This window comes from Streptomyces sp. NPDC046349, from assembly GCF_055587885.1.
In genome coordinates this window covers 337,507-565,308 of record NZ_JBVJFK010000003.1, presented here as the reverse complement: position 1 = coordinate 565,308, position 227,802 = coordinate 337,507, and the positions used below count along the sequence as shown (strand labels likewise).

The 227,802-nt window shown below is 73.5% G+C and carries 190 protein-coding genes and 4 pseudogenes (2 of these 194 cut by a window edge); 102 read left to right on the top strand and 92 right to left on the bottom strand.

All coding sequences use genetic code 11. From position 1 onward, the window contains the following. Positions 1 to 624, top strand: partial view of an alpha/beta fold hydrolase gene (locus tag ACZ6JS_RS09675; RefSeq protein ID WP_469297087.1) — the 3' end only. Its footprint begins 987 nt before the window's first position; the window shows 624 of its 1,611 coding nt (coding positions 988-1,611); its start codon lies off the left edge, out of view; the stop codon is at positions 622 to 624. A 27-nt stretch (positions 625 to 651) separates the two neighbouring features. Here the strand turns inward: ACZ6JS_RS09675 and ACZ6JS_RS09670 are convergent, their stop codons facing one another. Further along, entirely contained in the window at positions 652 to 3,510 is a 2,859-nt protein-coding gene (locus ACZ6JS_RS09670) for a peroxidase family protein (protein ID WP_469297171.1), read from the bottom strand. A 337-nt stretch (positions 3,511 to 3,847) separates the two neighbouring features. Here ACZ6JS_RS09670 and ACZ6JS_RS09665 point away from each other — a divergent pair, with 337 nt between their 5' ends. Then, on the top strand, positions 3,848 to 5,929 hold the full coding sequence (locus ACZ6JS_RS09665; protein WP_469297086.1) for a trypsin-like serine peptidase: 2,082 nt from the start codon (positions 3,848 to 3,850) through the stop codon (positions 5,927 to 5,929). 221 nt (positions 5,930 to 6,150) lie between these two features. On the opposite strand, the gene ACZ6JS_RS09660 is transcribed toward ACZ6JS_RS09665, so the two are convergent. Continuing rightward, positions 6,151 to 6,495, bottom strand: a complete 345-nt coding sequence (locus ACZ6JS_RS09660) for a hypothetical protein (RefSeq protein ID WP_469297085.1) — start codon at positions 6,493 to 6,495, stop codon at positions 6,151 to 6,153. Positions 6,496 to 6,633: 138 nt separating this feature from the next. Here ACZ6JS_RS09660 and ACZ6JS_RS09655 point away from each other — a divergent pair, with 138 nt between their 5' ends. Next, positions 6,634 to 7,374 (top strand): class I SAM-dependent DNA methyltransferase, encoded by a 741-nt coding sequence (locus ACZ6JS_RS09655; RefSeq protein WP_469297084.1) that lies wholly within the window; start codon positions 6,634 to 6,636, stop codon positions 7,372 to 7,374. Positions 7,375 to 7,381: 7 nt separating this feature from the next. On the opposite strand, the gene ACZ6JS_RS09650 is transcribed toward ACZ6JS_RS09655, so the two are convergent. Continuing rightward, positions 7,382 to 8,017, bottom strand: coding sequence for a TetR family transcriptional regulator (locus tag ACZ6JS_RS09650; protein ID WP_469297083.1), 636 nt, complete (start codon positions 8,015 to 8,017; stop codon positions 7,382 to 7,384). 98 nt (positions 8,018 to 8,115) lie between these two features. On the opposite strand from ACZ6JS_RS09650, the gene ACZ6JS_RS09645 reads away from it, so the two are divergent. Beyond that, positions 8,116 to 8,307 (top strand): hypothetical protein, encoded by a 192-nt coding sequence (locus tag ACZ6JS_RS09645; protein WP_469297082.1) that lies wholly within the window; start codon positions 8,116 to 8,118, stop codon positions 8,305 to 8,307. Next, positions 8,304 to 8,585, top strand: coding sequence for a DUF4190 domain-containing protein (locus tag ACZ6JS_RS09640; protein WP_469297081.1), 282 nt, complete (start codon positions 8,304 to 8,306; stop codon positions 8,583 to 8,585). The genes ACZ6JS_RS09645 and ACZ6JS_RS09640 overlap by 4 nt, the downstream gene beginning before the upstream one ends. Before the next feature lie 289 nt (positions 8,586 to 8,874). Here ACZ6JS_RS09640 and ACZ6JS_RS09635 read toward each other — a convergent pair whose 3' ends face one another. Both ACZ6JS_RS09635 and ACZ6JS_RS09630 read right to left on the bottom strand, forming a co-directional pair. Next, a complete protein-coding gene (locus ACZ6JS_RS09635; RefSeq protein WP_469297080.1) occupies positions 8,875 to 9,249 on the bottom strand; it encodes a hypothetical protein in 375 nt (124 codons plus the stop codon). Between the two features lie 279 nt (positions 9,250 to 9,528). After that, positions 9,529 to 9,906 carry an FKBP-type peptidyl-prolyl cis-trans isomerase gene (locus tag ACZ6JS_RS09630; protein WP_469297079.1) on the bottom strand — a complete coding sequence of 126 codons (378 nt, stop codon included), beginning with the start codon at positions 9,904 to 9,906 and terminating at the stop codon, positions 9,529 to 9,531. Positions 9,907 to 10,518: 612 nt separating this feature from the next. Here ACZ6JS_RS09630 and ACZ6JS_RS09625 point away from each other — a divergent pair. The 4 genes from ACZ6JS_RS09625 (at position 10,519) to ACZ6JS_RS09610 (ending at position 17,175) form a co-directional block, all read left to right on the top strand. Next, positions 10,519 to 11,910 (top strand): DUF5685 family protein, encoded by a 1,392-nt coding sequence (locus tag ACZ6JS_RS09625; RefSeq protein WP_469297078.1) that lies wholly within the window; start codon positions 10,519 to 10,521, stop codon positions 11,908 to 11,910. 319 nt (positions 11,911 to 12,229) lie between these two features. Next, positions 12,230 to 13,744, top strand: coding sequence for a DHA2 family efflux MFS transporter permease subunit (locus tag ACZ6JS_RS09620; RefSeq protein ID WP_469297077.1), 1,515 nt, complete (start codon positions 12,230 to 12,232; stop codon positions 13,742 to 13,744). Positions 13,745 to 15,007: 1,263 nt separating this feature from the next. After that, entirely contained in the window at positions 15,008 to 15,628 is a 621-nt protein-coding gene (locus ACZ6JS_RS09615; RefSeq protein ID WP_469297076.1) for a carbonic anhydrase, read from the top strand. Between the two features lie 35 nt (positions 15,629 to 15,663). Continuing rightward, positions 15,664 to 17,175 (top strand): SulP family inorganic anion transporter, encoded by a 1,512-nt coding sequence (locus tag ACZ6JS_RS09610; RefSeq protein ID WP_469297075.1) that lies wholly within the window; start codon positions 15,664 to 15,666, stop codon positions 17,173 to 17,175. Positions 17,176 to 17,721: 546 nt separating this feature from the next. Here the strand turns inward: ACZ6JS_RS09610 and exaC are convergent. Both exaC and ACZ6JS_RS09600 read right to left on the bottom strand, forming a co-directional pair. Next, the gene (gene exaC / locus ACZ6JS_RS09605; protein ID WP_469297074.1) at positions 17,722 to 19,245 is read right to left on the bottom strand and encodes an acetaldehyde dehydrogenase ExaC; all 1,524 of its coding nucleotides are present in this window, start codon (positions 19,243 to 19,245) and stop codon (positions 17,722 to 17,724) included. A gap of 55 nt (positions 19,246 to 19,300) precedes the next feature. Then, on the bottom strand, positions 19,301 to 20,611 hold the full coding sequence (locus tag ACZ6JS_RS09600; protein ID WP_469297073.1) for a helix-turn-helix domain-containing protein: 1,311 nt from the start codon (positions 20,609 to 20,611) through the stop codon (positions 19,301 to 19,303). A gap of 556 nt (positions 20,612 to 21,167) precedes the next feature. On the opposite strand from ACZ6JS_RS09600, the gene ACZ6JS_RS09595 reads away from it, so the two are divergent. Then, the gene (locus tag ACZ6JS_RS09595) at positions 21,168 to 21,350 is read left to right on the top strand and encodes a hypothetical protein (RefSeq protein ID WP_469297072.1); all 183 of its coding nucleotides are present in this window, start codon (positions 21,168 to 21,170) and stop codon (positions 21,348 to 21,350) included. Positions 21,351 to 21,486: 136 nt separating this feature from the next. On the opposite strand, the gene ACZ6JS_RS09590 is transcribed toward ACZ6JS_RS09595, so the two are convergent. The 3 genes from ACZ6JS_RS09590 to ACZ6JS_RS09580 form a co-directional block, all read right to left on the bottom strand. Further along, positions 21,487 to 22,485, bottom strand: a complete 999-nt coding sequence (locus ACZ6JS_RS09590; protein ID WP_469297071.1) for a polyprenyl synthetase family protein — start codon at positions 22,483 to 22,485, stop codon at positions 21,487 to 21,489. Between the two features lie 192 nt (positions 22,486 to 22,677). Beyond that, positions 22,678 to 23,133 carry an SAM-dependent methyltransferase gene (locus ACZ6JS_RS09585; protein WP_469297170.1) on the bottom strand — a complete coding sequence of 152 codons (456 nt, stop codon included), beginning with the start codon at positions 23,131 to 23,133 and terminating at the stop codon, positions 22,678 to 22,680. Between the two features lie 151 nt (positions 23,134 to 23,284). Continuing rightward, positions 23,285 to 24,064 (bottom strand): hypothetical protein, encoded by a 780-nt coding sequence (locus ACZ6JS_RS09580; RefSeq protein WP_469297070.1) that lies wholly within the window; start codon positions 24,062 to 24,064, stop codon positions 23,285 to 23,287. Positions 24,065 to 24,198: 134 nt separating this feature from the next. On the opposite strand from ACZ6JS_RS09580, the gene ACZ6JS_RS09575 reads away from it, so the two are divergent. After that, positions 24,199 to 25,113 carry an oxygenase MpaB family protein gene (locus ACZ6JS_RS09575; protein ID WP_469297069.1) on the top strand — a complete coding sequence of 305 codons (915 nt, stop codon included), beginning with the start codon at positions 24,199 to 24,201 and terminating at the stop codon, positions 25,111 to 25,113. A 173-nt stretch (positions 25,114 to 25,286) separates the two neighbouring features. On the opposite strand, the gene ACZ6JS_RS09570 is transcribed toward ACZ6JS_RS09575, so the two are convergent. Continuing rightward, entirely contained in the window at positions 25,287 to 25,886 is a 600-nt protein-coding gene (locus tag ACZ6JS_RS09570; RefSeq protein WP_469297068.1) for a class I SAM-dependent methyltransferase, read from the bottom strand. A 176-nt stretch (positions 25,887 to 26,062) separates the two neighbouring features. On the opposite strand from ACZ6JS_RS09570, the gene ACZ6JS_RS09565 reads away from it, so the two are divergent. From ACZ6JS_RS09565 to ACZ6JS_RS09545, 5 genes are all read left to right on the top strand, one after another. Beyond that, positions 26,063 to 26,839: an MHYT domain-containing protein gene (locus tag ACZ6JS_RS09565; protein ID WP_469297169.1), complete on the top strand. Its 777-nt coding sequence runs from the start codon at positions 26,063 to 26,065 to the stop codon at positions 26,837 to 26,839. 180 nt (positions 26,840 to 27,019) lie between these two features. Next, positions 27,020 to 29,686, top strand: a complete 2,667-nt coding sequence (locus ACZ6JS_RS09560) for a sensor histidine kinase (protein ID WP_469297067.1) — start codon at positions 27,020 to 27,022, stop codon at positions 29,684 to 29,686. Then, a complete protein-coding gene (locus ACZ6JS_RS09555) occupies positions 29,686 to 30,129 on the top strand; it encodes a roadblock/LC7 domain-containing protein (protein ID WP_469297066.1) in 444 nt (147 codons plus the stop codon). Before ACZ6JS_RS09560 ends, ACZ6JS_RS09555 begins: the two co-directional genes overlap by 1 nt. 17 nt (positions 30,130 to 30,146) lie before the next feature. After that, positions 30,147 to 30,530: a DUF742 domain-containing protein gene (locus tag ACZ6JS_RS09550; RefSeq protein ID WP_469297065.1), complete on the top strand. Its 384-nt coding sequence runs from the start codon at positions 30,147 to 30,149 to the stop codon at positions 30,528 to 30,530. Next, the gene (locus tag ACZ6JS_RS09545; protein ID WP_469297064.1) at positions 30,530 to 31,237 is read left to right on the top strand and encodes a GTP-binding protein; all 708 of its coding nucleotides are present in this window, start codon (positions 30,530 to 30,532) and stop codon (positions 31,235 to 31,237) included. The genes ACZ6JS_RS09550 and ACZ6JS_RS09545 overlap by 1 nt, the downstream gene beginning before the upstream one ends. 21 nt (positions 31,238 to 31,258) lie before the next feature. Here the strand turns inward: ACZ6JS_RS09545 and ACZ6JS_RS09540 are convergent, their stop codons facing one another. Continuing rightward, positions 31,259 to 31,696 carry a PPOX class F420-dependent oxidoreductase gene (locus tag ACZ6JS_RS09540; protein WP_469297063.1) on the bottom strand — a complete coding sequence of 146 codons (438 nt, stop codon included), beginning with the start codon at positions 31,694 to 31,696 and terminating at the stop codon, positions 31,259 to 31,261. Between the two features lie 106 nt (positions 31,697 to 31,802). Between ACZ6JS_RS09540 and ACZ6JS_RS09535 the strand changes: the two genes are divergently transcribed. Both ACZ6JS_RS09535 and ACZ6JS_RS09530 read left to right on the top strand, forming a co-directional pair. Further along, positions 31,803 to 32,201, top strand: coding sequence for a roadblock/LC7 domain-containing protein (locus tag ACZ6JS_RS09535; protein WP_030657457.1), 399 nt, complete (start codon positions 31,803 to 31,805; stop codon positions 32,199 to 32,201). A gap of 115 nt (positions 32,202 to 32,316) precedes the next feature. Continuing rightward, positions 32,317 to 33,159, top strand: coding sequence for a DUF6397 family protein (locus ACZ6JS_RS09530; protein WP_469297062.1), 843 nt, complete (start codon positions 32,317 to 32,319; stop codon positions 33,157 to 33,159). Here ACZ6JS_RS09530 and ACZ6JS_RS09525 read toward each other — a convergent pair. The 3 genes from ACZ6JS_RS09525 to ACZ6JS_RS09515 are packed head-to-tail and all read right to left on the bottom strand — an operon-like array spanning position 33,123 to position 37,013. Further along, a complete protein-coding gene (locus ACZ6JS_RS09525) occupies positions 33,123 to 33,524 on the bottom strand; it encodes a YchJ family protein (RefSeq protein WP_469297061.1) in 402 nt (133 codons plus the stop codon). The genes ACZ6JS_RS09530 and ACZ6JS_RS09525 overlap by 37 nt on opposite strands. Positions 33,525 to 33,532: 8 nt before the next feature. Then, complete coding sequence (locus ACZ6JS_RS09520) at positions 33,533 to 34,438, bottom strand: acyl-CoA thioesterase (RefSeq protein WP_469297060.1); 906 nt, start codon at positions 34,436 to 34,438, stop codon at positions 33,533 to 33,535. A gap of 52 nt (positions 34,439 to 34,490) precedes the next feature. Next, a complete protein-coding gene (locus ACZ6JS_RS09515; RefSeq protein WP_469297059.1) occupies positions 34,491 to 37,013 on the bottom strand; it encodes a DEAD/DEAH box helicase in 2,523 nt (840 codons plus the stop codon). A 142-nt stretch (positions 37,014 to 37,155) separates the two neighbouring features. On the opposite strand from ACZ6JS_RS09515, the gene ACZ6JS_RS09510 reads away from it, so the two are divergent. Both ACZ6JS_RS09510 and ACZ6JS_RS09505 read left to right on the top strand, forming a co-directional pair. Next, entirely contained in the window at positions 37,156 to 37,947 is a 792-nt protein-coding gene (locus ACZ6JS_RS09510; protein WP_469297058.1) for a metal-dependent hydrolase, read from the top strand. Between the two features lie 72 nt (positions 37,948 to 38,019). Continuing rightward, positions 38,020 to 38,805 (top strand): hypothetical protein, encoded by a 786-nt coding sequence (locus ACZ6JS_RS09505; RefSeq protein ID WP_469297057.1) that lies wholly within the window; start codon positions 38,020 to 38,022, stop codon positions 38,803 to 38,805. Between the two features lie 20 nt (positions 38,806 to 38,825). Here ACZ6JS_RS09505 and ACZ6JS_RS09500 read toward each other — a convergent pair whose 3' ends face one another. The 4 genes from ACZ6JS_RS09500 to ACZ6JS_RS09485 form a co-directional block, all read right to left on the bottom strand. Continuing rightward, a complete protein-coding gene (locus ACZ6JS_RS09500; RefSeq protein WP_469297056.1) occupies positions 38,826 to 40,607 on the bottom strand; it encodes an ABC transporter ATP-binding protein in 1,782 nt (593 codons plus the stop codon). Next, positions 40,604 to 42,481 carry an ABC transporter transmembrane domain-containing protein gene (locus ACZ6JS_RS09495; protein ID WP_469297055.1) on the bottom strand — a complete coding sequence of 626 codons (1,878 nt, stop codon included), beginning with the start codon at positions 42,479 to 42,481 and terminating at the stop codon, positions 40,604 to 40,606. The genes ACZ6JS_RS09500 and ACZ6JS_RS09495 overlap by 4 nt, the downstream gene beginning before the upstream one ends. A 159-nt stretch (positions 42,482 to 42,640) precedes the next feature. After that, entirely contained in the window at positions 42,641 to 45,574 is a 2,934-nt protein-coding gene (locus ACZ6JS_RS09490; protein WP_469297054.1) for an FAD-binding and (Fe-S)-binding domain-containing protein, read from the bottom strand. Positions 45,575 to 45,614: 40 nt separating this feature from the next. Beyond that, positions 45,615 to 46,067, bottom strand: coding sequence for a MarR family winged helix-turn-helix transcriptional regulator (locus tag ACZ6JS_RS09485; protein ID WP_469297053.1), 453 nt, complete (start codon positions 46,065 to 46,067; stop codon positions 45,615 to 45,617). 133 nt (positions 46,068 to 46,200) lie between these two features. On the opposite strand from ACZ6JS_RS09485, the gene ACZ6JS_RS09480 reads away from it, so the two are divergent. Beyond that, complete coding sequence (locus ACZ6JS_RS09480; RefSeq protein WP_469297052.1) at positions 46,201 to 48,063, top strand: ABC transporter ATP-binding protein; 1,863 nt, start codon at positions 46,201 to 46,203, stop codon at positions 48,061 to 48,063. Positions 48,064 to 48,126: 63 nt separating this feature from the next. Next, entirely contained in the window at positions 48,127 to 48,972 is an 846-nt protein-coding gene (gene mltG, locus ACZ6JS_RS09475; RefSeq protein ID WP_469297051.1) for an endolytic transglycosylase MltG, read from the top strand. Between the two features lie 170 nt (positions 48,973 to 49,142). On the opposite strand, the gene ACZ6JS_RS09470 is transcribed toward mltG, so the two are convergent. From ACZ6JS_RS09470 to ACZ6JS_RS09450, 5 genes are all read right to left on the bottom strand, one after another. Next, the gene (locus ACZ6JS_RS09470; protein ID WP_469297050.1) at positions 49,143 to 50,249 is read right to left on the bottom strand and encodes an FAD-dependent oxidoreductase; all 1,107 of its coding nucleotides are present in this window, start codon (positions 50,247 to 50,249) and stop codon (positions 49,143 to 49,145) included. A gap of 40 nt (positions 50,250 to 50,289) precedes the next feature. Beyond that, positions 50,290 to 51,660, bottom strand: a complete 1,371-nt coding sequence (locus ACZ6JS_RS09465; RefSeq protein ID WP_469297049.1) for a cytochrome P450 — start codon at positions 51,658 to 51,660, stop codon at positions 50,290 to 50,292. 86 nt (positions 51,661 to 51,746) lie between these two features. After that, positions 51,747 to 52,433, bottom strand: coding sequence for an HAD family hydrolase (locus ACZ6JS_RS09460; RefSeq protein WP_469297048.1), 687 nt, complete (start codon positions 52,431 to 52,433; stop codon positions 51,747 to 51,749). A 55-nt stretch (positions 52,434 to 52,488) separates the two neighbouring features. Beyond that, entirely contained in the window at positions 52,489 to 52,968 is a 480-nt protein-coding gene (locus ACZ6JS_RS09455) for an Lrp/AsnC family transcriptional regulator (RefSeq protein ID WP_469297047.1), read from the bottom strand. 25 nt (positions 52,969 to 52,993) lie between these two features. After that, positions 52,994 to 53,752, bottom strand: a complete 759-nt coding sequence (locus ACZ6JS_RS09450; RefSeq protein WP_469297046.1) for a YoaK family protein — start codon at positions 53,750 to 53,752, stop codon at positions 52,994 to 52,996. Between the two features lie 69 nt (positions 53,753 to 53,821). Between ACZ6JS_RS09450 and ACZ6JS_RS09445 the strand changes: the two genes are divergently transcribed. The 4 genes from ACZ6JS_RS09445 to ACZ6JS_RS09430 all read left to right on the top strand — a co-directional run bounded on the left by ACZ6JS_RS09445 (position 53,822) and on the right by ACZ6JS_RS09430 (position 57,017). Next, entirely contained in the window at positions 53,822 to 54,415 is a 594-nt protein-coding gene (locus ACZ6JS_RS09445) for a histidine phosphatase family protein (RefSeq protein WP_469297045.1), read from the top strand. Between the two features lie 109 nt (positions 54,416 to 54,524). Further along, complete coding sequence (locus ACZ6JS_RS09440) at positions 54,525 to 56,033, top strand: APC family permease (RefSeq protein ID WP_469297044.1); 1,509 nt, start codon at positions 54,525 to 54,527, stop codon at positions 56,031 to 56,033. Positions 56,034 to 56,042: 9 nt separating this feature from the next. Then, the gene (locus ACZ6JS_RS09435) at positions 56,043 to 56,468 is read left to right on the top strand and encodes a universal stress protein (protein WP_469297043.1); all 426 of its coding nucleotides are present in this window, start codon (positions 56,043 to 56,045) and stop codon (positions 56,466 to 56,468) included. Between the two features lie 39 nt (positions 56,469 to 56,507). After that, positions 56,508 to 57,017 (top strand): GNAT family N-acetyltransferase, encoded by a 510-nt coding sequence (locus ACZ6JS_RS09430; protein WP_469297042.1) that lies wholly within the window; start codon positions 56,508 to 56,510, stop codon positions 57,015 to 57,017. A gap of 35 nt (positions 57,018 to 57,052) precedes the next feature. Here ACZ6JS_RS09430 and ACZ6JS_RS09425 read toward each other — a convergent pair whose 3' ends face one another. From ACZ6JS_RS09425 to ACZ6JS_RS09415, 3 genes are all read right to left on the bottom strand, one after another. Next, positions 57,053 to 58,330, bottom strand: a complete 1,278-nt coding sequence (locus tag ACZ6JS_RS09425; protein WP_469297041.1) for a cation:proton antiporter domain-containing protein — start codon at positions 58,328 to 58,330, stop codon at positions 57,053 to 57,055. Next, positions 58,317 to 58,937, bottom strand: a complete 621-nt coding sequence (locus ACZ6JS_RS09420; protein WP_469297040.1) for a flavin reductase family protein — start codon at positions 58,935 to 58,937, stop codon at positions 58,317 to 58,319. The genes ACZ6JS_RS09425 and ACZ6JS_RS09420 overlap by 14 nt, the downstream gene beginning before the upstream one ends. An 84-nt stretch (positions 58,938 to 59,021) precedes the next feature. Next, positions 59,022 to 60,623 (bottom strand): tryptophan halogenase family protein, encoded by a 1,602-nt coding sequence (locus tag ACZ6JS_RS09415; protein WP_469297039.1) that lies wholly within the window; start codon positions 60,621 to 60,623, stop codon positions 59,022 to 59,024. Positions 60,624 to 60,798: 175 nt separating this feature from the next. Here ACZ6JS_RS09415 and ACZ6JS_RS09410 point away from each other — a divergent pair, with 175 nt between their 5' ends. The 15 genes from ACZ6JS_RS09410 to ACZ6JS_RS09340 all read left to right on the top strand — a co-directional run bounded on the left by ACZ6JS_RS09410 (position 60,799) and on the right by ACZ6JS_RS09340 (position 85,934). Beyond that, on the top strand, positions 60,799 to 61,791 hold the full coding sequence (locus ACZ6JS_RS09410) for an AfsR/SARP family transcriptional regulator (protein ID WP_469297038.1): 993 nt from the start codon (positions 60,799 to 60,801) through the stop codon (positions 61,789 to 61,791). Positions 61,792 to 61,918: 127 nt separating this feature from the next. After that, positions 61,919 to 63,430 carry an aldehyde dehydrogenase family protein gene (locus ACZ6JS_RS09405; RefSeq protein ID WP_469297168.1) on the top strand — a complete coding sequence of 504 codons (1,512 nt, stop codon included), beginning with the start codon at positions 61,919 to 61,921 and terminating at the stop codon, positions 63,428 to 63,430. Continuing rightward, positions 63,427 to 65,259, top strand: a complete 1,833-nt coding sequence (locus ACZ6JS_RS09400) for a non-ribosomal peptide synthetase (RefSeq protein WP_469297037.1) — start codon at positions 63,427 to 63,429, stop codon at positions 65,257 to 65,259. The genes ACZ6JS_RS09405 and ACZ6JS_RS09400 overlap by 4 nt, the downstream gene beginning before the upstream one ends. Positions 65,260 to 65,262: 3 nt before the next feature. Then, complete coding sequence (locus ACZ6JS_RS09395; RefSeq protein ID WP_469297036.1) at positions 65,263 to 66,009, top strand: thioesterase II family protein; 747 nt, start codon at positions 65,263 to 65,265, stop codon at positions 66,007 to 66,009. A 16-nt stretch (positions 66,010 to 66,025) separates the two neighbouring features. Beyond that, positions 66,026 to 66,229 carry an MbtH family protein gene (locus tag ACZ6JS_RS09390; RefSeq protein ID WP_076043097.1) on the top strand — a complete coding sequence of 68 codons (204 nt, stop codon included), beginning with the start codon at positions 66,026 to 66,028 and terminating at the stop codon, positions 66,227 to 66,229. Between the two features lies 1 nt (position 66,230). Continuing rightward, positions 66,231 to 67,445, top strand: coding sequence for a cytochrome P450 (locus ACZ6JS_RS09385; RefSeq protein WP_469297035.1), 1,215 nt, complete (start codon positions 66,231 to 66,233; stop codon positions 67,443 to 67,445). A gap of 15 nt (positions 67,446 to 67,460) precedes the next feature. Continuing rightward, entirely contained in the window at positions 67,461 to 71,399 is a 3,939-nt protein-coding gene (locus ACZ6JS_RS09380; protein WP_469297034.1) for an amino acid adenylation domain-containing protein, read from the top strand. Then, positions 71,399 to 72,043 carry a 4'-phosphopantetheinyl transferase family protein gene (locus tag ACZ6JS_RS09375; protein ID WP_469297033.1) on the top strand — a complete coding sequence of 215 codons (645 nt, stop codon included), beginning with the start codon at positions 71,399 to 71,401 and terminating at the stop codon, positions 72,041 to 72,043. Before ACZ6JS_RS09380 ends, ACZ6JS_RS09375 begins: the two co-directional genes overlap by 1 nt. A 12-nt stretch (positions 72,044 to 72,055) precedes the next feature. Next, entirely contained in the window at positions 72,056 to 73,087 is a 1,032-nt protein-coding gene (locus ACZ6JS_RS09370) for a winged helix DNA-binding domain-containing protein (RefSeq protein WP_469297032.1), read from the top strand. A gap of 119 nt (positions 73,088 to 73,206) precedes the next feature. Then, positions 73,207 to 74,484 (top strand): MFS transporter, encoded by a 1,278-nt coding sequence (locus ACZ6JS_RS09365; RefSeq protein ID WP_469297031.1) that lies wholly within the window; start codon positions 73,207 to 73,209, stop codon positions 74,482 to 74,484. Positions 74,485 to 74,676: 192 nt separating this feature from the next. After that, a complete protein-coding gene (locus ACZ6JS_RS09360) occupies positions 74,677 to 78,768 on the top strand; it encodes a non-ribosomal peptide synthetase (RefSeq protein ID WP_469297030.1) in 4,092 nt (1,363 codons plus the stop codon). Continuing rightward, complete coding sequence (locus tag ACZ6JS_RS09355) at positions 78,761 to 82,117, top strand: non-ribosomal peptide synthetase (RefSeq protein WP_469297029.1); 3,357 nt, start codon at positions 78,761 to 78,763, stop codon at positions 82,115 to 82,117. The genes ACZ6JS_RS09360 and ACZ6JS_RS09355 overlap by 8 nt, the downstream gene beginning before the upstream one ends. After that, positions 82,117 to 83,523, top strand: a complete 1,407-nt coding sequence (locus tag ACZ6JS_RS09350; protein WP_469297028.1) for a condensation domain-containing protein — start codon at positions 82,117 to 82,119, stop codon at positions 83,521 to 83,523. Before ACZ6JS_RS09355 ends, ACZ6JS_RS09350 begins: the two co-directional genes overlap by 1 nt. Positions 83,524 to 83,601: 78 nt before the next feature. Then, positions 83,602 to 84,792, top strand: coding sequence for an acyl-CoA dehydrogenase family protein (locus ACZ6JS_RS09345; RefSeq protein ID WP_469297027.1), 1,191 nt, complete (start codon positions 83,602 to 83,604; stop codon positions 84,790 to 84,792). After that, positions 84,789 to 85,934, top strand: coding sequence for an acyl-CoA dehydrogenase family protein (locus ACZ6JS_RS09340; RefSeq protein ID WP_469297026.1), 1,146 nt, complete (start codon positions 84,789 to 84,791; stop codon positions 85,932 to 85,934). Before ACZ6JS_RS09345 ends, ACZ6JS_RS09340 begins: the two co-directional genes overlap by 4 nt. A gap of 71 nt (positions 85,935 to 86,005) precedes the next feature. On the opposite strand, the gene ACZ6JS_RS09335 is transcribed toward ACZ6JS_RS09340, so the two are convergent. From ACZ6JS_RS09335 to ACZ6JS_RS09310, 6 genes are all read right to left on the bottom strand, one after another. After that, positions 86,006 to 86,587, bottom strand: coding sequence for a GNAT family N-acetyltransferase (locus ACZ6JS_RS09335; protein WP_469297025.1), 582 nt, complete (start codon positions 86,585 to 86,587; stop codon positions 86,006 to 86,008). Positions 86,588 to 86,613: 26 nt separating this feature from the next. Then, entirely contained in the window at positions 86,614 to 87,684 is a 1,071-nt protein-coding gene (locus ACZ6JS_RS09330; RefSeq protein ID WP_469297024.1) for a threonine aldolase family protein, read from the bottom strand. Further along, positions 87,681 to 88,370, bottom strand: a complete 690-nt coding sequence (locus ACZ6JS_RS09325; protein WP_469297023.1) for a DUF2461 domain-containing protein — start codon at positions 88,368 to 88,370, stop codon at positions 87,681 to 87,683. The genes ACZ6JS_RS09330 and ACZ6JS_RS09325 overlap by 4 nt, the downstream gene beginning before the upstream one ends. Then, on the bottom strand, positions 88,367 to 89,767 hold the full coding sequence (locus tag ACZ6JS_RS09320) for a serine hydroxymethyltransferase (protein WP_469297022.1): 1,401 nt from the start codon (positions 89,765 to 89,767) through the stop codon (positions 88,367 to 88,369). Before ACZ6JS_RS09320 ends, ACZ6JS_RS09325 begins: the two co-directional genes overlap by 4 nt. A 54-nt stretch (positions 89,768 to 89,821) precedes the next feature. Then, positions 89,822 to 93,112, bottom strand: a complete 3,291-nt coding sequence (locus tag ACZ6JS_RS09315; RefSeq protein ID WP_469297021.1) for a non-ribosomal peptide synthetase — start codon at positions 93,110 to 93,112, stop codon at positions 89,822 to 89,824. 90 nt (positions 93,113 to 93,202) lie between these two features. Beyond that, complete coding sequence (locus tag ACZ6JS_RS09310; RefSeq protein WP_469297020.1) at positions 93,203 to 95,065, bottom strand: AfsR/SARP family transcriptional regulator; 1,863 nt, start codon at positions 95,063 to 95,065, stop codon at positions 93,203 to 93,205. Between the two features lie 213 nt (positions 95,066 to 95,278). Between ACZ6JS_RS09310 and ACZ6JS_RS09305 the strand changes: the two genes are divergently transcribed. Continuing rightward, positions 95,279 to 95,485, top strand: a complete 207-nt coding sequence (locus ACZ6JS_RS09305) for a hypothetical protein (RefSeq protein WP_136231323.1) — start codon at positions 95,279 to 95,281, stop codon at positions 95,483 to 95,485. A 129-nt stretch (positions 95,486 to 95,614) separates the two neighbouring features. Here the strand turns inward: ACZ6JS_RS09305 and ACZ6JS_RS09300 are convergent, their stop codons facing one another. Both ACZ6JS_RS09300 and ACZ6JS_RS09295 read right to left on the bottom strand, forming a co-directional pair. Beyond that, positions 95,615 to 98,656 carry an AfsR/SARP family transcriptional regulator gene (locus ACZ6JS_RS09300; RefSeq protein WP_469297019.1) on the bottom strand — a complete coding sequence of 1,014 codons (3,042 nt, stop codon included), beginning with the start codon at positions 98,654 to 98,656 and terminating at the stop codon, positions 95,615 to 95,617. A 139-nt stretch (positions 98,657 to 98,795) separates the two neighbouring features. Continuing rightward, on the bottom strand, positions 98,796 to 99,266 hold the full coding sequence (locus tag ACZ6JS_RS09295; RefSeq protein WP_469297018.1) for a MarR family winged helix-turn-helix transcriptional regulator: 471 nt from the start codon (positions 99,264 to 99,266) through the stop codon (positions 98,796 to 98,798). Between the two features lie 369 nt (positions 99,267 to 99,635). Here ACZ6JS_RS09295 and ACZ6JS_RS09290 point away from each other — a divergent pair, with 369 nt between their 5' ends. Further along, positions 99,636 to 101,141: an FUSC family protein gene (locus ACZ6JS_RS09290; protein ID WP_469297017.1), complete on the top strand. Its 1,506-nt coding sequence runs from the start codon at positions 99,636 to 99,638 to the stop codon at positions 101,139 to 101,141. Here the strand turns inward: ACZ6JS_RS09290 and ACZ6JS_RS09285 are convergent. Further along, positions 101,131 to 103,428, bottom strand: a complete 2,298-nt coding sequence (locus tag ACZ6JS_RS09285) for a HelD family protein (RefSeq protein ID WP_469297016.1) — start codon at positions 103,426 to 103,428, stop codon at positions 101,131 to 101,133. The genes ACZ6JS_RS09290 and ACZ6JS_RS09285 overlap by 11 nt on opposite strands. A gap of 140 nt (positions 103,429 to 103,568) precedes the next feature. Here ACZ6JS_RS09285 and ACZ6JS_RS09280 point away from each other — a divergent pair, with 140 nt between their 5' ends. The 3 genes from ACZ6JS_RS09280 to ACZ6JS_RS09270 all read left to right on the top strand — a co-directional run bounded on the left by ACZ6JS_RS09280 (position 103,569) and on the right by ACZ6JS_RS09270 (position 106,688). Then, positions 103,569 to 104,159, top strand: a complete 591-nt coding sequence (locus tag ACZ6JS_RS09280) for a GNAT family N-acetyltransferase (RefSeq protein ID WP_469297015.1) — start codon at positions 103,569 to 103,571, stop codon at positions 104,157 to 104,159. Positions 104,160 to 104,425: 266 nt separating this feature from the next. Then, on the top strand, positions 104,426 to 105,562 hold the full coding sequence (locus ACZ6JS_RS09275) for a nitric oxide synthase oxygenase (protein ID WP_469297014.1): 1,137 nt from the start codon (positions 104,426 to 104,428) through the stop codon (positions 105,560 to 105,562). Between the two features lie 55 nt (positions 105,563 to 105,617). Further along, positions 105,618 to 106,688 carry a lactonase family protein gene (locus tag ACZ6JS_RS09270; protein ID WP_469297013.1) on the top strand — a complete coding sequence of 357 codons (1,071 nt, stop codon included), beginning with the start codon at positions 105,618 to 105,620 and terminating at the stop codon, positions 106,686 to 106,688. Between the two features lie 63 nt (positions 106,689 to 106,751). Here ACZ6JS_RS09270 and ACZ6JS_RS09265 read toward each other — a convergent pair whose 3' ends face one another. The 3 genes from ACZ6JS_RS09265 to ACZ6JS_RS09255 form a co-directional block, all read right to left on the bottom strand. After that, positions 106,752 to 107,666: a sirohydrochlorin chelatase gene (locus tag ACZ6JS_RS09265; protein ID WP_469297012.1), complete on the bottom strand. Its 915-nt coding sequence runs from the start codon at positions 107,664 to 107,666 to the stop codon at positions 106,752 to 106,754. A gap of 96 nt (positions 107,667 to 107,762) precedes the next feature. Then, complete coding sequence (locus ACZ6JS_RS09260; protein ID WP_030657563.1) at positions 107,763 to 108,449, bottom strand: uracil-DNA glycosylase; 687 nt, start codon at positions 108,447 to 108,449, stop codon at positions 107,763 to 107,765. A gap of 11 nt (positions 108,450 to 108,460) precedes the next feature. Further along, positions 108,461 to 109,552, bottom strand: coding sequence for a WD40/YVTN/BNR-like repeat-containing protein (locus ACZ6JS_RS09255; RefSeq protein ID WP_469297011.1), 1,092 nt, complete (start codon positions 109,550 to 109,552; stop codon positions 108,461 to 108,463). A gap of 226 nt (positions 109,553 to 109,778) precedes the next feature. Here ACZ6JS_RS09255 and ACZ6JS_RS09250 point away from each other — a divergent pair, with 226 nt between their 5' ends. The 3 genes from ACZ6JS_RS09250 to ACZ6JS_RS09240 all read left to right on the top strand — a co-directional run bounded on the left by ACZ6JS_RS09250 (position 109,779) and on the right by ACZ6JS_RS09240 (position 112,849). Next, entirely contained in the window at positions 109,779 to 111,122 is a 1,344-nt protein-coding gene (locus ACZ6JS_RS09250; RefSeq protein WP_469297010.1) for a wax ester/triacylglycerol synthase family O-acyltransferase, read from the top strand. A gap of 79 nt (positions 111,123 to 111,201) precedes the next feature. Beyond that, the gene (locus ACZ6JS_RS09245) at positions 111,202 to 112,311 is read left to right on the top strand and encodes an NADH:flavin oxidoreductase/NADH oxidase (RefSeq protein ID WP_469297009.1); all 1,110 of its coding nucleotides are present in this window, start codon (positions 111,202 to 111,204) and stop codon (positions 112,309 to 112,311) included. A gap of 190 nt (positions 112,312 to 112,501) precedes the next feature. Continuing rightward, a complete protein-coding gene (locus tag ACZ6JS_RS09240; protein ID WP_469297008.1) occupies positions 112,502 to 112,849 on the top strand; it encodes an ArsR/SmtB family transcription factor in 348 nt (115 codons plus the stop codon). 315 nt (positions 112,850 to 113,164) lie between these two features. On the opposite strand, the gene ACZ6JS_RS09235 is transcribed toward ACZ6JS_RS09240, so the two are convergent. Both ACZ6JS_RS09235 and ACZ6JS_RS09230 read right to left on the bottom strand, forming a co-directional pair. Then, the gene (locus ACZ6JS_RS09235) at positions 113,165 to 114,538 is read right to left on the bottom strand and encodes an FAD-dependent oxidoreductase (protein ID WP_469297007.1); all 1,374 of its coding nucleotides are present in this window, start codon (positions 114,536 to 114,538) and stop codon (positions 113,165 to 113,167) included. A gap of 52 nt (positions 114,539 to 114,590) precedes the next feature. Continuing rightward, positions 114,591 to 115,298 carry a DUF305 domain-containing protein gene (locus ACZ6JS_RS09230; protein ID WP_469297006.1) on the bottom strand — a complete coding sequence of 236 codons (708 nt, stop codon included), beginning with the start codon at positions 115,296 to 115,298 and terminating at the stop codon, positions 114,591 to 114,593. 63 nt (positions 115,299 to 115,361) lie between these two features. Between ACZ6JS_RS09230 and ACZ6JS_RS09225 the strand changes: the two genes are divergently transcribed. Next, on the top strand, positions 115,362 to 116,858 hold the full coding sequence (locus ACZ6JS_RS09225; protein WP_469297005.1) for an LVIVD repeat-containing protein: 1,497 nt from the start codon (positions 115,362 to 115,364) through the stop codon (positions 116,856 to 116,858). An 11-nt stretch (positions 116,859 to 116,869) separates the two neighbouring features. Here ACZ6JS_RS09225 and ACZ6JS_RS09220 read toward each other — a convergent pair whose 3' ends face one another. The 4 genes from ACZ6JS_RS09220 to ACZ6JS_RS09205 form a co-directional block, all read right to left on the bottom strand. Beyond that, a complete protein-coding gene (locus tag ACZ6JS_RS09220; RefSeq protein ID WP_469297004.1) occupies positions 116,870 to 117,499 on the bottom strand; it encodes a TetR/AcrR family transcriptional regulator in 630 nt (209 codons plus the stop codon). Between the two features lie 454 nt (positions 117,500 to 117,953). Continuing rightward, positions 117,954 to 118,604 carry a phosphatase PAP2 family protein gene (locus ACZ6JS_RS09215; RefSeq protein ID WP_469297003.1) on the bottom strand — a complete coding sequence of 217 codons (651 nt, stop codon included), beginning with the start codon at positions 118,602 to 118,604 and terminating at the stop codon, positions 117,954 to 117,956. 46 nt (positions 118,605 to 118,650) lie between these two features. After that, complete coding sequence (locus ACZ6JS_RS09210; protein ID WP_469297002.1) at positions 118,651 to 119,589, bottom strand: M56 family metallopeptidase; 939 nt, start codon at positions 119,587 to 119,589, stop codon at positions 118,651 to 118,653. Between the two features lie 82 nt (positions 119,590 to 119,671). Next, positions 119,672 to 120,235 (bottom strand): DUF5134 domain-containing protein, encoded by a 564-nt coding sequence (locus ACZ6JS_RS09205; RefSeq protein WP_469297001.1) that lies wholly within the window; start codon positions 120,233 to 120,235, stop codon positions 119,672 to 119,674. Between the two features lie 131 nt (positions 120,236 to 120,366). Between ACZ6JS_RS09205 and ACZ6JS_RS09200 the strand changes: the two genes are divergently transcribed. Next, the gene (locus ACZ6JS_RS09200; protein WP_469297000.1) at positions 120,367 to 120,912 is read left to right on the top strand and encodes a GNAT family N-acetyltransferase; all 546 of its coding nucleotides are present in this window, start codon (positions 120,367 to 120,369) and stop codon (positions 120,910 to 120,912) included. A gap of 21 nt (positions 120,913 to 120,933) precedes the next feature. Here ACZ6JS_RS09200 and ACZ6JS_RS09195 read toward each other — a convergent pair whose 3' ends face one another. Beyond that, a complete protein-coding gene (locus ACZ6JS_RS09195) occupies positions 120,934 to 121,626 on the bottom strand; it encodes a glycerophosphodiester phosphodiesterase (RefSeq protein WP_469296999.1) in 693 nt (230 codons plus the stop codon). A gap of 191 nt (positions 121,627 to 121,817) precedes the next feature. Then, positions 121,818 to 122,126, bottom strand: coding sequence for a hypothetical protein (locus ACZ6JS_RS09190; protein ID WP_469296998.1), 309 nt, complete (start codon positions 122,124 to 122,126; stop codon positions 121,818 to 121,820). Between the two features lie 1,477 nt (positions 122,127 to 123,603). Here ACZ6JS_RS09190 and ACZ6JS_RS09185 point away from each other — a divergent pair. The 5 genes and pseudogenes from ACZ6JS_RS09185 (at position 123,604) to ACZ6JS_RS09165 (ending at position 128,329) form a co-directional block, all read left to right on the top strand. Beyond that, the gene (locus tag ACZ6JS_RS09185) at positions 123,604 to 125,010 is read left to right on the top strand and encodes a DUF6421 family protein (RefSeq protein ID WP_469296997.1); all 1,407 of its coding nucleotides are present in this window, start codon (positions 123,604 to 123,606) and stop codon (positions 125,008 to 125,010) included. Positions 125,011 to 125,036: 26 nt separating this feature from the next. Then, positions 125,037 to 125,798: an SDR family NAD(P)-dependent oxidoreductase gene (locus ACZ6JS_RS09180; protein WP_469296996.1), complete on the top strand. Its 762-nt coding sequence runs from the start codon at positions 125,037 to 125,039 to the stop codon at positions 125,796 to 125,798. Continuing rightward, a complete protein-coding gene (locus tag ACZ6JS_RS09175) occupies positions 125,795 to 126,856 on the top strand; it encodes a threonine aldolase family protein (RefSeq protein ID WP_469296995.1) in 1,062 nt (353 codons plus the stop codon). Before ACZ6JS_RS09180 ends, ACZ6JS_RS09175 begins: the two co-directional genes overlap by 4 nt. 90 nt (positions 126,857 to 126,946) lie before the next feature. After that, positions 126,947 to 127,543: pseudogene (locus ACZ6JS_RS09170) on the top strand (transglutaminase-like domain-containing protein); the annotation flags it as partial. 399 nt (positions 127,544 to 127,942) lie between these two features. After that, positions 127,943 to 128,329, top strand: a complete 387-nt coding sequence (locus ACZ6JS_RS09165) for a hypothetical protein (protein ID WP_469296994.1) — start codon at positions 127,943 to 127,945, stop codon at positions 128,327 to 128,329. 62 nt (positions 128,330 to 128,391) lie between these two features. Here ACZ6JS_RS09165 and ACZ6JS_RS09160 read toward each other — a convergent pair whose 3' ends face one another. After that, entirely contained in the window at positions 128,392 to 129,114 is a 723-nt protein-coding gene (locus ACZ6JS_RS09160; RefSeq protein ID WP_469296993.1) for a lysophospholipid acyltransferase family protein, read from the bottom strand. 202 nt (positions 129,115 to 129,316) lie between these two features. On the opposite strand from ACZ6JS_RS09160, the gene ACZ6JS_RS09155 reads away from it, so the two are divergent. From ACZ6JS_RS09155 to ACZ6JS_RS09135, 5 genes are all read left to right on the top strand, one after another. Further along, on the top strand, positions 129,317 to 129,751 hold the full coding sequence (locus ACZ6JS_RS09155; protein ID WP_469296992.1) for a TlpA family protein disulfide reductase: 435 nt from the start codon (positions 129,317 to 129,319) through the stop codon (positions 129,749 to 129,751). Between the two features lie 291 nt (positions 129,752 to 130,042). Continuing rightward, positions 130,043 to 130,582: a flavin reductase family protein gene (locus tag ACZ6JS_RS09150; RefSeq protein ID WP_469296991.1), complete on the top strand. Its 540-nt coding sequence runs from the start codon at positions 130,043 to 130,045 to the stop codon at positions 130,580 to 130,582. 200 nt (positions 130,583 to 130,782) lie between these two features. Then, positions 130,783 to 131,571 (top strand): electron transfer flavoprotein subunit beta/FixA family protein, encoded by a 789-nt coding sequence (locus ACZ6JS_RS09145; RefSeq protein WP_469296990.1) that lies wholly within the window; start codon positions 130,783 to 130,785, stop codon positions 131,569 to 131,571. A gap of 61 nt (positions 131,572 to 131,632) precedes the next feature. Next, positions 131,633 to 132,595 (top strand): electron transfer flavoprotein subunit alpha/FixB family protein, encoded by a 963-nt coding sequence (locus ACZ6JS_RS09140; RefSeq protein ID WP_469296989.1) that lies wholly within the window; start codon positions 131,633 to 131,635, stop codon positions 132,593 to 132,595. Between the two features lie 182 nt (positions 132,596 to 132,777). After that, positions 132,778 to 134,076, top strand: coding sequence for a DUF6986 family protein (locus ACZ6JS_RS09135; RefSeq protein WP_469296988.1), 1,299 nt, complete (start codon positions 132,778 to 132,780; stop codon positions 134,074 to 134,076). A 91-nt stretch (positions 134,077 to 134,167) separates the two neighbouring features. On the opposite strand, the gene ACZ6JS_RS09130 is transcribed toward ACZ6JS_RS09135, so the two are convergent. Further along, positions 134,168 to 135,154, bottom strand: a complete 987-nt coding sequence (locus ACZ6JS_RS09130; RefSeq protein ID WP_469297167.1) for a LacI family DNA-binding transcriptional regulator — start codon at positions 135,152 to 135,154, stop codon at positions 134,168 to 134,170. A gap of 198 nt (positions 135,155 to 135,352) precedes the next feature. Here ACZ6JS_RS09130 and ACZ6JS_RS09125 point away from each other — a divergent pair, with 198 nt between their 5' ends. Then, positions 135,353 to 136,390, top strand: coding sequence for an NUDIX hydrolase (locus ACZ6JS_RS09125; protein WP_469296987.1), 1,038 nt, complete (start codon positions 135,353 to 135,355; stop codon positions 136,388 to 136,390). Positions 136,391 to 136,930: 540 nt separating this feature from the next. On the opposite strand, the gene ACZ6JS_RS09120 is transcribed toward ACZ6JS_RS09125, so the two are convergent. Next, positions 136,931 to 137,173: an MBL fold metallo-hydrolase gene (locus ACZ6JS_RS09120; RefSeq protein WP_469296986.1), complete on the bottom strand. Its 243-nt coding sequence runs from the start codon at positions 137,171 to 137,173 to the stop codon at positions 136,931 to 136,933. A 153-nt stretch (positions 137,174 to 137,326) separates the two neighbouring features. Then, positions 137,327 to 138,691, bottom strand: coding sequence for a M20/M25/M40 family metallo-hydrolase (locus ACZ6JS_RS09115; RefSeq protein WP_469296985.1), 1,365 nt, complete (start codon positions 138,689 to 138,691; stop codon positions 137,327 to 137,329). A 341-nt stretch (positions 138,692 to 139,032) separates the two neighbouring features. Between ACZ6JS_RS09115 and ACZ6JS_RS09110 the strand changes: the two genes are divergently transcribed. Beyond that, complete coding sequence (locus tag ACZ6JS_RS09110) at positions 139,033 to 140,235, top strand: geranylgeranyl reductase family protein (RefSeq protein WP_469297166.1); 1,203 nt, start codon at positions 139,033 to 139,035, stop codon at positions 140,233 to 140,235. A gap of 233 nt (positions 140,236 to 140,468) precedes the next feature. On the opposite strand, the gene ACZ6JS_RS09105 is transcribed toward ACZ6JS_RS09110, so the two are convergent. Beyond that, positions 140,469 to 140,930: a nitroreductase/quinone reductase family protein gene (locus ACZ6JS_RS09105; RefSeq protein ID WP_469296984.1), complete on the bottom strand. Its 462-nt coding sequence runs from the start codon at positions 140,928 to 140,930 to the stop codon at positions 140,469 to 140,471. Positions 140,931 to 141,081: 151 nt separating this feature from the next. Here ACZ6JS_RS09105 and ACZ6JS_RS09100 point away from each other — a divergent pair, with 151 nt between their 5' ends. The 3 genes from ACZ6JS_RS09100 to ACZ6JS_RS09090 all read left to right on the top strand — a co-directional run bounded on the left by ACZ6JS_RS09100 (position 141,082) and on the right by ACZ6JS_RS09090 (position 143,443). After that, positions 141,082 to 141,780 (top strand): TetR/AcrR family transcriptional regulator, encoded by a 699-nt coding sequence (locus ACZ6JS_RS09100; protein WP_469296983.1) that lies wholly within the window; start codon positions 141,082 to 141,084, stop codon positions 141,778 to 141,780. A gap of 162 nt (positions 141,781 to 141,942) precedes the next feature. After that, positions 141,943 to 142,905 carry a spherulation-specific family 4 protein gene (locus ACZ6JS_RS09095; protein ID WP_469296982.1) on the top strand — a complete coding sequence of 321 codons (963 nt, stop codon included), beginning with the start codon at positions 141,943 to 141,945 and terminating at the stop codon, positions 142,903 to 142,905. 64 nt (positions 142,906 to 142,969) lie between these two features. Continuing rightward, complete coding sequence (locus ACZ6JS_RS09090) at positions 142,970 to 143,443, top strand: hypothetical protein (RefSeq protein ID WP_469296981.1); 474 nt, start codon at positions 142,970 to 142,972, stop codon at positions 143,441 to 143,443. Here the strand turns inward: ACZ6JS_RS09090 and ACZ6JS_RS09085 are convergent. From ACZ6JS_RS09085 to ACZ6JS_RS09075, 3 genes and pseudogenes are all read right to left on the bottom strand, one after another. Further along, a pseudogene (locus ACZ6JS_RS09085) lies at positions 143,434 to 143,645 on the bottom strand (integrase core domain-containing protein); the annotation flags it as partial. The gene ACZ6JS_RS09090 and the pseudogene ACZ6JS_RS09085 overlap by 10 nt on opposite strands. 261 nt (positions 143,646 to 143,906) lie before the next feature. After that, positions 143,907 to 144,452, bottom strand: coding sequence for a hypothetical protein (locus ACZ6JS_RS09080; protein ID WP_469296980.1), 546 nt, complete (start codon positions 144,450 to 144,452; stop codon positions 143,907 to 143,909). 161 nt (positions 144,453 to 144,613) lie between these two features. Then, positions 144,614 to 145,357: a maleylpyruvate isomerase family mycothiol-dependent enzyme gene (locus ACZ6JS_RS09075; protein WP_469296979.1), complete on the bottom strand. Its 744-nt coding sequence runs from the start codon at positions 145,355 to 145,357 to the stop codon at positions 144,614 to 144,616. Between the two features lie 38 nt (positions 145,358 to 145,395). Here ACZ6JS_RS09075 and ACZ6JS_RS09070 point away from each other — a divergent pair, with 38 nt between their 5' ends. Both ACZ6JS_RS09070 and ACZ6JS_RS09065 read left to right on the top strand, forming a co-directional pair. Then, positions 145,396 to 146,055 (top strand): alpha-ketoglutarate-dependent dioxygenase AlkB family protein, encoded by a 660-nt coding sequence (locus tag ACZ6JS_RS09070; RefSeq protein WP_469296978.1) that lies wholly within the window; start codon positions 145,396 to 145,398, stop codon positions 146,053 to 146,055. An 85-nt stretch (positions 146,056 to 146,140) separates the two neighbouring features. Continuing rightward, positions 146,141 to 147,418 (top strand): ROK family protein, encoded by a 1,278-nt coding sequence (locus ACZ6JS_RS09065; protein ID WP_469296977.1) that lies wholly within the window; start codon positions 146,141 to 146,143, stop codon positions 147,416 to 147,418. 185 nt (positions 147,419 to 147,603) lie between these two features. On the opposite strand, the gene ACZ6JS_RS09060 is transcribed toward ACZ6JS_RS09065, so the two are convergent. Then, complete coding sequence (locus ACZ6JS_RS09060) at positions 147,604 to 148,152, bottom strand: ATP-binding protein (RefSeq protein WP_469296976.1); 549 nt, start codon at positions 148,150 to 148,152, stop codon at positions 147,604 to 147,606. A gap of 198 nt (positions 148,153 to 148,350) precedes the next feature. On the opposite strand from ACZ6JS_RS09060, the gene cds1 reads away from it, so the two are divergent. Beyond that, positions 148,351 to 149,514 (top strand): L-cysteine desulfhydrase Cds1, encoded by a 1,164-nt coding sequence (gene cds1 / locus ACZ6JS_RS09055; RefSeq protein WP_469296975.1) that lies wholly within the window; start codon positions 148,351 to 148,353, stop codon positions 149,512 to 149,514. Between the two features lie 165 nt (positions 149,515 to 149,679). Here cds1 and ACZ6JS_RS09050 read toward each other — a convergent pair whose 3' ends face one another. Then, positions 149,680 to 150,168, bottom strand: a complete 489-nt coding sequence (locus ACZ6JS_RS09050) for an SRPBCC family protein (protein ID WP_469296974.1) — start codon at positions 150,166 to 150,168, stop codon at positions 149,680 to 149,682. 231 nt (positions 150,169 to 150,399) lie between these two features. Between ACZ6JS_RS09050 and ACZ6JS_RS09045 the strand changes: the two genes are divergently transcribed. After that, positions 150,400 to 152,802, top strand: coding sequence for a hypothetical protein (locus ACZ6JS_RS09045; RefSeq protein WP_469296973.1), 2,403 nt, complete (start codon positions 150,400 to 150,402; stop codon positions 152,800 to 152,802). Here ACZ6JS_RS09045 and ACZ6JS_RS09040 read toward each other — a convergent pair. The 5 genes from ACZ6JS_RS09040 to ACZ6JS_RS09020 form a co-directional block, all read right to left on the bottom strand. Beyond that, on the bottom strand, positions 152,753 to 155,212 hold the full coding sequence (locus ACZ6JS_RS09040; RefSeq protein WP_469296972.1) for a right-handed parallel beta-helix repeat-containing protein: 2,460 nt from the start codon (positions 155,210 to 155,212) through the stop codon (positions 152,753 to 152,755). The two genes, ACZ6JS_RS09045 and ACZ6JS_RS09040, sit on opposite strands and share 50 nt — an antisense overlap. A gap of 146 nt (positions 155,213 to 155,358) precedes the next feature. Further along, the gene (locus ACZ6JS_RS09035) at positions 155,359 to 155,970 is read right to left on the bottom strand and encodes an Rv1733c family protein (RefSeq protein WP_469296971.1); all 612 of its coding nucleotides are present in this window, start codon (positions 155,968 to 155,970) and stop codon (positions 155,359 to 155,361) included. A 259-nt stretch (positions 155,971 to 156,229) separates the two neighbouring features. Continuing rightward, on the bottom strand, positions 156,230 to 157,054 hold the full coding sequence (locus tag ACZ6JS_RS09030; RefSeq protein ID WP_469296970.1) for an MOSC domain-containing protein: 825 nt from the start codon (positions 157,052 to 157,054) through the stop codon (positions 156,230 to 156,232). A 52-nt stretch (positions 157,055 to 157,106) separates the two neighbouring features. Then, positions 157,107 to 157,613: a DUF6643 family protein gene (locus ACZ6JS_RS09025; RefSeq protein WP_469296969.1), complete on the bottom strand. Its 507-nt coding sequence runs from the start codon at positions 157,611 to 157,613 to the stop codon at positions 157,107 to 157,109. 247 nt (positions 157,614 to 157,860) lie between these two features. Beyond that, positions 157,861 to 159,033 carry a glycosyltransferase gene (locus ACZ6JS_RS09020; RefSeq protein WP_469296968.1) on the bottom strand — a complete coding sequence of 391 codons (1,173 nt, stop codon included), beginning with the start codon at positions 159,031 to 159,033 and terminating at the stop codon, positions 157,861 to 157,863. A 417-nt stretch (positions 159,034 to 159,450) separates the two neighbouring features. On the opposite strand from ACZ6JS_RS09020, the gene ACZ6JS_RS09015 reads away from it, so the two are divergent. Together ACZ6JS_RS09015 and ACZ6JS_RS09010 are read left to right on the top strand one after the other, a co-directional pair. After that, a complete protein-coding gene (locus ACZ6JS_RS09015) occupies positions 159,451 to 160,242 on the top strand; it encodes a glutamate racemase (protein WP_469296967.1) in 792 nt (263 codons plus the stop codon). 400 nt (positions 160,243 to 160,642) lie between these two features. Then, positions 160,643 to 162,256, top strand: coding sequence for an ATP-binding cassette domain-containing protein (locus ACZ6JS_RS09010; RefSeq protein WP_469296966.1), 1,614 nt, complete (start codon positions 160,643 to 160,645; stop codon positions 162,254 to 162,256). On the opposite strand, the gene ACZ6JS_RS09005 is transcribed toward ACZ6JS_RS09010, so the two are convergent. Further along, on the bottom strand, positions 162,226 to 163,158 hold the full coding sequence (locus ACZ6JS_RS09005; RefSeq protein WP_469296965.1) for an ADP-ribosylglycohydrolase family protein: 933 nt from the start codon (positions 163,156 to 163,158) through the stop codon (positions 162,226 to 162,228). The two genes, ACZ6JS_RS09010 and ACZ6JS_RS09005, sit on opposite strands and share 31 nt — an antisense overlap. Then, positions 163,155 to 163,745 carry a TetR/AcrR family transcriptional regulator gene (locus ACZ6JS_RS09000; protein WP_469296964.1) on the bottom strand — a complete coding sequence of 197 codons (591 nt, stop codon included), beginning with the start codon at positions 163,743 to 163,745 and terminating at the stop codon, positions 163,155 to 163,157. Before ACZ6JS_RS09000 ends, ACZ6JS_RS09005 begins: the two co-directional genes overlap by 4 nt. 100 nt (positions 163,746 to 163,845) lie before the next feature. Between ACZ6JS_RS09000 and ACZ6JS_RS08995 the strand changes: the two genes are divergently transcribed. The 6 genes from ACZ6JS_RS08995 (at position 163,846) to ACZ6JS_RS08970 (ending at position 169,754) form a co-directional block, all read left to right on the top strand. Beyond that, a complete protein-coding gene (locus ACZ6JS_RS08995) occupies positions 163,846 to 164,931 on the top strand; it encodes an FAD-dependent oxidoreductase (protein ID WP_469296963.1) in 1,086 nt (361 codons plus the stop codon). 103 nt (positions 164,932 to 165,034) lie between these two features. Continuing rightward, a complete protein-coding gene (locus ACZ6JS_RS08990; protein ID WP_469296962.1) occupies positions 165,035 to 165,598 on the top strand; it encodes a dihydrofolate reductase family protein in 564 nt (187 codons plus the stop codon). 86 nt (positions 165,599 to 165,684) lie between these two features. Next, positions 165,685 to 166,200: a hypothetical protein gene (locus ACZ6JS_RS08985; RefSeq protein WP_469296961.1), complete on the top strand. Its 516-nt coding sequence runs from the start codon at positions 165,685 to 165,687 to the stop codon at positions 166,198 to 166,200. Between the two features lie 61 nt (positions 166,201 to 166,261). Beyond that, on the top strand, positions 166,262 to 167,905 hold the full coding sequence (lnt, locus tag ACZ6JS_RS08980) for an apolipoprotein N-acyltransferase (protein ID WP_469296960.1): 1,644 nt from the start codon (positions 166,262 to 166,264) through the stop codon (positions 167,903 to 167,905). A gap of 36 nt (positions 167,906 to 167,941) precedes the next feature. Next, a complete protein-coding gene (locus tag ACZ6JS_RS08975; protein WP_469296959.1) occupies positions 167,942 to 168,439 on the top strand; it encodes an NUDIX hydrolase in 498 nt (165 codons plus the stop codon). Between the two features lie 106 nt (positions 168,440 to 168,545). Further along, on the top strand, positions 168,546 to 169,754 hold the full coding sequence (locus ACZ6JS_RS08970; RefSeq protein WP_469296958.1) for an acyltransferase family protein: 1,209 nt from the start codon (positions 168,546 to 168,548) through the stop codon (positions 169,752 to 169,754). Positions 169,755 to 169,797: 43 nt separating this feature from the next. Here the strand turns inward: ACZ6JS_RS08970 and ACZ6JS_RS08965 are convergent, their stop codons facing one another. Next, entirely contained in the window at positions 169,798 to 170,574 is a 777-nt protein-coding gene (locus ACZ6JS_RS08965; protein ID WP_469296957.1) for a trypsin-like serine peptidase, read from the bottom strand. 165 nt (positions 170,575 to 170,739) lie between these two features. Next, positions 170,740 to 172,194, bottom strand: coding sequence for a glycosyltransferase family 39 protein (locus tag ACZ6JS_RS08960; protein WP_469296956.1), 1,455 nt, complete (start codon positions 172,192 to 172,194; stop codon positions 170,740 to 170,742). 159 nt (positions 172,195 to 172,353) lie between these two features. Between ACZ6JS_RS08960 and ACZ6JS_RS08955 the strand changes: the two genes are divergently transcribed. Continuing rightward, positions 172,354 to 173,643 carry an ATP-binding protein gene (locus ACZ6JS_RS08955; protein ID WP_469296955.1) on the top strand — a complete coding sequence of 430 codons (1,290 nt, stop codon included), beginning with the start codon at positions 172,354 to 172,356 and terminating at the stop codon, positions 173,641 to 173,643. A 232-nt stretch (positions 173,644 to 173,875) separates the two neighbouring features. Here the strand turns inward: ACZ6JS_RS08955 and ACZ6JS_RS08950 are convergent, their stop codons facing one another. From ACZ6JS_RS08950 to ACZ6JS_RS08930, 5 genes are all read right to left on the bottom strand, one after another. Beyond that, positions 173,876 to 174,457, bottom strand: a complete 582-nt coding sequence (locus tag ACZ6JS_RS08950; RefSeq protein ID WP_469296954.1) for a hypothetical protein — start codon at positions 174,455 to 174,457, stop codon at positions 173,876 to 173,878. Further along, a complete protein-coding gene (locus ACZ6JS_RS08945; protein WP_469296953.1) occupies positions 174,454 to 176,070 on the bottom strand; it encodes a protein kinase domain-containing protein in 1,617 nt (538 codons plus the stop codon). The genes ACZ6JS_RS08950 and ACZ6JS_RS08945 overlap by 4 nt, the downstream gene beginning before the upstream one ends. Before the next feature lie 121 nt (positions 176,071 to 176,191). After that, positions 176,192 to 177,442 carry a Tm-1-like ATP-binding domain-containing protein gene (locus ACZ6JS_RS08940; RefSeq protein ID WP_469296952.1) on the bottom strand — a complete coding sequence of 417 codons (1,251 nt, stop codon included), beginning with the start codon at positions 177,440 to 177,442 and terminating at the stop codon, positions 176,192 to 176,194. A gap of 48 nt (positions 177,443 to 177,490) precedes the next feature. Then, complete coding sequence (locus ACZ6JS_RS08935; protein WP_469296951.1) at positions 177,491 to 177,973, bottom strand: NUDIX hydrolase; 483 nt, start codon at positions 177,971 to 177,973, stop codon at positions 177,491 to 177,493. Between the two features lie 30 nt (positions 177,974 to 178,003). Then, the gene (locus ACZ6JS_RS08930) at positions 178,004 to 179,011 is read right to left on the bottom strand and encodes a cation diffusion facilitator family transporter (RefSeq protein ID WP_469296950.1); all 1,008 of its coding nucleotides are present in this window, start codon (positions 179,009 to 179,011) and stop codon (positions 178,004 to 178,006) included. Positions 179,012 to 179,191: 180 nt separating this feature from the next. On the opposite strand from ACZ6JS_RS08930, the gene ACZ6JS_RS08925 reads away from it, so the two are divergent. Beyond that, complete coding sequence (locus tag ACZ6JS_RS08925) at positions 179,192 to 181,561, top strand: FHA domain-containing protein (RefSeq protein ID WP_469296949.1); 2,370 nt, start codon at positions 179,192 to 179,194, stop codon at positions 181,559 to 181,561. Positions 181,562 to 181,566: 5 nt separating this feature from the next. Further along, complete coding sequence (locus ACZ6JS_RS08920) at positions 181,567 to 182,232, top strand: SH3 domain-containing protein (protein WP_469296948.1); 666 nt, start codon at positions 181,567 to 181,569, stop codon at positions 182,230 to 182,232. Between the two features lie 13 nt (positions 182,233 to 182,245). Here ACZ6JS_RS08920 and ACZ6JS_RS08915 read toward each other — a convergent pair whose 3' ends face one another. Next, positions 182,246 to 183,532 (bottom strand): streptophobe family protein, encoded by a 1,287-nt coding sequence (locus ACZ6JS_RS08915; RefSeq protein WP_469296947.1) that lies wholly within the window; start codon positions 183,530 to 183,532, stop codon positions 182,246 to 182,248. A 92-nt stretch (positions 183,533 to 183,624) separates the two neighbouring features. Between ACZ6JS_RS08915 and ACZ6JS_RS08910 the strand changes: the two are divergent. Further along, positions 183,625 to 184,890, top strand: a pseudogene (locus ACZ6JS_RS08910) (DUF6777 domain-containing protein); the annotation flags it as partial. A 384-nt stretch (positions 184,891 to 185,274) separates the two neighbouring features. Here ACZ6JS_RS08910 and ACZ6JS_RS08905 read toward each other — a convergent pair. After that, complete coding sequence (locus tag ACZ6JS_RS08905; protein WP_469296946.1) at positions 185,275 to 185,514, bottom strand: hypothetical protein; 240 nt, start codon at positions 185,512 to 185,514, stop codon at positions 185,275 to 185,277. A gap of 126 nt (positions 185,515 to 185,640) precedes the next feature. Here ACZ6JS_RS08905 and ACZ6JS_RS08900 point away from each other — a divergent pair, with 126 nt between their 5' ends. Together ACZ6JS_RS08900 and ACZ6JS_RS08895 are read left to right on the top strand one after the other, a co-directional pair. Beyond that, positions 185,641 to 186,843, top strand: coding sequence for a sensor histidine kinase (locus ACZ6JS_RS08900; RefSeq protein ID WP_469296945.1), 1,203 nt, complete (start codon positions 185,641 to 185,643; stop codon positions 186,841 to 186,843). Between the two features lie 53 nt (positions 186,844 to 186,896). Continuing rightward, positions 186,897 to 187,496 (top strand): response regulator, encoded by a 600-nt coding sequence (locus ACZ6JS_RS08895; RefSeq protein WP_469297165.1) that lies wholly within the window; start codon positions 186,897 to 186,899, stop codon positions 187,494 to 187,496. Between the two features lie 530 nt (positions 187,497 to 188,026). Here ACZ6JS_RS08895 and ACZ6JS_RS08890 read toward each other — a convergent pair. Continuing rightward, positions 188,027 to 188,711: pseudogene (locus ACZ6JS_RS08890) on the bottom strand (DNA alkylation repair protein). A gap of 409 nt (positions 188,712 to 189,120) precedes the next feature. Between ACZ6JS_RS08890 and ACZ6JS_RS08885 the strand changes: the two are divergent. Next, a complete protein-coding gene (locus ACZ6JS_RS08885; RefSeq protein WP_469296944.1) occupies positions 189,121 to 189,333 on the top strand; it encodes a hypothetical protein in 213 nt (70 codons plus the stop codon). A gap of 117 nt (positions 189,334 to 189,450) precedes the next feature. Then, positions 189,451 to 191,532, top strand: a complete 2,082-nt coding sequence (locus ACZ6JS_RS08880; protein WP_469296943.1) for a SpoIIE family protein phosphatase — start codon at positions 189,451 to 189,453, stop codon at positions 191,530 to 191,532. 196 nt (positions 191,533 to 191,728) lie between these two features. Here ACZ6JS_RS08880 and ACZ6JS_RS08875 read toward each other — a convergent pair whose 3' ends face one another. The 3 genes from ACZ6JS_RS08875 to ACZ6JS_RS08865 all read right to left on the bottom strand — a co-directional run bounded on the left by ACZ6JS_RS08875 (position 191,729) and on the right by ACZ6JS_RS08865 (position 195,274). After that, the gene (locus ACZ6JS_RS08875) at positions 191,729 to 193,693 is read right to left on the bottom strand and encodes an ABC transporter permease (protein WP_469296942.1); all 1,965 of its coding nucleotides are present in this window, start codon (positions 193,691 to 193,693) and stop codon (positions 191,729 to 191,731) included. Between the two features lie 210 nt (positions 193,694 to 193,903). Next, positions 193,904 to 194,707 (bottom strand): molybdate ABC transporter substrate-binding protein, encoded by an 804-nt coding sequence (modA, locus tag ACZ6JS_RS08870; RefSeq protein ID WP_469296941.1) that lies wholly within the window; start codon positions 194,705 to 194,707, stop codon positions 193,904 to 193,906. A 174-nt stretch (positions 194,708 to 194,881) separates the two neighbouring features. After that, on the bottom strand, positions 194,882 to 195,274 hold the full coding sequence (locus ACZ6JS_RS08865; protein ID WP_469296940.1) for a TOBE domain-containing protein: 393 nt from the start codon (positions 195,272 to 195,274) through the stop codon (positions 194,882 to 194,884). Between the two features lie 145 nt (positions 195,275 to 195,419). Between ACZ6JS_RS08865 and ACZ6JS_RS08860 the strand changes: the two genes are divergently transcribed. Continuing rightward, positions 195,420 to 195,809, top strand: a complete 390-nt coding sequence (locus ACZ6JS_RS08860) for an RNA-binding S4 domain-containing protein (RefSeq protein WP_076046054.1) — start codon at positions 195,420 to 195,422, stop codon at positions 195,807 to 195,809. 136 nt (positions 195,810 to 195,945) lie between these two features. On the opposite strand, the gene ACZ6JS_RS08855 is transcribed toward ACZ6JS_RS08860, so the two are convergent. Next, complete coding sequence (locus ACZ6JS_RS08855; RefSeq protein ID WP_469296939.1) at positions 195,946 to 196,377, bottom strand: PTS-dependent dihydroxyacetone kinase phosphotransferase subunit DhaM; 432 nt, start codon at positions 196,375 to 196,377, stop codon at positions 195,946 to 195,948. After that, positions 196,374 to 196,988: a dihydroxyacetone kinase subunit DhaL gene (gene dhaL / locus ACZ6JS_RS08850; RefSeq protein ID WP_469296938.1), complete on the bottom strand. Its 615-nt coding sequence runs from the start codon at positions 196,986 to 196,988 to the stop codon at positions 196,374 to 196,376. Before dhaL ends, ACZ6JS_RS08855 begins: the two co-directional genes overlap by 4 nt. A 229-nt stretch (positions 196,989 to 197,217) precedes the next feature. On the opposite strand from dhaL, the gene ACZ6JS_RS08845 reads away from it, so the two are divergent. Then, positions 197,218 to 199,155: a PAS domain S-box protein gene (locus tag ACZ6JS_RS08845; RefSeq protein WP_469296937.1), complete on the top strand. Its 1,938-nt coding sequence runs from the start codon at positions 197,218 to 197,220 to the stop codon at positions 199,153 to 199,155. 71 nt (positions 199,156 to 199,226) lie between these two features. Continuing rightward, a complete protein-coding gene (locus ACZ6JS_RS08840) occupies positions 199,227 to 200,327 on the top strand; it encodes a lysostaphin resistance A-like protein (RefSeq protein ID WP_469297164.1) in 1,101 nt (366 codons plus the stop codon). 7 nt (positions 200,328 to 200,334) lie between these two features. Here ACZ6JS_RS08840 and ACZ6JS_RS08835 read toward each other — a convergent pair whose 3' ends face one another. From ACZ6JS_RS08835 to ACZ6JS_RS08805, 7 genes are all read right to left on the bottom strand, one after another. Further along, a complete protein-coding gene (locus tag ACZ6JS_RS08835) occupies positions 200,335 to 201,588 on the bottom strand; it encodes a vWA domain-containing protein (protein ID WP_469296936.1) in 1,254 nt (417 codons plus the stop codon). Further along, positions 201,585 to 202,826, bottom strand: a complete 1,242-nt coding sequence (locus tag ACZ6JS_RS08830) for an AAA family ATPase (RefSeq protein WP_469296935.1) — start codon at positions 202,824 to 202,826, stop codon at positions 201,585 to 201,587. Before ACZ6JS_RS08830 ends, ACZ6JS_RS08835 begins: the two co-directional genes overlap by 4 nt. An 87-nt stretch (positions 202,827 to 202,913) precedes the next feature. Next, positions 202,914 to 204,374, bottom strand: a complete 1,461-nt coding sequence (locus ACZ6JS_RS08825) for a hypothetical protein (protein WP_469296934.1) — start codon at positions 204,372 to 204,374, stop codon at positions 202,914 to 202,916. 52 nt (positions 204,375 to 204,426) lie between these two features. Continuing rightward, on the bottom strand, positions 204,427 to 205,830 hold the full coding sequence (locus ACZ6JS_RS08820; protein ID WP_469297163.1) for an MFS transporter: 1,404 nt from the start codon (positions 205,828 to 205,830) through the stop codon (positions 204,427 to 204,429). Positions 205,831 to 206,041: 211 nt separating this feature from the next. Beyond that, on the bottom strand, positions 206,042 to 206,392 hold the full coding sequence (locus ACZ6JS_RS08815) for an ArsR/SmtB family transcription factor (RefSeq protein ID WP_359123242.1): 351 nt from the start codon (positions 206,390 to 206,392) through the stop codon (positions 206,042 to 206,044). Between the two features lie 115 nt (positions 206,393 to 206,507). Beyond that, positions 206,508 to 207,335: a CbtA family protein gene (locus tag ACZ6JS_RS08810; RefSeq protein ID WP_469296933.1), complete on the bottom strand. Its 828-nt coding sequence runs from the start codon at positions 207,333 to 207,335 to the stop codon at positions 206,508 to 206,510. A gap of 12 nt (positions 207,336 to 207,347) precedes the next feature. Continuing rightward, the gene (locus tag ACZ6JS_RS08805) at positions 207,348 to 207,575 is read right to left on the bottom strand and encodes a CbtB domain-containing protein (RefSeq protein WP_469296932.1); all 228 of its coding nucleotides are present in this window, start codon (positions 207,573 to 207,575) and stop codon (positions 207,348 to 207,350) included. Positions 207,576 to 207,939: 364 nt separating this feature from the next. Between ACZ6JS_RS08805 and ACZ6JS_RS08800 the strand changes: the two genes are divergently transcribed. Both ACZ6JS_RS08800 and ACZ6JS_RS08795 read left to right on the top strand, forming a co-directional pair. Further along, positions 207,940 to 209,166: an MFS transporter gene (locus ACZ6JS_RS08800; protein WP_469296931.1), complete on the top strand. Its 1,227-nt coding sequence runs from the start codon at positions 207,940 to 207,942 to the stop codon at positions 209,164 to 209,166. 82 nt (positions 209,167 to 209,248) lie between these two features. Next, positions 209,249 to 209,884, top strand: coding sequence for an alpha-ketoglutarate-dependent dioxygenase AlkB (locus ACZ6JS_RS08795; RefSeq protein ID WP_469296930.1), 636 nt, complete (start codon positions 209,249 to 209,251; stop codon positions 209,882 to 209,884). 352 nt (positions 209,885 to 210,236) lie between these two features. Here the strand turns inward: ACZ6JS_RS08795 and ACZ6JS_RS08790 are convergent, their stop codons facing one another. Next, complete coding sequence (locus ACZ6JS_RS08790; RefSeq protein WP_469296928.1) at positions 210,237 to 210,545, bottom strand: YkvA family protein; 309 nt, start codon at positions 210,543 to 210,545, stop codon at positions 210,237 to 210,239. A gap of 57 nt (positions 210,546 to 210,602) precedes the next feature. Then, complete coding sequence (locus ACZ6JS_RS08785; protein WP_469296926.1) at positions 210,603 to 211,067, bottom strand: MarR family winged helix-turn-helix transcriptional regulator; 465 nt, start codon at positions 211,065 to 211,067, stop codon at positions 210,603 to 210,605. A 119-nt stretch (positions 211,068 to 211,186) separates the two neighbouring features. On the opposite strand from ACZ6JS_RS08785, the gene ACZ6JS_RS08780 reads away from it, so the two are divergent. From ACZ6JS_RS08780 to ACZ6JS_RS08770, 3 genes are all read left to right on the top strand, one after another. Continuing rightward, positions 211,187 to 211,750 carry a DoxX family protein gene (locus tag ACZ6JS_RS08780; protein WP_469296925.1) on the top strand — a complete coding sequence of 188 codons (564 nt, stop codon included), beginning with the start codon at positions 211,187 to 211,189 and terminating at the stop codon, positions 211,748 to 211,750. 229 nt (positions 211,751 to 211,979) lie between these two features. Then, positions 211,980 to 213,782, top strand: a complete 1,803-nt coding sequence (locus ACZ6JS_RS08775) for a glycoside hydrolase family 15 protein (protein WP_469296923.1) — start codon at positions 211,980 to 211,982, stop codon at positions 213,780 to 213,782. A 4-nt stretch (positions 213,783 to 213,786) separates the two neighbouring features. Continuing rightward, positions 213,787 to 214,632 (top strand): hypothetical protein, encoded by an 846-nt coding sequence (locus ACZ6JS_RS08770; RefSeq protein WP_469296921.1) that lies wholly within the window; start codon positions 213,787 to 213,789, stop codon positions 214,630 to 214,632. Here ACZ6JS_RS08770 and ACZ6JS_RS08765 read toward each other — a convergent pair. Next, the gene (locus tag ACZ6JS_RS08765) at positions 214,617 to 216,734 is read right to left on the bottom strand and encodes a SpoIIE family protein phosphatase (protein WP_469297162.1); all 2,118 of its coding nucleotides are present in this window, start codon (positions 216,732 to 216,734) and stop codon (positions 214,617 to 214,619) included. The two genes, ACZ6JS_RS08770 and ACZ6JS_RS08765, sit on opposite strands and share 16 nt — an antisense overlap. Before the next feature lie 633 nt (positions 216,735 to 217,367). On the opposite strand from ACZ6JS_RS08765, the gene ACZ6JS_RS08760 reads away from it, so the two are divergent. After that, on the top strand, positions 217,368 to 218,105 hold the full coding sequence (locus ACZ6JS_RS08760) for a class I SAM-dependent methyltransferase (RefSeq protein ID WP_469296920.1): 738 nt from the start codon (positions 217,368 to 217,370) through the stop codon (positions 218,103 to 218,105). 51 nt (positions 218,106 to 218,156) lie between these two features. On the opposite strand, the gene ACZ6JS_RS08755 is transcribed toward ACZ6JS_RS08760, so the two are convergent. Next, the gene (locus ACZ6JS_RS08755) at positions 218,157 to 219,065 is read right to left on the bottom strand and encodes an alpha/beta hydrolase fold domain-containing protein (protein WP_469296918.1); all 909 of its coding nucleotides are present in this window, start codon (positions 219,063 to 219,065) and stop codon (positions 218,157 to 218,159) included. Between the two features lie 202 nt (positions 219,066 to 219,267). On the opposite strand from ACZ6JS_RS08755, the gene tdh reads away from it, so the two are divergent. From tdh to ACZ6JS_RS08740, 3 genes are all read left to right on the top strand, one after another. Next, on the top strand, positions 219,268 to 220,296 hold the full coding sequence (gene tdh, locus ACZ6JS_RS08750; protein WP_469296916.1) for an L-threonine 3-dehydrogenase: 1,029 nt from the start codon (positions 219,268 to 219,270) through the stop codon (positions 220,294 to 220,296). Positions 220,297 to 220,416: 120 nt separating this feature from the next. Continuing rightward, positions 220,417 to 221,634, top strand: a complete 1,218-nt coding sequence (locus ACZ6JS_RS08745; RefSeq protein ID WP_469296915.1) for a glycine C-acetyltransferase — start codon at positions 220,417 to 220,419, stop codon at positions 221,632 to 221,634. A 30-nt stretch (positions 221,635 to 221,664) separates the two neighbouring features. Continuing rightward, a complete protein-coding gene (locus tag ACZ6JS_RS08740; RefSeq protein WP_469296912.1) occupies positions 221,665 to 222,579 on the top strand; it encodes a LysR family transcriptional regulator in 915 nt (304 codons plus the stop codon). A 358-nt stretch (positions 222,580 to 222,937) separates the two neighbouring features. On the opposite strand, the gene ACZ6JS_RS08735 is transcribed toward ACZ6JS_RS08740, so the two are convergent. Then, entirely contained in the window at positions 222,938 to 223,717 is a 780-nt protein-coding gene (locus ACZ6JS_RS08735) for a DeoR/GlpR family DNA-binding transcription regulator (protein ID WP_469296911.1), read from the bottom strand. Positions 223,718 to 223,874: 157 nt separating this feature from the next. On the opposite strand from ACZ6JS_RS08735, the gene ACZ6JS_RS08730 reads away from it, so the two are divergent. From ACZ6JS_RS08730 to ACZ6JS_RS08720, 3 genes are read left to right on the top strand one after another with little or no spacing between them, the layout of a single operon-like run. After that, complete coding sequence (locus ACZ6JS_RS08730; protein ID WP_469296909.1) at positions 223,875 to 224,777, top strand: SIS domain-containing protein; 903 nt, start codon at positions 223,875 to 223,877, stop codon at positions 224,775 to 224,777. Further along, entirely contained in the window at positions 224,774 to 225,610 is an 837-nt protein-coding gene (locus ACZ6JS_RS08725; RefSeq protein ID WP_469296908.1) for a class II fructose-bisphosphate aldolase, read from the top strand. Before ACZ6JS_RS08730 ends, ACZ6JS_RS08725 begins: the two co-directional genes overlap by 4 nt. 19 nt (positions 225,611 to 225,629) lie before the next feature. Next, positions 225,630 to 226,184 carry a hypothetical protein gene (locus tag ACZ6JS_RS08720; RefSeq protein WP_469296906.1) on the top strand — a complete coding sequence of 185 codons (555 nt, stop codon included), beginning with the start codon at positions 225,630 to 225,632 and terminating at the stop codon, positions 226,182 to 226,184. Positions 226,185 to 226,204: 20 nt separating this feature from the next. Here ACZ6JS_RS08720 and ACZ6JS_RS08715 read toward each other — a convergent pair whose 3' ends face one another. After that, positions 226,205 to 226,669, bottom strand: coding sequence for a DinB family protein (locus ACZ6JS_RS08715; RefSeq protein WP_469296905.1), 465 nt, complete (start codon positions 226,667 to 226,669; stop codon positions 226,205 to 226,207). Between the two features lie 257 nt (positions 226,670 to 226,926). On the opposite strand from ACZ6JS_RS08715, the gene ACZ6JS_RS08710 reads away from it, so the two are divergent. After that, positions 226,927 to 227,802 carry the 5' portion of an acyl-CoA dehydrogenase family protein gene (locus ACZ6JS_RS08710; protein ID WP_469296903.1) on the top strand. The gene runs 315 nt beyond the window's last position, so 876 of the gene's 1,191 nt are visible here — the first part of the coding sequence; its start codon is at positions 226,927 to 226,929; its stop codon lies off the right edge, out of view.

Here is a 227,802-nt window from a genome sequence, read left to right as displayed (position 1 = left end):
AAGCCGGTGAAGGTCGTACTCGACGGGGGAGCGCTGGTGAACTGGATGACCTCGGCCACACACGTGGCACCCCAGGTACCCGCCGCCCTCGACGAACTGGCGCACGGCAAGCCGCAGCGCATCGCCCAGCAGTGGGCGGGCGGCAAGCTCAGCCCCCAGGCCATCGGCCGTGTCGCGCACGGCCTCGTCTACGGCGTCTTCTGCAGCGAGTGGACCCCGTACGAGAGCGAGCAGGCGGCGCTCCGGGGCGGACAGGCGACGTTCCCGTCGTTCCCCCGCTCCGTGCAGGAGGAGGCCCCGCAGCTCACCTTCCTCCACCCGGACTGCGACGTCTGGAACGTCCCCCCGGCGCCGCCCTCCATCCGTGACGCCACGCGCGGCGACATCCCCACCCTCGCCCTGTCGGGCGGCTTCGACTCCCAGACCGGCGCGGACAACGGACCGTACGTCGCCCGCACGCTGCCCAATGCCAAGGTCGTCACGGTCCCCTACGAGCCGCACGTGGTGTTCGCGACGTCGAAGTGCGCCCAGGAGATCACCGTCTCCTTCTTCGACAACCCGTCCGCACCGGACACGGCATGCCTGAAGACCCTCGAGGCACCCGAATTCGAGATCGCCCCGTAGGCGTGGGGCACCGTGCCCGTGCCCGGCTCACCCTCCGCCGTTGCCGTTCCGGACCGGCGCCACCGGCCGCCAGGGGGCGAAGGCGCTCGCCCCGCGCGGCAGGACGCCGGCCAGCTCGGGGCAGTGCCGCAGGATGACGCTCGTCATGCCGCCCCGCTCGATCCAGTCCATGCCCAGCGGTGTGTAGACCTCCGGCCGGAAGTCGACCGTGAGGAAGCGGTCGCTCTGCAGACGCCTGCTGGCCATCAGGATGAACACGCGGAAGGCGGTGTCGCTGAAGCCGAAGCCCTCGGGCGGATTCTCGGCGAACAGCCCCACCATCGTGTCGACGTCGTCCACCGACCGGTAGACGTCCCGCAGGCGTGCGACCGTCTCGGGATCGGAGGAGAGGTCCTCGAACCGCCGGATCCGCGGCTTGTGCAGGCCGGTCCGGAAGTCGTTGTAGCGCGGGACGCCGCGGCGCCGGGTGCGCACCAGGTCGATCACGGAGAGGTCGATCACCTCCCCGTCCCGCTGGAACGCCTGCAGGGCGCGCGGGAAGTTGTGCAGGGTGATCGCCCCCGGGTGGGCGATACCCAGCGAGTAGAGGGTGTTCACCAGCCCCGTCTTGCGGATGAGCGGCTCCGTCGCGGCGCCCTGGAGGGCGGCGAAGTCCAGGGTGTCGAGCCGGCGTCCGAACCGGTGGTCGACGAGCTCGTAGTCGTCGGGCATCAGGGGGTGCATCCGGTAGACGGTGACGAACTCCTCCGTCAGGGAGTACGGGGCACCGTGGTGGTCGGGCAGGGTCTTCGGGATGCCCTGCCGCCCGTTCGCCTCCAGCAGCCAGACGCCCAGCTGGTCGAGCCACTTCTTCGGCGGGCCCTGCCAGTTCGTCCGCATGCCGACGTCGAGCGTCTCGGTGGCGAGGATCGCAGGCGTCCACTCGACCGTGTGGATCTTCGCGATCAGGGCGGAGACGACCAGCCGGGCCGTGTGGTAGACCCGCTCCTCGTCCATGCGCGGATACTCGTGCCGCAGGGCTTCGCACACCGCGTTGTGCTCACGGGCGAAGAGGGTGTGCATGGCGCTCAGGCCGAGCCACCAGTTGTCGGTGAACCCGGTGAGCGGGGAGCCGTTCGAGCCGCCCGGCAGGTGCCCGTCCTCCAGCCGCAGGCCGGCGCCGCCGTCGGGCTCCCGCAGCGCCGTCGCGGCCGAGCGGTCGCCGCCGTACACCTCCGAGCCGTCCCACCAGTGCGACACGTCACTGGCGAACACGATCGGCGGCCGCCCGCCCGGCGTGGGCACCGCCTCGTCCTCGCCGAACCGCATCACCGCCTCACGCGGCCCGCCCGGGGTGTTCTGCCAGGTCTCTCCGGGCGGCATCGGCACCTCCACGCTGCGGGTGGAGACCGGAAGCCTCCTGTGCTTGACCCAGTCGTGCACCTGGAACTGGATCCATGCCGCGGCGATGATGTTCAGAGAGGTCGCGGGAATGAACGCCTCACGCCGCAGCAGTTCCCTGCTGACGGTGACCGGGTTGGGCGAGTCGAACCGGTCCGGGCGGTAGACGGGCGGCATGGTGCGGCCGAACGTCGCCCCGGCGGCTCCCATCCGCGGCGCCGACAGGTCGTTGTACGAGCCGTCGTAACTCCGCCTGACCAGCAGCTCCTCGTCGGGCGCTGCCTCCACCGGACCGGCGACGGGCGGAGCCTCGTGGGTCTCGGTGTCGATGAGGTTGTGCCGCCGCAGCGTCTGCCGGAAGGCCATCAGGTTGAGCAGGCCGAGCGGCGTGGGGAGCCGGTGCCACGGGACGAAGCGGTTCACCGTGCGGAAGCCGGCCCGCAGCGGCACCCCGAGCAGGGTGTTGCGGCGCGGCTCGACCGTCACGAAGCGACGGCCGAGGCGGTGGGCGCTGCTCGCCTCATAGGCGGCCTTGCGGGCGCGGTTGAGGTTGCCCAGGGGGCGGAAGCCCTCCGAGGTGTGCCACGGGTTGAACGCCAGCAGGTCGACCCGTGCCGCAGCGGCACGTGCCTTCGCGGTGTCGACGTCCTGGCGCGGGACGGTCAGCGTGGCCACCGGTACGACGGGTGCGACACCCTCCTGCCACTCGGCCGCACCGTCCTCGATCGGCGTGCGCCGGGCATCCACGTAGCGCTGTACGCACAGCTCCAGGACCACGTCGCCCTGACGCAGCCGCTGGGCGAGCTCGCGCCGCAGGTAGTCGGGATCGGTGCCCGAGGCGGCCGGGGCCGGCGCGGCGGACGAGGCGGGCCGCAGCTGATAGCGCACCGGTCCACGATCGCCCCACAGGATCGCGCCGCGGCTCCAGTACGTCTCCAGGGCCAGGCTCCGTACCGTGCGCCTCGTTCCCGCGACGATGTTGCGCCGCATACGGGTGGCCGCGGGCCAGCCGACCGACAGGGGCAGCTTGACGAACAGGGCGATCCCCTTGCGCAGCCGCGAGTCGGCACCCGCCATGGCCTTGGCGAAGGCGACGAACTCGCGCGCGTCGCGGGCGTGGGAGACCGGGAAGTTCGTCATCAGCAGATCGTGGGTCTCACCCGGGCCCACCTCGACGCGCAGCGCCGCACCGCGCAGATCGGGCGCGAAGTCGGCCTGGCGGACCCCGCTCGCGTTGGAGAGCCGGACCGTGACCGGGTACTCGGCGCCGGGCACGGCGAAACCCGCCCGCAGCTCCTGCGGAAGGTCCTCGCGGAACCTCAGCCGGGCGTTCTCCACGCCCAGGACCGCCTTGGCGTGGAAGGTCCGGTCGACGGCGGCGGCGCCACTGCGCCTCTTCACCTTGTGCTGCACCCGCAGCAGCTCACGCGCCAGCCGTTCGAAAACCAGCCGCTCGGCCTCCGGACTGCCGCCGGCGTATCGCTCGTACTGTTCGACCTCGTCCATGCGGACCTCTTCCAGGGTATTCACGTGCACTCCTCACGACGCTGCCCCAGCCATCGGCCGCTGTCGTGCGGAGCGGGGCAGACAGGCGAAAACCCAGGTGAACGGCGGGATGCGGGGCATCACGGTGCAACCGCGCCCGCCGCAGGGGCCGGCACCTGTCCGGCGCAGCGCCCCGGATTCTTCTGCGTCGGGACATCACCCCAGGAAGCCGGTCCGGGGCGTGCCGTCCACGCCGCTTGACGCGGTCGAGGCCGCACCCGTTGTTGTTGCGGCATCGAGAGCGCGTCCGCCTTCTGGAAGGCGTCGGAAGACCCACAGCGACAGAACGGTGAGTGGCATGCTCCCATCCAACGAATCCCCGGAAGAGCGGGAACAGCAGAAGGCGGCGGCGCAGCGCTACCGCGAGGCGTCCGCGGAGCGCAAGGACATCGAGGCGCAGCTGGCGGCCGGGGTGCGGTACCCGGACACCCCCGAGCGGATCGCCTCCCGGGCCAGCCGGCTGCTCGAACGGGGCGGGATCCCCCCGACTGCGGCGGTGGAGAGCGTCCACGCCGAGGCGCTGGACCTGCCCGAAACCCTGGAACGGGTCATCGGACTCACCAAGGACCTACAGCCGTGGAGCTTCCTGCCCCGGGGTGCCCGCGCGGCCGCCACCGTCGCCCGGATCTCGATCCTGCGGGGCGGCCTCGAAAGGCCGCACGGCACCGGCTTCCTGGTCTCCCCGCGGCTGCTGCTCACCAACCACCACGTCCTGACGGACGCGCAGACGGCACGGCGCTGCTTCCTGGAGTTCAACGCCCAGGTCACCATCGACAACGCACCCGACGCGGCGATCCGGTTCACCTTCGACCCGGACGCGTTCTTCGCGGCGGACAGGCACCTCGACTACGCGCTGGTGGCCGTCGCTCCAGCCGCCGACGGCGCACTCGCCGGCGAGAGGTTCGGATGGAACCAGCTCAGCATCCAGCAGGGCAAACTCGTCCAGAACGAACCGGTGAACGTCATCGGCCACCCGATGGGCCGGCTCAAGGAGATCGCACTGCGCGACAACGCCCTCGTGCAGCGGCTGGACGACTTCCTCCACTACCGGACCGACACCGAGCCGGGCAATTCCGGGTCCCCGGTCTACAACGACCAGTGGGAGGTGGTGGCGCTCCACCACATGGGCGTGCCGAGAACGGACTCACAGGGCCGCATCCTGCGCAAGGACGGACAGCTCTGGCGGAGCGACATCGACAGCGACGACACCATCGACTACGTCTCGAACGAAGGCGCCCGCATCAGCTCGATCCTCAAGCACCTGGCCGCACTCCCGCTGGACCCCGGTCGGCGTGCGCTGCTGGCGGAGATGGGGCCCGAATCGGGGCTGAGGCAGGACGCCGTCGCCGAGCCGGTGGAGACGCCGGTCGCACCGCTCACGCCCGTAGCAGCCGCAGCACCCGTGGCGCCGGCCCGGACGCCGGCACCCACCCCGCGGGAAGCGGCCCCCGCAGGCTCCCGGGTCGGCCTGAAGGCCCCGATGAACGCGTTCGGCGGCGGGCGGCACCTGGTCTTCCTGCACGGCAGGAGCCAGCAGGGCAAGGACCCCGAGGTGCTCCGCCGGGGCTGGACCGGCGGACTCAACCACGGACTCACCCGCGCCGGGCTCCGCACCGTCGACCCGGGAGACGTCTGGTTCCCCTACTACGGCGACCGCATCGTCGACGTCCTCGGGCAGCACGAGGCGCTGCCCGCCTCCTACGCCGACGCGCCCGCCGTGGCGGCACTGGAGGCCTTCGCAGCCCGGTCCGAGCAGGGGACGTACGAGCAGCTCGTCATGGAGGCGGCGGTCCTCGCGGGCATGCCGCAGGACGGGCAGGGGGCCGCGGAGAACATCGGCAGCACGATCGTCGGATCCCTCCAGGGCGCCCTGGGCTGGCTGGCGGCCAAGACCGACGTGGACGCGCTGGCCATCGCGACGATCTTCCGCGACGTGGACGCCTACCTCGGCGACCGCGCGGTCCGCGAGGCCGTCCTGGACCGGGTCTCCGAGGAGATCCCCCCCGAGGGCGAGCTGGTCCTGGTGACCCACAGCCTGGGCACGGTGGTCGGCATGGACCTCGTCGCCAACCGGCTCCCCCCGGGCATGAAGGTCACCCTCCTCGTCACCGCCGGCAGCCCCCTGGGGATGAACGCGATCACCAGCCGCCTCATTCCGCCGGGCACCAGCCGCCCCGGAGCCGTACGCGAGTGGGTCAACGTGTGGTGTCCGACCGACGCGGTGGCCATCGGCTGCCCGCTGGAGCCCGTCTGGGGCAAGCTGACGGAGGAGCACGCCGTGGTGAACGGCAGCGACCGCGCCCACAGCATCGAGGAGTACCTCGCCCACCCCGAAGTCGCCACGGCGATCGGCACGTTCCTCGCAAGACCCACCCCGTGACCCCCGGCCGGCCGGGCGGACGCGAGGAATCCGCCACCCGCCCGCCCGGCCACCCGAGCAACCGCACCACGGCGGAGGGACTTGGAGGAAGCGGCCGCGCCCCCCTCGCGCGATCCGTGTGCCCGGATCTGGAAGGTCCGCAGGGCGGGAAGCCCTGCGCGCACCGCTTCGGGGCGGCTCATGTCCACATCTCCCTTGGTTCCGAGGCGGTACGCCAACCCTCAGGAGGACCCGCTCGGCCGCAACATCATCGGCTTCGACCCGGTCACGGCATCGAGATCGAACGCCTCGTCCCTGTGGCCGGAGGGCGCAAGGTGATCGAGGGCAGCTACCTCACGCCCGGCGACGCCGTCCATGACGCCCACGTCGGCAAGCCGATGCCCGTCGAGTCCACCCGCAATCCCCTCGCCTGCTTCGACTCGCCCCACGACGCCCGCAGCTGCTACTGCGGCTGCGAAGAGCCGGTGGCGGGCGGCTGGTTCACCGTCGGCCACGACCTGAAGGCCCTGCACCCGGATCTCGAAGATCGGCACCGTGCGCGAGTTCATCGACTGGTTCGACGGCACCTGTGTCGACCCGACCGGCGCGTAGCCGTGCGCAACCGCCGGCCGCCCCGGGGTTCGCCCGGCACGAGCCGGACGGTCGCGCCGAAGGAACAAAAAAACGTCGACAGGGCCTCGGGCCGGCAGGCAGAGTGGCCGTCCGTGACCAGCAGCGAACTGTGGACCCGTGAGACCGCCGAGCGCTACGACGCCGAGGAGGCGCAATCGTCCTCGGCTGCCGTTCTCGAACCGACTCTGTCCTTCCTCGCCGAGCTCGCCGGAGACGGCCGGGCATTGGAGTTCGCGATCGGAACCGGGCGAGTGGGCGTCCCGCTCCGGGAACGCGGCGTGCCGGTGGTGGGCATCGAACTGTCCGAGCACATGGCAGCGGTGCTGCGGCGCAAGGTCGACGAGGACACTCTCCCGGTGGTCATCGGGGACATGGCCACCACCGTCGTCCCGGGCGGGTTCACCCTCGTCTATCTCGTCTACAACACCATCACGAACCTGCTCACGCAGGACGAGCAGGTCGAGTGCTTCCGCAACGCCGCACGCCATCTGGAGCCCGGCGGCCGCTTCGTCATCGAGCTGGGTGTGCCGCCGCTGCGTTTCCTGCCGCCCGGCCAGGTGGCGGTCCCGTTCGACGTCTCCGAACGGCACCTCGGCTTCGACACCTTCGACCTGGCCGAGCAGATCCTCGTCTCGCACCACTTCACCCGTGAGGGAGACGACGGCCACTACCGCCGCGAGAACTCCCGGCACCGCTACGCCTGGCCGGCGGAACTCGACCTGATGGCGCGGATCGCCGGGCTCGAGCCGGAACGTCGCCTCGCGGACTGGGACGGGGCCCCGTTCGACCAGGACTCCGCGAAGCACGTCTCCGTGTGGCGCAAGCCGGCCTGAGGAGTCATCACCTCGACCGGTCATCCGCCCAGTGCGCGCGCCCGATGTGGATCAGGCGCAGTTGGGCGAGGGCCGTGCCGGTGGCGGCCGACCAGTCCTCGCCCCGGAGGGACGCGGTGAGGAACGCCGAGGCCGTCATGAACATGTGGTCCACGAGCAGGCGCGACAGCATCGTCACGTCGTCGCCCTCCCAGCCCGCGCTCAGGGGTTCGGAACGGAGTGCGACCCCTATCTCGTCGGCGAAGACGTCGAGTTGTGCGGCGATGGCCCGGCGCACCGCCGGTACCCCTCCGTGGCGTTCGCGGACCAGGAAACGGACGTGTGCGGGACGGTCGCGCACCAGTTCGCCGATGAGCCGCACCGCAGCATCGCCGCGCCGCTCGGCGTCGCCGGTCGCGGCGAGTATCTCCCGCACCGTCTCGTGCAGGCTTGCCAGCGCCTCCTCGACCAGGGCGGTTCCCAGCTCGTCCATGCCCCGGAAGTGCCGGTAGAAGGCGGTGGGGGCGACTCCGGCCGCCCGGGTCACCTCGCGGAGGCCGAGGCTGCCGAGGCTGCGCTCCGACAACTGCGCCAGAGCCGCATCGAGGAGGGCGCGTCGGGTGCGGCGGCGCTGGGTCTCGCGAAGACCGGTCTCTGTGCTCATGGCGCGAAGTCAACCCGGTCACCGTCGTCCGCCGCCAGCATGATGCAAACTGAACCGGGTAGTCAGTGAACAATTGTTACCTGAATGGAGGACGTCTCATGCTCTTCCTCGTAGGTGCGCTGCTGGTGCTCGGCGTCGTCCTCGGCGCCGTGGCCCATGTACCCGCACCCGTCAGCGCGGTCGCCGGCCTCGCCATCGCCCTCTGGCTGGCCCTCTTCGCCGCCCGCGAGCATCTTTCCGGCCACCGCCGGCCCGGACGGCCCGACCACGATCCCCGAGGTGTCCGATGAGTCCACAGGCGGTTTCCCGTACCGCAGCGCGGAACCCGGCCCGCAGCCGTGACGCCGACGCGATGGCCGTCACCGGCTTCGTCCTCGGCTTGGTGGGGCTGCTCGTGATGAACCTGATCCTCGGCCCCACCGCCGTCGTACTCGGCACCCTCGCACTGTTGCGGCGCACGACCAGGCCCGGCCGGGCCCGCCTGGCCATCACCCTGGGCCTGGCCGACGTGGTGCTGCTGGTCTGCCTCGTCACGGCCGACGGGACCTGGTCGTGGAGCCTGACCTGAGCTGCCCGGCCCCGGCTGACCGACGGGCCGGCCCGGGCGGGAGACGCCCTGGCCGCGTATGGGTCGTCGACGTCGAGCGCGAGGAGCGGGCCGTGGCGATCGCCGAGCGGGCGTCGCGTTCCCCTGACCGGGCGGGAAGCCGGGCAGTGGCCGGTCGAAGTGCTCCCGCTCGCTGCGGACCCGACGGCATCCTGAGCCGCCGGACTCGGTCAGGCGAGGCCGGGGCGTCAGCCTGCCCCTGCGCGCCCCGCCCGGCCCGGCCCGTTCCGCCCGGGCCGGGCGCCGTTCGCTAAGCGGACCTGCGGCGCAGGGCCCGGCGGACCCCGTACAGGAGGACGAGCACCACGACGCCCACGACCAGGACGATCAAGAGGTTCTTGAACAGGCCGCCCTTCTTCTTGCTCTTCTTGCCCTTCTTCTTGCCCTTGTTCCCGGTGGTGGCCCGTACCTGGGACGACGCCGGTGCCTGAAGACCGGTTGCCACGTCGGCGCCGGCCAGGAGACCGCCCTGCGGCAGCGCCGCGGCGGCAGGAGCCTGCCGGGCGGCCGGAACGGCCGCCGAGGCGGTTGCCGCAGGACCCAGGAGCAGACCGGCGAGGACGAAGAGCGGGATGACCGCCGCTGCGGCCATCGGGCGCTTCTTCGGATTGCTGTTCGTTGTCACTTGTCTCCCCCAGTTCTCCCCTGCCCCGCCCGGACCCGGTGGGATCCGGAGGGCCGGGGCTGGAAAGCATCGTCGACGAGTTCGAGCGCCGTTGCAAGGACGAGGGCCGGGCGCCACCGTCGCCCGGGTGCGCGACAGGCGAGAGGCGCGCACCGTCCGTCAGTTCCTCGCGGGGGCTTCGCATTGCGCCGGGCCGGGACCTTGCCCATGCCGCCCGCACCCAGCCCCGCCGGCGGGCGGTGGCCGCCCACGACCGCCGGCTCGTCCGCCTCGAGGTCCTCAGACCACGGAGAGCAGGTCCACCACGAAGACGAGCGTGGAACCCGCCGGGATCAACGGCGAGGGCGACTGCTTGCCGTAGCCGAGGCGCGGGGGGACGACGATCTCACGCCGGCCGCCGACCTTCATCCCCCTGATGCCCCGGTCCCAGCCCTTGATGACCCTGCCGCCACCCACGGCGAACTTGAAGGGCTCGCCCCGGTCCCAGGACGCGTCGAACTCCGCTCCGGACTCGAAGGTGACCCCGACGTAGTGCACCCGGACGACCCTGCCCGGCTTCGCCTCGGGCCCGTCCCCGACAACGATGTCCCGGATGGTCAGCTCCTGGGGGGCGGCACCCCGAGGGCGCTCGATCGCGGGTCTCGTCGGTTCGCTCATCGCACCCTCGTCACTTTCCGCCGGTGTCCCTCGTACAGGCCGACTGAAGTACATCAAACCCCACGGGACGGAGTCCTGCCCGCCTCTGACACCAGGCCAGGCCCGGACCCGCGGCGCGGGGGCGGGCCCGGCCGAGGGGCGCGGGCGTTACGCGATCTGGTGATGGTGGTGGTCCAGCCGCCTCCGCTCACGTCGAGCGCCGGTGTGAACCCTGAGCGGTGACCGGTGCTGCGGGCACCGGCATCTGGACCTCCGGCACCGCCGGGCAGGCCCCCGGCGGCCGACAACATCACCCAGAACACGAGCCGCGGGAGGGGCCGGCCCGGATCCCGGGCCGGCCCCTCCGGCCGTGCGGGCAATCCGGCCCGCCGGTCGACGGCCCCTGCGGCACGGTGCGCCCGCTACCGCTACCGCTACCGCTGCACGGCGCCGCCTGGGCAGACACCCCCCGGAAGGGACCGTTTAGGATGTCGGCCGCGCGTTGATGTCACACGCGGTCGACGTCACGCCGGGTCGTGCCCCATGTGCAGTCGTGCCTCATGTGCAGTCTTGCGTCCGTGAGCCGTCGGACCGGATGCGTCCGGGGAGCAGTTCCTATGGGGGAGAACTTCGGTGTTCGGAATCATCAGGCCGTGCCGCCATCGCCTGGGCGAAGGCCTGCGTACCGAGTGGATGGCGCATCTGTGCGGGTTGTGCCTGGCCCTGCGCAGCGAGTACGGGCAGTTCGCGAGGGTGGCCACCAACTACGACGGCCTGATCGTCTCGGTGCTGACCGAGGCGCAGTCGGAGCGCACCGGGGACTGGCGCCGGGGTGCCGGTCCGTGCCCGCTGCGCGGGATGCGGTCGGCGGACGTGGCGCAGGGGGAGGGTGCGCGGCTCGCGGCGACGGTGTCGCTGGTGCTGGCCGCGGCGAAGATGCGCGACCACGCGGCCGACGGAGACGGCTTGGTGGGACGGCGCCCGGTGGCGCTCGCGGCACGCCGGATCGCCCACACCTGGGATCGTGCGGGCGTCGCGGGCGGCGCGCGACTCGGATTCGACACCTCGCTGCTGCTCGGGGCGGTCGAGCGACAACAGGACGTCGAGCGGTCGGTCGGCCCCGGTGGCTCGCTGCTGACCGTCACGGAGCCCGCGGAGACGGCGACCGCAGCCGCCTTCGCGTACACGGCCGTGCTCACGGACCGCCCGGGCAATGCAGAACCGCTGGCGGAAGCCGGCCGTCTGTTCGGTCGGCTGGCGCATCTGCTGGACGCGGTGGAGGACATGGACGCGGACGAGGCGTCCGGCGCGTGGAACCCGATCGCCGTAACCGGCGCGGATCGCGCCGAGGTGCGCCGGCTCTGCGACGACGCCGTCCGGGGAATCCGACTCGCCCTGTCCGACGCCGTGTTCGTCGACGACCGGCTGGTGCGGGCGCTTCTGGGCGGCGAATTGGAGCGTGCCGTCGATCGGGTCTTCGACCCCCGGCATCGCCACCATCGGCACCGCCTCCAGGTGCGGGGCCTGCGCGTGCTGCCCTGGCCGGGACGCCGTGCTCAGACGGAAACACCTTCGGGAGCGGGCACGGGCACGGGCACGGCCTGCGGCGTGGGAGCCCTTGCAGGCGGGGCGTCGGAGGGCGGGGTGACAGCGTCGGGCCGTCCGTCGGAGGGGCAGTGCCGGCGGTGTCGCGAGTGGGGCCGGTTGTGCGGCGGTTGCGGGCTGTGCCCCAGATGCTGCCGCTGCAACGAGGACGGCGGCCCGGATGAAGGGGAACCCTGGCAGTTCGGAGACGGCAGCCGCAGCGGCGGCTCGACCCGGGATGGATCCGGCGGGGAGGGTTCCGGTGGGGATGGCTGGTTCGGCGGCCAGGGCGGCGGCCGTTCGGGCGGGTCCTCCGGTGGCTCGGGCGGCGGTAGCGGCTCCGGGGGCTCGGGTGGTTCCGGCGGGGGCTCGGGTGACGGCTGCGGTGGCGGCGGCGGATGCTGCAACCCCTGCAAGTGCTGCTGCGACTGCTGCGACTGAACGACGACGCACCCGTCGCCCGCCCCGGCCGGGTACCGGTGGCCGGGACGCGAGGCGCGGCGGGACGACGGCGGGACGACGGCGGGACGACGGCGGGGCGGAAGGCCCGGTCCATCCGCCGAAGGAGGGCGAGCCTGCTGTCGGCCGCCGTCCCGGAGCTCGGCGCCGGCCTGCCCCGGAAGCCATGTCCCGGACGTTCCGGATCGGCAAAATGGTTTGAGCTCGGACCGCGGCACCGACAGGATCGGGGAACACCGATGAGTTCTTCCCGGCGCCGCGGTCTGTCAGTGTGACCCGCCCACATGCGGAGGACACTCACATGACGGAAGGCACCATGCCCGCCCCACACGCAACGCCCACGCTCTCGCCCGCCCGTGTCACCGCCGTGCTGCGGATCCTCGTGCTGTCCACGTTCGTCGTCCTCCTCAACGAGACGATCATGGTCAACGCGATCCCGCGGCTCATGCGCGAATTCGAGGTCACCGCGGCTGCCGCGGGGTGGCTGTCCACGGCCTTCATGCTCACCATGGCTGTCGTCATCCCGGTGACGGGATGGTTCCTCCAGCGGGTGACGACCCGGACCGCCTTCACCCTGGCCATGGCACTGTTCCTCGCCGGCACGGCCCTGGCGGCGGCCGCGCCCGCCTTCCCCGTACTGCTGGCCGCCCGCGTCATCCAGGCCAGTGGCACCGCCGTCATGATGCCGCTGCTCATGACGACCCTGATGACCCTCGTGCCCCCGCACGACCGCGGGCGTGTCATGGGCAACATCACCCTGGTCATCTCCGTCGCACCCGCCCTCGGCCCCGCCGTATCCGGCGTTCTGTTGCAGTTGGGGTCATGGCGCCTGCTGTTCCTGGCCGTGCTTCCCATCGCCGGAGCCATGGCCGTGTTCGGCCGGCGCAAACTGATCAACATCGGCGAGCCGCAGGCCGGTCCGATCGACTGGCCGTCCGTCCCCCTGGCGGCAGCGGGCTTCGGCGCACTGGTCTACGGTCTCAGCGGGCTCGGCGCCGGGGACGAGGCCCAGGGCCCCGTGCCGCCGGCGGCCACGACCCTGGTCGGCGCCGTGCTGGTGGGCCTGTTCGTATGGCGACAGCTGGCGCTGCAGCGCTCGTCCGCGCCGCTGCTGGACCTGCGCGCCCTGACGTTCCGGTACTTCTCCGTGGCGCTCGCCCTGATGTGCCTGTCCTTCATGGCACTCATGGGTGCGTTCATCCTGCTGCCGATCTACCTGCAGGAGGTGTGCGGCCTGACCTCACTGCAGACCGGCCTGCTCCTCATCCCCGGCGGCCTGACCATGGGCCTGCTCGGACCGCAGGTCGGCAAGCTCTACGACCGACTCGGCGCACCGCGCCTGGTCGTACCCGGAGCCGTACTCACAGCACTCTGCCTCGCGCTGTTCGCCCTCACGGGCGAACAGACCTCGCCGTGGCTGGTACTCGCCCTTCACGTGGCTCTGAGTGCGGGCATGGCGTTCGTCTTCACCCCCGTCTTCACCTCCGGCCTGTCCGTACTGCCGCCCCACCTCTACCCCCACGGCTCCGCCATCCTGGGCTCGCTCCAGCAGGTCGCGGCCGCCGCCGGCACGGCCCTGGTCATCAGCGTCATGTCGGGACAGGCCGCCACGGCAGCCGCCGGGGGCGCCGACACCACCGGCGCCCTCGCCACGGGCATCCGATGGGGATTCGGTGTCGGTGCCGCGCTCGGAGCCCTGGCCGTGCTGGTCGCGTTGCTGATCCGCACCCCGCCCGCCCCTCAGCAGCCGCCTGTGCCGGACGTCCAGGACGAGGACGGCACCGCCACGAACAAAACCGCCCACACACCCACCTGACCCGCTGGACGATCATCCCGGTGCCCCCCCGCCGCACGAGGGGGCACCGGGATGACTGCTGTGTCGCCGCTCTGAGCCGGGCAGTCTCCAGCCCGCGGACTGCTGCCTGCCGCCCCTCCAGATCCTCGCTCGGCCCTGCCCCGCCGCGCGGTCCTCGCGCGGCGGGGCAGGGGCGTACGGCAGCGCCCGGCCCGTGGAAGGAAGCCACGGTGCGTGAGGATCAGCCGTGGTGTGCCGCGCAGGTGGCCATCCGGAAGCGCGTCCCGATCCGACGCGGGTGTTGATGGCGTCCACGTGCCGGGACAGGGTCGGCGGCTGATATCGAGGAGCTCGGCGACGGCTGCCTCGGTGACCCCGGGCCGGAGCGGCTCCCGGAGGCGCCTGTGGAGCGGTCGCAGGACGCAGGGCGCGCGCTCGTTCAGGTGCATCGGCGGTGCCGTGCGCCAAGAGGTCTCGAAGAGATCCGCGAGCGCGGTCAGCAGGCCGTCTCATGTTCGGCGATAACGACCTGGCCGACGGCCGTGCGGGCGGGCGCCGCTCTGCCCACCACCGCCTTCATCGCCGGGGAGAGGGCCCTTCACGTGGCCGTCCAGGACGCCCTCGCCCATCAGGAGGACCGCAGTCCGGAGGACGACCCGGACAGGACCACGACGTCCCTGATGCCTTCCGTGCCGAATTCGTCGGCAGCCGCGCTCTCGACCGCCTGGCGTACCGGTCCCAGGGGCGGGTGCGAGGGGCGGGTGCGGGCTCGGCCGGGCCGCTTGCTTCTTCCCCTTCGACGCCCGCAGCGTCGAGGCCCCTACGGGACTTCCGGCGCCGGGTCGCGATCGTGCGGCCGGGCGGCGTTGCGGATTTCACCGGGCCGGCCGACAGCCGCAGTGTGCGTCCGCTCCCGCGTTCCCGCCTTCCCCCGTTCCGGCGCGGCCCCTTCGCAGGGTGGCCGGATCCGCGCCGCCGCCTGATTCCTGGTGCAAAGCACCCTACCCGCCGAACTGGAGTACGGACTCGCTCAGGCGATGGTATTTCGCCAAGTGGCCCTTTCTGTACAGCTCCTGACGGTAACTATTCTGTCACTATTAGGTAATGTGATAGAAAAGTTTGAGTTGCGGCTGTGAAGAGATACTGCCGCAACAGGGTGTGACGCATGCCCCGAGGACGTGGCACCGACGTATCCCAGCCACACCCGCCCCCACCCCTGGACCGACCCGACCGACCACACCGCGCCCCGGCCCGAAGCCGCGCAGGCGCAGGAGGCAGGCCATCATGAAGTCATTGATCGACAACGCGCGCTCCTTTTCGGCCACTCATGTCGCCGACCCCCGGCACGCCGAACACTTCCGGGCCCTGGAGGCAGGGCAGTCCCCGGAAGTGCTGTTCATCACCTGCTCGGATTCGCGCGTCGTACCCGCTCTGATCACCGGGGCGCGCCCGGGAGAGCTCTTCGAACTGCGCACCGCCGGCAACATCGTCCCGGCCTACCCCGACGACGGCCGCCCGACCGGCGAGTCGGCCACGATCGAATACGCCGTCCGCGTGCTCGGCGTCCGTGACGTCGTCGTCTGCGGACACTCCCACTGCGGCGCGATCGGGGCCGTCGTGCGCGGCGAGGACCTCTCCTCCGTACCCGCCGTCCGCGACTGGCTGGACGAGGCCGTGCCCCCGGACGCGCCCGTCCGCTCACTGGCGGAGGACTCGTCCGACATCGCGGAGGCGGTGCAGGCCCACGTCCTCGCACAGTTGCAGGCGTTGCGGGGCTACCCCTGCGTGAGGGAAGGCGTCGAGGCGGGCCGGCTGGGACTGCACGCCTGGTACTACGAGGTGCACACCGGCTCCGTCAGGGTGCACCGCGCCGAAGACGGCAATCCGGCGTTCGGCGTCCTGTGAACCGGCGCGGCATGAAAACGGGAGGACAGTCACTCATGCGTGCCGTTGCCGGGACCCCTGCCGCGGTGCGCCAGGACGCGCTCGCCTCGCTCGTGGTGTTCCTGGTGGCCCTGCCGCTCTGTGTCGGGGTGGCCGTGGCCTCGAACGTGCCCGCCGAACTCGGGCTGATCACCGGCATCGTCGGCGGACTGGTGGTGGGCTTTCTGCCGGGGAGCGCGCTGCAGGTCAGCGGCCCGGCAGCCGGCCTGACCGTGCTCGTCTTCGAAGCCGTACGGGAATTCGGCCTCGGCATGCTCGGCGCCATCGTCCTGGCCAGCGGAATGCTGCAGATCGGGCTCGGCCTGCTGCGGTTCGGGCGCTGGTTCCGGGCGATCTCCGTATCCGTCGTGCAGGGCATGCTGGCCGGCATCGGACTCGTGCTCATCTTCGGGCAGCTGTACACGATGGCCGGCGTCAAACAGCCGGGCTCGGGCCCGGAGAAGGTCCTGGGAATCGCGGGCGCGGTGGGGGAGATCACCACGAGCGGCACCGCGCTCACCTCGTTCGCGGTCGGTCTGGGCACCATTGCCGTCCTCGTGGGATGGAAGATGCTGCCCGCCGGAGTGCAGTTGGTGCCCGCCCCGCTCGCTGCCGTTGCCCTCGCCACCGCCGCCACGGCGATCGGCGGCTGGGACACCGCCAGCGTGCAGGTACAAGGACTCGTCGAGGCGATCCGGCCGCCCGACACAGGCGATCTCGCGTCCCTGGGCAGTACGGCCGTGCTCGGCACCGTCCTGGGCTTCGCGCTGATCGCCTCGGCGGAATCGCTGTTCAGCGCAGCAGCGGTCGACCGGATGCACGACGGTCCGCGCACGCACTACGACAAGGAACTCGTCGCCCAGGGCATCGGCAACACGGTGTGCGGCGCGCTCGGAGCCCTCCCCATGACCGCGGTCATCGTCCGCAGCTCCGCCAACGTCCAAGCGGGCGCGAAGACCAAAGCCTCGCGAGTCCTGCACGGCCTGTGGCTGCTGCTGTTCACCGCGCTGCTTCCGGCCGCGATCGGAGTCATCCCGCTCGCAGCCCTCGCAGGCGTGCTGGTTCACGCGGGCTGCAAACTGATTCCGGTCAAGGAGCTCGTCGCGCTGTGGCGCGGACACCGCGGCGAGTTCGTCATCCTCGCGATCACGGCCGTCGCCATCTTGGCGACCAGCATGTTCGAAGGGGTGGTGCTGGGGCTGATGCTGGCGGTGGCGAAGTCGGCATGGGAGACCTCCCACGTCCACGTCGACACGCGGCCACTCACCGGCGGACGGATCGTGGTGGCCCTCGCCGGCAACGCCACCTTCCTCCGTCTGCCCCGCATCCTGCAGACCTTGGAGGCACTCCCGCAGGACCAGCCCATCGAGCTCGACCTGACGGACGTCCGGCACCTGGACCATGCCTGCAGGGCAGCCCTCGAGAACTGGGCCGCACGCCACAACGCGGCCGGGACCGAACCGGTGCGGATGACCGGATACGCGCAGACGGACACTCCCCCCACCGCCCCCGCGCGGGCGGCGGGCTGATCCCTGGACGACACCGCCGTCGGCCGCCCGGGGAAACCCGTGGACACGGGGCGGGGGTGGCCGCGGCCTGCCGGCCGCAGGCCACCCCCGCACCCCTCCTGCCGACCGCCCTCGGCGCCCGCGCGTAGCCCTGAACCCGTTCGCGCACGCAGAGCGGCCCGGGCGCCGGTGCCGGGAGCGGGAAACGCCCGCGACGAAGCAATCACAAATGCCGCCCCTGCTGCCCTTCGCGGAATCGGCCGGCAGCGATGTCGCGTTCTGGGTGCGGACGGGTGCACCCGACAGGTGGAGAGTGGCCACCTTTCGGGGGCAGACGCAGCACGGGGCGAACCGCTGGACTCTCTTCGACGGCGGCAGGGCACAGTTCTGCCTGGCTGTCCTGTCGGGCGCAACGGATCCTTTCACCGCACGGATCCAGGGATCAGCCCCGTACGTCGTCGTGAACCGGCGCGACATGTAGGAACCGGGCCGACTCGCGCGCCCCCTGACGTACTGCCGTCCTGGTAAGACCCCGGTAGACGAATCACCTCATGGTGTTCGCCGTTGTCAGAAGAAGCCCAGCTTCTTCGGTGAGTAGGACACCAGGAGATTTTTCGTCTGCTGGTAGTGCTCCAGCATCATCTTGTGGGTCTCCCGGCCTATGCCCGACTGCTTGTAGCCGCCGAAGGCGGCGTGGGCGGGGTAGGCGTGGTAGCAGTTCGTCCAGACGCGGCCCGCCTGGATCGCCCGGCCCGCGCGGTAGGCCGTGTTGATGTCCCGCGTCCAGACGCCCGCGCCCAGGCCGTACGCCGTGTCGTTGGCGATGCGCACGGCGTCCTCGAAGTCCTGGAAGGCGGTCACCGACACCACCGGTCCGAAGATCTCCTCCTGGAAGATCCGCATATGGTTGTCGCCCTCGAAGATGGTCGGCTGCACGTAGAACCCGCCCGCGAGGTCGCCGTCCAGTTCCTGGCGACGGCCGCCCGTGAGGAGCTTCGCGCCCTCCCTCCGGCCGATCTCCACGTACGACAGGACCTTCTTCAACTGCTCCTCCGAGGCCTGGGCCCCGATCATCGTGTCCGTGTCCAGCGGATGCCCCGGCACGATCAGTTCGGTGCGCGCCACGGCCGCGTCGAGGAAGTCTCCGTACCGGCCCCGCTCGATCAGGGCCCGCGAGGGGTTCGTGCACACCTCGCCCTGATTGAGCGCGAACATGGTGAAGCCCTCCAGGGCCTTGTCGCGCAGGTCGTCGTCCTGCGACCAGATGTCGTCGAAGAACAGGTTCGGGCTCTTGCCGCCGAGTTCCAGGGTGACCGGCTTCAGGTGCTCCGCCGCGTACTGCATGATCAGCCGACCCGTCGCAGTCTCCCCCGTGAAGGCGACCTTCGCCACGCGCGGGCTCGACGCGAGCGGTTTGCCCGCCTCCTCGCCGAAGCCGTTGACGATGTTCACCACCCCCGGCGGCAGCAGGTCCGCGACCAGGCCCAGCCAGTGGTGGACGGAGGCCGGCGTCTGCTCGGCAGGCTTGAGGACCACCGTGTTGCCGGCCGCCAGCGCCGGCGCCAGCTTCCACACGGCCATCAGGATCGGGAAGTTCCACGGGATGATCTGCGCGACCACGCCCAGCGGTTCGTGGAAGTGGTAGGCGACCGTGTCGTCGTCGATCTGGCTGAGCGCGCCCTCCTGCGCCCGCAGCGCGCCCGCGAAGTAGCGGAACTGGTCGATGGCCAGGGGCAGATCGGCCGCCAGGGTCTCGCGCACCGGCTTGCCGTTCTCCCAGGTCTCCGCGACCGCCAGGGCCTCCAGGTTCTGCTCCATCCGGTCCGCCATGCGCAGCAGGATCGACGACCGGTCGGCGACCGGGGTCCGGCCCCATGCGGGCGCCGCCGCGTGCGCCGCGTCAAGCGCCCGTTCCACGTCCTCGGCGGTGCCCCGGGCGACCTCCGTGAAGGTCTGGCCGTTGACGGGGGAGGGGTTCGCGAAGTACCGCCCGCGGGCGGGCGGGACGTACTCGCCGCCGATGAAGTGGTCGTAACGGGACGCGTACGACATGAGCGCCCCCTCGGTACCGGGCGCAGCGTAACGGGCCATGGCATCCTCCCCTTGCCGGGCGCCGGCCGCCGTCGGACAGCGCTCGGACGGCAGGCTAGGAGCGGGCAGGTTGCGGATACGTTGCCCCCCGCCCGCCCCGGCCCGGGCGGGCACTCAGCTCGCGGTCCAGGGCGCGTACCCGGGCCAGTGCGGCCGGCCTGCCCTGGGGCGGCAGCGCCGCCGCCAGTGCCCGCCACGCCTCCGGGTCGTCCGCGCCCCACGCACTGCACACCCAGTCGGCCAGCAGACCCGCGTCGGCCCGCGCGAGCAGGGCCGCCCGCGCCTGGTCCTCGATCCGCCGGCGCAGCCGGACCACCCCTGGCGCCGACGACGCCGGCAGCAGCGGGCCGGGATAGCGGCGGAGGGCCGCCGAGACCGCTCCCCCCGCCAACTGCCGCGTCACGGCGGTGAAGTCCGCGTCCAGTGGACCCGCCGGGCGATAGGGGCGTGACAGCGGTGCCGATGCCCCCAGCAACGCGCGCAGGCGGGACATTTCGGCGCGCAGGGTCACCGGGGACACCGACTCGTCCTCGTACAGGGCGATCGCCAGCTCCTCCCCCGACAGCCCCTCGGGGTGATGCGCGAGCAGGGCCATGATCTCGCTGTGCCGACGGCCCAGGCGCACCCGCCGGCCCCCGGTCACCAGCAGCGCCTCGTCCCTGCCGAGGGCGGTGAGGCGGTCCCGCACGGCCGGCGGCCCCTCGTCGAGCAGGGCCAGCTGGGCCTCGGCCGCCCGGGCCACCGCCCGTACGAACGCCAGCGAGTGCGGGTGCGCGAGGCCGTCGCCGCCGGTGATGTCCACCGCGCCCAGCAGCCCGCCCGTGCGCGGATCCCGCACCGGCGCAGCGGCACAGGTCCACGGATGCACCCGGCGGCTGAAGTGTTCCGCCCCGAAGACCTGCACGGGCTCGCCCACCGCCACCGCCGTACCGGGTGCGTTGGTCCCCATCGTGCTCTCCGACCAGCGCGTGCCCGGGACGAATCCCAGACCCTCGGCCCGCCGCAGGGTGGCCGACTCGCCTTCCACCCACAGCAGGCTGCCCCTGGCGTCGCACACCGCCAGCAAGTGCGCTCCGTGAGCGGCGAACGCGCCGACGAGGTCCCGGAAGAGCGGCATCACCCGGGCCAGTGGGTGCCCCTCCCGGTAGGGGCGCAGCTCCGCCTCCGCCAGCTCCGTCCGCGGCGCGCACTCCGGGCTCAGCCGGGCTCGCGCGCACCGCCGCCAGGACCGCGCGATGACCGCCCGCACCGGGGTCTCCACCCGCCCGTCCCGGGTGAACGCGGCGTGCGCCCGACGCAGTTCGCGCGAGCGGGCCGCCGGATCGGCGCCGTCCGGCAGTGCCACCGACGGATCCAGGTCGCCCATCTCACCCTCCCGTGGTGCCGTGGTGCCCGGCGCGCCCCCATCGTCGTCGCGGCGCCGCGCCCCGGCAAGCGGTACGTCGGCCACGGCGCGGGCCGGCCCCCGGCCGGTTCGGGCCGGTGCGGCCGGACCGTGCGCCACGCGAGGCGGCCCCGGGGCGCGCGGCTTCGACCGCCGGGTCGGCCTCCAGCGCCGACGCGGGTCCGGCGCCGACGCGGGGTCCGGCGCCGACGCGGGGTCCGGCGCCGACACGGGGTCCGGCGCCGACGGGCGCGGCGGGAACCACCGGCCCTCCTCGGGCGGTACGGCCGCCGGCCTCCCTCCCGGCCCGGCCTCCCTCCCGGCCCGGCCGGACCTGCCGGCCCGCCCGTCCGCGTCCCGCCGGGGCGGCAGACGGCGGCGGATGAGCTCGAAGATCCCAGGGAGCCGGCATTCCTCACTCATTCATCAAACGTGACTACCAGGTGGCCGCGGGGTCTCACCCCGTGCCCGGGGAACGCGTGGTCGTGGCGGCGCGTTGAGGGGGTAGTGGTCGACGTCACAAGGAAGGTGTCCGCAGATGTCCAACAGCGGAAAGGTCGCGGTTGCCGGAGTCGTGGCAGCCGTCGTGTTGTTCTGGGCCGTGGGTTTCTGGGCGGGCCTGCTGGTTCTGATCGGAGTGCCGGCCGCGGCCTACCTCCTGCTGGACTCGTCCCAGCGGCGTCGGGTGCGCGGTCTGTCCAGAAAGCAGATCGGCCGCTGACGCGCAGCGCGCGTCGCGCGGCCACCGCGCGAGGCCGGGCTCGCTTCGGGGACCGGCCGGGCTCCGGCTGGTGTGCGGAGCCCGGCGGGCGTGGCCGCGGGACGGGGGTGCGGCGCGGCTCCGCCCTGTCGCCGACTCAGGCCGCGCCGCTCACCACGACCGGCGGGAGGTCTGCTTCGAGCAGCATCTGGGATGCGTGGTCCACGAGGTTGCGGAGCACCGGCTGGTAAGCCCGGTCACCGCCCAGTTCGTCCAGGATCCGGTATGCCTCGGCGCGGAAGCCGTCGATCTCCGCGCGGTAGCGGTCGAGGGCGACGGGCGTCCGAAGGAGGCTCGCGAGTTCCCGCCTGGCCTGATGCGAGCGGCTTGCGGCGGCGCACAGTCCCAGGATGTGTTCCCTGGCAAGGGGCGACGCGTCCTCGAGCACGGAGGCGAGCAGGTAGGTCACCGTGCCGTTGAGCAGATCCTCGTCGCGGCCGGACAGGATGTCTTCCTGGTCGTTGAAGATCTGCCACAGGATTCCGAAGACGTAGCCGAATTCGCGCCACAATTCGATCTTTTCGTCCGAGGTGCCCGAGAAGATGGCGGCCATTGCCGTGATCATGCCGAAGGGTGCGCCGGATTTCCCGCGATACGTCTCCACCACCGATTTGCGGGAGGCGCTGCAGATGTCCCCGCGCATGTCGTCTATCTGGCCGTCGACGCCTATGATCCAGCCGTTCAGGATCTCGGTTATCAGAGCGGCGCGCGCCGCCTCCGGGAGATCTTGGGCCAGGATGATCTGAATGGGGAGGGCATTTCCGGTGATGACGGAGGCGAGGAGCGCTTCGTCCTCGGTGAGCTCGCCCGAGATGGACGCGCCGTCGGCGTCGGCCAGGTCGTCGAGGTAGCAGGCCGAGGTCCACCACAGCAGGTGCACCGCCGACAGGGGGACCGCCGGCCCGGGATTTCCCGTCTCTATGGCGTGGGTGAGCAACGGCAGCACCGACAGGGGATGTCTCAGTTTCCGCTGCTCCAAGAGCTTGGCCACGGAGTTCCTGGTGGTCGCCGCGACCGGGCCGAGCCGGTCCAGAGCGGTTTCGATCTCCGCATCGATGTCCTGCGCGACCTTCCGGTGCAGGTCCAGGTACGACATGGAATTCAAGAGTGGCCTCCATCGTGGAATGAGCGTGGGGGTGAGGTGCGCACCCTTTGAGCCGTGTGACTGGCCGATTCGATCATTCCGGAGGAAGGGGATCCAGAGCGATTTTCAGTCACTCTGGCCGAATCCCATTGGTTGAAGGGTTAAACTACCGACGGTAATGGACATTTTTGGCCATTGATCCGATCAGTAATAGCCATCCATCAAGGTGGTCGCCCACTCCGGCTGACGCACCTCACCGCGTGGCCCGAATTCGACGATGTACGGCTTCAGGTCGAGGACGGGGGATCCGTCCACGGCGTCGAGCCCCTCCACGTGGACGTCGAGTCCGTCCACCTTCACCACCCGGCACCGCGAGACGCCCAGCCGGTTGGGCCTGTTCTTGCCGCGTTGCGCGAAGATGCCGACCAGCGGCCAGTCCGGGTTGTTCCGCGGGTGCCGCGCACCCCACTCGACCTTCTCGGCCGGCACCCGGTCGAAGTGGTAGACCACCTCGACGTGCGAGAAGTCCTCCAGCCCGTAGAGGGCTTCCGGACCGAACCGTTCGCCGTCCAGCCGGATCACGGCCGTCTCCCGCCCCCAGTCGTCGTCCACGACGTCGGCGCGACCGCCGACCACGACACCCACCGGCTCCGACTCCACCACTGCGTCCCCCTCGTACCGTCGTCGCTCCTGCGCACGCGGTTCGTGCGCACGCCTTCGTTGCACCCCCTTCGTCCGCACGCCGGTTCGTGCACGGGCCTTTCGTCGGCATGCCGCTGCTCGTCGTGCCGTCGGCCGGGTCCGGCCGGGGTCACGCCGGCCGCACCGCGACGCGGTCGAGCGCCGCCAGTAGGTCCGGCAGGTCGGGGTCCCCCTCCCGGGGGACCGTGAGCACCTCGCCCGGTTCTTCGTCCAGGAGGACGAAGGCCGCCTCGCCGGTGCGGGCCACCAGCGACCAGCCCGGCCCGTCCACGCGCAGGGTCCGGGCCCCCTCGCCCGCGAAGGAGGACCGCACGCGGCCGGCCGGCGGCGGGGTGCGCGTGTATTCCAGCGCCTGCTCCAGCGCACGCGCGAGTCCGGGGTGCGCCGCGGCCGCGGCTCCGCCGTCCGCCGCCACGCGCTCGCGCCAGTCGGCCCATTCCCGTGCGATCTGGTCCGCGCCCAGTCGTCGCTGCACCGGGCCCCACGCCTCCGCCGAGGGGGGCGACAGGGGCACCCGCCCCGTGCCGTCCGCGCCCTGTTCCGGATCGTGCGGCTCCGGGATCCCCGGTGCGGCCACCGACAACTCCACCGGCCACCCCGCCAGGGAGACCACGATTGTCCGCTCGTCGGGCGACAGGTCGTATTCCATCCCGCAGTCCCACGAGGCGATGGCCGCGGCCACGAGCGAGACGTCGTCGACGACGACCGTCCAGCGCGCGCCCTCCTCGTCCTGGCCCAGCACCAGCCCGTACCCCTCCCCGTCGGGCGCCACGCCCAGCAGGGCGCAGGCCTCGGGGAAGTCGTCGCCCAGGAAGCCGGGGAACTGCGCGGGGGTCAGGAGTACGGCCGTCAGCACGTACAGCGAGCCGCCACCCTCGTCGTCGGACACCTGGCCTCCAGCTTGCTCTCTCGTCGGCGCACCTTAACCAGCGGGTAACCCGCGCGTCGAGAGCTTGCGGGCCACGATTTCCAAGGCTGCTGCCTGCACGTAGAGTTGGGGACCCGCCACAGAAAGGGACACCGGTGCAGCGTTACGACCGGCTGAAGGAGATCCTCCGGCTCGACCCCGACAAGGACTTCCTCGCCATCTACCGGCTCACCGCCACCTACGAGTTCCCCTGGGACTTCACCCGCGCCCTGGAGCTCGCGCTGTTCCGGACGTATGCCGTCCCGAGCATCGGCGGCCTGCTGGCCGAGACCGCCGAGTTCACCGACCGCGCCCAGAAGCGCTACGACGACACCGCGCTGCTCCTCGACGCGGTCGTCGAGCACGGCTTCGAGAGCGACACCGCGCGCACGGCGATCCGCCGCGTCAACCAGATGCACCGCAGCTACGACATCTCCAACGACGACATGCGCTACGTGCTGAGCACGTTCGTGGTGATTCCGGCACGCTGGATTGACGCCTACGGCTGGCGCCCGATGACCCACCACGAGCGCCGGGCCACTGCCCACTACTACGCCACGCTCGGCCGACACCTGGGCATCACGGACATCCCGGGCTCCTATGAGGAGTTCGAAGCCACTCTCGTCTCCTACGAAGCGGCGCACTTCGGCTGGGACGAGGGCGCCCGCAAGGTCGCCGACTCCACCCTCGACCTGATGGCGTCCTGGTACCCGGCGCCGCTCGCGCCCGCCGTGCGCCGCGCGGGGATCGCCCTCCTCGACGATTCGCTGATCGAAGCCTTCCGGTACGAGGCCCCCCGCGCCGGTGTCCGGAAGCTGGTGCAGGGCGCGCTGCGGCTGCGGGGCCGCGCGGTCCGGCTGCTGCCCCCGCGCGGGGCCCCGCACTACGCCCGCCAGAACCCGGAGATCAAGGGCTACCCGGATGGCTACGACGTGGGTGAGCTCGGCACGTTCCCCGTGCCCGGCTCCGGCGGCTGCCCCGTGCCGCATCCGCGCCGGCCCGCCGGAGCAGAGGCCCAGCCCCCGGCCTGATCCCGGGTACCTCCGCGGACGCCGGGCGCGGTGCCGTCGTACAGGGGTCGTCCCGGGGTGGGCGGCCGGCGGGGCGGCGGGGCCTCAGGAAGGACGGGCGTCGGGGCCGGTCGGCCGTCGGGGCGGGCGGGCCTCGAGCGGGTCGGCGTCACGTCGGCGTCACCGGCCGGGCGTCATGGCCGGCGCACGGCCAGCGCCAGGAAGCGGTGGTCCTCGTCGGCGTACGAGGCCATGTCCCAGCCCGCGGCGGACAGGAGCGGGGCGAGGTTGTGCTCGGCCCGCAGGTCCTGCGCGGTCAGTTCGCGGCCCTGGCGCGCGGCGAGCGCCGCCCGCCCGATGGGGTGGAAGAGCGCGAGCCGCCCGCCGGGGCGGACCACTCGCGACAGCTCGCGCAGGTTCGCCGCCGGATCAGGCAGGTGTGCGATGAGACCCGCGGCGAAAACCGCGTCCAGCACCGCGTCGCGCAGGGGCAGCCGGGCCACGTCGGCCAGCAGCAGCACGCCCTCGGCGGCGCGCCCGGCCCGCCGCGCGGCCGCAAGCATCTGCGGGGTGATGTCCATGCCCAGCACGGTCCCCTCGGGTCCGACGGCGGCCCGCAGGGCGCCCAGGGCCCGCCCGGTGCCGCAGCCCGCGTCGAGCACGCGGTCCCCGGGCCGCAGCCCGACCTCCGCCACGGCGGTGGCGAAGGCAGGTCCGTCCTCCGGGAACTTCCGGTCCCAGTCGGCGGCCCGGGCCCCGAAGAACTCCTGCACGTGCGTGTGGTCTTCGCTCATGGGCCCATGATCCCCCAGCCCCGTACACCCGGGTGCCGTGGACCGTGCGCAAGGTGGCATGCGGGGTGATCGAAGGTGAACGTAGCTCTGTCATATTCCAGCACTTCCAGCGGCTTTCGAAATGCGCCCCCTGTTCGCGCCCTCACCCGGACTAGCGTCCGTTGGCCATGGGACACCTGGGACATCTGGACCACGCCGCCTACGGCTGGCTGACACCCGTGCTGTCATATGTGATGGCATCGATCGGCGCCGCCCTCGGGCTGCGCTGCACCGTCCGCGCGCTCGCCTCGACCGGAGCCGTCCGCCGCAACTGGCTCCTCACCGCGGCCTCCGCCATCGGAACCGGCATCTGGACCATGCACTTCGTCGCGATGCTCGGCTTCGACGTCACCGGTACGCGGATCCACTACAACGTGCCGCTCACCATCCTGAGCCTGCTCGTCGCCATGCTGGTCGTGGGCGCCGGCGTCTTCGCCGTCGGCTACGGCAGGGCGCGCGGCCGTTCCCTCGTACTGGGCGGCCTCACCACAGGACTCGGCGTCGCCAGCATGCACTACCTGGGCATGGCGGCCCTGCGCCTGCACGGCGAGGTCTCCTACGACCCGCTCGTCGTCGGCCTCTCCGTCGTCATCGCCGTGGTCGCGGCCACCGCCGCCCTGTGGGCCGCGCTCAACATCAAGTCGCCCGTGGCCGTGGCCGGCGCCTCCCTGGTCATGGGCGCGGCCGTCAGCAGCATGCACTACACCGGGATGATGGCCGTCGCCGTCAGCGTCAGCCCCTCGGACGCGGCCCTCTCCGGAGCCACCGCGATGCAGTTCATCTTCCCGCTCGCCGTCGGTCTCGGCTCCTACCTGTTCATCACCGCCGCCTTCGTCGCGCTCTCCCCGACCGCCCACGAGCGCGCGGCCTCCGCCTCCGCCCGGCACCTGGGGGAGCACGCCGCCGCCCACTGACCCGTCCCGCCCCCGCCGAGGCCGTGTCAGCCGCTGCCCTCCCGTCCCGCCGCACGGCCAACGCGCCATCCGCACACGTCCCGATACCCCCGATACCCCCGATACCCCCGATGCCCGCCATCCGATGATCCGCCCCACCGATCGACCGCACCCGTAGGCACCGCCCGGAACGAGGAGCCCATGCGAACACCCCGCAGAAGACCGGAAGCAGCGGCGCCGCGGCTGCCCGCGCCCCCGGCGCGCGGCCGCCGGGCCCACGCCGGGCCGCCTGCCGAGGAACCGGCGGAAGACCGCGCGGGACACCAGCCGCACGGGGCGGACGGCACCCGACCGGCCCGCCCCGCCGTTCCGCGCGAGCGCGGCCCCCGGCTGCGGCTGCGCCCCGCCACCGTCCGCGCGAAGATCGTTTCCCTGCTGATGGTGCCGGTCGTCTCGCTCCTCGCGCTCTGGGCCTTCGCCACCGTCAACACGGCCCAGGACATAGCCCGACTGGGGCGGGTCCAGCAGGTCGACTCCGAGATACGCGCTCCCCTCGCCGCCGCCGTCACCGAGCTCCAGGCCGAACGGCGCGCAGCCGTCCGCCTGCTGGCCGACCCCGCCGCCGACGCGGGCGCGCTCGACCAGCAGGCCCGCCGCACCGACAGCGCCGTCCGCAACCTGCGGCTCGGCGACCGCCACACCGTCGCCGACTCCGGCGAATACCGCTCCGACACCGTGCTTCGGCTGGACGCCTTCGTCGTCGCCGCCGAGGCGCTGGGGTCGGCCCGCAAGGACATCACCGACCGCCGCGCCACCCCCGAGGCCGCCTTCGCGATCTACACCAGGGTGGTCGACGCCGCATTCACCGTCGGCGGCTCCCTCACGGGGGGCGAGAACCCCGACCTGGGCCCCGAGGCGCGGGTCCTGCTCGAATTCGCCCGCGCCGCGGAACTCCTGTCGCGCGAGGACGCCCTCCTCGCCCTGCCGGGTCAGCGCAGCGCCGAAACCATTCGGCAGCTGACCGGCACCATCGAGTCCCGCCGGGCGCTCACCGAGACCGCGGCCCGCGACCTGCCCGCCGCCCAGCAGGACGCCTGGCAGTCCGTCGCCAAGAGCGCCGCCTACGCGGATCTCACCGGCGCCGAGGACCGGGCGCTGGCCACCGGCACCTCCCGGGACGCCCGCGGGGCGCCCGCCGGATGGGAGAGCGCCCACAGCGGCATCAGCACCTCGATGCGCGAGATCGAGGAGGCCGCGCACACCGCCGCCGCGGACCGCGCCGACCCCGTCTCCGAGGGGGCGTTCAGCCCGGCCGGCGCCGCCGTGCTGCTGGGCCTGGCCGCCGTCGCCGCCTCCCTCGTCATCTCCGTCCGGATCGGCCGCGTCCTGGTCGTCGAACTGGTTTCGCTGCGCAACACCGCCCTGGAGATCGCCCATCGCAAACTCCCGGACGCGATGGCGCGGCTGCGCGCCGGCGAGGAGATCGACGTCGCCGCCGAGACCTCGGCCAGTCCGCCCGCCGACGACGAGATCACCCAGGTCGGCGAGGCGCTGGCCACGGTCCACCGGGCCGCGCTCAGCGCCGCCGTCGAGCGGGCGGAGCTCGCCAGCGGGGTCTCCGGCGTCTTCGTCAACCTCGCCCGCCGCAGCCAGGTCCTCGTGCACAAGCAGCTCACCCTGCTCGACTCGATGGAACGGCGCGCCGACGACCCGAACGAGCTCGGCGACCTCTTCCGCCTCGACCACCTGACCACCCGGATGCGCCGGCACGCGGAGAGCCTGATCATCCTCTCGGGCGCCGCCCCCGGCCGGGCATGGCGGATGCCTGTGCCCCTCACCAACGTCGTCCGTGCCGCCGTTTCGGAGATCGAGGACTACCCGCGCGTCGAGGTACGCCGGCTCGCCGAGGCCGCGGTGGTCGGCGGAGCCGTCGCCGACCTCACCCACCTCCTCGCCGAACTCATCGAGAACGCAGCCCAGTTCTCCCCTCCGCACACCAAGGTCCGGGTCAGCGGTGAACCGGTCGGCACCGGTTACGTCCTCGAGGTCGAGGACCGCGGACTGGGCATGGGCCGTGAATCCCTCGCCGACGCCAACCGGCGCATCGAGCAGTCCGAGGACCTCGACCTCTTCGACAGCGACCGGCTCGGCCTGTTCGTGGTCAGCCGCCTGTCGGCCCGCCACGGTGTGAAGGTGCACCTGCGTACGTCGCCCTACGGCGGCACCACCGCCGTGGTACTCCTGCCCAACTCCCTGCTGCAGGGCGGCATCACCGTCGAGGACCCGGCCGCCGGCTCCGCCGACGCCCGCCCCCTTCCCGGGCGCCGGGAGGAGCAGCCGACGGGCCCCGGCCCGGCCCGCGCCCCGTCCGGGTCCACGTCACCCGTACCGCCACGGGAACCCGCCCCGGCCGCGCAGCATCCCCCCACCGTGACGGTCCTACGGGACGACGCGCGCGGGCCGGGCCCTGTACGGGACGACGCCCGCGGCCCGGCCCCCGTGCGGGACGATGCGCGCGGCATCCCGGAGGGCCGGGACGCTGCCCCCGCGGCGGCCGAGGAGCCGCGTCCGGCACCGGTGGCGCCCCTGCGGCCGCGCGTCGCCGGTGGCGCGGGCACCCGTACGGACGCCTCCGAGTCCGGATCGGGCTCGGTGACGGAGCTGCCGCGCCGCGTGCGCCAGGCGAGCCTCGTCCCGCAGCTCCGGGAGGCCCCCGCACCACAGGAGCCCGTCGGTGTCCGGCAGCCCGAGGACCCGCCCGGGCGCAGTCCGGAGGAGGCCCGGGACCGAATGGCGGCCTACCGGGCGGGATGGGTCCGCGGCGCCGAGGAGAACACCCCCCACGCAGGCAGCGAAGGAGAAGTGTGATGATCGAACACCAGAGGGTCGGCCACGACGGCATCCGCAGGTCGGGGGAGCTCGACTGGCTCCTGGACGACCTGGTGCACCGGGTCGTCGAGGTCCGGCACGCCGTGGTCCTCTCCAACGACGGCCTGGCGGTCGGCGCCTCCAGTGCGCTCAGCCGGGAGGATGCCGAGCACCTGGCGGCGGTGGCCTCCGGCTTCCACAGCCTGGCCAAGGGCGCGGGCCGGCACTTCCACGCCGGGGGCGTGCGCCAGACGATGGTCGAGATGGACGCGGGCTTCCTGTTCGTCGCGGCGGCGGGCGACGGCTCCTGCCTGGCCGTGCTCAGCGCCGCCGGCGCCGACATCGGACTGATCGCCTACGAGATGGCCCGGCTGGTCAAGCGGGTCGGTGAGCACCTCTACACGCCGCCCCGGTGCGCGGCGCGCCCGCCGGCCGCCGGCTGAGGGCGGCGGTCCGGCACATGAACGGCCAGTGGTACGACGCCGAAGCGGGCCCGCTCGTCCGCCCGTACGCCATGACCGGGGGACGTACCGAGCCGGGACCGCACGGGGTCCGCTTCGACCTGATCGCCCTGGTCGCGGCGGATCCGCAGGGCGGCGCGGACGAGGAGGGCGAGTCGCTCCTCGGCCCCGAACACCGGGCGCTGCTGCGGCTCTGCCGGTCCGAGACCCAGTCGGTGGCGGAACTCGCCGCCGACGCCGACCTGCCCGTCGGAGTCGTGCGGGTGCTCCTCGGGGACCTGCTGGAGGGCGGGCACGTCAAGGTCAGCCGCCCGGTACCGCCCGCCCATTTGCCGGACGAGCGGATTCTGCGTGAAGTCATCGAGGGATTGAGAGCGCTTTGATGGGACACCACGACAACCGAACCTTCGGAACCTCCGGTTCCGCCGGACGGGCCGGCGACGCCGACGCCGACACCGGTGCTCCGGGAGCGGAGCCGGGGACGGCGGAGGAGGACGGCGAACTGGCCTCGCTCGCGCTGAAGATCCTCGTGGCGGGCGGTTTCGGTGTGGGCAAGACCACGCTGGTCGGCGCGGTGAGCGAGATCCGGCCGCTGCGCACCGAGGAGCAGTTGAGCGAGGCGGGTGAACTGGTCGACGACACGGGCGGCGTCGACCAGAAGACGACCACGACCGTGGCCATGGACTTCGGGAGGATCACCATCAGGTCCGGGCTGTCCCTCTACCTGTTCGGCACGCCGGGGCAGGACCGGTTCTGGTTCCTGTGGGACGAGCTGTCCACAGGGGCGCTCGGTGCGGTGGTGCTCGCCGACACGCGGCGGCTGGAGGACTGCTTCCCGGCGGTCGACTACTTCGAGCACCGGCGCATCCCGTTCGTGGTCGCCGTCAACTGCTTCACGGACGCGCGGCGGTACGGGGCGCACGACGTCTCGCGCGCGCTCGACCTGGAGCAGGGGACGCCGGTGGTGCTGTGCGACGCGCGGGACAAGGACTCCGGCAAGGAGGTGCTGATCAGGTTGGTCGAGTACGCCGGGCGGGTGCACACCGCCCGGCTGCTGGAGTCGGTGGGGCCGCAGGCCGGTTCCGCGTGAGCCGGCCGGGCGCGGGGCGGGTCAGTCGGACACCCCCGCGGCGGAGATCACCTTGTCGATCGGGACGCGGACCAGGAGCTCGCCGGGGACGGCGTTGCGGCGGCCGAACGCCTCGGCCTCCGCCTCGCCGATGTAGCGGGCGGCGATGCGGGTCGCCCAGGTGAGCATCTCGTCCGCGGCGTCGGCGTATTCGCCGATCTCCGCGCGGCCCTGGAGGACGACGTAGGAGAAGGGCGGCCGGTCGTCGTCCACGCAGAGCGCGACGCGGCCGTCCCTGGCCAGATTGCGTCCCTTGACGGTCTCCTTCCCGGTGTTGAAGACGAAGGAATCGCCGTCGAGTACGAACCAGACGGGGGCGACGTGCGGACTTCCGTCCTCGCGGACGGTGGAGAGCTTGCCGGTGCGGGTGGAATGGGAGACGAATGCCCGCCATTCCTCTTGAGTCATCTTCTTCGCCATGGGCACATCCTCCTTGCCGGAAAGGCGCTGGTGGGGAAGGCTTGCGGGACGACTACGCGGGGTGGGGCGCGGCCGAGCGGGCCGCGTCAACGGGGAGGGGCTCGGAATGGCACTGGACAAGCAACTGGACTGGCTGCTGGACGACCTGACACGCAGGGTCCCGCAGGTGCGGCACGCGGTGGTCCTCTCCAATGACGGCCTGGTGACGGGGGCGAGCGCGGGGCTGCCGCGGGAGGACGCGGAACACCTGGCCGCCGTCGCGGCCGGACTGCAGAGCCTGGCGAAGGGGTCGGGGCGGCACTTCCGGGCCGGTGAGGTCCGGCAGACGATGGTCGAGTACGACGACGGGGCGCTCTTCGTCATGGCGGCGGGCGCGGGCAGTTCCCTGTGCGTGCTGAGTGCGGCCGAGGCGGACATCGGTCAGGTCGCGTACGAGATGACGCTGCTGGTCAACCGGGTGGGAGAGCACCTGGGAGTGGCGGAGCGGCGCATCACCGGCGGTTGAGCAGGAGGCCCCGGGCCCGGGCGGCGCGGAGGTTGTCCACAGGCCTCGCGCGGTGTCGTTGCAGCGAGTTACGGTCTTCACACAGAGTAGTCATTGCTCGTGGGGGAGGATCGTGATGACGCAGATGGTGACGGCGCCGCCGCAGGACGGGGCCGCGTGCGAGGGGCGGAAGGCGGCCGTCCGTGCCGGCGGGGCCGAACAGGCGCTGGTGAACGGTGCACAGGCCGCCGGGCAACTGGGGCTGACCCGGGGAGAGTTGGCCAGGGCCGTCCAGCTGGGGATCGTACGGGCCGGGCCGCCGACGGCCGGCGGCGCCGCACGCTTCGCGCGGGCGGAGCTGGCGCGGGCCGCGGCCGCCGACGGGCCGGACGCGCTGCGCCGACAGGTCGAGACGGTGGCCGGTGCCCAGGCGGCGGCCGAGGTGCTGGGAGTCGGCCCGAGCCGGTTCACCCGGCTCGCACGCTGCGGACACCTCACACCGATCGCGTACCGGATCAACCGCTACCGCGCCGTCGTCTGGCTCTATCTGAGCGCGGAGCTGAGGGAGTTCGCCGGTCGGGAGCCGCTGATGCTGCGCGGGACGGCGCCCGCCGAGGACCGGGAGCTGCTGGCGGCCATGGGGGACATGCGCCCGCTCACCTGGCGCGGACGGCACGTGGCGCTCCTGCTGAGACGGACCGCCGATCCATGGGCGCGCGCGGCCGTACTGGCCTGCGTACTCCCCGAGGGCGAGCTGCGCGAGGCCGTGCCCGATCCGGCGGAGCGGATCGTCCTGGCCGCGCTCGCCCCGCCCCCGCCTTACGGGCACCCGCAGGTCCCCGCCGCGGCGGCGGTGGCGGAGGGGCTGCTGCGGGCAGGGCCGCCGGACGAGGTCCGCCGGTACCGCACCAGCCTGGAATTCGCCCTGACGGCTGCCCGGGGTCAGTCGAAGTCGACGGGGGAGAGGGGGCCGACGTAGACCCAGGCGCCGGCCTCGCGGGCGAAGCTGCTGTGCTCGTGCAGCGAGCCGGTGTGCCGGCCCTCGCGGTAGTGCGCGCGGAACTCCACCGAGCCCTCCGTCTCGAACATCCCGCCGCGTTCCGTGGCGAGGATCTCCAGCCGCTCCCAGCGCTGACCGGGATCCAGGTCGAGGCCGGCGGGGCGTGTCGAGTGGTGCCAGGAGCGCAGCAGGTAGGCCGTGTCGCCGACGGCGAAGGCACTGAAGCGGGAGCGCATCAACAGCTCGGCGGTGGGCGCCTGCCGTTCACCGGAGTGGAAGCGGCCGCAGCACTCCGGATAGGCGGCGGGCAGCCCGCAGGGGCATGGCAGGGCAGGGGTGGGCATGGGTCTGGTCAGTCCTTCGGTGCGGAGTCGGACGGCCGGCCCGGGTTCGCGGGGTACGGGCGGAAGAGGCCTTCCTGGACCACGGAGACCAGCAGCCTGCCCTCCAGGTCGTAGATGCGGCCCCGGGCCAGGCCGCGGCCGCCGTGCGCGATGGGTGACTCCTGGTCGTACAGGAACCACTCGTCCGCCCGGAACGGCCGGTGGAACCACATGGCGTGGTCGAGCGAGGCCATGTCGAAACCGCGCATGCCCCACAGGGGCTCCACGGGGATGCGCACGGCATCGAGGAGGGTCATGTCACTGGCGTAGGTGAGGGCGCAGGTGTGCACGAGCGGGTCGTCGCCCAGCGGGCCGACGGCGCGCATCCACACCGCGCTGCGCGGATCGGCGCCCTTGAGCTCCTCGGGAGTCCAGCGGAGCCGGTTCACGTACCTGATGTCGAAGGGCTGGCGGCGGGCCATCCGCTCCAGCGCCTCCGGCAGCGCCCCGAGGTGCTCGCGGATCTCGTCCGCGACCTTGGGGAGCGTGTCGGGATGGGGGCAGTGGTGGGCAGGCAGCTGATGCTCGATGCTGCCGTCCTCCGGATGGTGGAAGGAGGCGGTGAGATTGAAGATCGTCTTGCCCTGTTGGACCGCGGTGACCCGGCGCGTGGTGAAGGACCGCCCGTCGCGCACCCGCTCCACCTGGTACACGATCGGCACCCCGGGGATGCCGGGGCGCAGGAAGTACGCGTGCAGCGAGTGGACCGGGCGGTCGCTGTCCACCGTCCGTCCCGCGGCGACCAGCGCCTGGCCGGCGACCTGGCCGCCGAAGACGCGCTGGAGCGACTCCTGCGGGCTGGCGCCGCGGAAGATGTTGACCTCGATCTGCTCCAGATCGAGCAGATCGACCAGTCTCTCGGCGGGGTTCGTCATCAGAGGATCTCCACTGTCGGGTCCGGGCGGTCCGGCGGCGTGCCGGATCAGGTCACAGGGTGCCGAGCTCACCGACCGAGGTGACCCGGACGACCGCCCGGCCCTCCTCGTCGGACGCGGCCAGGTCGACCTCGGCGCTGATGCCCCAGCCATGGTCGCCGCCCGGGTCGGCGAACGTCTGGCGGACGCGCCACAGGCCGTGCGCGGGGTCCTCCTCGATCTGGAGGAGCTTCGGGCCGCGGGCGTCGGGGCCGGTGCCCAGGTCGTCGTACTCGTCCCAGTACGCGTCCATGGCCTCACCCCAGGCGTCGGCGTCCCAGCCCGACTCGGCGTCCAGCTCGCCCAGCGCGTCGACGTTGTCGAGGGCGGCCAGCTCCACCCGGCGGAACATGGCGTTGCGTACCAGGACGCGGAAGGCGCGCGCGTTCGCGGTGACCGGCTTGACCTGGTCGGCCTTCTCCTGGGCCTGCTCCGCCGTCTCCACCTCAGGGTTCGCCAGCTGCTCCCACTCGTCGAGCAGGCTCGAGTCGACCTGGCGGACCAGCTCGCCCAGCCAGGCGATCAGGTCCTCGAGGTCCTCGGACTTGAGGTCGTCGGGGATGGTGTGGTCCAGCGCCTTGAACGCGCCGGCCAGGTAGCGCAGCACGATGCCCTCGGTGCGGGCCAGTTCGTAGAAGGAGGTGAACTCGGTGAAGGTCATCGCGCGTTCGTACATGTCGCGGATGATCGACTTCGGGGAGACGGGGTGGTCGCGCACCCACGGGTGGCTCTTCGCGTACACGTCGTAGGCGTGGGAGAGGAGCTCTTCCAGCGGCTTGGGATAGCTGACGTCCTGGAGCCGCTCCATCCGCTCCTCGTACTCGATCCCGTCGGCCTTCATCTGGCCGACCGCGATGCCGCGCTCCTTGTTCTGCTGGGCGGCCAGGATCTGGCGCGGGTCGTCCAGCGTGGACTCCACGACCGAGACCATGTCCAGCGCGTAGGAGGGGGACTCCGGGTCCAGCAGGTCGAAGGAGGCCAGTGCGAAGGTGGACAGCGGCTGGTTCAGCGCGAAGTCCTGCTGGAGGTCGACGGTGAGCCGGATGGTGCGGCCCTCCGCGTCCGGGGTGTCGAGCTTTTCCACGACACCGCCGTCCAGCAGCGAGCGGTAGATCGCGATGGCCCGACGGATGTGCCGCAGCTGGGCCTTGCGCGGCTCGTGGTTGTCCTCGAGGAGGTGGCGCATCGCCTGGAAGGCGTCGCCGGGCCGGGCGATCACCGACAGCAGCATGATGTTGGTGACCTTGAAGCGCGAGGTCAGCGGCTCAGGGTCGGCGGCGATCAGCTTCTCGAAGGTCGTGTCCGACCATGCGACGAAGCCCTCGGGAGCCTTCTTGCGGACCACCTTGCGGCGCTTCTTCGGGTCGTCGCCCGCCTTCGCGAGCGCCTTCTCGTTCTCGATGACGTGCTCGGGTGCCTGGGCGACCACGAAACCCGCCGTGTCGAAGCCGGCCCGGCCGGCCCGTCCGGCGATCTGGTGGAACTCGCGGGCGCGCAGCGTGCGGACCCGGTTGCCGTCGTACTTGGTGAGCGCCGTGAACAGCACCGTGCGGATCGGGACGTTGACGCCCACCCCGAGCGTGTCCGTACCGCAGATCACCTTCAGCAGACCGGCCTGCGCGAGCTTCTCCACCAGACGCCGGTACTTGGGCAGCATGCCGGCGTGGTGCACGCCGATGCCGTGCCGCACGTAGCGCGAGAGGTTCTGGCCGAACTTCGTGGTGAAGCGGAAGTTGCCGATCAGCTCCTGGATCCTGTCCTTCTCCTCGCGTGTGCACATGTTGATGCTCATCAGCGACTGCGCCCGCTCGACCGCCTGGGCCTGCGTGAAGTGCACGATGTAGACGGGCGCCTGCCGGGTCTCCAGCAGCTCGGTGATCGTGTCGGTGATCGGCGTGGTGACGTACTCGTAGGACAGCGGGACGGGGCGGGTCGCGGAGCGGACCACCGAGGTGGGCCTGCCGGTGCGCCGGGTCAGGTCGTCCTCGAACCGCTTCACGTCGCCGAGGGTCGCCGACATCAGGACGAACTGCGCCTGCGGCAGCTCCAGCAGCGGGATCTGCCAGGCCCAGCCGCGGTCCGGCTCGGCATAGAAGTGGAACTCGTCCATCACGACCTGGCCGATGTCGGCGTGCCTGCCGTCACGCAGGGCGATGGAGGCCAGCACCTCGGCGGTGCAGCAGATCACCGGCGCGTCCGCGTTCACCGAGGCGTCGCCGGTCAGCATGCCGACGTTCTCGGTGCCGAAGAGCTTGCACAGGTCGAAGAACTTCTCCGACACCAGCGCCTTGATCGGGGCGGTGTAGAAGGTCACCTTGTCCTGGGCCAGCGCGGTGAAGTGCGCACCCGCCGCGACCAGGCTCTTGCCGGAGCCCGTCGGGGTGGACAGGATCACGTTCGCCCCCGAGACGACCTCGATCAGCGCCTCCTCCTGAGCCGGGTACAGGGTGATGCCCTGGTCCTCCGCCCACGAGGAGAAAGCTTCGAAGAGGGCGTCGGGGTCGGCGGTCGGCGGGAGCTGATCAATGAGGGTCACGCCCCCATCTTGCCTGGCTTCCCCCCGGATCAGGGAACCGGAGGACGGAAGGAAGATCACCGACTGTACGCTGTGCCGTCGATGCGGCCCGAACGAACCGGTCAACAGGGCCCGACACACACCAGCGGGGCGGGGAACGACCATGATGGGTCCGGCGCACTCACTGTCCGGGGCGGCGGCCTGGCTGGGGGTGGGGGCGGCCACTGCCGCCGCCGGCCACCCCATGCCGTGGCCGGTCCTCGTCGTCGGCGCGCTGATCTGCGCCGGCGCCGCCCTCGCCCCGGACCTCGACCACAAGTCGGCGACGATCTCCCGCGCCTTCGGCCCGCTGTCCAAGGGCCTGTGCGAGGTGGTCGACAAGATCTCCTACGCGGTCTACAAGGCCACCCGCTCCACGAAGGACGCCCGTCGCTCCGGCGGCCACCGCACCCTGACGCACACCTGGCTCTGGGCCGTGCTGATCGGCGGCGGAGCCTCCGCGCTCGCCGTGACCGCCGACCGCTGGGGAGTGCTCGCCCTGCTCTTTGTGCACCTGGTGCTCGCGGTCGAGGGCCTCCTGTGGCGAGCCGCCCGGATGTCCAGCGACGTCCTGGTCTGGCTGCTCGGCGCGACCAGCGCGTGGATCATGGCCGGGGTCCTCGACCAGCCCGGAAACGGTGCGAACTGGCTTTTCACCGAGCCCGGGCAGGAGTACCTCTGGCTCGGCCTGCCCATCGTGCTCGGGGCCCTGGTCCACGACATCGGCGACGCGCTGACGGTCTCCGGCTGCCCGGTCCTGTGGCCCCTCCCGATCGCCGGGAAGCGCTGGTACCCGATCGGCCCGCCGAAGGCCCTGCGCTTCCGCGCCGGCAGCTGGGTGGAGCTGAAGGTCCTCATGCCGGTCTTCATCCTGCTGGGCGGCTTCGGAGGCGCCTCCGCCCTCGGTTTCGTCTAGACAAGGCCGCCGGACGCCGCGCAGGACGCCCCCCCGTACCTCGGCCGGGCGAACCCCCCGTAGCCTGGGCCGATGTCTGAGACGCACCACCTCTGGCCGCTGGCTCCGTCCTCCGAGACCGACTGGCTGACGGAGCTCTGCGGTGACGGCACGACCGGCTTCGAGCCGCCCCGGCGTCCCGATGCGGTCTGGGTGCTGAACGCCATGTACGAGCACGAAAGCGGACCCGGCGGCCTCTCCCACCACGAACTGCGCCAGACGGCCCTCGCCGCGGGTGTCATCGAGCCCGCCCGCCTCGGGAACATCGACCTCGAAACCGGCACCGCCACCGGCGGCGGTCTCGGACGCGCCGAGCATCCCGGACCGTCCTACCGCCGACTGCGATGGGCCGAGCTCTCCGCCCGGTGCGGGGACCCGATGGTCCCCGACGGAAAGTACCCGTCCTTCCGGTGCTTCCCGTCCGCGCGGCTGGACGACAGCTGGCCCGTCGGCATCGAGCCGCCCACCGAGGGCAGCCTCGACCGCCCGACATGGGATCGGCTCGTCGACGTGCTCGTGGCACACAGCACGCAGGGCCCGGACACCCGGGTCCTCGCCTACTACAACCCGCTGACGCTGCCCGCGGTCGACTTCGACAACCTCCACGTCCGCACCGGTCGGCTGGGTGACGCCCACACCCTGTACGACAACCCGGACGCGGACTTCAGCCCCTCCAACCTGTGGTCCGAGGACCGCTCGTGGATCCTGTGCACCGACTACGACCTGTGGGCCACCAAGGTCGTCGGCCCCGAGCACCTGGTCGAAGCACTGCTCAGTGACCCGGTGATCGAGGCCGTACGGCTTCCCTGGACCAGCTGACGGACCCCTCCGCCGCGGGCTCAGCCGTGCCAGGACCGCCACAGCGCCGCGTACGCGCCGTCCGCCGCCACCAGCTCGTCGTGCGAGCCGAGTTCGCTGATCCGGCCGCCCTCGACCACGGCGATCACGTCCGCGTCGTGGGCCGTGTGGAGCCGGTGGGCGATGGCGATGACCGTGCGGCCGTCCAGCACCCGGGCCAGCGAGCGTTCCAGATGCCGCGCGGCCCGCGGGTCCAGCAGCGAGGTGGCCTCGTCCAGCACCAGCGTGTGCGGATCCGCTAGCACCAGCCGGGCCAGCGCCACCTGCTGCGCCTGCGCGGGGGTGAGCGCCGTACCGCCGGAGCCGACCTCGGTGTCCAGGCCGTCCGCCAGGGCCCGTGCCCAGCCGTCCGCGTCCACCGCGCCCAGCGCCGCCCACAGCTCGGCGTCCTCGGCACCCGTCCGCGCGAGCCGGAGGTTGTCGCGCAGCGATCCGACGAACACGTGGTGCTCCTGGTTGACCAGGGCCACGTGCTCGCGCACCCGCTCCGCCGGCATCCGCGACAGCCGGGCCCCGCCGAGGGTGACCTCGCCGGTGCGGGGCCCGTAAATGCCCGCGAGGAGCCGCCCCAGGGTGGACTTGCCCGCTCCCGAGGGGCCGACGAGCGCCATCCTGGTGCCCGGCGGCACCGACATCGACACCTCGTGCAGGACGTCCACGCCCTCCTTGTAGCCGAAGCGGACCTGCTCGGCCCGGACGTCCCGGCCGTCGGGCGCCACCTCCGCGTCCCCCGCGTCCGGTTCGATCTCCCGCACGCCCACCAGGCGGCCCAGCGACACCTGGGCGATCTGCAGCTCGTCGTACCAGCGCAGGATCAGGCCGATCGGATCCACCAGCATCTGCGCCAGCAGCGCGCCCGTGGTCAGCTGACCCACCGACATCCAGCCCTGCATCACGCAGTAGCCGCCGATCAGCAGCACCGAGCCGAGGATCGTCACGAAGGTGACGTTGATGACGGGGAAGAGGACGGTCCGCAGGAACAGCGTGTACCGCTCCCATGCCGTCCACTCCTTGATCCGCCGCTCCGACCGGGCGATCCGCTCCGGCCCCAGCCTGTGCGCCTCGACCGTGCGGCCCGCGTCCACCGTCTCGGTGAGCACGGCCGCGACCGCGGCGTAGCCCGCCGCCTCCGAGCGGTACGCCGAAGGCGCCCGCCGGAAGTACCAGCGGCAGCCGAACACCAGGACCGGCAGCGCGACGAGCGCGGCCAGCGCCAACGGCGGCGCGGTCACCGCGAGGGCGCCGAACAGCAGCCCCGCCCACACCACGCCGATGGCCAGCTGGGGCACGGCCTCGCGCATCGCGTTGGCCAGCCGGTCGATGTCGGTGGTGATCCGCGACAGCAGGTCACCGGTACCGGCCCGTTCCAGCACGCCCGGCGGCAACCCCACCGACCGCACCAGGAAGTCCTCGCGCAGATCGGCGAGCATCTCCTCGCCCAGCATCGCCCCGCGCAGCCGTACCAGCCGCACGAAGCAGGCCTGCACGGCGAGCGCCAGGGCGAACAGCAGCGCCATCGGCTCCAGTCGCAGCTCCCGCGCCCCCGCCGCCAGGTCGTCCACGACCCGGCCCAGCAGGTACGGGCCGACCATGGAGGCGATCACCGCGACCGCGTTGACGCCCACCAGTACCAGGAAGGCCCGCCGGTGGCGCCGGAACAGGTCGCGCACATAGCCCCGAACGGTCTCCGGCGTGCCCACGGGCAGGGTCGAGGCCGTCTCGGGGGCCGCCGGATCGTATTGCGGCGGCGCCACGCCGATCATGCGGATTCCTCGATCTCTGTGAGGGCTTCTTCCAGCTCTGTCATTTCGAGTCCGGCGAGCCGCTGCTCCTCGTCCGTCTCGCGGGTGACGACCGCCCGGTAGAGGGGTTCGCGGTGCAGCAGCTCGCGGTGGGTTCCGACGGCCGCGACCGTGCCGTCGTCGACCAGCACGACCCGGTCCGCGCGGTCCAGCAGCAGCGGCGAGGACGCCAGTACGACCGTGGTCCGTCCGGCGCGCAGGGCCGCGATCCCGTCCGCGATCCGTGCCTCGGTGTGCGAGTCCACCGCGGAGGTCGGCTCGTCGAGCACGAGCACCTCGGGGTCGGTGACCAGGGACCGGGCCAGCGCGAGACGCTGGCGCTGGCCGCCGGACAGCGACCGGCCGCGCTCGGTGATCCGGGCGTCCATCGGGTCGTCGACCCCGTCCGGCGCCGACTGCAGCAGCGCGTCCAGTACGTCCGCGCACTGGGCGGCGGCCAGAGCGGCGCTCGGGCCGACGGCTCCCGAAGCCGGTACGTCGAACAGCTCGCGCAGCGTCCCCGACAGCAGGACCGGGTCCTTGTCCTGTACGAGGACCAGCCTGCGGGCGGTGTCCAGTTCGAGGTCGTCCAGCGCGACCCCGCCGAGGAGCACCGAGGGACCGCCGTTCGCGTCCGGTCCGCCGTCCAGGTCCACGTCTGCGTCCCGGTCACCGTCCTGTTCCTCCACGGCGTGGCCGCCGAGGCGTTCCGCCAGCCGGCCCGCCAGGTCCGGGTCCCCGCAGACGACGGCCGTGAACCGGCCGGCGGGTGCCAGCAGCCCGGTCCGCGGGTCGTACAGGTCCCCGCCGGCGGCCGGTTCCCCGACCGGGCCGGTCTGCGCGGGGCGCTCCGCCGCGTCCGTCCGGGTCAGCGACAGCACCCGGGCCGCCCGCTGGGCGGAGGGACGGGAGAAGGAGTAGGCCTGGGCGATCTCCTCGAAGTGCCGCAGGGGGTAGAGGAGCGTCGCCACCGCGCTGAACGCCGCGACGAGTTCACCCACCGCGACACGACCGTCCAGGGCCAGCGAGGCGCCGTACCAGACGACCGTGATCAGCAGCAGGCCCGGGAGCACCACCTGGATCGCGGAGATCAGCGCCCACATCCGGGCACTGCGTACGGCGGCCTTGCGGACCTCCTGGGAAGCCTCGCGGTACCGGCCGAGGAACAGCTCCTCGCCGCCGATGCCGCGCAGTACACGCAGACCCGCGACGGTGTCCGAGGCCAGCTCGGTCGCCCTGCCGGCCTTCTCCCGCTGGATGTCGGCGCGCCGGGTGGCCCGCGGCAACAGCGGCAGCGCGGCGAGGGCGACCACCGGCACGCCGACGGCGACGACCATGCCCAGCTCGGGTGCGTAGAACATCAGGCCCACGCAGACCAGGACCACCGAGAAGACCGCGGCGAGGAAGCGGGAGACCGCCTCGACGAACCATCCGATCTTCTCCACGTCGCCGGTGGACACCGCGACCACCTCACCCGCGGCGACCCGGCGGGTCAGGGCGGAGCCCAGCTCGGCGGTCTTGCGGGCGAGGAGCTGCTGCACGCGGGCCGCGGCGGTGATCCAGTTGGTGACGGCGGTGCGGTGCAGCATGGCGTCGCCGACGGAGATGGCGACGCCGATCAGGAGGAGCAGTCCGCCGACGAGCAGCAGCCGGTCCGCGTCGCGGTCGACGACCGCGTCGACGCCCAGGCCCACGGCGTACGGCAGTCCGGCGACACCGCCGAAGTGAAGCATTCCCCAGCCCAGGCTCTTGAGCTGTCCGCCGAGCTGACCACGGCCCAGCCACAGGAGGAAACGGGGGCCGGAACGAGCGTCGGGTACTCCAGGATCCGGATACGGAAGATCGCTGATCTGCATGACGCCCCATGACTGGTCGAGTGGTGCAAGCCGTGCAAGGTTCGCCTTCCGGACCGGGGCCGGGCAATTGATTTTCCGTCCCGCCGGCGCCGGAGGAAAGAGGTTTACGCACGCGAGGGCCGGCCGGTGCCTGGTCACGGGGGTCGCACGCACCGGCGCTCACGGACGGGTGGCGCGCTCCAGTTCGACGAGGACCGAGTGGTAACTCCGCCCGGTGGCCCGGTCCATGCCCACCTCGCACATCCGGTTCGCCGACAGGTGCGCGTCGAAGCGACGCGCGGTCACCTCCGCGGCCTCCCGGGCCGTGGCCGCGGCCGTCAGCTCCGGGTGCAGCATGCCCCGGTCGCCCGCGAAGCCGCAGCAGCCCGCGTCGTCCGGGACCACGACCTCCTCGGCGCAGGCCTCGGCGACCGCCCGCAACCGGGGTTCGTCGCCCAGGTGCCGCATCGAGCAGGCGGGGTGAAGGACGGCCGATCCCACGGTGCGCCGGACCTCCAGGTGCGGCAGCAGTTCCTCCGCGGCCCACGCGACCGAGTCGACGATCCGCAACTCCTCGTGCAGCGAACGGTTGTCCAGCGTCAGGTACGGGACCACCTCCCGGGCGATGCCCAGGGTGCAGGAGGAGGCGTCGACGACCAGCGGCAGCCGCCCGCCGGCCGTCCAGCCCCAGGCCGCCTCGACGATCCGGTTGGCCATCACCCGGTTGCCCTCCGCGTAGCCCTTGGAGTGCCAGATCGTCGCGCAGCAGGTGCCGGTCACGTCGCGGGGGATCCACACCGGCCTGCCGGCGCGTGCCGACACGGCCACCACGGCCTGCGGCAGCGACGGGCCGGGCCGTCCCTCAGGGCCGCCGAAGATCCGGTTGACGCAGGCCGGGTAGTAGACGGCCGCGGCGCCCGAGCGCCGGGTGCGGGGCAGCGGACCGGCGGCGCCCGGCAGCTGGGGCAGCCACCGGGGCACCAGGTCCGGTCGCACAACCTTGCGCGCGGCCCCGGTGACCGCCTCCAGCAGCCGGTCGCCGACCCGGTCGGGGATCCGGCCTGCGATGGCGACGGCCGTGCGGGCGGCGGCCTCGACGGTGCGGAAGTGCCGGGCGGCCAGCGCGGCGGCGGCCTCCTCGCGCGCGCCGTGGCGCCGGTGGCGGAAGTCCTGCATCAGCGCCCCGGTGTCGATCCCGACCGGGCAGGCGAGACGGCAGGTGGAGTCGGCCGCGCAGGTGTCCACCGCGTCGTAGCCGTAGGCGCCGAGCAGTTCCTCCAGCAGGGGCGAGCCCGGCTGCTGGCGGACCATCTCGCGGCGCAGCACGATGCGCTGGCGCGGAGTGGTCGTCAGATCACCGCTCGGGCAGGTCGGTTCACAGAAGCCGCACTCGATGCACGGATCCGCCACCGCCTCCACCTGCGGAATCGTCTTCAGGCCGCGCAGGTGGGCCTGCGGGTCGCGGTCGAGGAGGATCCGCGGGGCGAGCACCCCGTCCGGGTCGACGAGCCGTTTGGTGCGCCACATCAGGTCGGTGGCCTCGGGGCCCCATTCCAGCTCCAGGAAGGGGGCCATGTTGCGGCCGGTCGAGTGCTCGGCCTTCAGGGAGCCGTCGAAGCGTTCCACGGTGAGCCGGCAGAAGGACTCCATGAAGGCCCCGTACCGGGCGACGTCTGCGGGGTCGGCGGCGTCGAAGGCGAGCAGGAAGTGCAGGTTGCCGTGCGCGGCATGGCCGGCGACCGCCGCGTCGAAGCCGTGTTCCGCCTGCAGATCGAGGAGGGCCGCGCACGCCTCTGCCAGCCGGGACGGCGGCACCGCGAAGTCCTCGGTGATCAGGGTGGTGCCGCGGGCGCGGGCGCCGCCGACGGCGGTGACGAAGGCCTTGCGGGCCTTCCAGTAGCCGCCGATGGTCCCCGGGTCGTCGGTGAAGCGGTTGGTGATCGAGGGCACCGGGGCGACCAGGTCGAGCCCCTCGAGGGCCGCCGCCGCGCGACGCGCGCAGGCCTCGCGGCCGGCCGCGTCCGGAGCCCGGAACTCCACGAGCAGGGCCGTGGTCGTCCCCGGCAGCCCGGCCCAGTCGGCGGGCACCCCCTCGACGCTGACCGAGGCCCGCAGGGTGTTCCCGTCCATCAGCTCGACGGCGAGTGCGCCCGCCTCGTTGAAGCGCGGAACGGCCGCGGCCGCGGCGGGCAGTGAGGGGAAGAAGAGCAGGGCGGTGCACAGTTCGCGGTCCAGCGGCAGGGTGTCGAGGACGACCTCGGAGATGAAGCCGAGTGTGCCCTCCGAACCGACCATCAGCCCCCGCAGGATCCCGACGGGGGTGTTGCCGTCCAGGTAGGCGTCGAGCCGGTAGCCGGTGGTGTTCTTGATCTCGTACTTGGCGCGGATCCGGGCGGTCAGCGCGGCATCGGCCTCGATCTCCCGCTTGATCGCCATCAGTCCCCGGCACAGGGCCGGTTCGGCGCGCGCCAGTTCCCCGTCGGCCGACGGATCGGCCGTGTCCACGACGGTGCCGCCGGGCAGTACGAAGGTGAGGGAGGACAGCGTGCGGTAGGAGTTCCTCGTGGTGCCCGCCGTCATCCCTGAGGCGTTGTTGGCGACGACCCCGCCGACGGTGCAGGCGATGGCGCTGGCCGGGTCGGGGCCGAGGATCCGGCCGAGCCGGGCCAGCGCGGCGTTGGCCCGCAGCACGGTGGTGCCGGGCCTGATGCGAGCCCGCCGGCCCCCCTCCAGCACCTCGATGCCGGTCCAGTGGCGGCGTACGTCGACCAGGATGTCCTCGCCCTGGGCCTGGCCGTTGAGGGAGGTCCCGGCGGCGCGGAAGACGACCTCGCGCTGCCGGCCGCGGGCGTACGACAGGACAGCGGAGACGTCGTCGACGTCCTCGGCGATCACCACGACCTGCGGCACGAAGCGGTAGGGGGAGGCGTCGGAGGCGTAGCGGACCAGGTCGGAGGCCTTCCACAGCACCTTCTCGGCGCCCAGCAGCTCGGTCAGCTCCGTGCGCAGGGGCTCCGGTGTGCCGCCGGCCCGGTGCGAGGGGACCCGGTCGGGGGAGGGGCCGGTGATGCGGCGCGGGCGCAGGGCCCCCGGCTCCGGTTCCAGCAGCGGCATGTGCGACCCCTCGCCTCGGCACGGCCCTCGCGTGGCCCGGTCAGCAGGTGCGCTCCGCCGGGGCGTCCGACAGGGCGTTCAGCAGACCGCCGAGCACCTCGCGCTGGTCGGCGGTCAACGGAGCCAGGATCTCCTCCGCCGCGTCGGTCCGCGCGTTGCGCAGACGGCGCAGCGTGGCGCGTCCGGTGTCGGTGAGCTCGATCCTGATGACGCGGCGGTTCGCCGGGTCGGGCGCGCGCCGCACGCACTCGACCGCCTCCAGGCCGTCCACCAGGGTCGTCACCGCGCGGGGGACGACCTCGAGCCGGGCGGCGAGGTCCGCCATCCGGGGTGCTTGCTCGCCCTCGTAATGCGAGACGAGGCGCAGCAGCCGACTCTGGGCGGGAGTGATCCCGAGCGGCACCATGTGGCGCTTCTGGATCCGGTGGAGCCTGCGCGTCAGGCGCAGGAGCTGTTCGGCGAGGAGGCGATCGGTGTCGGAGGCGGAGCTCATGCGGGAACGATATCAGGACCCCGTTCATTGTGAGTATAGGTAACAATGACCTATGCTCCCATCGTGCCGACTCTGCCGGAGCCGGCGCCGCGAAGGCCTTCGAACCCCGTCCCCCGACCCCGAGAGGGTGCCCATGCCACACGACGAACCGAAGTGGACCCCATCGAACGACCCCCTCGATCCGACCCGCCCCGCCCCGGCCGAACAGCCCCGGGAGCTGCGCCGGATCGTCGCGCTGTTCCGCCCCTACCGCGGCCGGCTCGCCGTCGTCGGCCTGCTCGTCTGCGCCTCCTCGCTGGTCGGTGTCGCCTCGCCGTTCCTGCTCAAGGAGATCCTCGACGTCGCGATCCCGCAGGGCCGCACCGGGCTGCTCAGCCTGCTCGCGCTCGGCATGATCGCCACGGCCGTCGTCACGAGTGTCTTCGGCGTGCTCCAGACGCTGATATCCACCACGGTGGGCCAGCGCGTCATGCACGACCTGCGCACCGCCGTCTACGAGCAGCTCCAGCGGATGCCGCTCGCCTTCTTCACCCGGACCCGCACCGGAGAGGTGCAGTCCCGCATCGCCAACGACATCGGCGGCATGCAGGCCACCGTCACCTCCACGGCGACTTCGCTCGTCTCCAACCTGACGGCCGTCATCGCCACCGTGGTCGCCATGCTCGCGCTCGACTGGCGGCTCACTCTGGTATCGCTGCTCCTGCTGCCCGTCTTCGTGTGGATCAGCCGGCGCGTCGGGAACGAGCGCAAGAGGATCACGACGAAGCGGCAGAAGCAGATGGCCGCCATGGCCGCGACGGTCACCGAGTCGCTCTCGGTGAGCGGCATCCTGCTCGGCCGCACGATGGGGCGCTCCGATTCGCTCACCGCGGCCTTCGCCGCGGAGTCGGAGAAGCTCGTCGACCTCGAGGTGCGCTCCAGCATGGCCGGGCGCTGGCGGATGTCCACCATCGGCATCGTCATGGCCGCCATGCCCGCGCTCATCTACTGGGCCGCCGGCATCGCCCTCCAGACGGGCGCCCCCTCACTCTCCGTCGGCACCCTCGTCGCCTTCGTCACCCTTCAGCAGGGTCTCTTCCGGCCGGCCGTGAGCCTGCTGTCGACCGGCGTGCAGATGCAGACCTCGCTGGCGCTGTTCGCCCGCATCTTCGAGTACCTCGACCTGCCGGTGGACATCACGGAGCGCCCGGACCCGGTCCGGCTGGACCGGGCCAAGGGCGAGGTCGCCCTGGAGGACGTGCACTTCGCCTACGACGCCGAGAACGGCCCGACCCTCTCCGGGATCGACATCACCGTCCCGGCCGGAGGTTCCCTCGCCGTGGTCGGTCCGACGGGATCGGGGAAGAGCACCCTCAGCTACCTCGTGCCGCGGCTCTACGACGTGACCGGCGGACGGGTCGCCATCGACGGGGTGGACGTGCGCGACCTCGACTTCGACTCGCTGGCCCGCTCCATCGGTGTCGTCTCCCAGGAGACGTACCTCTTCCACGCCTCGGTCGCGGACAACCTGCGCTTCGCCAAGCCGGACGCCACCGACGAGGAGATCGCCGAGGCCGCCCGGGCCGCCCAAATCCACGACCACATCGCGTCCCTGCCCGACGGCTACGACACCCTGGTCGGCGAGCGCGGCTACCGCTTCTCGGGCGGGGAGAAGCAGCGCCTCGCGATCGCCCGCACCATCCTGAGGGACCCTCCGGTGCTCATTCTCGACGAGGCCACCAGCGCCCTCGACACCCGTACCGAGCACGCCGTCCAGCAGGCCATCGACCGCCTGTCCGCGGGCCGCACCACCATCACCATCGCGCACCGCCTGTCCACCGTGCGCGACGCCGACCAGATCGTGGTCCTCGACGGCGGCCGCATAGCCGAGCGCGGCACCCACGAGGAACTCCTCAAGGCGGACGGCCGGTACGCGGCCCTGGTCCGCCGGGACCGGGACGCCGCGCTCGCCCCCGAGCCGACGGAAGAATCGCAGTTGGCTCCGATGAACGTGTGACGGTATGACCGGCACACGGGCCGGATGTCGAAAAAGTGCTGATCTGCGGGTTAGCGTTCCCGCATGAGTCATGAGTACCGGCCGCCCCAGCGCCGATCCCGGCTCACCCGCCGCGGCCGACTGGCCCTCTTCCTCGGCATGCTGATCGCGACCGGCGCGGTGGTCCTGATTCCGGTCCTGCGGGGTGGGCACGGGGCGGAGAGGCCGCGCCAGCTGACGATCCCCGAGGGTTGGCGCGCGGCGCAGGTGTACGCCGCGGTCGACCGCGAACTGAAGCTCCCGCCGGGATCCGCCAAGTCGGCGGTGCCCGCCGTCGCACCGGCACTGCCTGCAGAGGCCAAGGGCAACCCCGAGGGGTACCTCTTCCCGGCGACGTACCCGGTGACCTCGAAGACCACCCCGGCCGTGCTCCTCGCCCACATGGTGCGCACCGCCAACGAGAAGCTCGCCACCACCGCGGTGGCCGAGGGCGGCAAGGCCCACGGGATGACCCCGTACCAGACGGCGACGATGGCCAGCGTCATCGAGGCGGAGGCCGAGAGCCGCGCCGACATGGGCAAGGTCGCCCGGGTGGTCCACAACCGGCTCGCGAAGTCGATGCCGCTCCAGATGGACTCCACCCTCAACTACGCGCTGAACCGCAACACCGTCGACACGACGCTGAGCGACACCCGGATCGACAGCCCCTTCAACACCTACGAACGCCAGGGCCTGCCGCCCACGCCGATCGACAGCCCGGGCCTGGAGGCGATGGCGGCGGCGGTCGCGCCGACACCGGGCGACTGGCTGTACTTCGTCACCGTCAAGCCCGGCGACACCCGTTTCTCGGCGACGTACGCGGAGCACAGGAAGCACGTGGCCGAGTTCAACAAGCACCGTGCCGCCCACGCGGGCCCGCGCGCCGGGTGACACCTGCCGATCGTCCTCGATCCCCGCAGTCTCGATCCCCGCGGTCGCGCCCGCTGGAGATCCTCGGACCGGAGGCCTGCAGGACCTGGACGAGCTGGAGGACCTGGACGAGCTGGCAGTGCTCGGCGGGATCGGTCCGGTCGAACCGACCTTCGCACCGTTGTGATGGATCAGGGCGCGGGCGTGAACGCCGGTTCGCGGGTCAGCAGGCGGCGGATCTCGCGGACCGCCGCGCCGCCTGCGCGGTTGGCGCCGACGGTCGACGCCGACGGGCCGTAGCCGACCAGGTGGATCCGCTCGTCCCGGACGGCCCGGGTCCCCTCGACGCGGATGCCGCCGCCCGGCTCGCGCAGGCGAAGCGGCGCCAGGTGATCGACGGCCGCGCGGAACCCGGTGGCCCAGACGATGACATCCGCGTCGACGCGGCTGCCATCGGCCCAGGCGGCGCCCGTGGAGGTGATCCGGTCGAACACGGGCAGGCGGTTCAGGACGCCCGAGGCCAGGCCGTCCCGGACGGCCTCGTTCAGCGGGAGTCCCGTCACGCTGACCACGCTCTGCGGTGGCAGCCCCCGGCGTACCCGCTCGTCCACCAGGGCCACCGCGGCCCGTCCCCCGGCCTCGCCGAAATCCCCGTCGCGGAAGACCGGGGGCCGCCGGGTCACCCAGGTGGTCCGCTCCGCGACCTCCGCGATCTCCAGCAGGTGCTGGACCGCCGACGTGCCGCCGCCCACGACGATCACCCGCGCGCCGGCGAACTCCCGCGGCCCGGGGTAGTCCGCCGTGTGCAGCTGGCGGCCGCGGAACGTCTCCTGCCCCGGGTAGCGCGGCCAGAACGGCCGGTCCCAGGTTCCGGTCGCATTGATCAGGGCCCGCGCCGACCAGACACCGGCCGAGGTCTCCACACGCAGCCGTCCGCCGTCCCCCTCGCGCACGGCCGACACGTCCACGGGGCGCCGTACGCGCAGGTTGAAACGGTCCTCGTAGGCGGCGAAGTACTCCCCGACCACCTCCGACGAGGGCCGCAGCGGGTCGGCGCCGGTCAGTTCCATGCCGGGCAGGGCGTGCATGCCGTGGACCTTGCCGTAGGTGAGCGAGGGCCAGCGGTACTGCCAGGCCCCGCCCGGGCGGGGCGCGTGGTCGAGGACCACGTGGTCGAGCCCCGCACGCGCCAGGTGGTAGGCGCCGGACAGGCCCGCCTGCCCGGCCCCGACGACCACCACGTCCACCTCCGCGTGCACGTCCGTGCCCGCGCCCGCGTTCCGCCTCAGATGGTTCACGGTTCTACCAACTCGCGAGGGTGGCGGGATCTTCCCGCCGCTATGCCCCCGGCGTGCCCGCGGGCCGCAGCGTGGCCAGGACCGGCCGGTCCGGCTGGAGCGTGAGGCCGGGGAAGACCCCCGCCCGCCCGCTCCCGCAGTCCAGGTGGAACCGCTGTCCCAGTACGGCCAGCACGAGCGCGGCCTCCACCAGCGCGAACCGAGCGCCCAGGCAGGCTCGCGGGCCGCCGCCGAAGGGGAACCAGGCGTGCTCGGGCACCCGGTGCGGGGCGTCCGCGTCCCACCGCTCCGGACGGAAGGCCTCCGGGTCCGGGAACCACCGCCGGTCGCGGTGGACCGACCACGGGCTGGTCCACACCGACGTCCCGGCCGGCACCGCTCGCCCGCCGAGGGTCGCGCCCTCGGTGGCCACCGCCGAGATCAGCCAGATCGGCGGATAGATCCGCAGGGTCTCCTTGACCACCTGCCGGGTCCAGGGCAGCAGCGCGTAGTCGTCGTACGCCGGCAGGCGTCCGCCCAGCACGCGGTCCAGCTCCTCCGTCAGCCGGGCCCGTGCCCCGGGGGCCCCCGACAGCAGCTGCCAGGCCCAGGTCAGGGTGGTCGAGGTGGTCTCGTGGCCGCCGATGTAGAGGGTGATCGACTCGTCCCGCAGCTCCTTGCGGGACAGCGGCCCGCCGTGCTCGTCGCGCGCCGCCAGCAGCCGGCTCAGCAGGTCGTCGCGCTCCGCGCCGGCCGCCGACGCCTTCTCGTGTTCGCGGATGACGTGTTCGATCTCCCGATCGAGGACCGCCACGGCCTCGCGCATGCGGCGCCGTCCGGGAGTGCGCACCCAGGGCGGCAGGAACAGCGTCAGTCCGCGGAACTCCGCCCCCAGTTCGCGCTGCGCCGTGGCCATCGCCGCACTGATGGGGGCCTCCCGGCCCGCCGCGTCGCTGCCGAACAGCGTGCGCACGGCAATCCGCTGGGTGAGCCCGGCCATCTCCCGGTGTACATCGATCCTTTCGCCCTCCTGCCACCCGCCGGCCAGCGCGTCCGCGCACTCCACCATCGTGGCGGCGTACGAGCGCACCTGGCGGGGCCGGACGGCCGGCTGGACCAGTGCCCGCTTGCGCCGCCAGTCGTCCCCGGTGGCGACGACGACCCCGTCACCCAGCAACTGGTGGAAGGCCCAGCCCAGTTCCGTCGGCCTGAAGGTGGACTCGACGGCACCGAGCAGCTCACCGGCGTGCTCGGGCAGGGAAACCAGTACGTTGCGCTTCGGGCCGAGGGACCAGGGAACCCAGTCCCCGTAGTCGTCGCGCAAGGACTCGAAGAAGGCCAGCGGATCGCGGGCGAAGGCGGGCAGGTTCCCGAGCAGGGGCCACCGGCGCGGGCCGCCGCCGCGGGCGCCCGGGTGCAGGGTCGCGGTCACGCACGCATGGTGGCAGGCGTGCCCGCAGGGCACCAGAGGCCGGACCGGCCCGCCTCACCCCCGCCGCTGCCCGCCCTGCCGGTGTGTCAGACGGTTCCGAGCGCGACGCGGGCGCGCAGCCACGCGTACGCGGCGTCCGCGCTGAACTCCGGCCGCCCGCCCCGGAAGAGGAGCCCGGCGGACGCGAACGCCGGGTCGTCCGCGACCTCCACGGCGTAGGGGACCACGATGCACCCCATACCGGCGGCGTGGGCGGCAGCGGCCCCGGGCGCCGCGTCCTCCACGACCACGCAGTCGGCCGGCTCGGCACCCAGTCGGCGGGCCGCTTCCAGGAACACGTCCGGGGCCGGCTTGCCCTGCGCGACCTCCTCCGCGGACACCACCGTGGTCAGCAGTGCGTCCAGCCCGGTGCCCGCCAGCACGGCGTCGATCGCCTCGCGAGAGGAGCCCGAGGCCACGGCCATCGGCACCCCCTCGGCGCGCAGCCGTTCGACGAGTCCCCGCATCTGCGGGAAGACCTCGGTCCCGGTGCGCGCCAGCTCGAGGTAGGCGGCGTTCTGCTCGGCGAGCAGCTGCTCGACCGGGGTGCGCAACCCGTACCGGTCCTTGAGGATCTCCAGGGTCTCCAGCGTGCCGATGCCGATGAAGCGGGAGTGCTGCTCCCACGTGAAATCGGGGACGCCGTGCCGCTGCAGCGTGCGGCGCCCGGACTCGTAGTAGTTCGGCTCGCTGTCCACCAGGGTGCCGTCGAGATCGAATATGACGGAGATCATCCGCTGTGCCCGTCCTGCCTGTCGCGTCCTGCCCCATCCGGTACCGGCCATCCTGTCAGGTTTTGCGGGCATTCCTCCCCACTGCTTCCACCAGTGGCAGCAGCCGGTGGGGGACCCGCTCCCGCAGCGCCACCTCGGTCCGCGTGCGGACCACGCCGGGTAGCCGGATGAGCCGCTGGATCACGTCCTCCAGATGGGCGTTGTCCCGGGCCGCCACCCGGGTCAGCAGGTCGCCGCCGCCGGTGATGGAGAAGGCCTCGATGATCTCCGGCACGGCGGCCAGGGCGTCGCCGACGTCGTCCAGATGGCCCTGGGTGACCTCGATGTGCACGAAGGCCAGGACCGGGTGACCCAGCGCCGCCGGGGAGAGCACCGGTCCCGTCCCGGTGATGACCCCCGTCCGCTCCAGCCGGTCCAGCCGGGCCTGGAGGGTGCCGCGCGCCACACCGAGGATCCGGGCGTACTCACGGACACTGGTGCGCGGCTGCTCGATCAGCAGGCGCAGGATTCTGGTGTCGAGTTCGTCCACCGCCATGCTGGGACTTTACCAACGGCATAGTTCACCGCGATCGTTCCCGGCCAGGGGCCTGACCGGTGTGCAGCTGAGGCTGCTTCCGGTAGGCCAGGCCCACCACCAGCACCGCGGCGGCGGTCGGCAGCAGCAGCCGGTCGACCGTCCAGCCGGCCCGGATCAGCAGTGCCCCGAGCACCCCGCCGGCGAACAGGGCGAGGATGGACATCCCGCGCAGCTTCCACCCGGCCGTCCCGTACCCGTAGACGGAGTCGCGTCCCATGGCGGAGCCGCCGAGGAAGGCCGTCATGGACCGGGTGACCAGTGTCGTCGGCACTCCCGGCACGTTCGCCCGCATGATCGTGGTGTTGCGCAGGCCCATGGCCAGCGCCAAGACCGCCGTCACGGCCAGGCGCCGCGGGGTCGGTGACCCGTACTGCGGCACCAGCTCCCACGCCACGGCCGCGGCGGCCAGGATCAGCCCGGCCTCGACGAGGAGGCCCATCACGAACCAGCGGCGCCCGCGGGCTTCCGTCACCGATTCCAGGTGGGAGCCGCAGACCACCCCGAGGACGAACGCCGCCAACGAGATCCCGGCGGGCAGCGTCGGCAGGTCGGGCGCCTGCGCGACGCCGAACGCCAGGAACAGCACGTTGCCGGTCTGCATCGCCGTGAAGGCGGGTCCGAGCGCGAGCAGGCTCACCGCCTCGATCACCCCGGTCACCGCGGTCAGGGCGACCATCAGCGCCGGCATGTGCGGCGGCAGCTGCGAACCGGCCGTCCGCGCCGCCTTCCGGTTCTCCTCCATGACGCCCGACAGTGACACGCCCGCCGGGCCCTCCGGCGCCGACATGCCGTAACACGTAGGGTCCGCAGAGTGAGTGATCTTCTGCTGGTGAGGCACGGTGAGACCGCCTGGAGCGCCCATGGGCGGCACACCGGGCGCAGCGACATTCCGCTGACCGCGCGCGGTGTGGAGGAGGCCATCAGCCTCGCCCCCTACTTCCGGGACCGGCGGCCGGCCCTGGCGCTGACCAGCCCGCTGCGCCGGGCCGTCGCCACCGCCGAGCTCGCCGGCCTCCCCGGGGCCGGCATCGACTCGGACCTGTACGAGTGGGACTACGGCGGCTACGAGGGCATCACCACCGCGGAGATCCACCGGACCACGCCCGACTGGTCCCTGTGGACTCACGGCGTCCCGCCCGGCGACGCCGAGCACCCCGGTGAGAGCGCCGCCCAGGTGGGCGTCCGCGCGGACCGGGTCCTGGCCCGGATCGCCCCCGTGCTCCGGGCGGACGACGGCGACGTGGTGCTCATCGCCCACGGTCACTTCCTGCGCGTCCTGACCGCCCGCTACCTGCGCCTGGATCCCGAGTACGGGCGGCTCTTCCTGCTGCGCACCGGCACCGTCAGCACGCTCTCCACGGAGCACGGGCTCCCGGTGATCGCGGGTTGGAACGCCCGCGCCTGACCCCGCCCCGCCCCGTTCCCGACGCCCGTTCCCGACGCCCGTCCCCTACCGCGTCCGCTCGGCCCCTGCTCGCCTCGCGCGCCGGGGCCGCCTGCGTGACCATTCGTACATGAGCCATGACGGTGCGGGCGACGGCCCCCGGACGCCCACGCAGGAAGCGGGGCTCAAGGCCAACGCGATCGGCTTCCTCGACGCACTCGTGATCGGCCTGAACTCGACCTCGCCCGCCTACTCCCTCGCCGCCGTCCTCGGACCGATCGTGGCCCTCGTCGGGATCTACGCGCCGGGCGTCATGCTGGCCTCCTTCGTGCCGATGCTGCTCATCGCGGCCGCCTTCTACTACCTCAACAAGGTCGACCAGGACTGCGGGACGACCTTCTCCTGGGTGACCCGGGCCATGGGGCCGTGGGCGGGCTGGCTCGGCGGGTGGGCGATCGCCATGACGGGCGTTCTGGTCATCGGCTCGCTCGCGGACGTCGCCGTCAATTTCGGGCTGCTCGCCCTCGGACTGGACGACTGGGCCGCCAACGCCTGGATCCGGCAGGGCCTCACCGTCGCGGTGATCCTGGCCATGACCGCCATCTGCGTCATCGGCACCGAGCTGTCGGCCCACCTCCAGGACATCCTCATCCTCGCCCAGGTCTTCTTCCTCCTGACCTTCGCGGTGGTCGCCATCTACCGCATCTACGCCGGCACCAGCACCCTGGAGGAGATCGAGCCCAGCCTCAGCTGGCTCAACCCCTTCGGTGCCGGCGGCGCCGCCCTCACCGGCGGACTGCTGCTCGGCGTTTTCATGTACTGGGGCTGGGAGTCCGCCGTCAACCTCACCGAGGAGGTCGAGAACTCCGCGACGGCACCCGGCAAGGCCGGGATCTGGTCCACGGTGATCCTCCTGGTCACCTACCTGTCCGTGGGCTTCGCGGTCGTCGGCTACGCCGGCACCGTCTTCCTCGCAGAGAACGCCGCCGAGGAGGAGGCCATCTTCGCCGTCCTCGCCCACGAGGTCATGGGCGGCTGGGACTGGGTCGTGCTCCTCGCCGTCTGCACCTCCGCGCTCGCCTCCACCCAGACCACGATCATCCCCGCCTCCCGCACCGCCCTGTCCATGGCCCGCAGGCACGCGCTGCCCCCCCACCTCGCGCACATCCACCCGCGGTTCCGGACCCCTGACGTGAGCACCTGGTGGGTGGCCGGCATCGCCATCGGCTGGTACCTCGTCGTCAACCAGATCAGCGAGAACGCGCTCCTGGACTCGCTCACCGCGCTGTCCCTGCTCATCGCCTTCTACTACGCGCTCACCGGACTGGCCTGCGCCGTCTACTACCGCCGCCACCTGACGGAGAGCACGCACAACCTCCTGCTCATCGGCGTCGGCCCGGGGGTCGGCGCCGGCCTGCTGATCTGGCTGCTGGTCGAGTCGATCGGCGACATGTCGAACCCGCAGAACTCGGCGAGCGGCGTCTCCTGGCTCGGCCTCGGCCCGCCGCTCGTCATCGGGATCGCGATCGCCCTCGTCGGCGTGCTCGTCATGTGCTTCTGGCGGGTACGGGACGGCCGGTTCTGGCAGGAGCGGCGCACCGTGGTGGATCCGGCCCTCGTCCACACCCGCAAGCGCTGAGGAGTCCCGATGTCCGTGGTCCTCGGATACGACGAATCACCGGGCGCCGAGCGGGCCCTCCAGGTCGCGCTGGAGGTGGCCACCGCTTTCGGTGAACCTCTCGTCCTCGTCTACGGGGCGGCCGCCCCGGGCCCCACCGGCGAGGAGTCCCGCGCCCACCGGGAAGCCGTCCGCCAGGCGGGCCGCAGCGCCCTCGAGCACGCCGTCCTGGAGGCCGACGCCGCCGGCGTGCCCTCCACGGTCGAGGTGGCCGACGAGAAGCCCGCCCCGGCACTGCTCGACGCCGCCCGACGGCACAACGCCCGCGTCATCATCGTCGGCAGCTGGGGCGACAGCCCGATGCGCGGCGCCCTGCTCGGCTCCACCCCGCACAAGCTCCTGCACCTCTCACCGATCCCCGTGCTGTGCGTACCGACGGAGAGCGCGCCGCGATGATGCGGGCGGGCGGGCGGACCGCCCCTCTAGGATGCTTCGATGACGGAACTCCAGCGGCTCCGAGCCGAACACGCCCCGGCCCTGCTCGCCTTCGAGCGCGCCAACCGCGCCTACTTCGCGCAGTCGGTGCCCGACCGCGGAGACGCGTACTTCGCCGACTTCGACACCCGCCACGGCGAACTCCTCGCCGGGCAGGCCGCCGGCCGTGACCACCTCCACCTGATCATCGGCGGCGACGGGGAGGTGCTGGGGCGGATCAACCTGATCGACGTCGAGGACGGCTCCGCCGAACTGGGCTTCCGCGTCGCGAAGGAGGCCGCCGGCCGGGGACTGGCCACCAGCGCGGTCCGGCAGGTCCTGGTGCTCGCCGCGGGCACGTACGGGCTGCGCACCCTGCGTGCCGCGGCCGCCGTCGACAACGCCGGATCGCGCACGGTGCTGCTGCGCACCGGGTTCCTGCCGGTGGGGGAGACCGTACTGGACGGCCGTCCCGCGATCCGCTACGAACGGGACCTGGCGTCGGTACGGCAGCAGCCGGCGGGCGCCTGAACATCCGTCGGGCACCCGCCGGCCGGTTCCGGTCCTCAGGGGCGGGAGAGCGCGCTCTCGGGCGGCGCCGGCGCCCCGTCCGGCAAAGTCACCTCCTTGGCGCGCAGCCGGGTCAGCGCCGGGCTGGTGATCGCCGTCGTCACCAGTGCCATCAGCACGAGCATGGTGAACAACTGCGGCCCGATGACGCCCAGTTCCAGGCCGACGTTGAGCACCACCAGCTCGGTCAGGCCCCGGCAGTTCATCAGGGAGCCGATCGACAGGGCCTCCCGCCAGGGTCTTCCACAGGCGCGCGCCGCGCCCGCGGCGCCGCCCCACTTGCCGAGGAACGCGACCGCCAGGATGGCGGCCGTCCACAGCCACAGCTCGGGCGAGGCCGTCAGGCCCCCGATGTCGGTGCGCAGGCCCGTGTGCACGAAGAACAGCGGCAGCAGCACAGGCACCGTGAAGGCGCGCAGCCGGGCCGCCGAGACCTCGATGAGCCCCCCCGTGCGCGGGGTGATCACGCCGAACAGGAACGCCCCGAACAGCGCGTGCACGCCGATCAGGTCGGTGGCCAGCGCGGACACGCTCAGCCCGCTGAACAGCGCCACCAGCACCGCCGCGTCCCCGGCCCGGTCGGCGCGGGCCGCCCAGCGTGCCAGCAGCGGACGCACCGCGTACAGCATGAACAGCGTGAAGGCGACGGCGAGCCCGGCCGTGGTGGCCGCCTCCATCGGGGACCCCGTCGAGGAGAGGGCCACCACCAGGGCGAGCAGGCACCACGCGACGACGTCGTCCACGGCGGCGCAGGCCATGGCGAGCGCCCCGACCGGGGTCCCGTACAGGCCCCGGTCGATGAGGATCCGGGCCAGGACCGGGAAGGCCGTGATGCTCATGGCCACCGCCATGAACAGGATGAACGGCATCCGGCCCACGCCGTCCGGGGCGAAGCCGTCGTACATCGCCACGGCCAGGAGCGCGCCCAGGGCCAGCGGCAGCAGCATCCCGGCCTGGCTCACCGCCACCGCGACGCGGGTGTGGCCGCGCAGGTTCTTCAGGTCGAGCTCCAGCCCGACCAGGAACATGAAGGCGAGCAGGCCGAGCTGTCCGAGCACCGACGTGTACGGCAGTACCGACGTGGGGAACAGCGCGTGCTGGGCCTGAGGCCAGATCCAGCCCAGCAGGGACGGGCCCAGCAGGATGCCGGTGGCGATCTCGCCCACCACCGGGGGCTGGCCGAACCGGCGGCAGACGGAGGCTCCGACCTGGCAGGCGAGGATGACCGCGGGGACGGCGACCAGCAGGGCGGGCAGCGGATCAGCGGACGACACGGGTGCCTCCTTCGGCGGCGCCGGGGCGCAGAGCGGCGGACGGGTCGAGGCGGGCGGCCGGCGGCGGGACCGCGGCCGCCTGCGACCACTGGGCGTAACGGCGCAGGCCGTACAGCAGGGGCTGCGGATCCTCCCGTACCGTCACCCGGTGGACCTCGGCGAACACGGCCGTGTGGTCCCCGAAGCCTATGGTCCTGACCACGGTGCAGTCCGCGACGGCGTGGGCGTCCGCGGTCAGGTGCGGCCCGCCCGCACCCAGCGGCAGCCGCCACTCGACGCGCTCGAAGCGGTCGGGGGCGCCCGAGGCGAACAGGTCGGAGGCGCCGCGGGCCCGCTCGTGCAGCAGGTTGAGGGCGAAGGCCCCCTGGTCGAGGACCACCGCGAGCGTCGGGCTCGCCGCCCGTACGCACACCACCACGGTGGGCGGATCCAGTGCGACGCTCGCGACGGAACTGCAGGTGAGCCCATGGGGCACGGTGTCCGAATCCAACGTCGTGACGATGGAAACCCCGCTGGGGAAGGCGGCCATGAAGGGCCGGAGGTCCGCGCGGCGGTCTCTGGCCGACTCGTCCGGCGCGGCGGGATGGGGCGCGGAGCGGTGGGGCATGTCTGACTCCTGAGGTGGCTGGAAGCGACTGCGGCCCGGCAGCCGGCGGAGTGCCGTGCTGCCGGGCCGCAGACGCGGAGGGCCTTACGCGCCGTGGAGTTGGCGCAGGTAGTCGTACGCGCTGGGGAGGGTCTCCAGCAGGTTCTGCTGCTGGCGCTTGACGGTGTCGAAGAGGGGTTCGGCGCCGGCCACCGATTCGGGCCGGTGCGCGAGGGTGGGCAGCGGGGCGTCCGGCTCCAGACCGAGGCCGGCGAAGATGCAGTAGTAACTGCCGTTGGTCCAGAAGTTGCGGAACTCCGCCTCGAAGTTGCCGTAGTACGTGGACTCGTCGGTGATCGGCGAGTTGATGGGCAGACCGGCCTTGTAGGCGGAGATCTTCTGCTTGATGTTGTCGGGGAGGACCAGCTTCTTGTTGGCCTGCCAGAACGGCGTGTCGTTGCGCGGCGCGTAGAAGAAGTGCGCCTGGATGAAGTCGCGGGTGTCGTCGAACATCACCTCGATCTCGTTGTTGAAGCTGTCGATCAGACCCTCGTTGAAGGTCTTGTCCGGGAAGTGCTTGGCCAGCTGGTAGATCGCGGCCGTGATGAAGTAGATGCCGGTCGACTCCAGCGGCTCCAGGAAGCAGGACGACAGGCCGATGCTGACGACATTCTTCACCCACGCCCGGCGGTTGCGGCCGACCCGGAAGCGGATGTGGTTGAACTTCGTCGCCTCGGCGTCCAGGCCCCACATGTCGGCGAACTCGCGGGTGGCGGTGTCCTGGTCGGCGAACTTGCTGGAGTACACGTAGCCGGTGCCGAAGCGGCCCAGCATGGGGATCTTCCAGGCCCAGCCGGAGGACATGGCGATCGCCGAGGTGTACGGCTCCACCCCGTTCGCCTCGTCGTCGTGCGGGACGGCCGTGGCCACCGCGCTGTCGCACAGCAGGTGGTCGCTCATGTCGATGAACGGCTCCTGCATCGCCTGGTTGATCAGCAGCCCGCGGAAGCCCGAGCAGTCCACGAACAGGTCGGCGTCCAGGGCCAGCCCGCCCTTGGTGTGCAGCGTCGTCACGTAACCGCGGGAGTCCTGCTCGACCCGGACCATCTCGTCCTGCACGTGGGCCACGCCCTGCTTCTCGGTGGCGAAGCGGCGCAGGAAGTCGGCCACCAGCTGGGCGTCGAAGTGCCAGGCGTACCGGGTGGCGGGCCGGCCGTCGAGCCAGCGCGGGGCCTTCATCGCGTCCATCACGGGGGGCTCGCGGAAGCAGGCGTAGTCGAACGGCTCGGTGGTGCGGCCCTCGTACTTGCGCTTGAACCAGTAGTGCGACAGCGGCGTCTGGTCGTAGTCAGGCAGCAGCCCGAAGGGGTGGTAGAAGTGGTCCGGGCCGCCGCCCGGCAGCTCCCGGGCCGTCGACTCGCCCTGCCCGTCGGTGCGCCAGTTGACGAAGCGCACGGCCATCTTGAAGCTGGCGTTGCACTCCCGCATCCACTCGTCCTCGGCGATCCCCAGGTAGTCGAAGAACGAACGCTGGAGATTGGGCACGGTGGCCTCGCCGACCCCGATGCGCGGGATCGTCGGCGCCTCCAGGACGGTGATGTCGACCGTTCCCTGGAGCGCCTTGCCGAGATACGCGGCCGTCATCCAGCCGGCCGTGCCGCCTCCCAGGATGACGACCTTCTGAAGCCGGGTGTCGGTGCTGGTCATGAAACAGCCCTCATTTCGGAGTCGGCGGTTCGGGTGGTCGTGCTCATCAGTGTCGAAAAACGCCCTATCACCGCCCTACACCGCAAAGATCCGGCCGTTGTAGGCCCGATATAGGCCCCCCGAACACACTCTTCGCAGGCAGAGCGGCAGGCGGGACGACGACCGGGAGGACGCGATGACCACCGCAGCGACCGAGACAGCGGGGCCGGCGGTACGCGTCCGCTTCCTGGGCGATTTCGAGCTGACCGTGAACGGCACCCCCGTACGGCGCTGGCGGGCCGGCAAGGCCCGCGGCCTCTTCCAGTACCTCGTCGTCCACCGCGGCCAGATGCTCACTCGCGACCGGCTCTACGAGTCCCTGTGGCCCGGCACCGACAGCACCGCCGGCAGTTCGCTCAAGGTCGCCGCCCACGCCCTGCGCCAGGTGCTCGACGCCCACCCCGACCGGCCCGGAGACTCCGGGATCCAGCTGGTCTACCGCGACTTCGGCTACGTCCTGCACGTCAACGGCCTGTGGTCCGACCTCGACCGCTTCCAGGAGCTCGTGCACGCCGGCCTGCGCGCCGCCGGCGTCGGCGACACCGTGCTCGCCCGGACCCGGCTGCGAGCGGCGATCGCCCTGTACGGCGGCGAATTCCTGCGCGGCGAGAGCGCCGACTGGGTCGTCGAACAGCGCGAATACCTCCGGGCGCTGGTCCTGCGGGCCCTGGGCGTGCTGCGCGCCGACGCCGAGGACCGCGAGGACTTCGTGGAACTGATCGAGCTCTGCAAGCGCACGCTTGAGATCGACCGCCACCACGAGGAGACCTACCGCGCGCTGATGGCCGCGCACGGCCGCCGCGGCGAACTGGCATGCGTACGCCGCTGGTACGAGTTGTGCGCCCGCCGGATGCGCGACGAACTGGCCGTGGCACCCGGCCAGGAGACCCAGCGCCTGCTGCGCACCCTGATCCCGGCCGCCGCCCGCGGCGCCGCTCCCGCCCCGGCCTCCGTCGGCGGCGCCCCCGCCACGGTCCGCGCGCTGCGGCCCGCCGGCCGCCAGCCCGGAACACCTCCGTGGAGCGCGGAGGTCCGTACGACCGCCCTGGCCCGCCCCGTCCGCAGGGCCAGGCCCGACAACCGGGCCCCGGCCGTCCTGGCCCGCACCGCGGACCCCGCGACCGCGTGACCGACGCAGCTGTTCAGCGAGCCCGTGAATCCCGTGACCGAGTGAGGAACCCACCGTGACCGTGCTGACCGTGCCGACCGCGCCGCAGGACTCCAGACCGCCCGGCGGCGAACCGAACGCGGCCCCGCTGCCGCCCCGTTACACCGACCAGTGGATCGGCGGCTCCTGGGTGGCCTCCGAGGCCGACGGCCGCCTCGTCGTGACCGACCCCGCCACCGAGCTCGCCCTGGCCACCGTGCCCGCCGGCACCGCCCGGGACGCCGACCTCGCGGCCCGTGCCGCCGCCGCGGCCTTCGAAGGCTGGGCGGCCACCCCGCTGCGCGAACGGACCGCTCTGCTGCGCAGGGTCGTCGAGGCCATGGAGGTACGGGCCGAACGCTTCGCCGAGGTCATCACCGCCGAGGTCGGCGCGCCCGCCCGGATGGCCCGCCACACCCACGTCGGACTGTCCCTCGGCATGGCCGCGCACTGCGTCGAGACCGCCGCCTCCTACGCCTTCGAGGAGCGGGTGGGCCACTCGCTCGTCGTGCGCGAGGCCGCCGGAGTGGCCGCCTGCATCACCCCGTGGAACACCCCGCTGCTGCTCACCGTGCAGAAGATCCTCCCGGCGCTCGCGGCCGGCTGCACCGTGGTGCACAAGCCGAGCGAGATCACCCCGCTGCACGCCCGGCTGCTCGCCGAAGCCATTGCCGAGGCCGACCTGCCGCCCGGCGTCTTCAACATGGTCGTCGGCACCGGCGACACCGTCGGCACGGCACTGGTCACCCACCCGCTGGTCGACGTGGTCTCCCTGACCGGTTCCACCCGGGCCGGGCGCGACGTCTCCGCGCTCGGCGCCGACCGCGTCAAGCGCGTCCACCTCGAACTCGGCGGCAAGAACGCCAGCCTCGTCCTCGACGACGCCGACCTGGCCGCGGCGGTCGCCGCCACCGTCGACCAGATGCTCTTCAACACCGGCCAGACCTGCCTGCAGTGGAGCCGGCTGCTGGTGCCGCGCGAGCGCCAGGACGAGGCCGTGGAGCTCGCCGTCCGGGCCATGGACGGCTACGTCACCGGCGACCCGCGCGATCCCGCGACGGACCTCGGCCCGCTGGTGTCCGCGGCCGCGCACGATCGCGTCACCGGATACATCCGCCGCGGCGTCGAGGAGGGCGGAGCACGCCTGGTCCACGGCGGCCCCGACCGGCCCGACGGCCTGGACACCGGCTACTACGTCCGGCCGACGGTCTTCGCCGACGTCGACCCGCTCACCACGATCGCCCAGGAGGAGATCTTCGGACCGGTGCTGTCCGTCATCCCCTACGACGACGAGGAGCAGGCCGTCCGCATCGTCAACGGCACCCGCTACGGCCTGCACGGCGCGGTCTGGTCCGGCGACGACGCCCGCGCCGAGAAGGCGGCGCGCCGCTTCCGCTCCGGCCTGGTCGACGTCAACGGCGGCCAGTTCAACCCGGCCGCGCCGTTCGGCGGGTTCAAGCAGTCCGGGATCGGGCGCGAGTGCGGCACGGCCGGACTGGAGGCGTTCCTGGAGACCAAGTCGATGCAGCTCCCGCAGGGCGCGGGCGGCCAGGTGGTCGGCCCCCGGCTGCGGGCCACCGAAGCCGCCCGCCCCGCGGACACCGAGAGGAACGACGGATGACCGAGCCCCATGCCGGGCCGGCCGGGGCGAACGCCCCGGGCGGGCTCCCGCCGCTGTTCGCCCGCCTGGAACGGTGGACCCGTGAACAGCCGAACGAGACCGCGGTCAAGGCCGTGGACGGCAACCTCACCTACGCGGCGCTGACCGCCCGCACCGCCCGCTACGCCGCCGCCCTCGCCCGCGCCGGGGTCGGCCCGGAGACCTCGGTGGGGCTCCTGCTGGGCCGGTCCCGGGAGAGCGTGCCCGCCCTGCTCGCCGTCTGGAGCCTGGGCGGGACCGCCGTACCGCTGGACCCCGGGCACCCCGTGGAACGCCTCGGCGGCGTTCTGCACGACGCCGGGGCCGCCGTCCTCGTCGCCACCGGAGTGCCCGCCGGCCTGGAAACGGGCGGGACGGTCCTCCTGACCCCCCGCGAGGTCCGGCGCGGCGCCCCCGGCGCGCTCGCCGTGTCCCTGCCCGCCCCCGACAGCTGTGCCTACCTCATCTACACCTCCGGAACCACCGGCCGCCCCAAGGGCGTCGAGGTCACCTACCGCGGCCTGGACACCTTCGTCGAGGCCCTCCGCGGACTCGGCCTGCCCCCCGGCGGACTCGGACTCAACGCCGTCTCGCCCGCCTTCGACGGCTGGCTCTGGTGCACCCTGCTCTACCTCGTCCACGGCCAGGGGGTGGCTCTCACCGACCTCTCCCTCGAGGGGCTGCGGCAGGCCGCCGCGGAGGGCCGCGAGCCGCTGCCCGCCGGACTGCGCACCGTCTCCCTCACGCCGTCGCTGCTCGCCGCCCACGGCGCCGGGCTCGACCCGGCCGAGGTGGTCGTCGTCGCGGGGGAGGCCTGCCCGGCCGCGCTGGCCGAGCGCTTCGCCCGGGGCCGCCGGCTGCTCAACGTGTACGGGCCGACGGAGGTGACCATCGCCGCCACCTGGGCCGACAGCCGACGAGGGGACGACGTGACCAGCATCGGACGACCGCTGCCCGGCTACCGGGCGTACGTACTCGACGAGGAGCTGCGGCCGGTGCCCGCGGGCACCGAGGGCGAGCTCTACCTCGGCGGACCCGCCGTCGCCCGCGGCTACCGGGGCCGCCCCGGACTCACCGCGAGCCGCTTCCTGCCGGACCCGTTCCAGGGCGGCGGCACCCGCATGTACCGCACCGGCGACGTGGTGATCCGCCGCGACGGCGGCGAACTGGAGTACCGGGGCCGCCGGGACGACCAGGTGAAGGTCCGCGGCCACCGCATCGAGCTCGGCGAAGTGGAGCGCGTGGCCGCCGAACTCCCCGAGGTCGTCGCCGCCGCCTGCTGCCCGCTGGCGGCGGGGCAGACCCTCGGCCTCGCCGTCGTCGCGGCACCCGGGGTCGCCGACCCGGCCGGCCTCGCCACCCGGGTCGTGGAGCGCTGCCGCAAGCAGCTGCCCGCCGCGGCGGTACCGGCCACCGTGCGGGTGCTGGACCGGATCCCGACCCTGACCACCGGAAAGGCCGACCGCGCGGCACTGGCCCGGGCCCTGGAGGAGCCGGAACGCCGCGACGGCCCCGGCGCGTCCGGGGGCGCCACCGTGAGCTCGAGCGAGCACACCGTGATGACCGTGTGGGCCGAGGTGCTCGCCACCGAGGTGCCCGGCCCCGAGTCCGACTTCTTCGACCTGGGCGGTCACTCCCTGGCCGCCGCCCGCGCGGTCTCCGAGCTGCGCCGCGCCACCGGCCTGCGCGTCGGCCTCGGTGCGCTGCTGGCCCGGCCGACGGTCGCCGACGTCGCCGCCGAGATCGACCGGCTCGCCGCCGAACAGGGCGTGCCCGCAGCGGATGCGGCCGCCGCCGCCGAAGGGGCGTAGGCCATGGGCACCTGGATCTCCACCTGGGCGGCAAACCCCGCCGACCCGGCCCTGCCCGTGCTGCTGTGCCTGCCCCCCGCCGGGGCCGGCTGCCAGCAGTTCCGCGCCTGGCAGCCCGCGCTGGACGGCACTGCGCAGGTGTACGGCGTACAGCTCCCGGGCCGGGAGAACCGCTGGCGCGAGCCCATGCCGGACACCTTCGACGAGGCCGTCGAGGCCATCGCTGCCGAACTGGTGTCCACCGTCGGGAACCGGCCGCTGATCGTCTTCGGCCACAGCTTCGGCGGCCTCCTCGGCTACGAGGTCTCCCGCCGGGTCACCCCGCGCGCGCTGGTGGTCAGCGGCTGCCGGGCGCCCGGCCACTGGACCGGAGCCGGCCGCGGCATCGTCGACGACGGAGAGGAGCTGGACAAGCTCTTCGACACCGCCGACCTCGACCCCCGGCTCCTCGACGAGGACACCCGGGCCCTGATGGTGGGGATGCTCCGCAAGGACGCCCAGCTGTCCCTGAGCTACGTCCACAAGCCGGGAACCCGCCTGTCCGTACCCGTGCACGCCTGGGGCGCCGACGGCGACGAGACCGTCAGCGCGGCCGACCTGGACGGCTGGGCGGCGGTCACCACCGCCGGCTTCACCCGGCACACCACCACCGGCGGACACCACGCCGTACTGCGCCGCCCCCAGCCCGTACTGGACCACCTGAGCGCCCTGCTGCGGGGCGAGAGCGCGTCCCTCGCCCCGACCGCCTGACAGCCCGCCCGCACCCATCGGCCCGAGCCCGGAGGACACCGTGCCCACCACCCACCAGGTCCTCGTGAACCACGAGGGGCAGTACGCGCTGTACCCCGCCACGCGCGAGACGCCCGACGGCTGGACGCCGGCCGGCTTCGACGGCACCGAGGACGAATGCGCCGCCTTCGTCGACGCCCACTGGCCCGACATCCGCCCGCTCAGCCTGCGAGGAGCCTGAGATGGAGATCGACCTGCTCGACCCGGGCCCCTTCGGCCGCAACGACTTCTGGCCGACGTTCACCTGGCTGCGCGCCAACTCGCCGGTCCACTGGCACCCCGAACCCGGCAGCGACGACGGCGGCTTCTGGGCGCTGAGCCGGCACCGCGACATCATGAAGGTCTACGCCGACAGCGACACCTTCCTGTCGGCCCGCGGGATGCGGCTGGGCAGCGACCCCGCCGCCGTCGCCGCCGTCGCCCAACGCATGCTCATCGTCTCCGACGTCCCGCACCACACCCGCCTCAAGCGGGCCCTCGGACAGGCCTTCGGCCCGCAGCAGATGCCCCGCCTTGAGGCCCTCGTCGAGCAGGTCGTCGCCGACCTGGTCACCGAGGCCGCCGAACGCGACGAGCTGGACTTCATCGACCTCGCCAAGCAACTGCCCAACCGGGTGGTCTGCGCGATCCTGGGCATCCCGCGCCCCGACTGGGCCTGGATCGGCGCACTGACCACCGACGCCTTCGACTCCCCGGACGAGGCGGTGCGCAGCAGCGCCCACTCGGAGATCTTCCTCTACTTCATCGAGCTGCTCGCCGAACGCCGGGCCCGCCCCGGCGACGACCTCGTCAGCCAGATCGCCCACGACACCCTCGTGGACGAGGGCGACGGAAGCGAACGGCCGCTCAGCGACCACGAGATCGTCTTCAACCTCAACGGCGTCCTGTCCGGAGCCAACGAGACCACCCGCTACTCGGCGGCCGGCGCGGTCCACATGTTCGCCGAGCACCCCGACCAGTGGCGGCTGCTGCGCGGCCTCGGACCCGACGGCATCGCCCCGGCGGTCGAGGAGATCCTGCGCTGGACCACGCCCGGGGTGCACGCCCTGCGCACCGCCGCCCGCGCCACCGAGATCAACGGGATCCCCATCGCCGAGGGCGCCCGGGTGACGCTGTGGAACGTCTCGGCCAACCGGGACGAGGACGTCTTCGCCGACCCCCACTCCTTCCGGGTCGACCGCCGCCCCAACCGGCACGTCGCCTTCGGCCACGGCCGTCACCTCTGCCTCGGCGCCCGCCTCGCCCGCTTCGAACTCGGCGCCCTGCTCACCGAGATGCTCGCCGTACTGGACGGGTTCGAACTGACCGGGCCCGCCACCTTCAACTCGTCCAACTTCACCTGGGGGATCAACAGTCTCCCCGTGCGGCTGCTGCGCAGCCGAGCCTTCGCGAAGTAAGAAAGGGCCCGTACTGTGACCACCGCACTCGTCGACTTCAACCGTTCGGACGCCGCGTTCCCCGCAATCGGGTACCCGGAACTCCTCGCCGGACAGGCCGCCCGCACCCCCACGGCCACGGCCCTCGCGCAGGGCGACCGCACCTGGACCTACGCCGAACTGGAGACCGCCACCAACCGCCTGGCGCACGCGCTGATCGCCCGCGGCGCCGGCCCCGGCACCAGGATCGGCCTCTGCTACCCGCGCAGCGCCGAATACGTCCTCGGCTCCCTGGCGATCCTCAAGACGGGCGCCGCGATCGTCGCCCTCGACCCGGTCAACCCCGACGACCGGCTCGCCGCGATGATCGCCGACGCCGACCCGCTGCTCGTGCTCACCCCGGCCGAACTCGCCCGCCGGATACCGCAGGACGTCCCGCGGGCCGAGGCCGCCACCGCCGGCCAGGGCATGCCCGAGACCGCACCCGCGTCCGTGACCCGCCCCGACACCATCAGCCACCTCATCTACACCTCCGGCTCCACCGGTACCCCCAAGGCCGTACTGGAGCGGCACGGCGCGCTCACCAACCTGGTCCACTGGACCAAGCGCGCCTACGGGGTCCGGCCCGGCGACCGCGCCTCCTGGATGTCCACCCCCGGCTTCGCCGTCCAGATCATGGAGTGGCTCGCCTATCTGCCGGCCGGCGCCGCGATCCACATCCCCGAGGCGGGCCAGGCGCAGACCCCCGAGCAGATCCGCGACTGGCTGGCCGGCGAGGGCATCACCCACACCATGCTGGTGGCCGCGCTGGCCGAGGCAGTGTGGGGCCTGACGTGGCCGGCGGACACGGCGCTGCGGGTCCTCGTGACCACGGCCGAGCGCGTCCACAGCTGGCCGCCCGTCGACACCCCCTTCCGCGTGGTGATGACGTACGGCACCACCGAGACCACCAACGTGCTGTCCTGCCTCGACCTCGGCGCCGGCATCGACTTCACGAGCCAGGCCACCTCCGAGGAGGTCCGCGCCACCCGCCAGGTCCCGGTCGGCGTCCCCATCGCCAACCTCCGGGTGCACCTCCTGGACGACGAAGGCCGCCCGGTCCCCGAGGGCGAGGTCGGCCGGCTCCACGTCTCCGGCGCCGGCGTCGCGGCCGGGTACCACGGCCGCCCCGAGCTCACCGCCGCCAAGTTCCACCCCAACTTCCTGCCCGACGACCCGCACCCCGTGCTCTACGACACCGGCGACCTCGCCCGCCGCCGCGAGGACGGCGCCGTCGAGCTCCTCGGCCGCTCCGACTCCCAGGTCAAGATCCGCGGCTTCCGCGTCGAGCTCGGCGAGGTGGAGACGCACATCGCGCGCCTCGACGCCATCGCCGAGGCCGTCGTCGTCACCCAGGAGCGCGGCCCGGGCGACAAGCGGCTGATCGCCTACGTGTCCCCGGCCGGCGGGGCCGAACCCGAGTCGGCCACCGTGCGCGCCGAGGTCGCCCGGACCCTGCCCTACTACATGGTCCCCGCCGCCGTCGTCGTGCTGCCCTCCCTCCCCCGGCTGCCCAACGGCAAGGTCGACCGCCGCAGCCTGCCCGAGCCCCCCGCAGGCCGCGACGGCGTCGGCGCCGGCTACGAGGCACCGCGCAACGAGGTCGAGGACGGGCTGAGCCGACTGTGGGCCGACGCGTTCCGCACCGACGGCGTCGGCATCCACGACAACTTCTTCGAGCTGGGCGGACATTCGCTGCTCGCCTTCCAGCTCATCGACGAGATCCGCCGCCGCTACGGCGTCGAGCTGAGCCTCTCCGACCTGTCCACCTGCCCCACCGTCGCCGAGCTCGCCACCCTGGTCACCACCGAACGCGCGGGCGGCCGCGGCTCCTTCGGCGGACTCCCGGCGATCGTCCCCGACCCGGCCGCCCGCTTCCAGCCGTTCCCGCTGACCGAGAGCCAGCAGGCCCTGTGGATCGGCCGCGGCGGGCTCGTCGAACTCGGCAACGTCGGCTGCCACGGCTACTTCGAGTGGGAGAGCGAGAAGCTCGACGTCCCCCGCTTCGAGCGAGCCTGGCGCCGCCTCGTCGAACGCCACGACGCCCTGCGCACCCGGGTCCTGCCCGACGGCACCCAGCAGGTCTTCGAGGAGATCCCGGCGTACGAGATCCCCGTCACCGACTTCGGCGGCCTCGACGAGGAGACCCGCGCGGCCGAACTGGCCGACCTGCGTGAGCGGCTCTCCCACCAGGTGCTCGACGCCGACGCCTGGCCGCTGTTCGACGTGCGGATCAGCCTCCTCGGCGGCGGACGGGCCCGGATCCACCTCTCGCTGGACTTCCTCGTCGCCGACGCCTGGAGCTACTTCCAGGTCCTCATCCCCGACCTGGTCACCTACTACGTGGAACCTGACGCCGAACTCGCCCCGCTGGAGCTGACCTTCCGCGACTACGTGCTCGCCGTCGGGAACTCGCTGCGCGACAGCGAGATCTACCGCCGCTCCGAGTGGTACTGGCGCGACCGCCTCGCCACCCTCCCGCCCGCCCCCGAACTGCCCGGGCGCCCGGCCGACGCCCCCGAGCTGCCCGTCCGGTTCGAGCGGCGCAGCCACGTCGTCTCCCCGGAGCTGTGGACGCGGATCCAGGAGCGGGCGCACGCCCGCGAGGTGACCCCCTCCGGGGTGCTGGCCGCCGCCTACGCCGAGATCCTCGGCAAGGCCTCCGGCCAGGCCCGGTTCACCATCAACTTCCCGCTCTTCAACCGGCTCCCGCTGCACCCCCAGGTCAACGCCCTGCTCGCGGACACCACCACCACCCTGCTGCTCGCCGTCGAACAGCAGGACTCCACCTTCGCCGGACGCGCGCAGGCCGTCCAGCGCCGCCTCTGGGCCGACCTGGAGCACCGCTACTTCAGCGGGGTGCAGGTCCTGCGCGAGCTGACCAAGCTGCGCGGCTCCCTCGCCCCGGCCATGCCCGTGGTGATGACCAGCCTGGCCGGCCACCCGCCGCAGTACGAGGAGACCGAGCTCGGCGCCCCGGTCTACGGCATCTCCCAGACCCCCCAGGTCTCCCTCGACTTCCAGGTCTTCGAGAAGCCCGAAGGACTCACCTTCAACTGGGACTTCCTGCCCGCCGTCTACCCCGACGGCCTCATCGACGCCATGTTCGAGGAGTTCACGGCGCTGCTGGAGGCCCTCGGCGAGGACGAGGTCTGGGAGCGGTACTCCCCGCCGCCCGGCGCGGACGGTACCGGCGCGGCCAAGGCCGAGGAGCGCGACACCGGCGACGCCTGGGAGCGCTACTGGGCCGGCATCCGGCGCACCGGCCGCGGCGGCGACGTCATCTGGGACGCCGACAGCGGCGAGGAGTTCCAGTGGCTCCTCGACCAGGCGCAGCGCCACTTCCGCGGAGACCTGCCGCTCATCGACCTCGGCTGCGGCAACGGCCGCTACAGCCGCGAACTCGCCCCGCACTACCCGTCGGTCATCGGCGTCGACGTCTCCGCCAGCGCCATCGACCACGCCAAGCGCGAGGCCGAGGGCGTGGCGAACGTCGACTACCTGGCGATCGACATGACCGACGCCGAACAGGCCGCAGTCCTGGGGGAGGGGCCCTACAACATCTTCGTCCGCGGCGTCTTCCACGTCCTGGACACCGAGGCCCGGGCCCGGCTCGCCGCTGTCGCCGACCGGCTGCTGGGCGACGAGGGCACTCTGATCGTGCACGAGCCCGACTACTCCAGCAACTCCTTCGGCTACCTGGGCTTCGTGGGCGGCAAGCGCGGCCGCGCCGAGGACCTCGTCGGTCCGCTGGAGGCGGCCGGCGTCCGGCACTCGCACCGCTTCACCCGGCCCGAACTGGCCGAGGCCTTCGGGGCGGACGGCTGGGAGATCGTCGAGGACGAGGCGATAGAACTCCACGCCATCGACCCCCAGTCGGACTCCGACGCGCTGCGACTGCCCGGCTACTACGCGGTGCTGCGCCGCAGGCGCTGATGGCCGGTCTCGCACTGGCCGGGCCGACCGGAGCGGTGCTGGCCGCGGCAGGGGACGTACGGGAGCTGCTGACCCGTACCGAACTGGACCGCGCCGGCGCCCTCCGGTCGGCCGCCGACCGGGACGACTTCCTGGCCGCGCACGCACTGGTCCGGCTCTGCGCCGGGCGGCTCCTGGGCCGCCCGGCGCAGAGCCTCACCGTCGTTCAGAGCTGCGGCTCCTGCGACCGGCCGCACGGCAGGCCGCGGCTCATCGAGGCGCCCGGCACCGGCGTCAGCCTCGCGCACGCCCGGGGCTGGGTCGCGGCGGCCGCGGCCGCCGGTCCCGTCGGCGTGGACGTGGAGGCCGTCGGCGAGGCGGAGATGGACTGGCGGACGGCCCAGGCCGTCTGCACCGGGAAGGAACTGGCCGCCCTGCGGTCGGACACCCACCCGCGGCGCGCCTTCCTGCGCCAGTGGGTACGAAAGGAGTCCCTGGTCAAGGTCGGGGTGGGCACGCTCGACGAGCCGGCCCGCCTCGACGTTCCCGTATACGGGCAGGAGCCGCCGCGCTGGCACGGCTGGCGGCTGCTGGACTGGGGCGGCGCGGAGGCCGTCGGATGCGTGGCGGCCCGCGAGGAGATGCGGCTGCGGCTGCTCGGCTGAAAGACTGGACACGTGGAACGACGTACGACCGAACGGCTGCTCAGGGCGCGCGCACAGGCGATCGGGGGCGGGGTCCGGGAGGACTCCGTCGCCGCCGTCCTGGACCGCGTGCTGGCCGTCCAGGCCCAGGACCTGCCCGCGGCGGAGCTCGGGCTGCGGGCGCGGGCCCGCGGGCTGACGCAGGAGGCGGTCCGCCGGGCCGTCGACACCGAACGCAGCGCCGTACGCGGCTGGTTCATGCGCGGCACCCTCCAGCTGGTGCCCGCCGCCGACGCCCGCTGGCTGCTGGGCCTCTTCGGCCCCGTATACCTCGCGCTCGCCGCGCGGCGCCTGCGCGAACTCGGCCTGGACGAGGCCCTGTGCACGCGCTCGGAGCGGCTCATCGCCGACGCGATCGCCGCGGAGGGCCCGCTGACCCGTGCCCAGCTCACCGACCGGCTCACCACCCTCGGGGTCGAGCCGAAGGGGCAGTCCGCCTTCCACCTCATCCGCCGTGCGGCCCTGGCCGGCGTGATCTGCCACGGACCACAGCAGGGCGGCGACGCCACCTTCGTCCTCCTCGACGACTGGCTGCCCGCCGCCGGACCCCTGCCGTACACCGGGGAAGCGGCCGTACGGGAGCTCGCACGGCGCTACCGAGCGGCACACGGGCCCTCCGACGCCCTCGACTTCGTCCACTGGTCGGGGCTGAAGACCACGGCAGGCAGAAGTGCGTGGACCGCCGTACGGGAAACCGCTCCCGAAGCCCCTCCCGCCGCTGGCGAACCCGACGTACGGCTGCTGCCGGCCTACGACAACTACCTCGTCGGCTATCGCAGCCGGGACCTGTCGGTGCCCGTGGAGCACGAGCGCCGGGTGTGGCCCGGCGGCGGGCAGATCCGCGCCACCGTGGTGGTCGACGGCCTGGCCGTCGGCACCTGGTCGGGCGGCCGCCGCGGGACGCCGGTCAAGGTCGAGCCCTTCCCCGGGACCGAGCCCCCGAGCCCCGCCGTGGCCGCCGGAATCGCCCGCGAGAGCGCCGACATCGCACGCTTCTCCAGCTGAGCTCATCGCATGTCTACAAGCGGTCTATAGTCCCGGAATTCATAACCGCGGTCTAACTCCGCGTCCATAGCGTCAGTGCCGTCCGACAATTCCGTACCCAATCAGAAAAGGGCGTCGACATGGCACTCGGTCGGCATTCCGATTTCAATCGCCTGTGGTTCGGGCAGACCGTCAGCAACTTCGGCGACAAGATCTCCCTTCTCGCGCTGCCGACCCTCGCGGTCGTGGTGCTGGACGGCGGAGCCTTGGAGGTCGGCGTGCTCGGCGCGCTGCGCTTCCTCCCCTTCCTGCTGCTCGCCCCGATCGCAGGGCTGGTGGCCGACAGGGTCTCGAGGCGCACCGTCATGATCGTCGCCGACCTGGGACGTTTCCTGGCCCTGGCCACGATCCCGCTGGCATTCGCGCTCGACTCCGTCAGCATGACCCACCTCTTCATCGTGGCCGGCATCACCGGCTGCCTCACCACCTTCTTCGAGGTCTCGTACCAGTCCTGGCTGCCCCAGCTCATCGGCACCGAGAACCTCATCGAGGGCAATACCAAGCTGCAGATCAGCCGCAGCGTCGCCGAGGCGGTCGGCGCCGGCGCGGGTGGCGCACTCATCCAGCTGCTCGGCGCCGCACGCGCCATCACCGCCGACGCGTTCACCTTCCTCATCTCGCTCATCGCCCTGCTGGTCATCCGCCACCGGGACGTGCGCGAGCGGACCGAGGATCGGAAGGCCTCCGCGAAGGCGGAGATGAAGGAGGGCATGAAGACCCTCTTCGGCAACCCGGTCCTGCGCGGCCTGTTCACCGCCAACGTCGTGGTCAACCTCGGTGCCGCGATGGGCGACGCCATCCTGATCGTCTACGCGTACAAGGAGCTGAACCTCAGCCCCGGCCAGGTCGGTGCCGCATTCGCCGTCATGTCGGTCTTCGTCATCGTCGGCGCGGTGCTCTCCGAGGTCGTCTCCAAGAGCCTCTCGGTGGGCCGCCTGCTGGTCATCACCGCGGTCGTGCTCGGCGCCGGCTACATCCTCGTCCCGACGGGCGGCGCGGTCGGCGGCTTCGTCGGACTGATCGTGGTCCAGGCCGTCATCGGCTTCGTCTCCCCGATGTTCGACATCCACGTCCTCAGCCTGGTGCAGGGTGTCACCCCCAACGAGCAGATGGGCCGCGTCAGCGGCACCGCGCTCTCGGCGGTGTACGGCGCCCTGTCCCTCGGCTACTTCGCCGGCGGTGCGCTCGGCGAGGCGATCGGCCTGACCGGCGGCCTCGCGGTGGCCGGCGCCGTCACCATCATCGGCGGCCTGACCCTGCTCAGCGGGCCGGTCGCCAAGATCAAGGAAATGCCCGGCGGCGACGACACCGCCGAGGAGGGATCCCCGGCCGCGGACGAGGCCAGGATCACCGCCTGACGGTCCAGCCCCACGGGAGCGGGTGCCCGCCGAGCGGCACCCGCTCCCCACACCCGCACCCGCACACCCGCGCCCGAACGGGCACACCCGCACACCCGCACCGCGCCCGAACGGGCACACCGCACGCCCGCGCCGCGCCCCCGCGGCGCGCCCTGCCGTACTCCCTCTCCCGAAGACGCACGGAGGCTCAAGGTGAGCGAGTCCCTCGCCGAACGCATAGCCGCACTGCCGAAGTCCCGCAGGGCACTGTTCCAGGCCCTGACGGGCCGCACCGGCGGGCGCGCCGCCGTACGGGAGGACCCTGAGCCGGCACCCCGTGACCCCGCCGACCCGCCGGTGCTCTCCTTCGCCCAGCGACGGCTGTGGTTCATCGACCAGCTCCAGCCCGGCAGCCCCGCCTACAACGTGCCGGTGGCCACCCGCATCCGCGGCCCGCTCGACGTCCCCGCCCTGCACGCGGCGCTCCAGGACATCGTCGACCGCCACGAGGTCCTGCGCACCGTCTACACCTACCAGGAGGGCGCCTCCGAGGCCGTGCCCCGCGTGGTGGACGGCTTCCGGCTGCCCCTGCCGGTGACGGAACTGCCCGACGAGGAATCCGTCCGGCCGTTCTACGACGCGGACGCCGGCGCCCCCTTCGACCTGGCCGGCGCCGTCCCGCTGCGGGCCCGGCTCGGCCGCATCGGCGCCGAGGACCACGTCCTCGTGCTCAACCTCCACCACATCGTCACCGACGGCTGGTCGATGCGGATCCTCTACACCGAGCTGGAGCGCGCCTACGCGGCCCGCACCGGCACCGCCGGCGACGCGAACGCCCCGCTCACCCTCCAGTACGCCGACTTCGCCGCCTGGCAGCGCCGCCGTGTCAGCGGCGACCGGCTGGAGAAGCTCACCTCCTTCTGGCAGGAGGAGCTCGGTGGAGCCGCACCCGTGGACCTGCCCACCGACCGGCCCCGGCCCCCCGTCTTCGGGCACGCCGGAGCCTCCCGCTACATCGACCTCCCGCCCCGGCTCATCGCCCGGCTCAGGGAGTTCGGCAAGTCCGAGGGCGCCACCCTCTACATGACGATGCTGGCCGGCTTCGCCGCCACCCTGCGCCGCTGGACCGGCCAGGAGGACATCGTCGTCGGCACCTCCGTCTCCGGCCGCGACCACCCCGCGTTCAGCGAGCTCATCGGCTTCTTCGTCAACACCCTGCCGCTGCGCATCAGAACCGGCGGGGATCCCGGCTTCGCCGAACTGGTCCGGGCCACCCGCCACACCACCCTTCAGGCGTACGCGCACCAGGAACTGCCCTTCGACCTCATCGTCGACGCGCTGGGACTGCCCCGCGACCCGAGCCGGCCGCCGCTGACCTCCGTGATGTTCCTCCTCGACGAGACCCCGGACACGGCTCCCGGCCTGGCCGGCCTCGCCACCGAGCCCATCGACTTCTCCTCGCACGCCACCAAGTACGACCTCATGATCAGCGTCCACGACACCGGCACCGCGGTCCGCGCCCTCGTGGAGTACCCCACCGACCTGTTCGACGCCTCGACCGTGGACCGGCTGCTCGGCCACTTCCTCACCACCCTCGAAGGCGCCGTCGACCGCCCGGACACCCCGCTGTCCGCCCTGCCCCTGCTCACCGACGCCGAGCGGACGGCCGCCCTGGACGAGTGGAACGCCACCCGCGCCCCCTTCCCCCAGGACGCCTGCCTGCACCACCTCTTCGAGCAGCACGCCGACCGCCGGCCCGACGCCCCCGCCGTGGTCCTCGGCGGGACCGGCGGCTGGAGCGTCACCTACCGGGAGCTGGAGGAGCGGGCCAACCGGCTCGCCCACCGCCTCGTCGAGTCGGGGGCGGGACCCGGCCGGACCGTGGCCCTGTGCCTGCGCCGCGGCCCCGGACTGGTCACCGCGATCCTCGCCGTCCTCAAGGCGGGCGGGGCCTACGTCCCCCTCGACCCGGACTACCCCGCCGAACGCCTCGCCCTGCTGTTGAACGACTCCGCGCCGCCCATCGTCGTCTCCGACGCCGAACTCATCGGCCGGCTGCCCGTCCCCGACGGCACCGCGCGCGTGCTGCTGGACACCGACCGCGCCGCCCTCGCCGAGCTGCCCGCTTCCCGGCCCGAGGTGCCCGTGACCGCCCGGGACCTCGCCTACGTCATCTTCACCTCGGGCTCCACCGGCACCCCCAAGGGCATCGCCCTGGAACACCGGGGCGTCGTCAACAACCTCCTCGACCTGAACCGCTCCTACGGCATCGGCCCCCAGGACTCCGTACTCGCCCTGTCCTCGCCCAGCTTCGACATGAGCGTCTACGAAACCCTCGGCATCCTGGCCGCCGGCGGCACGCTCGTCCTGCCCGACCCCGCCGCCGCCAAGGACCCGGCGCACTGGGCCGACCTCGTCGAGCGGCACGGCGTCACCGTCTGGAACTCCGCCCCCGCCCTCCTCGGCCTCCTCGTCGACCAGCTCGAACACGCCGGCGGCCCCCGACTGCCGAAGCTGCGCACCGCCTTCCTCGGCGGCGACTGGATCCCCGTCACCCAGCCCGACCGGATCCGCGCCTTCGCGCCGGAGCTGTCCTTCGCCGCACTCGGCGGAGCCACCGAAGCCTCCATCCACTCCGTGGAGTACCGCGTCGGCCGGGTCGATCCGCAGTGGACGAAGCTCCCGTACGGGCGCCCCATGGCCAACCAGCTCACGTACATCCTCGACCCGAACGACCGCCTCGTCCCCGTCGGCGTGCCCGGCGAACTCCACCTCGGCGGCGTCGGACTGGCCCGCGGCTACCTGAACCGGCCCGAGCTCACCGAGGAGAAGTTCGTCCACGTCGAGCTGGCGCCCGGCCGCACCGAACGCCTCTACCGCACCGGCGACCTGGCCCGCTACGGCACGGACGGCACCATCGAGCTGCTCGGCCGCACCGACTTCCGGATCAAGCTGAACGGGCTGCGCATCGAGCCCGGCGAGGTGGAGAGCGCACTGCGCGACCGCCCCGGCGTCCGCGAGGCGGTCGTCGCCGCCCGCCGCTCCGCCGCCGGCTCCGACCGCCTCGTCGGCTACGTCGTCCCCGAGGACGGTGCCGGCCTGGACACCGCCGCACTGCGGACCGCGCTCGGCGCGGTCCTGCCCCCGCACTGCGTCCCCGCGGAACTGGTACTGCTGGAGCGGCTTCCGCTGAGCCCCAACGGCAAGGTGGACCGGGGAGCCCTGCCCGATCCGCGCCCCGCCGCCCCCGCCGCGGACCGGCCCGCCGCCGCACCGGGGGACGATGGAGGCGACCCCGTCGCTCTGCGGATCGCCGCCGTCTGGTCCGAGGTGCTCGGCGTGGCCGAAGTGGCCCCCGGGGACGACTTCTTCGCCCTCGGCGGGGACTCCTTCGCCGCCGTGCGCGCCGTTCGGGCCGTCGCCGCCGCCCTGCCGGACGGCGGGGCCGCCGCCCTGCGCGTCGTCGACCTCTTCAGCAACCCGACCCCGGCCGGCCTGGCCGCCCGCAGCGCCGAACTCGGTGCCACCGGAACACAGACGCACCGCCTGCTGCACCGGCTCACCCCCGAACGCCCCGCCGGCACCACCGCGCTGACCCTGGTCTGCTTCCCGCACGGCGGCGGTGACGCCATCGCCTACCAGCCCCTCGCCGCCCAACTCCCGCCGCACATCGAGCTCCTGGCCGTCTCCCCGCCGGGCCACGACCCGCTGCGCCCCGGCGCGATGCTGCCGGTCCCCGACTTCGCGGAGCTCGCCGCCGCGGAGATCGCCCGCACCGTACGGGGTCCGTACGCGGTCTACGGCCACTGCGCCGGAGTCGTCACCGCGCTGGAGACCACCCACGTCCTCGAACGCATGGGACAGCGCCCGATCGCCCTGGACCTCGCCGCCGCCCTGCCGGAGGAGGACCCGGAATACGCCCTGGAGATGGAGCGCGTCTCCGGCGACGACGACCTCGTCGCCTACCTGACCACCATGGACGGCTTCGACGGCGTCCTCGACGACCGCGACCTCACCGCGGTCCTGCGGATGGTGCGCCACGACATGACCGAGGCCGCCCGCTTCTTCGCCCGCACCCCCGGCGGCTACGACCGCCCCCTCGCCACCCCCCTCACCTGCATCATCGGCGACGCCGACGACGCCACCGAGGGCTACGAGGACGGCTACCGCGCCTGGGGCCGGTACGCCGCCGACGTGCGGCTCGCCGTGATCCCCGGTGGCCGCCACTACTTCGCCAAGCACCTGCCCGACCGGCTCGCCGCCCTGCTCGCAGACCTGCACCGCAACGGAGGAAACCATGTCTGATCTCGCCGAACGGCTCGGCCGCCTGCCCCAGGGACAGCGCTCCCGGCTGCTGGGCAGGATGCGCAACCAGATGACGGCCGGCGTGGGCCGCCGCATCGAACTCAAGCGCGCCGACCACGGACCGCGCTCCCGCTCCTCCTTCCAGCAGGAGCAGATGTGGTTCGTCGACAAGCTCGGCGCCGGGAAGGCCCGCAACAACATAGCCCTCTCCATAGCCCTGGGCGGTCCGCTGGACCGGGCCGCCCTGCACGAGGCCCTCAACGCCGTCGTCGCCCGCCACCAGGTGCTCCACAGCAAACTCGTCGAGATCGACGGAGTCCCCTGGCAGGAGCCCGTCCCCTCCTTCGTCCTCGGTGTCCAGAGCACCGACCTGTCGGGCAGCGAGGACGCCGACCGCGAACTCGCCGAGCTGACCGCCGCCACCGCCTCAGCCTCCTTCGACCTGGCCGCCGCCCCGCCCGTCCGCGCCCACCTCGTACGCCTCGCCGAGGACCGGCACGTCCTGCTCTGGGTCGTCCACCACATCGCCTGGGACCCGGGCTCGACCCGGATCTTCACCGAGGAGCTGACCGCCAGCTACGCCGCGGCCGCCGCGGGCAAGCGCCCCGAGGCCCCCAGACTCGCCGTCGAGTACGCCGACTTCGCGGCCTGGCAGCGGGCCAAGCTGGAGAACGACGAGCACGGCCGGGCGCTCGCCGCCAAATGGCGCCAGATCCTCGCCGGCGCCGTCGCCACCGAGGTCATGCCCGACCACCCCCGCGGTCCCGAGACCAAGGGCGACGGGCGCGGCCTGAAGCTGACCCTCGACCAGAAGCTGCTGGACCGGCTCACCGAGCTCGCCGACGCGGGCAGCACCACCGTCTTCACCACCCTGCTGGCCGCCTTCAACGCGCTGCTGCGCCACTGGACCCGGACCGAGGACGTCGTCGTCGGCACCGCGAGCGCCTCCCGCCCGCACCCCGACCTGGAACAGGTCATCGGCTGCTTCGTCCAGATGATCACCCTGCGCACCGAGGTCACCGACGGGCTCACCTTCCGCGAGCTCGTCACCCGCACCGCGGCGTCCGTGATGGACTCCTTCACCAGCAGCGAACTGCCCTTCGAGCAGGTCGTGGAGGCCGTCCGCCCGGTCCGCGACCCGCTGCGCCACCCGCTCTTCCAGATCGAGTTCACCTCGCTCGGCCGCTGGGGCACCCACCGGGCGCAGGCCGCGGACGTCGAGTTCACCATGGACCAGCTGCACGACGGCGCGGCCAAGTTCGACATGAGCTTCCTCGTCGGCGAGAACGACGGCCTGGAACTCTCCCTCGAGTACAACACCTCCCTCTACCGGCACGGCACGGCCAGCGCGCTCCTCGCCGCCTTCCGCCAGGTCCTGGAGCAGGTCGCCGAGAACCCCGACATCCAGATCGGCGACATCAGCCTGGTCGAGGAGCCGGCCGCCTCCCGGCACGCCCGCGAGCTGTCCCGCGGCGGCCCGGTCGACGAGACCGCCTGGACCACCACCCTGGACCGCGCCTTCCGCGAGCGGGCCACCATCCACCCCGACGCCGTCGCCGTCCGGCACGGCGCCACCCGGCTGGACTACGCGGCGCTCGACCGCTGGTCCGAGGCCATCGCCCACCGGCTGCGCGACCGCGGCGTCGGCCACGGGGACCCGGTCGCCGTGTGCGTGGCCCGCGGCCCGGCCGCCGTCGCCGGCGTCCTCGGCGTCCTCAAGGCGGGCGCGCACTACATCCCCGTCGACCCGGCCGCCCCGGCCGAGCGCACCCGCACGGTCCTGGCCGACGCCAAGGTCCGCCACGCCCTCGTCGACGAGAGCGCGCAGCTGCCCGTACCGCTGGAACTCGTCAACACCGGGAGCGCGGCCCCCGTCCGCGAGGTCCCCTCCCTCGCCCTCAGCTCCACCCCCGCCGACCTGGCCTACGTGCTCTACACCTCCGGCAGCAGCGGAACCCCCAAGGGCGTCATGATCGAGCACCGCTCGGTCACCCACTTCTCCCGCACCATCGCCAAGGCCTACGAGATCAAGGCCGAGGACCGGGTCCTGCAGTTCGCCCCCCTCACCTTCGACGTCTCCGTCTTCGAGATCTTCACCACCCTGCTCGCCGGCGGCTCGCTCGTCATCGCCACCGACGACGAACGCCGCGACCCCGCCCTGCTCCAGGCCCGGATGCGCGAGGAGGCGGTGACCGTCGCCGAGCTGCCGCCGGCACTCCTGCCCCTCCTCGACCAGGCCGCCCTGCCCGACCTGCGCCTGGTCTCGGTCGGCGGCGAGGCGTTCCCCGGTCGGCTGGTCGCCGAATGGACCGCGGGGGAGCGCCGCTTCGTCAACGGCTACGGCCCGACCGAGGCCACCGTCGCGGTCACGCTGATGGACTGCACCGGCAGCTACGACCGCAACCCGCCCATCGGCCGCCCCATGCCGGGCCACCAGGCCTTCGTGCTCGACGAGCGGCTGCGGCCGGTCCCGCCCGGCGTCCCCGGCGAACTGTGCGTGGCCGGCCCCGGCGTGGCCCGCGGCTACCTGGGCCGTCCCGACCTCACCGCCGAACGCTTCGTGGACAACCCCTACTGCGACGGTCCCGAGACCGCACGCCTCTACCGCACCGGCGACCTCGTACGCTGGCTGCCCGGCGGCAACCTCGACTTCCTCGGCCGCACCGACCGCCAGCTCAAGGTGCGCGGCCACCGGATCGAGCCGGGGGAGGTCGAGGCCGTCCTGACCGGGCACCCCTCCGTGCAGCAGGCCGTCGTGGTGGCCCAGCCCGCCGCGGGCGGCGAGCGCATGCTGGCCGCCTACGTCACCGTGGAGCAGGTCGGCTCCTACGCCTCGGAGGTCGCCGATGCCGAGGGTCTGCGCGCCTACACGGCCGTCCGGCTCCCCGGATACATGGTCCCGGTCGTCGTCGTGCTGGACGAGCTGCCGCTGACCCCCCACGGCAAGGTCGACACCGCCGCCCTGCCGCTGCCCACCGAGCAGTCGGCCCAGGGCGGGACCCCGCCGCGCGACGCCGTCGAGGAGCAGATCTGCCGCGACATCCTCACCCCGCTCCTGGAGTGGCAGAACCCGGACGTGGAAGGCGACTTCTTCGCCCTGGGCGGCAGCTCCCTCCAGGCCACCATCGTGGTCTCCCGGGTCCGGGCCCTGTTCGGCATCGACATCGCCCTCGCCGACTTCTTCGGCCGCCCGACCGTCTCGGGCCTCGCCGACCTCGTCCGCGCGGCGAAGGCCGAGGCCGCCGGCGAACAGGACCGGCTGCTCGCGGTCTTCGAGCAGATCGAGAACATGAGCGACGAAGAGGCCGCCGCCCTCCTCGGCTCCCTCCAGCAGCCGGAGGGGACCTGATGGCCGGACCGGCCGGACTGGAGGGAGCACTGGCCGCACTCCCCGAGGCCAAGCGCGAGCTCGCCCGCCTGATGCTGGCCGCCCGACGGCCCGTACCCGCACACCCGGCCCCGCGCTCCGGCGCGGGGCCGGTCCCGCCGACCGCCCTGCAGACCCGGCTGTGGCGCCGGGAGCGCACCCACCCGGCCGTCGCCACCGGCTCGCACGCGCTCCGGCTGACCGGCCCCCTCGACCCGCAACGGCTGTACGAGGCCCTCACCGGGGTGCTGCGCCGCCACGAGGCGCTGCGCACCCGGCTGGTCCGCTCCACCGCCGACCAGCCGCGGCTGCACGTGGACGAGGAACCGGTCCTGCGGCTCACCCGGGCCGACCTGTCGGGCTTCACCGCGCAGGCGGCGGCCGAGCGGACCGCCCTGCAGCTCACCGAGAGCGCCTCCACCGTCCTGGACCTGGAGAGCGGCCGCACCAGCGCGTTCCGGCTGCTGCGGACCGCCCCCGACGAGCACGTCCTGATCCTCGCCTCCCACCTCGCCGTCTTCGACGGCTGGTCCTCGGGGGTCTTCCTCGCGGACCTCGCCGCCGGCTACCGCGGGGGCCCCGAGGGCCTCACCCCGCCCGAACTCCAGTTCCCCGACTACGCCGACTGGCAGCACCGCTGGCTCGCCGGGCCGGACGGAACCGCCGAACTCACCCGTCGCCGAGCCGTGTTCGCGGCCGACCCGCCCGCACCCCGGGCTCCCGGCGGCTTCGAGCGCGGACATCTGCCCGTACGGCTGGCCCGCGGTCCGGTCGACGCCGGGCTGGAGCTGGGCGCGGCCGAGGGCGCCACCCCGTTCATGACCCTCCTCGCCGCGCTCGCCGTCGTACTGGCCCGCAGGGACGGCCGCACCTCGGTGGTGATCGGCACTCCGGCCGCCGGCCGGTTCGCCGCACCGCTGGAGGGCGCCGTCGGGCAGTACACCACCGTCGTGCCGATCCGGCTGGACCTCGCCGGCGGGCCCACCTTCCGCGGGCTCCTGCACCGCACCCGCACCGCGGTGGCCGAAGCCCTGGCCCACCAGCGCCTGCCCGTGGACGTGCTGTTCGGCGACGGCACGCCCCCGCCCTACAACGTCCTGTTCGCCCTCCACAACTACCCGGCGGTACCGCTGGACCTGCCCGGCATCGAGGTCGGCCAGCTGCCCGGCCCGCCCGCCCGCCACCTGGAGCTCTACAGCCCCGACCCGGCCGCCGCCCTGGCATGCGTCGGCCTGGTGGAGCGGGACGGCGAGATCGGCGGCACCGCCGAGTACAACCGGCACGCGGCCACGCCCGAGGACGTGCGGGGCCTGCTCACCGGCATCGAGGAGGTGCTGGACCGGGCCGTCGCCGCGCCCGCCTCCCCACTCACCACCACCCGGCACTGAGCGGGGCCGGGGCCCGCGGCCCCGGCCCCCTCCTCGATCCCCCACCGGACCCACCCAGACCCGCCTAGGGAGTTGCCCGTGCTCACCACCGAGTTCTATCGCGCGCCCGCGGACTGCGGGCTCGTACGGAGCGGGGCCGACGTGCCCCGCACCCCCATGCGGGCCCTGCGCGAGGACATCCACGACATCCTGGTGTCCGCCCCCGTCGCCGAGGCCCGGCGCACCCGGGACCCCCGCCCCATCCACCGGGCCCTGGGGGAGAGGGGCCTGCTCGCACCCCAGTGGCCCGAGGAGTACGGGGGCCGGGGCATCAGCCAGGTCGCGGCCGCCGTGCTGGTCGAGGAACTCGCCATGCACGACGTCCCCGACCTGCTGCACACGCTCACCGTCCAGATCGTCGGCTCCACCCTGCTCAACGTAGCGAGCCCGCAGATGAAGGCGCGCCACCTGCCCGGCTTCGCCGCCGGCACATCCTTCGGGTGCGTGCTCTTCAGCGAACCGCAGGCCGGCTCCGACCTCAACATCCTCTCCACCCGCGCCGTCTCCGACGGCAAGGGCGGCTACAAGCTCTACGGCACCAAGGTCCACTCCCTCTTCGCCCGCTTCGCCGACTACGGCCTGTGCCTGGCCCGCGGTGAGGACGACGCCTTCAGCCTCTTCCTCGTCCCCCTCGCCCAGCCCGGCGTCACGATCCGGCAGATCCCCGGCATCGGCGACGACGCCTTCCACGAGGTCGCCCTCGACGGCGTGTCCGTCACCGCCGACGACGTCGTCGGCGCCATCGGCCAGGGCTGGGCGATCGTCGTCAAGACACTGGCCTTCGAACGCACCGGACTCGACTACTACGTCAAGGCGCTGCGCTGGTACCGGGCCGCCGTCGAACGGCTGGAGGCCCACACCGACCGGCTGGAGGCCGGCCAGCACGACCAGATAGGCCTGGCCAAGCTCAACGCCCGGCTGCTCGCGGCAGGGACGCTGGTCCGCCGCGTCCTCACCCGCCTCGACCGGGGCGAGCTCAACGAGGACGAGGCCGCCGCCGCGAAGTGGTACACCACCGAACTCGCCGCGGAGGTGGCCTGGTGGGCCGCCGAACTCGACGGCGACACGAGCATGACCCTCGACGACCCGGAGGTCGACGGGGTGGCACACCCACTCGATTCGGCGATGCGTGAAGCCCCGGGGATGCGGATATCCGGCGGCACCGCCGAAATGATGCTGGAGACGCTGGCCCGGCTGCGTCTCGACTCAGGGGCGGAGGTACGGCCGTGACGACCCAGGCGGTCAACGGGAGCGGTACGGGAGGGCCAGCCGGCGAGGCGCCCGAGCGGTGGCGGGAGCGGGAGGACGAGGACTCGCTCTTCCGGCAGCTCAGGCTCACCGTGCGGCAGGGCCTGGAGGTCGACGGGGACACCCCCGCGGGCGCCTGGGAGGCGCTGACCCAGGTCGGGGCATGGGAGTTCGCCCTCCCCATCGAGAAGGAGGGCCTGGACCTCGGCCAGGCCGTGCTCGCCATGGTCTGCGAGGAGGCCGGCAACGCGATGCAGCCCGTCCCGCTCGCCGACACCCTCCTCGCACTCGACGTGCTCTCCGCCCTCGGCCCCCTCGCCCCCGAGGGCACCGACGACCTGCTGGACCGGGTGCGCGCCGGGGAGCTCCAGGTCGCCGTCCCGGGCCGGCTGCCCGACCCGCGCGGCGCCGTACCGCCCGGCATCGCCTGGAAACCGGACGGCGACGGCGCGGGCGTCGTCCTCACCGGCACCGGCGGCCCGTTCGCCGCCGCCGTCGGGCCGGACACCCTGCTGGTCCTGGCGAGCGGCCCCGACGGTCCCTGCGTCGCCCTCGTCGACCTGCCCGCGGAGGGGGTGGCCGTACGCCCGCTGCGCGACCACGGCGGCGGAGCGGTCGCGGGCGCCGTGTTCGACGAGGCACGGATCCCGGCCGGGGCGGTCCTGCTGCGCGGGCTCGCCGCCGAACAGGCCCTCGCCCGGGTCGGTTTGCGCGCCGCCGTCCACCAGGCGTCCCTGCTGGCCGGCATCACCGCGGCGGCTCTGACCGCGGTCGTCTCCCGGATCCGCGGACGGCAGCAGTTCGGCCAGGCCCTGGTCAAGCACCAGGGACCCCGGCTGCGGGTGGCCGGGCTCCTGGCCCGGCTCGATGCCGTGCGCTGGGCCGTCGGCGACGCGGCCCGCGACCTCGACGAGGGCCGGCTCACGCCGGGGGAGGCCGCCGGGCTGATCGCCCTCACGGCGGAGACCACCCTCGACGTGACACGGGACGCGGTGCACCTGCACGGCGCGTCCGGTCTCGTACGGGACGGCCTGGTGGCCGGCTGCTACCGGCGCGCGGCATGGGAGGCCCTGCGGTGCGGGCGCCCCGCCCACCTGTGGGACACCGCGGCGCACACCCCCTGACCGGGCACGGGGAAGGGGCCCCCGCACTGCGAGAGCCCCTTCCCCGGTACCACCGGTCGCCGTACGGGCCGTCAGACCAGATCGCGGCGCATGATCCAGCGATGCCGTTTGTCGCTCTTCGCCTCGGTGCGCCGGATCCGGCGGAAGCCGGCCCGCTCGAACATGTCCATCGTCCCGACATAGGCGAGGGTCGGGTTCACCCGACCGCCCTCCGGGTCCACCGGATACCCCTCGACGGCGGGCGCGCCGTTGGCCCGCGCGTGCTCGACGGCCCCCTCCAGCAGACCCGAGGCGACCCCCCTGCCGCGGAACTCCTTGCGCACGACGAAGCAGGTCACCGACCACACGGGCAGGTCGTCCACCGGCGTGATCGTCTTCGAGGAGGTGAGCCGGTCGAGCGTGCGGCGCGGCGCGACGTTGCACCAGCCGGCCACCTCGCCGTCCAGGAACCCGAGGATCCCGGGCGGCGGGTCCGCCTTCTCCGTGAGGGTGCGCAGGTGCTCGCCCCGCTCCTCCGCGGTCATCCGCCCGTAGTCGCCGGTGGTCAGCCGCCACGCCATGCACCAGCACGTGTGCGCGCTCTTCTTCGGCTGGAGCACCTGGCGGACGTCGTCCCACAGGTCCGCCGTGGCGGGCCGGACTTCTAAACTCATGCTGCTACTTCGCTCTCTTCCGCTTCTTACGAGCGTCCCGCGGACGCGGTCTTCCGCGCCCCGGCGACGACATCGGTCATGACGGCGGTCAGCACCTCGAGGGCGCGCCGACACGCCTTGTGTCCTGCGTCCAGATGGGTGACAAGCCGGACGGTGTCCGGGTCCGGCGCGGTCACCAGTACTCCTTCCTGCGCGGCCCGTGCGACGACCTCGTCGGCGCCCGGCACCGCGACGAGGACGATGTTGGTCTCGGGCGGGCGCACGGCGAACCCCGCGTCCCGCAGCCCCGCCGCCAGCAGCCGGGCGTGTTCGTGGTCCTCGGCGATCCGCTCGACGTGGTGTTCCAGGGCGTACAGCCCCGCAGCCGCCAGGATGCCCGACTGCCGCATGCCGCCGCCCAGGCCGTGCCGCAACTTCTTCGCCCTGGGCAGGTGTTCGGACCGGAGCAGGAGCACCGAACCGACCGGCGCGCCCAGCCCCTTCGACAGGCACACGGCCAGCGAATCGGCCGTCTCCCCGTACTGCGCAGCCGACGTTCCGGTCGCGGCCATCGCGTTCCAGATCCGGGCGCCGTCCATGTGGACCGCCACGCCCGCGCCCGACATCAGCCCGCGCACCTCCCGCAGCGTTTCCAGCGGATGGACCGTGCCGCCGGCCCGGGTGTGGGTCTGCTCCACCTCCACCGCCCGCGTGCCCAGCGTGTACGCGTTCCCGCGCCGGACCGCGCCGGCCAGCAGCGCCGCGGTGACCACCCCGCGCTCGGCCGCCACCGTGCGCGTCTGGATCCCGCCGTAGCGGGCCGGGGAGGCCTCCTCGTGGGCCAGGACGTGCGCCTCGGCGTCGCACACCAGCTCCTCGCCGGGGGCGACGAGGAGCTGCAGCGCGATCTGGTTGGCCATCACCCCCGACGGTGTGAACAGGGCCGCCGGGAAGCCGAAGAGCCCGGCGAGGCGCTCCTCCAGGGCGCGGACGGTCGGATCCTCCCCGAAGAGGTCGTCGCCGACCTCCGCGCCGGCCATCGCGGCCCGCATCCCGGGACCCGGCCGGGTCACCGTGTCGCTGCGCAGATCGGCGATGCCTGAAGCGTCCATGGTCATGACGGGTCGTCAACTCCTCGTTCGCGGGGCTTCGGGGTGAGGTCGCGCGCCGCCATCCAGTCCAGCAGCGGCCGTACCAGCAGCCAGGTCTCCCGTACGAGGTCCCCGGCGCGCGGCGTGTGCAGGCCGGCGGCCGGACCGTAGCGGCGCCCCGCGTCGATCTTGCGATGGCGCAGCAGGTCCAGCCGCGGGTGGTCCGCGGGCACCCCCCGCGGGCGGGACTTGAGCCGGTCCCCGCCGAGGACGAAGCCCTGCTCCGCCAGCCGGCCCGTGATCTGCGCCAGTTCCGTGCCGCCGTCCTCCTCCTCGACGGCGGCACGGTAGCGGGCGACCTCGGCCCCGGCGTACGGGTACCAGCGGCCGGAGGCGTACAGCCCGTCCCGGTCCAGGTGCACCCACAGGCCCAGGCACGGCAGCAGGTCCAGGTAGGCGCCCTGGTAGGTCTTGTACGGGGACTTGTCGTGGGACATCCGGGTGTCCCGGACCGGGCCGAGCACCTGCACTCCGCCCGGCCCGGCCCATTCCTCGAAGAACGTGCCCAGTTCAGCGGCCAGCTCGTCCATCGGCGCACGTACGTCACGCTCGTACCGCTCGCGGTGGCGCAGCCGCCACGCCTCCTTGCTGTTGTCGGCCGCGAGGTCCTCGTACAGGCGCAGTGCCGAGGGCGGGAAGCCGCTGAAGGTCACGGCAGGTACCCCGGCAGGGGGTGGGCTGCGCACAGCTCGGAGACCCGGGTGCGGACCCGGGAGCGCAGCGCGTCCGGCAGGACGCCGCCGGGTGCGGCCAGCGCCGTCAGGACATCCGCGACCAGGTCGGCGCACTCGGCGGCCACCGTCCGGTCCATTCCGCGCGCGGCCAGCGTGTTCGTGCCCAGCCGCAGGCCCCCCGTCACCCGGACGGGTGTGGTGTCGCCGGGGACCCGGTTGCGGTTGACGACGATGCCGCAGGACTCCAGGGCCTCCTCTGCCACGTCCCCGGTGACGCCGGTGCCGCGCAGGTCGAGCAGCACCATGTGGGTGTCCGTACCGCCCGTGACCAGCCGGAAGCCCCGGTCCAGGAGCCGTTCGGCGATCGCCTGCGCGCCGTCGGCCAGCCGCTTGGCGACCTCCGCGAAGTCCGGGCTCGCCACGAAGTCCAGCGCGCGCGCCTTGGCCGCCACCGACGCCAGGTCGGGGGTGCCCTGGGTGAAGGGGAACACGGCGCGGCGCAGGGTCGCTGCCAGGGTGCCGCGTTCCGGGCCGGCCCTGCGGGCCTCGCGGCCCAGCAGGATCAGCCCGCCGCGCGGACCGTAGAGCTGTTTGTAGGTGCTGGTGGTGGTCACGTGGGCGTGGTCGACGGGGCTCTGGTGCAGGCCGGCCGCGACCAGTCCCGCGATGTGCGAGATGTCGGCCAGGAGATAGGCGTTGGCCTCGTCCGCGATCTCCCGGAACCGGGCGAAGTCGATGCTGCGGGGGTATGCGCTGGCCCCGCACACGATGAGCTTGGGCCGGTGCTCCAGGGCGAGTTCGCGGATCTGGTCGTAGTCGAGCAGCCCCTCCGGCGTCACCCGGTAGCCGTGGGCGCGGTAGTACCGGCCGGTCACCGAGGCGGGGGAGCCGTGCGTGAGGTGGCCGCCGCAGTCCAGGTCGAGCCCCAGGAGGCTGTCGCCCGGGCTGAGCAGCGCGGTGATCACGGCGAGGTTCGCGGACGACCCCGAGTGCGGCTGCACGATCGCGTCCTGCGCCCCGAAGGCAGCGCACGCCCGCTCGATCGCGAGGCGTTCGATCTCGTCGGCGACCCCGCAGCCCGCGTGGTAGCGGTTGCCGGGGAATCCCTCGGCCGTCAGGTTCCCGAGCGCGCTGCCCTCGCAGGCCAGCACGGAGGGGTCCGCGACGCTGGACGCCGCGACCATCATCAAGGTGTCGCGCTGGCGCGCCGACTCCCGGGCCAGCAGGTCGTACAGGACGGAATCGCGTTCTCTCAGACGGGTGTTGGCGTGCGCGGCGAAATCGACCAGGTCGGGCGCGGGCGGCTGTGGTGCGCCGCCCCGGAGCCCGTCCTCGTCCAGCGGATCGGTGACGGGCGCGGGCAGGGTGAGACTCATGACTGTCCCCTCTCGGATTCGTCCGTGATGGCCGTGCTGAACCGGCTCGTGTCCTCAGCCGGCCGCATCGGCGGTGTCCGTCTCGTCGGCCTCCAGCTCGCCGAAGGCCTCGGCTGCCGCCACCGCCTCCGCGCCGTGCTGCTCGTCCGCGGCGATCTTCTCGGCGAGGTCGCGGACCACCGGGTTCTGGAACACGGTCTTGACCGGCACCGGCACCCCGAGCAGTTCCCCCAGCAGCCCCGCGAGCCGCGTCCCGCTGAGCGAATCGCCGCCCAGGGTGAAGAAGTTGTCGCCGGGAGCCACCCCCTCGAGGCCGAGGATGTCGGCGACCGCCGCGCACAGCACCAGCTCCAGCGCGCTGCCCGTCCTGTCCCCGCCGGCCCGCGCCGCCTCGTCCTCGGCCACCTGGCGGCTCCCGGCGGACGAGGCCAGCAGCAGCCGGTCGACCTTGCCGTTGCGGGTCAGCGGCAGCTCGTCCAGCACGGTCAGGGCGCTCGGCACCATGTAGCCGGGGAGCTGCGCGGCGAGCCGCCCCAGAATCCGGTCGGCCGCGCCGGCGTCGGAGCCGGCAGCGGCCACCACGAAGGCGTGCAGCCGCCGCACACCGTGGGCGCTGGCGGGGGCGACCACCACGGCCGCCTCGACCTCGTCGTCCTGGCGCAGCGCGGCTTCGATCTCGCCCAGCTCGATCCGGTGCCCCTGGATCTTCACCTGGAAGTCGTCCCGGCCCAGGATCTCGATGCTGCCGTCCGGCAGGTAGCGGCCCAGGTCGCCGGTCAGATAGGCGCGTTCACCGGTCTCGGGGAGGCGCACGAAGCGGCTCTCGGTGCGCTCGGGGTCGTTCCAGTAGCCGAGCGCGAGGCCGACGTCGCTGGCCACGGCCATCTCGCCGACGACCCCGAGCGGGCGCTCGTACGCCGCGCCGTCGACGATGTAGTAGCGCTGGTTGGTGATCGGCTTGCCGTAGGGGATGCTGGTCCAGGAGGGGTCGACCTCGCCGATCGGCTGGAACAGCGACCAGCAGATCGTCTCGGTGGGACCGCCCGAGCCCACCACCTGGATCTTCGGGCTCTGCGCCCGCAACCGGTCCGGCAGGGTCAGCGGGATCCAGTCTCCGGACAGCACCGACAGCCGCAGCGACTCCAGCGGCCGGCCGCCTCGGCGGCGCTCGCGCACCTCGGCCTCGCCGACGAGCAGCTCCATCAGCACGGGCACGGAGTTCCACAGCGTGACCCGCTCCGCCTGCACCAGATCGGCCCAGACGTCCGGCTCGGCGTGCTCGAACGGCGGCGGTACCACCACGGTCCCGCCCTGCGTGAGCACGCCGAAGACGTCGTAGACCGAGGCATCGAAGTGCAGCCCCGAGATGGCCAGCAGGCGGTCCGCCGCACCGACCTCGAAGCGTGCCGCGACGTCGCGGATCAGGTTGACCACACCGATGTGGTCGACCATCACGCCCTTCGGCTCGCCGGTGGAGCCCGAGGTGAAGATCGTGTACGCGAGGTCCGCGGGTGTCTGCGCGGTGTCGGGCCGGGTGGCGGGGCCGGTCTCGAAGTCCTTGTCCACCCGGTAGCGGCGGGCCGTGGGCGGCCAGCTGATCCGGGACTCCAGCGAGGACTGTGTGAGGATCCGGTCGACCTTGGCCTCGGCGAGCAGCCGCCGAAGCCGCTCCGGCGGCACGGACGCGTCCAGCGGCAGGTAGGCCGCACCGGAGGCGAGGATGCCGTACACCGCGGCGTACTGCTCCCAGCCCTTCTCCATCACGACGGCGACCAGCTCGCCCGGGGCCGACCCGTGCTCGCGCAGCGTGTGACCGATCCGCCAGGCGTACGAGGCCAGTTCGGCGTAGCTGAGCCGCCGCCCGGAGGCGTCCACCACGGCCTCGGCGTCGGGCGTGAGCTCGGCCTGCCGGGCGAACAGCTCGTGCAGGGTGGTGTACGGGATCTGCCCGGCGGTGTCGTTGACCTGCCGGCGCAGCTCCCGCTCGGCCGGCGGGACGAGGTCGAAGCGGGCGGTGTGCAGGCTGTCCGGGTCGTCGGTGAGCCGCGCCAGGAGGTCCACGTACGCACCGAAGGCGGCGTCGACGAAGCCCGGCGCGAACGCCCCGTCGACGAAGTCCCAGATGACGCGGAGCTCACCGGCCAGCTCGCGCAGCTGCACGTCGAGCGTCACCTGCGGGGTCTGCGAGATCGAGTACACCTCCCGGCCCAGGTCCGTGACGGGCCGGCGCACCGGATAGTCGAGCAGGCTGGTGACGACCACGGGCATCCCGGCCTGCGCGCCCACACCGTGCAGGCGCGTCAGCTCCCGCAGCACGCGCACGCCGTTGAAGGAGCCGTGCTCCGCGTCGCGGGCGAGCTGGTCGCGCAGGGCGTGCGCACGGTCGAGGAAGGTCGCGCCCGAGCCGTCTGCGGCGAGCATCACCGCATTGGTGAAGTCGCCCAGCACGCCGGTGATGTCCGGGTGCACCGCCGGGCGCTGGAAGATCGGGTAGTTGATCGTGAAGTCGGACTCCTCCGCCCAGGCCCGGACCACTTCGGCGAAGGCCGCGGTGAGCAGCACCGACGGGGTCAGGCCCGCTCCGTGCGCCCGCTGCGTGAACTTCTGCCAGTCGGCGGGGGAGAGCCGGTGCTCGCGCCGGTCGAAGCGGACCTCGCCGGCGTCCCCGCCCGCGCCGCCCGTGGGCAGCGACGGGGCCGGAGGCAGGGTGGGCACGCGCTGCACCCAGTAGTCGCGGGCGGCGCGGAAGGCCTCGGTGTGCGGCAGGGCCTCGGCGCGCCAGCGGGCGTACTCGGCGAAGCCGATACCGGGCACCGGGAGCTCCGCCTCCGGGTTCTCGTACAGGTCGACCAGCTCGGGGAAGAGCACCTGGAAGGCGCTCGAGGCGTCCAGCACCTGCAGGTCGATCCCCAGATGGACCCGGCCGAGGTCCTGCGGACCGCCCAGCCGGAAGATCCGCAGGTCGAACAGCGGCCAGCTGCCCACCGGGAAGACCACGTGGCTCATCTCCTCGCGCAGCGCGGCGAGGTGTTCACGGGCGGCGTCGGCGGACAGGTGGCGCAGGTCCACGACCGGTATGTCGAACGGCAGCGGGTCGGACGGCACCCACTGGGTGCCGTCGGTGCTGCCGATCGCGCGGAGCATGTCGTGGCGGGCGACCACCTTGCGCCAGGCGGCGGCGAAGCGCTCCGGGTCGAGGCCGGCACGCTCCCACTCGAAGTATCCGTAGCAGCCGATGCCGCCCATCTCGACGGCTTCGCCTCGCCCGATCATCAGTGCCTGCTGCGTCTCGGTCATCGGGAAGGACGCGGCACTGTCCGCGCGGGCGGGCAGGAGCTCGGTCATGGTCCAACTCCATTCGGTGTTACGGGCCGTTGGCTGTTGCGTGCACGGGTGGATCCGGGCCGGGACGCCCTGCTGCGGGGCAGGGCGAGGCTAGGGGCGGTGAGTTAGCCGCCGGTTATGCTCCGCGCGGCCGGCCGGCCCGCCGGGCATCGGAGCCCGCCGCTCCTGCAGGGAGAGCGCGAAGAGGCGTACGAGCGGGTGGAACAGGTAGCAGGGCTGGCCCCACTCGTCGGCGCCGCTGACCTCCAGCAGGGCCGCGTCGGCGAGCGCCTCCAGCAGCCTCTCGGCCTCGGCCTCCGGCAGGGCCAGTTCCGTGGCGGCCTCCGCGGCCGGGAACGGCTGTGCCCCCAGTGCGGCCAGTGCCGGGAACACCGCCCGCACTTCGGGCTCCAGTGCACGCCAGGACGGCAGCAGGGAGGTGTGCACGTCCAGGTCGCCCGAGTGCAGCTCCCGCAGCCGGGTGACGGGATCCGCCAGCCTGCGGGCGAGCCGGTCCGGGGTGCAGTGCGGCCGGGCGGCGATCCGGGTGCCGACGATCCGCAGCGCCAACGGCAGGCCGGCGCAGTGCTCGACGATCGCGGACGCGGCGCCGGGCGCGGCCGCCACCCGCGCGGGGCCTGCCGCCGCGGCGAGCAGCTCCAGCGAATCCCGCGCCTCCAGGGGTGCGAGGGCCACCGTGTGCGCGCCGGCCACGGTGGGCAGGGCCGTACGCCCCGTCACCAGGACCGCGGGCTCCGGGGAGTTGGGCAGCAGCGGCCCCAGCTGGGCGGCTCCCGAGGCGTTGTCGAGCACGATGAGCAGCTGCCTCCCCCGGGTCCGCTCCCGGTAGAGGCGCACCAGCTGGTCCTGGTCGTCGGCGGCCGGTACGTCGTCCGTCGGGCCCAGTGCCCGCAGCAGACGGCGCAGCACCCGGGCCGGGTGGCGCGGGGTGCCGTCCGCGGCGCGCAGGTCGGCGTACAGCTGTCCGTCGGGGAAGTGCCGCTGGCAGCGGTGGGCCGCGTGCACGGCCAGGGCGGTCTTGCCCAGCCCCGCCATGCCGGTGACCAGCACCCGGCGGGGCCGTCCGGCACCCTGTCCGTCCGGGGCCAGGGCGCGGCACACCAACTCCAGTTCGGGACCCCGGCCCGTGAAGTCGACGGTGTCCGGGGGCAGCATGGCGGGAGCCGCGGCCGGCGGGCCGGAGGGTCGCGGCCGGGCGCCGGCGCGGACGGCGGGGGCGGCTCCCGGCCACCGGTCGAGGGTGCCGTCGAGCAGTGCCCGGTAGGTGGCCTGGAGCTCCTCGCCGGGATTGACCCCGAGCTCGTCCGCGAGCACCGCCCGGCCGTGGTGGTAGAGATGGATGGCGTCCGCCTGCCGCCCGGACCGGCACAGGGCGGTCATCAGCTGGCACCGGATGCGCTCGCGCAACGGGAACTCCGCGACGAGCCCGGTGAGTTCACCGGTGATCTGCTCGTGCCGGCCGAGGGCGAGGTCCGCGGCGATGCGGTGCTCCAAGGTCACGGCCCGCGCCTCCGTCAGCCGCGGGGCCTCGGCGTCGGCGAGGTATTCCGTGGCGTTCGCGAAGGGCTGCCCGTTCCACCGGGCCAGGGCGCCGCGCAGCAGCTCACCGGCCCGCTCGAAGTCCTCCTTGATCAATGCTTCGCGGCCGCCCAGCGCCAGCTTCTCGAATTCGTTCAGATCGACGGTCGCATTACCGATGCTCATGGCATATCCCGGCGGTCTGCGATCGATCATTACTTCGTCGCCGAGAATCTTGCGCAGGCGCGAAATATAGGTGTAGAGCTGTGCGCTGACGGTGGCCGGGGGCGCCCAGCCCCACAGCAGCCGGCACAGCCGCTCGTCCGACACGACCTCTTCGCGGGCCAGGAGGAGCGCCGCGAGCACGGTGTGCAGCTTCGCCCCGGAGAACGCGACCCGGTGGCCGTCCCGCCGTACCTCTACTGGCCCGAGCACTCGGAATTCCATGTACCGCCCCATCCGTGATTCCCGAGAAGAATCTTCGAACGAAGCTAGAGGAGTGCGTTGTCCCCTCGATATCGTGTCGATTTCGCGGGGGGCTCGGGTCACGAAATCGATGGAACACGGAAGAGAAAGGAGCCGTCCCTACTGTTCCATTCGTGCCGCAGCGAGCGGTGCAGAGATGATCCACCGAGAGGGGAATCCGAGATGCGCAGCACCCGGACGGCGAAGACGACGGCCGCTTGCCTGGTCGTTCTTGCGGGGATGTTCGTGGGCAACGGGGTCGCCTCGGCCGGTACGGCGCAGGCGGGCACCAGCGTCCAGGCGGACGACATGCCCTGGGGAGTCGTCAAGCCGCTGCACCCCTCGTACCCCGGCTCCGCCGGCACGAACGGCGACATGCCCTGGGGCTGACCGCCCCGGCGGCGCCACAGGCGTACCGCACCCCGCACGAACCGAGAATCCGCACCACTGCACCACCGCGAATCCGCACCGCACTTCCGCGCATTGCGCCGCCGCGGCCCGATCCGTACCGGACGGGCGTCAGTCCGCCGGATGCGCCAGCAGGGCCGTCAGTTCCTCCGGAGTGAAGGAACGATGCGGCAGCCCTCCGGTCTCCCCACCGCCCGGCTCTCCCCCCGCATCCACGGCCGTCAGCAGCCGGCCCGCCTGCGCCCGCCAGGGCTGCGCGCCGACCTCGCCGAAGCCGGCACAGGCCCGCCGGAACCTCTCCGCCGCCTCCGCACAGCGGCCCCCGAGCGCGTCCACGCACCCGAGGTCCGTCTCCACCCGGGCGTACAGGAACCGGTCCGCCAGCTCATCAGTGATCTCCAGGGCCTGCTGCAGCGTGTCCCCCGCCGCCTGCAGCAGGCCCTGGCTCCACTGCGTCTGGCCGAGGCCCCGCAGCGCGTGCGCCTCGCCGACCCGGTCGCCCTCGCCGCGGGTCAGCCGCAGCACGGCGCCGAAGGCCTCGGCCGCCTCCCCGAGATCCCCCGCGCGCAGCCGCACCTCGGCCAGCCGGTACACGCTCTGCGCCTCGGCCCGTACCGATCCGGTACGGCGGCTGAGCGCCACCGCCTGCTCCGCGAGCGGCAGCGCGCCGCCCACGTTTCCCCGGTCCAGTTCGATCTGCGCCTGGAACCCCAGCAGATGGGCCTCGTTCCCGATGTCACCGGAGTCGTGGAAACCGCCGAGCGCCGCCTCGCAGTACTGCAGCGCCCGCTCCCAGTCGCCCTGGAACCGCGCGCACATCGCCAGGTTCCGCTGCGCGAGCGCCGCCCCGCCCAGGTCTCCCGTGGTGCGCAGCAGCCGCAAGGCGGCCATGTTCCAGCCCTCTGCCTGCTCGTAGCGCCGCTGGTAGATCGCCAGCGACCCCAGCAGCCGCAGCATCGTCGCCTCGCCCGGCTCGTCCCCGGCCCGCCGGGCCGAGGCGAGCGCCTGCTCGGCGCTGCGCTGCCAGTCCTCCAGGTAGTTCTTCGTCTCGAAGTGCGGCACCGCGCTCTCGGTCAGCATCCAGGCGTAATCGGCCCGGCCCGTCTCCGCCGCCTGGGCCACCACGTCGGTCACGGCGGTGCGCTCCGACTCGAACCAGTCCATCGGCGAGTCCAGCAGTTCGTCGGCGAGCTCGCCAAGGAAGCGGGGGGCGGGCGCCGCCGGCCGGCCCACCGGGAACTTCCGTCCGTCGATCCGCCGGTGCGCCTCCTCGGCCAGCCACAGCCAGGCGCCGAAGGCCCGCTCCAGCGCCGCGTCCGTCTCCCCCTCCGGCTCGTCCGACTCCGCGCGCTCCCTGGCGAACAGGCGCAGCAGGTCCTGGAACCGGTAGCGGGCCGCCCGGCCCGGCGCCGCCTCCGCCACCTCCAGCAGCTGGGCGTCGACCAGGTGGTCGATCAGCTCCTCCGCGTGCCACACGCTGGTGTCCAGTACGGCCGCCCCCGCCCAGGCGGCGAAATCCGCCGTGCGCAGCAGCCCGAGGCGCCGGTACATCCGGGCCGCCTCCGGCGGCAGGTCCCGGTAGGTGAGCCGGAAGCCCGCCCGCACCCCGCCCTCGCCCGGGCTCAGCACGTCGAGCCGGGAGCGGTGGTCGCGCAGCCGCTCCACGAGGCTGCGCACGCTCAGGTTGGGCTTGGCCGCCAGCCGCGCCCCGGCGATCCGCAGCGCCAGCGGCAGGCAGTCGCACAGCGCGCCCAACTGCTCCACGGCCACCGGGTCGCTGCCGAACCGGTCCGCCCCGGCCAGTTTGATCAGCAGGGCCGTCGCCTCGGTCGGCTCCAGCATCCGCAGCCGGATGCTGAGCGCCGTGTAGTCGCCCGTCAGGTCGCTCAGGTTCTCCCGGCTGGTGGCCAGCACCACGCTGCGTCCGGCGCCGGGCAGCAGGGGTCTGAGCTGGTGGAAGGAGCGTACGTTGTCCAGGACGATCAGCGTCTTGCGGGTGCTGAGCAGACTCCGCAGCAGCGAGGCCCGCTCGTCGGGGTCGGCCGGCACCTGGGGCGCGGCGATCCCGAGGGCGCGCAGGAAGCGGTCGAGCACGGCGGCGGGGGAAACCGGCGCCTGCTCCTCGTCGTAGCCCCGCAGGTCGGCGAAGAGCTGGCCGTCGGGGAACTGGTCGGCGACCTGGCTCGCCCAGTGCACCGCCAACGCCGTCTTGCCCACCCCGCCCACGCCCACGATCGTCGCCAGGGCGGGGGTGTGGGGGTTGTACGGTTCCTTCAGCAGCCGGTCAAGCGAGGCCATCTCGCGCTGCCGCCCGGTGAACGCCATGACGCCGGCGGGGAGTTGTGCCGGGATCGTGTGCACGGCGGCCGGCGCGGGGGCGACCACGGCCGGGGGCCGGGTCAGCTCCGGCGAGTCCCGCAGGATCAGGTCGTGCAACTGCCTCAGCCCCGGACCGGGTTCGATCCCGAGCTGCTCGGTCAGTAACCGGCGGCCGTGCAGGAACACGTCGAGGGCCTCGGCCCGCTGGCCCGACCGGTACAGGGCCAGCATGAGGTGCTCGCGGCACTGCTCACGCAGCGGGTGCCGCGCCACCAGTTCGGTGAGCTCGCCGATGAGTGCGCGGTGACGGCCCAGCTGGAGCATCAGCCCCGCGCGCTCCTCGATGAGCGTGAGCCTCATCTGCTCCAGCCGCGTCGCCTCGGCCTCCAGACGGGAACCGGGCGTCTCCTCGAGCGCCGCCCCCCTCCAGATGCTCAGCGCCTCCTCGAACAGCGTGCAGGCTTCCTCGGTGCGGCCGTGCCGGGCGGCGTCGCGGCCCTGGTCGGCCCGCTCCGCGAACTCCTGGACGTCGACGCGGTGCTCACCCTTGGCCAGCAGGTAGCCCGGGGGAGAGGTGATCAGCAGATCGGTCACCCCGGCCTGCTTGAAGGTCTTGCGCAGGGTGGCCACACAGATCGCGATCTGGTTCCGTGCCGTCGCAGGAGGCGAATCCGGCCAGACGGCGTCCACCAGGGTGTCCACGGAGACGACGCGGTCGGCGTAGAGCACCAGCATCGCGAGGACCGTCGCCTGGCGCCGGCCGTTGATGCGCAAGGGGCCGTCCTCGGCCTGGACGAGCAGTGGCCCCAGCAGTCTGAAGACAAACCGATTCAACAGGTCCCCCGCCTTTGAAACCCCGCGTCAGGCGCGAACGGTACCGCAAAGACGATTCCTCGGTGCAGTCAACCTTTGGGAAAAACGGCGGCTGTTTCCGGCCACCTTGTCCGTATAGCGGTAGGGCCGAGCGGGGCCCTCACGGAGAGTCGCCGGTGCCGACCGAGGACAGCGCGCTCGACAGCCCCCGAATGATCTCGGCCGTCCGGTCCACTTCCTCCTCGCCGCCCAGGCTCGCGCACAGGTGCCGGGCCAGTTCGGCCAGACAGGAGTCGACCTCCCGCTTGGCCGCGATGCCCCGTTCGGTCGCGGCGAGCAGTTTCGCCCGCCGGTGCGCCGGGTTGTCCAGGTAGACCGCGAGTCCCTGGGACACCAGCAGGTCCGCTATGCGCTGCACGCTCTGCCGGGTGGTCCCCACGCGCCGGGCCACCTCGGAGACCGACAGGGATTCGCCCGCCACCGTGCTCAGGACCTGCCAGCGTGCCGCGCTGAGCCCGAACGACAGCGCCAGCCGGTCGACGGCCGCGGTGAACCGCCCGTTCAGCCGGAAGACCGCCACGGCGGCCCGGCTGAACGCCTCGGCCTCCCCGGACTCCGCTGTACGCGTCAACGCCGGTCCCCTTCCGTACGTCTTCCGGGTCGCTGCACGATAACAGCGCGTGGTCGCACGCACGAGAGCCGTGCGCGGCCGGGAAGGAGGCCACGGCTGCAACTGGTCCGTTGGCAGATCCATGGCCGACCGAACCTCCCGGCAACCATGCCAATGGCCCTCCCCGGCGCGCACGAGTTGAGCCAGTGGGCCCCCAGGTGCTTATCTGTGTCGTATCCATGTACTTACGGCGCCGCGCAGCGCCGGACGGCAACGAGGCCGGTTCCGGAGCGCGGCGCCTTCGCCGTGCCCGTCCGCAGCCCACCACCCCGGGGCCGCTCCGGGCCGGCGCGCACCACTGCAGGGGGGCGGCACACCGCTGTGAAGAGTATGTTCGTAGCTCCGGATCCGGGGCGTATGAGGCTCAGGACCGCGGCACGCGCCGTGATCGGCGTCGGCGCCGCCGTCGCCCTCGCCGAAGTGTGCGGTCTCTCCCTGACCGCCTCCATCACCGGCGGACTCGCGGCCCTGCTCGCGCTCTTCACCGTCACCGATGCCACCGTGCGCCGCCAGGCCGTCACCACCGCCCTGCTGCCCGCCGCCGGGTTCCCGGTACTGGCCCTCGCCACCGCCCTGCACGGCGTGACCCCGCTCCGGGACGCCGCCTTCGTCCTGGTCGTCTTCTGCGGGGTCTACGCCCGGCGCTGGGGCCCGCGCGGGCACGCGCTCGGGATCTTCGCGTTCATGAACTTCTTCGTCACGCAATTCCTGCACGCCCTCCCCGCCCAGCTCCCCGAGCTCTACGCCGCCGTCGGCCTGGCCCTCGGCGCCGCCGCGGCCGTGCGCTTCCTGCTGTGGCCCATCGAGCGGCGCACCCCGCCGCCCGCCGCCCCCGCGCCGCTGCCCGGCCGCGGCCTCGCCCGGCACACGACCCGGCAGGCCTTCCAGGCCACGGCAGCGTGCGCCGCAGCCCTCTCCGTCGGCCAGGTGCTCTCCGAGGACCGCTGGTACTGGGCCGTCGGCACCGCCTGGTGGATCTTCGTCAACACCGCCTCCCGCGGCGAAACGCTCGTCCGCGGCTTCCGCCGGGTCCTGGGCACCGTCGTCGGCGTGGCCGCCGGCGTACTGATCGCCATCCCGCTGGACGGCGCGCCCGTACCCACCGCCATCCTCGTCGCCGCCTGCGTCTTCGGGATCTTCTACACGGCCGCCGTCTCCTACAGCTGGATGATCCTCGCGGTCACCCTGATGGCGGGGCTGCTCTACGGCCTTCTCGGCGTGCTGGACCCCGGCCTGCTCGTGCTCCGCCTGGAGGAGACGGCAGTCGGAGCCGCGTGCGCCGCGCTGGCCGTCGTACTCGTCCTGCCGGTCACCACCCACGCCACGAACGACGCGTGGATCCAGCGCGCCCTGCACTGCGTGCACGCCGCCACCGCCCAGGCCACCGCGCGCCTCGCCGGCTCCCCGACGGCGGATCCCGCCCCGCACGCCGCCGAGCTGGAGACCCTGCTGGCCCGGGTCCGGATGGCGCTCGCCCCGCTGGTCCACCCGCTCAGCCCGTTCCGGGCCCGCAAGGCCCGCGCCGGCCAGGTCATCGCCCTGCTGGACGACTGCGCCCGCGAGGTGCGCGGCCTGGTGGCCGTCGCCGCCGACCCGGACGCCGGCCACGACGCCCGCCTCGCCGCGGCCTGCTGGCGCGTCGAGGCGGCCGTGCAGGCGCTGACCGCCGGCGAACGGGAACTCGAAGGCCCCGCAGCGGGGGACGCCGCCGCGCCGTCCCCCGCCACCCCCACCGGCCCCGCGCTCGCCCACCTCCAGGGCCTGGAGCGGGCCCTCACCGAACTGGCCACCCCGCTGGGCAGCCACCCGAAGGCGCCGTTCGTCATCAGCGCCTGAGCAGCCCGCCCCAGGCCGGCGCCCGCCCCCCGGGGGCCCGGCCGGGGGAGTGGACCACGCCCAGGGCCTGGGTGGCCCGGGTCAGCGCCACGTACAGGTCGCTCGGCTCGAGATCGGCCGGCTCCACCACGATCACCGTGTCGAACTCCAGCCCCTTGGCCTGCCGCGGATCCAGCAGGACGACCTCCCGGGTCAGATCGGGCTCCGCCCCCTGTCGCACCCCCGGCAGCGCGCCGGCCAGTGCCCCGTGCAGATCCCGCCGCGCGATCACCGCGAGCCGCCCCTCGGCGGGCCGCTCCCGCCGCACCGCCTCCGCGACCGCCCCGGCGAGGTCGTCGGCCGCCCGCGCCCACGGCCGCACTCCGGTGGCACGTACCGACCGCGGCGGTTCGAAACCGGGATCGCGCTCGCGCAGCACGGCCGCCGCCACCTCCATGATCTCGGCCGGAGTGCGGTAGTTGACCCCGAGCCGGACCAGCTCCCAGCGCCCGCCGACGTAGGGCGAGAGGATCCGCTCCCAGGACCCGCAGCCCGCCTCGTCGCCGGTCTGCGCCGGATCGCCGACCAGCGTCATCGAGCGGGTCGGACAGCGCCGCATCAGCAGCCGCCACGCCATCTCCGACAGCTCCTGCGCCTCGTCCACGATGACGTGCCCGAAGGCCCAGGTGCGGTCGGCCGCGGCGCGCTCGGCGGTGCTGCGGTGGTCGGCCTCCTCGTGGCGCTCCGCCATCCGCTCGGCGTCGATGATGTCGTGCGCCGCGAGGTACTCGTTCTCCTGGTCCTCGAACTCGTACGACTGCGAACCCGCGGAGACGTCCAGCACGCCCTGCGCGTACGCGATGCGTAGCTGCCGCTGCCGCTCCTCGGCGGCGCGCAGCGCGCTGTCGTCCTCCCCGAGCAGCTCGGCCGCCTCGTCCAGGAGCGGTACGTCGGCCGGGGTCCAGTCGGGACGCGCCGACGGCGCCCGCCGGACGAGCCGGGCCTCGTCCGCGGTCAGGTGCGTGGGCTCCGCCAGGAAGTCGGCGATCAGCTGCTGCGGGGTCAGCGAGGGCCACAGCGAGTCGATCGCGGCGTGCACGGCGCGGCTCGTCGCGATCTCCTTGCCGAGCTGGGCGACGTCGTCGGGGCCGAGCAGGTTCGGCCCGCCGTACGGATCGGCGCCCAGCCGGTCGGCGAGCTGAGCGGTGAGCGCGTCGATGATCCGGAAGGCGAACGCCGGACGCGCCTGGTTGTGCGGCAGCCCGGTGGCCCGGGCGCGGTCGCGCGCCTCGTGGGCCATCGTGCGGTCCAGGAGCAGGGTCCCGTAGTCGTCGTGGTCGATCTCCAGCGCGGGTTCGGGGACGGTGTCGTACTCCTCGCCGGTGGCCGCGGGCACGTGTTCCGGCAGGCACTGGCGGTCGGCCACGACCCGGGCGAGGACCTGCGCCATCGTGGCGCGGCCCTTGACGGCGGCGGCCCCGGGGCGGTCGGTCCCGGTGGCGTGGACCCCGGGGAACAGCTCGCCCGGGGTGGACAGCAGCACGCCCGTCTCACCGAGCGCGGGGAGCACCCCGCCGATGTAGCCCAGGAAGGCCGGACCCGGTCCGACGATGAGCACCCCGCGTTTGGCGAGCAGCTCGCGGTGGGCGTACAGCAGGTAGGCGGCGCGGTGCAGCGCGACCGCGGTCTTGCCGGTGCCGGGGCCGCCCTCGACGACCAGCACCCCGCGGTGGGTGGAGCGGATGACCCGGTCCTGCTCGGCCTGGATGGTCCGCACGATGTCGTGCATGCGGCCGGTCCGTGCGGCGTCGAGCGCGGCCAGCAGCACGGCGTCCGCGTCGGCGCCCTCGTGGCCGGTGCGCTCCGCGTCGGTCAGGTCGAGGATCTCGTCGTGCAGTGCGGTGACCACCCGGCCACGGCTGCTGATGTGCCGGCGGCGGCGGAGCCCCATCGGGGTGTGCCCGGTGGCGAGGTAGAAGGGGCGGGCGACCTCGGCCCGCCAGTCCAGGACCAGGGGCGTGCGCTCCGCGTCGTCGGCGCGGATGCCGATGCGGCCGATGTGGTGGTCGCGGCCGTCGGAGAACTCCAGACGCCCGAAACACAGGCCGTTCTCACCGGCATTCAGGGCGGAGAGCAGACCGGACTGCTCGGCCACCAGGACGTCGCGCTCCAGGCGCGCCTGAAAACCGGTTCCGACGTCGCGCAGTGCCCCTTCGACCGCCTGTTCGGCCTGGTCGCGCAGGTCGTCGAGGCGCCGATAGAGATCGGTGACGAATTGCTGCTCTTTCCGGAATTCCTCGGTTGACAATTGCGCTCCCGCCGCGATACAGTGTCCTCGTAAGCTTTTTGCGTCATCACCAGAGGTGGAGTCGCGAACTATTTAATATACGCCTCATCCTCCCTCGGCAGCCAATTCGGCCGGGGGATTTTTTGCGTACGGTGGAGCCCATGACCACCGCCGCACCCGGCCCCGCCGCCGGAATCGTCTACCGCCTCGCCCGCCCCGAGGACGCGGGCGCCATCGAGGCCCTGGACAGCTCCTTCACCACCTCCACCGTCTTCGAGGTGACCGCCTCCGGCGACGGCTCCGGCTTCCTGCTCCGCGAGGTCCCCGCGGACCCGCCCGTGTACAAGGCGTTTCCGCCGGAGGAGCACGACGAACAGGAGTTCGCCGGCGCCCGGGGCCCCGACGTGGAGGCAGACACGCGCACCTTCGTGGCCCTCGACGGCGGGGAGCTCTGCGGGTTCGCCGCCGTCGGCTACGCCGCGTGGAACCGTCGGCTCACGATCGAGGACATCGAGGTCGCGCCCGGCCACCGGGGCCGCGGGATCGGCAGGGCCCTGATGGAGCGCGCCGCGGAGTTCGCCCGCGAACGCGGCGCGGAGCACCTCTGGCTGGAGGTCAGCTCGGTCAACGCCCCCGCCGTGCACGCCTACCGGCGCATGGGGTTCACCTTCTGCGGCCTCGACACCGCCCTCTACGGGGGCACGCCCTCCGCGGGGGAGCAGGCTCTGTTCATGAGTCGGCCCTGCCGCTGACCCGTCTCGCCCCGCAGACCCGTCTCGCGCCCGGTGCGCCGGTCGGCGAAATGGCCTGACGGACAGTCAACTCGGTCGGTGCGCGGGATTTTACGCCTGCGCGCTCCTTGTCCGCAGTCAGGTCCATGAGGATCACCCGGAGGAGTGTTCCGGTAGCTCATGCCACACGCCGCTGACCTGCGGCAGGTACAACGGGTAATTGTTTACTGCACATTCATCCGGCACGTACAGGGTGGATCTGGTCGGACAGGGGGTAACCCGCCGGAATGGAAATTCTTCAACAGCGCTCCACCACCGCTCAGGTGTGGCAGGCGGCCGAGGAGTTCATCCGACTCTTCCACAGGGAGAACGCCGGCGCGGGTGATCCGCGCGCCAGGCTCGCCGCCGTGAGGGCGGAACTCGCGGACACCGGTACCTATGTGCACACGCCCGAGGAGCTGGTCCACGGCGCGCGCGTCGCCTGGCGCAACAGCAACCGCTGCATAGGCAGGCTCTACTGGAACTCGCTGCGGGTCCGCGACCGACGCGGACTCGCCGACGCGGACGCGATCGCCGCCGAATGCTTCGACCACCTGCGCGAGGCGACGAACGGCGGCCGCGTCAGACCCACCATCACGGTGTTCGCCCCGGAGGCCCCGGACCGCCCCGGGCCGGTCATCTGGAGCGAGCAGCTCGTCCGGTACGCCGGCTACGGCGACCACCCCTCCATAACCGTCGGCGACGCCCGCAACGCTCCGCTGACCGAGGCCCTGCTCCAACTCGGCTGGTCCGGCGGCGCCGGCACCCCCTTCGACCTCCTCCCGCTGGTGGTCCAGGGAGTCGACGACAAGCCCCGGTGGTTCGACACCCCCGCGGACGCCGTCCTGGAAGTGCCGATCGACCACCCCGACGGCGACGGCTGGGCGGACTGGGGCCTGCGCTGGCACGCCGTGCCCGCCATCTCCAACATGTGCCTGGAGATCGGCGGCATCCACTACCCGGCCGCGCCCTTCAACGGCTGGTACATGGGCACCGAGATCGGCGCCCGCAACCTTGCCGACACCGACCGCTACAACCTCCTGCCCGCCGTCGCCCGCCGCCTGGGCCTGGACACCTCCAGCGACCGCTCCCTGTGGAAGGACCGCGCGCTCGTCGAGCTCAACCGGGCGGTCCTGCACTCCTTCGACCGTGCCGGGGTCACCATCGCCGACCACCACAGCGAGTCCCGGCGCTTCCTCTCCCACATGGAACGGGAGGAGCGCAAGGGCCGCGAGGTCGGCGCGGACTGGTCGTGGATCGTGCCGCCGATGTCCGGCGCCGCGACCCCGGTGTTCCACCGCACCTACGAGGACCGCCCCAGCAGTACGGCCTATGTCCACCATGCCGGCTCGCAGGAGCGGGCCCGGGGGCGGGATTTGGTCTAGACCTTCTGTTACCGTCGGCTCCGGACGGGTCCGAAAGCGGTGAGAGGGGTTTCCTGTGGTCGGCGCGGACAGCACGGACCGAAGCGGCGAACACCGGGCCTACATCGGCTCCTTCACCTCGGGGGGCGGCCGCGGTGTGACCATCGCGGCCGTGGATCCGAAGACCGGGGCGCTGACCCCGCTCTCGGTCGTCACCGCCGAGGATCCGTCGTACCTCGCCCTCGCGCGGGACACAGGCGTCCTCTACGCGGTGAGCGAGACCGAGCGGGGCGGGGTTGCGGCCTTCCGGCCCACCGCCGGGGGCCTCGCCCCGCTCGGCGCACCGGTGCGCGTCGGGGGCTCCGGACCCACCCACGTCAGCGTGGCCGGGCGCCGCCTGTTCACCGCCAACTACACCTCGGGAAGCGTCAGCAGCCTCGCGCTGGCCGCCGACGGCCGCCCGCACGGCCCCGCCCGCGTCCTCCCGCACCGGGGCTGCGGACCCGACACCGTCCGGCAGGACGGTCCGCACGCCCACCAGGTGCTGCCCGACCCCACCGGCCGCTGGGTGCTCAGCGTGGACCTCGGCACCGACTCGGTGCGGGTCTGCTCCCCGCACCCGGTCACGGGGGAGCTGCGCGTGCACGCCGAGACGGCACTGCGCGCCGGGACCGGGCCCCGGCACATGGTCTTCCACCCGGAAGGCGGTGTGGCCTACGTCCTGCACGAGCTGGAGCCGCAGATGACCGTCTGCCGCTGGAACGGCACTTCCGGGCGGCTGGAACCGGTCGGCGAGGTTGCCGTGGCCTCCGCGGGTGCTCCAGGGGCCGTACGGGCGTACCCCTCGGCCGTCGTGGCCTCCCCCGACGGACGGTTCCTCTGGGCGGCCGTCCGCGGCGTCGACGTGCTGGTCACCCTCTCGCTCGCGGACGGGCCGGCCAGGCCGCGGCTCACCGGCACCGTGGACTGCGGGGGAGCGTGGCCGCGGGATCTCGCCGTGGATGCCGCCGGCAGTCGCCTGTACGCGGCCAACGAGCGGTCGGGCGACGTCACCTGGTTCGACGTGGACCCGCTGACCGGGCAGCCGCGCCGGGCCGGCTCAGTGGCCGTGTCCGCCGCGACCTGCGTGGTCCTCGGCCGGTCGTAATGCGCGAAGGCCCCCGCCGGCCGGGGTACCGGTCCGTGGGGGCCTTCGCGCGGTGCGGGCGGGTCAGTGCGCGGGCGAGCCCTGGGGGATGCCCAGAGCCGCGGTGTACTGCGCGACGGCCAGCTTGCCGAGCGCCGGGTAGGCGCCGAGCACCTCGGCGGTGGCGCAGTCGGCTTCCTTGCAGGCGGTGTCCAGCAGCCCCTCGGCTGCCTCCGGGCCGATCAGGTACGGGGCGAGCGCGAGCTGGGTGGAACCCTCGCGGCGCAGCTGCTCGGCGACCGCGGCCACCGAGCCCTCCTGGTCCAGCGCGGCAGCCTGGACGGGCACGGCGAGGCGGGCGGCGAGCAGCATGCCCGTGATCCCGGCGGCCTGCACGGCCTCCTCGCCACCGGTGGTCGCCAGGACGATGCCGTCGGCGGCGGTGGTCACGGTGAAGAGGCGGGCGCGGTCGGCGCGGGCCAGGCCGGCCTCCGAGAGGCGCACGTGCAGGCCCTCGGCGAGCAGCGGGTGGGGGCCGAGGACGTCGGCCAGCTCGGCGGCGGCGGAGGAGTCCATCAGCGCCTGGCGCATCCGGCGCAGCAGGTCGCTGTCCGGGCCGGCCAGCAGCGGGACGACCACGGCGTCCGGGCCGGACTGCTCGGGCACCTCGTGGCCGGCGGCGCGGGCGAACTCCGCGCGCGCAGTCCGGTCGGCCGCGACGGCGCTGAGCACGCCGGACAGGGACGGGAACTCGGAGGCGTCGTCACCCTCGAGGAAACCGATGCGGGCGTCGAGCCCCGGCAGCTCGGAGCGGCCGATGCTGATGATCTCTTCCGCGAGCCCCCGCGAGGCGGCCGACGGCGCACCGGGCACGGCGAGTACCAGCGCGGGCGCGCCCTCGGGCGCAGCCGCGGGCTCGGGCCGGCGGTGCCGTCCGGTCGGGCGGGGTCGCGGCATTCGTACGGGCAGGCCATTTGCGGGGCCGGTGGGGGAGCTCATGGCGCCGCATGCTACTGGCTTATCGGAACAAGGTGTTCGGGCAGGGCCTTCTCGTGCCGCATCTGTCCGTATTTATCCGGTGAATTGCAGATACGCTCAACTGACAGACGGCAAGCGCCAGTCCACAGGCTGTGAACCCTGGCCCACCAGCAGCTCGTTGGTCCGGCTGAACGGCCGGGACCCGAAAAACCCGTAATCAGCCGACTTGGGAGAGGGGTGTGAGGACTCCACCACGGGCAGGTCGCCGAGCAGCGGCCGCAGATTTCGGGCGGCGCGGCCCCACAGGATCGAGACCAGCGGCTTGCCGCGGGCGGCCAGCGCGCGGATGGCCTGGTCGGTGACGGCCTCCCAGCCCTTGCCCTGATGCGCGTTCGACCGGCGGGGCGCGGTCGTGAGCGAGCGGTTGAGCAACAGCACGCCCTGCCGTGTCCACGGCGTGAGGTCGCCGTTCGCGGGCCGGCCGGTCCCTATGTCCCGGTGCATCTCCAGGAAGATGTTGTCCAGGCTCGGCGGTACCGGCCGAACGTCGGGGGCCACCGAGAAGGACAGGCCCACCGCGTGCCCCGGCGTGGGGTACGGGTCCTGCCCCACGATGAGGACCTTGACCTCGTCGAAGGGCTGCTGGAATGCGCGCAGCACATTGGCCCCGGCGGGGACGTACGTCCTCCCCGCCGCGATCTCGGCTCGCAGGAAGTCGCCCATCGCGGCGATCTGCGTCGCCACCGGCTCCAGAGCGCGGGCCCAGCCCGGCTCGACGATCTCGTTCAACGGTCGTGCTGCCACGGTGGATCACTCTACTGGCCGATCGTCGCCGCCCGCACGCACAGGACGTCCGGCAGGTGCTCGGCCAGCAACTGCCAGCTGTCGCCGTCGTCGTGGCTGGCGTACAGCTCGCCGTTGCGGTTGCCGAAGTAGATCCCCGCAGGGTCGGCGTCGTCCGTGCAGAGCGCGTCCCGGAGCACCGTGCCGTAGTGGTCGGAGTCCGGCAGTCCCCGCGTCAGGGGCTCCCAGGTGGCGCCCGCGTCCTCGGTGCGGAAGACCCGGCACCGGTGCTCGGCGGGGACGCGGTCGGAGTCGGCGTTGAGCGGGAAGACGTAGGCGGTGTCCGGCCGGTGCGGGTGGGCCGCCACCGCGAAGCCGAAGTCGGAGGGCAGCCCGCCGCCGATGTCGCTCCAGCGGCCCCCGGCGTCGTCGCTGCGGTAGACGCCCCAGTGGTTCTGCAGGTACAGCCGGTCCGTGTCCCCGGCGTCCCGGGCGATCTTGTGGACGCACTGGCCGAACTCGGGGTTCGGATCCGGCAGGAACACCGCCGAGACGCCGTCGTTGGACGGCTTCCAGCTCGCGCCGCCGTCCTCGGTCCGGAACACCCCGGCGGTGGAGACGGCCACCGTCACCGCGTCCGGGTCGCGGGGATCGGTGAGCACCGTGTGCAGGCCCTCTCCGCCCCCGCCCGGGACCCACTTCCCGCGGGTCGGGTGCTCCCACAGGGGGCGGACCAGCTCGAAGGACTCGCCCCGGTCCGTCGAGCGGAACAGCGCGGCCGGCTCCGTCCCGGCGTAGACCACGTCCGGGGCCTCGGGCCCGGCCGGCTGGAGCTGCCAGACCCGCTCCAGCGAGGCGCCGGTGTCCTGGGGGAACTTCACGGCCGCCCTGGCCGGCTCGCGCCAGGTGGCTCCCAGGTCGTCGGACGTGAAGACGGACGGGCCCCAGTGGGTGCTGTCCCCGCCGACCAGCAGCCGGGGAGTCGGCCCGCGCCGGTCCACGGCCACGGCGTAGACGGCCTGGGCGTTGAAGTGGGGCTCGCTGAACTCCCACGGCCCCTCCCCCCGGCGGCGGCCGATGAACAGTCCCTTTCGGGTTCCCACGAGCAGCAGTACGTCGGCCATGGCCGGCACCTCCGGGCCTCGTCGTCCTTGCGCGCTTCGTTCCTCACAGAGCGTCTTTCCGGCCAGTCTGCACCCGACCACCGACAGGGGCCCGGTGGGCGCCGCGCACCTCGCATCGGATGATCTATACCGATCATTTACCGCCCGGAAATGATTGCGCCTTGCATGGGGGTGTTCGCAATGGGTTGACTTCAAGCCACTGCTTGCAGCACGTGAGAGGACGTACGTGGCCACCGACCACCTGTCTCCGCTCGACCTCGCCTTCTGGCGGATGGAGTCCGCCGACCACCCCATGCACCTGGGCGCCCTCGCCGTCTTCCGCGCCGCCGGACCCCCCGGCTCCGGCGACGGGGGGCACGCCGCCGAACGCGCCGCCGCCCTCCTCGCCTCGCGCTGCGCGGCCGTGCCGGGCCTGCGCCGCCGGATCCGGGACGTGCTGCTGCCGCTCGGCGCCGCCGCCTGGTCGCCGGACCCGGGCTTCGACGCGGCGCGGCACGTCTTCCTCGTCCGCACGGACCGTACTTGCGTGCAGGAGGCCGCGGGCCCGCTGATGGCCCGCCCGCTGGACCGGGAGCTGCCGCCCTGGGAGGCGCACGTGCTGGCCGGGCCTGATCCGGACTCCTTCGCCGTGCTCTTCAAGTTCCACCACGCCCTCGCCGACGGCCTGGGCGCCCTCGCCCTGGCGGCCGCGCTCTTCGACGAGGTCCCGGGTCCGCGGGCTCCGGTGCGCCCGGTCCCGGGGCAGCGGGCCGGCTCCGTCCTGAGCCGTATCCCGGGAGCCCTGGCCGCCCGGGTCCAGGGTGTCGGGCAGGCCCTGGAGATCGGCGCCGCCGTGGCCCGCGGCGGGCTGCCGCTCGGCGTTCCGGCCGCACTCACGGCGGGCCCCGCCGGCGCGGGCGGCCGCACCATCGCCGGTCTCGCGCTCGACCTGGACGAGGTCAACCTGATCCGCAAGGGGGCCGGCGGCACCGTCAACGATGTGCTGATCACGCTGGTGGCCGGAGCGCTGCGGCGCTGGCTGGCCGAGCGCGGCGACCCCGAACCCCTGGGAGCAGGGCCGCGGGCCCTGATCCCCGTGTCCCGCCGCCGCGGGCCCCGGGGCGGCGAAGGCGCCGGGAACCGGCTCTCCGGCTACCTGCTCCGGCTGCCGCTCGCCGAGCCCGATCCGCTGCGCCGGCTGGACCGCGTACGGGCCGGGATGGACCGCAACAAGGACGCCGGCCCCGCCCGCGGCGCGGGGGCCGTCGCCCTGCTCGCGGACCACGTCCACCCGCTCGGCCACCGGCTGGGCGGCCCCCTCGTCGCCCAGGCGGCCCGGCTGCTCTACGACATCCTCGTCACGAGCGTCCCGCTGCCCGGCATCACCTTCTCCCTCGGCGGCAGCCGGGTCCACGAGGTCTATCCGCTCGCCCCGCTGGCCCGCGGCCAGTCCCTCGCGGTCGCGGTCTCCACCTACAAGGGGACGGTCCACTACGGCCTGGTCGCCGACGGGGCCGCGGTCCCGGACCTGGCGGCGCTGGCCGGGGCGCTGCGCGCGGAGCTCGACGAACTTGTACGAGAGGTCTCGTAGTACGAGGAGACTCGTAGTATGGTGATTCTCGTACTTAGTCGCCGATCCCGGCGCGCCCGGTGACCCCTGGAGAGCCCCGATGAGTGCTGCCCCCGCCGTACCCGCCGCCTTCGCCGCCCTGTTCGAGCCGTACACCCTGCGATCGGTCACCGTCCCGAACCGCGTCTGGATGGCCGCGATGTGCCAGTACAGCGCCGAGGCCTCCGGCCCGAACGCGGGCGTCGCCACCGACTGGCACTTCGCCCACTACGCGGCCCGCGCGACCGGCGGCACCGGCCTGATCATCCAGGAGGCCACCGCGGTCTCCCCGGAGGGCCGGATCTCCCCGTACGACCTCGGCATCTGGAACGACACCCAGGTCGAGGCACTGCGCCGGATCACCGGCTTCCTCAAGGCCCGGGGAGCCGTTCCCGGCATCCAGATCGCGCACGCCGGGCGCAAGGCGTCCACCGACCGCACCTGGAAGGGCGGCGCACCGGTGGGCCCCGACGCGCACGGCTGGCAGCCGGTCGCCCCCAGCGCCGTGCCGTTCGCCGAGGGCCACCCCGTCCCGAACGAGCTGACGCCCGATGAGATCGCCGAGATCACCCGCCAGTTCGCGGCCGCGGCCGGGCGGGCGCTCGCGGCGGGCTACGAGGTCGTCGAGATCCACGGCGCCCACGGCTACCTCATCGGGGAGTTCCTTTCCCCGCACAGCAACAGGCGCACCGACGCCTACGGCGGATCCTTCGAGAACCGGACCCGCTTCGCCCTCGAGGTCGTCGACGCCGTGCGGGCGGTGTGGCCCGAGGAGCTCCCGCTCCTCTTCCGGATCTCCGCAACCGACTGGCTGGAGGAGGGGGGCTGGACCGCCGACGAGACCGTGCGCCTGGCCCGGCTCCTCGAGGAGCACGGCGTGGACCTCCTCGACGTCTCCACCGGAGGCCTCGCTCCCGGCGTGACCATCCCGGTCGGCCCCGGCTACCAGGTGCCGTTCGCGGCCCGGGTGAAGGCCGAGACGACCCTTCCCGTGGCCGCGGTCGGCCTGATCACCGAGCCGGAGCAGGCCGAGAAGATCCTGGCCAACGGCGAGGCCGACGCCGTCCTGCTGGGCCGCGAGCTGCTGCGCGACCCCTTCTGGGCCCGCCGCGCGGCCGACGAGCTGGGCGCGTCGATCCGCACCCCCGAGCAGTACCACCGCTCCTGGTGACGGCGGTGCGGCCGCGACCACCGCGCCGCGGCCGCACCCCCGTTCCCGCCGCCTTCAGCGGGCGGTGGCCGACACGGACCGAAACGGAAGACAGCCGTCACGGTGAGGGGTGATTGCAGTGACCCCCCGTCTCCTTCGACAACTCTCGTACCATGGGGGCCGGACCAAGCCGAGTGAGTGGAGCAGGGACATGACGGATCGGGACACCTCCCGCACCCTGGCCCATCCGGAGGCGGCCGAGATCCGCCTGGAGGGCGTACTGCACGCCCTCTCCGACCCGGTGCGGCTCTCCATCGTCCTGGACCTGGCCGGCTCGGCGGACGACCTCGCCTGCTCGCACTTCGACCTGCCGGTCACCAAGTCCACGACCACGCACCACTTCCGCGTCCTGCGGGAGAGCGGTGTCGTACGCCAGGCCTACCGCGGCACCACCAAGCTCAACGCCCTGCGCCGCGACGACCTGGAGGCGCTTTTCCCGGGCCTGCTCGACAGCGTCCTGACGGCTGCCGCGGCCGAGGCGGCCCGGCTCACGGCCTGACGCGGGGGTGTGCTCGGCGATCACCGTCACACCTCTCGGCGACCTCCTCCTCCGTGAGCGGCGGGGGCCCAACCCGCTCTGGGCGGGCAGGCCGTAGCCGGGTGGGGTCGCGCGGCCCGGCACGGCGGCACTCCCGCTCGAGGCCATCGCGGCCGGACGGCCACTCGGAAGCGCCCGTCCGTCGGAACAGGGCATCGGAGAGCGCGGGACCGGCCGGACAGGACCGCCCGCGCCCGGTCCGTGCACGCCGCCGGCGCCTGGACCTGGGGGGCGCGGCCCAGCCGCGGCCCGGAGCCGTCTCCCCGCCGGGGCGGGCTACTGCCCTGACGGGCCTGGCGATCCCGCCGCGGCCAGGAGGCCCGGCCAGTCCGGGATCTTGACGGAGCGTCGGCCCAGGGAGCGCCCCAGGTCGGCCTCGGCGGACTCGATGGCCAGCCAGCCCGGCCACTGGACCGGCTGCAGGCCCGCAGCCCGGAGGGCGTCCAGCGGGTCGCCCGGCAGTTCGCGCCGGGCCAGCGCCCCCGCGTCCTGGAGCAGCGAGGACGCGGTCTCCTTGGCACACGGCCGGTTCGTGCCGATCACCCCGGTCGGCCCCCGCTTGATCCAGCCCGCCACGTACTCGCCCACCGAGGCCCGTCCCGCGCGCAGCACCCGTCCCGCCGCGTGCGGAACCGTGCCCCTGGCCGGGTCGAAGGGCAGCCCGGCCAGGGGCACGCCCATGTACCCGACCGAGCGCAGCACCAGCTGCGCCTCGACGTCCTCGTGGACGCCCGTCCCGGTCACCCCGCCGCGGCCGTCCGGAGCGGTGCGCTCGAAGCGCATCCCGGCGACCCGCCCGTCCGGGCCGCCCAGGACCTCCACCGGGCGCAGGTAGAACCGCAGCGAGATGCTGCGCGGCGCCGCGCCCGGGGCCTCCCCGGCCCAGCCGCGCAGCACCTCCAGATTGCGCCGCGCCACCGCCGGCAGGGCGGCGGCGGCGCCCGGGTCGGTGTACAGGGGGTCGATGGCCAGCTCGGCCGGGTCCGCCCAGGCGTCCACACCCGGCAGCGTGCCCAGTTCCCGCAGCTCCTTGGTGGTGAACCGGCCCTGGGAGGGTCCGCGTCGGGCCACCATCGAGACCCTGCGCAGCCCGCTGTCCGCGAGCGCGCCGAGTGCCGGCTGCGGCATGTCCGTCGGTGCGAGCTCCGCCGCGCCACGGGCCAGGATCCGGGTCACGTCCACCGCGACGTTGCCCGCCCCGACCACCACCGCCTCTTCGACCCCGGACAGGTCGAAGACCTCGGAGGCGGCGTCCGGGTGGCCGCTGTACCAGGACACGAAGGCCGTCGCGGAGTGCACCCCGGCCAGTTCCTCGCCCGGGATCCCCAGCAGCCGGTCCCGCGCCGCGCCCACGCAGTACACGACGGCGTGGTACAGCTCCAGCAGCCGCGGGGCCGGCAGGGCCGTCCCGCCGACCTCGACGTTGCCGAGGAAGCGGATCCGCTCGTCCTCCAGCACGGTGCGCAGACTGCCCTGCAGCGATTTGATCTTCTCGTGGTCCGGTGCGACCCCGTACCGCACGAGCCCGTAGGGGGCGGGCAGCCGGTCCAGTACGTCGACCCGCACTCCGGGCACCTCGCGCTGCTGGACCAGCGTCTGGGCCGCGTAGACCCCGCTGGGTCCCGATCCGACGACGGCGACACGAAGCACGGCGGAGCTCCTCCCGCAGGTGCTCCCAGCATGACACCAGCCCCATCGCGAGTCAGCCCATCGAGCGCATCCGGTGGATCTCGGCGCTCTGCGTGGCCACCACCTCGGTGGCCATCTCCTCGACGGCCGGGTTGTTGCCGCCGGCCAGTGCCTCGCCCGCCATCGTCAGGGCCCCCTCGTGGTGCGCGGTCATCAGCTTCAGGAAGAGCCGGTCGAAGTCGGCGCCCCTGGCGTCGGTCAGCTCCCGCAGCTGCTGTTCGGTCGCCATGCCGGGCATCGATCCGTGGTCGTGATCGTGGTCGGGACCGTGCCCGGGGGCGGCCGTGCCGGAGCCCGCCGCGGGCGCCGGGTGGAGCGCCAACCACTTCTGCATCGCGCCGATTTCGGGCTTCTGGGCGGCCGTGATCCGCTCCGCTAGCCGTCTGACCGGGTCCGTCGCCGCCCGCTCGGGAGCCAGCGCGCTCATCGTCAGCGCCTGCCGGTGGTGTTCGATCATCCGCTGCACGTAGGAGTGGTCGGCGGCGTTCGGGCTGTCGTCGGGTTTCGCCTTGGCGGCCTGGTCGGGGCTGAGCGTGCGTGACTTCTCGCCCGGCCTGCCCGGCGCGACGATCGGGGCCCGCCCGTCGTCGGCCCGGTCCGCACCGTCGTCCTGGCAGGCGGTGAGGGTCAGCAGGAGGCCGGCGGTGGCCGTCGCCGCGGCGAGCCGGAGGGGCCGCGCGGTCGAGGCCTTGCGGCCCCGGAGGTCTTTTGCCATGTCCATGAAGGGAAGATACTGCCGGGGTCCTGGTTCCGTTCCCCTGCGGACGGAACCGATCGGGCTCCCATGGGAGGCACAGTGACCTCGCTACACACCAGGAGAGCGGGCAACAGGAGGGTGGGGGTGGCCGTCGCGGCGGCCGGACTCCTCACGACCCTCCTCGCGGCCGGACCGGCCGCGGCCACCCCGGACCCGGGCGACTTGACGCCCGGCCACGGCAATCACCAGAGCACGGGCGCCGTCGGGGGCGGGGACCTCGCCCCCGGCGCCATCCCCGGCCAGGACGAGATCGTGCACAGCGCCAACATCGAACACCTCGCCAACATCCCCTCCACCGACCCCACGGTGGTCAACTCGGACCTCGCGTTCCAGGGCAAGTACGCCTACGCGGGCAACTACAACGGCTTCACGATCTACGACATCGCCAACCCCAAGGCTCCGAAGAAGGTCTCCGAGGTGCTCTGCCCCGGCGGGCAGAACGACATCTCCGTCGACGGAGACCTGCTCTTCCTCTCCACCGACTCCTCCCGCAGCGACGACTCGTGCAACAGCGTCTCGCAGCCCGCGACGGAGAAGTCCTCGTGGGAGGGCATCAAGATCTTCGACATCAAGGACAAGAAGAACCCCAGGTACATCAAGTCCGTCGAGACCGCCTGCGGCTCCCACACCCACACCCTGGTCCCGGGCCGCAAGGACCTCTACCTCTACGTCGCCTCCTACTCGCCCAACGAGGCCTTCCCCGACTGCAAGCCGCCGCACGACGGCATCTCGGTGGTGAAGGTCCCGAAGAAGAGCCCGACGAAGGCCGCGGTCGTGGCCTTCCCGGTGCTCTTCCCCGACGGCGGCAACCCGGGCGCGCCCGCCAACCCGGGCGTGTCCAGGACGACCGGCTGCCACGACATCACCGTGCTGCCGTCGAAGAACCTGGCCGCCGGCGCCTGCATGGGCGACGGCATCCTCTTCGACATCAGCAGGCCGGAGCAGCCGCGCGTCATCGACCGGGTGCAGGACAACGTGAACTTCGCGTTCTGGCACTCGGCCACCTTCAACGAGCGGGCGAACAAGGTGGTGTTCACCGACGAACTCGGCGGCGGTGGCGGCGCCACCTGCAACGAGGCCACCGGTCCCCAGCGGGGCGCCGACGGGATCTACGACATCACCGGCCGCGGGGACCAGCGCAAACTGGCCTTCCGCAGCTACTTCAAGATCCCCCGCCACCAGGCCGACACCGAGAACTGCGTGGCCCACAACGGCTCGCTGGTCCCCGTCGGCGGCGGCCGCGACATCATGGTGCAGGCCTGGTACCAGGGCGGCGTCTCGGTGTGGGAGTTCACCGACTCGGCCCGGCCCAGGGAGATCGCCTATTTCGAGCGCGGACCGCTGACGACGGACCGGCTCGGCCTCGGCGGTTCCTGGTCGGCGTACTACTACAACGGGCACATCTACTCGAACGACATCGCCAAGGGGCTCGACGTGCTGCGGCTCGACGACTGGCGGACGGACAGCGCCGAGTGGGTCCGCATGGACCGGCTCAACGTACAGACCCAGCCCGAGTACCACTGAACCGCGTGAGGTCAGAGGTGTGAGGGAAACGTTCCGCCGGGCGGCCCGCCGTCCGGCGGGACACCGAGCTCCCAGTCCAGCCCGTAGCGCTGGAACAGCTCCGCCCGCAGCCGCACGGCCGGCATCGGTGCCCCCGGCAGCAGCACCGCCACGACCGCTCCCATCAGCAGGGCGCGCAGCAGCGGGTAGTCGGCGTCCACGTCCGCCGAGCCGTACCGGGCGACAGTGTCCCGCAGCAGCTCCGCCAGCCGCTGCTGCTCCGGGCACTGCACGAACCCCTCGGCCGTGAGGATGCCCGCCATGTGCGTCCGCATCAGCAGCGGTTCGTCCCGGGCGAGGCCCAGGACCGCGTCGATGGCGCGCGCCAGCCGCTCCCGCCCGTCCTCACTGCGCGGCTCCCGCTCCAGCGCGGTGCGCAGGGTGAGGTGCATCAGCCGGTGCACGGCCGACTGCAGCAACTGCCGTTTGCCCGGGAAGTAGTACGAGACCAGGCCGCGCGCCGCGCCCGCCCGGTCGGCGATGTCGCCGAGGGTCGTGGCCTCGTAGCCCCGCTCGGCGACGAGCTCCACCGCGGACTGCAGCAGCCGCTCCCGGGAACGTCTGCGCAATTCTTCATTGACCGATGCGCTGCGCGGGGACATGCTTACTCCTGCGTTGACTGGCTCGCAGCCAATGTACTCAGCGCACGGGGTCGCCTGCTCTGGGTGACACGGGGGATCATCCAGGGCAGGCCACACCACTCGCGGCCGGCCTCGGTTCCAGGGGGCTCGCCCCATGCGTCGCGCCTCGGCCCGGTCGCAGCGTCGGGGAGTCGACGGCATGCCGTTCGGCCCCCGGACGGCGTTCGGAAGGGCCCCGCGCCCAGGCTGTCCACGGTCCCCGCACGAAGCTGCGGACGCGCAGGGTCTCCTTCCGCAGAGCCGTCTGACACGGCCGACCGCCTCGGCGTGGCACGCGCCCGCTCGTGCACGCCCGAGGGTCTGCGGCTGCCGAGCTCGCCCGCGCGGCAACCTGCGCGGCCGGCTGGGAGGTTCACCGGCGAACGAAGGCGGCGGCGCCGATCGGCCCCGGGACGGCCTCCCGGGGGACCCCTCCTCAGCGCTCCTGCGGCTGCGGGGCAGGTCTGCGGCAGCCGACGGGTACCGACACCATCAGAACCACCAGCGCCGCGCCCAGGAGCCAGCCCCCCAGGACGTCCGAGAACCAGTGCACGCCCAGGTACAGCCGGGTGAAGCCGACGCCCGCAACCGAGACGGCCGCCACGGCCCGGACGGCCGGGGCCCACCGCGGGGCCGGGCGGGGCAGCAGCCACAGCAGCATCCCGCACACCACCGTCGCCGTCATGGCGTGGCCGGACGGGTAGGCCGCGAAGTGCGCCGAGTCCACCGGGTCCGACCACACCGGACGCTCCCGCCCCACCGCCGCCTTCAGCCCCTGCTGCACCACCGCGGCGACGACCGCGGCCAGCCCCACCCGCAAGGCCCGCTCCCGGTCGCCGCGCCACCACAGCAGCAGGCAGGCCACGGCGGCCAGCAGCCGCATGGTCCACGGGTCCCAGACCCAGTCGGACAGCACCCGCATGGACTGCGTGACCGCGCTGTGGGCGACGGCGTGGGCGTGCAAATCCCGCGCGATCCGGTCGTCCCAGGCCAGCAGGGGTTGCCAGCCCGCCACCACCAGGGCTGTCAGCACCGCCCCGAGCAGCCCGCAGCCGATCCCCGTCCAACGAAATAGATCGTTCCGCATAGAGGGATCCTTGCACCGGCGGCGGCCGGGCAGGGCCGGGCTCGCGCTACGTCAGCGCGCTCAGCCCCGGCACGAAGGCCACCAGCAGGGGGATCGCCGGTACCAGCGTGGCCAGTGCGGTCAGCCGCAGCCGCCGGCCCGGGGAGAGCCGGGGCGCCGCCGAGAGCAGCCTGCGCACGCGCTGCGGGACGTGCGCCTCAGGGGCCGAGGAGGCCGCGAACACCCCGCGGTCCTCGTTGAGTCCGACCAGCGCCAGGGCGACGGTCAGCCGCCCGAACCGCCGCGAGGCCATGTCGTCGGCGGCCAGCTCCACCAGCCGGTGCATCTCCGCCTCGAAGGCCGCGAAGACCGGCACCTGAGGGAAGCCCCTGGCCAGCGCCCGCGAACAGTGCAGCAGCCAGTCGTGCCGGGCCGTCGCGTGCCCCTGCTCGTGCGCCATCACGGCGTCCAGCTGGCTGCCCTTGAGCCGGCCCAGAGCCGCGGTCGTGACCACCAGCTGAGGGGCCGCTCCCGGGAGCCACCAGGCGTCCGGCCGACGGCCCTCCAGTACGACGAGCCGCGCGCCCGCGGGGTCCTCCCCGGGCAGGAGCGGGGCCCGCTCCAGCAGTTCGCTGCCCTGCGCACGCCGCCGGGCCCGGGCCCGCAGCACCTCCCCGGTGAGCATCGCCCCGGTCCACAGGCCGCCGCCCGCGAGGGCGAGGGCGGTGGCGGCGGCCCACGGGCCGCCGGACGCGCCCAGCGCGTACGCGTCGACCACCCCGTGCGGGGCGGCGGCGAAGAGCCTGCCCCGGACCGCCTGCCAGGCCGCCGCTGCGCTCAGCAGCATGGACAGCCCGAAGCACAGCAGCACCGCGCCGACGACGCACTGCCACACCCACAGGGCCACGACCGGTTCTCGTTCGGGCCACTGGGCCCGGGCCAGCAGACGGGGGGCGAGCACCGCGGTCAGGGCGCCGAGCACGAGGAGGGCGGCGGGGACCATCATGGCCACCAGCCTATGAGCGCCGGGCTACCTGCGGGTATGAGACGGGGGCATTGGTGACGCAGGACACGTTTGCCGGGCACCGTCACATCGACAGCAGCATCGCCAACATCCCCATCCCCATGGCGAGTCGGCATGCCCTGACCAACTCCGCCGACGCGCCGTGCGGGGGTGGGGGCGATACCGCCGGGGGTGCGGGGACCGCACCGCCGGCGGTGATCAGCCGCGTGCCGCCGAGCACCACGTAGCCGGCGTAGTAGAGGAGGAGCGCCCCGGTCAGCAGCGGGAGCCCGGCGCCCTGCCCGTGCCCGTGCCCCGGCCCGTCGCCGGAACCCGCCGCGGCGGTCATGTAGACCATCGTCAGCGACCCCACCACGTGGTGTGCGTGGTGCGCACCTCCCCGGAGCAGCCACAGGGCGTGCACGGCGGCGGCGCAGAAGACCGCGCCCAGCACGGGGGACCGCCATGCGCCGCCGCCCCCGAGGGGCACCGCCATCAACGCCATGCCGAACCCCATCACCGCCTCCCCGGCGGCGGCCCCTCCCCAGCCGCGCGCCCGCCGCAGGCAGTAGGCGCCGCTCACCGCGCACAGGATCACCAGCAGCCAGGGCGGGGCGGAGGCGGAGAGGGACGAGGCGGATCCGTGCACGGCGCAGCCTCCCGGTTCGTCGGCGTCACCCCAGACAGATGCCCTTCTCGCACGGCCCCCACTCGGCCCCGGGATAGGCTCTCCCTGCCGTCACCGGCATGTCATATGCCACCGCACCGAACGGAGCGCCCATGTCGACCGCCCAGCCCGCCGCCCTCAGCTTCCGCAGCGCCGTGGAGGCGGACGTGCCGGAACTGGTGGCGCTCGTGGAGTCCGCGTACCGCGGGGACGCCAGTCGGGCCGGCTGGACCACCGAGGCGGACTACCTGGACGGCCAGCGCACCGACCCGGACGGGGTCCGCGCCGTCATCGACAGCGAGGACGGGGTCCTGCTCGTCGTCGAGCGCGCGGGCGGGCTCGTCGCCTGCTGCCACATCGAACACCGTGGCGACCACGCCTACTTCGGCATGTTCGCCGTCCGCCCGGATCTCCAGGGCGCCGGCCTCGGCAAGGAGATCCTCGCCGAGGCGGAGCGCCGCGCCCGCGAGACGTGGGGCGCCGGGGAGATGCGGATGACGGTGGTGAACGTGCGGGAGGAGCTCATCGCCTACTACGTGCGCCGCGGCTACCGGCGCACCGGCGAGCTGAGTCCCTTCCCGTACGGCGACGAGCGCTTCGGCATTCCGCTCCGCGACGACCTCGCCTTCGAACTGCTGGTCAAGCCGCTCCAGCCGTGAGCCGCCCGCCCGTTGTCCCGCTCAGGCGGTGAAGCGACCCGTGCTGCGGATCTCCGGGAAGTCCGTGGCCACGCCGTCCAGTCCGAGCGCCCGCGCCAGCCGCAGCCGGTCGAGGGTGTTGACCGCGAGGCCCGTCACCCGCAGGCCGGCCGTGTGCGCCGCCTCCACCGTCTCCAGGGTGATGCGGTCGATGTCCAGGGCGATCGTGGCCGCGCCCGCGGCCAGAGCCCGGCTCACGACCGCCTCGGTGTCGCCGCCGGGTGACGGCACGGCCAGGGTGGTGCGCACGCCCGGCACCCGCCCGGCCGCCTCGGTGAGCACCGCCTCGTGCGCGGAGGCGATCTCCACCCGGGAGACCAGGTCGCGGCGCAGGACCAGTTCCGCGAGAGCGACGGCCGCGGCCTTGTCCTGGACGGACACGTGCAGCGGCGACCGGACCGCTTCCAGCACCTCCTCGAACACCGGGACGCGCTCGCCCTGACCGGCGTCCAGCCCGCGCAGCTCGGCCAGGGTCAGGTCGGCGACGGCCCCCGATCCGTCGGTGGTCCGGTCCACCTCGGGGTCGTGCACGGCGACGAGGACGCCGTCCTTGCTCAGCCGGAGGTCCAGGGCGATGGCGTCCATGCCGGAACGTTCCGCTCGGATGTACGACCGCAGGGTGTTCTCCGGTTCGACACCCATGACCCCGCGGTGACCGATGGTGAGGAAAGTCAAGGTTCTCTCGCTTCCGTCGACGGCGGCTCCCCGCGCGGTCGCGGTGTCCCTACCGGCCGCGCGCGATGAGGTCGCATGCTAGTGCGCCGCCCGTGGATAGGGACCGTGCGTGCACGGCCCCGCGGAAGCGTCACCGACCGCTTCCCGCCAGGGTTGTGCGCCCCCGCGAGGCCACCCGCGGCCGTGCCGCGTCACCCGGGCGTGGGCGCGTCCCCGCCCGCTTGACGCCCGGGCGCCCCGCCCTGCGGTGCGAGTTCCGCCAGGTCGGCCAACGGGGCCTCGCCCGGATCCGGTTCGGCCGGGTGCTGCCGCTCGCTCCGGCGCAGCGCGAGGCCCGGGAGGGCCCGGTCCGGTTCGCCCGCCGCCTGTTCCATGGCCTCGGGTTCGGCGGCCGGTTCGCCCCGGGTGCGCTCCAGGTGCTCGCCGACCATCGCTCGCAGCAGCGCCGGTTCGGCCAGGTGGCCGAGCCGGATCCGCAGCAGCAGCCCGTGCTCGAGCACCGGGGGACCGGCCTCCGGAATGCCGGCTGCCCCGTGCGACAGGGCCGCGCGCCCCGCCGCGGTGATGGCGTACCGGCGCTCGGCCCGCGGCTTCTCCGGCCCCGAGCGCGCGCGGGACGCGGAGCCGGGTTCCTCCGGACGGCGCAGCTCCGCGTAGATCCGGCTGATGACCGGCGACCGGTGGAAGAAGTGCAGGGAGGGGTCCGCCCACGTCTTCGGCTCGTAGCCGGTCCGGTCGACGGGGAAGGGCAGCAGGCCGAGAACGGACCACGCGGCCGGCGGAAGGCCTTGCTTCAGGAGACCTCGCTGTGCGGGGTTGACGGGGCACGGACCACGGCGGAGGTCGAGGAGGCTGTGCGGATCATCGGCAGGGCCGGCCGGAGCTGGGCACCGGGGCGCTGGTGATGGCTTCGCCGGGTCCGACTTCGGTTGCGCAGATGAGGTGCGTCTGCGACGCCGCGATCGCCGGGCGGGACGGGAGCCGTTTCGTGTCCACGGCGGTGAACGACCACTTCTCCGTCCTGTGTCCGACGATCGTGCTCGACGACCGCGAACGGGCACGGCGGATCGGCATCCGGGGCCGGTGCTTCTTCGCCCAGTCCTCCCGCACTTCCGGAGCCTGTGATGGCCGCCCGCCCGGGGTCCCGGACGGCCACCGCCCGGGACCGGCTCGACCCGGCCGCGCTGCCCTGCGCCGACGCCCTCGCCGCAGCCGTCCTTCCCGGACCTCGGCCGCACCGTGAGCCGGGCCGGCGGGGCCCGGCGGATCCTGGCGGATGCGCCCCGTCCGGCCGCCGCCGCCGCCCGTCGCGGCCGTGGAGGAGCGGACCGTCCCGGGGCCTCCCGGCGCGCCGCCCGTACCCGTGCGGATTCACCTGCCCGACCCCGAGCGGTGGCCCCGGGCCCCGTCCGACCGTCGTCTTCTGCCACGGCGGGGGTGGGGCCTGTGCGCCTTGGACACCCACGGCACACCGCGCGCCGCCGGCGCGGCCGTGGACTGCCGGCGGGCCCCCGAGCACCGCTTCCCGGCCGCCGTGGAGGGCGCCCACGCGGCGCTGTGCCGGGCGGGCGACCACCTGGACGAGCTGGGCGGCGTTCCGGACGCCGGCGACCCGGTCGTCGCGGGGAGGCTCGGGCGGCAATCCGGCGGCCGCCCCGCTGGGTGGTCGCCGGGTGTGATCCGCTGCGGGACGGGGGCCGCGCCTGCCACCGACGCCCGGCGCGAGCCGGGATCCGGTCGGTTCCGGACAGCCACCCCGGTACGTTCCACGGGTTCCCGGGACTGGCCGGGCTTCTGCCCCAGGCATGTGAAGCCTTGGCGCGACTGGGCGGAGCTATCAGTTCCGCCCTGACGGACGGGAAGACTTTCGGTGAAGCGGGGGGTGATGCAGGATAATTTCCCGAATCACCTCTTGAGTAGGAGAGCCTCGCCCGCATACGCTGTGCGGACGTGAGGTTCTCCTGTGGAGGAAGTGACATGACGGAAACTCTTGTGCCGGGCGTCGGCGGTGCCGTGATATCCGCTGGGGCGCGGGTGGTGGACCACCCTGCGTGGCCCGAGCTCAAGGCCGCCGTGGAGGAGATCCGCCCGTGGCAGTCGGCCGACGGGTCCATCGACTTCGAGGGCCGGGGCGAGCACGCCCGTGCCACCGTCCTGGCCGCGGTCGAGCGCGTGATCACCGCCGTCGAGACGCTGTCCCCGCTGCTCCCGCACGCCACCGCGTACCACCAGGCGCTCATCGCCGACCTGCGCAAGTGGGCCGCGGACGACTTCCGCGTTCCGGACTTCCTCGACTCGCTGATGGCCTTCCACCCGGCCGCCGAGCGTGCCGACGGCCTGCAGCACCTCGTCGTCTTCCCGATGTACACGCAGAACGGCAACCCGGACCGCAACCTCGAGGCCGTCGTCCTGAAGATGGTGTGGCCCGAGTGGCTCTCCGAGCTGGAGCGCACCCGCTACGACAACCCGCTCTTCCTCGGCATCACCTTCGAGGACTTCACCCCCGGCTACGACACGCACTCCGCCGTGCTGTTCCCGGAGACCATCGCCGTGCGCGAGGCCCCCGAGCGCTTCACCTGGGGCGGCATCTTCTGCGACCGCGAGGCCGCCCGCTACCGCAAGGTGACCGCGGCCGCCGTCGACATCCTGGGCATCGATCTGCCCGAGGACATCGCGCGCATGGTCGACGACCAGGAGCGCTGCGAGAAGGCGTTCGTCCTGTGGGACATGGTCCACGACCGCACCCACAGCCACGGCGACCTGCCGTTCGACCCCTTCATGATCAAGCAGCGCCAGCCGTTCTGGATGTACGGCCTGGAGGAGCTGCGCTGCGACCTCACCGCCTTCAAGGAGGCCGTGAAGCTGGAGTCCGAGGGCAACGAGCACGGCCGTGACGTGCAGTACGCCGTCCTCTTCGACCGGATGTTCCGCTTCCCGGTCTCCGGCGACCGCAACCGCAACTACGACGGTCTCGGCGGCCAGCTGCTCTTCGCCTACCTCCACAAGCACGACGTCGTGCGCTGGACGGACAACAAGCTGAAGATCGACTGGATGCGCGCCCCGCAGGTCACCAACCAGCTCTGCGCCGAGATCGAGGACCTCTACCGGGCCGGCATCGACCGCCCGAAGCTGGTCCACTGGTTCAAGGCCTACGAGCTCGTCTCGACCTACCTGGCCCCGCACCCGGGATCCAAGTGGGCCAAGGGCGCCGACGCGCTCGACCTGACGCAGCCGCCGCGCAAGCTCGTCGACGACGTGCTTCCGGACGAGTTTCCGCTCAGCATGTTCTTTGAGGCGCTCGCCAAGAAGCTCAAGGGCACCATCGCCTCGACCAAGGGCATCACCGCTCTGAACGCCGAGCACGCCGAGCGGGTCGCCGCGTGAGCACTCGCCCACAGGAGGCTGCACAGATGAACGGCTCCGGGAACGGCAACGGAAAGCTGCACGGAGCGGTGGTGGCGGTAGCCGGGGCCGGCGGCCCCGCCGGCCGTGCCGCGCTGCTCCGCCTCGCCGAGGAGGGCGCGGTGGTCGTCGCGTCCGACGCCGATCCGGCGCGGCTCGCCGAAGCCGTGGACGCGGCACGCTACGCCCACGGCGGCGCCACCATCACCGGCGACACCGTGGACCTGCTCGACCTGGAGGCCACGAAGGCCTGGGCCGAGCAGACCGAGAAGGAGTTCGGGCGGGTCGACGGACTCGTCCACCTCGTCGGCGGCTGGCGCGGCAGCAAGACGTTCACCGACGTCGACCTCGCCGACTGGACCTTCCTGGAGAAGCTCCTCATCCGCACCGTCCAGCACACCTCGCTCGCCTTCCACGACGCACTGCTGCGCAGCGACCGCGGCCGCTACGTCCTGGTGAGCCAGTCCGGCGCGCACAAGCCGGTAGCCAACAACGCCGCGTACAACGCAGGTAAGGCGGCCGCCGAGGCCTGGACCCTCGCCATGGCGGACTCCTTCCGCAAGGCGGGGGGTGACGAGGGCCCCGGCGCGGCAGCTGCGATCCTGGTCATCAAGGCACTGGTGCACGACGCGATGCGCGCCGAGCGTCCCAATGCGAAGTTCGCGGGCTTCACCGACGTGAAGGAGCTGGCCGAGGCCATCGCCGGCGTGTGGGAGCGGCCCGCCATCGATGTGAACGGACAGCGTCTGTGGCTCACTCCGCAACCGTGAAGACCGATGCCCGCCGGCACCACGATCCGGCAGTGCGCGGCTTCGCCAGCGACAACTACGCTGGGGTCCATCCGGAGATCCTGGAGGCCCTCGCCCTCGCCAACGAAGGTCACCAGATCTCCTACGGCGAGGACGAGTACACCGAATACCTGCAGAAGATCATCCGCAGCCACTTCGGCCCGTACGCGGAGGCCTTCCCGGTCTTCAACGGCACCGGCGCGAACGTCACCGCCCTCCAGGCGATGACCGACCGCTGGGGCGCCGTGATCTGCGCCAAGAGCGCCCACATCAACGTGGACGAGGGTGGCGCGCCGGAGCGGATGGCCGGGCTCAAGCTGCTCGCCGTACCCACCCCGGACGGCAAGCTCACGCCCGAACTGATCGACCAGGAGGCCTGGGGCTTCGAGGACGAGCACCGGGCGATGCCGCAGGTCGTCTCGATCACCCAGAACACCGAGCTCGGCACGGTCTACACGCCGGACGAGATCAAGGCCATCTGCGACCACGCCCACGGGCTCGGCATGAAGGTCCACCTCGACGGCGCCCGGATAGCCAACGCCGCGGCCTCGCTCGATGTGCCGATGCGCACCTTCACGAACACGGTCGGCGTCGATGTGCTGTCCTACGGCGGCACCAAGAACGGCATGATGTTCGGTGAGGCCATCGTCGTGCTCAACCCGGACGCGGCCCGGCAGATGAAGCACATCCGCAAGATGTCCATGCAGCTCGCGTCGAAGATGCGCTTCGTGTCGGTGCAGCTGGAAGCGCTGCTCGCCAAGGACCTGTGGCTGCGCAACGCCCGCCACGCCAACGACATGGCGCAGCGGCTCGCCGCCGGGGTCCGCGAGGCCGACGGCGTGGAGATCCTCTACCCGGTGCAGGCGAACGCGGTGTTCGCCCGGCTGCCGCACGAGGTCTCGCGGCGCCTGCAGAAGCGTTACCGCTTCTACTTCTGGGACGAGGCCGCGGGTGACGTCCGCTGGATGTGCGGCTTCGACACCCAGGAGGAGGACGTGGACGGCTTCCTCCAGGCTCTCAAGGAGGAGCTCGCCCGCTAGGCGGTGGACCCGGTCCACACAACTGCATAGGTATGCCACTCGCTGTAATTCTATTGATCAATGGCGGGTGGCATGCCTATGCTCCGCGCCATGGAGCTGATCCGGCAAAACCCTGATGCATTCGCGTACTTGGCCTCGGACGAAGCGATCGACCACTGGCATCCCCTCGTCCAGGAGACGGCAGACGCCCTCTGGCGCACCACCGGCGACGCATACTCATACGCCGAAGTAGCCTTTGAGTTCGTCCGCGACACCATCCCGCACTCGGCCGACTCCGGGGACACGCGGGTCGCCTGGCGCGCCTCCGACGTACTGGACACGCGCAACGGCATCTGTCACGCCAAGTCCCACGCCCTCGTCGCCCTGCTGCGCGCCCAGGGCATCCCGGCCGGGCTGTGCTATCAGCGCCTCGCCGACGACGACGGCTCGAACCCGCTCGTCCACGGGCTGATCGCATTGCGCCTGCCCGGCGGGGACCGATGGAGCCGGCTCGACCCGCGCGGCAACAAGCCCGGCGTGGACGCGCGGTTCGATCTCGCCGAGGAACGCCTCGCCTTCCCCGTCCGCCCGGAGCTGGGCGAGACCGACTATCCCGGGCTGTACGCGGCCCCGCACCCCGCCGTCCTCGCGGCGCTCCGCGAATCCGCCGACCGGGAGGAGTTGTGGCGGAGACTGCCGACCGAGCTCCAGGGGGCTGCCCCGTGGACGATCGCCGTCAGCGGCGGTCCGCCGGGCCGCGTGGGTCCCGGTACGGACTCCACTGCCTCCGCCGCTCCCTGAGGTGCTGCGCCGGGTACGGGATCGCCAGCCGCCGGGGGCTCCGCGCGGCTGCGGGCCGCCGAGGTCGTCAAGCGCACGTACACCGGCGGACGGACCGGGGCGCCTCGGGACCGATCGACGACGGGCGCGGCCGGAGCGCCTTCGTGGACGGAACCGCGCAGGGGACCGGCCGCGTTGCGGCACACCCTCGGCTTCCACGCCCCCTGCGAGGGCTGTCAAGCCACGGGATGCAGGGGCGTGACGGACGGCGAGGAGCGGGGCGTACTGGAGATGTCCGTTTCGCCCCCTCGTCCGAGGAGAACCGCCATGACCCACCCCCTTCGCACGGGACGCCTGGCCCTCTTCGCGGCCACCACCGCCATGGCCGCCGGCGCCGTACTGGTCCCCACGACCGCGTTCGCCGCCCCGCAGGCGGCCCCGCACGCCGTCGTGGCGGAGAAGGACGCGCCGGGCGGGAACCACCACGGCACGTGGGGCAAGAAGCGTCCGGACAAGGGCGGCGGCGCGAACGACGGCAAGCACCGCCCGAAGGAGCCGCAGTGGCAGTGCATCACCGCCCCGTGCGGTCCCCCCGGCAAGGGCGGCTCCGGCCACGGCGAGCACCGTCCGAAGGAGCCGCAGTGGCAGTGCATCACCGCTCCCTGCGGGCCGCCCCGCGCCTCGGCCGACGACGGCCGGAGCTTCCCGGCCTGAGCCGCACCACGGGCCGGCAGGACGGGCTCGGCCCGCTTCCCGCAGCCGGCGAGTGGGGCGGCTCAGCCCGCTTCGCGGACCTGGGCCGCGGTCGGCGCCGTACCGCCCAGGTGGGCCGGCAGCCACCAGGAGTCCTCGGTGCCCCGCGGCTTCTCCGGGTAGGCGCGCTGGGCCGCGTCCAGCAGCTCCTGCACGCGCTCGCGCAGCCGCCGCGTGATCGCCCCGGCGTACTGGTCGGTGGGAGCCTCGATCGGCTCGCCCACGCGCATCGTCACCGGGATGTGGCTGCGCTTGAGGTTCTTGGGACGGCCCTTGGTCCACAGCCGCTGCGTGCCCCACAGCGCCACCGGGATCAGCGGGACGCCGGCCTCCTGCGCCATGCGGGCCGCACCCGACTTGAAGCTCTTCAGGGTGAAGGACTGGGAGATCGTCGCCTCCGGGAAGACCCCGATGATCTCACCGGAACGCAGCGACTCCAGCGCGTGCTGGTACGCCGTCTCGCCCTGCTTGCGGTCCACCGGGATGTGCTTCATCGCGCGCATCAGCGGACCGGACACCCTGTGCCGGAACACCGACTCCTTCGCCATGAAGCGCACCAGGCGCTTCTGCGGCCGCGCCGTCAGGCCGGCGAAGATGAAGTCGAGGTACCCGATGTGGTTCGACACCAGGACCGCGCCGCCCTTGCGGGGGATGTTCTCCGTGCCTTTCATGTCGATGCGGATGTCGAGCGCGCGGAACAGCCCGTGCGCGGCGCCGATCACCGGAGGGTAGACGATCTCAGCCATGGGGAGACCCGCTTTCTGCCTGGGGAGGTGCTCCCGGCCGGAAGTTACGGAAGCGTAGGTACGCGACCATTGGGGATGGTGCCCCAAACGGGGGCCGCTGGCCAGTCCAGACGCCCGCGCCCGGGGAGATTCTCGTCACGCCGGGAATGCCGTGGGCCCACCGGGTGTCCCATCCACGTACGAGCGTACGACGATCATGTGCGTGGACGAAGGCGACGGTGAGACGGGAGTGCGGGTGCTCGGCCGGGAAAACAGGCGGGAAGACGGGCGCGGAGACGAGCGGGGAGGCGGTCGCGACGACGGGTTCGACGGCCGGACCGGGGGTGCGCCCGTGCGCCTGGGCGCTGCGGAGCTGGGTGCCGCCCCGGGGCGGCGGGCCAGCCTGGTGCAGTTCTCCAGCGCCTTCTGTCAGCCCTGCCGGGCCACGCGGCGGATCCTCGCCGAGGTCGCGGGCATGGTCGAAGGCGTCGCACACATCGAGATCGACGCCGAGGACCGCCTCGACCTGGTGCGGGCCCTGGGGATCGAGAAGACCCCCACCGTGCTGGTGCTGGACGCCGCGGGCCGCGTGGTGCGGCGCGCGGCCGGCATGCCGCGCAAGGCCGACGTGATCGCCGCTCTCGGCGCCGCCGTATGACGAGGGGGCGTGTGGGGCGCGCCCTCGGGCGGGAGCGGGCCGGGGCCGGCGGGCCGGACGCGCCGGGGCGCACGCCCGAACACCGCGTGACGCGCCTGACATCTGCCCGATCCCGCTTGACTGGGTCCGCGGGAGATCGCCAGGCTGACGGTATGCCGTATGAACTCCTGCTCCACGGACGGTCCCGTGCGGACCTCGTCCGCCACGCGAGCGCGCGCTGTCCGGATCACTGAACGCCCCGTCCCGATCCCGACTGTGCCCGCGTGTCCCGCGGCAGAAGGCAGAACCCTGATGAGTGCTCCGACGGCCCCGACGGCCCGGACGGCCGCTTCCCCTCTTTCCGGCGCGGGCCGTCCCGGCTCGCCCGACCTCCTGCGCTCCGTCTTCCGGCAGCACGCCGCCGGAGTCGCGGTGATCACCGCCCAGGACGGCGGCCGGCCGGTGGGCTTCACCGCCACCTCGCTGAACTCCGTTTCCGCCGACCCGCCGCTGCTGTCCTTCACGATCGGCACCCGGGCGTCCACCTGGCCCGCGGTGCGCGACAGCGAATACCTCGGCGTCCACATACTCGGCGAGCACCAACGGGAGCTGGCCGGCCTGTTCGCGCGGAGCGGAGCCGACCGTTTCGGGCCGGACACCGGCTGGGCCGTCGGCCCGCACGGGGTGCCGGTGCTGGAGGGCGTACTGGCGTGGCTGGTCTGCCGGGTGGTGGCGAGGGTGCCCGCCGGGGAGCACCGTGTGATCATCGCTCAGGCGGTCGTGGGGGATCCGGCCGGGGAAGGCCGTCCGCTGCTGTACCACCAGGGGCGCTTCAACGCGCTGCGCGACTGAATCGTCCCTGCTCGGGCGTGCCGGGCGGCGTTGGGCAGATCACAGTTCGCCGACCTTGCGACTTGGTGGGCCCCACGGTGTACTGACGAGTAACATTCCCTTCGGGGCGCGGGCCGCCCCGATCGGGATCCGCCCGACAAGGCGCCTATGCTGCCTGCATAAGGCGGTACACGAAAAGACGATGCGGTAGGAGAGCCGGCGTGAGCCTGAGGATCGTTGTCTGTGTGAAGTACGTGCCCGACGCCACTGGCGACCGGCAGTTCACCGAGGACCTGACCGTCAACCGTGACGACGTCGACGGCCTGCTGTCGGAGCTCGACGAGTACGCCGTCGAGCAGGCGCTGCAGATTTCCGAGAACTCGGACGACGACGTCGAGATCACCGTCCTGACGGTGGGCCCCGAGGACGCCAAGGACGCCCTGCGCAAGGCGCTGTCGATGGGCGCCGACAAGGCCATCCACGTCGAGGACGACGACCTGCACGGCACGGACGTCATGGGCACCTCGCTGGTGCTCGCCAAGGCCATCGAGAAGGCCGGCTACGACCTGGTCGTCACGGGCATGGCGTCCACCGACGGCACCATGGGCGTCCTCCCGGCGATCCTGGCCGAGCGCCTGGGCGTCCCGCAGGTCACCCTGCTCTCCGAGGTCAAGGTCGAGGACGGCACGGTCACCGGCCGCCGTGACGGCGACACCGCGAGCGAGCAGCTGGAGGCCTCCCTCCCCGCGCTCGTCTCCGTGACGGACCAGTCGGGCGAGGCCCGCTACCCGTCCTTCAAGGGCATCATGGCCGCGAAGAAGAAGCCGGTCGAGTCCTGGGACCTCGAGGACCTCGAGATCGAGGCCGACGAGGTCGGTCTGGAAGGCTCCTGGACCGCGGTGGACTCCGCGGCGCAGCGCCCGGCGCGCACCGCCGGCACGATCGTCAAGGACGAGGGCGAGGGCGGCAAGCAGCTGGCCGAGTTCCTGGCCGGCCAGAAGTTCATCTAAGAGCTTCGGTCATCCCCCCTCAAAGCCCCCAGACACTTCGCAATAGCAGGAGAGCAGTCCCATGGCTGAAGTTCTCGTCTACGTCGACCACGTGGACGGCGCCGTCCGCAAGCCCACCCTCGAGCTGCTGACGCTCGCCCGCCGCATCGGCGAGCCCGTCGCCGTCGCCCTGGGCGCCGGCGCCGACGCCACCGCCGCGGTGCTCGCCGAGCACGGCGCGGTCAAGGTCCTCACCGCCGACGCCCCCGAGTTCGCCGAGTACCTCGTCGTACCGAAGGTGGACGCGCTGCAGGCCGCGTACGAGGCCGTTTCCCCGGCCGCCGTGCTCGTCCCGTCCTCCGCCGAGGGCAAGGAGATCGCCGCGCGCCTCGCCGTGCGCATCGGCTCCGGCATCATCACCGACGCCGTCGACCTGGAGGCGGGTGACGAGGGTCCGGTCGCGACGCAGTCGGCCTTCGCCGCCTCGTTCACCACCAAGTCCCGCGTCTCCAAGGGCACCCCGGTCATCACCGTGAAGCCGAACTCGGCCCCCGTCGAGGCCGCTCCGGCCGCCGGCGCGGTCGAGGCGCTCGCCGTCACCTTCGGCGCCCTGGCCACCGGTACCAAGGTCACCGGCCGCACCCCGCGCGAGTCGACCGGCCGTCCCGAGCTGACCGAGGCCGCGATCGTCGTCTCCGGCGGCCGTGGCGTCAACGGTGCCGAGAACTTCGGCATCATCGAGGACCTCGCGGACTCCCTCGGCGCGGCCGTCGGCGCCTCGCGCGCCGCCGTCGACGCCGGCTGGTACCCGCACACCAACCAGGTCGGCCAGACCGGCAAGTCGGTCTCCCCGCAGCTCTACATCGCCTCCGGCATCTCGGGCGCGATCCAGCACCGGGCCGGCATGCAGACCTCGAAGACCATCGTGGCCATCAACAAGGACTCCGAGGCCCCGATCTTCGACCTCGTCGACTACGGCGTGGTCGGCGACCTCTTCACGGTCGTCCCGCAGCTGACTGCGGAGATCAAGGCCCGCAAGGGCTGACCGCCTGACCTGCGCTTCTCTTCGTAGCACCGCTTCTTCGGGGCCGTGTGGTGATTCTCACCGCGCGGCCCCGAGTCGTTTGCCCGGGACCGCCGAGGGACCATTGACGGAGCGGAACCACGTGACTAAATTCTGCTATGCGGATCTAAGCTTCCGTGAAGCGGAAAAGAGGAGAGTGCACGATGGGTCAGCAGGAGAAGGTGGCGACGAGCCTCGCAGGCGCGGTCAGCGAGGGCATCAGCGCCTCACTCGCGCCGGTGGACGCGGAGCTCGCGCGCCACTACCCGGGCGACCCCGGCACCCGGCAGCCCATCCACACGGTCTACGTGCCCGGTGACGTCTTCGCCGCGGACACCATCCGCTCCTGGGGCGACCAGGCCCTGGCCGCGCTCGACGAGCACGCCCCGGACGCGGCCACCTTCGCCGAGGTCCTCGGCATCTCCGACGAACTGGCCGTACCGGTCTACGAGCGCGTCCGCGCCAAGCTCCGGCGCGAGCCCGTCGAGGACCTCCGCGTCGACTTCGAGGACGGCTTCGGCGTCCGCTCCGACGAGGAGGAGGACCAGGCCGCGGCCCGCGCCGCCCGCCTCGTCTCGGAAGCCTTCTCCAACGGCACCAACGCGCCGTACATGGGCATCCGCATGAAGTGCATGGAATCCAACGTCCGCGACCGCGGCATCCGCACCACCGACATCTTCCTCTCCGGTCTGCTGGAGCACGGCGGCCTGCCCGAGGGCCTCGTCCTCACCCTCCCGAAGGTCACCTACGCCGAGCAGGTCAGCGCCTTCGTCAAGCTGCTGGAGGCCTTCGAGACGGCCCGCGGCCTGCGCCCCGGCCGGATCGGCTTCGAGATCCAGATCGAGACCAGCCAGTCCATCCTGGCATCCGACGGCACCGCCACCGTCGCCCGCATGATCGAGGCAGCCAAGGGCCGCGCGACCGGCCTGCACTACGGCACCTTCGACTACAGCGCCTGCGTCGGCGTCTCCGCCGCGTACCAGGCCAGCGACCACCCCGCCGCCGACCACGCGAAGGCGATCATGCAGGTCGCGGCCGCCGGCACCGGCGTACGCGTCTCCGACGGCTCCACCAACGTGCTGCCGATCGGTACCACCGAGAAGGTCCACGAGGGCTGGAAACTCCACTACGGCCTGACCCGCCGCGCCCTGGCCCGCGCCTACTACCAGGGCTGGGACATGCACCCGGCGCACCTGCCGACCCGGTACGCGGCTGTCTTCACCTTCTACCGCGAGGGCCTTCAGGCCGCCGCCGCCCGCCTGAAGGCGTACGTGGCCAAGATCGAGGGCGACGTGATGGACGAGCCCGCGACCGCCAAGGCCCTGGCGGGCTACCTGGTCCGCGGCCTCGACTGCGGCGCGGTGGGGGCCGACGAGGTCACCGCCCTGACCGGCCTCACGCGCGCCGAACTCGACGCCTTCGCCATCCCCCGCCGCTCGGCCACCCTCACGGCCACCGCCTGACCCGGTCGGGGCCGGCGGCCCGGCCCCGCTCCACCGGGGCCGGGCCGCCGGGGTGTCCGTGCCCGCACGGCGCGGCCGATCCGGCGGGGGGTCACTCCGTCGGCGGGAGTTCGCCCGAGCCGCGGGGGACGAGGCGGGTGGGCAGTTCGGTGCGCGTCGGGGGGAGGTTCGTGCCCGACAGGCGTTGGAAGAGGCGGTCCGTGGCCACGCGGCCCAGTGCCGCCGGGTCCTGGGCGACCACTGTGACGCCCGGCCGCAGCAGGTCCGCCAGCTCGAAGTCGTCGAAGCCCACCAGGGCCACCGGGCGTTCCAGGGAGGCCAGGACGCGCACCACGGTGACCGTCACGCGGTTGTTGCCGGCGAAGACGGCGGTCACCGGCTCCCGGCCCGCGAGCATCGACCGCGCCGCCGCCGCGACCCGCCCGGGCTCCGTCGAGCCCAGCGAGACCCAGGACTCGGCCACGGGGAGGCCCGCCTCCGCCATGGCCGCGCGGTAGCCGCTCAGGCGTTCCGTCGCCGTGTGGATGCGGGGGTGGTCCCCGATGAAGCCGACCCGGCGGTGGCCGCCCGCGACGAGGTGCGCGACACCGCCGCGGGCCCCGCCGAAGTTGTCCGACAACACCACGTCGGCGTCGATGCCGCCGGCCGGCCGGTCCACGAACACCGTGGCCACTCCCGCCCGCATCTCCGGCTCCAGGTAACGGTGGTCGTTCCCGGCCGGGATCACGATCAGGCCGTCCACCCGGCGGGCGCACAGCGCGAGCGCCAACTCCCGCTCCCGGTCCGGGTCCTCGGCGCTGGAGCCGTTGATGAGCAGCGCCCCGTGCGCGCGGGCCACCTCCTCCACCGCCCGGTTCAGCGGACCGTAGAAGGGATCGGCGAGGTCCTCCAGGACCAGGCCGACGGTGGCGGTACGGCCCTTGCGCAGCACCCGCGCGCTGTCGTTGCGGCGGAAACCCAGCGCCTCGATGGCCTCCTGGACCCGCTTCTCCGTCTCGGGGGTGACACCCGGCTCGCCGTTGACCACCCGGGACACCGTCTTCAGGCCGACCCCCGCCCGGGCCGCCACGTCCTTCATGGTCGGCCGGTTGCCGTAGCGGGGGTCGGACGGGCGGTGGTTGTGGGGCACGGTCGTGAATCCTCCCTCGTACGCGGGCGAGCGTGCGGGCTCGTGACCTTGAGGATAAGCACTCGGCCGATTAGTGAGGTTTTCGTGGCAGGGTGGGGCGGGCAGGCCACTGGGGGCTCCGGACGAGCCATGGGGAGAGGGGTAGACGTGATTGTCTGGATCAACGGCACGTTCAGCGCCGGGAAGACCAGCACGGCCCGTGAACTGACCGGGATCCTCCCGGACAGCACCCTGTTCGACCCGGAGGTCGTCGGCGACGCGCTGCGGGTGCTGCTGCCGCCCAAACGGCTGGCCGAGGTCACCGACTACCAGGACCTGCCGAGCTGGCGGCGGCTGGTCGTGGACACGGCCTCGGCGATGCTCGCCGAGGTGGGCGGGGTGCTCGTCGTCCCGATGACCTTGCTGCGCCAGGAGTACCGGGACGAGATCTTCGGCGGACTGGCGGCGCGCCGGATACCCGTGCGACACGTGTTGCTCGCTCCTGCTGAAACGATCCTTCGGGAGCGGATCGCGACCCGCACGGAGCCCGGGGCGCCCGAGGACGTGGACGTGCGGGTCCGGCAGTGGGCCTACGACCACATCCCCGCCTACCAGGAGGCCCTCGGCTGGCTCACCGCCGACGCGCACGTCATCGACAACGGACTCCTGACCGTACGGGAGACCGCCGAGCGGATCGCCCAAGCCGTCCGCACGGAGACCGCCCGGGTCTGCGACATCGTGCAGACACCGGAGCCCACACGGGAGACGGTGGCGGCGGGGGTGCTGCTCTTCGACGAGCAGGACCGGGTGCTGCTTGTCGATCCGACGTACAAGGCGGGCTGGGAGTTCCCGGGAGGCGTCGTCGAAGCGGGCGAGGCACCCGCCCGCGCCGGCCTGCGGGAGGTCGCGGAGGAACTCGGCCTCGTACTGGACCGGACGCCCGGGCTCCTGGTGGTCGACTGGGAACGCCCGCAGCACCCCGGCTACGGAGGGCTGCGCCTTCTCTTCGACGGCGGCCGGCTCACCGGCGAAGCGGCCGCGCGCCTGCGGCTGCCCGGCCCCGAGCTGCGGGCCTGGCGCTTCGTGACCGAGGCCGAGGCCGCCGAGCTCCTTCCGCAGCACCGGTACGAACGCCTGCGCTGGGCCCTGCGAGCCCGCGAACGAGGCCGCCCCCTCTACCTGGAGGCAGGCGTCCCCACCGGCTGAGGCGGCCCCCTCCTTCCGGGGCTCGCTTCGCCGCCCGGTCCTGGTGCCGGCCCGTGACGGCGTACGTGCTCGAAAACCATGCGTGCCTCACGGTTTCTCCGTGCGCTCGCCCTCCCTCCCCGGCCCGCCCGTCGGGCTCACGCGCCCATCGTCGGCCGGGCGTTGCGGCGGCGGTCTCGGCCAGGGCGGGGCCGGTGTCCACCGTCAAGGAGTCTCTCCCTCCATGGCCGGAGCAGGCGACCGACGGCGCGAGTCCGGCCGGACGCCGGAAGGATTCCACCGCCCGGACGCGGTCGTCGTTGCGGACGCCCGGCATCAGCGGGCCGACGGCGGCGATGCAGCCCCCCGCGAACAGCGCGCCGTGCCCCGGGAGATGGATGCCGGTGCTGCCGTCCGTGGGACCCGGGACGCGGACGGCGCGCGCACCGCCCCCGGAGTCGCCCGGGCAGGCGGGCCTCCTGGGGGTGGTCGGGCCGTGCGCGTACAGCGGGATCTCGCAGTGCAGGAGCACCGGTTCCGGAACGGGCCGCTCGCCCGGGATCACCGGCGGCGTCCAGCCGGTGCGCGAGTACCGCCGCCCCCAGCGGGCGGCGCACCGGCCGAGCCCACGTGGTCGCGGTGGCAGTGGGTGAGGACGATCCGTTCCGGTCGTTCGGGCTGCAGCCCGAGGGAACGTATCGCCCCTTCGATCTCCGCGGCGGATCCGACGCTGCCCGCGTCGACGAGGGTGAGCGCTTCGCCGTCCTGCCGGAGGAAGGTTTGGCCGATGGATGAGCGGAGCATGTGCAGCCGGTTCGGGAGTGCTTCGACAAGGTCCCTACGGCGGAACGCACGGACGGCCGGCCGCCCCGGGCACGTGACGTCACCGTGAACGCGGTACGCCCGGGGGCGCACCGCGTCCCGGGCGTACTCGCCGGCGGCCGGCAGCGGCCCGGATCAGGCGCGCTTGGACTCCGCGTAGCCGACGAGGAACAGGGCCTCGGCCACCGACAGGCGCTCCAGTTCCTCGGGCGACACGCTCTCGTTGACCGCGTGGATCTGCGCCTCCGGCTCGCTCAGCCCGATCAGCAGCATCTCCGCCTGCGGGTACAGCGACGTCAGCGTGTTGCACAGCGGGATCGACCCGCCCATGCCGCTGATCTGCATCTCCTGGCCGGGGTAGGCGGCCTCCAGGGCCGTCCGCATCGACGCGTACGCCGGGCTGTCGGTGTCCGCCTGGAACGGCTGCCCCTGGCCGACGACCTCCAGCTCGAGGCGCGCCTTCCACGGCGTGTGCGCCTCCAGGTGGGCCTGCAGCAGCTTGACGGCCTGGTTGGTGTCCACGCCCGGCGGCACGCGCAGGCTGATCAGCGCGCCCGCGCTCGCGTGCACCGACGGCGTCGCGCCGACCACCGGCGGGCAGTCGATGCCGAGCACGGTGACGGCCGGACGCGCCCACAGCCGGTCGGCGACGGTGCCCTCGCCGATCAGCTCGACCCCGTCCAGGACCTTCGCGTCGGAGCGGAAGTCCGCCTCCGGATACTGCAGGCCCTCCCACACCGCGTCCGAGGCGAGCCCGTCCACGGTCGTCGAACCGTCCGCGGCGCGCAGCGAGTCGAGTACGCGGATCAGGGCGGCCAGCGCGTCGGGCGCGGCCCCGCCGAACACACCCGAGTGCAGGTTGCCGCCCAGCGTGTCGATCCTCAGCTTCAGCAGGCACATGCCGCGGAGGGTGGCGGTCACGGTCGGCAGGCCGAGACGGAAGTTGCCGGCGTCGCCGATGACGATGGTGTCGGCGGCCAGCAGCTCCGGGTGCGCCTCCGCGTAACTCTGGAGGCCGCCCGTGCCCTGCTCCTCGGAGCCCTCGACGATGACCTTCACGCTCACCGGCACACCGCCGTTGGCCTTCAGCGCGCGCAGCGCCAGCAGGTGCATGATGAACCCGCCCTTGCAGTCGGCCGCACCGCGCCCGTACCAGCGGCCGTCGCGCTCGGTCAGTTCGAAGGCCGGGGAGATCCAGGCGTCGTCGTCCAGCGGCGGCTGCACGTCGTAGTGCGCGTAGAGCAGGACGGTCGGCGCGTCCTCGGGGCCGGGCAGGAAGCCGTACACCGACTGGGTGCCGTCGGGGGTGTCGAGCAGTGCCACGTCCTGGAAGCCCTCGGCGCGCAGGGCGTCGGCCACCCAGTTCGCCGCGGCCTCGCTCTCGCTCTTCGGGAACTGCGCCCAGTCCGCCACCGACTGGAAGGCCACCAGCTCGCTCAGCTCCTGCTTGGCGCGGGGCATCAGCGAGGCGACGGTCTCGGCGATCGGATTCTGGGACATGGGCACGCTCCTTTTGGGTGCGACGTTGTATCCGTGTACGCGTCCCGCGCATGTGCGGGGTGTGCGTATGCCGGGTACGGCAGAAGACTCTTGATCCTCGCACAGCGAGGGTGGGGGTGGTCTCTCGCCGTAGGATTTCCCCGGCATCGGAGCAACCGGGTGATCAGGAGCAGCAACACATCGTGAGCAGCGACGACGACGTACGCGACGCAGGTGCGGATGCAGGCGCAGGCGCAGGAATGGGTGCCGGCGCGGACGCAGCCGCAGACGCAGGTGTGGGCCCGGGCGCGGGCCCGGCCGAGCAGGGGGCGGGCGACGAGGTGGGCGGGGGATCCGGCGAAGTGTGGGACGTGGTCGTGGTCGGAGCCGGTCCGGCCGGGTCCTCGGCCGCGTACGCGGCGGCCACGGCGGGGCGCCGCGTCCTGCTGCTGGAGAAGGCGGAACTGCCCCGGTACAAGACCTGCGGCGGAGGCATCATCGGCCCCTCGCGCGACGCGCTCCCGCCGGGCTTCGTCCTGCCCCTCAAGGACCGCATCCACGCGGTCACCTTCTCGATGGACGGCAAGCTGACCCGCACCCGGCGCTCGAAGCACATGCTGTTCGGGCTCATCAACCGGCCCGAGTTCGATGCCGGCCTGGTCGCGGAGGCGGAGAAGGCCGGCGCCACCGTCCGCACGGGCACCGCCGTGACCCGAGTGGAGCAGCACGGTGCGGCCGTGCCCGACCGCCGGACGGTGGCCGTGGTCCTGGCCGACGGGGAGACCGTCCTGGCGCGCGCGGTGGTCGGCGCGGACGGCAGCGCCAGCCGGATCGGCGCGCACGTGGGTGTCGAGATGGACCAGGTGGACCTCGGCCTGGAGGCGGAGATCCCCGTCCCCGCGACGGTGGCGGAGGACTGGAAGGGGCGGGTGCTGATCGACTGGGGTCCGCTGCCCGGCAGTTACGGCTGGGTCTTCCCCAAGGGCGACACCCTCACGGTCGGGGTGATCTCGGCCAAGGGCGAGGGAGCCGCGACCAAGCGGTACCTGGACGACTTCATCGCCCGGCTCGGACTCGCCGGCTTCGAACCTGCCGTCTCCTCCGGGCACCTGACCCGGTGCCGCAAGCCCGATTCGCCGCTCTCCCGCGGCCGGGTCCTGGTCGCGGGTGACGCGGCCGGACTGCTGGAGCCGTGGACGCGTGAGGGCATCTCCTTCGCGCTGCGCTCGGGGCGGCTCGCGGGGGAGTGGGCGGTGAAGATCTCCGAAGCGCAGGACGCGGTGGACGCGCGCCGCCAGGCCCTGAACTACGCCTTCGCGGTGAAGGCCGGGCTGGGTGTGGAGATGGGGGTCGGCAAGCGGATGCTGACCGTCTTCGAGGCCCGGCCGGGGCTGCTGCACGCGGCGATCACCGGGTTCCGTCCGGCCTGGCGGGCCTTCGCCCGCATCACCCGGGGCGCGACCACCCTGGCCGACATGGTGCGTACGTACCCGCTGGCGCGCAAGGCGCTGCACGTGCTGGACGCGCGGCAGGCGGCGGCCGCCCGGAACGGCGACGGGGCGTAGGCCCGGTCGGCGGGGTTCTGCTCGGCCCGCGGTGCCCGGCACCCCACCGCCCGCTGCGGCGTCGGGTGGACCGTGTACCCCCGGCCCTCAGGGCCGGGGGGCACGGCGACGGACGCCGCAGGCCGGGCCGGGGAACCGGGCCCGAACGCCCCGACCGGCTCCGGCGCGGGCCGACCGCGCCGGGCCTGCGGTGCGGGGCGGTGCCGGGGCTTCGGCGCCGGCTCGGGGCGGTGTCAGCCCGAGGCCGGGACGATCCGGAAGACGGGGTGGTCGCCGGCGATCGCCTGGATCTCCGCGTCGGAGGCCTTGGCGTCGACGCCGCGGAAGAACTGGCTGACCTCCCAGCCCCACTTCTCCAGATAGGTGCGCAGGATCGCGGTCTTCTCGACCGGGTCGTTGATCTCTGCGACGGTGAACGCGCGCACCTTGCGCCCCACGCGCAACTGGCCGCCGCCCGCGACCCGCATGTTGCGGACCCACTGGGAGTGGCCGCGCGCCGAGACGAGGTACTCCGCACCCTCGTACGTGTGCGGGTTGACCGGAATGCGCTGCATCTTGCCGGACGTGCGGCCGCGCACCGACAGCTCGGCGCTGCCGGCCAGGCTGATGCCGGCGCGGGCCAGCTTGCCGAAGAGGGAGTTGAAGCGGGTGACGAGCGGACCGGCCTGGACGTAGTACGGGGTGGGGGCGTTCACGAGGACCTCCGGGCCGTCATTTGGGAGAGCAGTGCTCTCGCTTGCGTCCAGTGTGCATCGGATCGGCGCGCCAAGGCAAGAGCAGTGCTCTTGAAGTAGAGCCCCGGTCCGCTTTCTGGGCAGTGCTCCGCCGCGTGGCACACTGACCCCCATGAACACCGTGCGAGGGGCCAGGGAGCGGGCCCGCATCGAGGTCACCGCCGCCATCAAGGACGAGGCGCGCCGCAGGCTCGCGGCCGACGGCGCCGCCAAACTCTCCCTGCGCGCCGTCGCCCGCGACCTCGGCATGGTCTCCTCCGCCCTCTACCGCTACTTCCCGAGCCGCGACGAGCTGCTGACCGCGCTCATCATCGACGCGTACGACAGCCTCGGCGCCGCCGCCGAGGAGGCCGACTCCCGGGCACTCGCTGCCGGCGCCGCGCCCCGCGACCGCTGGATCGCCGCCTGCGAGGCCGTCCGCGCGTGGGCACTGGAGCACCCGCACGAGTACGCCCTCGTCCACGGCTCCCCGGTCCCCGGCTACAGCGCCCCCGCCGACACCATCGGGCCCGCCTCCCGGGTCGGCAACGTCCTCATCGGCATCGTCCGCGCCGCGTACGAGGGGCACGGGCTCGCCCTCCCGCCGCTGCCGCCCGCTCTCGCCCCCGAAGCCGCCCGGATGGCCGCCGACTTCGCCGAGGGCCTGCCCCCGGCGGTCGTCGCCGCCCTCGTCGCCGCCTGGGCACAGCTGGCGGGTCTCGTGTCCTTCGAGCTGTTCGGCCAGTTCCAGGGCGTCGTCGAGGAACGGTCGGCCTTCTTCACGCACGCGGCCGGGCAGTTGGCGCACGGAGTCGGACTGCCCGCCGTATGACAGGAAGGCGGAAGGGGTGCGCGCCCCTCCGGGAATTCACGTGACGGGGCGACGGCTCGCTCGTCAGTTCCTCACACCAATCCGGGAGGTTCAGCCTTGAACGACGGGCCGTCCGTCTAGTGTTCCTCGGGTCCCCGCCCGCCTCCACCGGAGGAAACGTTCATGCCTCGCGCCGCGAAGGCCTTGTACGCCGTCCTGGCCACCCTCTTACTGGCCGCGCCTGCGCCTGCGCCTTCCGCCGACACGCCGCCGCGCGAAACGCCCACCGCGTCCGCTCCGACCGCCGCACCGGCGCCCAACCCGCCCCCCACCCCCCGGATGCCCGGCGTACGGGGCCTGGAGATCGGCGTCCCCGCATACGTGATGGCGAACGACCGCATGCTGACCGACCTCACCGCCACGGGCCCGGCCCCCTCCGTGGTCGTACTCAACCCGGGTAACGGCGACGCCCCTTTCGGCGCCCCCTGGCGGTCCCGCGCCGACGCGCTCCGCGCCCGCACCACCGCCACCGGCGAGCGGACCAAGGTGCTCGGATACGTCCACACCGACCACGGCAACCGCGACATCGCCGCCGTCAAGGCCTCCGTCGACAACTACCTCAAGACCCCCGACGGACGTCTCCACGTCGACGGCATCTTCTTCGACGTCGTCAGCCGCGACTGCGGCCCCGCCGACGCCACCCGCGACCACTACGCCGAGCTGCGCCGCTACGTCCAGGACGCCATGAACGCCGTGGACCCCGCCGCCCCCGACCTCGTCGTCAACAACCCCGGCACCGCCATAGCGGACTGCTACCTGGAGCCCGGCCGGCGCACCGCGGACGTCTTCGTCACCTACGAGGACACCTACGCCGCGTACACCGGAGCCGGGTGGCTCGGGGGCAACGTCTTCGACCACGACTCCGGCTACCGGCCCGGCACCGAACTCGATCCGAGCGGAACGGCCTTCTGGCACCTGGTCCACGACGTCCCCGACGACGCGGCGATGCGCGCCACCCTCCGTACGGCCTTCGACCGGGGCGCGGGCTACGCGTACGCGACCGACACGGTCATGCCCAATCCCTGGAACACGGGCCCGACATGGAAGTACGCCTCCCAGACCGGCTACGCGGCCACGCTCGGCTAGCGTCGTCCCTTTCGGCTTTTGGAACGAGGCGGCGCCCGCCCGGACGGTCTGCTTGCATGGCCCCATGACCGCCGTGATCACCAGTCTCGTCGCCGTGCTCGGTACGCTGCTCGGTTCTGCGGTGACGCATGCGTTCCAGCAGCGCTCCGCGCGACGTTCGGAGCGCAACGCCCTCGATGCGCAGCACCGGCAGGAGCGGCTCGACGCCTACGGCGCGTACGCGGGGCTGCTCGTGGAGTTCCGGCAGGCCATGCTGCACCACTGGTTCTGCGTGCACCAGGGCCGCGACGCCGAGGACGAGGTCGCGCTGCGCGGGCGTTCGTTCGAGACCCGCTCCCGCGCGCAGCAGGCCCTGTTCCGGATCCAGCTGATCACCGACGACACCGGTCTCGGCACCACCGCGGCCGACGCCTTCACCGCGGTCGGGGCCATCGACCGCGCGCCGGACCTTCCCGGACTCCTCTCCCGGCGGGACGCGACCCGGGAGCTGATCGACGCCTTCGTCGCCACTGCCCGCGGCAGCCTCCAAGTGTATTGACCTGCAGCGTTGTTGATGCACCTGATGGGCGGGTGTCCGTCGAGTGCGGCGTGGCAGCGGTGGTGGTTGTAGGTGTGGAGGAAGTCTGCCAGGGCTGCGGTGCGCTCGTCGTTGGAGGTTAGGGCCGCAGGTAGGCCCCTTCGTCGAGCAGGGTGCGGTTGAAACGCTCGGTCTTGCCGTTGGTCGGCGGCCGGTAGGCGCGGGCGCTTGCCGGCCCGCGCCGAGGTCGAGGCCGACGGCCGTCGCTCCGCGCTCCCGCAGCGCGCGGACGTCATCGGCATGGATTCCGGGAGAGTCTGGTGCAGTGCGAGGCCCGGTCCCACGGGCGGGTGTTGCCCCGATGCAGGACGAAGTCCTAGGCGTGAGCGAGGCCTTCGACTTCCATCGGTCCTATGCGCCCGGTATCGCATCCGCGATCGTCACACCCGTGGAACTGCTCGGAGTGGGACCGCCCCGGCCCGGGTCAGCGGTAGTCGTCCGGGTGGCCCTGCATCCATGTGTTGATCTTGTCCCGGGTGTCGATCAGCAGGGTCTGGTGCGCCTTCAGGTTGGTGAAGCTCCGGTCGCCGCCGAGCTCCGCGTCGAGCTTCGCGATCAGCGCGATCGGTTCGGGGAAGTGCCCGGGGCCCTTCGGGTCCGCCTTCATCGCCGCGTCCAGGCCGTGCAGTTCGTCGTGGACGCGCCCCAGGAAGTAGGCGCACCCGGAAGGCGTGCACGAATCGTCCAGCGTCGCCTGGAGCCCGGCGAAGGCGTCCCGGACCTTCTCCGGCGGCGAGCCGGGGAGGGCGGAGGCGCCCGGTCCGCCGCTCGCCCCGGGCGCCGCCGGGCTCGAGGCGGACCGGCCCGGTACCGAGGACGCGGGCGGCGTTGCGGCCGCGGAGCCGTCAGGGGCCGCGGAGGAGGCCGAGGGCGCGGCGGCCGGCGTGGCCGGCCCCGCGTCGCAGGAGACCGCGAACCCCGCCAGGAACACCGCGGCCACCGCCGCGCCGCGCACCGTGGAACCGAACATCTGCCACCTCCGTGATCTTGAGGAGGCGACCATACCGCTCGTCCGCGCGGCTCCGCGGCCGGGGCGGTCTGCAAAGGGGGCCGGGTCGGCCGCGGGCGGGGCGGGGGCGGGGCGCGAACCGTGCGGGGAGCCGCGCCGGCGGCCGCCCCCGGCCGACGGGCTCAGATTCCGGCCGTCTTTGTCCACAGCGCGGCCAGCGACAGGTCGCCCGTCACCCCCGGACCCGCCAGCGGCAGCCGGTTCCACAGCGCCGCGTACAGCCACGCCGCCTCGCCGGTCACCTCGCAGTCGACCGGGTCGCCGATGTCGCCCGGCACCGTGCGCGGCGGCGCCGGCGAGAGGTGTACGGTCCATGCCGCGCCCGTGTCGGCGGCGCGGATGCGCATCGTCCGCGGCTCCGGGGTCCGCACCCGGCTGCGCGGCCGCGCGTGGAAGCCGGTGAGCAGTTCGTCCACCCCGTCCTCCGCGAACTCCGGCGACAACGGGGAGAAGACGACACCCAGAGCGGCCTCCGCGTCCATCCGGTGCACGGTGGTCTCATGGGCCTGCCGCCGGGCCCAGAAGGCCACCGGGGACGGCGGGGCGGTCGGCAGGAAGGTCCAGCACTGCACATCGGCCGGGGCCTCGGTCAGCGTCCGCACCAGGTCCGCGTGGCCCTCCCGGAACCACGCCAGGAGCTCGCCGTCGACCAGTTCCGGCGCCTCCGGGAAGCCCGTCGGCTCCAGCTGCCGCTCCGCGACGTACCCGGCGGCCCAGCGGTGCACCGACCCGGTGTGCCGCAGCAGGTCGGTGACGTGCCAGCCGGGACAGGAGGGGACGAAGGCGTCGGTACCGGCCCGTTCGGCCACCTCCGCGAGCAGCTCGCCCTCCCGGGCCAGGGTCTTCACGTACTCGGTGATCTGCATACCGGGAGTCTCGCAGCTCCTGCGCCGACAATGGAGGGATGGAAGGGGAGCTCTTCCCGCGCGAGCGGACCGAGATCGCCCCCGGCGCGGTACACGTGCCCGACTGGCTCGGGGCCCGCCGGCAGGGCGAGTTGTTGGCGGCCTGCCGCGAGTGGGCCCGCCCGCCGGCCGGGCTGCGCACCGTCCGCACTCCGGGCGGCGGGGTGATGACCGCCCGGCAGGTGTGCCTGGGCCTGCACTGGTACCCGTACGGCTACGCCCGCACCGCCGTCGACGGGGACGGCGAACCGGTCAAGCCGATGCCGGACTGGCTCGCCGAGCTGGGACGCGAGGCGGTGGCCGCCGCCTACGGGGGGCCGCCCGACCCCGGTGCGGCCGCCTATGACATCGCACTGATCAACTTCTACGACGGGGACTCCCGCATGGGCATGCACCGTGACGCGGAGGAGAAGTCCCCGGCGCCGGTGGTCTCGCTGAGCCTCGGAGACAGCTGTCTCTTCCGCTTCGGGAACACCGAGTCGCGCGGGCGGCCGTACCAGGACGTCGAGCTGCGCAGCGGGGACCTCTTCGTCTTCGGCGGCCCGAGCCGGTCGGCCTACCACGGGGTGCCGAAGGTGCTGCCGGGCACCGGTCCCCGGGCGCTCGGGCTGACCGGGCGGCTCAACATCACGCTCCGGGTCGGCGGGCTGGGCCGATGAGCGTCCCGCCGGTCGGGCCCCGCCGGATCGGCAGGACGCCCCCGGGCGGCGTACGGCACCCTCCGATCATGCGAGGATCGATGCCATGAACGGCAACGGGGCCCCGCCGCGGGTGGGGGATGCGACCACGCCATCGGTGTCGAGCGCGGGCGCGCGGACCAAGCTGGAACGGGGCCGCGGCGCGCTCGGGCCGGCGCTGGAGCTCGTCCACACCGGCCGCGCCCCGACCCGTGCCGTGCTGACGGCCGAGCTGGGGGTCACCCGCGCCACCGCCGGCGCGGTCGCGGCCGAGCTGGAGGCGCTGGGGCTGATCCGGGTCGACTCCCGCCCGGGGGCCTCGGGCGGCGCCGGGGGCACCGGCGGAGGCCAGGGCCGCCCCTCGCACCGCCTCTCGGTGGCCGAGGACGGGCCGGTGGCGCTCGCCGCCCAAGTGCACTCGGACGGCTTCCGGGCCGCCCTGGTGGGCCTCGGCGGCCGGATCGTGGCCACCGCACCCGGCAAGGTCACCGTCTCCGCCGACCCGGCCCAGGTGCTCGGCGCGGTCGTGCGGGCGGGCGCGGAACTGCTCGCGGACAGTGGCCGGCGCTGCGTGGGAGCCGGGCTCGCGGTCCCCTCGGCCGTTGCCGAGCCGGACGGCACTGCGCTGAACCCGCTGCACCTGGCCTGGCCGGCCGGTTCTCCCGTACGGGACATCTTCGCCGAGTGCGTGAAGGACGCCGGGATCGACGGCCCGGCCCTGACCGGGAACGACGTCAACCTCGCGGCGCTCGCCGAGCACCGGCACGGCGCCGGGCGCAGCGCGCAGCACCTGCTGTGCGTGGCCACCGGGCACCGCGGGGTCGGCGGTGCCCTGGTGCTGGACGGCCGCCTGCACAGCGGCAGTTCTGGCCTGGCCCTGGAGGTCGGCCACCTCACCGTGAACCCCGAGGGGCGGGCCTGCCACTGCGGCGGCCGCGGCTGCCTGGACGTGGAGGCGGACCCGCTGGCCTTCCTCACCGCGGCGGGCCGCAGCCCCGGCCCCGAGGTGTCGCTGCTCCAGCAGGCCCGTGACCTGCTGCGCGAGGAACCGGAGGAGCCGGCGGTGCGGGCGGCCACCGAGGAGCTCATCGACCGCCTCGGTCTGGGTCTCGCCGGCCTGGTGAACATCCTCAACCCGGACCGGATCATCCTGGGCGGGCTGCACCGGGAACTGCTGTACGCGGACCCGGAGCGGCTCAGGGCGGTCGTCGCGGACCGCAGCCTGTGGGGACGCAGCGGTGGCGTGCCCATCCTGCCGTGCACCCTGGACCACAACAGCCTGGTCGGCGCGGCGGAACTGGCCTGGCAACCCGTCCTGGACGATCCGCTGGGAGCTCTCGCCTGAGGACCCTCCCGTGTTCCCCGGCGGATCGGTGCGCGGCGTCGGATGCGGCGCATCGCACGGCGGAGGGGCGTCCGCGTACCGGCGTGTCCGGGGGTCCCACAAGGCGGTACGGCGGCGAGGCGGCGTGGTTGTCGTGGTGCGCCCCGCCGGGATGACGCGGCCGGCAGGACGCCCCCGGCAGACGGTCAGCCGGGTCGGACGGCGACCGGCGAGGGGACCGGCAGCGCGGCCGGGACGGTGCCCGGATCGACGGCCACGACCACAGTACGGGCGGGTTCCGGCACGGGCCTGGCCGCGATCGAGACGGGGAGCGTCGGCGCCACCGGCGCGGGCGCCGCCGTCAGGGAGAACCAGACGATCTTGCCGGGCCCGTCGGACCGTTCGCGTACCCCCCAGGCCTCGCTGAGGGCCTCCACGAGGGCGAGCCCGCGTCCGCTGGTCTCCAGCAGCCCGGCCTGCGCCGGGCGCAGCACCGGAAGCCGCGGATCGCTGTCGATGACGGAGACCGTCAGCCGTCCGAGCCGCAGCTCGATCTCGACGACGCAGGTCTTGTCCGGCACCGCGTGGCGGTGCACGTTGCCCAGCAGCTCCGTCACACCGAGCGCGGCCCGGTCTATGAGCGGATCGAGCTGCCAGTGGCGCAACTGGGCCGAGACGATTCTGCGGATTTGGCCGATCCGCGACGGCAAGGCCTGCAGTTCGACGACGCAGTGCCTGCGGGAATGACTGATCACGGCTGCGACTCCCCGACATGAGTGTTACGGGTGCTGCACCCTCGGTAATCCTCCACCAGGGTCACCCACGGTGCGCCGCAGTGCAACCGAACGCGATCGAAAGCGATCCGCATAGATACCCAAAGTGACTATTTGCGCAGGTGGGAGAGGTACATTGCGAAAGGAGGGACGAAAGAGACCCACGAAGGAGCGCGTCGCATGAGCACCACCGGCACTACCGGCACCCCCGGCACCCCGACCACCACCGGTACGACCGCCACGACTGTGGATGTCGACCGCAGCGACGCCGACTACCGCGCCTGGCTCAAAGAGGCCGTGCGCAAGGTCCAGGCCGATGCGAACCGCTCGGCGGACACGCACCTGCTGAAGTTTCCGCTCCCCGAGGCGTGGGGCATCGACCTCTACCTCAAGGACGAGTCCACGCACCCGACGGGCTCCCTCAAGCACCGCCTCGCACGCTCGCTGTTCCTCTACGCCCTCTGCAACGGCTGGGTACGGCCGGGCCGCCCCGTCATCGAAGCCTCGTCCGGCTCGACCGCCGTCTCCGAGGCGTACTTCGCCAAGCTGATCGGTGTCCCGTTCATCGCCGTCATGCCGCGCACGACGAGTCCGGAGAAGTGCCGCCTGATCGAATTCCACGGCGGCGAATGCCACTTCGTGGACGACCCGATGAAGATGTACGAGGAGTCGGCGGAGCTGGCCGCCCGCACCGGCGGGCACTACATGGACCAGTTCACTTACGCGGAGCGGGCCACCGACTGGCGCGGCAACAACAACATCGCGGAGTCGATGTACCAGCAGCTCAAGCTGGAACGTTTCCCCGAGCCCGCCTGGATCGTGGCGACCGCCGGCACCGGCGGCACCTCGGCGACCATCGCGCGCTACGTGCACTACATGCAGCACGACACCCGCATCTGCGTCCCCGACCCGGAGAACTCCTGCTTCTTCGAGGGCTGGACCCGCAACGACCCCGACGCGAGCAGCGACTGCGGCTCGCGCATCGAGGGCATCGGCCGCCCGCGGATGGAGCCGAGCTTCGTGCCCGGTGCCATCGACCGGATGATGAAGGTCCCGGACGCCGCGAGCGTCGCCGCGTGCCGCGCGCTGGAGACGGCCATAGGGCGCAAGGCGGGCGGCTCGACCGGCACCGGCCTGTGGAGCGCACTGAAGATCGTCTCGGAGATGGTGGCGGATGGCCGCACCGGAAGTGTCGTCACCCTGCTGTGCGACCCGGGCGACCGCTACCTGGACAAGTACTACTCCGACGAATGGGTGGCGGCGCAGGGGCTCGACCTCGCCCCCTACGCGAAGACCCTCGACACGCTGCTGACGACCGGCGTCTGGCGCGAACCGACCGCCTGAGGCACGGCCCACCCCGTCTTCGAACCCGTCCGGCAGGGGCGCGGATGGACGCGGCGGCACGCACCGCGCTCCGCGACCGTCTGCGCGCCCTCGTCCGCGACCACCCCGACGAGGTCACCGTCGTCAACGCACACGACCCGTGGGAGTACGCACGCCTCGCCGCGGTCAACGCCCCGTCGCGCGGCGCGCGCCGAGGCGGGCGTCCAGGGTGCGGACCGCCGTGCGGAAGGAGTGGCCCAGGCCCGGGCGGGCGGCGGTCAGCACCAGGCGGAAGGCGGCCGGGCCGTCCGCGGCGAAGGTCCAGCGGACGTGCGTGCCCGAGCCGGCCGGCGTGAGCCGCCACTCCTCCAACAGGGCGCGGACCCCGGGGGCGTTGGTGGTGTCGACCCGGTACGCGTAACGCCGTTCGGGATCGGCGGCCATGATCGTCTCCTGCATGCGCACCCCGCCGAGCAGCTTGATCTCGCGGCCGCCCCCGCCGCACGTGGGGCGGGCCAGCGTCACCGCCCTGAACCACCCGGGCCAGCCCTCCACTTCCTCGGCGAGCGCCCGGTACACGGCCTCGGGCGGCGCCGCGGCCTCGGCGGCGAACACCAGCCGGACGGGCGCGTCGTCGATGAAATCCAGCCCCACCGGGCGGAGTCGGCGAGCCATGGCGGTACCTCCTGAGGCGGTGATCCGGGCGGACGTGCGCGTCACCATAGCCGTGCGCCCGTGAGATGTCCGCTGCGATCCGCCCACAACCTCCTCCGAGCGCCGCGTACGACGGCTCGTGCGCCGTACGCCCCGGTTTCCGCAGGCGGTTCCCCCGTACGGGGCCTGGGCAGCGCCCCCGCCGCGCGGGATCCTGGAGCAGCGCCGATCCCCACGCGAGCGGAGGCGTCCGTGCCCGACCGCCCCCAGACCGAACCGCCACTCGCCCTCGAACTCCTCGTCCACGGCGTCGCCGGAGCCTCCCCGGCCGAACTGCTCGGAGACCCGCGCACCGTCCGCGTCACCGGCGACTCCACCGCCGCCGTGTTCCGCCGCACCGACGACGCCGACGCCGAAGCCCACCCCGAGCGGTACGCGGGACTGCCCGTCCCCGAGGCCTACTGCTGGTCGCGGCTCACCTCCGGCAACGGCGCCCGCGCCCTGTGGCTGCTGCTCCTGCCCTTCATGGTCGCCAACCTCGCCCACTGGGCCAGGCCGGCCGCCCCCACCGGGGCCGCCGCCGACCCCGCGCCGCGCGCGGTGCGCACGTACGGGGTCCTCGTACGGATCCTCGCGCTCAGCCTGACCGTCCTGCTGATCGCGGCCGCCTGCGAGGTCGCGCTCGATCTCGTCGCCTGGCAGTGCGCGGGCCACGCGACCTGCACCGCACCCGGCTCCCCGCTCGGCTTCCTCGCGCCCGACGGCGGCGGCTGGTGGTCCCAGCCAGGGCGCCGCCTCGCCCTCGGGGCACTCGTCCCCACCGTGCTGACCGGGCTGCTCTGGTTCCTGTCGAACCGCACCTGGAGCGCCTACGAATCCCAGCCGCCGCCCGCCGGCGCCGCCGACCCGGACGCCGCCTGCGACACCGCGCCCGCGCTCGGCCGCCCCGGATTCTGGTACGGGCGCCGCATCGTGGCCCGGCTGAGGGCCGCGCACACCGCGGCCGGACTGCTCACCGTCGCGGTGGCCGTCTCCGCGCCGACCGCCGCCCACGACCGCCGGACCGCGGCGACCGCCCCCGCCCTCGAAGTCCTCGGCTGGATCACCCAGGCCCTCCTCGCCGCCGGGGCCGTCACCGTCGCCTGGGTCGTCTGCCGGCGCGGCCGCACCGAAGCCCGCCCCGACCACCGCCTCGACCGGGCCGCCATCAGCCTGCTGCCCGGCGCCGCCCTCGCCCTGCTCACCGCCGTCCTCCTGCACGCCGCCTGGTCGCGCCCGCACTGGACCTCCACCGGCCGGCTCCCCGGCGACTTCGCCTTCGGGGTGATCATGCTCGGCCAGGGCCTCTGCGTACTCGCCCTCGCCGCCGTCGCCCGGCACCTGCACCGCCGGGCCCCCGATCCGGCGGCCGCCCTGCGAGGGCTCGGCGGTCCCGCCGTCGCCATGCTCGGCTGCGCCCTCGGCGGCGTGATGTCGGGCGGGGTCGCCCATCGCGTGGCCGACTGGATGGACGGCGGGGCCACCCCCGGGATGGCGGGCGCTCCGCTGCCCGGGCCGCCCGTCCTGCTGTCCTGGCAGGCCGCCGTGCTGCCCCCGCTGCTCCTCGTACTGGCGCTGCTCGCCGCCTGGTTCGCGGTGCGCGCGGCCCGGACCCGGCGCCGCCTCGCCACGGCCGTCGCGGCCGAATACCCGGGCGAGCGCCCGGACGAGGCGCGCAGCCGCCGCATCGCAGGGGCGCGGACGGCCGCCGCACTCACCGACTCCGCGCCCTGGTTCGTCGCGGCCGTCTCCGGGATCACCCTGGTGCTCGGCGCAGGCGCCCTGGCCGGAGCCTGGCTCAGCGGACAGGTCCCGGGCGAGGCCGCCCGCGGTGCCCCGCCGGTGCTGGAGACCGCCGCCCGCGCCGCCCAGGACGCAGGGTCCTGGCTCATCGGCCTCGGCATCGCCCTCTTCGTCGCCTGGGGCCGTCGCGCCTACCGGGACCCGGCCGCCCGGCGGACCATAGGGATCCTCTGGGACGTCGGCACCTTCTGGCCGCGCGCCGCCCACCCGTTCGCACCGCCCTGCTACGCCGAGCGCGCCGTCCCCGACCTGACCTGGCGGATGGCCGGCTGGACCGGCCGCACCGGCGGCCGCCTGGTGATCTCCGGCCACTCGCAGGGCAGCGTGCTCGCCGCGGCGGCCGTCTGGCAACTGCCGCCGCCCGTACGCCGCCGCGTCGCGCTGCTCACGTACGGATCGCCGCTCGCCCGCCTCTACGGCCGATGGTTCCCCGCCTACTTCGGCCCCGGACCGCTCACCGCCCTGCACCGCGACGTCGACTGCTGGCGCAACCTCTGGCGGGCCACCGACCCCATCGGCGGGCCCGCACTCCCCGGCCCGGACTCACCGGAAGTGGACCGCGGCCCCCTCGCCGACCCGCTCGCCTACGGGCGCAGCGCACGCCACCCGCTGCCCGCGCCGATCCTCGGCCACGCCGACTACCAGGCGGACCCCGCCTTCGCCGCCGAGCGCGCCGCCCTGCTCGCCCGGCTGGAGCGGGCCGTACGGGGCGGAGGGCCCCGCCCAGCGGCAGTCCGGGGGATGCCGGCTCAGCGCCCCGCCGTCAGCAAGGGGTGGGAAGCGTCGGCAGATCCGCCGGGAACAGCAGGGTGAGCTCGTCCGTGCTCGGCTCCGAAAGCTGGGCCACCCGCCCCGCGTGCCGCTCCACCATCGACTCGAAGGTCTGGCGCGCGGTACGGCCGTTGCCGAAGGCGGGCCCCTTGGGCAGCTCCGTGAAATACGCCAGCAGGGCCTCGGCGGTGCCCTCCCCGAGGCGGTACTCGTGCTCCTCCGCCTGCTGCTCCACGATCCGCAGCAGTTCCCCGGGGCCGTAGTCGCCGAAGGTGATGGTCCGGGAGAACCGCGAGGCCACCCCCGGGTTGACGGTCAGGAAGCGCTCCATCTCGGCCGTGTACCCGGCGACGATCACCACCACCGCGTCCCGGTGGTCCTCCATCAGCTTCACCAGCGTGTCGATCGCCTCACGCCCGAAGTCCCGGCCCGAGTCCTCCGGGGCCAGCGCGTACGCCTCGTCGATGAACAGCACCCCGCCGCGCGCCCGCTCGAAGGCCTCCTGCGTACGGATCGCCGTGGACCCGATGTGCTCGCCCACCAGGTCCACCCGGGACACCTCGACCAGGTGGCCGCGCTCCAGGACGCCGAGGGAGGCGAGGATCTCGCCGTACAGCCTGGCGACCGTCGTCTTCCCGGTGCCGGGGGAGCCGGTGAAGACCAGGTGGCGGCGCACCGAGGCGGCCTTGAGGCCCGCCTGCTGCCGCCGCCGGCCCACCTCGATCATGTCGGTGAGCGCCCGTACCTCGCGTTTGACGCTGTCCAGGCCCACAAGCCCGTCGAGTTGCCCCAGCACCTCACCGGACGCCCGCGCGGCCGTCTCCCGAGCCGCGGCCCGCCCCGGACCCGCTGGCCGCGGTACGGACGTCGGGGCCTCCGGGGCCGGCTGTGCCACGTGGCCCCGCGCCGCGGTGACCGTACGGACCCCGGTCTGCGCGCCGGTGAAGCCGCCGCCCGGGGCGGGCTGGGCCGCCTGCCGAGGGCCCGACCCGTCACCGGTGCACTCCTCGACGACGGGACCGTCCTCCGGGAACTCGTAGCCGCCGCGGGCGCAGCGCTCCGTGTGACAGCGGGTCAGCGTGGTGCGGCAGCCGTCGAGGACGTGGAAGCCGAAACCGGAACTGTCCGTCACGCGGCAGGCCGTGAACGTGCCGCGGCCGCCCGCCGACACGTAGAAGCCGGACTCGGCGGGGGAGGTGACCGTGCAGTGCTCGAGGACCGGGTCGGCGCCCTTGGTGACGATCACGCCGGTCTGGACGGCGTCGATGGTGCAGCCGGCGAGGGTGCCGCCGCTGCCGTGGTCGCGGAACCAGGCTCCGGTGGCCGCCTCGCGGACACGGCAGTCGTCGAGCCGCGCGGTGGCCCCGTCGCTCACCGAGACCGCGGTGTTGCGGACCTGGGACAGATCGCTGTCGGTGACCTCGACGGCCGACCCCCGGTCCAGCACGAAGAGCGCGTCGGGCACGTCGTGCACCCGGCAGGAGTCCAGGGACGCGGTGGCCCCGTCGCTGACCCACACCGCCGGATAGTCGCCCGTGCTGTCGTGGATCTCGCAGGACTCGGCCTCCACCCGGGTGCCCGGATCCCACACGGACAGGCCGTTGCGCCCGAACCGGCGCACCGATGTGCGGCTGAGGGTGAGCACCGAACGCGACCTGAGGTCGATCGCGTTCTCCGGAATGTCGTGGATGTCGCACCCGGCCAGGGTGAGCACGGCGTCGGTGTCGAGCGTGACCCCGTCGGCCGAGGTGCGGTGCACCGCGCAGTCGGTGAGGCGGGCGGCGCCGCGCGCGGCGATCTGCACTCCGGCGCCTCTGACCTCGTACACCTCGCAGCCCAGGGCCTCCAGACCCGAACCCTCGCCGGTGACCGCGATGCCCGCGCCCGTGGAGTGGTGGATGCGGCAGCGCTCCAGCCGGGGCCGGCCGCCGCCGCGGACCGAGAAGCCGGTCTGTCCCGAGGCCACGACCTCGCACTCCTCGAACACCCCGCCGCCGCCGTCCAGTACGGCGATGCCGACGCCTGCCGGGTTCTCCACGGTGCAGCGGCGCACCAGGGGCCGGGCGCCGGGGCCGCGCACCTCGATGCCGGCCGCCGAGTGCGTGCTCACCCGCAGGTCGGTGAGCTCGGGGGAGCCGTCCTCCACCAGCAGCGCCGGCGCGGCCCGGTCCTGGCCCTCCAGGTGGAGGTCCTGCACCACGGCCGAGGCGCGCAGGGTCAGGGCCACACCGTCGAGCGGCGCGATCCGCACCGAACCCGAGCCGTCCTCGGGCCCGCGCAGGGTGACGGCGTGCTGCACCACCAGGTTCTCCCGGTAGGTGCCCGGGGGGATGGACAGCACGTCCCCGTCGCCCGCGACGGCGAGCGCGGCGGTCAGCGTCGGATATTCACCGGAGCGGCGCCGCCACCGCGAAGAGCCGCCGTGCGTCACCTGGACCGTGCCCTGAACCATGGTGCTGTCGTGCCCCCACCCTCGTGCTCGCGCTGCCGATGCGGCCGGAGCCGCTGTTGTCCGAGGCCGCTCGCGGGGCTGTTGCCACAGGAGCGACCGGTCCGGCCGCACCACCGTAGCGCGCGCGGAGCGGATGGGCCGCCAGGTCAGCCACCGGCGTCCGCCCGGCCCCAGTCCGGCCCGGCGGCCGCCCATGCCCGGTCCAGACGTACGTACCGACGGTGCATGAGGCGTCGTACGACGAGGCGGTGGACCGTCACGGCCAGGACGGCCACCCCGGCCGCGGCGGCCAGGCCCGCCGTCCCCGCGTGGAAGGAGGCGGCCGACGGGTCGAGCGGCTGTCCCACCAGGCGCCCCCGTGCGTCGGTCCATATGCGGAACCGGTCGCCGGGGTGCGGCGGTTCCTCGGCGGCCGGCACCGTGCCCTCGTGGCTGCTGCCGTCGGGCGCGGTCCAGGAGGCCACGATCTGCGTGCGCCGCGGGGCCGTCCGCTGGGCCGAAGGGTCGGCGGACACCTCCTCGGCCGGTGCCGCGGCATGCCGGACCACCACGGCCGGGACGAGATGCCGCTCCTGCCGCTGCGCGTACGCGGCCTGCTGCAGGGTGCCGTCCACGCGCAGGCCCGCTACCCAGCCGACGGCCGGAGCCACCACCACGACGCACACCAGCGCGGCGAACGCCACCCACGCCTCGAAGAGATCGGTTGGCCGCCGCAGCGGATTGCGCCGCCATCGCCACACACCCATTGCTGTCCGCACGGTCCGGCTCCCCCTACTTGCGCCAGTCTCCGCCTGCCTGCGCGCCCACGCCTTCCGCATGCCCCGGGGGACGCGTTCCGGGACGCACGAGACATGTGCCACCCGATCCGGAACCGGTCGTCCGGTGTCACTGCCCGTGCGGGTACCCACCTGTTCTGACTGATCCAACGGCCTGGTCACGCCGGTTGGTTCCAGCTCGGGGGCGGAGCCCCCCGAAGGTGTCATTCCTGTGGTCCGGTCGCCACCCGCGGGCGATGCGTCATGCGAGGATGCGGACCTCGTCGCCGACGTGCACGGTGCCCGGCCGCAGCGGCACCAGCAGCCGCCCGAAGACGAGGGACGTGCCGATCCGGCGGTGCCGGGCGAGGGTCTTCAGCGGTTCCCTGCCGCGCTCGGCCGTCCGCTGGTCGGTGGTGGTGACGACGCACCGGCCGCATCCGCGCGCGCCGCGGAAGAGGGCGTCGCCGATCGCGATGCGCTGCCAGCCGTCCTCCGCCCAGGCCTCGGCCCCCGAGACCACCACGTTGGGCCGGAAGCGGTTCATCGGCAGCGGACCCTCCTCCGGGTGGTCCCCCCGCGCGATCAGCGAGTTGAGCGCGTCCAGCGAGGCGAGTGTGGTCAGCAGCAGCGGGTAGCCGTCGGCCAGGCTCACCATCTCGCCTGGCAGTGCGTAGTCGGGGTCCACCGGACGACGTACCGCCGGGTCGTCCAAGTGCACCAGCCGGACCGGAACCCCGAGGAACGCGCTGAACCAGTCGGCCGCGGCCCTCGCCGCGACCACGGTCTCGACCTTCTTCCCGAACAGCGACACCGGCTCCAGCGGACCCGGCTCGGGCACCTCCACGACCAGTTCCGCCATGTCCGGAGCGGTCAGCGCGATCCGGCCGCCGCCCAGCGGTCGCGCGGAAGCCAAGGCCAGCCGGGCATGCCGGCGTTGGGTGAGGACCGTGCCCTCGGGGTCGATCAGGGCCCACCGCCGGTCCCCGGACAGACCCCAGGGCTCCACGGCCACCTCGTCGGGAGCGGTCCCCGCCACCGACTTGACGGGGTGGACGTGGAGCGCCTGAACGTGCAACTTCGACATGGGGGCATACTGCCAGCCCGCTCCGCCGTCCCGGCGCGCGTGAGGGGCCCGGTCAGTAGCCGCGTCCCTGGTAGGGGCGGCCGTAGGGATCCTCGTACGAGGGACCCGCCACCGGTGCCGGCACCTGCATGGGGCGCGGCGCGGCCGGACGCATCGCCTCGTAGCCGGTGGCCATGGCCGCCGGGCGGGGCTGCTGCGGTTGGGGCTGCGGCACGTACCCGGCGCGGGCCGCGACCGGCTGCTGCTGGGGAATGTAGGGAGCGGGCGCGTTCTGCAGCGGCATCGGCTGCGGAGCGGCCTGCTGCTGGTACGGGTACCCGTATGCCGGAGCCTGCTGCTGAGGGGTGGCAGGCGGCAGTGCGGGCAGGGCCGACGGGAGGGCCGGCAGGTACCCACCGCTCGAATAACCCGCGCTCGGGGACTCGTAGGCGGCCGGGACGCGGATCGGGGCGATCTGCGGAGTGCCGCGTTCGGCGACGAGGGAGTCGTAGATGGGGGTGTCCGGGAAGGAGGGCGCGGAGTAGTAACCGCCGCCATAAGTGGAGCGGGGGGAGGTCATGAGACATAAGTTAAGCCCACGAATTCACGGGGTCCATAGCGAGGTGCGGTCAACACCGCGCTGACCTGCATATTCGCAGGTCAGAGCCACAGCTTTCACTTGGCGTTCACGTGCACGATTTCACCACTTCCATACCACCTTGGTCCAACTCGTACCCACCGGTTGCGCGTTGCGCCGACTTGTTGCTGACACAGCGTCACAACGCGGTGACCTCGGATGACGCAGGTCGGGGCGGCGGTCCGTCGTTTCAGGCGTCGCTCGGGCGGGCATAGGTTCGGCCCTTCCACGACGCGCCCCGCCCGCGGTAGTGCTGGACGGCCGAGTCGACGGTCATCAGCAGGTACAGCAGCGCCGTGAACGGAAGCAGCGGCGCGAGCGCCGCGGGCTGGCCGTAGTAGCGCAACATCGGCAGGTAGGTGCCGGCCATCAGCAGCCAGGCGAGTCCGCCGGCCCACGCGGCGGCGGGCCGCCCGGTGGCGAGACCCGCCAGGACGGCGGCCGGGGGCACCAGGTAGACGAGCGCCAGTGCGGCGACCGTCCCGGCCAGCAGCAGGGGCCGGTGGCGCAGTTGCGCGTACGCGCTGCGCGAGACCATCCGCCACAGGTCCCCGAGCACCGGGTAGGGGCGGATGCTGTCCACCCGCTCCGCGAGCCCCAGCCAGATCCGGCCGCCGGAGTCCTGGACCGCGCGGGCCAGGGAGACGTCGTCGATGACTGCCTGGCGGATACGGTCGGGGATCCCGGCCCGCACGGCGGCACTGGTGCGCAGCAGTACGCAGCCGCCGGCAGCCGCGGCGGTCCGTGCGGAGGGCCGGTTGATCCGGCGGAAGGGGTAGAGCTGGGCGAAGAAGTAGACGAAGGCCGGTACGACGAGCCGCTCCCACGGGCCGGCGACACGCAGCCGGGCCATCTGCGAGACGAGGTCGAGGTCGGCGGAGGCCGCAGCGGAGACCAGCTCGCGCAGACTGTCCGGTTCGTGTGCGATGTCGGCGTCGGTGAGCAGGAGGAAGTCGGGTTCGGTGGCGTGCGCGGTGCGGGCGAGCATGATGCCGTGGCGCAGGGCCCACAGCTTGCCGGTCCAACCGGGCGCGGGGTCGCCGGGGGAGACGACGGTCAGCGGGAGCCCCGGCTGCTCGGCGGCGATCCGGAGGGCGAGAGCGCCGGTGCCGTCCGTGCTGCCGTCGTCCACGAGGACGACCTCGGCCTCACCGGGATAGTCCTGGGCGATGAGCGAGGACAGGCTGAGGGGCAGTACCCCGGCCTCGTCCCGGGCGGGTACGACGATCGCCACGGACGGCCAGCGGTCGGGGGCGGTGCGCGCGGGGAGCCGGACGTCGGTGCGCCAGAACATGCCCTGGGCGAGGGTGAGCCAGAGCCATGCGGCGAGGGAGGCGAAGGACGCGGCGGTGAGGAGGCCCATGGCGGCAGTGTGCCGGGCGGCCGGGCCCCTGTCCCGCACCCGACACCCCGGTGCGGCGCCCCTCCCGGCGGGGCCGGCGGACACGGGCGTCGCGGCGCCCCCGCGGCGGCCCGGGCGGGCGCGGCGGTGCCGTGCGGGCCCGCGGGGGTGCCGCGTACGGCCTCCGTGGTTCGGGCGGCTGCTGGCGGGGGTGGTGGTCCGCCGGGGTGGAGGCGGGGCGGTGAGCGCGGTGCGGGGGCGGGTGCGGCGGTGCGGCCTCCGGCTGGGGCGGCTGTTGGCGGAGGTGCGTCGGGGGCAGGCGGGCGGTGAGCTTCGTGCGGGGACGGGTGCGGCTGTGCGCCGGATGGGCGGCGCGGAGGGGGCCGGATGTGGTCGGCGCCGGGTCCGGCGGGAGCCGGTGTCGACTAAGGTGGCCGGGTGAAGATCGCGCTCATGGACTCCGGAATCGGCCTCCTCGCGGCGGCCGCAGCGGTGCGGCGGCTGCGGCCGGACGCGGATCTGGTCCTCTCCTCCGACCCCGACGGGATGCCCTGGGGTCCGCGGACTCCCGACGACCTCGCCAGGCGGGCGCTGGCCGTGGCCCGTGCGGCCGCCGCGCACCGCCCCGACGCGCTGATCGTCGCCTGCAACACCGCCACCGTGCACGCCCTGGACGCCGTGCGGGCCGAGCTGGAGCCGGCCATCCCGGTCATCGGGACCGTACCGGCGATCAAGCCCGCCGCCGCGGCCGGCGGCCGGATGGCCATCTGGGCCACCCCCGCCACCACCGGCAGCCCCTACCAGCGCGGGCTGATCCGTGACTTCGCCACCGGCGCCCGGGTCACCGAGGTGCCCTGCCCGGGGCTCGCCGACGCCGTGGAGGCCGCCGACGACGCCGCCGTGACCGCGGCCGTCGCCGCGGCCGCCGCCTTGACCCCGGCCGACGTCACCGACGTGGTGCTCGGCTGCACCCACTACGAGCTGACCGGGGCCCCCATCCGCGCCGCCCTCGCCGCGCGGACCGGGGGAACGGATCTGGTCTACTACGGCTCCGCCGAGCCCGTGGCCCTCCAGGCGCTGCGCCGCCTCGGCGTCACCGCCGAGCCCGGCCTGCCCCGCACGGGCGGCCTGACCGTCCTGCACAGCGGCCGCGAGGCGGCTCTGCCCGCCGCGGCGTTCGCCTACGCGGAGGGCCGGCTGCTGTCGGGCCAGGGCGCCCCCGTCGGCTGACTCCTGCCCGGAGGCCGTCCGGTCCGCCGCGTGGACCGCCGCCGGACACGTCGTCGCGCGCTGATGCCGGCGCGGTGACGGCTGCGGCGCGGCCGGCTCCCGCTCCACCCGCCACGCCCTTCTGCGGGACGGACCGCGAAGCCGACGGCTCGTCGCCGACCCCGGAGTGCCGCGTCCCCGCCGGAGCCGTCACCGGCCATGCCGCCCCCGGCGCCCCGGACCCACGGCCCGAGGCGGGCTGCCGCGCCCTTTCGGCAGTGCGCCCCGGCACCCGTGCCGCCCCCTGCGCCCACCCACACGCGAGACGAACCGTCTTGCGTAATGCCCGTGCGCGGGTTACGTTGGGCACATCTCGAGACGGTCCGTCTCGTCTTGTTCATTCTTCCGGAAGGAACCGCCCTTGCGCGCTCCACTCGCCTCCACCCAGATCGTCCTGTCCGAGGTCACCAAGAGCTACGACACCCGCGTCGTCCTGGACCGGGTCAGCTGTACGGTCCGGCCCGGCGAGCGGGTCGGTGTCGTCGGTGACAACGGCTCCGGCAAGTCCACCCTGCTCCGGCTCCTCGCCGGACGGGAACGCCCCGACCACGGCGATGTCACCGTCACCGCCCCCGGCGGCACCGGGCACCTCGCGCAGACCCTCGACCTCCCCCCGGACGCCCGCGTCGGCGAGGCCGTCGACCTCGCCCTCGCCGACCTGTGCGTCCTCGAACGCCGGATCCGCGCCGCCGAAACCCTCCTGCACCGGGCCGGCCCCGACGAGCTCGCCGCCTACGGGGACCTCCTCGCCGCCTACGAGGCACGCGGCGGCCGCGACGCCCGCCGACGGGTCGCCACCACCCTGCGCCGCCTCGGCGAGCGCGCCGACATCGACCCCGACCGCCGGCTCGACACCCTGTCCGGCGGCCAGCGCTCCCGGCTCGCCCTCGCCGCCGCCCTGGCCGCCGAGCCGGAACTGCTCCTGCTCGACGAGCCGACCAACGATCTCGACGACGAGGCGGTCGCCTGGCTGGAGGAGCACCTGCGAGCCCACCGAGGAACCCTCGTGGCCGTCACCCACGACCGGCTCTTCCTCGACCGGGTCACGACCGCCGTCCTGGAGGTCGACGCCGACCGGCGCGCGGTACGCCGCTTCGGCAACGGCTACGGCGGGTTCCTGGCCGGCCGAGCAGCCGAACGGGCCCGCCGCGAACGGGAGTACGAGGACTGGCGCGAGGAGGTGCGCAGCGCCGAGCGGCTCGCCGACACCAACATCGGGCGGTTCGCCGCCATCCCGCGCAAGCTGCCGCGCGGCTTCAGCGGAGCCGGCGCCTTCCGCGCCCGGTCACGCACCCACGGCGCCGCGAGCCGTATCCGTACCGCTCGCGAACGCCTGCACCGGCTGACCGAGAACCCGGTTCCGCCGCCTCCGCGGCCGCTCACCTTCACCGGGCGGTTCGCCGAAGGCGCCGCGGGAGGCGTGGAACTGGTCGGCGCGGCGGTGCCGGGGCGGCTCGAACCGGTCACACTGGAACTCGCGCCGGGGGAGCGGCTGCTGGTCACCGGGCCCAACGGAGTCGGCAAATCCACTCTGTTGCACCTGCTGGCGGGTGAACTGGCGCCCGCACAAGGCATTGTGCGGACCCCCTCGCGCGTGGGACTGCTGCGGCAGGACGACCCCTGGGCGGGCGAACCCCGCTCCGCCGTCGAGCTGTTCGGGCAGGAACACGCCGACCGCTACGTCTCCGGGCTCGGCCTGCTGAACCCGGCCGACCTGACCCGGCCGGTAGGCACCCTCTCGGCCGGCCAGCGCCGGAAGATCGAGCTGGCCCGCCTGGTGGCGCGGCCCCTGGACCTGCTCCTGCTGGACGAGCCGACGAACCACCTGGCCCCGGCCGTGGTGGAGGAACTTGAGGCGGCCCTGGCCCACTTCGGAGGGACCCTCGTGGTGGTCACGCACGACCGGAGGCTGCGCGCGGGCTTCCGGGGCCGCCGGCTGGACCTTCAGCGGGAGCCGGCCGTCGCGAGCCGCTGAGCCAGTGTGCGCAGGTCGTCCGCGCCCAGGACCCGCTCGCCGAAGCCGGGAAGCGGCACGTGGAGCGCGGCCGTCCAGTGCGCCGGCACCGCGCCCTGCCCGTACTGCGCGCCGGCCAGGGCACCCGTCACCGCGGCCACCGTGTCCGTGTCGCCGCCCAGGTCCACGGCGGCCCGTACGGCCTCCGCGAACCCGGTGGTGGTCCGCAGCGCCCACACCGCCGAGCCGAGACAGGGCCACACCGCCCCGTTGAACTCGGTGGCCAGATCCGGGTGCCAGTCGGGGGCGAGCACCCGGGCGTACCGTTCGCGATGGTCCGGGTGCACCGCGTCGAGCGCGGACGGGAGCGCCGCGAGCGGATCGGCGCCGTCCAGGGCGACGCGGACGAGCTCGTGCAGGATCGCGGTACCCTCCCATGCGGCCCGGTCGCCGTGGGTCAGCGCCGCGATCCGCCGCGCGGCGTCCATGGTCGCCTCCCTCCCGGCGGCCGAGAAGTACACGGCCGAGGTGGCCGCCCGCATCAGGGAACCGTTGCCGGCCGCCCGGGCGTTGATCTGGAAGTGCAGGGCCGCCGCGAGGTCCCAGGGCTCGCCGTTGGTGAGGACGTCCTGCGTCTGCAGTCCGATGTCCTTCGGATTCCCGGCCGCCCACCGCTGGAAGCGGGCGAAGACGTCGGGGAGTTCGAGGCCGCCCCGCTCCAGCAGTGACTCGGCGACCAGGACGGCCATCTGGGTGTCGTCCGTCGCCTCGCCCGGATCCCAGCCGCCACCCCCGCGCATCTCCCGGCCCTGCGCGCTCAGCTGCCCCGCCGGCCCGAACTCGTACGGCGCGCCCAGCGCGTCTCCCGCCGCCGACCCGAGCACGGCACCCACCGCCCGGTCGAGCCGGGTGGGCGCGTTCACCGCGCCTCCCCGGCGCACACGGAGGCCAGCAGGCCACGGGCGAACCGGTCCAGGTCGTCCAGGCCGGCGGCGGCCAGGGTGGCCGGGGCGCCGGTGAGCAGGTGGGGGATGGCGCCGTGCAGCGCGAGGGTCAGGGCCCGGGCCCGCTCCGGTCCGGCCGGCAGCCCGGCCGTGCGCAGCAGGTGCTCGTGCGTGGCGAAGTCCCCTGCCTCGATCGGGTCCAGCAGCGCGGCCAGCCAGGGCCGCCGCGTCCCCTCCGTCCGGAGCTCCAGAAAAGCCAGGACGCGGGGGCGCCCGGGCCCCGCCACATCGCGCAGCAGCCCGGAGAGCAGCGCGGCGAGCTGCTCCGCGTCGGCAGGCCCCGGACCGGGCCCCGCCAGGGAGGCGGCGAGCGCCCGGTACTGCTCCAGGCAGCGCTCGGCCACGGCCCGCAGCAGCGCGTCCCGCGTGGGGAAGTAGTTCTTGGCCGTGCCCGTCGGCACGGCGGCGGCCGCGTCGACGGCCCGGTGGGTCAGCCCGCGCCCCCCCGACTCCGCCAGCACGGCGACGGCCGCGTCCCGCAGCCGGTCCCTCCGGTCCTGATTCACGTTGCCAGCATAACCACATCCGTGGTACCACTGATGTGGTACCACGGATGTAGTACCACGCATGTGGTAGTCGTGGCGGGTGCGGGCGGAGGAGCGAGATATGAGCGGCGGGACCACGGACGGGAAGGCCGGCACGTCGAGCGGGCGCGGGGCGGGCACGGCCGTCGTGGCCGGAGCCGGGATCGGCGGGCTCGCCACCGCCATCGGCCTGCGCCGTGCGGGCTGGACAGTGACCGTCCTGGAGCGGCGGGCCGTCCCGGACCGCTACGGAACGGCCTTCGGCATCCACCCGAGCGCGCAGACCGCGCTCGACCGCCTCGGCCTCGGCGACGCGCTGCGGGCGCGCGCGGTCCCGTACCGGGACGCCGGCATCCGGCGCCCGGACGGCAAGGTCCTGGCGGCCCTCCCGCTCGAGCGGATCGAGCGCCGGGCGGGCCGCCCGGAACTGCTCATATCCCGGCCGCACCTGATCGACGCACTCCTGGCCGAGCTCGACCGGCTCGGTGGCACACAGATCGCGTACGGGCGGCCCCTGACGGACCCGCGCGCACTCGACGCCGACCTCCTCGTCGGCGCGGACGGCATCAACAGCACCGTGCGCACCGCGTACTTCGGCAGCCGCAGCCGGCCCCGCCCGATCGGCACCATCGCCTGGATCGGCATCGCCGGATTCGAGACCGGCCTGTACGGCGAGACCTGGGGCGAGGGCCGCTTCTTCGGCATGACCCCCGTCGAGCCCGGCCGCACCAACTGGTACGCCACCGTGCCCGCCGCCACCACCGCACGCGAAGTGCGGGAAGCCTTCGCCGACTGGCACGACCCCGTCCCGCGCGTCCTGGCCGCGACCGACCCGCAGACCTGGATCCGGTACGAGATGCGCCACCTCCACCCCGCGCTGCCCCGCTTCGTCGCCGACGGCCGGGTCGCCCTCGTCGGCGACGCCGCCCACGCCATGACGCCCAACCTCGGCCAGGGCGCCTGCACCGCCCTGCTCGACGCCGAGGCCCTCACCCGGGCCGTCGCCACCGCCCGGCCCGACGGTCTGCCCGCAGCCCTTCGCGCGTACGACGCCGAGCGCTGCCGCAGCGCCCGGCGCGTCGCCTTCGCCTCCCGGAGCCTGCACCGGTTCATGACCGCCCGCCGACCCGCGCTGCGCGACGCGCTCCTGCGCATGCTCCCCGGCTGACGCCCCCCGGCTGACGCCCCATGGCCGCGGCTCGCGCGCGTCGCGACGCGGTCCGCGGCGACCGGCGGCCGTACTGTCGGATCCTCACCGAGGAGGACTCCTGATGCGACGTGTGACCTATGCGATGGGCGCCTCGCTCGACGGCTACATCGTCGGACCGGACGGCGGCTTCAACTGGACGGCACCCGAGGAAGAGGTCTTCCGCTTCTGGATCGACGAGACCCGCGAGCTCGGCGTCCACCTGTTGGGGCGGAGGCTGTACGAGACGATGCTGTACTGGGAGACGGCCGCCCAGGACCCGTCGCTCGACGCCGCGTCACTCGAATGGATCTCGGTGTGGAACCCGCTCCCGAAGGTGGTGTTCTCCACCACCCTGGCGGCGGTGCAGGGCAACGCCCGCCTGGCCTCCGGCGGCCTGGCCGAGGAGATCGAGCGGTTGCGGGCCGAACCGGGGGACGGTGACATCGCGATCGGCGGTGCGACGCTCGCCGCCGAGGCGGCCGCATTGGACCTGATCGACGAGTACCGGGTCATGGTCCACCCGGTACTGGTGGGCGGGGGCACCCCCTTCTTCCCCCGGCACGGCCGCCGGGTGGACCTCGAACTCGTCGAGACCCGCACCTTCGCCTCCAGGGTCGTCCACCTGCGCTACCGCGTGGCGCGCTAGCCGGTACGTCGGCCGGGCGTCCGAGGGTCCGGGCGTTCGGGCGCGCGACGGTGGTGTCCTTCCGGAACGTGGGTACGCTGCTACGTATGACGGGTCACCCCCCTGGTCCGCTCTGGACGGGCCGGGCCACCAACCCCCTGCAGTGGCTGCTCGCGGCAGCCGGCGCGGCCTGCGTGGCGCTCGGCGTCGAGCTGGCCGTCGACAACGCGTGGACCTCCGGTTTCGTCCCGCTCCTCATGGCGGTGACCGGCTGTCTCGCCGCCGGGCTGCTCATGGTCTACGGCACGGTCGCCTTCGTGCACGTCGCCGTGACGATCGACGCCCAGGCCCTCGTGGTGCGCTGCGGCCACATCGGACTCCCGCGCCGCAGGATCGAGCTTGCGGATGTGGCCTCGGCCGAGTTCCTCCCCCGGATCAGCCCGCAGAACTGGGGCGGCTGGGGCTACCGCTGGCGTCCCGAGAAGGGCACCGCGGTGATCGTCCGGCGAGGCGAGGGCTTCGAGCTGAGGCTGGTCGACGGCCAGCTCTTCACCGTGACCGTCGACGACGCCGAGGACGCCGTCCGCGTCATCCGCGCCCACCTGCGCACCCTCGCCGGATGAGACCGTCGGCGAACCGGGGCGCTTACCGGATCCGAGGGCACGGGGACGTACACTCCGCCAGATGAGCAGCAGTGTGACGCGCGAGGCCGCCTCGAACGAGCCCGCGCGGCCCGCCGACGGACCGGCCGAGCCCAGGACGCCCTCCGCGACGCCCCCCGCCGCCCCCGCCGCGACGGCCGCGCCGCGACACAGGGGCGCCCCCCTGGTCCGGTCCCTGCTCGCCGCGCTGTCCGGCGTGCTGCTCTACCTCAGCTTCCCGCCCCGTCCGCTGTGGTGGCTGGCGCCGCTCGCCCTCGCCCTGCTCGCCGGCTGCCTCCACGGCCGCCGTCCGCGCGCGGGCTTCGGCCTGGGCACCCTCGCAGGCCTCGGCTACCTGCTGCCGCTCCTCGTGTGGACCGGAGAGGAGGTCGGCCCCGTGCCCTGGCTGGCGCTGGCCTCCCTCGAAGCCCTCTTCATCGGCCTGACCGGCCTCGGCATCGCCCTCCTCAGCCGGCTCCCGGCCTGGCCGGTCCTCGCCGCCGCCGTCTGGGTCGCGGGTGAGGCCCTGCGCGCCCGGGCGCCGTTCGGCGGGTTCCCCTGGGGCAAGCTCGCCTTCGGACAGGCCGACGGCGTCTTCACGCCGCTCGCCGCCCTCGGCGGCACGCCGCTGCTCTCCTTCGGTGTCGCCCTCTGCGGATTCGGCCTCTGCGAAGCCCTGCGCATCGCCCGCCGCCACCCCGGCCGCACCACCGCCGCGCTGACCGCGCTCACCGTCGCCGCCCCCGTCGGCGCCGCCCTCGCCGCCCGCCCCCTGGTCTCCGACGCGGCCGAGGACGGCACCGTCGTGGCCGCCGTCATCCAGGGCAACGTGCCCCGCCTCGGCCTCGACTTCAACTCCCAGCGCCGGGCCGTCCTCGACAACCACGTCAAGCGCACCATCCAGCTCGCCGAGGACGTCAAGGCCGGCCGGGCCGCCAAGCCCGACTTCGTCGTCTGGCCGGAGAACTCCTCCGACCTCGACCCGTACGCCGAACCCGACGCCCACGCCGTCATCGACAAGGCCGTCAAGGCCATCGGCGTGCCCGTGGCCATCGGCGCGGTCGTCGCCCCGGAGACGGGCCCGCTGCGCAACACGATGATCCTCTGGGACCCCGTCGCGGGCCCCACCGCGACCTACGACAAGCGCAAGATCCAGCCCTTCGGCGAGCGCATCCCGATGCGCTCCTTCGTCCGGCTCTTCAGCTCCGACGTGGACCGGGTGCGCCGCGACTTCGGCCCGGGCAAGGAGCCCGGCGTCTTCGACATGGCCGGCAGCGGCGTCGGCATGGTCACCTGCTTCGAGGCCGCCTTCGACGACGCCGTCCGCTCCACCGTCCAGGACGGCGCCCAGGTGATCGCCGTACCGAGCAACAACGCCACCTTCGGCCGCACGCAGATGACCTACCAGCAGCTCGCCATGGACCGGGTCCGCGCCGTCGAGCACAGCCGCACCGTCCTCGTCCCCGTCACCAGCGGCGTCAGCGCCGTCATCCGACCCGACGGCCGGATCGTCTCGGAGACGAAGATGTTCACCGCGGACGCGCTCGTCGCCGAGATCCCGCTGCGCTCGGGCCGCACCCCGGCCACCGTGCTCGGGCCGCTCCCCGAGTACGTCCTGCTGCTGCTCGCCGCGGGCGGGTTCGGCGTACTCGCCGCCCGCCGCATCCGTGCCCGCCGCGACGCCTGACGGCGGGAGCGGCCCCCGGCCTCGTAGGGTCGGGGGATGACCACACCTGATTTCATCCGGCGGATCCGCCGCTCCGCCGGGCACCAGCTGCTCCTTCTGCCCGGGGTCACGGCCATCGTCCTCGACGACCTGGGCAGGGTCCTGCTCGGCCGGCGCTCCGACACCGGGCGGTGGTCCGTGGTCGGCGGCATCGCCGAGCCGGGCGAGCAGCCCGCCGAGACCGCCGTGCGCGAGGTGTACGAGGAGACGGCCGTGCGCTGCGTGCCCGAGCGCGTGGTCCTCGTCCAGATGCTCGATCCGATCACCTACCCCAACGGCGATGTCTGCCAGTTCCAGGACATCACCTTCCGCTGCCGCGCCACCGGCGGCGAGGCGCGGGCCAACGACCACGAGTCCCTCGAAGTGGCCTGGTTCGACGTGGACGCGCTGCCCCCGCTGGAGCCCTTCGCCCTGGACCGGATCCACCGGGCTGTGCGCGACGAACCCACCTGGTTCGAGGCCCCGGTCGCGTCAGCCGGCCAGGGCGCGCTGTGATGATCATGACAGCCACCTCGGGTGGACCGCCGGGGGGCGGCCTGTATGGTTCCGCTGACCCGGCGGTGTTCATCGGGCCGTCACGTATGCGGGGAGCGATCAAGGGATGAGCTCGGGAGGAACGGCAGGGATACCGAGGGCGGGCGGGCGTGCGAATGCCGGAGCACCGCCCGCCGGAGCACCGGGCCCGCGCCTCGCGGCCCTCGACGCCATCCGGGTCCTCGCCGCGTTCTCCGTCCTCTTCTACCACTACGCGGCCCTGGACAGTGCCTGGGGGAAGCCGGCCGAGGCCGTCTTCCCGGCCGCGCACGCCCTGGCCGTCTACGGCTGGCTCGGCGTCGAGATCTTCTTCCTGGTCAGCGGTTTCGTCATCTGCATGAGCGCCTGGGGCCGCACCGTGGGCGACTTCGCGGTCTCCCGGGTCTCCCGGCTCTTCCCCGCCTACTGGGCGGCCGTGGCCTTCACCTCCCTGGTGCTGTTCACGTGGCCCGAGGTGCGCAAGGTCGATTCGTTCAGCGACGTCGTGGTGAACCTCTCGATGCTCCAGGGCGGGATCGGGGTCCCGCACGTGGACGACGCCTACTGGACGCTGTTCGTCGAGCTCAAGTTCTACGTGCTGTTCGCCGCCGTCGTCATGCGCGGTGTGACCTACCGCAACTGCGTCCTCTTCTGCGGCGTCTGGACCCTCGCCGGCGTCGTGGCCCCGACCGTCGACAACGGCCTGCTGTCCTTCTTCGCGGTGTCGTCCGCGTCCCCCTACTTCATCGCCGGCATCGCCTTCCACCTGATGCGCCGCTTCCGGCCGAACGCCGTCCTGTGGGCCGTGGTCGGCGTGCAGTTCCTCCTGGCGCAGCACCACGTGCACGCCCGCATGATCTCCAGCCTGGGCCGGAAGGCGGCCGAGCAGACGCCCGCCTGGCCGGCCCACGCCGTCATCGTGCTCGGATTCGCGGTCATGGCGGCCATCGCGCTGGGCGCCCTCGACCGCGTCCGGTGGTCCTGGCTCCGACACGCCGGATCCATCACGTACCCGCTCTACCTGATCCACATGATGGCCGGGCTGACCCTCATCCACCACTTCCGCCGCGACATCGCGCCCGTGCCGCTGGTGATCGGCGTGACCGCCCTGATGGTGGTCCTCGCCTGGCTGCTCCACCTGCTCGTCGAACGCCCGCTGGGCCGACTGCTGCGTGACGGCCTGCGGCGCGGGGTGCAGGACATCCGCTGCGGGACCCCGCGCCCGGCCCCGCTCGGCCGGATCCCCGCCCAGCCCTCCGCACCCGCAGCGGAACGCGTCCCGGCCGCCCGCTCCTGAAGCACGGCCGGCGCGGCAGGCGGCCGGCACGCGGGCACCGCCCTCAGCCGTCGGCCGCGGCCTTGCGGTACAGCTCCACCGCCCGGTCTCCCATCACCGCGCTGTAGGAGATCTCCGGCACGGTCCCGCCGCCCTCGTGGCCCCCGAGCACGCCGGCCAGGGCGCCGTCCACCAGCCAGGGGCTGCCGCTGGTGCCGCCGCTGAGGTCGGGGCAGCCGATCCGGCGCTGGGTCGGCGAGAGCAGGCCGGTGCCGTTGGCGCAGCGCAGCGGGGCGTCCAGCGTCCGCGGGTAGCCGATGACCGTCACCCTGGCCCCGGCGGGCTGCTCGGCCGCGACCGGGAAACCGCCCACGAGATCCTCGACACGGCTGGTCCGCCCGCCCTCCACCGGGGCCACCGTCGCGAAGGCGATGTCGGCGTCCGGGTCCTGCCCGTCGGTCCACTCGGGGGCCACGTACACGCCGGTCAGCCGCCACAGGCCGTACGGAGCCCTCCCGTCCCGGTACCCCGGCGCGAAGAGGGTGGTGTGCGGGCTCTCCAGGCAGTGCGCGGCGGTCGCGATCACATCGCGACCGCCGCTGCGCACCACGGCCGCGGTGCAGAAGTGCCCGCCGTCCGGCCCGCCCGCGAACAGCGCGCCCACCCGGTCGGCCGCGGCGCCGGGCGGGGCCCACGCCGTGACGCCCAGCGGCGGCCCGGCCACGGTGTCGGGCACGTCCACGCCGAGCAGCGCGGCCGTCGCGGTCAGCGCGAGGAGGATCCGTGATGCCCGCCGCGCACGGGAGCGCCGGGCCGTTCGGGGGAGCGCGTCGTGGATCATGTCTGCCACCCTGCCCGCCGAACCTGTGACCGGAGGGCGGAGTTCCGTATGAATCCGCTGTGAATCCCGTGAACCCGATGTGAAACCCGGGCCATGCCCGGACGAGACCGTCCCGAACAGCACAGTGCCGGACGAGACGCCCCGGCGGCGCGGGGCCGCAGGGCGTCAGCCCCGGCGCTCGTACACCGTCACCCGGCGCCCCCGCACCTGCCGGTCCTCCACCACGGTGAACCGCTCCCGCAGCACCTCCGCCTTCGCCTTGTCCCGCTCCGCGGAAGGAGCCTTCGCGACCTTCGCCGAGTCCGTCACCAGCAGCACCCGCCGCTGCTCCAGCAGTGCCTCCCGGATGCGCGCCGGCTGCGCCTCCTCGCCCTTGAGGGTGGCCGAGGCCACCGGGCTCTCGGCCAGCGCCAGGTCGGTCAGGCCCGTGAACGCGCCGGGGGAGACCAGCGCCGTGTCCCGCCGCGCGGCCGGCACGAACAGCACGGCGTCCCCGTGCTGCTTCAGCCGGGCCACCTCGCCGGCCACCGCCAGCACGTCGTCGACCCGGCTGGCCGGCGCCCGCTTGCCCAGCTCCACCGGCAGCAGGGCCAGCACCGAGACGCCGACCACCCCCGGCACCAGCAGGGCCGACGCCTTCGGGAAGCGGGGCGCGCAGGCCCGTACGGCAGCCCCCAGGGCCGCGCCGATCAGCAGCGCCAGACCCACCATGGCGAACAGCACGTACCGGTCCAGGAACAGCGGCTGGACCAGCGACACTGCGATCAGCCCGAGCTGAGGCACCGCCAGCAGCGGCAGCCCCACCGCCGCCGCCGAGACCCGCGACCGGTCCGGCCGGTCCGCCCACGCCCCGAGCGCGCCGATCGCCAGCAGGATCCCCGGGCCGATCAACATGTGCCAGGTCAGCGGCGGTATCCAGGACACCTGGTCGGACTGGCCCCGGCTGAAAAGGACCAGCGGCAGCGCCCCCGCCACCGCCCCGGATCCGTACGCCGCCCAGCGCAGCCACACTCCGCGCCCCGCCCGCACCCACCACAGGGTCGCCGCGTGCGCGGGCAGGGCCAGCAGCGACAGCCAGTTCAGCAGCGCGCACACCAGCACGACCGCCCCGTAGGCCGTCCAGCGCGGCCATGTCCGCCGCCCGGACCGGTCCTGAAGGAGCGACACCAGCAGCAGGGCCGACAGCCCGGCCCCGGCCGCGACCAGCGCGTAGGGCCTGCCCTCCTGGAGGTAGAACTGGACGGCCGGCAGCAGGCCGAGCGCCAGGGCGCCCCCGAGGCCCGCCCAGAAACCGGCCAGACGCCGCCCGATCACGGCCACGCACACCGCGGCGCACGCGACCGCGAGCACGGAGGGCATCCGCAGCGTCGTCGTACTCGCCCCGAACACCTCGAACAGGCCGTGCATCAGCAGGTAGTAGAGCCCGTGGACGGCGTCGACGTTCCCGAGCATCCGCCAGATCTCGCCCACCGGCCGCCCGGCCACCTGCCAGGTCGCCGCCTCGTCGCGCCACACGCTGTCCTGCCGCGAGAGCCCCCACAGGCCGAGCGCCAGGGTCCAGAGGAAGGGGACGACACAGAGGAGGGGCCCGCGTCGGGCCGCGGGTATGTGGCAACGCATGAAGGTGCTGGGATCCTCGGTCTGGCGTTCGGGCGGAAGCCACAGTCTATGGACGCCACGGAGGGTTTCCCGACCGCCTGTTGTGCACCGCGGAGCGAGAGCGCCGGGCCCGCCCGCCCCTAGCCTCGCCGCAAGGAGCACGAACGAGGGGCGGTACCGGTGAACTGGCTCATCCACGACTACCGCGAGAGCGATCTCGCAGCGGTGGTCCACCTGATCGACACCACGGCCGAACTCGGCCAGGAGTCCGTCTTCTCGCTCGCCGAGTGCATCAGCGCACTGACCGGCCGGCAGCCCTGCGTCGTCGCCGTCCACCAGGGCGTCCCGATCGGCGCGGCCCTCGCCTGCGTCACCGGGGAACGCGCCTGGGTCATGCGTATGGCGATCGCCGCCGGCTGGCGCGGCCGGGGCCTGGCCAGCGCCCTCCTCGTCGAGCTGGAACGACGGCTCATCGCCGCCCGTGTCGGCCGCATCGCCTACGTCCTGCCCGAGGAGGACCTGCTCGGCGAAGGCCTCCTCAATGCGGGCTACACCCGGCAGCCCGCCGTCGCCTACTTCGAGAAGACCGAGCCGCTCCACGGCCCGGCCGCCGGTCTCCTCGACGACCTCGGCGGCCGCTTCCTGCCGAACGGCCTGTGGTCGAAGGTCGCCGGCATGGAGAAGGAGAAGGACCTCATCGAGCGGCGCGTGGTGCTGCCGCTCGCCGAGCCCGAGCGGGCCGCCTCGCACGGTGTGCGGCCGCCGCGCGCCATCACCCTCTTCGGTCCGCCCGGCACCGGGAAGACCACCTTCGCCCGCGCCATCGCCTCCCGGCTCGGCTGGCCCTTCGTGGAACTGCTGCCCTCGCGCCTCGCCGACGAGGGGAACCTGGCCGCTGCGCTGCGCGACGCCTTCGCCCGGATCGCCGAACTGGAGCGCGTCCTGGTCTTCATCGACGAGGTGGAGGAGATCGCCCCGGTGCGCACCGAGCCCGCGCAGCCCGGAGGCATTCACGGCGTCACGAACGAGCTGCTGAAGCTGATACCGGGCTTCCGGGAGGGCGACGAACGGCTCCTCGTCTGCGCCACCAACTCCATCCGCTCCCTGGACCCGGCCTTCCTGCGGCCCGGACGCTTCGACTACCTCATCCCGATCGGAACCCCGGACGCCGGCGCCCGCGCCGCGATCTGGGCCCGCTACACGGCGGGCCGCGCCGACGTCGACGTGAGCGCGCTGGTCGCGGCGACCGAGCTGTTCACCCCGGCCGACATCGAGCACGCGGCGCGGATCGCTGCACAGGTGTCCTTCGAGCGGGACCTGGAGGCGGGGCGCGCGCGTGGTGCGGCGGTCGCGCAGCCCGGCGCGACCACGCGGGACTACCTGGAGGCCGTCCGGCAGTGCCGGCCGACGGTGACCCCGGCGATGACGGGCGAGTTCGAGGCGGACATCACCGCGCACGCGCGCTTTTGAACTCCGTCCCCCGGTTGCGGCGGGGGACGGGCAGGAGAAGCGACGGGCCCGCGGCCACTTCACGCAGCGGCGGCGGGCCCGCGGGCACCCTTCGGGTACGGGCCCCTCCGTCCCGGGCCTGGCCCCCGGACGGCCGGGCCGTCACGGCCGCGCCAGGGGCTTCGCCGTCCCCATGACCCTTGCGGGGCCGCCGTCCTGCTCACCGCGACGGCGTCCGTCATCCGGATGTCCGCTACGGGGTACACCGGTACGTGAACTCCACCGCCGCGGTGCGCTGTACGGGCGACAACAGCTGGAGCTCCGCCTTCGCCGGGTAGCTGCCGGTGCCCTTGAAGGTCCACAGCAGGTGCAGCCGCGCCTCGCGCTGCCCGCGCGGAACCCGCTCGGTCAGCTCCTCGGACTTGGTGCCGTCACTGCGGACCCAGCGGTAGGCGAGTGTCCCCGGCCGGCCGTCGGTGCCCACGACGGCCACCACGTCGGCGGTCGCGTCGCACCCCGGGCCGGCCGGATCGGTGCTCACGGCCACGTCGCGGACCCCGATGCCCGGACCGAACCGCTGCCATCCGAGGTACGCGAGGACCGCTGCCAACACGACGGCGGCGAGCGCGTACCGGCGCAGCCCCGCGCCGCCGCGGCGGGGCGGCACCACGACGGGGACCACCACCGGGAACGGCGCGGGCATCGCGGCCGTCACCCCGGGCCCGAACCGCATGACCGACCCCTCGACGCGGTCGGGCACCGCCTCCTGCGGCTGCGGCGGGCCACTGAACCAATGGCTGCCGAGGGCGGTCGCGCTGTACTCTTCGTCGCTCATCGGATCATGCACCTCGTCAGCCAGACCTGGTCGGTCTGGGAACCGTTGCCGGCGGCGGGCTTCGTGGTGACCCGCACGCCCCAGTAGCAGCCCTGCCCGGAGAAGGCGTGCCGCCGGACGACCGCGCCAGTGCCCGGCTGGTACGTCAGCGTCTCCGCCCGGCCGTCGGCGGTACCCAGGACACCGGACTGGTTGCTGCTGAACCACTCGACGGTGACGCTCACCGGGGCCGTGCCCTTCGCGTCGATGGAGATGGCCGCCTCACCCGTCGTGAAGTCCGCCTGCCGCAGATCCACCTTGATCGACCCGACCACCACCGTCGGCAGCGGCGACGGCGGCCGACTGGTCGTCGGCGCGGTCGTCGTCACGGTGGCCGTCGGGGTCGCGGTCACCGAGGCCCCGGGGCTCGCGGACGGCGACAGCGACGGCGAGGCGGACGCGGAAGCGGACGGCGACGCGGACGAGGACGGCGAAGCGGACGCCGACGCCGACGGCGAGGCCGAAGCGGTGACCACCGGGGAGGGGAAGCCGCCGCCCGGCGCCGCGCTGGTCGTGGCGAACGCGCTCAGCGCCGCTGCGCCACCGCGCTGTTCACCCACCGCCTGCGCCGAGAACACGATCATCGCGCCGAGTACGAGGGCCACACCCGCGGCCACCGCTCCGCGCCGGTCGGGCAGCCAGCTGCGGGGCGGCGGTGCCAGGGTGGTCGTCGCCACAGCCGTGGTCCCGGCCGCCGGAGCGCCCGCGGAGGGGAACAGCAGGGGCAGCAGGGCGGCCAGCGCCGCCAGCTTGCGCTGACCGCGCTCCTCCCACTCGGGCCCGTACGCGGCCAGCGCCACGTCCTCCAGCTCGGCGACGAACTCCTCGGCGTTCTCCGGCCGCTGCTCGGGCGCCTTGGCGAGCCCGCGCCGGATCAGCGGACGCACGGGCTCGGGGGCCTCGGTCTCCGGCACCGGGGCCTCGATGTGCTGGACCGCGAGTTCCGCGAAGTTCTCCCCGTCGTACGGCTTGCGCCCGGTGAGGCACTCGAAGAAGGTCGCCGTCGCCGCGTAGACGTCGGCGGCGGGCGACGCCGGCCGGCCCTGCCACTGCTCGGGCGCCATGTAGGCGGGGGTGCCGGCGACACCGGGCGTGGTGCCGCGGCGTGCGGCGATCCCGAAGTCCACCAGACGCGATGAGCCGTCCGCCGCGACCAGCACGTTCGCCGGCTTGTAGTCGCGGTGGACGACGCCCGCCCGGTGCGCGTGCGCCAGACCCAGCAGCGAGCCCTTCAGCACCACCAGCGCGGCCTCGGGGTCGGTCTGCCCGGCCTCCTTGAGCAGGTCCTGCAGGGAGATCCCGTCGATCAGCTCCATCACGATCGCGGCGCCGCCCGGGGCCTCGACGTACTCGTACAGCCGCACGACATACGGGGACTCCAGCCCGCCGAGGAGGCGGGCCTCGGCCCGGAACTCCCCGATGAAGGCCGGATCCTCGCGCAGCCGGTCGCTCAGGTACTTCACGGCCACCGCCGTGCCCGTCGCCTCGTGCACGGCGAGCACCACGCGGCCACTGGCCCCCGAGCCCAGCTCGCGCACCTGCGCGTAGCCGGGCACCGCCCACGCGTTCTTCATCGTCTTCCCCCGTCCATGACCTCACCGTGCCCCTGGCTGAGCGGCCCGGTCCTCCTGTCGGCCGGCCACCCTCAGGGACACGGTTTGCGCCGTGGCCGGTTCCCGGCCGTCCGGGTGCGTGTCAGGCGGCGGCGCGCTGCGCGCAGATCATCGCATGTAGCCGGTCCGCCGCCGCCCGCCCGAATGCCGGGTCGTTGATGTGCGTGTCGTAGTCGTAGAGCCGCGCGGCGCTGCCCCGCAAGCCCTCGCGCAGTGCCGAGAACAGCGCCCGGTCCGCGCGGGGGTCATGGTACGGGCCGCCGGGTGCGCCGAGCGTGGACAGTCCGCGGAGCGGGACGCAGACGGCCGCGGGCCCGTTCGCCGCCCGGAGTTTGGCCGCGACCCGGCGGCCGAGCTCGGCGCACTCGGCCTCGCTCGTACGGATCACCGTGATCGACGGGTTGTGCACGTGGACGCCCCGGTCCAGGACCCGCTGGGGCAGGGACTCCAGCGGGCCGAACTTCACCATGTCCAGCGCGCCCAGGCTCACCACCTGCGGCACGCCCGCCCGCCCGGCCGCGCGGAGCCGGTCGGGACCCGCGGTCAGGATGCCCCCGCACAGGTCGTCGGCGAGCTCGCTGAGCGTCAGGTCCAGGACCCCGGCGAAGACCCCCTGGGCGGCCAGGGTCTCCAGCGTGCGGCCGCCGCTACCGCTGACGTGGAAGACGAGCACCTCGTAGCCGAGCTCGGTCAGCCGCTCGCGCGCTGCGTCCACGCCGGACGTGGTCACCCCCGCCATGCTCGCCGCGACCAGCGGACGGGGGCCCGCCCCCAGCCGCGGCGGGCGCTCCGCCGAGGCGCCGGCGAAGGATCCGGCCATCCCGGCGATGGCGGCCACGGCGTTCGCCAGGATCGGCGCGGAGACGCTGTTGAGCCCCGCGATGTCCACGACGCTGTACATCATCGTGATGTCCGATGAGCCGACGTACGGGGCGGTGTCCCCCGACGCCATGGACGAGACCATCAGTTTCGGGACGCCCAGCGGCAGGGCGCGCATCGCCCGGGTGGCGATGGAGGTGCCCCCGCTGCCGCCGATCGCGAGCACGCCGTGCAGCCGGCCCTCGGCGTGCAGGCGCAGCAGGGTCGCCTCGGCGCCCCGGGCCATCGCGGCCACGGCCGCGCCCCGGTCGGCGGCCGATCGAAGGACGGACAGTTCGGTTCCCGCGGCCCGGGCCACCGCAGCGCGCGGCACGTCCGCGGCCACCCGGGGCTCACCCATGATTCCTGTGTCGACCAGTACCACTTCGACGCCGGCGCGCAGCAGCCTCTCGCGCAGCCAGCCGTACTCCACACCCTTGGTGTCCAGGGTTCCCACCAGCACGACGTTGGTCATGGGTGCAATGTCCAGGCAGGCGCGGATGTTGGCAAGTACGAGCTCTGGTCAAGCCTTCAGCAGTACCAACAGTCGCTCCAGGAAGGGGAGTTGCGAGCGGATCAGCATACTTTGAGCCATCTCGGGAGTACACCAGGCCACCCGGTCCAGCTCGGGGAACTCCTGTACGTTCCCCGAGTGCGGGGGCCATTCCAGACTGAAGGTCCCCGGCACCATGAGCGCCGGATCGAGGTCCGCCTCCACCGCCCAGATGGTCACCAGCTTCCCGCTGGAGAGCCGTACCTCGCCCAGCGGCAGGTACTCGCCCTCGGGCGGAGGCAGGCCGATCTCCTCGGTGAACTCCCGGCGGGCCGCGTCGCGCGGAGTCTCCTCCGGCCCGTACTCGCCCTTGGGGATGGCCCAGTCCCCGGAGGTCCTCCCCGACCACAGCGGGCCGCCCATGTGCCCGAGCAGGACCTCGATCCCGGGCTCCGTCCGTGAGCCGTCCGTCCGCCGGAAGAGGAGCAGTCCGGCGCTGCGCTTGTACGTCATGGGCCCATACATGCCCCGAACCGGCGCCGGTCAGTGGTCGTGCGGTCCCTCCCGGTGGACCGGTCCGTGCGCGTCCGCGCAGTGCGGGTCGTACGGGGCCTCGCCGCGCCGGCCGACCGAGAGGAGGGAGTCCTGCACGTGGTCCACCTGGAGGGTGGTGTGCGTGATCCCGTACTCCTTGTCCAGCAGCTGCTCCAGCTCCCGGCGTACGGCGTGGCAGTCGCCGGCCGGCTCGACCAGCACGTGCGCGGAGAGCGCGGCCTGTCCCGAGGTGATCGTCCAGATGTGCAGGTCGTGCACCTCGGTGACCGGCGGGTGCCCGACGAGCCGGTCGCCGACCGCGTCCGGGTCCACGTGGGCCGGCGCCGCCTCCAGGAAGATCCGCCCGGAGTCGCGGACCAGCCCGTATCCCGCCTTGACCATCAGCACCACGACCACGAGCGTGGCGATCGCGTCGGCCTGCCGGAACCCCGTCGTCATGACGATCAGACCGGCTACGGCCGTCCCGATGAAGGCGAACAGGTCGTTCAGGACGTGCTGGTAGGCGCCCTCGACCGCCAGCGAGGACCGGTTCGCACGCGATATGCACCAGGCCGCGGCCACATTGACGACGATGCCGGCGAGCGCCGTCACGAGAACCAGCCCGCCCTCCACCGGCGGCGGGTCCATCAGCCTGCGCACCGCCTCGTACGCCAGCCACGCGGCCAGGAGGAGCAGCGTCAGGCCGTTGGCCTGGGCGGAGAGTATTTCCGCCCGCTTGAGGCCGTACGTGAACCCGCCGCGGGCCGGGCGGGCCGCAAGCCGCATCGCGATCAGCGCGAGGACGATCGAGACGGCGTCCGTCAGCATGTGGGCCGCGTCGGAGATCAGAGCCAGCGAGTGCGCCATCACGCCGATGACCACCTCGACGGCCATGAACCCGCCGATCAGGCCGAGCGCGATGGCCAGCCAGCGGCGGTCGGCGTCCGCGGCCACACCGTGGCTGTGGCCGCCGGGCCCGTGGCCGTGGTCGTCGTACCCGTGGTCGTGCCCGGTCATGGCATCCCCCGTCTCGTCGCGGCAGCCGTTTGTTCGGTTCCCGTCGCGTGAAGTGAAGCGCACCCCGGCGAGATGGGCAAAGGCTGCAACGGGGACCGTTGTCATTCCCTATAAGAGGCCTCTGACCTGCGCTTTCAGCGGGCCGCTGCCGGGCTGGTGCGATCGTGGGAAAATCTCCTCATGGTCCAGCGCCCCGGTGTGCCGACCGCGCCCGAGCTCGTCCTGGAGACAGCCACGGGCTCCACACCGATGAGCCCGGGCCGGACCTACCACGTCGGCAGGGACCCCCTCTGCGAGATCTGCTTCGAGGACGCCCGGGTCTCCTGGCACCACGCGGTCCTGCGCCCCGACGGCGACCACTGGACGGTCGAGGACGAGGACAGCACCAACGGCACCTGGGCCGACGGGCACCGCGTCCACGAGTGGAGCGTCGGTGCCGGCAGCGAACTGCGCTTCGGCGACGCGCAGGACGGCCCGCGGGCCGTGCTCACCGCTCCCGGCCCGGGCGCCGGGGCGGCTCGGGCCCGGCCGTCCAGGGTCTCCAACCCGTCGATGACCGCCACCTTCAGGCAGCCCAGCGCCGTACTCCCGCTGGCCGCCCGCACCACCGTGCGCATCGGCCGCGCCACCGACAACGACCTCGTCATCGACGAACTCGACGTATCGCGCCGGCACGCCGAACTGCGGGCCCTCCAGGACGGCAGCTACGAGATCGCCGACCTCGGCAGCCACAACGGCACCTACCTCAACGGCGCCCCCGTCACGGGCGCGGCCCCCCTCACCGAGGGCGACATCGTCGGCATCGGCCACCTGGCCTTCTGCCTCGTCGGCGACCGGCTCCAGGAGTACGAGGACACGGGCGAGGTCAGCCTCGACGTCCAGGGCCTCACCGTCACCGTCGACCGCGGCCGCAGGACCCTCCTCGACCACGTGTCCTTCCCCGTGGGCGCCAAATGCCTGCTCGCCGTCATCGGTCCCAGCGGAGCCGGCAAGTCCACCCTGCTCGGCGCCCTCACCGGCCTGCGTCCCGCCGACCGGGGGACCGTCCTCTACGACGGCCGCGACCTCTACCGCGACTACGCCGAGCTGCGAAGCCGCATCGGCCTCGTGCCGCAGGACGACATCCTCCACTCCCAGCTCACCGTCCGGCGCGCCCTCGTGTACGCCGCCGAACTGCGCTTCCCGCAGGACACCGCGAAGGCCGAACGCCGGCGGCGGGTGGACGAGGTGATCGCCGAACTCGGCCTCGAGCAGCGCGCCGCGCAGCCCATCCACAGCCTCTCCGGCGGTCAGCGCAAACGGGTGTCCGTCGCCCTGGAGCTCCTCACCAAGCCGTCCCTGCTCTTCCTGGACGAGCCCACCTCCGGCCTCGACCCGGGCATGGACCGCTCGGTGATGCACATGCTGCGCGGCCTCGCCGACGACGGCCGCACCGTCATCGTGGTCACCCACAGCGTCCTCAGCCTCGACGTCTGCGACCGCCTGCTGGTCCTCGCCCCGGGCGGGCGCATCGCCTACTACGGGCCGCCCGCGCAGACCCTCGGCTTCTTCGGCTTCTCCCAGTGGCCCGAGGCCTTCGAGGCCTTCGAGAACGAGCGGGGGCGCGACTGGGCCGGGGAGTACGCGGCCTCCACCGCCCACCGCACGTACGTCCTCGGCGCAACCCGCCAGCCGTGGTACGGCGAGCACCCGGCGGCCGCCGCCGCGGCCGACGCCGTCCCCCCGCCGCCCAAGGCGCAGAGCTGGGGCTCCCAGCTGTCCACCCTCGTACGGCGCTACGCGGCGGCGCTCGCCGCGGACCGGACCTTCCTCGCCATCATGATCGCGCTGCCGTTCGTCATGGGCGCCATGGCCCGCGCCCTGGCCGGCAGCAGGCTCACCCAGGAGACCGCGATCAACGCCCTGCTCATCCTGTCCGTCGGAGGCGTCCTGACCGGCGCCGCGAACGCCGTGCGCGAACTGGTCAAGGAACGGGTCATCTACCGGCGGGAGCGGGCGGTGGGGCTCTCCCGCTCCGCCTACCTCATGTCCAAGGTGGTGGTGCTGGGAGCCGTCACCGTCGCCCAGGCCGTGGTGCTGACACTGGTGGCCCTGTACGGCGTGGACCTGAACGCCCCGGCCGGCAACGGCGTGCTCCTGGATCCCCTCCTCGAGATCACCGTCGCGGTGGCCCTCCTGGCGTTCAGCGCGATGATGCTCGGCCTGCTCGTCTCCGCGCTGGTCCGCAAGGAGGAGGTCACCATGCCGCTGCTGGTCCTCCTCGCCATCGTGCAGGTGGTCTTCTGCGGCGCCCTGCTGGAGCTGGACGGCGTGCCCGTCATCGCGCAGCTGGCCTGGCTGGTCCCCTCGCGCTGGGCCCTGGGCGCCATGGCGGGCACCATCGACCTCGGCGCGATCGTGCCCGGAGAGCTCACCGACGACCCGCTGTTCGCCCACAGCCCCGCGGTGTGGCTGCTGAACCTGGGCATGCTGGTGGTCCTGTCCGTCCTGTTCGGGCTGCTGGTCGCGAGGCTGCTGCGCCGGCACGAGCCCGTGATCATGCGGAAGTAGGCCTCATGAGCTCGATGGATCCCGGGATCGCCGTGGCGGACTTCCGGCCCACCCACGTGGTGCCGCCGCCGGGTCTCTCCGCCTGGGAGGTCCCCGACGTCTCCAGGCCGACCGCGGCCCTGGACGCCTTCCTGCCCGTGCAGCTGCTGTCCCGGCGCGGGGAGTGGGGGGAGATCCTGTGCGCCAACGGGTGGAGTGCCTGGGTCGACGGACGGCTCCTCGTCGCGGTCCCGCAGCCGCCGCCGACCACGGGGGAGCGGCCGTCCGTACGCGCCGAGGACCCGAGGCCGCTGCTGGAGCGCGGTGCCCATGCCCTGGAACGCTACCGGCACGCCGTGGACGAGCTGGCCTCCGGCCGGGCCGACACCGACGCATTCCGGCGGTCCCTGCGCGGGCTGCGGGTGGGCGTGGTCGTCGACGGGGAGTCGGTCTGGCTCTACGACGAGGCCTCCGGGCGGTGGATGTACGGCGACGGGACCCGCCTCGCGACCTACGCGGTGACGGAGGGGCCGGGGCCCGCGCACGGGCACGGGCCTGCGCGGGGGGCCCGGGACGACGCGGGCGGGGCAGGTCCTGGGCCGGACGCGCCGCCCGCCGGCCCGGAGGCGGGCGGGCCCGACCGGGCCACCCCGACCCGCATCGTGGACACGCGCGACCCCGAATGGGAATGAGACGGCGGCTGGGTCAGCCCCGCGTCGCGGCGGGCCCGCCGGCCTGCTGCCCGCGGCGGTGCAGCGGGCGGGCCAGGAGGCCGCCGAGGAAGCCCGCAAGCGCACCCCAGAGCAGGCCCAGGCCGACCGTGCGCCACAGAACGGGGTCCAGTACGACCTCCCCGCCCAGGGCGTCCACCTCGCCGAGGCCCAGCAGGGACAGACCGTACTGGGCCTGCACCCGGGACAGCAGGCAGACCGCCAGGGTGGCCAGCGCGAGGGCCGCGCCCAGGTGGAGGGCGTGCTGCCACGGCCGGACGTGCGCCGGGGACCGTACGGCCGCCAGCACGCCCGTGCCCAGCAGCAGGACCGCGGCCGCCACCACCAGCCACCACGCCCGCGGATCCCGCGCGGCGAACGACGCCACGTCCACCGGGGCCCCGTCGGCATCGCGCAGCACCTCGTCCAGCAACTTCGGCATCGGCAGCCCGAAAGCGCCTTCGACCCGGGCCTCCCAGGCGCCGCCGAAGCCCAGGGTGAGCGCGATCCAGACGAGGTTCGGCAGGCCGAGCAGGACCACGGCGAGGGTCCGGCCGGCGTGCCCCTGGGTCGCGGCCACCACCAGGCCGACGGCGACGCCGATCACGACGTAGGCGAGGAGCAGCAGGGTCGTGGCGAAGGCGGCCGGGCGCACCGCGGTGTGGAAGCGGACCAGCCCGGCCGGGAGCGGCGCGCGCCGGGACACCAGCAGGGCGATCAGCAACAGGCCCAGGATCCACACCAGTCCGAGCAGGAGCGTGGCGGGCAGGTCGGCGCGGAAGCCCACCTTCGGCCCGGAGTCGAGAAGTTCGCCGATCACCCCGAGAGTGGAGTCGCCGGTGGAGATGCCGAAGTCCTGCCGGGCCAGGGCAGTCGTACCGGTCAGGGCGAGCAGCCACAGCACGACCAACGGGACGGCCCGGCCGATGAGTTCCCGGGGACCTGCGACGGCCCGGTTGCGCAGTGGGCGCAGGTAGCAGTATCCGGCCGCGAGGGCGCCCGCGAGGCTCACCGAGAGCGGGAGCACCGACAGGCTCACGTCGACGCCGGCCAGCAGACCGGCGTCGCCGGACACCTCCACCGTGCCGCCGGCCGCCATCACGACGACCGCGGCGAGCACGCGGGGGAACGCCCCTTCCGGAAGGCCCCCCGCGCCCGCGCACGCCAGCCCGGCCGCGGCGACCGCGATCATCGCCGCGAAGCCGGCGACGACGGTGACCAGGGCGTCGCGCCAGGCCCTCGCGGAACCCCCGGACGATGCCGGCCTCGGTGTCTGGCTCACCCTGCAACCGTGGCACTCCCGGCTTGCGGGCACCACCCGGATGGCGCACACAATGGTCCGATGGGAACTCCTCCTCCTGGGAAGAAGAGCCCGTGAGCACACATCCCTCCGGCAGGCAGCCGTCGTCAGAGAGACCCACCGGGCCGCCTTCCGGGCCGCTGTCGGGCGGGCAGCAGGGGCCCCCGCCCCCGCCGCCGACCGGGCCGCCCGGCGGTCCGGCCGGTCCCGGCGGCCCCGGCGGTCCGGCCGGTCCGGGACCGGGCAAGGGTCCTTGGTGGCGGTCGGTTTCACGGCTCGCCACCGCGCTCGTCGCGGTGGTGGCGGCCGTGGCCCTGGCAGTGGTGCTGACCCGGCCCGGCGGCCCGCCGAGCGCCGGGGCCGAGGTGTTCCTCCAGCCGGCCGCCGCGGCCGGCCCGGACCCCTTCACCGAGTCCACCGTGGTGAAGAAGGACGCACCGCCGCCGGAGAGCACGGCGCCGTCCCCGACCGCGACCGGCGCCGCACCCACCACCCAGGGCACCGCCACGGGCACCAGGAGCGTCAGCGGCTCCGCCCCGGGCGTGTACGGGGGCACCCGGGACGTGGCGAGCTGCGACGTCGAGAAGCAGATCACGGTACTCGCCGCGGAGCCCGCCAAGAACGAGGCCTTCGCTGCGACGCTCGGCATCCGGCCGGCAGCCGTTCCCGCGTATTTGCGGTCGCTGACCCCGGTGCAGCTGCGGCTGGACACCCGGGTCACCAACCACGGCTTCCAGAACGGCAAGGTCACCAGCTACCAGGCCGTGCTGCAGGCCGGGACGGCCGTGCTCGTCGACGACCGGGGGGTGCCCCGGGTGCGCTGTGCATGCGGCAACCCGCTCGGTCCGCCGGTACCGCTCAAGGCCGCGCCGAAGCGCTACGGACAGACGTGGCCCTCTTACCAGCCGGCGAAGGTGGTCGTCATCGCGCCGGCCGTGCAGCCCGTGAAGAAGATCGTCATCTACGACCACCAGAACCGGCACTGGTTCGAGCGCGACAAGGGCTACCACCGGGAAAGGAAGCCCGACCGGCCGATCCCGCCGCCCGTGATCCCGACGCCGCCGACCACGCCGAGCCCGGGGGTGACGCCGACGCACACCGGACCCAAGCCGCCGGGACCGCCGTCGAAGTCGCCCACGCACACGGGCTCGAAGCCGCCCACGAAGTCGCCCACCAAGCCGCCCACGAAGTCGCCGTCGAAGTCCCCGTCCACGTCGCCCTCGGGCTCGCAGTCCCCGTCGAAGTCCCCCTCGGGGTCGCCGACGCCCTCGGATTCGCCGTCCCCTTCGAAGTCGCCCACAGAATCCCCGTCCGGATCCCCGTCGGTCTCGCCGGAACCCTCGCCGACGCCGTCGGCGACGGGCTCCCCCACACCGACGGCCTCGGGGTCGCCGACCCCGTCCGAGCGCCCTTCGGGATCACCGTCGGAACCGCCGTCGCCGTCGGGGTCCCCCTCGGGGTCCCCGGCGGCATCGCCCTCGACCAAGCCGTCACCGTCGCGCTCTGAGGCGCGTTCGGCCCAGCCGACCGACCGCACGCCCCCGCTGCCGTCGCGGACCCCGCCGCCGGCCGACCGCACGCCTTCCCTGCCGAGCAGGCCTCCGGCTCCGCAGTCACCGGTGGAGCCGCAGCCCGAGCAACCGCCGCCGGCGGACCAGCCCCGCGAGGACGGGGGCGGGAACGGCGGTGGCGGCGGGAACGGGTAGCCGGCCGAGCCGGGCCGGTCAGCTCCGGGCGCGGCGGGTGAGCGAGTCCCCCGCCGCGCCCACCGCCGCGCCGAGGGCGATCATGACGACGTAGCCGTAGATCTCGTAGCCGTCGGGGACGAGGAAGCGGACGAATCCGAGGAAGTGGATCCAGCCGAGCCACTCGTGCAGGAGGCCGCTCGCGCCGCCGACGACCAGGACGAAGCCGAGCAGCCCCGAAACGGCTGCCAGCGGTGATTTCGCAGGGGTGGAGGTCATGCTCCGACGGTAGGCGCGCGGGGCGCGGCGGCGGATCCGTCCGAAGGCTGCCCGGGCTCGTACTTAAGTATCCGAAGACCGCCGCGGACGCCCGGCGACGGCCGGGCCCGCGTAGATTCCCCGGGCATGCACCGAATTCACCGCACCGGCCGGGACTGGGCCGTGGACCTCGCCCTGGTCCTGTTCGCGGCCTGCTTCGCCGCCGTCAGCTCGCAGTCCATCCCGGTGCCGGAGGATCTGGGCCAGGGCTGGCGGACCGCCGACCAGCTCGCCGGCGGGCTGGGGTGCGCCGCGCTCCTTTTGAGGCGTCGCCGGCCGGTGTCCCTGGCCGTGGCCCTGATCCTGGCCGGCACGCAGACCCACTACATGACCGGGCCGGCGATGGTGGCGGTGTTCACGGTGGCCGCGACCAGGCCGTGGCGTGCCACGGCCTGGGTGGCGGCGCTGGTCTTCGTCCCCCTGCCCGTCTTCCTGTGGCAACTGCCGGACCTGCCCGAGGACCGCGCGGGTTCGGCCCTGACCTACTTCGCCCTCATTGCCGGGGCCATCGGCTGGGGGCTGTTCCGGCGCTCCCGCGCACAGCTGATCGCCTCGCTTCGGGCGCGCGCCGAACTCGCCGAGGCGGACGCGCAGGCGCGGGCCGACCGGGCCCGGATGGAGGCGCGCGAGGAGATCGCCCGCGAGATGCACGACGTGCTCGGCCACCGGCTGACCCTCCTGAGCGTGCACGCGGGCGCCCTGGAGTTCAATCCCGGCGCCCCGCGCGAGGAGATCGAGCGGGCCGCCGGGGTGATGCGCGAGAGCGCCGGCCTGGCGCTGCGCGACCTGCGCGAGGTGATCGGCGTACTGCGCTCCGGCTCGGGGTTCGAGGAAGGGGAGCGGCCGCAGCCGGAACTCGCGGACCTGGACCGGCTGGTCGCTGAGGCACGGTCCGCGGGCGGGCGGATCGAGCTGACCGGGCCGCCCGTGGGCGCCGCGCCCCCGGCGCTGGTGGGGCGTACGGCCTACCGCATCGTCCAGGAGGCGCTGACCAACGTACGCAGGCACGCGCCCGGCGCGGCCGTCGACGTGCGTGTGGCCGGGGGCCCGGGGGACGGCCTGACGGTGGAGATCCGCAACGCGCGGCCGCCCGGACCGGACGCCGCCCCCGCCGACAGCGGGAGGGCCCCGGGACCGGGCGGCGGGCAGGGCCTGGTCGGCCTGGCGGAGCGCGCCCGGCTGGCCGGCGGGGAACTCACCGCCCTCCCCGCCGGCGGAGGCTTCCGGGTGCACGCCTGGCTACCCTGGCAGGGCCGACCGGAACGGGTGAAGGGGGAGGGGGCCGGGTGATCCGCGTACTGCTGGTCGACGACGACGCGATCGTCCGCGCCGGGCTGCGTCTGATGCTGGGCGGCGCCCCGGACATCGAACTCGTCGCCGAGGGCGCGGACGGTTCCGAGGCGGCGGGGCTGGTCGCCGCGCACGCCCCCGACCTGGTGCTGATGGACATCCGGATGCCCGGTGTCGACGGGCTCGCCGCCACCGAGGCGCTCCGGGCGCGGCCGGGAGCTCCGGAGGTGCTCGTCCTGACCACCTTCCACACCGACGAGCACGTCGTGCGGGCGCTGCGGGCCGGCGCTGCGGGGTTCCTCCTCAAGGACACCCCGCCGCAGGAGATCGTGACGGCGATCCGCACGGTGGCCGCGGGCGACCCCGTGCTCTCCCCGGCCGTCACCCGCCGGCTCATCGACCAGGTGGCGGGCGACACCGGCCGGGGATCGCGGGCGTCTCTCGCCCGCGCCCGGCTGGCACTGCTGGCCGGTCGCGAGCGGGAGGTGGCGACGGCGGTCGGGCGGGGCCTGTCCAACGCGGAGATCGGACGGGAACTCCACCTGGCACTGCCCACGGTGAAGACCCACGTGTCCGGGATCCTGACCCGCCTGGGCCTCAACAACCGCGTCCAGATAGCCCTGTTGGTCCACGACGCGGACGAACCGGTCTGACAGGCCCGTCTCCGTTCGGGTCGGACCGGTCCGTGACGTCCAGGGCGACAGGCACGGGGCTCTGCGTACTGCGGAGCCCGCCGTCCCTGCTCCGACTCGGCCTCGTGGAGGGACGGTTGTACAGGACCGCCCCGTGGCGCGACACCGGCGCAACCGGCGCCGGGGTGACGGCGGTCTCCGGCCCGGGGCGGCCCGCAGGGGGTTGATTCCCTGCCCCCGGAAGGCGACCCGCGTGCCATCAGGGTTGTACGCCGCCGGATCCGGCGAAGACATGTTCGGAGCCGTCCGCGCGCACCTCACCCGTGCCGCGGAAATGCCGACTTCTGCGGCCCCGGTGCCGATCGCGCATGGTGGGCCGGTCATTCCCGGGGGCGGCCGCAGAGAAGGGACGGGGCGCGACGGGGCGCCCCTCTCGGCGAACTCCTCGCAGTCCCCCGGCGGTTTGCCCGCTGAGCCACCCCCGACATCCGCCCCGGGGGCGCAGTGCTCTTCCTGCCGCGCGGAGAAGCACACCCACGGCGGTTTTGGCCTCACGACACCGGAGGGGCCTGGCGGCGGACCATCTCGGCGATCCAGTCGGGGGCGAACGGAGAGGTGCAACCGGGCGGAGTGGGATGGTCCTTGAGGACCTGGAGGCGCTCGCCGATGGCGATCGCATGGGCGCGGTGCTCCGGATGCTCGATGCCGATCTGCGCCAGGCAGTGGTTCATCGCCCACTGCAGGCGGTCCGCAGCGTCCCTCGTCTCCGCCTCGATGACGTCGAGCAGCCCCGCGAGGTCGAGGCCCTCCGGTTCTTCGCCACGCGCTCCGTCGTCAGCGCCCAGCCGGCGCCCGCCACCGCCGGATCCGGGTCCGCCGTCCAGGCCAGGCGCGGCTCCTGCGCGTGCCGGTTCTTCTTCACCACGTAGTTCACGAGCCAGTCCTGGACCTTGGGCGTCCGTGCCCTGCGCAGCATGGCGTCCAACTCGTCCCGCCCGAACGCCCTGGGGTGGCAGACCAGGACGGCCGGCAGCCTCGCCGCCGTGTCCTGCGTGGCCCAGAGCTCGCGCGCCAGCTCCTGCTGCGTCTTCAGCCGTTTCGCGAGGGCGTGAAGCCTGCCGAGGTTCACTCCGTGGTCGTCGCCGTGTTTCTCGTTCACCGCGCGTGCCATGGGTCCTCGAGCGCGGCCAGCTCGGCCGGAACCTCGGCCAATCCCGTCCCGGTCGCCTCCGCCACTTCGGACTCCTCTCCCTCCGGTACGGGACCGCGGCAGTGGGCCGGCCCGCAAGCCCGGCGGACGCCCCGAATAGATGGTGGATGCAATGGAATTGCGTGGAATCCGGCCGGATCCGGGGCGTGCCCGAGATGCCGATCGCCGGGGCGGTGATTAGTATCATTCGTAGGTAGCTGTGGCAACTGCGGGACTCGCACCCTTTACCCGCGGTGAATACGCCGGAGCGCGAGGCGTGCGGCACATCGCACCCGCCCACAAGGTCCGTGGCCTCAACGAGGCCGCGTTGACGGGGAATGCGCGCAATTCAAGAGATCTGTACGGCCACAGGTGCAGCCGTGTACGTCCTTTGCCGAGGAGGAAGAACAAATTTTCGTGCCATAGCAACGAGAAGGGTTCTCAACCATGCGAGCAATGAGAGTCAAGCGCCTCTTCGCGGCGTCCGCCATCGGCGTTCTGATGGCCGGCGGAGCCCTGGGAGCCGCAGGCACCGCCTCGGCGGCGACCCCCACCCAGCCCGTCTCCTACGTGAGCGGCGGCGGAGGCTGGGACCACGACAGGGGTGGCCACCACGGCTGGTACGACGACGACGACGACCACCGTGGCGGAGGCCACGGCGACTGCTGACACCAGCGCATACTGTGCGGCCCGCGCGACGGGCCGCACAGTGTCGTGTCCCGCCGCGGAGCCCGCCGTCGACCGCCCCGCAGGGACACCGGCGGGGGACAGTGAGACCCTGGCTGCATGGCCCGTAGGGGAGACGTTCCCGAGGTCGACTGGCCCGCGCGGCCGGACACGAGCCTTGCGCTCAACCGCATGGGCACGTTCGACTGGGACCTCGACAGCGGGCGGATGCACCTGGATCCCACCGCCCTCGAGGTCCTCGACCTGCGCCCTGACGAGTACAGCGGCACGCCCGCCGGGCTCCGCGCGCGCATCGCACCCGCCGAGGAGGCCCGGCTCGACTCCCGGGTCGCCCAGGCGATCAAGGACGGCCGGAGCCACTACGGGGCCTACGTCCGCAGCCGGCGCCGCGACGGGTCACCGGCCTGGACCCACATCCAGGGGCACATCCTGAGGGAGCCGGGCGGCCGCCCGTACCGCGTCATCGGCATCCTCCGCGACGCCGCCCACGACCCGGGAGAGCCCGGAGCCGCCGGGGAGCAGGACGAGGGGCGCCGCCGGATGACCGGAGTCGTCGAGCGGACCACCGCCATCCTCGCGCACGCCCGAACCGTCAACGACGTGACCGACATCCTCAAGGACCCCCAGGCCCTCGGGCACCTCGGCGCGGTCAGCGTGATGCTGGGCGTCGTCGACGGGGGCCGCATCCACCTGGTCGCGGAGGGCCGGCTCGGCACGTACGCCCCCGAGATCGAGTACACGAGGATCGACGCCCGGTTCCCGATGAGCGTTGCCGTACGCACCATGCAGCCGGTCTTCATCGTCTCGCGCCAGGAGTTCCAGGACTCCTACCCCGAACTGTGGCCCTACATCGAGCCGCTGTCCGTCCACAGCGGGGTCTACCTGCCGTTGATCGCCCAGGGTCGGCCCGTCGGCGCCCTGGGGCTTCTCTACGCACGCGAGGGCGACTTCACGGCGGAGGAACGCAACCTGCTGATGGCACTGGGCAGCGGAGTCGCCCAGAGCCTCCAGCGCGCCATCCTCTTCGAGCAGGAGCACGACCTCGCCGAAGGGCTCCAGCGGGCCATGCTGCCCCGCCGGATCCCGACGGTGCCGGGCGCGCTGATCGCCGTACGCTACCGCTCCGCCAGGATGGGGCGGGACATCGGCGGCGACTGGTACGACGTGGTCCCGCTCGGCGGCGGCCGGGTCGGCGTGATGATCGGCGACGTCGAGGGACACGACACGGACGCGGCCGCCGTCATGGGGCAGCTGCGCATCGTGATGCGCGCGTACGTGGTCGAGGGCCACACGCCCGGCGCGGCGATGGCCCGGGCCTCCGCCTTCCTGCGCGAACTGGAGACGGAACGCTTCGCCACCTGCACGTACGCCGAGCTCGACCTCAGCAGCGGAATGCTCCAGATGGTCCGTGCCGGCCACCTCGACCCGGTCGTGCGGCGGGGTGACGGCAGCTGCCACCGGATCCAGGTGGCGGGCGGCCTGCCGCTCGGTCTCCCGCCCCGCGCCCCGACCGCTGAGGCGGGCTCCGGCTACCCCGTGACCAGCCTGGAACTGCATCCCGGAGACACCCTGGTGCTGTGCACGGACGGCCTGGTCGAACGGCCCGGAGCCGACCCCGACACCGGCATGCGCGAGCTCATGGCGGCGCTCCACAGCGGCCCCGCGGACGTCGAGGAACTCGCCGACGTGCTGTGCGACCTGGTCGGGGACTCGGGCGGCGGGGACGACATGGCCCTGCTCGTCCTGCGCCGCCGCGGTACGCCCACCGGGCGTGGCGGCGGACCCCTGCGCCAGCGCCTGGACCCGGGGGACACCGAGGCCCCGGCCCAGGCCCGGCACCTCATCCGGGCGGCGGTGGCCGCCTGGGGCGCCCGGGACCGGGCGGACGAGATCGAGCTGGCGGCGGACGAGCTGATGACGAACGCCCTCGTCCACACGGACGGCGGCGGCCACATCAGCATGCGGATCACCCCGGAGGGCCGGATCCGGGTCGAGGTCGAGGACTCCAGCAGCGCCCTCCCGAGGCGGCGCGACGCGGACGACTGGGCGGTGTCCGGGCGCGGCCTGATGCTGGTGGAGCAGCTCGCGGACGCCTGGGGCGTGGAGCCGCGGGGCGGCGGCAAGTGCGTGTGGTGCGAGTTCGCGGTGAACACTCCGCAGGGCGCGGACCAGCCGTCCTGAGGGGGCTCGCCCTGAGGGGTGTCCGCGGCGGGAGGCCCGCGCCGAGGGGGCGAGCGCTAGGCCGCGCCGACCGCGGCGTACAGCTGCGGAGCAGCTCCCTGTCAGCCCGGCCGTGCCGCCGGCCCGGGGCTTCGGCGGTGGCCACGGCCGCAGCCTGCGGGACGCAGCCGGCACCGCCGCCCATGTCGGGGAAGGCCTACAGGCGTACCAGTGTGACCTCGGTGGCCTTCACGCTCGTCCACACCTCGGAGCCGTCGGCCAGGCCGAGTTCGGCCGCCGCGTCCGGGGTGATCTCGGCGACCAGGTCGGGCGCCTCGGCCGACGCGATCAGCAGGCGCAGTCGGCTGCCCACCGCGGTGATCTCCCGGACGGTGCCCGGCCACACGTTGCGGGGGCTCCCGCCCGGGCGGTCCCGGTGCACCGACACCGCCTCCGGAGCGATGATCGCCAAGGCCTCGGCCCCGTCGGGCAGGGTCTCGGCGACCACCAGGCGGCCGCCCGCCGCGAGGGCGAGGCCGTCCGGGGAGGCGATGCCCGGCCAGGCGTTGCGCCCGAGCATACGGGCGACCCACGGGGACCGCGGGTGCCGGGAGACCTCGGCGGGCGGCGCGTCCTGCAGGACCCGGCCGTCGGCCAGTACGAGGACCCGGTCGGCCAGCGACACCGCCTCGACGGGGTCGTGGGTCACGATGAGGCAGACCCCGCCGAAGCCGGCCAGGTGCGTGCGCAGGGTGTGCCGTACGCGGGCCCGGGTGGTCTGGTCGAGGGCTGCGAGCGGCTCGTCGAGCAGCAGGAGTCGCGGGCGGGCGGCCAGGGCCCGGGCGAGCGCGACCCGCTGGGCCTGGCCGCCGGAGAGCTGGGACGGCTTGCGCTGCGCGAGGTGGCCGACGCCCAGGCGGTCCAGCCAGGCCTGGGCCTCGCGGCGGGCGTCGGCGCGCGGTACCCGGCGGGCGCGCAGCCCGTAGGCGGTGTTCGCCAGCGCGCTCAGGTGCGGGAACAGCGCACCGTCCTGCGGGACCCAGGCCACCTGCCGCTTGTGGGGCGGCAGGGCGGTGACGTCGGTGTCGCCGAGCCGCAGGTCGGCGTGGGCCCGCGGGGTCAGGCCGAGCAGGGCGCGCAGCAGGGTGGTCTTGCCGGCGCCGTTCTCGCCGACGACGGCGATGGTCGTGCCCGGTTCTGCCTCGAGGGTGAGGCGGTTGAAGCCGGTGACGGCGGCGCGCAGGGCCCAGGGCTCCGGCTCCGCGGCGTGCGCCGCGGGCCCCGTCGGCGCGGTGCCGGCCGAGGCGGTGTAGCCGACCGGCGCCGGGGCGGGGGAGGGTGCCTCTTCCGGGGCCGGTCGCGGCCCGGTGACCGCCCCGCGGTCGACCGGGGTGCCCGTCCAGCGGCCGCGCAGCGCGATCAGTACGGCCATGGCGATCGCCAGGAGGAGCAGTGAGACCGAGGTCGCGGCCTCGGGCCGGTCCTGGAGCAGCAGGTACACCTGGAGCGGCAGGGTCTGGGTGGTGCCGGGCAGGTTCCCGGCGAAGGTGATGGTCGCGCCGAACTCGCCCAGCGCCCGGGCCCAGGTGAGGGCGGCGCCGGCGACCAGACCGGGCGCGACCATCGGCAGGGTCACCGTGAAGAACACGCGGACCGGCGACGCGCCGAGCGAGGCGGCGGTCTCCTCGTAACTCTGCTTGAGACCGCCGAGGGCGCCCTCCAGGCTGATGACCAGGAACGGCATGGCGACGAAGGTCGCTGCGACGACGGCGCCCGAGGTGTGGAAGGGCAGGGTGATGCCGAAGGACTCCTCCAGCCAGGGCCCGAGCAGTCCGCGGCGACCGAAGCCGAGGAGCAGGGCGACACCGCCCACGGTCGGCGGCAGCACCATGGGGAGCAGCACCAGCGAGCGGACCAGGGCCTTGCCCTTGAAGCTCACCCGGGCCAGCAGCCAGGCCAGCGGCACGCCGAGGGCGAGCGAGAGGCCCAGCGCCCACAGGGACACCAGGAGCGACAGCTTCAGGGCCTCGACCACGCCCGGGCTGCCGAGGTGTTCTCCGAGGTCGCCCCACGGAGTGCGGACGAGGATCCCGATCAGCGGCAGCAGCAGGAACGCGACGGCGAGCAGCGCGGGAAGCGCCAGGGCCACCGGGGGCCGGGTGCGGGTACGGAGTCTGCTCACGGGACTTCCTGGCTGGGGCCGGCGTGGCCGGGCGGGGCGGGGTTGTCGGGCAAGGCCGCGCAAGGGGCGCAAGGGGGAAGCGTATGCGGGGGGCGGCCGACGGACGCGGGTGCGCGCGGGCACGCCGAAAGGGGCCGTTCGTCCCCCCGGACCGGACAGCCCCTTCGGCCGCCCCGCCCCCGCCGCCGTCAGGGTCGGGAGCGGCGCCGCCTACGGCTGCTGGAAGCCTGCGTCCTGGAGGATCTTCTGCGCCTCGGGGGTGCTCAGCCAGGCCACGAACGCGGCCGCGGCCTCGGCGTTGCCGGACTGCTTCAGCGTGGCGGCCGGGTAGGAGGCCACGGCGTTCTGGGCGTCGGGGATCTCCACGGTGACGACCTTGTCGCCCGACTTGGCCGAGTCCGTCCTGTAGACGAGGCCGGCGTCCGCCTCACCCAGCTCGACCTTGCTCAGGACCGCGCGGACGTTGGGCTCCTGGGAGACCGGCTTCACCTCGATCTTCTGGGCGTCGATGATCTGCTTGCTGTAGCGGCCGACCGGCACCTCGGGCGCGGCGAGCACGACCTTGACCTTGGTGTCGGCGAGGTCCCTGAGCTCGTCGATCTTGAACGGGTTGCCCTTGCCGGCCGCGATGACCAGGCGGTTCTTGGCGATGATCCTGGCGTCGCCGGTCTCGGCCTTCAGCCCGTCCATGGTCTTCGTGTCGGCGGTGACCAGCGCGTCGGCCGGGGCACCCTGCTTGACCTGCGCCGCGAGCTCCTGCGAACCGGCGAAGGAGAACGTCACCTTCGTGCCGGGGTGGGACTTCTGGTACGCCGCGCCCGCGGTTTTGAAGACGTCGGTGAGGGAGGAGGCGGCCAGGACGGTGAGGTTGGTCCGCGGCGCGGCGGACGCCGCCGGGGCGGCCGGTCCGGAGTCGGAGGGCTCTTCGTCGCCGCAGGCGGTCAGGCCGGCGACCAGGACGGCGGACAGAACGGCAGCGGCGGCGGCGCGGTGGCGGATCGGGGTCGGGGACATGAGCGCGGGCTCCTCGTTCGGGTCGCGGCCGGCCGGGTGCCGGATGCGCGCGGTGGTGACCCGCGCCGGTGACGGACGGAGCGGGCGGGGACGGTTCGGTGCCGCCGGGCGGTGGTACCGGGTCGTGGGCGGGCGGAGACCGGGCAGCGGCGGAACCGGGGCGGCGTCTGCGGTTCAGGCGCGGTCGATGTGCACGCTCGTGGACTTCACACGGGCGGTGGCCCGCATGCCGACCTCCAGCCCGAGTTCTTCGACGGCCTCGCGGGTGAGCAGGGAGACCAGGCGGTGGGGACCGGCCTGGATGTCGACCTGGGCGGAGACGTCGCCGAGCCGGACGGCCGTGACGATGCCCGGGAAGGCGTTGCGCGCGGAGGTGTACGGCTCTGCGTCCTCGTGGGCGCCCTGCCCTGCCTCCACGCAGAAGGCGGCCAGATCGCGGCCGTCGATCAGACGGCGGCCCACCTCGTCGCGATGGGTCACGATCCGGCCGACGTCGGCCCAGCGGCGCGCGGTGTCGGGGCTGACGCCCAGCAGTCGCGCGGCCTGTCCGATGGTGTAGGACTGCATGTGCGACACGGTAGGCGCATGCATGGCGCATGTGCAATTCTCTTGGGGGGATCGCCATGGTAGGTGCGAGGAGCCTTGGCGCATCTGCCAATAGGCGAGGAAATGCGTTCCCTGCCGCGGGGACCACAGCACTAGAGTCGGGGGCATGGCAGATGAGGTATCGGGGACGGAAACGGGCACGGTGCGGGTCGACGCGTGGATCTGGTCCGTCCGTCTGACCAAGACCCGCTCGATCGCGGCGACGGCCTGCCGGGCGGGCCACGTGAAGGTCAACGGGGAGCGTGCCAAGCCGGCGCAGGCGATCCGGGCGGGGGACGAGGTCCGGCTCTTCCACGCGGGGCGCGAGCGGATCGTCGTCGTCAAGCGACCCGTGTCCAAGCGGGTGGGTGCGCCCGTCGCCGCCGAGTGCCTGATCGACAAGAGCCCGCCGCCGCCCACCCCCGTGGAGGCCGCGGTCGTCGGTATCCGCGACCGGGGTACGGGCCGCCCCACGAAGCGCGACCGCCGCGAGATCCAGTCCCTGCGCGGACGCTGAAGCCGGCCCCGGCCGGCCGCTGCGGTGTCTCTTACCGGTCGGGCCGGCCTGCGGCGTCCACCGCGGCCGCGCCGCGCGTTGCCGCCGCCGGCGGCAACGGCGGCCCCTCGGGCCGACGGCCGCGCCGCACCGCGGCTCAGACCTTGCGGTAGGCGTACGCCTCGGCGGCGGCCTCCGCGACCTGTGCCAGCGGGGCGCCCGCGGAGGCGGCGACCAACGCCGCCACCGCGCCCTCGACGAACGGCGCGTCCACCAGCCGCGAGTCGGTCGGCAGTTCATCCTCCAGCAGCAGCGCCTTCACCGTCAGCACCGAGCTCCCGAGGTCCGCGAGCAGCGCGACCCCGGCACCCCGGTCCACCTCGCGCGCGGCCTCCACGATCCGCTCCGCGCTCGTGCCGAGGCCGCCGGCGGACGTGCCGCCGGCGGCTGCCACCGGAGCCACCGGTCCGCCCGCCGCCAGGCCCCCTGCCAGCTCCGCCACCGACTCGGCGACCGCCGCGCTGTGCGAGACCAGCACCACCCCGACCAGGGCGGGCCGTGTACCGCCGGTGCCGTCTGCGCCCGTCACCGTGCGCCCTCCGTGCGCTCCGCCACGTCCGCGAGCGCCCCGAGCAGCAGCGCCGACGAGGTCGCGCCCGGATCCTGGTGCCCGATGCTGCGCTCGCCCAGGTAGCTGGCCCGACCCTTGCGCGCCTGCATCGGTACGGTGGCGAGGGCCCCGTCCTCCGCCGCGCCCGCCGCCGCCCGGTACGAGGTGGCCAGCGCGGCCACGCCCGGCAGCAGCGCGTCCAGCATCGTCTTGTCGCCCGGCGCCGCTCCGCCCAGCCGAGCCACCGCGCCGACCCCCTTGTCCAGGGCCTCGCGCAGCTCCTCGTCGGACACCTCGGGCGCCTCCCCGAGCTCCTTGCCGGTACGGCGCAGCAACATCCCGTACAGCGGTCCCGAAGCGCCGCCGACCGTCGAGATCAAGGTCCGCCCGGCGAGCTGGAGCACCGCGCCCGGCGCTTCCGGGACCTCCGCGTCCAGCGTCGTGCGCACCGCCGTGAATCCCCTGCGCAGATTGCTCCCGTGGTCGGCGTCCCCGATGGGGGAATCCAGCTCCGTGAGCCGGTCCGCCTCGCGCTCCACGGCGGCCGCGGCGGCCGCCATCCAGTCCCGGAAGAACTCTGCGTCACGCACCGGATCTCCTCGCCTCGCGTCCGCCCCGGCCAGTCCTCCCGCCACCATAGATCAGCGCCCCCGCCGCGGCGCCGCCCGTCCGTAAGGGGGCGACCCGCCCTGACGCCGACGGTGCCGCCAGTGCGCAGAAATGGTCAATTGGCGCCGCATGTGGTCAACCGGAAGCGCGAGATTCGGCCACGTGGTCGGATGTCTGCTTCTGCGGGATTCGACGAGTGCGAGGCGCAGCGTGGCAGCGACGACTGAAGAGCCTTTCAGGGCTCTGCTGGAAGCGGCACCGGACGCGATGGTGATCGTGGACGACTCCGGGGTGATCCGGCTGGTGAACGCACAGACCGAGGCCCTGTTCGGCCATCCCCGGCGGGAACTCCTGGGCCGCCACATCGAGATACTGGTCCCCGAGCGGTTCCGCGGCCACCACCCGGGCCACCGGCTCGGCTACGCGGCCAGCCGCCAGGTCCGCCCGATGGGCGCGGGCCTGGTCCTGTACGGCCTGCGCCGGGACGGGCGCGAATTCCCCGTGGAGATCAGCCTGAGCCCGCTGGAGACCCCGGAGGGCCTGCTGATCTCGGCGGCCGTGCGCGACGTGAGCGAGCGCCGGGCCGCCGAGGAACGCTTCCGGGCCCTGCTGGAAGCGGCACCCGACGCGATGGTGATCGTCGACGAGCGCGGCGCGATCCAGCTCGTCAACGCGCAGACCGAGGCCCTCTTCGGGTACGCCCGGGAGGACCTCCTGGGAAGACCCGTCGAGGTGCTCGTACCGGAACGGTTCCGCGGGCACCACTCCGACTTCCGTCACGGCTACTTCGTCAACCGCAAGACCCGCCCCATGGGAGCGGGCCTGGAGCTGTACGGCCTGCGCCGCGACGGCGGCGAGTTCCCGGTCGAGATCAGCCTGAGCCCCCTGGAAACCCCCGACGGAACCCTGGTCTCCGCCGCCATCCGCGACGTCACCGAACGCAAGTCGGCGGAGGAGATGCTCGCGAAACTCTACGAGCAGCAGCGGCACGTCGCGCTCACCCTCCAGCGCAGCCTCATGGGATCCCCGCCGGACGTACCGGGGATGCCCACGGCGAGCCGGTACTTCCCGGCCCGGCAGGGCGCCGGGGTGGGAGGCGACTGGTTCGACCTGATCCCGCTGGGCGGCGGCCGGGTCGGCGTGATGGTCGGCGACGTGATGGGGCGCGGCCTGGACGCCGCCGCCGTCATGGGCCAGCTCAGATCCGCCTCCCACGCGCTGGCCAAGACCGGGATGCCGCCCTGGCAGCTCATGCGCGCCCTGGACGCGGTCGTCAGCGAACTGCCGGACCAGTTCGTCACCTGCTGCTACCTGGTCGTCGACGCCGATTCGGCCGAGATCACCATGTGCTCGGCCGGACACCTGCCGGTCCTGCTCGTCGCTCCGGGCGGCGAGGTCACCCGGCTGCCCGTCGAGGTGAGCGTGCCGCTCGGGGTGGGGGAGGTGCCCCACCACGAGACCCGGCACACCGTCGAGCCCGGATCGGTGCTCGCGCTCTACACGGACGGCCTGGTCGAGACGCCGGACAGCGACATCGAGGGCCAGGTGGACGGCCTCGCGGCGGCGCTGGAGAAGGCTGTCGCGACCTCGGACGGCCTGGAGGAGGCCGCCGACCGGCTGCTGGGCGACCTGCTGCCGGAGGTCGACGAGAACCCCGACGACGTGACCCTCCTGCTGGTCCGCATTCCCGACACCCCCGTCACCTCGCAGAGCATGCTCCTCGCAGCGGACCCGAGCAGCGTCGCCGCGGGCCGCCGGTTCCTGCGCTCGACCCTGGCCCTGTGGGGCAAGGACGACGACCAACTCCGCGAGACCGCCTGCCTGCTCACCTCCGAGCTGCTCTCCAACGCCGTGAGCCACAGCCGCGGGCCCGTCCGGCTCCGCCTGCGCCAGGCCGGCCGCGAACTCAGTGTCGAGGTCTGCGACGGCAGCCCGGTCCTGCCGCAGGCCCGCTTCGCCGCCCCCGACGCCGAGTCCGGCCGGGGACTGCTCCTCGTCGACTCCCTCGCCGCCTCCTGGGGAACCCTCCCCACGGCCGAGGGCAAAGCCGTCTGGTTCTCGTTGCCCCTGCCCGCCCCACGCCCCGCGCCTTTCTCGGACCGGCCGGCCGGGCGCGGGGCCGGCGGGCCCCGTGCGACAACCGACTGAGCCCCGGGGCGGCCACGTGATCGAATGGGCGTGTGAACGGTCGTGACGGAAAGGGTCCCGCTGTGTCAGACATGCCCCCGCCGAACGTGTGGGCCGCGCCGCCCGCGGGCCCTCCGCAACGGCCGGCTCCGGCGTACGGGGGGCCGCCCACCGCCCTGGGCGGCCCTCCGTACGCCTATGGGCCCCCGCGACCGCCGACCGAGACCGCGCCGGCCGGCAGCGCCTATCACGAACAGGCCCGCAACGGACGGCAGAAGGCGCCGCAGCGCATCGGGGAGCTCCTCCTCGTCATCGTGGGGAACCTGGCCGTACCGCTGGTGGTCATCGCGTTCGGCGCCCTCGCCTGGTACGCGCTCGGGCTGGACTTCGCACCCGAGGACGGCGACCGGATCCTCGGCGACCCGCTCGCCGACGAGGCACTCGCCCTGCTCTCCATAGCCGCCGGCCTCCCCGTCGTGCTGCTCGCCGTCCGCTGGTGCGGCAGCCGCCCCGCCGGTACCGCGGCATCCGTCGCCGGCCGACTGCGCTGGGGGTGGCTGGCCCGCTGTGCGGCGGTCGCCTTCCCGCTGATCGTGCTCCAGATGGGCGGGCTGGCGCTGTGGGGCTACCTCGACGACGGCGAGGAGTCCCTCGCCGGCGACTTCCCCGGCTGGTCCGGGTTCGCGCTCGCACTCGTCGTGCTGTGGGCGCTGATCCCCTTTCAGGCCGCGGCCGAGGAATTCGTCTTCCGGGGCTGGCTCGCCCAGTTCTTCGGCGGATTCCTCAAGTCACCCTGGCCCGGAACCGTCCTCGCCTCCGTCCTCTTCGCCGTCGCGCACGGCTTCGGCGAGTGGTCGGGATTCGCCCTGCTCTTCTACTCCGCCCTGTGGTGGGGATGGCTGACCATCCGCACCGGAGGCCTCGAGGCCGTCATCGCGGTGCACGTGGCGAACAACATGACCGCCTACGCCGTCACCGCCGCCCTGGGGCAACTGGCGGAGTCGGGGAACGCGGCGGACGCCCCGTGGCAGGCGCTCGTCCTCGAACTCGTCGCCGCACCCGCGTACTGCCTGCTGATCGCGAAGCTCGCCACCGCCCGCGGCGTACGGCGCCTCGGCCCGGTGGAGCCCGCCGTCGACGCGGAGTCCGCCGGCAACGCCGAGCCGGCCGGGCGGGCGGAGCCGCCCGCATAGGCGCGGCTCACCGGCCGGCGGACGATCCTATCTCCACCACCCGGGCCCAGGGCGGCGTCCGGTCCGGCCGGTAGCGCGGGCCGTCCTCGTCCCACCGGGGGGCCCTGGGACGGGAGAAGAGTCCCACCACCGTGCGGCAGGGCGGGCGGACGGCGGGCCAGGCCGTCTGCCCGTCCGTCAGGACCACGATGACGTCGGGCGGCGGCCCCGACCGCAGCGACCTGGCGAAGCCCGCGCGCAGATCCGTGCCGCCGCCGCCCAGCAGCGGAATGCCCTCGCCCTCGCACAGCGGGTGCACGATCCGGGCCGCCGCGTCGCACGGCACGACGGTGACCAGGTCGCGGCGGCCGCCCACGGCCTGGGAGATCGCCGCGACCTCCAGGAGGGCGCTGCCCAGTTCGGAGTCGCTGACCGACCCGGAGGTGTCGATTACCACGGAGACCCGCGGGGGCCTGCGCCGCAGGCTCGGCAGGACGACACCGGGCAGTCCGGCCGAACGCCGGGAGGGCCGGCCGTAGCTGTAGTCCTCGCCGGCGCCAGCGCCCGAGGCCGCCGACCGGACGGCCGCGCCGAGCAACTCCCGCCACGGCTGCGGCGGGTGGAAGGCCTCCTCCGCCCACCTCTTCCATCCCTTCGGGGCGGTGCCCGGCCGCCCGTTGATCCCCTGCGCCACCCGGAACCGGACGCCGTCCTGCTCCTGCTCGCTCAGGCCGTGCGCGCCGTCCGGCCCGAGGTCCCACTCACGGTCCATCCCGTCGGCGCCGCTGCCGCAGTCCAGCCAGACCAGGCCGTCTGTCCGCGGCCCGAGCCCGAACCGGCGCAGATAGTCCTCCATCAGCTCGCCCCCCGACAGCCCCAGGTCCTGCGGGGTGACGGCGCCCGCGGGCCGGAGCAGCCCGTCGCCGAACACGTCGTCGTTGATCTCCAGGTCCGCGGCGATGTTCATCCGCAGCCGCGCCCCGGGTCCTTCCAGACCCTGGAGCCGCGCGGCCCTGTCACCGCGCCCGTGGTGGTCGCGCAGCAGGTGCGACACCTCGTGGACCCAGACGCCGGCCAGTTCCTCCACCGGCGTCCGGTCCACGAACCCCGCGGAGACGTACACCCGCCAGTACCGGTCGACGGCCATCGTCGGCACCTGCCGCGACTCCACGGTGTGCAGGGCGAACAGGGCCGTCGCGAGGTACGGCCGGACCCGCGCGGCATGCAGCCTGGCGGTGTAGAGCTTGTCGAGGTCCAGCGCGCCCGGCGCCCCGGCGCTCATGGGCGGGCGCCCGCGTGGACGCCTGTACGGACCGCGGTCCGCTCCGCCGCCCGGTCCGCGCGCCGGGACAGGTCCACCACCCCGGCGAGCCGCTCGATCGCGGCCGGCACGTCCCAGTCCTCCCGGCGCAGAGCGGCCAGCGAGGTCGCGGGGACGACCACCAGGTCCGGAGCGCCCGTCTCCAGCGCCCGGACCATGATCGTCCACGCTGCGTCCCAACGGGACTTCTCCGGGCGCCGGTTGACCGCCGCCACGATCCCGTCCAGGACGGCCTGGCGCTGGTCTCCCCGCTCGGGCAGATCGGCGCCGGCCGGGTCGGCGAGCAGCGCCTCGGGGTCCGGGAGTTCCATCCGGTCCAGCGCGGCGAGCAGTTCCAGCGCAGGACCGTCCCCCACGGTCCCCCTGGCCAGCATGGAGAGCACCTCCCTGGAGGAGCCTGCCGCGGTGGCGAAAGCGATCAGGCGCAGCGTCATGTCCCAGCTGCGGGGCGACGGCCAGGCGCCGCCGCGCCGCGTCTCACCGGAGGGCAGGCGGTGCACGAGCGGGGGCCGGGTGGTGAGGAACCCGCACACGGCACGGCGGGCGAAGTCCACGGCGGCCGGCAGCGCCTGCGCGTCGAGGCGCGGCAGGGTGGCCCGCGGCCAGGTCCCGCCGAGACCGCGTACGACGACATCGTGGTCGTGGGTCCACTGGAGGTGGACGAACCGGTTCGCCAGAGGCGGGCTCAGTTCCCAGCCGTCGGCCGCCGAGGACCGCGGGTTGGCGGCCGCCACGATCCGCACGCCGGACGGCAGTTGCAGGGCGCCGATCCGCCGCTCCAGTACCAGGCGCAGCAGAGCGGCCTGCACGGCCGGGGGCGCGGTGGACAGCTCGTCGAGGAAGAGCAGCCCGCGCCCGGCCCGTACCAGGCGCACCGCCCAGTCCGGCGGGGCCATCGGGACGCCCTGCTCGGCCGGGTCGTCGCCGACGACGGGCAGCCCGGAGAAGTCGGACGGCTCGTGCACGCTGGCGATCACCGTGGTCAGCGGCAGGTCCAGGGAGGCGGCGAGCTGGGTCAGGGCGGCGGTCTTGCCGATCCCCGGCTCGCCCCACAGGAGGACGGGCAGGTCCGCGGCGACGGCCAGGGTGAGGGCTTCGAGCTGGTTGTCAAGGCGCGGCTCGGTGGTGGTCTCGCCGAGCAGGGCCAGCAGATCGCCGGCGACGTCGAGCTGGGAGACGGCGGGCATGGTCATGGGCATGAGTGGTCACCTGTGGGGTTCGTGAAGGGTGGACGGCTGAGCGGTCGAGCGTGCAGGGTGGAGGAGCACGGCGGGGCGGGCCCCGGCCTACGGCGTGGTTCGCCGGGCGCCGGGCCGCTTTGCGGACAGCCCTCGGGCGGCCCGGCGGGAGCGACGGGGCTTCGGGGGGAGGCGGTCGGGACCCGGTCCGGCCAGGCCCGCGCGGAACAGCCCGTAGGTGATGCGCCGTCGGGCGGCCGCCTCCAATGCGTCCAGCAGGGCGCCGGGGCGCAGCAGCGCGTCGGCGCCCAGAAGCCCCTCGACGACGGCCAGCGCCCCGGCGACGTCTCCGTGGTCCAGGCGTTCGCGGACGCCGGTGAGGCAGTCCGGTCGGCGGTGGGCCGCGTCGATGGCCCGGAGGCAGGGCAGGGGAGTCCCGGACAGGGCCGCCAGCAGTTCTTCGCGCCGGACCTCGGCCGGGTCGTGGTCCAGGGGTGTCAGCACCCCGTCGACGAGGCCGATGCGGTGCCGGGCTCCGCGGCATTCGACGAGGCCCGGCCGCCCCGGAGCCGGGTCCGCACCCGCATCCGGGGTCCGCGAGGGTGCGGCCGGCGCACGCTCCGGTGACAGGGCGGCGGCGACCAGCGGGTGCAGCCGGTCGGCCGCGATGGAGCCGGTGCGGAGGAGTTCCAGGTCGGGGAGCACGCGGGCGGCCGCGTCGGGCAGGACGGGCAGTGCGTGGGCGCTGCCGTCCCTGGGGGCAGCCCCGATCCGCAGCGACGGCATCCCGGCAGCGGGCCCGGGTCCGGGCCCGTCCGCCCCCGCGACCAGGTCCAGGACCAACCGCTGCCGGGCGCCGAGCCGGACGGTGACGCTGCCGGTGTCCCGGCCCTCGGCCCGGAGCACGATCCCGGCCTCGGCGGCCCACGTGTCGACGGCGCAGCCCTGTTCCGGGGGCAGTGCTCGGGCGAGGTCCGGATCCGGTCCCGGCGGGCCGCCGCAGGACGGCCGGCGGGCTCCGGAGCGGACCCGCAGCTCGGGCGCCCGGCGGGCGTCCCACAGGTGGCGGTGCAGGTCGAGGCGGAAGCGCCGGTCGGGGCGGGACCCCCTGTGCGGACCGGCGCCGGCGATTCCGGACCCGGAGCCGTCCCACAGGGCGAGGCTGATGCGCTGCCCGCCGTCCGCCCAGGCGGGCGGGGTGCGGGCCACGAGGTGCACCGGGGGCGCGGTGTCCTCGGGCCCGGCGGCGTCGTATTGGGCCAGGGTGAGGGTCAGGCCCGGGCGCAGCAGTCCGTCGGGAGCGACGCGGGGCATGTGCCAGCGCAGCAGGTCCGGAGCCAGGTGGCGCAGGTCGGCCCGGATCCGGTCCGCGAGGTCGCGGCCGTGCGAGCGGGCCAGGGAACGCAGGTTGAAATCGACGTCGAAGCCTGCGGCGGCGCATGCCGCGGACCAGTCGCCGGCGTGCCGGCGGGCGGTCGCAGTCTCGATCATGGATGCCGGCACGGCGTACTCGCGTACGCGGAGCCAGAGGGCGAGGCGGGAGTCCCTGTTCGCGGTCCGAGTGAGCATCAGCACTCACCTTGCGCGGTGGGGACCTCCGATCCGAGAGTGGAATGAGTGGTCATCGCGGTGATCGTAGCGATCCCTGCCGCGACCGGCGAGGGGTTTTCCGCCCGGTGCGGTTCCGCCCGGGCCAGTGGTGGTGGTGCTGGTCGATGACGTAGGGGTGGCCGTGCAGCCAACCGCCCCCGGCCGGACGGGCGTCGGCGAGGTGCGGGTGACCGGGCGGCAGGTCCGGGTGTACGTGGTCCAGCCGGTCCGGGTCGTGGACCGGCCAGAGCGCCGCCGCGGCGGCGGTCGCGCCCAGGGCGACGGCGCCCAGGGCCGCGACGGTCAGCGGCAGACCGGTCCACGGGGCCAGCCACCCGGCGAGCGGGTAGGTGAGGAGCCAGCAGCCGTGGGAGAGGGAGAACCGGGCGGCGAAGGCGGCGGGCAGGTCCGCGTCGGCGGTGGAGCGGCGGACCACGCGCCCGCCGGGCGTCAGGACGGCCGAGCAGGCGGCTCCGATCGCCGCCCACGCCACCAGGAGCGCGGGCCAGGTCCAGGCGCCGGGGGCGGTCGCGGTGAGCAGGGCCACCGCGGCGAGGACCGCCGGGAGGGTGGAGGCGGCCCGGAGCATCACCGCACGGTCGGTGGAGCGCCGCAGGAGTCGCGGCAGGGCGAGCGCGGCGAGCACGGACCCGGCCCCGTACGCGGCGAGGGCGACCGAGACCGCTCCGGCCGGGAGGCCGAGGTGGCCGCGGACGGCGGCGACGGTGTCCACGAAGACGACGGCTCCGGCGGCGGCGACCGCCAGGTCGAGGGCGAGCAGGGCCCGCAGCCGCGGAGTCGCCCGGAACAGGCGGGTGCCGAAGGCGGCCTTGGCGCGGAGCGCGCCGGTCCGCCGGACGGGAGCGGGCCGGGGCAGCGCCGTGGCGGTGACGAGCGCGGCGGAGGCGAGGAAGCCGACGACGGTGCCCGCGAAGAGCCGGTCGTAGGAGACCACGGTGAGCAGCGCCGCAGCCAGGACCGGACTGAACAGGCTCTCCAGGTCGTAGGCGAGCCGGCTCATCGACAGGGCGCGGGTGTAGTCCTCTTCGTCGGGCAGGACCTCGGGGATCGTGGCCTGGAAGGCCGGGGTGAAGGTTGCGGAAGCCGCCTGCAGCAGGAAGACCAGGACGTGGATCTGCCACACCTCGGTGACGAGGGGGAGGACCAGTGCCACGGCGGCGCGGGTCAGGTCCGTCGCTGCCATGAGGACGCGCCGGGGCACCCGGTCGGCTGCGGCCGTCACCAGCGGTGCGACGGTCACATACGCGATCATCTTGATCGCCAGTGCGGTGCCGAGGACCGCCGGGGCGCCGTCGCCGGCGAGGTCGTACGCGAGCAGGCTCAGCGCGACGGTGGCGAGCCCGGTGCCGACCAGGGCGACGACCTGGGCGGTGAACAGGCGGCGGTAGGTGCCGTTGCGCAGAACTGACAGCACGGACGGCGCGGACGGTACGGACGGCACGGAAGGAGAGGACGGCAAGGGCGGCCCCGTTCCGGTCGGCGGATCGATGACGCGATTCCAGCGTAGCCAACATGTGCGTACTTGTGCACGCATCCGGTGCGGCCCCGCGGTGAATCGGGCGGTCGGGGCCGCCGCTCCGGATCCGGCCGGCCGGATCGCATGGAGCCGGGTCCCCGTGGAGGGCTCAGTCGTGCGGCGGGAGGGAGCCGATCTCGTGGTCGGCGACGTTCATGGCTTCGTCCACCAGCCGGCGCAGGTGCCCGTGGCGCAGGGCGTAGACGACGCGGCGCCCGTCCTTGCGGGTGGTGACCAGCCCGGCGAGACGGAGCTTGGCCAGGTGCTGGCTGACGGAGGGACGGGCCGCCCCGCAGGCCTCCGTCAGTGTGGTGACGTCGGCCTCCCCCCGGCCGAGCCGCTCCATCAGCGCCAGGCGCGTGCGGTCCGCGAGCAGGGCCAGAACGGACGCGGCGACCTCCAGCCGGTCGCCCCGTACCTGCGAATCCTGCGCACCTGCCGGGCGCGTGCCTGAACTCATGCGGACATCGTAGGGCGGCGCTGGGGAAGCGTGCGCCGTTGCGCACGCGTGCGAACGTGCACGGGCCCCGCAACCGGCGGGGGTCGCGGGGCCCGTGGACGGACGTGGCGCTGGGTCAGCCGAGGGCGGGCGCCTGCTGCTGGGCCCTCACTTCCGCGCCCTCGGTGCGCGTGTCCAGGAGCTTCTGCGCCAGGACGCCGAAGACGACGGCGAACACCGTCCACAGGACGAGCTGGACGGCCAGCGAGGCCATTCGGAACTCCCACAGCAGGGCCGCGGGGAAACCGGGCTGGACCGCGTCGCTGTTGTCCGGCAGGAACACGAACGCCAGGGCGGTGGCGACGACGAAGCCGCCCGCCGCGGCCAGCGTCGCGTTCCAGTTGCCCAGGCGCGGTGCCAGCCGTCGTCCGAGGACGATCGCGCCGACTCCGAGCAGCACGCTCAGCAGGATCATCAGGAAGAACAGCGTGGTGCGCTGCCCGATCGTGTCCGGGTTGCCCACGGCCGGCGGGGTCGCCGGGTACTTGAGGAACGGCACCAGGTAGACCAGGGCGAACGCGCCCGCCCCGGTGAGCGCGGCCGTGGCCCGCGGGCTGAACCCGCCGACGCGGCCGAGGGCGAACGAGAACGCGAGCGAGGCGATGCCGCCGAGCGCGACCCCGTAGACCAGGACGCCGGTGGCCAGGCCGACGGTCGACTGGACCGGCCGGCTGACGAGTTCTTCCTCCTCCTCGGCGGCCCCGCCCGACGCGGCGTCACCCCCGTGGCCGGCGTGACCGCTCGGGGCGCCGGCGGCGTCCTGGGCGGCGGCCTCCTCCACGGCGATGGAGCCCCGTACCGGCGGCTCACCCACCACGTAGGCGACGGCGAAGGCGAACAACCCGGCGATCAGGCCCGCGAGCATGCCGCGGACCAGTAGACCTCTGACAGTGGAGGCGTACATGTGAGCGGCCCCTCAGTGGCAGGGGAAGCCGAGCAGGTGGCGACCGTCGTGCACCCACTCGTGCACGCCCTCGCCGGAGAACACGGCGGTGGCGCCCTGCTCGGCCCCGACGAAGTAGAGGGCCACGAGCATCAGGAGACCGACGAAGACCGCCCAGGGCAGTACCGCGCGCACGGGCAGCGGCGCCGACGGCGAGACGGCGGGGGTGGATATGGCAGCGGAAGCGAAAGCCTCGGCCATGATGGAACCTCCTTGGGGAACAACGCGTCCCATACGGTGGTGCAGGACGACGGTCCTCGGGTCTGACTCGCCGCGAAGCCCTCCTGGAGGGCGCCGCAGCACACAGTGGCGCGACCATGCCGGATTCACACCGGGCTTCCGTCTCGCCGTCGTCGCTATGTGGAAATGTCGCCGTGACGCTACCGTGCGGCGGGCCCGCGGCCAAGACCGTGAGTTCCTGATCACACACCTACGCTGCGGTAATACCGTTTCGGACCGCGTCGGAAAACACCGAGCGCCCCGCGGCTGGCTGTGACTACTGCTAGAATCACCGCCGTTGGCCTTCGGCGTGCGTGCTCCGTGCATGCGTCCGGAGGCTTTTTTCATGCCTTCGCACCTGACCACCAGCCATGACCCCACCCCCACCCCCTCCTTCGGCTACCGCAAGCTGCTCCGCACCAGGGAGTTCGGCGGCCTGTACGTCAGCTTCGCCCTCACCGCCGCCGCAGGCGCCCTGTCGGGCATCGCGCTCGGCACGCTGGTGGACCGGCAGACCGGTTCGCCGTTCCTGACCGCCCTGAGCATGTACGGGGCCACCTTCGCGACGGTCCTCGGCGCCCTGACGCTGATGTCGGTCGCGGACGGAAAGCGGCCGCGCCGTACCCTCCTCCTGCTCCAACTCGCCTCGCTCACGGGCGTCTGCGCCCAGGCGGTCCCCGGGCTGCCGCTCGCGGCCCGCTTCGCCCTCCTCCTGTTCCTCGGCTTCTTCCAGTCCCTGGGGACCGGCGCGCGGCTCGGGCTGCTCGCCGAGGCCGTGCCGGCCGCCGGTTACGTGCCGGCCCGTTCGCTGATGAACGTCACCGCGGGCGGCACGGCGATCCTCGGCTACGCCGGTGGCGCCGTACTACTGAGGTACGCGGGCCCCCAGGGGGTCTTCGCCGTCGCCGCCTGCCTCACCGCCCTCGGGGCGGCCGTGGTCGCGGCCACCGTCCGCGAGCACTCGGTGCGTCTCACCCGCCGGCCGGGCCTGCGGCAGACCTGGCGGACGAACGCCGAACTGTTCTCCCACCCCGGCCGGCGGGCCCTGCTACTGGCCCTGTGGGTCCCCAACGGTCTGATCGTCGGCTGCGAGGCCCTGTTCATCTCCTACGACCCCGCCCACGCAGGAACCTTCCTGGCCGCCGGAGCCGCCGGCATGCTCCTCGGCGACCTGGTCGTCGGCAGGCTGCTCACCGCCGGGCGGCGCCGCCGCCTCACCTCCGCCCTGCGGCTGCTGCTCGCCGCTCCCTTCCTGCTCTTCGCGGTCCACCCGCCCGCCCCGGTCCTGACGGTCGCGGTGTTCCTCGCCAGTGCCGGGTTCGCGGCCACCCTGCCCCTTCAGGAACGGCTCCTGGAACTCACCCCCGAGGCGATCCGCGGGCAGGCCCAGGGGGTCGAATCGGCGGGACGGATGACCTGGCAGGGTCTGGGCGCCGCGATCGCCGGGGGCCTGGCCCAGTGCCTCGGCGCAGGCCCGGCGATGGCCCTCGCCGCCGCGGCCTCGCTCGCCGTCACCCTCCTCACCCTGCTCATCCGGCCGTCCCGCCGTGCGGGCGCCGCTCCGCCGCTCTGACGGCCGGCCGGTCGCGGGAGCCCGAGTGCGGCGCGTTCGGCTATTCGTGCACCTGTTCGGTTATGGGGGCTAGGCTGGAGCCATGCACGCGCTCCAGGGCCTCCAGGGTTCCCTCTTCGACCAGGGCGACGAGATCGGTCTCGGCCCCCTCGACGGGCTGCGCCGGACCGAGCTCGGCGCGGGGGCCTGGGTCGAGCACCTGTCCGGCTGGCTGCGCGGCGCCGACGCGCTCTTCGAGCGGCTGGCCGCCGACGTGCCGTGGCGCGCCGAGCGGCGGCAGATGTACGAGCGCGAGGTGGAGGTGCCCCGGCTGCTCGCCTTCTACGGCGAGGGCGAGGCCCTGCCGCACGCCTCGCTGGTCGAGGCCCGCGACGCGCTGAGCGGCCACTACGCAGTCGAGCTGGGTGAACCGTTCACCACCGCCGGGCTGTGCCTGTACCGCGACGGACGGGACAGCGTCGCCTGGCACGGCGACCGGACCGGCCGCTCCTCGACCGAGGACACCATGGTCGCCATCGTCTCCGTCGGCGACCCGCGCGATCTTGCCTTCCGCCCCCGCGACGGCGGGCCCACCCTGCTGCGCCTGCCGCTGGGCCACGGCGACCTCGTGGTCATGGGCGGCTCCTGCCAGCGGACGATGGAACACGCCGTACCGAAGTCGGCGCGGGCCGTCGGGCCCCGCATCAGCGTGCAGTTCCGAACCCGGGGCGTGCGCTGACCGGCGGTCCGGCGCGCTCCGCAGCCACCGCGGCCCGTCGTGGACGATCACGGGGGCGCGCGTCGATCGCGGCGCATCTGCCGCGAGTCCGTCCGTCCGGACACGCGACTCCGGCCGTCCGGGACATCGGGGCCTCCAGGGCCCGGAGTGGGACCGCACGCGGCCTCCCCTCGATTCGTTCACGGACGTCCGTGTACTCCAGCGGGAGTTGAAGGCGCGCGGTGTATTCCTGACGGACGCCGGCGAGTCCGCGTGCGGCCCGGGCGGCTTCCCCGTCCTCGACCGGACGGCAATCGGTCCGGGTGGACCGGCACCCCCGGCCGGACGGAGCCCGCCGGTCCGCGCGGACCGGTCATACGCGGGTCCGGACGTCGACGTCGGACTCCTTCGAGGGGCGCGCGGCCGAGGCCGCCGCGTGCAGTGAGCGCAGTGCCAGCATCAGGATCCCGATGTCGTCCAGATAGACCGGGTCCGGAATCAGGTCCACGGGCGAGACGGTGTAGACGAGCGCGGCCCAGAACAGCGCCTTGTCGTGCAGCGGGATGCCCGCGTCGAGCAGCAGCCGCCTCGCCCTGAGCAGGCGTACGAACATCACGGCCGCGACCACGGCGAGCCCCGCCATGACCACCGCGCCCACGAAGAGCCAGACCGTTCCGTCCATGGCGCCCATATACCCCGATTCCGGTCGGGTGATACCCCGTACGGCGGCCGGAGCCGCTCAGGCCCCCTGCCCGCGCAGCCGGCGCCCCACCTCGCCCAGCCCGTCGGCGAGCGCGTCCAGCTGCGCCGGGGTCAGGACATCGACGAGGATCTCGCGGACCGTGGCCACGTGCCCCGGCGCGGCCTCCTCCAGCTTCGCGCTGCCGGCGTCGGTGAGCACGGCGAAGACCCCGCGCACGTCGGAGGGGCAGCTGCGGCGGCGCACGAGCCCGGCCTTCTCCAGCTGGGTCACCTGGTATGTCAGGCCGCTCTTGGAGTTGATCAGGCCGTTGGCGAGCTCGGTCATCCGCAGCTCCCGGCCGGGGGCCGCGGAGAGCCGCACGAGGATCTCGTACTGCGGGTGGGACAGCCCCGTGTCGTCCTTGAGCTGCTGGTCGAGGCGCCGGTTCACCAGCGCCGAGGCGGCCAGGAAGCCGCTCCAGGCCCGCATCTCGCGCTCGTCCAGCCATCTCGGTTCAGCCATGGCCCCACCCTACACGGGTTGTTCGAATTTGAATCACCGGCTAGGGTCCGTGGCCAGCGGTTCGAATTTGAACAACTCTCCACCTGCTCCCTGGGCCGCCCGACCGGAAGGACCCCTCGATGACCAGCCCGTCCGTCACCTCGACGAAGCCGCAGCCCGCCGCGCCGGCCGCACAGGCCCTGCCCGCCGCCCTCCCCACCCCCGGCCACGACACCGGCCTGCTGCTCCTGCGCCTCGTCCTCGGCCTGACCATGGCCGGACACGGCGCACAGAAACTCTTCGGCTGGTTCGGCGGCGGCGGCATCAGCGGAACCGGCCGGTTCTTCACCGCCAGCGGCTACCCCGCCGGCGACGCCATGGCAGTCCTCGCAGGCCTGACCGAGACCCTCGGCGGCCTCGGGCTCGCCGCCGGCCTGCTCACCCCGCTCGCCGGAGCCGCCGTCGTCGGCACCCTCCTCAACGCGATCGCCGTCCACGGCACCGGCTCCTTCTTCGCCCCCGCCGGCATCGAGTACGAACTCCTGCTGACCGCCAGTGCCGCGGCCCTCGCCCTCACCGGCCCCGGCCGCTACGCCGTCGACCGCTTCCTCCCCGCTCTGCGTGCCCACCGCCCGGCACACGGGGCGCTGGCCCTCGCCCTCGGCGTCGTCCTCGCCGTCGTCATGCTCCTCGTGCGCAACTGAGGCCCGTCCCGCGATCCCCGGCGGGCGCACGACGTCAGCTGCGGGCGCATCACCGCCTGACCCGCACGCCCGGCTACGCCCGGTACGAGGGCGCCTCCCCGCCTTGCGGTGCACCGCATCCGGCGCCGCCCGCCGATCCACCGGGAACCGCGGGACACCCTGGCGCGCGCTCGGGGGTGTCCGGGGCCCGAGCTGATTGGCCCCCGACATTCAGGGGAAGAGCGCACAAATGACACAACCCATCGAAGACTACGCACTCATCGGCGACCTCATGACCAGTGCACTGGTCGGCCGCGACGGGTCCATCGACTGGCTGTGCCTGCCGCGCTTCGACTCGGCGGCCTGCTTCGCCAGGCTCCTCGGCGACGAGGAGAACGGCCACTGGCGCATCGCCCCCCTCGGCGCCGCCGACGGCGAGCGGTGCACCCGCCGCGCCTACGTCGACGGCACCCTGGTCCTGGAGTCGTACTGGGAGACCGAGACCGGCACCGTCAAGGTCATCGACTTCATGCCGCAGCGCGACGTCGCCCCCGACGTCGTCCGCATCGTCGAAGGCATCAGCGGCACCGTCAGGATGCTCAGCACCCTGCGTCTGCGCTTCGACTACGGCCACGTCGTGCCCTGGGTGCGCCGCAGCGACGGCGACCGCGTCGCCGTCGCCGGACCCGACTCCGCCTGGTTCCGCAGCGAGCCCCCCGTCCGCACCTGGGGCGAGGCCAACAGCACCCGCTCCCAGTTCCCGGTCACCGCCGGCCGCCGCGTCGCCTTCGTCCTGACCTGGCACCCCTCGCACGAACCGCGTCCCGAACCCACCGACCCCTTCCAGGCGTTGGAAGGAAGCCTCGCCGACTGGCGCGAGTGGACCTCCCAGTGCCGCTACGACGGCCCCTACCGGGAAGCGGTCACCCGCTCGCTGATCACCCTCAAGGCCCTCACCTACGCCCCGACCGGCGGGATCGCCGCCGCCGCCACGACCTCCCTGCCCGAGGAACTCGGCGGCGTCCGCAACTGGGACTACCGCTACTGCTGGCTGCGCGACTCCACCCTCACCCTCGGCTCCCTGCTCACCACCGGATTCCTCGACGAGGCCCGCGCCTGGCGCGAGTGGCTCCTGCGCGCGGTCGCCGGCGCCCCCGAGGACCTGCAGATCATGTACGGGATCGCAGGCGAGCGGCGGATCCCCGAGAGCGAACTGCCCTGGCTGCGCGGCTACGCCTCCTCCGCCCCGGTCCGCGTCGGCAACGCCGCCGTCGACCAGTTGCAGCTCGACGTGTACGGGGAGGTCATCGACTCCCTGCACCTGGCGAGGTCCGCCGGACTGCCCGCCGAAGCCCACTCCTGGCGCATCCAGCTCGCACTCCTGGACTTCCTGGAGCAGAACTGGCACCGGCCCGACGAGGGCCTGTGGGAGGTCCGCGGACCCCGCCGCCACTTCGTGCACTCCAAGGTGATGGCCTGGGTGGCCGCGGACCGGGCCGTACGGACGCTCGAAGGCGACCCCTCGCTGCCCGGCGAGCCGGACCGCTGGCGCGCCATGCGGGACGCGGTCCACCGCGACGTCTGCGACAACGGCTTCGACCCCGAGCGCAACACCTTCACGCAGTACTACGGCTCCAGCGAACTCGACGCCGCGACCCTGCTCATCCCCAGGGTCGGATTCCTGCCCCCCGACGACCCGCGGGTCACCGGCACGGTCGACGCGGTGCGCGCCGAACTCGGCCGCAGCGGACTGGTCCGCCGCTACAGCACCGCCGATTCCGTCGACGGACTGCCCGGCGACGAAGGCGCCTTCCTCGCCTGCTCGTTCTGGCTCGCAGACGCCCTGCACCTGACCGGACGCGTGGACGAGGCCCGCGTCCTCTTCGAACGCCTGCTGGCGGTGTGCAACGACGTGGGACTGCTCGCCGAGGAGTACGACCCCGTCTCCGGGCGCCAACTAGGAAACTTCCCGCAGGCGTTCAGCCATGTCGGCCTCGTCAACACCGCGCTCACCATGGCCGGCATGGAAAAACGGACGACCGAGGCGGGCTGAAAGAGTGGACCTGCCCCCGCAGCGCGCAGAAGGCGCGGGACCGTTCACCACCCGGCTCACCTGGCAGCGCCCCCAAGGGGAGACGGTGGTGTGGGAGTCGCGGCCCGCGCGCAGACGAGGAATCCTCGCGGTCCGCAGCCCCGGCCGGACGGCCGCCATGAGCACGACCGCCGACGCCGAGGGCCTCGGCCGCCTGCGACGGCTGGGCGGCATCGCCTCGGCCGCGTTCGTCATCGGCGGAGCCCTCTTCGCCCTCGGCGCGGCCGTGTCCCAGTTCGGCTGGGGCACCACGGCCGAGAGCGCCGCGATCTACTTCGCGGGAGGACTGTTCTTCAACACCGGCGGCTACGTCTCCCTCCTCCAAGTGCTCAACGGACCCCGCCACACCCCCGAGGACGGCGGCCGGCTGGTCACGTCCGCCTGGAGGTGGTGGGGATACGAGCCCATGCGCCTGGACTGGCTGAGCACCTTCGTGCTGTTCGTCGGGACGCTCGTGTTCGGCGTCAACCTCCTGGACTCCTTCCTCCAGGGGCTCACCGTCCAGCAGGCCAACCGGCTGATCTGGACTCCCGATGTGATCGGCTGCCTGCTCTTCCTGCTCTCCGGTCACCTGGCCTTCGTCGAGATCTGCCACCGTCCCTGGCCCTGCCTGCGCCGGCGCAGCCTCGGCTGGTGGGTCGTCGCGGTGAACCAGGTCGGATCGGTGCTGTTCATGGTCTCGGCCGTGGCGGCCTTCACGCGGCCCGCCACCGGAAGCCTCGTCGACGCCGACGTCGCCAACTGGGGGACGCTGCTCGGCGCCGTGTGCTTCTCCGTCGGCGGCGTGCTCCAAGCCTACGAACGGCCCTGAGCGGGCGGCTCGGTGCCGCCCGTGAGGGACGCCAGCAGCAGGGCGATGTCGTCCGGCCGGTCGACGGCGTTGCCGATCAGCCGGTCGGCGGTCTCGGTCAGCGGAACCGGCAGCGCCGACGCCAGCGCCAGCCGCAGCCGCTCCACCCCCTCGTCGATGTCGACGCCGGGCCGCTCCACCAGCCCGTCCGTGTACAGGGCGAGCACCTCGCCCGGCGCCAGTCGCAGTTCCGTCACCGGGTAGGAGGCCTCCGGGTCGACGCCCAGCACCACCCCGCCCGCCAGGTCCAGTACCTCCGTGCGGCCGTCGGGACGGCGCAGCAGCGGCTGCGGGTGGCCGGCCCGGACGGCCAGCGCGGAGCCGGACGCCGGGTCGAGCACCACGTAGCAGCAGCTCGCGAACTGACCCGGATCGAGGTCGATGAGCAGCCGGTTGGTGCCGCGCACCACCTGATCCGGCGTGCTGCCGGCGAGCGCGAAGGCCCGTACGGCGCTGCGGAGCTGGCCCATGGTCGCGGCGGCGGCGACGCCGTGGCCCTGGACGTCGCCGATGACCAGGGCCAGCCGGCCCGATCCGGTCTCGACGACGTCGTACCAGTCACCGCCCACGTCCATGCCCGCGGAGCCCGGCAGATAGCGGCCCACGGTCTCCACGTGCTCGCGCACCGGCAGCCGGTGCGGCAGCAACGCCGCCTGGAGCCCGTGGGCGAGCGCCGCCTCGCTGTCGTAGCGCCGCGCCCGCGCCAGGGCCTGCGCGATCAGCCCGGCCAGTGCGGTCAGCACCGTACGCTCCTCCGGACTGAAGCCGCGCGGCGAGTCGAAGCCGAGGATGCACGAGCCGACCGGCCGACCGGAGGCGATCAGCGGGAGGAAGGCGCGGGCCCCGACGTCGGCGTCCAGCGGGATGCCCGGATAGGCGGCGGCGAGCCGCTGCATGGACTCGAAGAACAGCGGCCGGCCCGTGGTCAGCGTCTCCACGCCCGGCAGCCGGACATCGAGCGCGACCCCGTCGAACCGGTTCAGGAAGCCCTGCGGGAAACCGGTCTCCCAGGCCAGGTGCAGATGCCGCTGGTCGAGCAGGTAGATCGCGAGCTGGCGGCCGCCGAAGGCCGGCAGCAGCTCCTCGGTGACCACCGCCGACACCTGCCGGGCCGTGACCGCCTCGGTCAGCGCGATGGCGAGGGCCACCGGCCGGTACAGCGCGGATCCCTGGTCGGCGGGCGAACCCGGGCCGGTGGCGGGATCGCCCGCGGCCGACCCCGGCGCGTAGGCGGGCGGGTCGGCCGTACCGATCGTCAGGGTCACGCCGTCGGCCGCGGGGTAGAGGCCCACCGACAGCCACTCGTCCGGCGGATGCCGCCCGCGGCGGGCGGAGAAGTGCACAGGCTCCGACGACATGAAGACGGCGCGGAAGTGGTCGTCGTACGCGGGTTGCCCGAGCCACGGCAGCGCCTCCCACAGCAGCCGACCGTGCAGGTGACCGGTGCCGGCGCCGAGCAGGCGCTCCGCCGCGGAGTTGACGAAGCCGATCCGGCCCTGCCGGTCCAGGGAGAGCACCGCCTGCGCGAGCCGGTCCACGGCGCCGCGGGCGCCCGCGGCCCCCGCCTCCGGCGCGGGGCCCGGCACGCAGACCGGGTCACTCTCCCACACCACCGGCTCCCCGGCCGCGGACAGCGCGGAGAGCTCGCGCGCCAGCTCCTCGGCGGCCTGACGCAGCCGTTTGCGGTCCCCGGCCCCGACCGGGACACCGGGGGTGGCCGGGCGCAGCACCACCAGCACGCCGAACCGCTCCGGCCCGGACGTCACCGGCTCGTACAGCGAGGCGAACGGGAAGGGCAGGCCGGCGACGAACTGGGGGAAGCGGCTCATGGCCGACTCCGCGTCGGCCAGCAGCACGGCCTGCCCCGAGCGGTAGGCCTCGGCGACCGGATAGGGGCGGTTGACCTGCATCCGCCACCACGGGCGGAACAGCGGCAACGGCAGCCCGGTGAACAGGGCCAGCAGCAGCAGCTCGTCGGAGCGCGAGCGCAGGTAGACCCCGCCCGCGTACCCGCCCACGGCCTCCACCGCGCTCACGACGGCCCTCGCGAGCACCTGGACCATGGCGTCGGTGGCGGCGCCGAGGCTGTCCGCTCTCGCCATCACACAGTCAGCATGCGCCATCGGCCACAGCATCGGCATCCCGGCGCCGCGCCCTCATCAGGGGCCGCCGCCGCGCCCTCATCCGGGACCGCGCCGCCCGGTGCACGCCGCCCTGCCCCGTGGCGCGCCCGCCCCGTGACGCGCCACCCGGGACTGCGCCGCGCCGTGTGCCGCCCGCCTCGTGGCGTGCCGCCGCCTGCACTGCGGCCGAGCCGATCAGCGGGGGCAGTTCTCCCGCCTGTCTGCTCGTCCTGCGCGAGAGCGACCTCGTGGGGCTGCCGGCCCGCCCGGGCCGCTCCGCTCGCCCGCCGCGCCGGGACGGGAGACCTACGAGATCCCGCTCGACCTGCCCGCGCTGCCTCGGCATGGCCTGGCACCCGCGGCACGACGCGGGCCCGGCGCACGCCTGGCCGGGCGGCCCGCGCCCGGGAACCGATGACCACGGGGCCGGGGGCCGCCGCCGCGATAGGCCGACCGCTTCCCCCGTCCGGGGGACGTATGGGGGAGCACGGCTGCGCGGACGGCCACCCGCACGCGCCGCGGGGCACGATACGCACGCGTCCCACCCCCCGGCAGGCCCCCGGAAGGCAGAGCATGCGGTTCCAGTACGACACCATCGGCGAGCGCTACGCGGAGTCCAAGAGCACGGCGGCCTTCTCCGCGGCCGACACCTACACCCTGCACGGGGCCCTCGACGCGCTCGGCGGACTGCGCGGCCTCGACGCCCTCGACCTGGCCTGCGGCTACGGCTACAACACCCGGCTGCTGGCCCGAGGCGGGGCACGGCGGACCGTCGGCGTCGACGTCTCCGAGGAGATGATCCGGACGGCCCGCGAACACGAGGCGACGAAAGGCCGGCCCGACGTCGAGTACCTCGTCGCCGACGCCGCCGGCCTGCCCGACCTCGGCCCTTTCGACCTCGCCACGGCCGCGTACGTCTTCAGCTACGCGCCCGACCGGCGGACCCTCCACGCGATGTTCCGGTCCGTGCGCGCCAACCTGCGCGCCGGCGGCCGGCTGCTCGCCATCGTGCCCAACGCCGGGGCGTTCCCGCGGGTGGACTGGTCACCGTACGGGGTCCGCATCCTCGACCGGGTCCGGGACGGCGACGCGCCGCTGCTGAAGGCGCACTTGCTGACCGAGCCGCCCGTCCCCTTCGAGTTCCGCGAATGGGCCCACTCCGACCTCGCCGAAGCGGCCGTCGAGGCGGGTTTCGTCACCGTCGGCTGGCAGCCGAACCGGACCCCGCCCGCCGACCCGGTACGCGACGAGGCCTACTGGACGGCGTACCGCGCCTGGCCGATCAGCTCCCTGATGACCTGTACGGCGTAGGGGGTGGGGTCCGGCCGGCCGGGCCGGGCCCGCGCCGCCCGGCCCGGGGCGTCACCGGTCCGCCGCGGACCTGACGAGCTCGACGATCCGGTCGCGCGCCGCCCGCCCTTCCGGCACCGGCAGCAGCGGGTACGCGTGCGGCATCCCCGCCGCCTCGTGGAACTCCACCTCCGTGCCCTCCGCGCGCGCCCGGCGCACCAGCTCCCGGCTGTCCGTCGACAGCACGTCCCGCGTGCCGCTGAACACCGTCAGCGGAGCCAGCCCCGCGAACGTCCCGTGCAGCGGGCTCACCAGGGGATCCTCGGCGGCCAGCGTCCCGGCGTACAGCCGCCCGGCCTCGAGCAGCCCCGCACGGGCCAGCAGCGGGTCGGCCTCCTCGATCGCCTCCTGGTCCGGATGGCTCATCGTCACGTCCAGCCAGGGGGAGACCAGCACGATACGCGAAGGCTGCTCGCCGTCGCGGTCGCGCAGGCGCTGTGCGGCCGCCAGCGCCAGCCCCGCCCCGGCCGAGTCGCCGATGAGCACCGTCCCGCCGTCGCCGCCGCCCGCGATCAGGCCGCTCAGCAGGTCGGTGGCGACCGGGACGGTCCGGTCCGCGGTACCGCGCGGAGCCAGGATGTACGCGGGGACGACGACGCGCGCCCCGGCCCGTGTCACCAGGGTCCGCACCAGCTCCCAGTGCGGGCGCTCCAGCTCGCCCACGTAACCGCCGCCGTGCACGTACAGCACCTGCGCCGACGGTTCGGCCCCCAGCGGGGACACGTCGTACACCGGCCAGGCGCCGACGAACGTCCGGGAGATGTCCGCGACCCGGCCGAGCCGCCGCGGCGGCAGATGCGACGCGGGTCGGCGGGCTGCCGATGCCACCCGCTCGCGCACCGCCTCGGCGCTCGCGAACCGTCTTCGCCGCCCCGCCACGACCAGCGCCACCGAAAGCGCCCTGCTGCGCAGACTCGGCACGCCCCTCACCTCCCCTTTTCCCTGCCCCGTCAAGGGAGGAGCATAGGCGTGAAGACCCGCTCGTGAAGCTCCGCTGTCGGCCCGCTTAAGAAACTCTCGATGGACTGATCACCACGGAGATCGGCAGATTGGTGCCCGTCACCGACGCCGTTCGAGCCCCGCACGCTCGCGGCGCCCCCCTTCCGCATGCCTGGAGCCACCCATGAAGGCACTCGTCAAGCACAAAGCCGAGCCCGGCCTGTGGCTCATGGACGTTCCGGAGCCCGAGTACGGCCCCGGCGACGTGCTGATCAAGGTGCTGCGCACCGGCATCTGCGGAACCGACCTGCACATCCGCTCGTGGGACGGCTGGGCGCAGGGCGCCGTCAGGACCCCGCTCGTCCTCGGTCACGAGTTCGTCGGCGAGGTCGCGGCGGTGGGCGCGGACGTGGCCGACATCGAACCGGGCGCGCTGGTCAGCGGTGAGGGCCACCTGGTGTGCGGCAAGTGCCGCAACTGTCTCGCCGGCCGCCGCCACCTGTGCCGCAGCACGATCGGCCTCGGCGTGGGCCGCGACGGCGCCTTCGCCGAGTACGTGGTCCTCCCCGCGCAGAACGTGTGGGTGCACCGCACGGCCGTGGACCTGGACGTCGCCGCGATCTTCGACCCCTTCGGCAACGCCGTGCACACCGCGCTGTCCTTCCCGCTCGTCGGCGAGGACGTGCTGATCACCGGTGCCGGCCCGATCGGCATCATGGCGGCGGCCGTGGCCAAGCACGCCGGCGCGCGCAACGTCGTCATCACCGACGTCAGCCCCGAGCGGCTGGAGATCGCCCGCAAGGCGGGCGCCACGCTCGCCGTGAACGTGGCCGAGTCCTCGATCGCCGAGGCCCAGACCCGGCTCGGCCTGCGCGAGGGCTTCGACATCGGCCTGGAGATGTCCGGGCGCGCCGAGGCGATGCGCGACATGATCGACAACATGACGCACGGCGGCCGGATCGCCATGCTGGGCCTGCCCGCGACGGAGTTCCCCGTCGACTGGGCGAAGGTGGTCACCTCGATGATCACGATCAAGGGCATCTACGGCCGTGAGATGTTCGAGACCTGGTACGCGATGACGGTGCTGCTGGAGGGCGGGCTCGACCTCAGCCCGGTCATCACCGGCCGCTACTCGCACCGCGACTTCGAGGCCGCCTTCGACGAGGCGTCGACCGCCCGCAGCGGCAAGATCATCCTGGACTGGACGGCGTAGGAGCGGCCCGTCCGCCGAACGCCCCTGTCGCCCCACCGAACCATCTCCCTCCGGCCGGCCCCCGCACATCCTCCCCCTCCGCGGGGCCCGGCCCCCGGGCCGTACAAGGAGAAACGCAGCATGTTCGAGACCGTCCGCGACGACCTCCGCACCACCCTCGACGAGATCCGCTCCGCCGGCCTGCACAAGCCCGAGCGCGTCATCGGCACCCCGCAGAGCGCGGCCGTCGCCGTCACCTCGGGCGGCGTCGGCAGCGCTGCCGGCGAAGTGCTCAACTTCTGCGCCAACAACTACCTGGGGCTGGCCGACCACCCCGAGGTCGTCGCCGCCGCGAAGGACGCGCTGGACCGCTGGGGCTACGGCATGGCCTCCGTCCGCTTCATCTGCGGCACCCAGGAGGTGCACAAGGAGCTCGAGGCGCGCCTCTCGGCCTTCCTCGGCCAGGAGGACACCATCCTCTACTCCTCCTGCTTCGACGCCAACGGCGGCGTGTTCGAGACCCTCCTCGGCGCCGAGGACGCGGTCATCTCCGACGCCCTCAACCACGCCTCCATCATCGACGGCATCCGCCTCTCCAAGGCCCGCCGCTTCCGCTACGCCAACCGCGACATGGCCGAGCTGGAGGCGCGGTTGAAGGAGGCCACCGAGGGCGGCGCGCGGCGCAAGCTGATCGTTACCGACGGCGTCTTCTCCATGGACGGATACGTCGCCCCGCTCCAGGAGATCTGCGACCTGGCCGAGCGCTACGACGCCATGGTCATGGTCGACGACTCCCACGCTGTCGGCTTCGTCGGCCCCGGCGGCCGCGGCACCCCCGAGCTGCACGGCGTCATGGACCGCGTCGACATCATCACCGGAACCCTCGGCAAGGCCCTCGGCGGCGCCTCCGGAGGCTACGTCGCCGCGCGCGCCGAGATCGTCGAGCTGCTGCGCCAGCGCTCGCGCCCGTACCTCTTCTCCAACTCCCTCGCCCCGGTCATCGCGGCGGCCTCCCTCAAGGTCCTCGACCTGCTGGAGTCGGCCGGCGACCTGCGCGAGCGCCTCACCGCGAACACCGCGCTCTTCCGCACCAGGATGACCGAGGCCGGCTTCGAGATCCTGCCCGGCGACCACGCCATCGCCCCCGTCATGATCGGTGACGCGGCGGAGGCCGGCCGGATGGCCGAGCTGCTCCTGGAGCGCGGGGTCTACGTGATCGGCTTCTCCTACCCCGTGGTGCCGATGGGCGCGGCCCGCATCCGCGTCCAGCTCTCGGCCGCCCACTCCACGGCCGACGTGGAGCGCGCAGTGGCCGCGTTCGTCGACGCCCGTGCGGCGCTGGCGACCACCGGGGCCTGAGTGACCTCCGCATCCTGAGACAATGGTGGGGTGATCGACCCCCGCCGGCTGCGCATCCTGCGGGCCGTGGCGGACCACCGTACGGTGACCGCCGCGGCCGCAGCCCTGTACCTCACCCCCTCCGCCGTCTCCCAGCAGCTCGCCGCGCTGGAACAGGAGACGGGCCACGCGCTGCTCACCCGCAGCGGCCGGGGCGTACGCCTGACCGCGGCGGGGGAGATCCTGCTCGGCCACGCCCACGAGGTGCTGGCGCAACTGGAGCGGGCGGAGGCCGAACTCGCGGCGTACGCGGGCGGCGCGGCCGGCGAGGTCACCGTGGCCGCCTTCGCGACGGGCATCGCGGAGGTGCTCGCCCCGGCGATCGCCCGGCTCGCGCTGGAGCGGCCGGGGATCAGGCTGCGGGTGCGCGACGCGGAGGGCGACCAGAGCCTGCCGCTGCTGCTGGACGGCGAGGCGGACCTCGCGCTCGCGGTGGAGTACCGGGGCGCGCCGGGCGCCGACGACGGCCGGCTCTCCGTCCTCCCGCTGTACGCGGAACCCTTCGACGCGGTGCTGCCCTCGGGCCACCCGCTGGCCGACCTGCCGTCGGTGTCGCTCGCGGACCTGTCCGACTCGGACTGGGTGGGCCAGTACCCCGGCAACCCGTGCCACGACGTGACCCTGCTCGCCTGTGAACTGGCCGGCTTCCAGCCGCGGTTCGCGCACTCGTCCGACGACTTCCGCGCCGTGACGGCGCTCGTCGGAGCCGGGGCCGGGGTGGCTCTCGTACCGCGCTCGGCACTGCGGGGCATGGACCTCAAGGAGGTGCAGGTACGCCCGGTCGCCGGACCGGCCGCCACCCGCCGGGTCTTCGCCGCCACCCGCCGCGGGGCCGAGACCCACCCGCTGATCGCCCCCGTCCTGGCGGCCCTGGTGCGCGAATCGGAGCGCCTGCCGGCCCACTGAGGGGGCCTGTGGCAGGGCGAAGGGTCGCCACGCGCCTTTCCGGGTGAGCTCCGTCGCGCGCTCCGTGAAGGGCGCCCCCGCCGTCGAAGACTGTGCCCCGCGCCGTACGAGCCCACCCCGACCGGCGGCCCGGCGCGTCCGTGAACGCCCCCGACCGGCCGGGCCGACGTCACGGTGCCGCACGCCACGTCCGCCCGGTCGGTGCGGGGCGAGGGCCACGCCGTCGGCGAACTCGTCGCCGGCCGCGCGATGCCGCGTAAGGGGCGGGGGAGCGGGCGGCGGGGCGGGGTGGCCTTGCCGTCGGCCGCCGACCGCACGTCGCCCGCTGCTCACACCGCTCAGCCGGCTCTCCCCGCTCTCACACCGTGACCACGTCGACCCCCGCCGCTGTGAAGGCACCGGCCACCGCAGGGGCCAGGCCCGTGTCCGTCACGAGGACGTCCACGGCCGAGGTCGCGCAGATGCGGGCGAAGGCGCGGACGCCCAGTTTGCTGGAGTCCGCCGCGACCACCACCCGGCGGGCGCGTTCGCACAGGAGGCGGTTGACGGAGGCCTCGTCCTCGTGCCGGGTCGCGGCACCGTCCTGGGGGTCGAAGCCGTCCACGCCGAGGACCGCCGTGTCCACCGCGAGCTGCCCGAGGACCTGCTCGGCCAGCGGGCCCGTCAGTTCATACGACTGCGGGCGCGCCACGCCGCCCGTCAGCACGATCTTGAACTGCGGCCGGATCACCAGCTCGCCCGCGATGTTGAGGGCGTTGGTGACCACGGTGAGCGCGGGCGAGCCCTGGGCCAGGTCCGGCCGCCCGGCCAGGGCCCGGGCCACCTCCGTGGTCGTGGTGCCGCCCGTCAGGCCGATCACCTCGCCCGGGGCGACCAGCGCCGCGACGGCCTCGCTGATGCGGCTCTTCTCGGCGGCGCGCCGCGATGTGCGGTAGCGCAGCGGGAGTTCGTAACTGACCCCGTGCAGCACCGCCCCGCCGCGCGTGCGGACCAGCAGCTGCTGCTCGGCGAGCTGGTCGAGGTCGCGGCGGATGGTCGCGGCCGACACCCCGAGGGTCTCGGCCGCCGGCTCCACCTCCAGCTCGCCCCGCTCCACCAGCAGGTCCAGCAGTCTCTGCCAGCGCTCCTTGCGGGTCATCGGCCGTCCCCTCCCGTGCTCGTCCCGTGGCCTCCGTCGGGCTACCCGGCGACACTAACCCAGCAGAACACCCCGTGGTTGCTTGAAGTTGCGTGAAACCGCCCGCTACCTTGCAGGAAAACGCATTCAGACCCGTCTGTCGCACGAGGGAGCCTGTATGAGTCACATCGCGTACGAGTTGGGCACGCAGCCCGCATGCTGGGAGCGGGCAGCCGAACTGGCCCCGGCCCGGCGGGCGGTGCTGCCACAGCCGGGGGAGCGTACCGCGATCGTCGGCTGCGGCACCTCGTACTACATGGCCCACGCTGCCGCCGTACTGCGCGAGGAGGCGGGACAGGGCGAGACCGACGCCTTCCCCGCCTCGGAGTTCCCGCGCCACCGCCGCTACGACCGGGTCGTCGCGCTCACCCGCTCCGGCACCACCACCGAGGTGCTGGACCTGCTCGCCGCACTGCGCGACGCGGGCGTGCCCACGACCGCCGTCATCGGCGACCCGGCGACCCCCGTGATGTCGGTGGCGGACGAGCTCGTCGTCCTCGACTTCGCCGACGAACAGTCCGTCGTGCAGACCCGCTTCGCGACCACCGCCCTGACCCTGCTGCGCGCCCACGTCGGCCTGCACCGCCCCGCGGCCGTCGCCGACGCCCGCACCGCCCTCGACGAACCGCTCCCCGAGGAGCTCGACAGCCGCGGCCAGTTCACCTTCCTCGGCCGCGGCTGGAGCGTCGGACTCGCCCACGAGGCGGCCCTGAAGATGCGTGAGGCCTCGCTGGCCTGGGCCGAGTCCTACCCCGCGATGGAGTACCGGCACGGGCCGGTCAGTATCTCCGGACCCGGCACCGTCACCTGGTCGCTCGACGAGGCCCCCGAGGGGCTCGTCGAACAGGTCCGCCGCACCGGCGGCCAATGGGTGGCCGGGCGGCTCGACCCGCTCGCCGAACTCGTCCGCGTGCACCGCCTCGCCCTGGCCGTCGCCGCCCGGCGCGGGCTGGACCCCGACGCGCCGCGCAACCTGACCCGCTCGGTGATCCTCACCACCGGCGAGGAGGCGGTCCGATGACCCTCGTCTGCGCGGGCGCGCTCGTCAGGGAGGCGGCCGGCGCGGGCCGCGCCGTCGCCGCCTTCAACATCATCACGCTGGAGCACGCCGAAGCCGTCGTCGCCGGCGCCGAGGCGGCCGGGCTGCCGGTCATCCTGCAACTGAGCGAGAACGCCGTGAAGTTCCGCGACGGGCGGCTGCTGCCGATCTCCCGGGCCGCCGCCGCCTGCGCGGAGGCCGCCGCGGTCCCGGTCGGCCTGCACCTCGACCACGTCAAGAGCCCCGAGCTGCTGCGGCAGGCGTGCGACGCGGGCTACAGCTCGGTGATGTACGACGCGGCGCAGCTCCCGTATGCCGAGAACCTGGAGGCCACCCGCTCGGCCGCCGACTGGGCGCACGCCAACGGGCTGTGGATCGAGGCCGAACTCGGCGAGGTCGGCGGCAAGAACGGCGCCGCACCGCTGGACCCGCACGCCCCCGGTGCCCGTACGGACCCCGACGAGGCGCGGCGGTTCGTCGCCGACTCCGGGGTCGACGCACTGGCCGTCGCCATCGGCAGCAGCCATGCGATGACCAGCCGGACCGCCGCCCTCGACCACGCCCTGCTGGCCAGGCTGGCCAAGACGGTGGAGGTGCCGCTCGTCCTGCACGGCTCGTCCGGGCTGCCGGACACCGAGCTCGCGGCGGCCGTCGCCGGAGGGATCCGCAAGGTCAACATCGGCACCGCGCTGAACCTGGCCATGACCGAGGCCATCCGCACCCACCTGACCCCGGCGGACCCCCGGCCGTACCTGACGGCGGCCCGTGCGGCGATGACGGCCACGGCCACGGCTATGATCGGCGCCCTGTACTGAAGGGCACCGGGGGGCGGCCGTGGACGCACAGCGCGGACAGCGGGAACAGCGGGGACGCATCGACCGCAGGCGCTTCCTGCTGATCGCCGGGATACCGCTGCTGACCGTGGCCGCGGGCACGGCCTACGCCGTCCGGCCCGGCCCGGGCCGGCCGGGGCCCCGGGTGCGCACCGACCTGGCCCCCCTGAACGCCCGCTTCGGGCCGTACATGGGGACGCTCGGCGAGGCGCACTGGCTCGGCTACGACATCGACGAGAAGCCCGGTTCCCCCGAGAGCCGGACCATCCCGGGCCCCGACTCGCGTATCCGGCTGGTCGGGGTCGGCCGCCTCGCGGCCGGCGGGGCGGCGGCGGTCACGGGCAAGGCGGAGTACGCCTTCACGTCCGCGGCCGCGCCGTCCGCGCTGCCCGCCGAACTGGCCCCGTACGCGCCGGCCGGTGCGGCCTGGCAGCACAGCCGGAAGTTCGACGCGTACGCCAACCACGACGGGGCGCAGGGGAACCCGTCGGGGGAGTACCTCTTCGACACGGCCCGGGACCTCGTCCGCTTCGACCTCCTGTATCTCCACACCTGACGGGCGGACGCCGGGGGAGGTCAGATACCCACGGCCCCGTCGATCCGCTCGCGGAGCAGATCGGCGTGGCCGTTGTGCCGGGCGTACTCCTCGACCATGTGGATCAGGACCCAGCGCAGGGACACCCGGCCGCGCCACGCGTCGTCGGCCTCGACGTCGAGGTCGGGCGCCTCGGCGACGAAGCGCTCGGCGAAGGCCACCTCGTCGCGCCAGGCCTCCCAGGCCTCCTCGACGGCGGCGGGATCGTCAGGCAGGGCACCGTCGAAGTCGCCGTCGGGATCGTCCTGCGAGGAGAAGCGGGGGGCGGCGTCCTGACCGGCCAGGACCTTCCGGAACCAGCGGCGCTCCACGTCCGCCATGTGCCGGACCAGCCCGAGCAGGGACAGTGTGGACGGTTCCACCGACCGCCGCGCCAACTCGTTGCCCAACCCGGCGCACTTCAGCTCGAGGGTCGTCCGGTGGTCCGCCAGGAAGGCGGCCGGCATGGGCCGTTCCCCTCCGGTCGCGGGTCCCCCGAAGCGGTGCTCGCGCTCGGGGGCGACGAAGAATTCCGCTCTGCTCCGTGGAATCGTCGTGGGCGAGAGTATGACCGCCGGCGGTGCACGGCCGTTACGCGGGTCCTTCCGAATTCTTGCAACAGGTTCTAATCTGACCGCCGCCATCACGCCATCACGCCATCACGCCATCACGCCGTCACGCCATTGCGGCTAATCGGCTGGACCGCGAGACTCCCGGAGGGGCCGTGCACCTCGAATACACGCCTGAGCAGCAGCAGTTGCGCACCGAGCTGCGCGCCTACTTCGCCGAGCTGGTCCCCGAGGACGTCTACGCCCGCTACCAGGACCCGGCCGCCCAGAAGCGGTTCTACCGGGAGACCATCCGCAGGCTCGGTGCAGACGGCTGGCTCGGCGTCGGCTGGCCGAAGGAGTACGGCGGCCGCGGGATGACCCCGATGGACCAGTTCATCTTCTTCGACGAGGCCGCGCAGGCCGTCGTCCCGCTTCCCCTGATGGCGCTCAACACGGTCGGGCCGACCATCATGCAGTTCGGCACCGACGAGCAGAAGGCCTACTTCCTGCCCAGGATCCTCGCCGGGGAGATCGACTTCGCCATCGGCTACAGCGAGCCCGACGCCGGCACCGACCTCGCCGCCCTCAAGTGCAAGGCCGTGCGCGAGGGCGACGAGGAGACCGGCACCTACGTCGTCAACGGGCAGAAGATCTGGACGACCAACGGCGACACCGCCGACTGGGTCTGGCTCGCCGTGCGCACCGACCCGGACGCCCCCGCCCACAAGGGCATCACCATGCTCCTCGTCCCGACCTCGGACCCCGGCTACTCCTGCACCCTCATCAAGACCCTGGCCTCCCACGACACCACGGCCAGCTACTACGAGGGCATCCGCGTCCCCGCCGCCCGCCGCGTGGGCCGGGAGAACAAGGGCTGGCGCCTGATCACCAACCAGCTCAACCACGAGCGCGTCACCCTGGCCGCCCACGGCACGATGGCCATCCGTGCCCTCCACGACGTCCAGCGCTGGGCCGCGTCGACGAAACTCGCCGACGGGCGCCGCGTCATCGACCTGTCCTGGGTGCGCGGACGGCTCGCCCGCACCCAC

Excerpts from the sequence above, each read along its gene's own strand:
- ACZ6JS_RS09670 (WP_469297171.1), bottom strand. The coding sequence starts at position 3,510 with ATGGACGAGGTCGAACAGTACGAGCGATACGCCGGCGGCAGTCCGGAG.
- ACZ6JS_RS09665 (WP_469297086.1), top strand. The coding sequence starts at position 3,848 with ATGCTCCCATCCAACGAATCCCCGGAAGAGCGGGAACAGCAGAAGGCG.
- ACZ6JS_RS09650 (WP_469297083.1), bottom strand. The coding sequence starts at position 8,017 with ATGAGCACAGAGACCGGTCTTCGCGAGACCCAGCGCCGCCGCACCCGA.
- ACZ6JS_RS09645 (WP_469297082.1), top strand. The coding sequence starts at position 8,116 with ATGCTCTTCCTCGTAGGTGCGCTGCTGGTGCTCGGCGTCGTCCTCGGC.
- ACZ6JS_RS09640 (WP_469297081.1), top strand. The coding sequence starts at position 8,304 with ATGAGTCCACAGGCGGTTTCCCGTACCGCAGCGCGGAACCCGGCCCGC.
- ACZ6JS_RS09630 (WP_469297079.1), bottom strand. The coding sequence starts at position 9,906 with ATGAGCGAACCGACGAGACCCGCGATCGAGCGCCCTCGGGGTGCCGCC.
- ACZ6JS_RS09620 (WP_469297077.1), top strand. The coding sequence starts at position 12,230 with ATGACGGAAGGCACCATGCCCGCCCCACACGCAACGCCCACGCTCTCG.
- ACZ6JS_RS09615 (WP_469297076.1), top strand. The coding sequence starts at position 15,008 with ATGAAGTCATTGATCGACAACGCGCGCTCCTTTTCGGCCACTCATGTC.
- ACZ6JS_RS09610 (WP_469297075.1), top strand. The coding sequence starts at position 15,664 with ATGCGTGCCGTTGCCGGGACCCCTGCCGCGGTGCGCCAGGACGCGCTC.
- exaC (WP_469297074.1), bottom strand. The coding sequence starts at position 19,245 with ATGGCCCGTTACGCTGCGCCCGGTACCGAGGGGGCGCTCATGTCGTAC.
- ACZ6JS_RS09600 (WP_469297073.1), bottom strand. The coding sequence starts at position 20,611 with ATGGGCGACCTGGATCCGTCGGTGGCACTGCCGGACGGCGCCGATCCG.
- ACZ6JS_RS09595 (WP_469297072.1), top strand. The coding sequence starts at position 21,168 with ATGTCCAACAGCGGAAAGGTCGCGGTTGCCGGAGTCGTGGCAGCCGTC.
- ACZ6JS_RS09590 (WP_469297071.1), bottom strand. The coding sequence starts at position 22,485 with ATGTCGTACCTGGACCTGCACCGGAAGGTCGCGCAGGACATCGATGCG.
- ACZ6JS_RS09570 (WP_469297068.1), bottom strand. The coding sequence starts at position 25,886 with ATGAGCGAAGACCACACGCACGTGCAGGAGTTCTTCGGGGCCCGGGCC.
- ACZ6JS_RS09560 (WP_469297067.1), top strand. The coding sequence starts at position 27,020 with ATGCGAACACCCCGCAGAAGACCGGAAGCAGCGGCGCCGCGGCTGCCC.
- ACZ6JS_RS09555 (WP_469297066.1), top strand. The coding sequence starts at position 29,686 with ATGATCGAACACCAGAGGGTCGGCCACGACGGCATCCGCAGGTCGGGG.
- ACZ6JS_RS09550 (WP_469297065.1), top strand. The coding sequence starts at position 30,147 with ATGAACGGCCAGTGGTACGACGCCGAAGCGGGCCCGCTCGTCCGCCCG.
- ACZ6JS_RS09545 (WP_469297064.1), top strand. The coding sequence starts at position 30,530 with ATGGGACACCACGACAACCGAACCTTCGGAACCTCCGGTTCCGCCGGA.
- ACZ6JS_RS09540 (WP_469297063.1), bottom strand. The coding sequence starts at position 31,696 with ATGGCGAAGAAGATGACTCAAGAGGAATGGCGGGCATTCGTCTCCCAT.
- ACZ6JS_RS09535 (WP_030657457.1), top strand. The coding sequence starts at position 31,803 with ATGGCACTGGACAAGCAACTGGACTGGCTGCTGGACGACCTGACACGC.
- ACZ6JS_RS09530 (WP_469297062.1), top strand. The coding sequence starts at position 32,317 with ATGACGCAGATGGTGACGGCGCCGCCGCAGGACGGGGCCGCGTGCGAG.
- ACZ6JS_RS09525 (WP_469297061.1), bottom strand. The coding sequence starts at position 33,524 with ATGCCCACCCCTGCCCTGCCATGCCCCTGCGGGCTGCCCGCCGCCTAT.
- ACZ6JS_RS09520 (WP_469297060.1), bottom strand. The coding sequence starts at position 34,438 with ATGACGAACCCCGCCGAGAGACTGGTCGATCTGCTCGATCTGGAGCAG.
- ACZ6JS_RS09510 (WP_469297058.1), top strand. The coding sequence starts at position 37,156 with ATGATGGGTCCGGCGCACTCACTGTCCGGGGCGGCGGCCTGGCTGGGG.
- ACZ6JS_RS09505 (WP_469297057.1), top strand. The coding sequence starts at position 38,020 with ATGTCTGAGACGCACCACCTCTGGCCGCTGGCTCCGTCCTCCGAGACC.
- ACZ6JS_RS09500 (WP_469297056.1), bottom strand. The coding sequence starts at position 40,607 with ATGATCGGCGTGGCGCCGCCGCAATACGATCCGGCGGCCCCCGAGACG.
- ACZ6JS_RS09495 (WP_469297055.1), bottom strand. The coding sequence starts at position 42,481 with ATGCAGATCAGCGATCTTCCGTATCCGGATCCTGGAGTACCCGACGCT.
- ACZ6JS_RS09490 (WP_469297054.1), bottom strand. The coding sequence starts at position 45,574 with ATGCCGCTGCTGGAACCGGAGCCGGGGGCCCTGCGCCCGCGCCGCATC.
- ACZ6JS_RS09485 (WP_469297053.1), bottom strand. The coding sequence starts at position 46,067 with ATGAGCTCCGCCTCCGACACCGATCGCCTCCTCGCCGAACAGCTCCTG.
- ACZ6JS_RS09480 (WP_469297052.1), top strand. The coding sequence starts at position 46,201 with ATGCCACACGACGAACCGAAGTGGACCCCATCGAACGACCCCCTCGAT.
- mltG (WP_469297051.1), top strand. The coding sequence starts at position 48,127 with ATGAGTCATGAGTACCGGCCGCCCCAGCGCCGATCCCGGCTCACCCGC.
- ACZ6JS_RS09460 (WP_469297048.1), bottom strand. The coding sequence starts at position 52,433 with ATGATCTCCGTCATATTCGATCTCGACGGCACCCTGGTGGACAGCGAG.
- ACZ6JS_RS09455 (WP_469297047.1), bottom strand. The coding sequence starts at position 52,968 with ATGGCGGTGGACGAACTCGACACCAGAATCCTGCGCCTGCTGATCGAG.
- ACZ6JS_RS09450 (WP_469297046.1), bottom strand. The coding sequence starts at position 53,752 with ATGGAGGAGAACCGGAAGGCGGCGCGGACGGCCGGTTCGCAGCTGCCG.
- ACZ6JS_RS09440 (WP_469297044.1), top strand. The coding sequence starts at position 54,525 with ATGAGCCATGACGGTGCGGGCGACGGCCCCCGGACGCCCACGCAGGAA.
- ACZ6JS_RS09435 (WP_469297043.1), top strand. The coding sequence starts at position 56,043 with ATGTCCGTGGTCCTCGGATACGACGAATCACCGGGCGCCGAGCGGGCC.
- ACZ6JS_RS09430 (WP_469297042.1), top strand. The coding sequence starts at position 56,508 with ATGACGGAACTCCAGCGGCTCCGAGCCGAACACGCCCCGGCCCTGCTC.
- ACZ6JS_RS09420 (WP_469297040.1), bottom strand. The coding sequence starts at position 58,937 with ATGCCCCACCGCTCCGCGCCCCATCCCGCCGCGCCGGACGAGTCGGCC.
- ACZ6JS_RS09415 (WP_469297039.1), bottom strand. The coding sequence starts at position 60,623 with ATGACCAGCACCGACACCCGGCTTCAGAAGGTCGTCATCCTGGGAGGC.
- ACZ6JS_RS09410 (WP_469297038.1), top strand. The coding sequence starts at position 60,799 with ATGACCACCGCAGCGACCGAGACAGCGGGGCCGGCGGTACGCGTCCGC.
- ACZ6JS_RS09400 (WP_469297037.1), top strand. The coding sequence starts at position 63,427 with ATGACCGAGCCCCATGCCGGGCCGGCCGGGGCGAACGCCCCGGGCGGG.
- ACZ6JS_RS09395 (WP_469297036.1), top strand. The coding sequence starts at position 65,263 with ATGGGCACCTGGATCTCCACCTGGGCGGCAAACCCCGCCGACCCGGCC.
- ACZ6JS_RS09385 (WP_469297035.1), top strand. The coding sequence starts at position 66,231 with ATGGAGATCGACCTGCTCGACCCGGGCCCCTTCGGCCGCAACGACTTC.
- ACZ6JS_RS09375 (WP_469297033.1), top strand. The coding sequence starts at position 71,399 with ATGGCCGGTCTCGCACTGGCCGGGCCGACCGGAGCGGTGCTGGCCGCG.
- ACZ6JS_RS09365 (WP_469297031.1), top strand. The coding sequence starts at position 73,207 with ATGGCACTCGGTCGGCATTCCGATTTCAATCGCCTGTGGTTCGGGCAG.
- ACZ6JS_RS09355 (WP_469297029.1), top strand. The coding sequence starts at position 78,761 with ATGTCTGATCTCGCCGAACGGCTCGGCCGCCTGCCCCAGGGACAGCGC.
- ACZ6JS_RS09350 (WP_469297028.1), top strand. The coding sequence starts at position 82,117 with ATGGCCGGACCGGCCGGACTGGAGGGAGCACTGGCCGCACTCCCCGAG.
- ACZ6JS_RS09335 (WP_469297025.1), bottom strand. The coding sequence starts at position 86,587 with ATGAGTTTAGAAGTCCGGCCCGCCACGGCGGACCTGTGGGACGACGTC.
- ACZ6JS_RS09330 (WP_469297024.1), bottom strand. The coding sequence starts at position 87,684 with ATGACCATGGACGCTTCAGGCATCGCCGATCTGCGCAGCGACACGGTG.
- ACZ6JS_RS09320 (WP_469297022.1), bottom strand. The coding sequence starts at position 89,767 with ATGAGTCTCACCCTGCCCGCGCCCGTCACCGATCCGCTGGACGAGGAC.
- ACZ6JS_RS09315 (WP_469297021.1), bottom strand. The coding sequence starts at position 93,112 with ATGACCGAGCTCCTGCCCGCCCGCGCGGACAGTGCCGCGTCCTTCCCG.
- ACZ6JS_RS09305 (WP_136231323.1), top strand. The coding sequence starts at position 95,279 with ATGCGCAGCACCCGGACGGCGAAGACGACGGCCGCTTGCCTGGTCGTT.
- ACZ6JS_RS09290 (WP_469297017.1), top strand. The coding sequence starts at position 99,636 with ATGTTCGTAGCTCCGGATCCGGGGCGTATGAGGCTCAGGACCGCGGCA.
- ACZ6JS_RS09280 (WP_469297015.1), top strand. The coding sequence starts at position 103,569 with ATGACCACCGCCGCACCCGGCCCCGCCGCCGGAATCGTCTACCGCCTC.
- ACZ6JS_RS09275 (WP_469297014.1), top strand. The coding sequence starts at position 104,426 with ATGGAAATTCTTCAACAGCGCTCCACCACCGCTCAGGTGTGGCAGGCG.
- ACZ6JS_RS09265 (WP_469297012.1), bottom strand. The coding sequence starts at position 107,666 with ATGAGCTCCCCCACCGGCCCCGCAAATGGCCTGCCCGTACGAATGCCG.
- ACZ6JS_RS09255 (WP_469297011.1), bottom strand. The coding sequence starts at position 109,552 with ATGGCCGACGTACTGCTGCTCGTGGGAACCCGAAAGGGACTGTTCATC.
- ACZ6JS_RS09245 (WP_469297009.1), top strand. The coding sequence starts at position 111,202 with ATGAGTGCTGCCCCCGCCGTACCCGCCGCCTTCGCCGCCCTGTTCGAG.
- ACZ6JS_RS09240 (WP_469297008.1), top strand. The coding sequence starts at position 112,502 with ATGACGGATCGGGACACCTCCCGCACCCTGGCCCATCCGGAGGCGGCC.
- ACZ6JS_RS09230 (WP_469297006.1), bottom strand. The coding sequence starts at position 115,298 with ATGGACATGGCAAAAGACCTCCGGGGCCGCAAGGCCTCGACCGCGCGG.
- ACZ6JS_RS09225 (WP_469297005.1), top strand. The coding sequence starts at position 115,362 with ATGGGAGGCACAGTGACCTCGCTACACACCAGGAGAGCGGGCAACAGG.
- ACZ6JS_RS09220 (WP_469297004.1), bottom strand. The coding sequence starts at position 117,499 with ATGTCCCCGCGCAGCGCATCGGTCAATGAAGAATTGCGCAGACGTTCC.
- ACZ6JS_RS09215 (WP_469297003.1), bottom strand. The coding sequence starts at position 118,604 with ATGCGGAACGATCTATTTCGTTGGACGGGGATCGGCTGCGGGCTGCTC.
- ACZ6JS_RS09210 (WP_469297002.1), bottom strand. The coding sequence starts at position 119,589 with ATGATGGTCCCCGCCGCCCTCCTCGTGCTCGGCGCCCTGACCGCGGTG.
- ACZ6JS_RS09200 (WP_469297000.1), top strand. The coding sequence starts at position 120,367 with ATGTCGACCGCCCAGCCCGCCGCCCTCAGCTTCCGCAGCGCCGTGGAG.
- ACZ6JS_RS09185 (WP_469296997.1), top strand. The coding sequence starts at position 123,604 with ATGACGGAAACTCTTGTGCCGGGCGTCGGCGGTGCCGTGATATCCGCT.
- ACZ6JS_RS09180 (WP_469296996.1), top strand. The coding sequence starts at position 125,037 with ATGAACGGCTCCGGGAACGGCAACGGAAAGCTGCACGGAGCGGTGGTG.
- ACZ6JS_RS09165 (WP_469296994.1), top strand. The coding sequence starts at position 127,943 with ATGACCCACCCCCTTCGCACGGGACGCCTGGCCCTCTTCGCGGCCACC.
- ACZ6JS_RS09160 (WP_469296993.1), bottom strand. The coding sequence starts at position 129,114 with ATGGCTGAGATCGTCTACCCTCCGGTGATCGGCGCCGCGCACGGGCTG.
- ACZ6JS_RS09150 (WP_469296991.1), top strand. The coding sequence starts at position 130,043 with ATGAGTGCTCCGACGGCCCCGACGGCCCGGACGGCCGCTTCCCCTCTT.
- ACZ6JS_RS09140 (WP_469296989.1), top strand. The coding sequence starts at position 131,633 with ATGGCTGAAGTTCTCGTCTACGTCGACCACGTGGACGGCGCCGTCCGC.
- ACZ6JS_RS09135 (WP_469296988.1), top strand. The coding sequence starts at position 132,778 with ATGGGTCAGCAGGAGAAGGTGGCGACGAGCCTCGCAGGCGCGGTCAGC.
- ACZ6JS_RS09130 (WP_469297167.1), bottom strand. The coding sequence starts at position 135,154 with ATGAAGGACGTGGCGGCCCGGGCGGGGGTCGGCCTGAAGACGGTGTCC.
- ACZ6JS_RS09120 (WP_469296986.1), bottom strand. The coding sequence starts at position 137,173 with ATGCTCCGCTCATCCATCGGCCAAACCTTCCTCCGGCAGGACGGCGAA.
- ACZ6JS_RS09115 (WP_469296985.1), bottom strand. The coding sequence starts at position 138,691 with ATGTCCCAGAATCCGATCGCCGAGACCGTCGCCTCGCTGATGCCCCGC.
- ACZ6JS_RS09100 (WP_469296983.1), top strand. The coding sequence starts at position 141,082 with ATGAACACCGTGCGAGGGGCCAGGGAGCGGGCCCGCATCGAGGTCACC.
- ACZ6JS_RS09095 (WP_469296982.1), top strand. The coding sequence starts at position 141,943 with ATGCCTCGCGCCGCGAAGGCCTTGTACGCCGTCCTGGCCACCCTCTTA.
- ACZ6JS_RS09090 (WP_469296981.1), top strand. The coding sequence starts at position 142,970 with ATGACCGCCGTGATCACCAGTCTCGTCGCCGTGCTCGGTACGCTGCTC.
- ACZ6JS_RS09080 (WP_469296980.1), bottom strand. The coding sequence starts at position 144,452 with ATGTTCGGTTCCACGGTGCGCGGCGCGGCGGTGGCCGCGGTGTTCCTG.
- ACZ6JS_RS09075 (WP_469296979.1), bottom strand. The coding sequence starts at position 145,357 with ATGCAGATCACCGAGTACGTGAAGACCCTGGCCCGGGAGGGCGAGCTG.
- ACZ6JS_RS09070 (WP_469296978.1), top strand. The coding sequence starts at position 145,396 with ATGGAAGGGGAGCTCTTCCCGCGCGAGCGGACCGAGATCGCCCCCGGC.
- ACZ6JS_RS09065 (WP_469296977.1), top strand. The coding sequence starts at position 146,141 with ATGAACGGCAACGGGGCCCCGCCGCGGGTGGGGGATGCGACCACGCCA.
- cds1 (WP_469296975.1), top strand. The coding sequence starts at position 148,351 with ATGAGCACCACCGGCACTACCGGCACCCCCGGCACCCCGACCACCACC.
- ACZ6JS_RS09050 (WP_469296974.1), bottom strand. The coding sequence starts at position 150,168 with ATGGCTCGCCGACTCCGCCCGGTGGGGCTGGATTTCATCGACGACGCG.
- ACZ6JS_RS09040 (WP_469296972.1), bottom strand. The coding sequence starts at position 155,212 with ATGGTTCAGGGCACGGTCCAGGTGACGCACGGCGGCTCTTCGCGGTGG.
- ACZ6JS_RS09030 (WP_469296970.1), bottom strand. The coding sequence starts at position 157,054 with ATGTCGAAGTTGCACGTTCAGGCGCTCCACGTCCACCCCGTCAAGTCG.
- ACZ6JS_RS09025 (WP_469296969.1), bottom strand. The coding sequence starts at position 157,613 with ATGACCTCCCCCCGCTCCACTTATGGCGGCGGTTACTACTCCGCGCCC.
- ACZ6JS_RS09020 (WP_469296968.1), bottom strand. The coding sequence starts at position 159,033 with ATGGGCCTCCTCACCGCCGCGTCCTTCGCCTCCCTCGCCGCATGGCTC.
- ACZ6JS_RS08995 (WP_469296963.1), top strand. The coding sequence starts at position 163,846 with ATGAGCGGCGGGACCACGGACGGGAAGGCCGGCACGTCGAGCGGGCGC.
- ACZ6JS_RS08990 (WP_469296962.1), top strand. The coding sequence starts at position 165,035 with ATGCGACGTGTGACCTATGCGATGGGCGCCTCGCTCGACGGCTACATC.
- ACZ6JS_RS08985 (WP_469296961.1), top strand. The coding sequence starts at position 165,685 with ATGACGGGTCACCCCCCTGGTCCGCTCTGGACGGGCCGGGCCACCAAC.
- lnt (WP_469296960.1), top strand. The coding sequence starts at position 166,262 with ATGAGCAGCAGTGTGACGCGCGAGGCCGCCTCGAACGAGCCCGCGCGG.
- ACZ6JS_RS08975 (WP_469296959.1), top strand. The coding sequence starts at position 167,942 with ATGACCACACCTGATTTCATCCGGCGGATCCGCCGCTCCGCCGGGCAC.
- ACZ6JS_RS08970 (WP_469296958.1), top strand. The coding sequence starts at position 168,546 with ATGAGCTCGGGAGGAACGGCAGGGATACCGAGGGCGGGCGGGCGTGCG.
- ACZ6JS_RS08965 (WP_469296957.1), bottom strand. The coding sequence starts at position 170,574 with ATGATCCACGACGCGCTCCCCCGAACGGCCCGGCGCTCCCGTGCGCGG.
- ACZ6JS_RS08960 (WP_469296956.1), bottom strand. The coding sequence starts at position 172,194 with ATGCGTTGCCACATACCCGCGGCCCGACGCGGGCCCCTCCTCTGTGTC.
- ACZ6JS_RS08950 (WP_469296954.1), bottom strand. The coding sequence starts at position 174,457 with ATGAGCGACGAAGAGTACAGCGCGACCGCCCTCGGCAGCCATTGGTTC.
- ACZ6JS_RS08945 (WP_469296953.1), bottom strand. The coding sequence starts at position 176,070 with ATGAAGAACGCGTGGGCGGTGCCCGGCTACGCGCAGGTGCGCGAGCTG.
- ACZ6JS_RS08940 (WP_469296952.1), bottom strand. The coding sequence starts at position 177,442 with ATGACCAACGTCGTGCTGGTGGGAACCCTGGACACCAAGGGTGTGGAG.
- ACZ6JS_RS08935 (WP_469296951.1), bottom strand. The coding sequence starts at position 177,973 with ATGACGTACAAGCGCAGCGCCGGACTGCTCCTCTTCCGGCGGACGGAC.
- ACZ6JS_RS08930 (WP_469296950.1), bottom strand. The coding sequence starts at position 179,011 with ATGACCGGGCACGACCACGGGTACGACGACCACGGCCACGGGCCCGGC.
- ACZ6JS_RS08925 (WP_469296949.1), top strand. The coding sequence starts at position 179,192 with ATGGTCCAGCGCCCCGGTGTGCCGACCGCGCCCGAGCTCGTCCTGGAG.
- ACZ6JS_RS08920 (WP_469296948.1), top strand. The coding sequence starts at position 181,567 with ATGAGCTCGATGGATCCCGGGATCGCCGTGGCGGACTTCCGGCCCACC.
- ACZ6JS_RS08905 (WP_469296946.1), bottom strand. The coding sequence starts at position 185,514 with ATGACCTCCACCCCTGCGAAATCACCGCTGGCAGCCGTTTCGGGGCTG.
- ACZ6JS_RS08900 (WP_469296945.1), top strand. The coding sequence starts at position 185,641 with ATGCACCGAATTCACCGCACCGGCCGGGACTGGGCCGTGGACCTCGCC.
- ACZ6JS_RS08895 (WP_469297165.1), top strand. The coding sequence starts at position 186,897 with ATGCTGGGCGGCGCCCCGGACATCGAACTCGTCGCCGAGGGCGCGGAC.
- ACZ6JS_RS08885 (WP_469296944.1), top strand. The coding sequence starts at position 189,121 with ATGAGAGTCAAGCGCCTCTTCGCGGCGTCCGCCATCGGCGTTCTGATG.
- ACZ6JS_RS08880 (WP_469296943.1), top strand. The coding sequence starts at position 189,451 with ATGGCCCGTAGGGGAGACGTTCCCGAGGTCGACTGGCCCGCGCGGCCG.
- modA (WP_469296941.1), bottom strand. The coding sequence starts at position 194,707 with ATGTCCCCGACCCCGATCCGCCACCGCGCCGCCGCCGCTGCCGTTCTG.
- ACZ6JS_RS08865 (WP_469296940.1), bottom strand. The coding sequence starts at position 195,274 with ATGCAGTCCTACACCATCGGACAGGCCGCGCGACTGCTGGGCGTCAGC.
- ACZ6JS_RS08860 (WP_076046054.1), top strand. The coding sequence starts at position 195,420 with ATGGCAGATGAGGTATCGGGGACGGAAACGGGCACGGTGCGGGTCGAC.
- ACZ6JS_RS08840 (WP_469297164.1), top strand. The coding sequence starts at position 199,227 with ATGCCCCCGCCGAACGTGTGGGCCGCGCCGCCCGCGGGCCCTCCGCAA.
- ACZ6JS_RS08835 (WP_469296936.1), bottom strand. The coding sequence starts at position 201,588 with ATGAGCGCCGGGGCGCCGGGCGCGCTGGACCTCGACAAGCTCTACACC.
- ACZ6JS_RS08830 (WP_469296935.1), bottom strand. The coding sequence starts at position 202,826 with ATGCCCATGACCATGCCCGCCGTCTCCCAGCTCGACGTCGCCGGCGAT.
- ACZ6JS_RS08825 (WP_469296934.1), bottom strand. The coding sequence starts at position 204,374 with ATGCTCACTCGGACCGCGAACAGGGACTCCCGCCTCGCCCTCTGGCTC.
- ACZ6JS_RS08815 (WP_359123242.1), bottom strand. The coding sequence starts at position 206,392 with ATGAGTTCAGGCACGCGCCCGGCAGGTGCGCAGGATTCGCAGGTACGG.
- ACZ6JS_RS08810 (WP_469296933.1), bottom strand. The coding sequence starts at position 207,335 with ATGTACGCCTCCACTGTCAGAGGTCTACTGGTCCGCGGCATGCTCGCG.
- ACZ6JS_RS08805 (WP_469296932.1), bottom strand. The coding sequence starts at position 207,575 with ATGGCCGAGGCTTTCGCTTCCGCTGCCATATCCACCCCCGCCGTCTCG.
- ACZ6JS_RS08800 (WP_469296931.1), top strand. The coding sequence starts at position 207,940 with ATGCCTTCGCACCTGACCACCAGCCATGACCCCACCCCCACCCCCTCC.
- ACZ6JS_RS08795 (WP_469296930.1), top strand. The coding sequence starts at position 209,249 with ATGCACGCGCTCCAGGGCCTCCAGGGTTCCCTCTTCGACCAGGGCGAC.
- ACZ6JS_RS08790 (WP_469296928.1), bottom strand. The coding sequence starts at position 210,545 with ATGGACGGAACGGTCTGGCTCTTCGTGGGCGCGGTGGTCATGGCGGGG.
- ACZ6JS_RS08785 (WP_469296926.1), bottom strand. The coding sequence starts at position 211,067 with ATGGCTGAACCGAGATGGCTGGACGAGCGCGAGATGCGGGCCTGGAGC.
- ACZ6JS_RS08780 (WP_469296925.1), top strand. The coding sequence starts at position 211,187 with ATGACCAGCCCGTCCGTCACCTCGACGAAGCCGCAGCCCGCCGCGCCG.
- ACZ6JS_RS08775 (WP_469296923.1), top strand. The coding sequence starts at position 211,980 with ATGACACAACCCATCGAAGACTACGCACTCATCGGCGACCTCATGACC.
- ACZ6JS_RS08765 (WP_469297162.1), bottom strand. The coding sequence starts at position 216,734 with ATGGTCCAGGTGCTCGCGAGGGCCGTCGTGAGCGCGGTGGAGGCCGTG.
- ACZ6JS_RS08760 (WP_469296920.1), top strand. The coding sequence starts at position 217,368 with ATGCGGTTCCAGTACGACACCATCGGCGAGCGCTACGCGGAGTCCAAG.
- tdh (WP_469296916.1), top strand. The coding sequence starts at position 219,268 with ATGAAGGCACTCGTCAAGCACAAAGCCGAGCCCGGCCTGTGGCTCATG.
- ACZ6JS_RS08745 (WP_469296915.1), top strand. The coding sequence starts at position 220,417 with ATGTTCGAGACCGTCCGCGACGACCTCCGCACCACCCTCGACGAGATC.
- ACZ6JS_RS08735 (WP_469296911.1), bottom strand. The coding sequence starts at position 223,717 with ATGACCCGCAAGGAGCGCTGGCAGAGACTGCTGGACCTGCTGGTGGAG.
- ACZ6JS_RS08730 (WP_469296909.1), top strand. The coding sequence starts at position 223,875 with ATGAGTCACATCGCGTACGAGTTGGGCACGCAGCCCGCATGCTGGGAG.
- ACZ6JS_RS08725 (WP_469296908.1), top strand. The coding sequence starts at position 224,774 with ATGACCCTCGTCTGCGCGGGCGCGCTCGTCAGGGAGGCGGCCGGCGCG.
- ACZ6JS_RS08715 (WP_469296905.1), bottom strand. The coding sequence starts at position 226,669 with ATGCCGGCCGCCTTCCTGGCGGACCACCGGACGACCCTCGAGCTGAAG.